Annotated in this window: 211 protein-coding genes, 4 tRNA genes and 1 pseudogene (2 of these 216 cut by a window edge); 79 read left to right on the forward strand and 137 right to left on the reverse strand. The window is 68.9% G+C overall.

Annotated features, from left to right (window positions below; all coding sequences use genetic code 11):
• The 5 genes in view from cobA to BM360_RS04255 are tightly spaced (at most 39 nt apart) and all read left to right on the forward strand, a layout consistent with a single transcriptional unit that may run on beyond the window.
• On the forward strand, positions 1-198 hold the final stretch of the coding sequence (gene cobA, locus BM360_RS04235; RefSeq protein ID WP_093311184.1) for a uroporphyrinogen-III C-methyltransferase. The gene continues 591 nt to the left of window position 1, outside the view; 198 of the gene's 789 nt are visible here — the last part of the coding sequence; the start codon falls outside the window, past its left edge; its stop codon occupies positions 196-198.
• Positions 195-491, forward strand: a complete 297-nt coding sequence (locus BM360_RS04240; RefSeq protein ID WP_093311190.1) for a DUF2849 domain-containing protein — start codon at positions 195-197, stop codon at positions 489-491. The genes cobA and BM360_RS04240 overlap by 4 nt, the downstream gene beginning before the upstream one ends.
• A 39-nt stretch (positions 492-530) precedes the next feature.
• On the forward strand, positions 531-2159 hold the full coding sequence (locus BM360_RS04245; protein ID WP_093311195.1) for a nitrite/sulfite reductase: 1629 nt from the start codon (positions 531-533) through the stop codon (positions 2157-2159).
• On the forward strand, positions 2152-2607 hold the full coding sequence (locus BM360_RS04250) for a DUF934 domain-containing protein (RefSeq protein WP_093311197.1): 456 nt from the start codon (positions 2152-2154) through the stop codon (positions 2605-2607). Before BM360_RS04245 ends, BM360_RS04250 begins: the two co-directional genes overlap by 8 nt.
• The gene (locus BM360_RS04255) at positions 2600-3358 is read left to right on the forward strand and encodes a phosphoadenylyl-sulfate reductase (RefSeq protein WP_093311200.1); all 759 of its coding nucleotides are present in this window, start codon (positions 2600-2602) and stop codon (positions 3356-3358) included. The genes BM360_RS04250 and BM360_RS04255 overlap by 8 nt, the downstream gene beginning before the upstream one ends.
• Before the next feature lie 9 nt (positions 3359-3367).
• Here BM360_RS04255 and BM360_RS04260 read toward each other — a convergent pair whose 3' ends face one another.
• Positions 3368-4849: a replicative DNA helicase gene (locus BM360_RS04260; protein WP_093311203.1), complete on the reverse strand. Its 1482-nt coding sequence runs from the start codon at positions 4847-4849 to the stop codon at positions 3368-3370.
• Positions 4850-4999: 150 nt separating this feature from the next.
• On the opposite strand from BM360_RS04260, the gene BM360_RS04265 reads away from it, so the two are divergent.
• From BM360_RS04265 to dcd, 3 genes are read left to right on the forward strand one after another with little or no spacing between them, the layout of a single operon-like run.
• The gene (locus BM360_RS04265) at positions 5000-5521 is read left to right on the forward strand and encodes a UPF0262 family protein (protein WP_093311205.1); all 522 of its coding nucleotides are present in this window, start codon (positions 5000-5002) and stop codon (positions 5519-5521) included.
• On the forward strand, positions 5514-5981 hold the full coding sequence (locus BM360_RS04270; RefSeq protein WP_093311208.1) for a cytidine deaminase: 468 nt from the start codon (positions 5514-5516) through the stop codon (positions 5979-5981). The genes BM360_RS04265 and BM360_RS04270 overlap by 8 nt, the downstream gene beginning before the upstream one ends.
• A 3-nt stretch (positions 5982-5984) precedes the next feature.
• A complete protein-coding gene (dcd, locus tag BM360_RS04275; RefSeq protein WP_093311211.1) occupies positions 5985-6539 on the forward strand; it encodes a dCTP deaminase in 555 nt (184 codons plus the stop codon).
• A 65-nt stretch (positions 6540-6604) separates the two neighbouring features.
• On the opposite strand, the gene BM360_RS04280 is transcribed toward dcd, so the two are convergent.
• Positions 6605-7168, reverse strand: coding sequence for a DUF4142 domain-containing protein (locus BM360_RS04280; RefSeq protein WP_093311213.1), 564 nt, complete (start codon positions 7166-7168; stop codon positions 6605-6607).
• Between the two features lie 78 nt (positions 7169-7246).
• Positions 7247-9523, reverse strand: a complete 2277-nt coding sequence (locus tag BM360_RS04285) for a ribonuclease R family protein (protein ID WP_093311217.1) — start codon at positions 9521-9523, stop codon at positions 7247-7249.
• Between the two features lie 51 nt (positions 9524-9574).
• Here BM360_RS04285 and glpD point away from each other — a divergent pair, with 51 nt between their 5' ends.
• The 3 genes from glpD to BM360_RS04300 all read left to right on the forward strand — a co-directional run bounded on the left by glpD (position 9575) and on the right by BM360_RS04300 (position 13090).
• The gene (gene glpD / locus BM360_RS04290; RefSeq protein ID WP_093311220.1) at positions 9575-10987 is read left to right on the forward strand and encodes a glycerol-3-phosphate dehydrogenase; all 1413 of its coding nucleotides are present in this window, start codon (positions 9575-9577) and stop codon (positions 10985-10987) included.
• Positions 10988-12433 carry a glycerol kinase GlpK gene (gene glpK, locus BM360_RS04295; protein ID WP_093311223.1) on the forward strand — a complete coding sequence of 482 codons (1446 nt, stop codon included), beginning with the start codon at positions 10988-10990 and terminating at the stop codon, positions 12431-12433. It begins immediately after the preceding gene.
• A gap of 186 nt (positions 12434-12619) precedes the next feature.
• Positions 12620-13090 (forward strand): hypothetical protein, encoded by a 471-nt coding sequence (locus tag BM360_RS04300; protein WP_131819178.1) that lies wholly within the window; start codon positions 12620-12622, stop codon positions 13088-13090.
• 37 nt (positions 13091-13127) lie between these two features.
• Here BM360_RS04300 and BM360_RS04305 read toward each other — a convergent pair whose 3' ends face one another.
• Both BM360_RS04305 and BM360_RS04310 read right to left on the reverse strand, forming a co-directional pair.
• Entirely contained in the window at positions 13128-14204 is a 1077-nt protein-coding gene (locus tag BM360_RS04305; RefSeq protein WP_093311229.1) for an NAD(P)/FAD-dependent oxidoreductase, read from the reverse strand.
• Positions 14201-15118, reverse strand: a complete 918-nt coding sequence (locus BM360_RS04310; protein WP_093311232.1) for an alpha/beta hydrolase — start codon at positions 15116-15118, stop codon at positions 14201-14203. The genes BM360_RS04305 and BM360_RS04310 overlap by 4 nt, the downstream gene beginning before the upstream one ends.
• Before the next feature lie 52 nt (positions 15119-15170).
• Here BM360_RS04310 and BM360_RS04315 point away from each other — a divergent pair, with 52 nt between their 5' ends.
• The 8 genes from BM360_RS04315 (at position 15171) to BM360_RS04350 (ending at position 22998) form a co-directional block, all read left to right on the forward strand.
• Positions 15171-15638 carry an A24 family peptidase gene (locus tag BM360_RS04315; protein WP_093311234.1) on the forward strand — a complete coding sequence of 156 codons (468 nt, stop codon included), beginning with the start codon at positions 15171-15173 and terminating at the stop codon, positions 15636-15638.
• Between the two features lie 49 nt (positions 15639-15687).
• The gene (cpaB, locus tag BM360_RS04320) at positions 15688-16743 is read left to right on the forward strand and encodes a Flp pilus assembly protein CpaB (protein ID WP_093311237.1); all 1056 of its coding nucleotides are present in this window, start codon (positions 15688-15690) and stop codon (positions 16741-16743) included.
• Between the two features lies 1 nt (position 16744).
• Positions 16745-18421 carry a type II and III secretion system protein family protein gene (locus BM360_RS04325; protein ID WP_207544526.1) on the forward strand — a complete coding sequence of 559 codons (1677 nt, stop codon included), beginning with the start codon at positions 16745-16747 and terminating at the stop codon, positions 18419-18421.
• 20 nt (positions 18422-18441) lie between these two features.
• Positions 18442-19098 carry a CpaD family pilus assembly lipoprotein gene (locus tag BM360_RS04330; protein WP_093311240.1) on the forward strand — a complete coding sequence of 219 codons (657 nt, stop codon included), beginning with the start codon at positions 18442-18444 and terminating at the stop codon, positions 19096-19098.
• 1 nt (position 19099) lies between these two features.
• Complete coding sequence (locus tag BM360_RS04335) at positions 19100-20371, forward strand: pilus assembly protein CpaE (RefSeq protein WP_093311243.1); 1272 nt, start codon at positions 19100-19102, stop codon at positions 20369-20371.
• 41 nt (positions 20372-20412) lie between these two features.
• Entirely contained in the window at positions 20413-21393 is a 981-nt protein-coding gene (locus BM360_RS04340) for a type II secretion system F family protein (RefSeq protein ID WP_242653311.1), read from the forward strand.
• Between the two features lie 12 nt (positions 21394-21405).
• Positions 21406-22404 carry a type II secretion system F family protein gene (locus tag BM360_RS04345; RefSeq protein WP_093311246.1) on the forward strand — a complete coding sequence of 333 codons (999 nt, stop codon included), beginning with the start codon at positions 21406-21408 and terminating at the stop codon, positions 22402-22404.
• Positions 22405-22521: 117 nt separating this feature from the next.
• The gene (locus BM360_RS04350) at positions 22522-22998 is read left to right on the forward strand and encodes a hypothetical protein (RefSeq protein WP_093311250.1); all 477 of its coding nucleotides are present in this window, start codon (positions 22522-22524) and stop codon (positions 22996-22998) included.
• Positions 22999-23117: 119 nt separating this feature from the next.
• On the opposite strand, the gene BM360_RS04355 is transcribed toward BM360_RS04350, so the two are convergent.
• From BM360_RS04355 to BM360_RS04370, 4 genes are all read right to left on the reverse strand, one after another.
• A complete protein-coding gene (locus BM360_RS04355; protein ID WP_093311259.1) occupies positions 23118-23603 on the reverse strand; it encodes a hypothetical protein in 486 nt (161 codons plus the stop codon).
• 2 nt (positions 23604-23605) lie between these two features.
• The gene (gene ppdK / locus BM360_RS04360) at positions 23606-26311 is read right to left on the reverse strand and encodes a pyruvate, phosphate dikinase (protein ID WP_093311262.1); all 2706 of its coding nucleotides are present in this window, start codon (positions 26309-26311) and stop codon (positions 23606-23608) included.
• A gap of 80 nt (positions 26312-26391) precedes the next feature.
• Positions 26392-28506, reverse strand: a complete 2115-nt coding sequence (gene glyS / locus BM360_RS04365) for a glycine--tRNA ligase subunit beta (RefSeq protein WP_093313740.1) — start codon at positions 28504-28506, stop codon at positions 26392-26394.
• Positions 28506-29372, reverse strand: coding sequence for a glycine--tRNA ligase subunit alpha (locus tag BM360_RS04370; protein WP_093311265.1), 867 nt, complete (start codon positions 29370-29372; stop codon positions 28506-28508). The genes glyS and BM360_RS04370 overlap by 1 nt, the downstream gene beginning before the upstream one ends.
• A 118-nt stretch (positions 29373-29490) precedes the next feature.
• On the opposite strand from BM360_RS04370, the gene BM360_RS04375 reads away from it, so the two are divergent.
• Entirely contained in the window at positions 29491-30363 is an 873-nt protein-coding gene (locus tag BM360_RS04375; RefSeq protein ID WP_242653312.1) for a TraB/GumN family protein, read from the forward strand.
• Between the two features lie 99 nt (positions 30364-30462).
• Here the strand turns inward: BM360_RS04375 and BM360_RS04380 are convergent, their stop codons facing one another.
• Entirely contained in the window at positions 30463-31161 is a 699-nt protein-coding gene (locus BM360_RS04380; RefSeq protein ID WP_093311269.1) for a glycoside hydrolase family 19 protein, read from the reverse strand.
• A gap of 179 nt (positions 31162-31340) precedes the next feature.
• On the opposite strand from BM360_RS04380, the gene BM360_RS04385 reads away from it, so the two are divergent.
• Together BM360_RS04385 and pth are read left to right on the forward strand one after the other, a co-directional pair.
• Positions 31341-31961 carry a 50S ribosomal protein L25/general stress protein Ctc gene (locus tag BM360_RS04385; RefSeq protein WP_093311272.1) on the forward strand — a complete coding sequence of 207 codons (621 nt, stop codon included), beginning with the start codon at positions 31341-31343 and terminating at the stop codon, positions 31959-31961.
• A 109-nt stretch (positions 31962-32070) separates the two neighbouring features.
• The gene (gene pth, locus BM360_RS04390) at positions 32071-32640 is read left to right on the forward strand and encodes an aminoacyl-tRNA hydrolase (protein ID WP_093311276.1); all 570 of its coding nucleotides are present in this window, start codon (positions 32071-32073) and stop codon (positions 32638-32640) included.
• A gap of 165 nt (positions 32641-32805) precedes the next feature.
• On the opposite strand, the gene BM360_RS04395 is transcribed toward pth, so the two are convergent.
• The 4 genes from BM360_RS04395 to BM360_RS04410 are packed head-to-tail and all read right to left on the reverse strand — an operon-like array spanning position 32806 to position 36994.
• A complete protein-coding gene (locus BM360_RS04395; protein WP_093311279.1) occupies positions 32806-33804 on the reverse strand; it encodes an SDR family oxidoreductase in 999 nt (332 codons plus the stop codon).
• Between the two features lie 60 nt (positions 33805-33864).
• On the reverse strand, positions 33865-34626 hold the full coding sequence (locus tag BM360_RS04400; RefSeq protein ID WP_093311282.1) for an SDR family NAD(P)-dependent oxidoreductase: 762 nt from the start codon (positions 34624-34626) through the stop codon (positions 33865-33867).
• Positions 34627-34652: 26 nt separating this feature from the next.
• Positions 34653-35846: an acetyl-CoA C-acyltransferase gene (locus tag BM360_RS04405; RefSeq protein WP_093311285.1), complete on the reverse strand. Its 1194-nt coding sequence runs from the start codon at positions 35844-35846 to the stop codon at positions 34653-34655.
• Positions 35847-35866: 20 nt separating this feature from the next.
• Entirely contained in the window at positions 35867-36994 is a 1128-nt protein-coding gene (locus BM360_RS04410; RefSeq protein WP_093311288.1) for an acyl-CoA dehydrogenase family protein, read from the reverse strand.
• A 92-nt stretch (positions 36995-37086) separates the two neighbouring features.
• Between BM360_RS04410 and BM360_RS04415 the strand changes: the two genes are divergently transcribed.
• A complete protein-coding gene (locus BM360_RS04415; protein ID WP_242653313.1) occupies positions 37087-37710 on the forward strand; it encodes a TetR/AcrR family transcriptional regulator in 624 nt (207 codons plus the stop codon).
• A gap of 74 nt (positions 37711-37784) precedes the next feature.
• A complete protein-coding gene (locus tag BM360_RS04420) occupies positions 37785-38951 on the forward strand; it encodes an acetyl-CoA C-acetyltransferase (RefSeq protein WP_093311291.1) in 1167 nt (388 codons plus the stop codon).
• Between the two features lie 54 nt (positions 38952-39005).
• Here the strand turns inward: BM360_RS04420 and BM360_RS04425 are convergent, their stop codons facing one another.
• The 6 genes from BM360_RS04425 to BM360_RS04450 form a co-directional block, all read right to left on the reverse strand.
• The gene (locus tag BM360_RS04425) at positions 39006-40070 is read right to left on the reverse strand and encodes a M48 family metallopeptidase (protein ID WP_093311294.1); all 1065 of its coding nucleotides are present in this window, start codon (positions 40068-40070) and stop codon (positions 39006-39008) included.
• Positions 40045-41136: a YjgN family protein gene (locus BM360_RS04430; RefSeq protein WP_093311299.1), complete on the reverse strand. Its 1092-nt coding sequence runs from the start codon at positions 41134-41136 to the stop codon at positions 40045-40047. The genes BM360_RS04425 and BM360_RS04430 overlap by 26 nt, the downstream gene beginning before the upstream one ends.
• A gap of 78 nt (positions 41137-41214) precedes the next feature.
• A tRNA-Val gene (locus BM360_RS04435) sits at positions 41215-41289 on the reverse strand.
• 117 nt (positions 41290-41406) lie between these two features.
• Entirely contained in the window at positions 41407-41709 is a 303-nt protein-coding gene (locus BM360_RS04440; protein ID WP_479725485.1) for an HU family DNA-binding protein, read from the reverse strand.
• A gap of 127 nt (positions 41710-41836) precedes the next feature.
• Positions 41837-44275: an endopeptidase La gene (lon, locus tag BM360_RS04445; protein WP_093311312.1), complete on the reverse strand. Its 2439-nt coding sequence runs from the start codon at positions 44273-44275 to the stop codon at positions 41837-41839.
• Between the two features lie 96 nt (positions 44276-44371).
• A complete protein-coding gene (locus BM360_RS04450) occupies positions 44372-45679 on the reverse strand; it encodes a dicarboxylate/amino acid:cation symporter (protein WP_093311319.1) in 1308 nt (435 codons plus the stop codon).
• Between the two features lie 142 nt (positions 45680-45821).
• Here BM360_RS04450 and BM360_RS04455 point away from each other — a divergent pair, with 142 nt between their 5' ends.
• Positions 45822-46517 (forward strand): HAD family hydrolase, encoded by a 696-nt coding sequence (locus BM360_RS04455; RefSeq protein ID WP_093311326.1) that lies wholly within the window; start codon positions 45822-45824, stop codon positions 46515-46517.
• On the opposite strand, the gene BM360_RS04460 is transcribed toward BM360_RS04455, so the two are convergent.
• The 6 genes from BM360_RS04460 to BM360_RS04485 all read right to left on the reverse strand — a co-directional run bounded on the left by BM360_RS04460 (position 46460) and on the right by BM360_RS04485 (position 53398).
• Positions 46460-47899, reverse strand: coding sequence for a hypothetical protein (locus BM360_RS04460; protein ID WP_093311334.1), 1440 nt, complete (start codon positions 47897-47899; stop codon positions 46460-46462). The genes BM360_RS04455 and BM360_RS04460 overlap by 58 nt on opposite strands.
• A gap of 65 nt (positions 47900-47964) precedes the next feature.
• On the reverse strand, positions 47965-49224 hold the full coding sequence (clpX, locus tag BM360_RS04465) for an ATP-dependent Clp protease ATP-binding subunit ClpX (RefSeq protein ID WP_093311342.1): 1260 nt from the start codon (positions 49222-49224) through the stop codon (positions 47965-47967).
• A 410-nt stretch (positions 49225-49634) separates the two neighbouring features.
• Positions 49635-50276, reverse strand: a complete 642-nt coding sequence (locus BM360_RS04470; protein WP_093311348.1) for an ATP-dependent Clp protease proteolytic subunit — start codon at positions 50274-50276, stop codon at positions 49635-49637.
• 147 nt (positions 50277-50423) lie between these two features.
• On the reverse strand, positions 50424-51353 hold the full coding sequence (locus BM360_RS04475) for a glycosyltransferase family 2 protein (RefSeq protein WP_093311355.1): 930 nt from the start codon (positions 51351-51353) through the stop codon (positions 50424-50426).
• Between the two features lie 270 nt (positions 51354-51623).
• Complete coding sequence (gene tig, locus BM360_RS04480) at positions 51624-53255, reverse strand: trigger factor (RefSeq protein ID WP_093311364.1); 1632 nt, start codon at positions 53253-53255, stop codon at positions 51624-51626.
• A gap of 58 nt (positions 53256-53313) precedes the next feature.
• Positions 53314-53398, reverse strand: a tRNA-Leu gene (locus BM360_RS04485).
• Positions 53399-53513: 115 nt separating this feature from the next.
• Here BM360_RS04485 and BM360_RS04490 point away from each other — a divergent pair.
• Together BM360_RS04490 and BM360_RS04495 are read left to right on the forward strand one after the other, a co-directional pair.
• The gene (locus BM360_RS04490; protein WP_093311372.1) at positions 53514-53720 is read left to right on the forward strand and encodes a hypothetical protein; all 207 of its coding nucleotides are present in this window, start codon (positions 53514-53516) and stop codon (positions 53718-53720) included.
• A complete protein-coding gene (locus BM360_RS04495; RefSeq protein WP_093311376.1) occupies positions 53717-54577 on the forward strand; it encodes an aldose 1-epimerase family protein in 861 nt (286 codons plus the stop codon). Before BM360_RS04490 ends, BM360_RS04495 begins: the two co-directional genes overlap by 4 nt.
• Here BM360_RS04495 and BM360_RS04500 read toward each other — a convergent pair.
• Positions 54574-54819 carry a hypothetical protein gene (locus BM360_RS04500; protein WP_093311379.1) on the reverse strand — a complete coding sequence of 82 codons (246 nt, stop codon included), beginning with the start codon at positions 54817-54819 and terminating at the stop codon, positions 54574-54576. The two genes, BM360_RS04495 and BM360_RS04500, sit on opposite strands and share 4 nt — an antisense overlap.
• A 4-nt stretch (positions 54820-54823) precedes the next feature.
• Positions 54824-56905, reverse strand: a complete 2082-nt coding sequence (locus tag BM360_RS04505) for a ComEC/Rec2 family competence protein (protein WP_242653314.1) — start codon at positions 56903-56905, stop codon at positions 54824-54826.
• Positions 56906-57031: 126 nt separating this feature from the next.
• Between BM360_RS04505 and gltX the strand changes: the two genes are divergently transcribed.
• Both gltX and BM360_RS04515 read left to right on the forward strand, forming a co-directional pair.
• Entirely contained in the window at positions 57032-58507 is a 1476-nt protein-coding gene (gene gltX / locus BM360_RS04510) for a glutamate--tRNA ligase (protein WP_093311385.1), read from the forward strand.
• Positions 58500-59786, forward strand: coding sequence for a citrate synthase (locus BM360_RS04515; protein WP_093311386.1), 1287 nt, complete (start codon positions 58500-58502; stop codon positions 59784-59786). The genes gltX and BM360_RS04515 overlap by 8 nt, the downstream gene beginning before the upstream one ends.
• 104 nt (positions 59787-59890) lie before the next feature.
• Here the strand turns inward: BM360_RS04515 and BM360_RS04520 are convergent, their stop codons facing one another.
• From BM360_RS04520 to BM360_RS04535, 4 genes are all read right to left on the reverse strand, one after another.
• Entirely contained in the window at positions 59891-61207 is a 1317-nt protein-coding gene (locus BM360_RS04520) for a sensor histidine kinase (RefSeq protein WP_093311389.1), read from the reverse strand.
• A complete protein-coding gene (locus tag BM360_RS04525; protein WP_093311391.1) occupies positions 61204-62253 on the reverse strand; it encodes a DUF2336 domain-containing protein in 1050 nt (349 codons plus the stop codon). The genes BM360_RS04520 and BM360_RS04525 overlap by 4 nt, the downstream gene beginning before the upstream one ends.
• 33 nt (positions 62254-62286) lie before the next feature.
• Positions 62287-63465, reverse strand: a complete 1179-nt coding sequence (locus BM360_RS04530) for a hypothetical protein (RefSeq protein ID WP_093311394.1) — start codon at positions 63463-63465, stop codon at positions 62287-62289.
• 69 nt (positions 63466-63534) lie between these two features.
• Positions 63535-63825, reverse strand: a complete 291-nt coding sequence (locus BM360_RS04535) for a hypothetical protein (protein WP_093311397.1) — start codon at positions 63823-63825, stop codon at positions 63535-63537.
• A gap of 82 nt (positions 63826-63907) precedes the next feature.
• Between BM360_RS04535 and BM360_RS04540 the strand changes: the two genes are divergently transcribed.
• The gene (locus BM360_RS04540; protein ID WP_093311400.1) at positions 63908-66580 is read left to right on the forward strand and encodes a coiled-coil domain-containing protein; all 2673 of its coding nucleotides are present in this window, start codon (positions 63908-63910) and stop codon (positions 66578-66580) included.
• A gap of 12 nt (positions 66581-66592) precedes the next feature.
• On the opposite strand, the gene BM360_RS04545 is transcribed toward BM360_RS04540, so the two are convergent.
• The 20 genes and pseudogenes from BM360_RS04545 to ndhC all read right to left on the reverse strand — a co-directional run bounded on the left by BM360_RS04545 (position 66593) and on the right by ndhC (position 86366).
• Positions 66593-66871 carry a DUF1467 family protein gene (locus BM360_RS04545; protein ID WP_093311403.1) on the reverse strand — a complete coding sequence of 93 codons (279 nt, stop codon included), beginning with the start codon at positions 66869-66871 and terminating at the stop codon, positions 66593-66595.
• Positions 66872-66941: 70 nt separating this feature from the next.
• Positions 66942-67508 carry an OmpA family protein gene (locus BM360_RS04550; protein WP_093311405.1) on the reverse strand — a complete coding sequence of 189 codons (567 nt, stop codon included), beginning with the start codon at positions 67506-67508 and terminating at the stop codon, positions 66942-66944.
• A 72-nt stretch (positions 67509-67580) separates the two neighbouring features.
• Positions 67581-69221: a ribonuclease J gene (locus tag BM360_RS04555; protein ID WP_278247391.1), complete on the reverse strand. Its 1641-nt coding sequence runs from the start codon at positions 69219-69221 to the stop codon at positions 67581-67583.
• Positions 69222-69298: 77 nt separating this feature from the next.
• A complete protein-coding gene (locus BM360_RS04560) occupies positions 69299-70078 on the reverse strand; it encodes a type III pantothenate kinase (protein WP_093311410.1) in 780 nt (259 codons plus the stop codon).
• 9 nt (positions 70079-70087) lie between these two features.
• Positions 70088-71086, reverse strand: a complete 999-nt coding sequence (locus tag BM360_RS04565) for a sterol desaturase family protein (protein WP_093311413.1) — start codon at positions 71084-71086, stop codon at positions 70088-70090.
• A 35-nt stretch (positions 71087-71121) separates the two neighbouring features.
• Positions 71122-71829, reverse strand: a complete 708-nt coding sequence (locus BM360_RS04570; protein WP_093311415.1) for a biotin--[acetyl-CoA-carboxylase] ligase — start codon at positions 71827-71829, stop codon at positions 71122-71124.
• Between the two features lie 22 nt (positions 71830-71851).
• Positions 71852-73303: an NADH-quinone oxidoreductase subunit NuoN gene (gene nuoN, locus BM360_RS04575; RefSeq protein ID WP_093313746.1), complete on the reverse strand. Its 1452-nt coding sequence runs from the start codon at positions 73301-73303 to the stop codon at positions 71852-71854.
• 1 nt (position 73304) lies between these two features.
• Positions 73305-74837, reverse strand: a complete 1533-nt coding sequence (locus BM360_RS04580) for an NADH-quinone oxidoreductase subunit M (protein ID WP_093311418.1) — start codon at positions 74835-74837, stop codon at positions 73305-73307.
• A gap of 1 nt (position 74838) precedes the next feature.
• The gene (gene nuoL / locus BM360_RS04585; RefSeq protein WP_093311420.1) at positions 74839-76917 is read right to left on the reverse strand and encodes an NADH-quinone oxidoreductase subunit L; all 2079 of its coding nucleotides are present in this window, start codon (positions 76915-76917) and stop codon (positions 74839-74841) included.
• A gap of 7 nt (positions 76918-76924) precedes the next feature.
• Positions 76925-77230 carry an NADH-quinone oxidoreductase subunit NuoK gene (gene nuoK, locus BM360_RS04590; protein ID WP_093311423.1) on the reverse strand — a complete coding sequence of 102 codons (306 nt, stop codon included), beginning with the start codon at positions 77228-77230 and terminating at the stop codon, positions 76925-76927.
• Positions 77230-77841, reverse strand: a complete 612-nt coding sequence (locus BM360_RS04595; protein ID WP_093311425.1) for an NADH-quinone oxidoreductase subunit J — start codon at positions 77839-77841, stop codon at positions 77230-77232. Before BM360_RS04595 ends, nuoK begins: the two co-directional genes overlap by 1 nt.
• Positions 77842-77967: 126 nt before the next feature.
• A complete protein-coding gene (nuoI, locus tag BM360_RS04600) occupies positions 77968-78453 on the reverse strand; it encodes an NADH-quinone oxidoreductase subunit NuoI (RefSeq protein ID WP_093311428.1) in 486 nt (161 codons plus the stop codon).
• The gene (gene nuoH, locus BM360_RS04605) at positions 78453-79493 is read right to left on the reverse strand and encodes an NADH-quinone oxidoreductase subunit NuoH (RefSeq protein ID WP_093311436.1); all 1041 of its coding nucleotides are present in this window, start codon (positions 79491-79493) and stop codon (positions 78453-78455) included. The genes nuoI and nuoH overlap by 1 nt, the downstream gene beginning before the upstream one ends.
• Entirely contained in the window at positions 79490-81499 is a 2010-nt protein-coding gene (gene nuoG, locus BM360_RS04610) for an NADH-quinone oxidoreductase subunit NuoG (protein ID WP_093311443.1), read from the reverse strand. Before nuoG ends, nuoH begins: the two co-directional genes overlap by 4 nt.
• Before the next feature lie 6 nt (positions 81500-81505).
• The gene (gene nuoF / locus BM360_RS04615; protein ID WP_093311452.1) at positions 81506-82819 is read right to left on the reverse strand and encodes an NADH-quinone oxidoreductase subunit NuoF; all 1314 of its coding nucleotides are present in this window, start codon (positions 82817-82819) and stop codon (positions 81506-81508) included.
• Positions 82816-83484 carry an NADH-quinone oxidoreductase subunit NuoE gene (nuoE, locus tag BM360_RS04620; protein ID WP_093311460.1) on the reverse strand — a complete coding sequence of 223 codons (669 nt, stop codon included), beginning with the start codon at positions 83482-83484 and terminating at the stop codon, positions 82816-82818. Before nuoE ends, nuoF begins: the two co-directional genes overlap by 4 nt.
• Positions 83484-84704 (reverse strand): NADH-quinone oxidoreductase subunit D, encoded by a 1221-nt coding sequence (locus tag BM360_RS04625; RefSeq protein ID WP_093313748.1) that lies wholly within the window; start codon positions 84702-84704, stop codon positions 83484-83486. Before BM360_RS04625 ends, nuoE begins: the two co-directional genes overlap by 1 nt.
• A gap of 59 nt (positions 84705-84763) precedes the next feature.
• Positions 84764-85441: pseudogene (locus BM360_RS04630) on the reverse strand (NADH-quinone oxidoreductase subunit C); the annotation flags it as partial.
• Positions 85438-85986: a NuoB/complex I 20 kDa subunit family protein gene (locus tag BM360_RS04635; RefSeq protein WP_093313750.1), complete on the reverse strand. Its 549-nt coding sequence runs from the start codon at positions 85984-85986 to the stop codon at positions 85438-85440. The pseudogene BM360_RS04630 and the gene BM360_RS04635, both read right to left, overlap by 4 nt.
• A gap of 2 nt (positions 85987-85988) precedes the next feature.
• A complete protein-coding gene (gene ndhC / locus BM360_RS04640) occupies positions 85989-86366 on the reverse strand; it encodes an NADH-quinone oxidoreductase subunit A (protein ID WP_093311466.1) in 378 nt (125 codons plus the stop codon).
• A 268-nt stretch (positions 86367-86634) separates the two neighbouring features.
• Here ndhC and BM360_RS19495 point away from each other — a divergent pair, with 268 nt between their 5' ends.
• Together BM360_RS19495 and BM360_RS04645 are read left to right on the forward strand one after the other, a co-directional pair.
• On the forward strand, positions 86635-86775 hold the full coding sequence (locus BM360_RS19495; RefSeq protein ID WP_165611198.1) for a hypothetical protein: 141 nt from the start codon (positions 86635-86637) through the stop codon (positions 86773-86775).
• A 60-nt stretch (positions 86776-86835) separates the two neighbouring features.
• Positions 86836-87945 carry an AGE family epimerase/isomerase gene (locus BM360_RS04645; protein WP_093311469.1) on the forward strand — a complete coding sequence of 370 codons (1110 nt, stop codon included), beginning with the start codon at positions 86836-86838 and terminating at the stop codon, positions 87943-87945.
• Between the two features lie 19 nt (positions 87946-87964).
• On the opposite strand, the gene BM360_RS04650 is transcribed toward BM360_RS04645, so the two are convergent.
• The 4 genes from BM360_RS04650 to BM360_RS04665 all read right to left on the reverse strand — a co-directional run bounded on the left by BM360_RS04650 (position 87965) and on the right by BM360_RS04665 (position 93054).
• Positions 87965-89248 (reverse strand): dihydrolipoamide acetyltransferase family protein, encoded by a 1284-nt coding sequence (locus tag BM360_RS04650; protein ID WP_093311471.1) that lies wholly within the window; start codon positions 89246-89248, stop codon positions 87965-87967.
• Between the two features lies 1 nt (position 89249).
• Entirely contained in the window at positions 89250-90254 is a 1005-nt protein-coding gene (locus tag BM360_RS04655) for an alpha-ketoacid dehydrogenase subunit beta (RefSeq protein ID WP_093313752.1), read from the reverse strand.
• A gap of 12 nt (positions 90255-90266) precedes the next feature.
• Positions 90267-91535 carry a thiamine pyrophosphate-dependent enzyme gene (locus BM360_RS04660; protein ID WP_093311474.1) on the reverse strand — a complete coding sequence of 423 codons (1269 nt, stop codon included), beginning with the start codon at positions 91533-91535 and terminating at the stop codon, positions 90267-90269.
• Positions 91536-91629: 94 nt separating this feature from the next.
• On the reverse strand, positions 91630-93054 hold the full coding sequence (locus tag BM360_RS04665) for an amino acid permease (protein ID WP_093311476.1): 1425 nt from the start codon (positions 93052-93054) through the stop codon (positions 91630-91632).
• Between the two features lie 135 nt (positions 93055-93189).
• Here BM360_RS04665 and BM360_RS04670 point away from each other — a divergent pair, with 135 nt between their 5' ends.
• Positions 93190-95040 carry an AsmA family protein gene (locus BM360_RS04670; RefSeq protein ID WP_093311479.1) on the forward strand — a complete coding sequence of 617 codons (1851 nt, stop codon included), beginning with the start codon at positions 93190-93192 and terminating at the stop codon, positions 95038-95040.
• A 1-nt stretch (position 95041) separates the two neighbouring features.
• On the opposite strand, the gene BM360_RS04675 is transcribed toward BM360_RS04670, so the two are convergent.
• From BM360_RS04675 to BM360_RS04745, 15 genes are all read right to left on the reverse strand, one after another.
• Complete coding sequence (locus tag BM360_RS04675) at positions 95042-96361, reverse strand: ATP-binding protein (RefSeq protein ID WP_093313754.1); 1320 nt, start codon at positions 96359-96361, stop codon at positions 95042-95044.
• Positions 96361-97065, reverse strand: coding sequence for a response regulator (locus BM360_RS04680; RefSeq protein WP_093311482.1), 705 nt, complete (start codon positions 97063-97065; stop codon positions 96361-96363). Before BM360_RS04680 ends, BM360_RS04675 begins: the two co-directional genes overlap by 1 nt.
• Positions 97062-97760 (reverse strand): EF-hand domain-containing protein, encoded by a 699-nt coding sequence (locus BM360_RS04685; RefSeq protein ID WP_093311486.1) that lies wholly within the window; start codon positions 97758-97760, stop codon positions 97062-97064. The genes BM360_RS04680 and BM360_RS04685 overlap by 4 nt, the downstream gene beginning before the upstream one ends.
• A complete protein-coding gene (locus BM360_RS04690; protein WP_093313756.1) occupies positions 97757-98965 on the reverse strand; it encodes an ABC transporter permease in 1209 nt (402 codons plus the stop codon). Before BM360_RS04690 ends, BM360_RS04685 begins: the two co-directional genes overlap by 4 nt.
• A gap of 74 nt (positions 98966-99039) precedes the next feature.
• On the reverse strand, positions 99040-99762 hold the full coding sequence (locus BM360_RS04695; RefSeq protein WP_423228894.1) for an ABC transporter ATP-binding protein: 723 nt from the start codon (positions 99760-99762) through the stop codon (positions 99040-99042).
• On the reverse strand, positions 99752-101140 hold the full coding sequence (locus BM360_RS04700) for an efflux RND transporter periplasmic adaptor subunit (protein ID WP_093311489.1): 1389 nt from the start codon (positions 101138-101140) through the stop codon (positions 99752-99754). The genes BM360_RS04695 and BM360_RS04700 overlap by 11 nt, the downstream gene beginning before the upstream one ends.
• 2 nt (positions 101141-101142) lie before the next feature.
• Complete coding sequence (locus tag BM360_RS04705) at positions 101143-102615, reverse strand: efflux transporter outer membrane subunit (protein ID WP_242653315.1); 1473 nt, start codon at positions 102613-102615, stop codon at positions 101143-101145.
• Between the two features lie 59 nt (positions 102616-102674).
• A complete protein-coding gene (locus BM360_RS04710; RefSeq protein WP_093311495.1) occupies positions 102675-104171 on the reverse strand; it encodes a putative bifunctional diguanylate cyclase/phosphodiesterase in 1497 nt (498 codons plus the stop codon).
• Positions 104172-104247: 76 nt separating this feature from the next.
• Positions 104248-105387, reverse strand: a complete 1140-nt coding sequence (locus BM360_RS04715; protein ID WP_131819180.1) for a S41 family peptidase — start codon at positions 105385-105387, stop codon at positions 104248-104250.
• Positions 105384-106289 carry a hypothetical protein gene (locus BM360_RS04720; RefSeq protein ID WP_131819181.1) on the reverse strand — a complete coding sequence of 302 codons (906 nt, stop codon included), beginning with the start codon at positions 106287-106289 and terminating at the stop codon, positions 105384-105386. The genes BM360_RS04715 and BM360_RS04720 overlap by 4 nt, the downstream gene beginning before the upstream one ends.
• A 41-nt stretch (positions 106290-106330) precedes the next feature.
• Positions 106331-107302 carry a DUF2891 domain-containing protein gene (locus tag BM360_RS04725; RefSeq protein WP_093311503.1) on the reverse strand — a complete coding sequence of 324 codons (972 nt, stop codon included), beginning with the start codon at positions 107300-107302 and terminating at the stop codon, positions 106331-106333.
• Positions 107299-108237, reverse strand: coding sequence for a DUF979 domain-containing protein (locus BM360_RS04730; protein ID WP_093313760.1), 939 nt, complete (start codon positions 108235-108237; stop codon positions 107299-107301). The genes BM360_RS04725 and BM360_RS04730 overlap by 4 nt, the downstream gene beginning before the upstream one ends.
• Complete coding sequence (locus BM360_RS04735; protein ID WP_093313762.1) at positions 108234-108869, reverse strand: DUF969 domain-containing protein; 636 nt, start codon at positions 108867-108869, stop codon at positions 108234-108236. The genes BM360_RS04730 and BM360_RS04735 overlap by 4 nt, the downstream gene beginning before the upstream one ends.
• 24 nt (positions 108870-108893) lie before the next feature.
• Positions 108894-112421, reverse strand: coding sequence for a hydantoinase B/oxoprolinase family protein (locus BM360_RS04740; protein WP_093311507.1), 3528 nt, complete (start codon positions 112419-112421; stop codon positions 108894-108896).
• Between the two features lie 62 nt (positions 112422-112483).
• Positions 112484-112726, reverse strand: a complete 243-nt coding sequence (locus BM360_RS04745; protein ID WP_093311510.1) for a hypothetical protein — start codon at positions 112724-112726, stop codon at positions 112484-112486.
• A gap of 279 nt (positions 112727-113005) precedes the next feature.
• Here BM360_RS04745 and BM360_RS04750 point away from each other — a divergent pair, with 279 nt between their 5' ends.
• From BM360_RS04750 to BM360_RS04765, 4 genes are all read left to right on the forward strand, one after another.
• Positions 113006-115297 (forward strand): ATP-dependent helicase, encoded by a 2292-nt coding sequence (locus tag BM360_RS04750; protein ID WP_278247392.1) that lies wholly within the window; start codon positions 113006-113008, stop codon positions 115295-115297.
• Positions 115298-115400: 103 nt separating this feature from the next.
• Positions 115401-116207 (forward strand): S8 family peptidase, encoded by an 807-nt coding sequence (locus BM360_RS04755; protein WP_093311514.1) that lies wholly within the window; start codon positions 115401-115403, stop codon positions 116205-116207.
• Entirely contained in the window at positions 116204-116596 is a 393-nt protein-coding gene (locus tag BM360_RS04760; protein WP_093311518.1) for a cupin domain-containing protein, read from the forward strand. Before BM360_RS04755 ends, BM360_RS04760 begins: the two co-directional genes overlap by 4 nt.
• A 45-nt stretch (positions 116597-116641) precedes the next feature.
• On the forward strand, positions 116642-118036 hold the full coding sequence (locus BM360_RS04765; protein ID WP_093311522.1) for an MFS transporter: 1395 nt from the start codon (positions 116642-116644) through the stop codon (positions 118034-118036).
• An 82-nt stretch (positions 118037-118118) separates the two neighbouring features.
• On the opposite strand, the gene BM360_RS04770 is transcribed toward BM360_RS04765, so the two are convergent.
• Complete coding sequence (locus BM360_RS04770) at positions 118119-119876, reverse strand: DUF885 domain-containing protein (protein WP_093311527.1); 1758 nt, start codon at positions 119874-119876, stop codon at positions 118119-118121.
• A 91-nt stretch (positions 119877-119967) separates the two neighbouring features.
• On the opposite strand from BM360_RS04770, the gene BM360_RS04775 reads away from it, so the two are divergent.
• From BM360_RS04775 to cysK, 3 genes are all read left to right on the forward strand, one after another.
• Positions 119968-120795, forward strand: coding sequence for an alpha/beta fold hydrolase (locus tag BM360_RS04775; RefSeq protein WP_093313764.1), 828 nt, complete (start codon positions 119968-119970; stop codon positions 120793-120795).
• A gap of 198 nt (positions 120796-120993) precedes the next feature.
• Positions 120994-122271 carry an MFS transporter gene (locus tag BM360_RS04780; RefSeq protein WP_093313766.1) on the forward strand — a complete coding sequence of 426 codons (1278 nt, stop codon included), beginning with the start codon at positions 120994-120996 and terminating at the stop codon, positions 122269-122271.
• Complete coding sequence (gene cysK, locus BM360_RS04785; RefSeq protein WP_093311533.1) at positions 122268-123185, forward strand: cysteine synthase A; 918 nt, start codon at positions 122268-122270, stop codon at positions 123183-123185. The genes BM360_RS04780 and cysK overlap by 4 nt, the downstream gene beginning before the upstream one ends.
• A gap of 52 nt (positions 123186-123237) precedes the next feature.
• Here cysK and BM360_RS04790 read toward each other — a convergent pair whose 3' ends face one another.
• The gene (locus tag BM360_RS04790) at positions 123238-123384 is read right to left on the reverse strand and encodes an aa3-type cytochrome c oxidase subunit IV (RefSeq protein ID WP_242653318.1); all 147 of its coding nucleotides are present in this window, start codon (positions 123382-123384) and stop codon (positions 123238-123240) included.
• Positions 123385-123520: 136 nt separating this feature from the next.
• On the opposite strand from BM360_RS04790, the gene BM360_RS04795 reads away from it, so the two are divergent.
• Positions 123521-124921, forward strand: a complete 1401-nt coding sequence (locus BM360_RS04795; protein ID WP_093311539.1) for a sigma-54-dependent transcriptional regulator — start codon at positions 123521-123523, stop codon at positions 124919-124921.
• 13 nt (positions 124922-124934) lie between these two features.
• On the opposite strand, the gene BM360_RS04800 is transcribed toward BM360_RS04795, so the two are convergent.
• The 3 genes from BM360_RS04800 to BM360_RS04810 all read right to left on the reverse strand — a co-directional run bounded on the left by BM360_RS04800 (position 124935) and on the right by BM360_RS04810 (position 128249).
• Positions 124935-125816, reverse strand: coding sequence for a bestrophin family protein (locus BM360_RS04800; RefSeq protein ID WP_093311545.1), 882 nt, complete (start codon positions 125814-125816; stop codon positions 124935-124937).
• Positions 125817-125929: 113 nt separating this feature from the next.
• Positions 125930-127045, reverse strand: coding sequence for a dihydropteroate synthase (folP, locus tag BM360_RS04805; protein WP_093311548.1), 1116 nt, complete (start codon positions 127043-127045; stop codon positions 125930-125932).
• 64 nt (positions 127046-127109) lie between these two features.
• A complete protein-coding gene (locus BM360_RS04810; protein ID WP_093311551.1) occupies positions 127110-128249 on the reverse strand; it encodes a site-specific DNA-methyltransferase in 1140 nt (379 codons plus the stop codon).
• A gap of 273 nt (positions 128250-128522) precedes the next feature.
• Between BM360_RS04810 and BM360_RS04815 the strand changes: the two genes are divergently transcribed.
• Complete coding sequence (locus tag BM360_RS04815) at positions 128523-128870, forward strand: hypothetical protein (RefSeq protein WP_093311554.1); 348 nt, start codon at positions 128523-128525, stop codon at positions 128868-128870.
• On the opposite strand, the gene BM360_RS04820 is transcribed toward BM360_RS04815, so the two are convergent.
• The 7 genes from BM360_RS04820 to BM360_RS04850 form a co-directional block, all read right to left on the reverse strand.
• Positions 128863-129498, reverse strand: coding sequence for a ribonuclease HII (locus tag BM360_RS04820; protein ID WP_093311557.1), 636 nt, complete (start codon positions 129496-129498; stop codon positions 128863-128865). The genes BM360_RS04815 and BM360_RS04820 overlap by 8 nt on opposite strands.
• A gap of 35 nt (positions 129499-129533) precedes the next feature.
• Positions 129534-130319 (reverse strand): bifunctional hydroxymethylpyrimidine kinase/phosphomethylpyrimidine kinase, encoded by a 786-nt coding sequence (gene thiD, locus BM360_RS04825; protein WP_093311560.1) that lies wholly within the window; start codon positions 130317-130319, stop codon positions 129534-129536.
• A gap of 88 nt (positions 130320-130407) precedes the next feature.
• A complete protein-coding gene (gene glmM / locus BM360_RS04830; RefSeq protein ID WP_093311563.1) occupies positions 130408-131748 on the reverse strand; it encodes a phosphoglucosamine mutase in 1341 nt (446 codons plus the stop codon).
• 120 nt (positions 131749-131868) lie between these two features.
• On the reverse strand, positions 131869-132678 hold the full coding sequence (locus BM360_RS04835; protein WP_093311566.1) for a hypothetical protein: 810 nt from the start codon (positions 132676-132678) through the stop codon (positions 131869-131871).
• A 130-nt stretch (positions 132679-132808) separates the two neighbouring features.
• Positions 132809-134095, reverse strand: coding sequence for an amidohydrolase family protein (locus tag BM360_RS04840; protein ID WP_093311568.1), 1287 nt, complete (start codon positions 134093-134095; stop codon positions 132809-132811).
• A gap of 131 nt (positions 134096-134226) precedes the next feature.
• Complete coding sequence (locus BM360_RS04845; protein WP_423228895.1) at positions 134227-135633, reverse strand: amidohydrolase; 1407 nt, start codon at positions 135631-135633, stop codon at positions 134227-134229.
• The gene (locus tag BM360_RS04850; protein ID WP_093311574.1) at positions 135629-137422 is read right to left on the reverse strand and encodes a peptide MFS transporter; all 1794 of its coding nucleotides are present in this window, start codon (positions 137420-137422) and stop codon (positions 135629-135631) included. The genes BM360_RS04845 and BM360_RS04850 overlap by 5 nt, the downstream gene beginning before the upstream one ends.
• Before the next feature lie 638 nt (positions 137423-138060).
• Here BM360_RS04850 and BM360_RS04855 point away from each other — a divergent pair.
• The 9 genes from BM360_RS04855 (at position 138061) to eda (ending at position 145810) form a co-directional block, all read left to right on the forward strand.
• On the forward strand, positions 138061-138657 hold the full coding sequence (locus BM360_RS04855; protein ID WP_093313770.1) for a nitroreductase family protein: 597 nt from the start codon (positions 138061-138063) through the stop codon (positions 138655-138657).
• A 41-nt stretch (positions 138658-138698) separates the two neighbouring features.
• Complete coding sequence (locus BM360_RS04860) at positions 138699-139040, forward strand: GntR family transcriptional regulator (RefSeq protein ID WP_093311576.1); 342 nt, start codon at positions 138699-138701, stop codon at positions 139038-139040.
• A gap of 22 nt (positions 139041-139062) precedes the next feature.
• Entirely contained in the window at positions 139063-139998 is a 936-nt protein-coding gene (locus BM360_RS04865) for an L-threonylcarbamoyladenylate synthase (RefSeq protein ID WP_093311579.1), read from the forward strand.
• Positions 139999-140055: 57 nt separating this feature from the next.
• Positions 140056-140126 (forward strand) — tRNA-Cys (locus BM360_RS04870).
• Between the two features lie 65 nt (positions 140127-140191).
• Positions 140192-141655, forward strand: coding sequence for a glucose-6-phosphate dehydrogenase (zwf, locus tag BM360_RS04875; protein ID WP_093311582.1), 1464 nt, complete (start codon positions 140192-140194; stop codon positions 141653-141655).
• Complete coding sequence (gene pgl, locus BM360_RS04880) at positions 141648-142352, forward strand: 6-phosphogluconolactonase (protein WP_093311584.1); 705 nt, start codon at positions 141648-141650, stop codon at positions 142350-142352. The genes zwf and pgl overlap by 8 nt, the downstream gene beginning before the upstream one ends.
• Positions 142353-142388: 36 nt before the next feature.
• Positions 142389-144218 carry a phosphogluconate dehydratase gene (edd, locus tag BM360_RS04885; RefSeq protein WP_093311587.1) on the forward strand — a complete coding sequence of 610 codons (1830 nt, stop codon included), beginning with the start codon at positions 142389-142391 and terminating at the stop codon, positions 144216-144218.
• A 6-nt stretch (positions 144219-144224) separates the two neighbouring features.
• Positions 144225-145196: a glucokinase gene (glk, locus tag BM360_RS04890; protein ID WP_093311590.1), complete on the forward strand. Its 972-nt coding sequence runs from the start codon at positions 144225-144227 to the stop codon at positions 145194-145196.
• Positions 145193-145810: a bifunctional 4-hydroxy-2-oxoglutarate aldolase/2-dehydro-3-deoxy-phosphogluconate aldolase gene (gene eda / locus BM360_RS04895; RefSeq protein WP_093311593.1), complete on the forward strand. Its 618-nt coding sequence runs from the start codon at positions 145193-145195 to the stop codon at positions 145808-145810. Before glk ends, eda begins: the two co-directional genes overlap by 4 nt.
• Here eda and BM360_RS04900 read toward each other — a convergent pair.
• The 13 genes from BM360_RS04900 to BM360_RS04960 all read right to left on the reverse strand — a co-directional run bounded on the left by BM360_RS04900 (position 145807) and on the right by BM360_RS04960 (position 162019).
• A complete protein-coding gene (locus BM360_RS04900; protein WP_093311594.1) occupies positions 145807-146868 on the reverse strand; it encodes an NAD(P)H-dependent flavin oxidoreductase in 1062 nt (353 codons plus the stop codon). The two genes, eda and BM360_RS04900, sit on opposite strands and share 4 nt — an antisense overlap.
• Positions 146869-146895: 27 nt before the next feature.
• Positions 146896-148782 carry an XrtA/PEP-CTERM system amidotransferase gene (locus tag BM360_RS04905; RefSeq protein ID WP_093311597.1) on the reverse strand — a complete coding sequence of 629 codons (1887 nt, stop codon included), beginning with the start codon at positions 148780-148782 and terminating at the stop codon, positions 146896-146898.
• Positions 148782-150344 carry an exosortase A gene (gene xrtA / locus BM360_RS04910; RefSeq protein WP_093311598.1) on the reverse strand — a complete coding sequence of 521 codons (1563 nt, stop codon included), beginning with the start codon at positions 150342-150344 and terminating at the stop codon, positions 148782-148784. Before xrtA ends, BM360_RS04905 begins: the two co-directional genes overlap by 1 nt.
• Positions 150341-151507, reverse strand: a complete 1167-nt coding sequence (locus BM360_RS04915; protein WP_207544528.1) for a TIGR03087 family PEP-CTERM/XrtA system glycosyltransferase — start codon at positions 151505-151507, stop codon at positions 150341-150343. Before BM360_RS04915 ends, xrtA begins: the two co-directional genes overlap by 4 nt.
• Positions 151507-152553: a FemAB family XrtA/PEP-CTERM system-associated protein gene (locus BM360_RS04920; RefSeq protein WP_242653321.1), complete on the reverse strand. Its 1047-nt coding sequence runs from the start codon at positions 152551-152553 to the stop codon at positions 151507-151509. Before BM360_RS04920 ends, BM360_RS04915 begins: the two co-directional genes overlap by 1 nt.
• Positions 152550-153431, reverse strand: a complete 882-nt coding sequence (locus tag BM360_RS04925) for an XrtA system polysaccharide deacetylase (RefSeq protein WP_165611200.1) — start codon at positions 153429-153431, stop codon at positions 152550-152552. The genes BM360_RS04920 and BM360_RS04925 overlap by 4 nt, the downstream gene beginning before the upstream one ends.
• Positions 153432-153435: 4 nt before the next feature.
• Positions 153436-154452, reverse strand: coding sequence for an XrtA/PEP-CTERM system-associated ATPase (locus BM360_RS04930; protein ID WP_093311608.1), 1017 nt, complete (start codon positions 154450-154452; stop codon positions 153436-153438).
• A gap of 39 nt (positions 154453-154491) precedes the next feature.
• Positions 154492-156108 (reverse strand): porin family protein, encoded by a 1617-nt coding sequence (locus tag BM360_RS04935; RefSeq protein ID WP_093311615.1) that lies wholly within the window; start codon positions 156106-156108, stop codon positions 154492-154494.
• Positions 156108-156980, reverse strand: coding sequence for a P-loop NTPase (locus tag BM360_RS04940; RefSeq protein ID WP_093311617.1), 873 nt, complete (start codon positions 156978-156980; stop codon positions 156108-156110). The genes BM360_RS04935 and BM360_RS04940 overlap by 1 nt, the downstream gene beginning before the upstream one ends.
• A 13-nt stretch (positions 156981-156993) precedes the next feature.
• The gene (locus BM360_RS04945) at positions 156994-158514 is read right to left on the reverse strand and encodes an XrtA system polysaccharide chain length determinant (protein WP_093311624.1); all 1521 of its coding nucleotides are present in this window, start codon (positions 158512-158514) and stop codon (positions 156994-156996) included.
• Positions 158515-158524: 10 nt separating this feature from the next.
• Positions 158525-159151 carry an XrtA/PEP-CTERM system exopolysaccharide export protein gene (locus tag BM360_RS04950; protein ID WP_242653406.1) on the reverse strand — a complete coding sequence of 209 codons (627 nt, stop codon included), beginning with the start codon at positions 159149-159151 and terminating at the stop codon, positions 158525-158527.
• A gap of 148 nt (positions 159152-159299) precedes the next feature.
• Positions 159300-160523: a pyridoxal-dependent decarboxylase, exosortase A system-associated gene (locus tag BM360_RS04955; RefSeq protein ID WP_093311628.1), complete on the reverse strand. Its 1224-nt coding sequence runs from the start codon at positions 160521-160523 to the stop codon at positions 159300-159302.
• Positions 160520-162019, reverse strand: a complete 1500-nt coding sequence (locus BM360_RS04960; protein ID WP_093311636.1) for an AMP-binding protein — start codon at positions 162017-162019, stop codon at positions 160520-160522. The genes BM360_RS04955 and BM360_RS04960 overlap by 4 nt, the downstream gene beginning before the upstream one ends.
• Before the next feature lie 31 nt (positions 162020-162050).
• Between BM360_RS04960 and BM360_RS04965 the strand changes: the two genes are divergently transcribed.
• Genes BM360_RS04965 through BM360_RS04980 form a run of 4 tightly spaced genes read left to right on the forward strand, consistent with a single transcriptional unit; the run spans position 162051 to position 164777 of the window.
• Positions 162051-163067, forward strand: a complete 1017-nt coding sequence (locus tag BM360_RS04965) for a GNAT family N-acetyltransferase (RefSeq protein WP_165611201.1) — start codon at positions 162051-162053, stop codon at positions 163065-163067.
• 35 nt (positions 163068-163102) lie between these two features.
• Positions 163103-163372 (forward strand): acyl carrier protein, encoded by a 270-nt coding sequence (locus tag BM360_RS04970; protein ID WP_093311645.1) that lies wholly within the window; start codon positions 163103-163105, stop codon positions 163370-163372.
• Entirely contained in the window at positions 163369-164007 is a 639-nt protein-coding gene (locus BM360_RS04975) for a hypothetical protein (protein WP_093311648.1), read from the forward strand. Before BM360_RS04970 ends, BM360_RS04975 begins: the two co-directional genes overlap by 4 nt.
• Positions 163992-164777 carry a hydrolase 1, exosortase A system-associated gene (locus BM360_RS04980; protein ID WP_093313776.1) on the forward strand — a complete coding sequence of 262 codons (786 nt, stop codon included), beginning with the start codon at positions 163992-163994 and terminating at the stop codon, positions 164775-164777. The genes BM360_RS04975 and BM360_RS04980 overlap by 16 nt, the downstream gene beginning before the upstream one ends.
• Before the next feature lie 32 nt (positions 164778-164809).
• On the opposite strand, the gene BM360_RS04985 is transcribed toward BM360_RS04980, so the two are convergent.
• Genes BM360_RS04985 through BM360_RS04990 form a run of 3 tightly spaced genes read right to left on the reverse strand, consistent with a single transcriptional unit; the run spans position 164810 to position 166179 of the window.
• Entirely contained in the window at positions 164810-165232 is a 423-nt protein-coding gene (locus tag BM360_RS04985) for a VOC family protein (RefSeq protein WP_093311651.1), read from the reverse strand.
• A gap of 21 nt (positions 165233-165253) precedes the next feature.
• Positions 165254-165430, reverse strand: a complete 177-nt coding sequence (locus BM360_RS19500; protein ID WP_165611154.1) for a hypothetical protein — start codon at positions 165428-165430, stop codon at positions 165254-165256.
• A complete protein-coding gene (locus BM360_RS04990) occupies positions 165427-166179 on the reverse strand; it encodes a queuosine precursor transporter (RefSeq protein ID WP_093311655.1) in 753 nt (250 codons plus the stop codon). The genes BM360_RS19500 and BM360_RS04990 overlap by 4 nt, the downstream gene beginning before the upstream one ends.
• A 60-nt stretch (positions 166180-166239) precedes the next feature.
• Between BM360_RS04990 and BM360_RS04995 the strand changes: the two genes are divergently transcribed.
• Positions 166240-166316, forward strand: a tRNA-Arg gene (locus BM360_RS04995).
• A gap of 314 nt (positions 166317-166630) precedes the next feature.
• Here BM360_RS04995 and BM360_RS05000 read toward each other — a convergent pair.
• The 3 genes from BM360_RS05000 to purU all read right to left on the reverse strand — a co-directional run bounded on the left by BM360_RS05000 (position 166631) and on the right by purU (position 172806).
• Positions 166631-168517, reverse strand: coding sequence for a calcium-binding protein (locus tag BM360_RS05000; RefSeq protein ID WP_093311658.1), 1887 nt, complete (start codon positions 168515-168517; stop codon positions 166631-166633).
• Positions 168518-168768: 251 nt separating this feature from the next.
• Positions 168769-171669, reverse strand: coding sequence for a calcium-binding protein (locus tag BM360_RS05005; RefSeq protein ID WP_165611202.1), 2901 nt, complete (start codon positions 171667-171669; stop codon positions 168769-168771).
• A 288-nt stretch (positions 171670-171957) separates the two neighbouring features.
• The gene (gene purU / locus BM360_RS05010; protein WP_093311663.1) at positions 171958-172806 is read right to left on the reverse strand and encodes a formyltetrahydrofolate deformylase; all 849 of its coding nucleotides are present in this window, start codon (positions 172804-172806) and stop codon (positions 171958-171960) included.
• A gap of 438 nt (positions 172807-173244) precedes the next feature.
• On the opposite strand from purU, the gene BM360_RS05015 reads away from it, so the two are divergent.
• Positions 173245-173652 (forward strand): BLUF domain-containing protein, encoded by a 408-nt coding sequence (locus tag BM360_RS05015; RefSeq protein ID WP_165611203.1) that lies wholly within the window; start codon positions 173245-173247, stop codon positions 173650-173652.
• Positions 173653-173749: 97 nt separating this feature from the next.
• Here BM360_RS05015 and BM360_RS05020 read toward each other — a convergent pair whose 3' ends face one another.
• Both BM360_RS05020 and glsA read right to left on the reverse strand, forming a co-directional pair.
• The gene (locus BM360_RS05020) at positions 173750-175573 is read right to left on the reverse strand and encodes a diguanylate cyclase (protein WP_207544529.1); all 1824 of its coding nucleotides are present in this window, start codon (positions 175571-175573) and stop codon (positions 173750-173752) included.
• Positions 175574-175678: 105 nt separating this feature from the next.
• Positions 175679-176617, reverse strand: coding sequence for a glutaminase A (glsA, locus tag BM360_RS05025; protein WP_093311670.1), 939 nt, complete (start codon positions 176615-176617; stop codon positions 175679-175681).
• 155 nt (positions 176618-176772) lie between these two features.
• Here glsA and BM360_RS05030 point away from each other — a divergent pair, with 155 nt between their 5' ends.
• The gene (locus BM360_RS05030) at positions 176773-177303 is read left to right on the forward strand and encodes a hypothetical protein (RefSeq protein WP_131819182.1); all 531 of its coding nucleotides are present in this window, start codon (positions 176773-176775) and stop codon (positions 177301-177303) included.
• A gap of 306 nt (positions 177304-177609) precedes the next feature.
• The gene (locus BM360_RS05035; RefSeq protein ID WP_093311677.1) at positions 177610-177801 is read left to right on the forward strand and encodes a hypothetical protein; all 192 of its coding nucleotides are present in this window, start codon (positions 177610-177612) and stop codon (positions 177799-177801) included.
• A gap of 8 nt (positions 177802-177809) precedes the next feature.
• Here BM360_RS05035 and BM360_RS05040 read toward each other — a convergent pair whose 3' ends face one another.
• A complete protein-coding gene (locus BM360_RS05040) occupies positions 177810-178247 on the reverse strand; it encodes a globin domain-containing protein (protein ID WP_093313780.1) in 438 nt (145 codons plus the stop codon).
• A gap of 205 nt (positions 178248-178452) precedes the next feature.
• Between BM360_RS05040 and BM360_RS05045 the strand changes: the two genes are divergently transcribed.
• Both BM360_RS05045 and BM360_RS05050 read left to right on the forward strand, forming a co-directional pair.
• The gene (locus tag BM360_RS05045; protein ID WP_093311679.1) at positions 178453-180042 is read left to right on the forward strand and encodes an amidohydrolase; all 1590 of its coding nucleotides are present in this window, start codon (positions 178453-178455) and stop codon (positions 180040-180042) included.
• A 129-nt stretch (positions 180043-180171) separates the two neighbouring features.
• Positions 180172-180777 carry an HD domain-containing protein gene (locus tag BM360_RS05050; RefSeq protein WP_131819183.1) on the forward strand — a complete coding sequence of 202 codons (606 nt, stop codon included), beginning with the start codon at positions 180172-180174 and terminating at the stop codon, positions 180775-180777.
• A gap of 10 nt (positions 180778-180787) precedes the next feature.
• On the opposite strand, the gene BM360_RS05055 is transcribed toward BM360_RS05050, so the two are convergent.
• The 3 genes from BM360_RS05055 to BM360_RS05065 all read right to left on the reverse strand — a co-directional run bounded on the left by BM360_RS05055 (position 180788) and on the right by BM360_RS05065 (position 184308).
• Positions 180788-182431 (reverse strand): response regulator, encoded by a 1644-nt coding sequence (locus tag BM360_RS05055; RefSeq protein ID WP_242653322.1) that lies wholly within the window; start codon positions 182429-182431, stop codon positions 180788-180790.
• Positions 182428-183912, reverse strand: a complete 1485-nt coding sequence (locus tag BM360_RS05060) for an ATPase domain-containing protein (RefSeq protein ID WP_093311684.1) — start codon at positions 183910-183912, stop codon at positions 182428-182430. The genes BM360_RS05055 and BM360_RS05060 overlap by 4 nt, the downstream gene beginning before the upstream one ends.
• 144 nt (positions 183913-184056) lie before the next feature.
• A complete protein-coding gene (locus tag BM360_RS05065; RefSeq protein WP_093311687.1) occupies positions 184057-184308 on the reverse strand; it encodes a hypothetical protein in 252 nt (83 codons plus the stop codon).
• Between the two features lie 133 nt (positions 184309-184441).
• Here BM360_RS05065 and BM360_RS05070 point away from each other — a divergent pair, with 133 nt between their 5' ends.
• A complete protein-coding gene (locus tag BM360_RS05070) occupies positions 184442-185620 on the forward strand; it encodes a winged helix-turn-helix domain-containing protein (RefSeq protein WP_093311690.1) in 1179 nt (392 codons plus the stop codon).
• A 44-nt stretch (positions 185621-185664) separates the two neighbouring features.
• Here the strand turns inward: BM360_RS05070 and BM360_RS05075 are convergent, their stop codons facing one another.
• A complete protein-coding gene (locus BM360_RS05075; protein ID WP_093311693.1) occupies positions 185665-185901 on the reverse strand; it encodes a hypothetical protein in 237 nt (78 codons plus the stop codon).
• Between the two features lie 212 nt (positions 185902-186113).
• Here BM360_RS05075 and BM360_RS05080 point away from each other — a divergent pair, with 212 nt between their 5' ends.
• Both BM360_RS05080 and BM360_RS05085 read left to right on the forward strand, forming a co-directional pair.
• A complete protein-coding gene (locus tag BM360_RS05080; RefSeq protein WP_165611204.1) occupies positions 186114-187568 on the forward strand; it encodes a M48 family metalloprotease in 1455 nt (484 codons plus the stop codon).
• 139 nt (positions 187569-187707) lie between these two features.
• On the forward strand, positions 187708-188025 hold the full coding sequence (locus tag BM360_RS05085; protein WP_093311697.1) for a polyhydroxyalkanoic acid system family protein: 318 nt from the start codon (positions 187708-187710) through the stop codon (positions 188023-188025).
• On the opposite strand, the gene BM360_RS05090 is transcribed toward BM360_RS05085, so the two are convergent.
• From BM360_RS05090 to BM360_RS05100, 3 genes are all read right to left on the reverse strand, one after another.
• Positions 188022-188606, reverse strand: coding sequence for a GDSL-type esterase/lipase family protein (locus tag BM360_RS05090; RefSeq protein ID WP_093311700.1), 585 nt, complete (start codon positions 188604-188606; stop codon positions 188022-188024). The two genes, BM360_RS05085 and BM360_RS05090, sit on opposite strands and share 4 nt — an antisense overlap.
• Before the next feature lie 52 nt (positions 188607-188658).
• On the reverse strand, positions 188659-191841 hold the full coding sequence (locus BM360_RS05095; protein WP_165611205.1) for a hybrid sensor histidine kinase/response regulator: 3183 nt from the start codon (positions 191839-191841) through the stop codon (positions 188659-188661).
• Positions 191842-191993: 152 nt separating this feature from the next.
• Complete coding sequence (locus tag BM360_RS05100; protein ID WP_093311703.1) at positions 191994-194654, reverse strand: TonB-dependent receptor plug domain-containing protein; 2661 nt, start codon at positions 194652-194654, stop codon at positions 191994-191996.
• A 183-nt stretch (positions 194655-194837) separates the two neighbouring features.
• Between BM360_RS05100 and BM360_RS05105 the strand changes: the two genes are divergently transcribed.
• On the forward strand, positions 194838-195812 hold the full coding sequence (locus tag BM360_RS05105; RefSeq protein WP_093311708.1) for an SDR family oxidoreductase: 975 nt from the start codon (positions 194838-194840) through the stop codon (positions 195810-195812).
• Positions 195794-196174: a hypothetical protein gene (locus BM360_RS05110; protein ID WP_093311716.1), complete on the forward strand. Its 381-nt coding sequence runs from the start codon at positions 195794-195796 to the stop codon at positions 196172-196174. The genes BM360_RS05105 and BM360_RS05110 overlap by 19 nt, the downstream gene beginning before the upstream one ends.
• Here the strand turns inward: BM360_RS05110 and BM360_RS05115 are convergent.
• From BM360_RS05115 to BM360_RS05130, 4 genes are read right to left on the reverse strand one after another with little or no spacing between them, the layout of a single operon-like run.
• The gene (locus tag BM360_RS05115) at positions 196126-196623 is read right to left on the reverse strand and encodes a nucleoside deaminase (protein WP_093311724.1); all 498 of its coding nucleotides are present in this window, start codon (positions 196621-196623) and stop codon (positions 196126-196128) included. The genes BM360_RS05110 and BM360_RS05115 overlap by 49 nt on opposite strands.
• Before the next feature lie 38 nt (positions 196624-196661).
• Complete coding sequence (locus BM360_RS05120) at positions 196662-197678, reverse strand: LLM class flavin-dependent oxidoreductase (protein WP_093311731.1); 1017 nt, start codon at positions 197676-197678, stop codon at positions 196662-196664.
• A complete protein-coding gene (locus BM360_RS05125) occupies positions 197675-198589 on the reverse strand; it encodes an ATP-grasp domain-containing protein (protein ID WP_093311736.1) in 915 nt (304 codons plus the stop codon). The genes BM360_RS05120 and BM360_RS05125 overlap by 4 nt, the downstream gene beginning before the upstream one ends.
• A gap of 57 nt (positions 198590-198646) precedes the next feature.
• On the reverse strand, positions 198647-199183 hold the full coding sequence (locus BM360_RS05130; RefSeq protein ID WP_165611206.1) for an ankyrin repeat domain-containing protein: 537 nt from the start codon (positions 199181-199183) through the stop codon (positions 198647-198649).
• Between the two features lie 123 nt (positions 199184-199306).
• On the opposite strand from BM360_RS05130, the gene BM360_RS19505 reads away from it, so the two are divergent.
• Together BM360_RS19505 and BM360_RS05135 are read left to right on the forward strand one after the other, a co-directional pair.
• A complete protein-coding gene (locus tag BM360_RS19505; RefSeq protein ID WP_165611207.1) occupies positions 199307-199453 on the forward strand; it encodes a hypothetical protein in 147 nt (48 codons plus the stop codon).
• A gap of 74 nt (positions 199454-199527) precedes the next feature.
• Complete coding sequence (locus tag BM360_RS05135; protein WP_093311743.1) at positions 199528-201180, forward strand: DEAD/DEAH box helicase; 1653 nt, start codon at positions 199528-199530, stop codon at positions 201178-201180.
• A gap of 2 nt (positions 201181-201182) precedes the next feature.
• Here BM360_RS05135 and BM360_RS05140 read toward each other — a convergent pair whose 3' ends face one another.
• The 3 genes from BM360_RS05140 to BM360_RS05150 are packed head-to-tail and all read right to left on the reverse strand — an operon-like array spanning position 201183 to position 205051.
• Complete coding sequence (locus BM360_RS05140) at positions 201183-203606, reverse strand: TonB-dependent receptor (protein ID WP_093311746.1); 2424 nt, start codon at positions 203604-203606, stop codon at positions 201183-201185.
• On the reverse strand, positions 203582-204505 hold the full coding sequence (locus BM360_RS05145) for a FecR family protein (protein ID WP_242653323.1): 924 nt from the start codon (positions 204503-204505) through the stop codon (positions 203582-203584). Before BM360_RS05145 ends, BM360_RS05140 begins: the two co-directional genes overlap by 25 nt.
• Before the next feature lie 36 nt (positions 204506-204541).
• A complete protein-coding gene (locus BM360_RS05150) occupies positions 204542-205051 on the reverse strand; it encodes an RNA polymerase sigma factor (protein ID WP_093311749.1) in 510 nt (169 codons plus the stop codon).
• 182 nt (positions 205052-205233) lie between these two features.
• Between BM360_RS05150 and BM360_RS05155 the strand changes: the two genes are divergently transcribed.
• The 4 genes from BM360_RS05155 to BM360_RS19510 are packed head-to-tail and all read left to right on the forward strand — an operon-like array spanning position 205234 to position 207197.
• The gene (locus tag BM360_RS05155; RefSeq protein WP_093311752.1) at positions 205234-205548 is read left to right on the forward strand and encodes a hypothetical protein; all 315 of its coding nucleotides are present in this window, start codon (positions 205234-205236) and stop codon (positions 205546-205548) included.
• Between the two features lie 11 nt (positions 205549-205559).
• Positions 205560-206480: a pirin family protein gene (locus tag BM360_RS05160; protein WP_093311755.1), complete on the forward strand. Its 921-nt coding sequence runs from the start codon at positions 205560-205562 to the stop codon at positions 206478-206480.
• 10 nt (positions 206481-206490) lie between these two features.
• Positions 206491-207003, forward strand: coding sequence for an OsmC family protein (locus BM360_RS05165; protein WP_093311757.1), 513 nt, complete (start codon positions 206491-206493; stop codon positions 207001-207003).
• A gap of 35 nt (positions 207004-207038) precedes the next feature.
• Positions 207039-207197: a hypothetical protein gene (locus BM360_RS19510; protein WP_165611208.1), complete on the forward strand. Its 159-nt coding sequence runs from the start codon at positions 207039-207041 to the stop codon at positions 207195-207197.
• A gap of 1 nt (position 207198) precedes the next feature.
• On the opposite strand, the gene BM360_RS05175 is transcribed toward BM360_RS19510, so the two are convergent.
• The 3 genes from BM360_RS05175 to BM360_RS05185 all read right to left on the reverse strand — a co-directional run bounded on the left by BM360_RS05175 (position 207199) and on the right by BM360_RS05185 (position 209154).
• The gene (locus BM360_RS05175) at positions 207199-207705 is read right to left on the reverse strand and encodes a DUF6438 domain-containing protein (protein WP_093311762.1); all 507 of its coding nucleotides are present in this window, start codon (positions 207703-207705) and stop codon (positions 207199-207201) included.
• Positions 207702-208130, reverse strand: coding sequence for a hypothetical protein (locus BM360_RS05180; protein WP_131819184.1), 429 nt, complete (start codon positions 208128-208130; stop codon positions 207702-207704). Before BM360_RS05180 ends, BM360_RS05175 begins: the two co-directional genes overlap by 4 nt.
• Before the next feature lie 94 nt (positions 208131-208224).
• Positions 208225-209154: a LysR family transcriptional regulator gene (locus BM360_RS05185; protein ID WP_093311768.1), complete on the reverse strand. Its 930-nt coding sequence runs from the start codon at positions 209152-209154 to the stop codon at positions 208225-208227.
• A gap of 115 nt (positions 209155-209269) precedes the next feature.
• Between BM360_RS05185 and BM360_RS05190 the strand changes: the two genes are divergently transcribed.
• Positions 209270-209968, forward strand: coding sequence for a pirin family protein (locus BM360_RS05190; RefSeq protein ID WP_093311772.1), 699 nt, complete (start codon positions 209270-209272; stop codon positions 209966-209968).
• Positions 209969-210048: 80 nt separating this feature from the next.
• Positions 210049-211635, forward strand: a complete 1587-nt coding sequence (locus BM360_RS05195) for a peptide chain release factor 3 (protein ID WP_093311775.1) — start codon at positions 210049-210051, stop codon at positions 211633-211635.
• A gap of 9 nt (positions 211636-211644) precedes the next feature.
• Here the strand turns inward: BM360_RS05195 and BM360_RS05200 are convergent, their stop codons facing one another.
• Positions 211645-211995, reverse strand: a complete 351-nt coding sequence (locus BM360_RS05200; protein ID WP_093311778.1) for a PilZ domain-containing protein — start codon at positions 211993-211995, stop codon at positions 211645-211647.
• 246 nt (positions 211996-212241) lie between these two features.
• Between BM360_RS05200 and ada the strand changes: the two genes are divergently transcribed.
• Positions 212242-213294: a bifunctional DNA-binding transcriptional regulator/O6-methylguanine-DNA methyltransferase Ada gene (ada, locus tag BM360_RS05205; RefSeq protein ID WP_093311782.1), complete on the forward strand. Its 1053-nt coding sequence runs from the start codon at positions 212242-212244 to the stop codon at positions 213292-213294.
• Between the two features lie 20 nt (positions 213295-213314).
• Here ada and BM360_RS05210 read toward each other — a convergent pair whose 3' ends face one another.
• The 14 genes from BM360_RS05210 to ffh all read right to left on the reverse strand — a co-directional run bounded on the left by BM360_RS05210 (position 213315) and on the right by ffh (position 224240).
• Positions 213315-213503 carry a DUF6961 family protein gene (locus tag BM360_RS05210; RefSeq protein WP_093311785.1) on the reverse strand — a complete coding sequence of 63 codons (189 nt, stop codon included), beginning with the start codon at positions 213501-213503 and terminating at the stop codon, positions 213315-213317.
• A gap of 115 nt (positions 213504-213618) precedes the next feature.
• Positions 213619-213903: a hypothetical protein gene (locus BM360_RS05215; RefSeq protein ID WP_165611209.1), complete on the reverse strand. Its 285-nt coding sequence runs from the start codon at positions 213901-213903 to the stop codon at positions 213619-213621.
• A 147-nt stretch (positions 213904-214050) separates the two neighbouring features.
• Positions 214051-214698: a 7-carboxy-7-deazaguanine synthase gene (gene queE, locus BM360_RS05220; RefSeq protein WP_093311791.1), complete on the reverse strand. Its 648-nt coding sequence runs from the start codon at positions 214696-214698 to the stop codon at positions 214051-214053.
• Positions 214698-215390: a 7-cyano-7-deazaguanine synthase QueC gene (queC, locus tag BM360_RS05225; protein WP_093311794.1), complete on the reverse strand. Its 693-nt coding sequence runs from the start codon at positions 215388-215390 to the stop codon at positions 214698-214700. The genes queE and queC overlap by 1 nt, the downstream gene beginning before the upstream one ends.
• 211 nt (positions 215391-215601) lie before the next feature.
• Entirely contained in the window at positions 215602-216024 is a 423-nt protein-coding gene (locus tag BM360_RS05230; RefSeq protein ID WP_093311796.1) for a DUF3617 domain-containing protein, read from the reverse strand.
• A 218-nt stretch (positions 216025-216242) separates the two neighbouring features.
• Entirely contained in the window at positions 216243-217181 is a 939-nt protein-coding gene (gene hslO, locus BM360_RS05235) for an Hsp33 family molecular chaperone HslO (protein ID WP_242653324.1), read from the reverse strand.
• A gap of 86 nt (positions 217182-217267) precedes the next feature.
• Positions 217268-219430, reverse strand: coding sequence for a S9 family peptidase (locus BM360_RS05240; protein WP_242653325.1), 2163 nt, complete (start codon positions 219428-219430; stop codon positions 217268-217270).
• Positions 219431-219712: 282 nt separating this feature from the next.
• Positions 219713-220087: a 50S ribosomal protein L19 gene (rplS, locus tag BM360_RS05245; protein ID WP_093311802.1), complete on the reverse strand. Its 375-nt coding sequence runs from the start codon at positions 220085-220087 to the stop codon at positions 219713-219715.
• A 4-nt stretch (positions 220088-220091) separates the two neighbouring features.
• Positions 220092-220820, reverse strand: coding sequence for a tRNA (guanosine(37)-N1)-methyltransferase TrmD (trmD, locus tag BM360_RS05250; protein WP_093311805.1), 729 nt, complete (start codon positions 220818-220820; stop codon positions 220092-220094).
• Positions 220817-221191, reverse strand: a complete 375-nt coding sequence (locus BM360_RS05255) for a type II toxin-antitoxin system VapC family toxin (protein ID WP_093311808.1) — start codon at positions 221189-221191, stop codon at positions 220817-220819. Before BM360_RS05255 ends, trmD begins: the two co-directional genes overlap by 4 nt.
• A complete protein-coding gene (locus tag BM360_RS05260) occupies positions 221188-221454 on the reverse strand; it encodes an AbrB/MazE/SpoVT family DNA-binding domain-containing protein (protein ID WP_093311813.1) in 267 nt (88 codons plus the stop codon). Before BM360_RS05260 ends, BM360_RS05255 begins: the two co-directional genes overlap by 4 nt.
• Positions 221455-221543: 89 nt before the next feature.
• Positions 221544-222062 (reverse strand): ribosome maturation factor RimM, encoded by a 519-nt coding sequence (gene rimM / locus BM360_RS05265; RefSeq protein WP_278247393.1) that lies wholly within the window; start codon positions 222060-222062, stop codon positions 221544-221546.
• A gap of 180 nt (positions 222063-222242) precedes the next feature.
• Positions 222243-222626: a 30S ribosomal protein S16 gene (gene rpsP, locus BM360_RS05270; RefSeq protein WP_093311818.1), complete on the reverse strand. Its 384-nt coding sequence runs from the start codon at positions 222624-222626 to the stop codon at positions 222243-222245.
• 117 nt (positions 222627-222743) lie between these two features.
• Complete coding sequence (gene ffh / locus BM360_RS05275; RefSeq protein ID WP_093313792.1) at positions 222744-224240, reverse strand: signal recognition particle protein; 1497 nt, start codon at positions 224238-224240, stop codon at positions 222744-222746.
• A 272-nt stretch (positions 224241-224512) separates the two neighbouring features.
• Between ffh and BM360_RS05280 the strand changes: the two genes are divergently transcribed.
• The 4 genes from BM360_RS05280 to ftsY all read left to right on the forward strand — a co-directional run.
• Complete coding sequence (locus BM360_RS05280) at positions 224513-226111, forward strand: putative bifunctional diguanylate cyclase/phosphodiesterase (protein WP_093311821.1); 1599 nt, start codon at positions 224513-224515, stop codon at positions 226109-226111.
• A gap of 67 nt (positions 226112-226178) precedes the next feature.
• Entirely contained in the window at positions 226179-226970 is a 792-nt protein-coding gene (gene dapF, locus BM360_RS05285) for a diaminopimelate epimerase (RefSeq protein ID WP_093311823.1), read from the forward strand.
• Positions 226971-227091: 121 nt separating this feature from the next.
• The gene (mtaB, locus tag BM360_RS05290; RefSeq protein WP_093311826.1) at positions 227092-228315 is read left to right on the forward strand and encodes a tRNA (N(6)-L-threonylcarbamoyladenosine(37)-C(2))-methylthiotransferase MtaB; all 1224 of its coding nucleotides are present in this window, start codon (positions 227092-227094) and stop codon (positions 228313-228315) included.
• Positions 228312-228445 carry the 5' portion of a signal recognition particle-docking protein FtsY gene (gene ftsY / locus BM360_RS05295; RefSeq protein ID WP_093311829.1) on the forward strand. The gene runs 796 nt beyond the window's last position, so the window shows 134 of its 930 coding nt (coding positions 1-134); its start codon is at positions 228312-228314; the stop codon falls past the right edge of the window. The genes mtaB and ftsY overlap by 4 nt, the downstream gene beginning before the upstream one ends.

The following is a 228445-nucleotide window of genomic DNA, read 5'->3' on the forward strand; positions in this document are numbered from 1 at the left end:
CTGCCGGTCGCGGTGCTGGAGCGCGGCACGCAGCCCGGCAGCCGCGCGATGCGCACCGTGCTGGCCGATCTGGGTGATCTGATCGAGCGGGAGAAGGTCGTCAGCCCGGCCATCATCGTGGTGGGCGAGGTCGTCCTCCTGTCCGACGCCGAGGATCGCCTGCGCACGCTCGCGCAGCGCGCGGAGACACTGGCATGAAGCTGCTCACCGGCAACGATCTCGCGACGGGCGACGTCATCTGGTGGGCGGGCGACGGCTGGTCGCGCCACATCGCCGAGGCGGTGGACGTCGGCCCGCATGCCGAAACGCTCGCCGCGGTCGAGGAGGCGGCACGCCGCGTCAACGGCCCCTATGCGATCGACGCGACGCAAGGGCCCGAAGGCCCCCGCCCCGCCCACATCAAGGATCGCATCCGCGCCGCCGGACCCACCGTCCGCGCCGATCTCGCCATCCGCCCCGCCGACGCGAATCGCGGCGAGTGGGTGATTTGATCCTCTCCCCGAACCTGCCCGTTCTGAAAGCCGCCCGCGATGTATAAGTACGACGAATATGATCAGGCGATCGTCGACGCCCGCGTCGAGGAGTTTCGCGATCAGGTGCGCCGCCGTCTGGCGGGTGAGATCAGCGAGGATCAGTTCAAGCCGCTGCGGCTGATGAACGGCCTCTATCTCCAGCTCCACGCTTACATGCTGCGTGTCGCTATCCCCTATGGAACGCTGAACGCGACGCAGATGCGGATGCTGGCGCACGTCGCGCGCAAGTATGACAAGGGCTACGGTCACTTCACCACGCGCCAGAACATCCAGTATAACTGGATCAAGCTGGACGAGGCGCCCGACATCCTGGCCGAGCTTGCCACGGTCGAGATGCATGCCATCCAGACCAGCGGCAATTGCATCCGCAACATCTCGTCGGATCAGTTCGCCGGTGCCGCCGCGGACGAAGTCGAGGATCCGCGCCCCTGGGCCGAGCTGCTTCGCCAGTGGAGCACCTTCCACCCCGAATTCACCTACCTGCCGCGCAAGTTCAAGATCGCCGTGATCGGTGCTGAGGAGGATCGCGCGGCGGTGAAGCTGCACGATATCGGGCTCCAGCTGCATCGCAACGACGCAGGCGAGGTCGGTTTCCGCGTGTTCGTTGGCGGCGGCATGGGCCGCACGCCGATGGTGGCGCCGGTGATCCGCGACTTCCTGCCCAAGGCTGATTTCCTCAGCTACATGGAAGCGTGCCTGCGCGTCTACAATCGCTACGGCCGCCGCGACAACATCTACAAGGCCCGCATCAAGATCCTGGTGCACGAGATCGGCGCCGCCGAATATGCGCGACAGGTCGAGGAAGAATGGGCGCATGTGAAGACGCTCGGCCTCGACGCGCCCGCGGCCGAGTTCGAGCGGATCGCCGCCTTCTTCGCGCCGCCTGCGTTCGAGACGGGCTTGAGCGACACGATCGACCGCAGCGATCCCGATTTCGCCGTCTGGCTCGATCAGAATGTGTCCGCGCACAAGGCGCCTGGCTATGCCGTCGTCACCATCAGCCTGAAGCCGACCGGCGGCATTCCGGGCGATGCCACTGCCGACCAGATCGATCTGATGGCCGATCTCGCCGAGCGCTACAGCCTGGACGAGCTGCGCATCACCCATGCGCAGAACGTCGTCCTGCCGCACGTCCGCAAGGCGGATCTCTACGCCGTGTGGCAGGCGCTCGACGCATCCGGACTCGCCGCGCCGAACCTCGACCTGATCGGGGACATCATCGCCTGCCCGGGCCTCGATTATTGCGCGCTGGCCAATGCCCGCTCGATCCCGCTCGCGCAGAAGATCTCGCAGCGCTTCGCCGCAACCCAGCACGATCTGGGCGAGCTGAAGCTGAAGATCAGCGGCTGCATCAACGCCTGCGGCCACCACCACGCCGGCCACATCGGCATCCTCGGCGTCGACCGTAAGGGTGTCGAGAATTACCAGCTGCTGCTCGGCGGCTCGGCGGCGGAGGATGCGAGCCTCGGCCGAATCACCGGGCCGGGCTTCGATGAGGACGGCGTGGTCGATGCGATCGAGCGCGCTGTCGACACATACCGCTCGCTCCGCACCGAGGGCGAGCGTTTCCTCGACACCTATCGCCGCGTCGGCATGGCGCCGTTCAAGGAGGCGATCTATGGCTGATCCGGACCAGAGCGACATTGGCGGCGAGCCGAAGCTCCGCTTCCGCAATGACGAGCCGCACGAGGAGCCGGCGGTCACGCTCGATTCGTTCCTCGGCCAATCCAACGCCACAGCCGTGCGGCTGGAATCGGACGAGGATGCCCGCGCGCTGCTGCCGCATATCGATCGGCTTGCCTTGGTTGAGGTCGCCTTTCCCAAGTTCCGCGACGGCCGCGGCTATTCCGCAGGCCGCATCCTGCGCGAGGCCGGCTATACGGGGGAGTTGCGCGCACAGGGCGACGTGCTGGTCGATCAGATCCCGCTGATGCTGCGCTGCGGCTTCGATAGCTTCGCGCCCGAGGCGTCCGTCGATGCCAAGACGCTGGCCGAGGCGCTGTCGCGCTACACCGCGGTCTATCAGAAGGCAGCGGATGCGCGCCGCCCCGTCTGGGCCCTGCGTCATGGCTGAGGCCGCCCGCAAGCTCGACCTGCTCGATCTCGCGCCCGCCTTCACGCAGGCTGATGTCGATGCGCTCAACGCCCGTTTTGCCGGGGTCGACACGCACACCATGCTCCGCACGCTCTTCGCCGAAGGGCTGCTCGGCCGCACCGCCATTGTCTCCTCCTTCGGCACGGAGAGCGCGGTACTGCTCGCCCTCGTCGCCGAGGTCGCGCCGGAGACGCCGGTCATCTTCATCGACACGCTGAAGATGTTCCCCGAAACGCTCGCCTATCGCGAGACGCTGCTTACCCGGCTCGGCATGCCGAATGGCAGCGTGGTTGCGCCGGACGAGACCGTGCTGGCGGCGAAGGACGAGGCGGGGCTGCGCTGGTCCTATGATCCGGACGGCTGCTGCGCGATCCGCAAGGTGGAGCCGATGGCACGCGCCAAGCAGGGGCTGGACAGCTGGATCTCCGGCCGCAAGGCCTTCCAGTCGCAGACGCGCCAGTCCATCCCGCGGTTCGAGCTGGACGAAGGCCGCCTCAAGGTGAACCCGCTCGGCGATTGGGTGAAGGCCGATCTCGACGCCTATTTCGCCGAGCACGATCTGCCGCGCCACCCGCTCGAGGCCGAGGGCTATCTCTCCATCGGCTGCCAGCCCTGCACCTCCAAGGTGAAGCCCGGCGAAGACCCGCGCGCCGGCCGCTGGCGCGGGTGGGACAAGGTGGAATGCGGTATCCACGTGCCCCTGAGCGACGCGGACCAGCCGAGCTTCTGACGCGCGGCGCTACAGCGCCTCGTAGCCGCTGCCCTCGGCCAGGTCGGTGAACTTGGTCGTCCGCGCCTCGAACTTCAGCTTCACCTTGCCCGTGGCGCCGTGGCGCTGCTTGGCGACGATCAGCTCGGCGAGCCCGAAGGCGCGGTTCATGTCCGACTGCCACTTCTCATAAGCCGCCACGTCGTCGACCGAGGGCTCGCGTCCCTGCAGGTAGTAATCCTCGCGATAGACGAACATCACCATGTCCGCGTCCTGCTCGATCGAGCCCGATTCGCGCAGATCCGACAGCTGCGGGCGCTTGTCCTCGCGCTGCTCAACGGCACGGCTGAGCTGGGAGAGCGCCATCACCGGGACGTGCAGCTCCTTGGCCAGCTGCTTCAGGCCGCGCGAGATTTCCGAGATTTCCTGCACGCGGTTGCCGTCGCGGCTGTTGCCCGACCCTTGCAGCAGCTGAAGATAGTCGACCACGATGAAGCCGATGCCCCGCTGCCGCTTCAGCCGCCGCGCGCGCGTGCGCAGCGCCGCGATGGTCAGGCCCGGCGTATCGTCGATATAGAGCGGCAGCGACTCCAGCTCCGCCGCCGCACGTGCCAAGTTGCGGAAGTCCGCCTGGCTGATCTTGCCCATGCGCAAATTTTCCGAGCTGATCCCCGATTGCTCGGACAGGATACGCGTGGCCAGCTGGTCCGCGCTCATTTCCAGGCTGAAGAAGGCGACCGGCGCGCCGACCGACTTGGCCGGATCGATCCCGTCCTCCTTGTCGCGGAGGAAACGCTGCGCCGCGGAGAAGGCGATGTTGGTGGCGAGCGAGGTCTTGCCCATGCCCGGTCGCCCGGCGAGGATCATCAGGTCCGAATTGTGCAGGCCGCCAATCTTGCCGTTCACCGAATCGAGGCCGGTCGTGATGCCCGACAGATGCCCGCCGCTGTTGAGCGCCCGCTCCGCCTGCTCCACCGCCATGCGCGTGGCCGCGGCGAAGCTCTTGGTCGATCCCTCGCCGCCGCCCTGCTCGGCCACCTTGTAGAGCGCGACCTCGGCCGCCTCGATCTGTGCCTTGGGGTCGATCGACTCGGAGGTGTCGAGCGCATCCTCCACCATCTCGCGCCCGACGCCGATCAGCGCGCGCAGCAGCGCCAGATCATAGATCTGCGCCGCAAAGTCGCGCGCGCCGACCAGTGCCGCGCCCGACCCGGTCAGCTGCGCCAGATAGGCCGGGCCGCCATGCACGCGCATCGCCTCGTCCGCCTCGAACTGGGGGCGGAGCGTCACCGGGTTGGCGATCATGTTGCGATCCACCAGTCGCAGGATGGATTCGTAGATGCGCCCGTGCAGCGGATCGTGGAAATGGTCGGCGCGAAGCTTCACCTGCACGTCCTCGACCAGCCGGTTGTCGAGCATCAGTGCGCCCAGCAGAGCGGCCTCGGCCACCGGATTGTGCGGCAGGACGGGCGCGTCGGCGGGCGCCGGAACGGGGGGGACGGGCTTCAGCATGCGCCTATCATCGGCCGCCGGGCGCCCATGCTCAAGCCCGCATCCACATCATCCACAGCTAAGCGCCGAACCTGTGGATGGTCAGGGAGCGGTCCGCCCCGGCCCACCCCTCGCTTTCGCCCGCGTGAGCCGGTATCCGGCGGGCAAGCCATGGCCGAACCCGCCTCCTCCGTCCGCCCACCGGATCCGCGCCTCGTCGCCGTCGAGCTGGACGAGGGATCGATCGGCGCGCGCTCGGCCGATATCGAGCAGGAACGAAGCATCGCCATCCTCGATCTGCTCGAGGCCAATCACTTTGCGCCCTGCCGCCCCTATCCGCACGATTATGCCGGCCCCTACCGGCTGACGCTGCGGGTGGAGGAGGGGCGGCTGGCGCTCGACATCGCGGCGGATACGGGCGAGCGGCTGGAGACCCTCATCCTCGCGCTCGGTCGCTTCCGCCGGCCGATCAAGGATTATTTCGCGATCTGCGATAGCTATTTCGCCGCGATCCGCCAGGCCGGTCCGCAGCAGATCGAGACGATCGACATGGCCCGGCGCGGCGTCCACAATCAGGCGGCGGAGCTGCTGATGGAACGGCTGGAAGGCAAGATCGAGGTGGATTTCGACACGGCACGGCGACTGTTCACGCTAATCTGCGTGCTGCACATCCGGGGGGACAGCGTTGGCTGAGGCACTTGCGCACGAAGATGTTGGCGCTGCACTGTTGATCGGGGAGGCGCTGGGCGCCGCGCGCAACGCGCACGCGCCTTATTCGCGCTTCGCCGTGGGCGCGGCGCTGCTGCTGGCCGATGGCAGCATCGTCACCGGCACCAATTTCGAGAATGCCAGCTACGGCCTGTCGCTCTGCGCTGAAACGGTGGCGATTGCCGCCGCCAATGCGCAAGGACGGCTGCGCGATGTCGTCGCGGTCGGTGTGGTCGGCGGGGCGATGGCCTCGGACGGGCTGACCAGCGTCGGCCCGGTCCGCCCCTGCGGGCGCTGCCGCCAGATCATCCATGAAGCCGCCTCGCTCGGCGGCCGCGACATCGTCGTCTATTGCGGCGACGCCACGGGCGGCTCGGTCGAGCGGCATCTCGCCTCCGCACTGCTGCCACACGCCTTCGGGCCCGGCGATCTGGGGATCGGCTGAGCCATGGCCATCCAATCCGACCGCTGGATCCGCGAGCAGGCGCTCGAGCACGGCATGATCGAGCCGTTCGTCGAGGCGCAGCGCCGCGACAACTGCATCAGCTACGGCCTGTCCTCCTACGGCTATGACGCGCGCGTGGCGGACGAGTTCAAGATTTTTACCAATGTCGACAACGCCATCGTCGACCCGAAGGATTTCGCGCAGAACAGCTTCGTCGATCGCAAGACCGACTGCTGCATCATCCCGCCCAACAGCTTCGCGCTCGCCCGAACCGTGGAGTATTTTCGCGTGCCGCGCGACGTTCTGGTGATCTGCCTCGGCAAATCCACCTATGCCCGCTGCGGCATCATCGTGAACGTGACCCCGCTGGAGCCCGGCTGGGAGGGCCACGTCACGCTGGAGTTCAGCAACACCACGCCACTCCCCGCCAAGGTCTATGCCAATGAGGGCGCCTGCCAGTTCCTGTTCCTGCAGGGGAACGAGCCGTGCGAGGTCAGCTATGCGGACCGGGCGGGCAAATATATGGGCCAGCGCGGCGTCACCCTTCCGCGGCTCTAGACCGGGACCACGCTGAACCACGTTGATGAGGGCGGAGCCGGTCAGGCTCCGCCCCTCTTGTCAGCTTACATGGCGCCGGCGGGCACCATCTGCTTGGCGTGCATCAGGTGGCGCTCGATCACCGGCACCGCGGTGGAGGCGACCTGCTTCAGCGCCGGATCGGTGCCGTCCGTGGCATAGCCCTTGTGCAGCGCCCACGCCGTCTGGTGCGCCTGCATCTGCTGCTGCAGGTACATCGTGTCGAAGCCCTCCTTCGGCGCCTTCTTCAGCAGCGCGATCTTGGCGGCATTGTCGGACGACAGCTTGGTCCCCGGCTTGGCGATCGTGCGGTCGCCATTCTTCAGCGCCGCCATCAGCGACTTGGACGTCATAGTGTGATCGGCGATCATCTCGCGCGCGAACGCCTTCACGTCGTCGCGCTTGGACCGGCTGAGCGCCAGCTTGCTCGACTGGATCTCGTACATGTCGCTGTCAGCCGCCATCTTGACATAATCGGTAGCCGACACGCCCGTCAGCGGGGCCATGCCCGCATCGGACGCGGTCATGCTGCCGCTGGCGGCCATGTCCTGCGCGAAGGCCGGCGCAGCGACGAGGGCGAGCGCACTCGCGGCAAGGAACGTGCGGATCATTTGAGGTTCACTCCGTTACGACAGATTGCCGCGGCCAAACGGCGAGGCGATCCGGGCGTTCCGCTCATTACGCATGCGTTAACGTCTTCTCCCCTGATGCCGGATGTTGGCCGGCCGCCCGCGCTTGCCCGGCACGCGTCGATCCTTGTGGGCGGTACGCGGCCGCTCGTCGCCGCCTTCCGAGCCGTCGGGCAGTTCGAAGCGCAGCGCGCCCGAAATCGGGTTGGCCTCCGCCAGCCGCAGCTTCATGCGGTCGCCCATCGCGAAGCGCGTGCCCGTCGCCTCACCCACCAGCGCATTGCCCTTCTGGTTGAAGTGGAAGCGCTCCGCCCCCAGTGTCGAGACGGGCACCAGCCCGTCGCCGCCAAAGCCCTCGACCGTCGCGAAGAAGCCGAAATCGCGGACGCCCGTGATCCGCGTCTCCATCAGCTCGCCGACATGCGCGGCGAGATAGGCCGCGACATAACGATCGACCGTCTCGCGCTCCGCCTCCATCGCACGCCGCTCCGCCGCGCTGATCGCCTCGCCCAAGGGCGTCATCCGCTCAGCATCCGCATCGCTCAGCCGCGTTTGCTGCACCGCCGGCTCCAGCCCGTACGCGCCGACCAGCGAGCGGTGAACGATCAGATCGGCATAACGGCGGATCGGCGAGGTGAAGTGGGCATAGCTGCCGAGCGCCAGCCCGAAGTGCCCGGCATTGACCGGCGCATAATAAGCCTGCGTCTGGCTGCGCAGCACCTGCTCCATGATCTGCGGCCGAATCGCCTCGTCGTCGATGCGCTCGATCAGCCGGTTGAACGTCGCGGGCTTCACCACCTGGCCGAGTGCGAAGCTGATGCCGAACGTGTCGAGATAATCCTTAAGCGCCACCAGCTTCTCGCGGCTCGGGCTCTCATGCACGCGGTACATGACGGGCGCCTTCCTCGCCTCCAGCGCCTTGGCGGCGGCAACGTTGGCGGCGATCATGTAATCCTCGATCAGCCGGTGCGCATCCAGCCGCTCGCGGGGGGCCACCGACAGGATGCGGCCGGTCTCGTCGATCACCACGCGCCGCTCGGGCAGGTCCAGCTCCAGCGGCTCGCGCGCCTCCCGCCCGGCGAGCAGCGCGCGCCAGCATGCCCAGAGGGGCAGGAGCGCTTCCTGCACCAGCGCCACGTCCACGCCGTTCGGGCGAACCGTTATTTCGGCCGCGGTGGCCGCATCCACCGCCGCCTGCGCATCCTCATAGGCGATGTTCGCCGCCACCCGGATCAGCGCACGCGAGAAGCGCCACGACAGCAGCTTGCCCTTGGGCGACACCTTCAGGTGGCACGCCATCGCCGCTCGATCCACGCCCTCCTTTAGCGAGCAGACGTCCGCCGAGAGCACTTCCGGCAGCATCGGCACGACGCGGTCCGGGAAATAGACGCTGTTGCCCCGCTTGCGCGCCTCGCGGTCCAGCGCGCCGCCCGGCCGCACGTAGAAGCTGACGTCCGCGATCGCGACAATAGCGACGAAGCCGCCTGCATTGTCGGGGTCCTCGTCCGCCGCCGCCCAGACCGCATCGTCATGGTCGCGCGCATCCGCGGGATCGATCGCGACGATCGGCAGGTGCCGCAAATCTTCACGTCCCTCGCCCAGCGGCAGCTTCGCCCGCTCCGCCGCCTCGCTCAGCGCGTCTTCGGAGAAGACGTCGGGGATGCCATGCTTGTGGATCGCGACGAGGCTGAAGCTGCGCGGCGCGAACGGATCGCCCAGCCGCTCGGTCACGCGCAGCGTCACGCGCGGCGGCCGCCCCGCTTTCTCCGCCAGCACGAGATCGCCCGCCCCCGCCTCGCCTGCGTCGGAGACCATCCAGTCGCGCTTCTCGCGCTTGTCGACGGGCTTGAGCCACAGCCTGTCGCCCTCGCGGTGCAGCACGCCCAGCACCAGCTCCTCGCCGCGCGCCAGCTTCTTCATCGGGTGCGCGCGCCAGCCCTGGCCCGCTTCTTCCGTCCGCGCGAGGATGCGATCGCCGGCGCCCAGCGCGCTGCCCTTGGCGCCGCGCCGCTCCACCACCCGGATGCGCGGCGGCGGAATGCCCTCCGCCTCCCACCGCTCGGGCACGGCGAAGACGTTGCCGCCATCGTCCACGTCGACGATCCGCAGCACCGTCACCTTCGGCACGCCGCCCGCCTTGTGGAAGGCGCGGCCGGGCGCCGAGTCGATCAGCCCTTCATCGGCCATGTCCTTCAGCAATTGCTTCAGCGCGATCTTGTCCTGCGCATGCAGGCCGAAGGCGCGTGCAATCTCGCGCTTGCCCGCGGGCACGTCGGATTGTGCGATGAAGTCTAGGATCTGCTGCCGTGTCGGCAGTCCGGGCGTTGAGCGAGGCATGACAGGACAGATAGGGTGCCGAGCCTGCTATGTCTCGCCCGGGCGGAGCGAATGATGCTTGACCTTCTCGTCATTGGCGGCGGCATCAACGGCACGGCCATCGCGCGCGACGCGGCGGGGCGCGGGCGCTCCGTCCTGCTGGTCGAAGCGGACGATCTCGCCTCGCACACCTCGTCGGCCTCCACCAAGCTGATCCATGGCGGCCTGCGCTATCTGGAGACGTTCGATCTCCGGCTGGTGCGCGAGGCACTGGTGGAGCGAGACGTGATGCTCCGCGCCGCACCCCACCTCATCTACCCGCTCCGCTTCGTCCTGCCGCAGGCGCCCGGCACGCGCCCCGGCTGGATGATCCGCGCCGGGCTGCTCCTCTACGACACGCTCGCCTGGGGAACCGCCTTGCCGCGCGCCGCCCGCGTCGATCTCGGCCCGCCGCTGAAAAGCGGGCTGACGCGCGGCCATGCTTATTCCGATGCATGGGTGGACGATGCCCGCCTCGTCATCCTCTACGCCCTCGATGCTGCGCAGCATAAGGCGGAGATCCGCACCCGCAGCCGCCTCGCCTCCGCCGTCCGCGAGGGCGATGCATGGACCGCAACGCTGGCGAATGGCGAGCAGGTCCGCGCCCGTGCGCTGGTCAATGCCGCCGGGCCGTGGGTGGAGGACGTGCTGCGCGCGCGCCTCCGCCGCAACGCAGGCTCGCACGTCCGTCTCGTCCGCGGCAGCCACATCGTCGTGCCGCGCCTGCCCGGCCAGACCGACGCCTATCTCCTCCAGCAGCCCGACGGCCGCATCGTCTTCGCCATCCCGTACGAGCGCGATCTGACGCTGATCGGCACCACCGATACGCCCGTCGACGATCCCGCCGACGCCACCGCCTCGGACGCGGAGGTCGCCTATCTCCTCGCCGCCGCCAACCGCTGGCTCGCCCGACCGCTCAGCCACGCCGACGTGCGCCACCGCTTTGCCGGCATCCGCGCGCTCCACGACGACGGCCGCTCCACCGCACAGACCGTCACCCGCGACTACCGGCTGGAGCTGGATGACGAGGGCGCCCCGCTCCTCTCCGTCTTTGGCGGCAAGATCACCACCGCACGCGCGCTCGCCGAGGCGGCCGTGGACCGGCTCGGCTGGGGCAAGGGCTGGACACGGAGCGCGATCCTGCCCGGCGGCGATCTCGGCATGCCGTTCGACGCCTTCCTTCAGCAGGTCCGCACTCGATGGCCGGCGCTTGGCGAAGCGCGCAGCCTGCGCATGGCCCGTGCCTATGGCAGTCGCTTGGCCGCCGTGATCGGCCGAGGCCTCGGCGAGGAGCTGGGCGGCGGCCTTACCGCCGGCGAGGTGCGCTATCTGCGCGATCACGAATGGGCGCGGACGCCCGACGACGTGCTCTGGCGCCGCACCAAGATCGGGCTACACACCGGAGCCGATACGGCGGCGCGCGTCGCCGCGGTGCTGGAGGGATAAGTGGCGCGGCACATCCTCAGTCTCGATCAGGGCACCACCTCCACCCGCGCCATCGTCTTCGACGAAGCCGGCCGCCCCTTGCGCACCGCCGCGCGCGAGTTCCGCCAGCATTATCCCCGCGCGGGCTGGGTCGAGCATGATCCCGAGGACATCTGGCGCGACACGCAGGAGGTGATCGCCGAGGTGCTGGACGATCAGGTCGTCGCCATCGGCATCACCAACCAGCGCGAGACGATCATCCTGTGGGATCGCGCCACCGGCCGCCCGCTGCACAATGCCATCGTCTGGCAGGATCGCCGCACCGCCGACACGTGCGAGGCGTTGCGCCAGGAGAGTGTAGAACCCGCGGTCCGCGCCAAAACCGGGCTACTGCTCGATCCCTATTTTTCCGCCACCAAGCTCGCCTGGCTGCTCGATCATGTCGAGGGCGCCCGCGCCCGCGCGGAGGCGGGAGAGCTTGCCGCCGGCACGGTCGACAGCTTCCTCCTCTGGCGCCTGACGGGTGGCCGCGTCCACGCCACCGACGTCACCAACGCCGCGCGCACCCTGCTCTACGATATCGTGCGCGATTGTTGGGACGACGATCTGTTGCGCCTGTTCCGCGTGCCCCGCGCGCTCTTGCCCGAGGTGCGCGGCAATGCCGAGCTGTTCGGCGAGACCGGCCTGTTCGGCCGAACGCTGCCGATCTGCGGCATGGCGGGGGATCAGCAGGCGGCGCTGGTCGGCCAGGCCTGCTTCCGGCCCGGCATGGTCAAGTCCACCTACGGCACCGGCTGCTTCCTGCTCGCGCATACGGGCGACGCGCCGGTGATCGGCGAGGATCGCCTGCTCGCCACGCCCGCCTGCCGCATCGACGGCGAGCGCGCCTTTGCGCAGGAAGGCTCGATCTTCGTTGCGGGTGCGGCGGTGAAGTGGCTGCGCGACAAGCTCGGCCTGATCGAGGCGGCGGATGAGAGCGCCACGCTCGCCGCGCAGGTGGCGGACGATCATGGCGTCGTCCTCGTCCCGGCCTTCGTCGGCCTCGGCGCGCCGCACTGGGCGCCGCATGCCCGCGGCCTGATCTCCGGCCTGACGCTCGACAGCTCCGCCGCCACCCTCGTCCGCGCCACACTGGAATCGATCGCCTTCCAGACGCGTGACCTGACCGACGCCATGGCGGAGCGCCCCACCGCCATCCGCATCGACGGCGGCATGGCCGCGAACGACTGGTTCGCCCAGTTCCTCGCCGATATGCTGGAGGTGCCGGTCGAGCGGCCCGCCTGCACCGAGACGACGGCGCTGGGTGCCGCCTGGCTCGCCGGTCTCGCCAGCGGCATCTGGGCAGATACAGCGGCGCTGGAGGGCTGCTGGTCCGCCGCCCGCCGGTTCGAACCGCGCATGGACGACGCGCATCGCGATCGTCTGCTCTCCGGCTGGCGCGATGCGCTGCAGCGGGCGCTGCTTTAGACCTTTCCGGTTTGGCCCGGTTCGGGCTCCACTCGACGCGCCGGCCATTCAACCTGCATTTAGCAAGGAACGGGTCCGGAGCGGCTCTGTTGTGGCCGCAGCCGCGCTTAAGTGGCTCAACCGAGAGGAATTACCATGGTTCACGCATCGGCGATCTTCGATTCTCATGCGGAAGCAGAGCGTGCAGTGTCCGAGCTCCGGTCGGCGGGCGTCAGGGATACGGATCTCTCGATCATCGCCCACCATGGCGGCACCACGACGGCGACGTCCGGCGAGGGCGAGATCACGGACGAGCATCACCGCAACGTCCTGCGCGGCATCCTCGGCGGCGGCGCGCTGGGCGCCGGCCTGGGCGTTGCGGCGCTGGCGATCCCGGGCGTCGGCCCGCTGGCGGCGGCGGGTGCGATCGCCGCATCGGCAGTGCCCGAGGCGATGGCGATCGGCGCGGGCCTCGGCGCGCTTACCGGCACGTTCAACGAAGTGCTGACCAAGCATGGTGTCAGCCACGAAGATGCCGATTACTATGGCAGCCGCATGAAGGATGGCGGCGTCGTGGTGACGGTCGGCGGGTCGGACATCGATGCCGATCGCGCGCGCGAGATCCTCTATCGCGCCGGCGGCCACAATTCGACGCAGGCGCGCACCTCGGCCTACTGATCCGGGCCGGGCCGGGGCAGTGCCCCGGCCCGGGACCTCACCGACCGAAACGCTCCGGTGCGTAGCGCGCCACGTCGATCCCGCTCACCGGCTCAGGCAGCCCTTCGCCCAGCACCAGTGCCGCGCCGATCATCGCCGCGGCCGGCGCGGTCTGGATGCCGAAGCCGCCCTGCCCCGCATACCAGAAGAAGCCCGGTGCCCGGCCGTCCCAGCCATAGACCGGCACGCGGTCCGGCGCGAAGGAGCGCAGGCCCGCCCACGCCCGCTCCCGCTTCACGATCCGCCAGTCGACCGCGCGCTCCAGCCGGTCGATCGCCAGCGCCACGTCGAGCTCGTCAGGCGCTGCATCGCACGGGTCGGTCGCGCTCTCGTCATGCGGCGACAGCCACAGCCGCCCGCCGGCCTCCGGCTTAAAGTAGAAGCTGCCGGCGACGTCCATCGTCAGCGGCAGGTCGGGCGGTGCGGGGGGATCGACCTCCAGCTGCACCACTGTCCGCCGATAGGGCTGGATCGCGATCGGCTGCGCCCCCGCCATCGCCGCCACCGCACTCGCCCACGCCCCCGCCGCATTGACGACGGTGTCGGCCACCAGCGTGCGCCCGTCCGCCAGCGCGATCTCCCACGCCGATCCGTTGCGCATCAGCCCGGTCACCCACGCGTCGCACCACAGAACCGCACCCGCGCCCTTGGCGGCCTTCAGCGCCGCCGCATGCAGCCCGGCCACATCGATGTCCGCGCAGGTGGGCTCGGCCAGGCCGTGCGGATAGTCACCGCGCAGTCCGGGGATGATGCATTGCGGATCCACCCGCTCCAGCCGCACCGCCGGGAATTCCGCCTGCATCGCGTCCAATAAAGCACTCTCGGCTGGCCGCCCCAGATGCAGCCCACCGCGCGGGCCCAGCCAGGGCGCCAGCAGCGGCCCCGACGCGCTGGTCAGCGGCTGGATCGCCGGGCCGCCATAGGTCTCGCTCCAGAAGGCGGCGGAGCGGCCGGTCGAGTGATAGCCCGGCTGCGCCTCGCCCTCGAGCAGCACGACACGCGCCCGCTCACCGATCGCCGCCGCCAGCGTTGCGCCAGCAATCCCCGCACCGATGATGGCGATGTCCGTCCTCATGCCGCCACCGCCGCGTCAAGGAAGCCGTCCACCGCCGCCAGCGCCGCATCGCGGATCGGGTCGGCCTCGCGCAGTATCTCGTGCCGCGCGCCGGGAAAGTGCCGGATCGTCGCGCCGACCCGCGCCGCCGCCGCGCGCACCGCCTTGTTCGACACGAGATGCTCGCGCCCCGCGGTCAGCACCAGCATCGGCGGCAGATCCGCCGGCAGCGCCGCCAGCGCCGCCTCCTGCGCCGCGATCGAGCGGAAGGCCGCATCCAGCCAGCCCCAGCGCGGCGGCCCCACCGAATAGCCGGGATTGGCGTCGCGCCACCATGTCGCGTCTGCAAGCCGCTCGGCACTGCTCGTGAGCAGGGATTCGCGCAGCCGGCCGCGGTCGCTCACGATCGGCCGCTCCGCCAGGCCGAGCCGCACCGCCGCCGCCGCGATGCCGCGCGCCAGCGCGGGCGGGATCGGCCCGGCCGCCAGCCCCAGCATCGGCGCCACCAGCACCGCCGCGGCCGGCCGCCAGCCGCGCTCCAGCATCAGCCGCAACGTCAGGTGCCCGCCCATCGAATGGGCCACCACGGCCGCGGGTGCCTGCCCCTCCGCCATCCAGCCGGTGACGAACCCGTCGAGATCGTCCAGCAGATCGTCCAGCGCCGCCTCGTTCTGCCCCGGCTGGCGCGATCCGCCCTGCCCCCTCCAATCGAAGCTCGTCACGCGCCACCCGCGCGCTTGCCAGTGCGCCATCGCCTCCAGATACTTTTCGGCGAAATCCGCACGTCCGGTGAGGAACAGGAGCCGCCGGTCGCCCGCGCCGCCCGTGGGCCAGTCGAGCCGCCGCAGCCGCCAGCCGTCGGCGCAGGCGTGGTCGCTCACCTCCACCCCTTTCGGGATGGCCCGGCGATCGAACGGGATTGAAGCGGCCGTCATGGTTATCGCCGGTTACGGTTTTGCAAGCCTTGCCGTCTAGTGCGCACGCCCCATGGTGGCGACCTCGATCATCGGCGCAGGGCTCGTCCTGCTGCTTGGCTATGCCGCGTGGGGCGACATCCGCTCCCGCGAGATCCCGAACTGGATCGTCCTCGTCATCGCGCTCGCCGCCCCCTTGTGGTGGTGGGCGGACGGGCTCGCCCTCTGGTCGGAGGTGGGAATGCGGCTGCTCACCGCGCTCATCGTCTTCCTCGTTTTCACCGGCGCCTGGGCGATCGGCATGATGGGCGGCGGCGATGTGAAGCTGCTCGCCGCGATCGCGCTGTGGCTGGCGCCGCTGCCGCTCCTCGACATGCTGTGGCTGATGGCGGTGGTCGGCGGTGTGCTGACGATCTGGATGCTGGTGCTGCACCGCTGGCGCCGCGCCGAGGGTCGGCCCGAAGTGCCCTATGGTGTCGCAATCGCCGCAGCCGCCGCCTGGGTGGTGACGAACCAGATTTTAACCACTCCGGTCGCATGACTGCGAACAAGCGCAAGTAGCGCCGATTCCAAAGGGGGCGGTTCACGCCATGGATGTCAAGAAACTGGTTCTGCTGATCGGCGCGCTCGTCATGGCGGGCGTGTCCGCCTTCATGGCCCGCAGCCTGTTCGCCGGAGCCGCCGCGCCCGAGGCGATGGCGGCACCTGCCGATGCCGTGCCCACCGGGCCCGAGGTGCTGGTCGCCACGCGGCCGCTGCCCGTCGGCACCATCATCGGGCCGGAGAGCCTGAAATATCAGCCCTGGCCGAAGGATCTCGTCCAGCAGGCCTATTTCATCAAGGGTGAGAGCGATGCCGCCTCGCTCCAAGGCACCGTGGTCCGCACCGAGATCACCGCCGGCCAGCCGATCACGCAAGGATCGCTGGTGAAGCCGGGCGATCGCGGCTTCCTCGCCGCGGCGCTCGGGCCTGGCATGCGGGCGATCACCATCTCGGTTTCCAACCAGGCGGGCAATGCCGGCTTCGTCTTCCCGGGCGACCGGGTGGACCTGATGCTGTCCTCCGACGTGCAGGGCGGCGGCGACGGCCCGGCGCTCAAGGCGACCGAGACGATCATGCGCAATTTGCGTGTTCTCGCCACCGATCAGCGTACAGAAAAGGGTGTGGATGAGAACGGCAAATCCGTCGTCGCCACCTTCTCCACGGTCACGCTGGAGGTGACGCCTCGCATCGCCGAGAAGATCGCCGTCGCCCAGTCGGTCGGCACGCTCAGCCTCGCGCTTCGCCCGCTTGCCGACAACACGGCCGAGCTGGAGGCCGCCATCGCCGCGGGCGACGTCAAGGTGCCCGAGACGGACGATCCCAGGGCCGAGAAGAAGATGCTGCTCGAGGTCGCCTCGCGCCCGATCGACGGCGGCGGCAGCTACGCCACGGGGGCCGACGTGTCGCGCTTCCAGCGCTCCTCCGTCCCCGGCCGCTCGGCCGAACGGTCCGCCCCCGCCTTCGCCGGGGTGCCGATGGCCGCTCCCGCTGCGCCCGCCGCGGTCGGCCCCGACGGCAGCGCGCCGATGATCCCCCGCGGCCCGGTCGTCCGGATCGCCCGCGGCAACAACGTCACCGTCATTCCCGTCACGGGGGGTAAGTGAGATGCGCCTGACCAACGTTTCCGGCAGCGTCGCCGCGCATTCGGCACTGGGCACCGCGCTCGCCGCCGCACTCGCCGCCGGCCTCGCCATGGCCCCCGCCGAACCCGCGCTCGCCGCGCCGGTGAAGCGCTCCACCGCCAGCACCCCGGCCCGGCCGCGCGCGCTGCCCGCCCCGCAGGAGACGGTGACGCTCTCCATCGGCCGCGGTCAGCTGGTCAACCTGCCCGGCACCATGACCGATCTGTTCGTCGCCAATGAGGGCGTGGCAGATGTGCAGGTGAAGTCCAACCGCCAGCTCTACGTCTTCGGCAAGGGTGCGGGCGAGACGACGGTCTATGCCACGGATCGTGCCGGCAGCGTCGTCTGGTCGGCCACCGTTCGCGTCGGCCAGAACATAGCCTCGGTCGGCTCGATGCTGAAGCTGGCCATGCCCGAGGCGACGATCACGGCCACGCCGATGAACGGCGTGGTGCTGCTCACCGGCACCGTCGCCAGCCCGGATGACGTGGCGGAAGCGACGCGCCTCGCCCAGGCGTTCGTGGGCGAGGGCGTGCAGGTGGTCAGCCGATTGAAGTCGGCCACGCCGCTCCAGGTCAACCTCCAGGTCAAGATCGCCGAGGTCAGCCGCGATTTCGTCAAGCAGGTGGGTGCGAACCTCCTGTCGCGCGACACGACCGGGGGCTTCCTGTTCGGCATCGCGCAGGGCCGCAATTTCGGCTCGATCGCCAATCGCAGCGTCGCCGGCTTCCCCACGCTCGATGCGTCGGCCAGCTTCGGCCTGCCCGCGGGCTCGCTCAGCCTGCCGTTCAATCCCGCGACGAACAGCTTCATCCTGCCGAACAGCGGCGCCGAGTATAACCTGTCCAATCTCGGCCAGGGCGCGGGCCGCACCAACATCGCGCTGGCGGGCAAGCTGCTCGGCCTCGATCTCGCGACGGTGATCGATCTGGCCGAGAATAACGGCCTCGTCACCACGCTCGCCAATCCGAACCTGACCGCTCTGTCGGGCGAAACGGCCAGCTTCCTGGCCGGCGGCGAGATCCCGATCCCGCAGAGCCAGGGCCTCGGTGCGGTGTCGGTCGAGTATAAGCAATATGGCGTCAGCCTCGCCTTCACGCCCTTCGTCCTCTCGGACGGCCGCATTTCGCTCCGCGTCCGCCCGGAAGTGTCGCAGCTGACCACCGCCGGATCGGTGACGCTCAACGGCTTCACCATCCCCGGCCTCAGCACGCGCCGGGCGGAGACCACGGTGGAGCTCGGCTCCGGTCAGAGCTTCATGATTGGCGGCCTGCTGTCGAATGCGCACAACAACTCGATCGACAAGGCGCCGGGCCTCGGTGACCTGCCGATCATCGGCGCGCTGTTCCGCTCCAACAGCTTCCGCCGGCAGGAGACCGAGCTCGTCATCGTCGTGACGCCTTATCTGGTGAAGCCGGTGGACGCCTCGGCGATCAAGCTGCCGACCGACGGCTACAAGGCGGCGACGGATGCGCAGCGCATCCTGCTCGGCCAATCCAATGACGGCCGCACGGGTGAGCAGCGGCCGGTGCCGACGATGGCGCCGCCCGTCACCCAGCGCGCCGATGGCGCACCCACCACCGCGACGCCGCCGGCTGCCTCTGCCCCGTCGGCCGCCCGGCCTCAGGGTGAGGCCCCCGCCCCCGGCTTCTCCTTCTGATGCGCTCCCGGAGATCATCCATGCGCCGCACCGCCTCGATCCGCCTCGCTCTCGCCGCGCCCGCAGCCCTGCTGGCGCTGTCCGCCTGCGGCCCCGTCAATCGCGGGCTGGAGTCGGTCCACCAGCCGGTCGTCCAGCGCACCGATTACGTGTTCGATCTGGCAGCGGGCGGCTACGGCCTCGCGCCGGGCGAGGAGGCACGTCTGGTCGGCTGGTTCGAGGCGCTGCGCCTCGGCTATGGCGATCGCATCACCGTCGATGATGGGGTGCAGGGCGGCGGCGGCGCGGCTCGCGAGGCGGTTGCCGCCGCGGCAGCGCGCCACGGCCTGCTGCTCGGCGATACCGCACCGGTTACCGAAGGCGCGCTGCCGCCGGGCATGGTTCGCGTCGTGGTCAGCCGCAGCAACGCCGCGGTGCCGGGCTGCCCGGATTGGCGCGACTCTGCCGGTCCGAACTTCGCCGGCTCGACCTCCGCCAGCTATGGCTGCGCGACCAACGGCAATCTCGCCGCGATGGTCGCCGATCCGCAGGATCTGCTGCGCGGCCGTGACGGCCAGTCGGGCGGGCCGGACGCGCGCGCCAGCGCCCGGGCGCTGAAGGCCTATCGCGAAGCGCCGCCGACGGGGGCCGGTGGCGCGCTCAAGCAGGAATCCGCCGGCAGCGCAGGAGGCCGCTGAGATGAACGCACCCTTCAATCCGCGCGGCCTCGCCACGCGTGAGCCCTTCACCGCTTATGTCTGCGACGAGGCGACGGCCGAGCTGCTGAAGCCGGTCGTCTCAGAAATGGGCTGGGCGCATGAGAAGATCGTCCGCGGCGGCCTGCGCAATGCGGTGCAGTCACTGTCCGTCTCGGCCAGCCCGAACATCCTGTTCGTCGATCTGTCCGAAAGCGGCGATCCGCTGAACGACATCAACGCGCTCGCCGAAGTGTGCGAGCCGGGCACCGTCGTGATCGCCGCCGGCCAGGTCAACGACGTGCGGCTCTACCGCGATCTCGTCGCCTCGGGCATCCAGGATTACCTGCTGAAACCCTTCTCGCCCGATCAGATGCGCGATGCCATCGCGCAGGCGCAGATGACGATCGCCGGCCCCCGCCATGGTGACACCGGCGCATCGGATCGGCCGCACCTGATGACGGCCGTGATCGGCGTGCGTGGCGGCGTCGGCGCATCAGCCATCGCCGCATCGGTCGCGTGGATGTTCGGCGAGAAGCATGGCCGCACCACCGCGCTGCTCGACCTCGACGTGCATTTCGGCACCGGCGCGCTGAACCTCGATCTTGAGCCCGGCCGCGGCCTGACCGACGCGATCGAGAATCCCAGCCGCATCGACGGGCTCTTCCTCGAGCGCGCGATGGTGAAGGCCAATGAGAAGCTCGCCGTCCTTTCCGCCGAGGCGCCGATCAGCGCCCCGCTGATGCATGACGGCGCCGCCTTCTTCCAGCTTCAGGACGAGCTCAAGGGCGCGTTCGAATGCACCGTCATCGATCTGCCGCGCAGCCAGCTGGTCGTCCACCCGCATCTGCTGAACGAGGTGCAGGCCGTCGTCGTCGTGACGGAGCTGACGCTTGCCGCGACGCGCGATTCGATCCGCATCCTCTCCTGGCTGAAATCCAGCGCGCCGCAGGCCCGCCTGATCGTTCTCGCCAACAAGGTGCCGAACGGCCAGACCGAGATCAGCCGCAAGGATTTCGAGGCGTCGATCGAGCGCAAGGTCGATCTCGTCGTGCCGTTCGACGGCAAGCTGGCGCAACAGGCGGCGAAGCTCGGCAAGCCATTCGCCGAAGTGGCCAAGGGGCAGAAGCCCGGCCTTGCCTTTGCCGACCTCGCCGCACAGCTCCTCGCCACGGTGGATGACGAGGCGGTCGGCGCGCGCGTGGGCGGCCGCTCGCTGCTGGGCAAGCTTGGCGAGATCAAGGGCCTGCTGCCAAGCAAGAAGAAAGTGGCGTGACGCGATGAGCGTGCCGCCGCGCCGAAAGGAGGACTGATCCCATGGGCGATCAGATGTTGCCGATGATCCTGTTCGGCGCGGGCGTGTTCGGCATGCTCGCGCTGCTGATCGCCGCTTTCTCCGGCCCTTCGGCCGCCAAGGCGCAGGATCGCCGGCTGGTCGCGGTGCGCGGCCGACACACCGGCGGCGGGCAGGCGACGGTCGAGGCGCAGATCCGCAGCATCACCTCGCAGCGCGAGACGAAGCTGGACGATGCCTTCGCCTCGTTCATCCCCAATCCCGCCGTCCTGCAGAAGCGGCTCGACCAGACCGGCAAGGAATGGACGTTCGGCCAATATGCGATGGTGTCGCTCGGGCTGGTCGTGCTCGTCGCGCTTGCCGCATGGCTGAAGGGCCTGCCGCTGCTCCTGTCGCTGTTCCTTGGCCTTTTCGTCGGCCTCGGCCTGCCGCACATGGTGGTCGGCAGCTTCATCAATCGCCGCGTCGCCGCCTTCAACGCCAAGTTCCCCGACGCGATCGAGCTGCTCGTCCGCGGCCTGCGCTCGGGCCTGCCCATCTCCGAGACGCTCGGCGTGGTCGGCCAGGAAGTGCCCGGCCCTGTCGGCATCGAATTCCGTGCCGTGGCCGACAAGATGAAGATCGGCCGCACGATGGAGGCCGCGCTCCAGGAAACGTCCGACCGGCTCGGCACGCCCGAATTCCAGTTCTTCGTCATCACGCTCGCCATCCAGCGCGAGACCGGCGGCAATCTCGCCGAAACGCTGTCGAACCTTGCCGACGTGCTGCGCAAGCGCGCGCAGATGAAGCTGAAGATCAAGGCGATGTCCTCGGAATCCAAGGCATCGGCCTACATCATCGGCGTGCTGCCCTTCATGGTTTTCGGCATGATCATGTGGATCAACCCGGAATATATGGGCAAGTTCTTCAGCGATGAACGCCTCATCATCACCGGCGGTGGCGGCCTGATCTGGATGGGGATTGGCGCCTACATCATGAAACAGATGATCAACTTCGAGATCTGAGGGATCAGCCGCATGAACCCGTCCGCGCCCGGCCCGACCCTCCTCGGCATCGACGTCTACATGGTCGCGACCGGCCTGGTCGCGGTCGCCACCTTCGCGCTGATGCTGGCCATCTACGCCGTCACCACCGTGCGCGATCCGATGGCAGGCCGCCTCAAGGCGCTGAACGAGCGGCGCGAACAGCTGAAGGCAGGCATCACCGCCTCCACCTCCAAGCGCCGCGCGAAACTGACCACCACCAACCAGACGACCGACCGGATGCGTTCCGTCCTGTCGTCGCTCAAGGTCCTGCAGGATTCGCAGCTCAAGACCGCGCAGATCAAGCTGGCGCAGGCGGGCATCCGCTCCAAGGATGCGGCGATCAAGGTGATCTTCGGCCGGCTGGTGCTGCCGATCGTGATCGGCGGCTTCGTCATCTTCGGCGTCTACGTGCTCGACTGGTTCCCCGAATGGAGCGCGATGAAGCGCTACATCGTCACCGCCGGCGCGCTGATCCTGTCCTACAAGCTTCCCGACATCATCGTGAAGAACAAGATCACGAAGCGCTCGGCCGCGATCCGCAAGGGCCTCCCCGATGCGCTCGATCTGCTGGTGATCTGCGCGGAGGCGGGCCTTACCGTCGACGCCGCCTTCCACCGTGTCGCGCGTGAGCTGGGCAAGGCCTATCCCGAGCTCGGCGACGAATTCGCCCTGTGCGCGATCGAGCTCGGCTTCCTCACAGATCGCCGCGCCGCCTTCGAAAATCTGGCGCAGCGGATCGATCTGGAGGCGGTGCGCGGCGTCGTCACCACCATGATCCAGACGGAGAAATACGGCACCCCGCTCGCCTCAGCGCTGCGCGTCCTCTCCGCCGAGTTCCGGAACGAGCGGATGATGCGCGCCGAGGAAAAGGCCGCGCGCCTGCCTGCGATCATGACCGTGCCGCTGATCCTGTTCATCCTGCCGGTGCTGTTCATCGTCATCCTCGGCCCGGCGGCCTGCTCGATCAGCGACAACTTCGTCGGCAAGTAGGCCCGGGTCCCTCTCCCGCCCAAGCGGGAGAGGGACCAAGCGAACGCACCGCAGACCGCCTCGCGGAACACGCACCCCGCCCCGCCGTTACGCTCCCACAACAAGGGAGTGCCCGCCATGCCCGCCTTCACCACCAACCAGTGGGCGATCCTCGCGCTCGTGCTGGTGCTCGGCTGGCTGCTCGGCCTGCTGTCGCGCAACGGCGGCGGCCGCTGGCGCCGCGCCTATGAGGAAGAGCGCGCGCGGCGCGAGGCGGAGGAGGCGCGCATCGCCGCCGCCAACACCCGCATCGCCGAGCTTGAGCGGCACGCCCCCGTCGGCGTCGGCACGGCAGGCGGCATCGCCGCCGCGGTCCACGGCCGCCGCGACGATCTGTCGCTGATCCGCGGTGTCGATCATGCGCAGGAGACGCGCCTGAACGATGCCGGCATCCACGGCTTTCGCGACATCGAACGGCTGACTCCGGCGGACGAAGCCGCCCTCGAAGGCCGGCTCGGCCTCGCCCCTGGCCTCATCGCCCGCGAACGCTGGCGCGAACAGGCCGCCATGCTCCGCGCCGGCGACCATGAGGGCCACCGCCGCACCTTCAGGTAGGCGTTTGATCTCCGCTGCTACTGAGCTGGCCGGTACGCTGGGCCACCGGCTCCGACGAGGGATCACCGTCCTTCGCCACGCTCAGCGAGCACGAAGGTGACTCACTTAAGTCCGGGCTCTCACCCGCATCGCCGCAACGTCACCGTCCGCGGCACGCCATTGCCGCCTTCGGTGCGGGAGACGCCCATCGTGCCGTCCGTGTGCAGGTTGAGCGCCCAGCTTTCGATCGTCTGGATGCCCTCGTCCGTGCAGCGCAGCGCCAGCTTCTTCGACGTGGCGGAGACCGGCCCCTCCTCCGTCACCCGGCAGCTCGTGCCGGCATCGTCCGCCGCTCCCTCCGCGGTAAACCGCCAGAAGCGCGTCGGGCACGCCGCCGCATTCACCGCCCAGCGGCCGAGATGATCGAACGTGTCGGGGCGCGGCGTCGGCGCGACGGTGTCGTTGCCCTGCGCCAGCACCTCGGCCACCGTCGGCCCCGCAGTGGCGACCGCATCGAGGTCCCCCACCTCCACCGCGGCATTGCCGACGGGTGAGTTGCCGCCGCCGCACGCCGCCACCGCCACTGGCAGCAGCGCGACCGCCAGCAGGCGAAGCCCCCGCCGCACGCTTACCGCGCCGCGAGCGCCGCCTGCGCCGCCGCCAGCCGCGCGATCGGCACGCGGTAGGGCGAGGCGGAGACGTAATCGAGGCCCGTCCGCTCGCAGAAGGCGATGGACGCCGGATCGCCGCCATGCTCGCCGCAAATGCCGAGCTTGATCCCCGCGCGCGTCTTGCGCCCGCGTTCGGCGGCGATCTCGATCAGCTCGCCAACGCCCTCGACATCAAGGCTGACGAACGGATCCTTGGAATAAATGCCCTGATCGACATAGGTCGTCAGGAACCGGCCCGCATCGTCACGGCTGACGCCTAGCGTCGTCTGCGTCAGGTCGTTGGTGCCGAAGGAGAAGAACTCGCCCACCTCGGCGATCTCGCCTGCCTTGAGCGCGGCGCGCGGCAGCTCGATCATCGTGCCAACCAGATAGGCGATGTCGCGGCCCCGCTCGGCGAACACCGCCGCCGCCGCCTTGTCGACGATCGCCTTCATCAGCTCCAGCTCGCGCCGCGTCGCGACCAGCGGGATCATCACCTCGGGGATGGGCGGCTCGCCCGTCTCCGCCGCCACGTCCAGCGCCGCCTCGAAGATGGCGCGGGCCTGCATCTCGTAGATTTCGGGATAGGTCACGCCCAGCCGGCAGCCGCGATGGCCCAGCATCGGGTTGAACTCGTGCAGCTCCGCCGCGCGGCGCTTCAGCGTCTCCACGCCGACGCCGGACGACGCCGCCACCTCGGCAAACTCCTCCTCCGCATGCGGCAGGAATTCGTGCAGCGGCGGATCGAGCAGGCGGATGGTGACGGGCAGGCCCGCCATGATGCGGAAGATGGCGGTGAAATCGCCCCGCTGCTCGGGCAGCAGCTTGGCCAGCGCCGCCCGGCGGCCCTTCTCGTCCTCCGCCAGAATCATCTGGCGCACCGCGGTGATGCGGTCGGCATCGAAGAACATATGCTCGGTCCGGCACAGGCCCACACCCTCCGCTCCGAACGAACGCGCCGTCTCGCAATCGAGCGGCGTCTCCGCATTGGCGCGCACCTTCAGCCGGCGGACCCCGTCGGCCCATTCCATCAGCACGCCGAAGTCACCCGCCAGTTCGGGCTGCACCGTCGCGACCGAGCCCAGCATCACCTCGCCGGTCGATCCGTCGATGGTGATCGTGTCGCCTTCCTTCACCTCGCGGCCGCCCACCTTGAAGCGCTTGGCCTTGGCGTCGATCGCCAGCGTGCCGACGCCCGAGACGCACGGCCGCCCCATGCCGCGCGCCACCACGGCGGCGTGGCTGGTCATGCCGCCGCGCGCCGTCAGGATGCCCTTGGCGGCGTGCATACCGTGAATGTCCTCGGGCGAAGTCTCGGTGCGCACCAGGATCACCGCATCGCCCATCTCGGCGCGCTTCTCCGCCGTGTCCGCATCGAACACGACGAGGCCGCTCGCCGCACCGGGCGAGGCCGGCAGCCCCTTGGCGATCACGTCGCGCGGTGCCTTGGGGTCGAGCGTGGGGTGGAGCAGCTGGTCCAGCGCCGCCGGATCGACCCGCGCCACCGCTTCCTCGCGCGTGATCAGGCCTTCCTCGGCCATGTCCACCGCCACCTTCAGCGCCGCCTTGGCGGTGCGCTTGCCGGCGCGCGTCTGGAGCATCCAGAGCTTGCCCTGCTGCACCGTGAACTCGATGTCCTGCATGTCGCGGTAATGCGTCTCGAGCAGGTCGAACACCTTGGCGAGCTGCCCATAGACCTCGGGCATCGACTCTTCCATCGACAGCGGCTTGGCGCCCGCTTTCTCGCGCGCGGCCAACGTCAGATATTGCGGCGTGCGGATGCCCGCGACCACATCCTCGCCCTGCGCGTTGATCAGATACTCGCCATAATAGGCCCGCTCGCCGGTCGAGGGATCGCGCGTGAAGGCGACGCCCGTGGCGCTGGTGTCGCCCATGTTGCCGAACACCATCGCCTGCACGTTCACCGCCGTGCCCCACGCACCCGGAATGTCGTGCAGCCGGCGATAGACCTTGGCCCGCTCCGACTGCCAGCTGCCGAACACCGCGCCCACGGCACCCCACAGCTGCTCGTGCACGTCCTGCGGGAACGGCTTGTTCCATTGCTCCTGCACGATCGCCTTGTACTGGTCGACCAGCCCCTGCCAGTCCTCGGCCGACAGCTCGGTGTCGAGGCTGTAGCCCTTGTCCTCCTTGGCGATCTCCAGCGCTTCCTCGAACGCGCCGTGATCCAGTTCCAGCACCACGTCCGAATACATCTGGATGAAGCGGCGATAGCTGTCCCACGCGAAGCGCGCATCGCCCGATGCCTGCGCCAGCCCGACGACGGTGGCGTCATTGAGGCCGAGGTTCAGCACCGTGTCCATCATGCCCGGCATCGACGCGCGCGCGCCCGAGCGAACCGAGACGAGCAGTGGATCGGCCGCATCGCCGAACTTCTTGCCGGTGATCCCCTCGATATGCGCGATACCGTTCGCCACTTCGGTGCGGAGCGACTCCGGGAAGCGCTGGCCTTCCTCGTAATAGCGGGTGCACATCTCGGTGGAGATGGTGAAGCCCGGCGGCACCGGCAGGCCGATCGACGCCATCTCGGCCAGGTTCGCGCCCTTGCCGCCCAGCAGGTTGCGGTCGCCCGATCCGCCATCGGAAACGCCGCCGCCGAAGCGATAGACATAGCGCGGCTCGGTGCCCGTGCCGCCACCATTCTCCGCCGCCAGCGTCGCCATCCGAAGTCTCCCGTTCGTGTCGTCACGTTGCTGCATAGCAGCAGAAGCGGCGCGGCGCGCGCAGCTTTATCTTTGTAGCTCTATCCCTCGATCTTCCCGAAATCGGCCACATTGTGGACCGCCCGGCGGATGCGGGCGAGCAGATCGAGCCGCCGCGCGCGCAGCGCAGGATCGGAATCGTTGACCGTCACGGACTCGAAGAAGGCGTCGATCGGCCCGCGCAGCGTCGCCAGGGCGCGCATCGCCTCGGCGAAATCTTCCCGAGCCACCGCATCGGCCGCACGCGGCTCGGCCGCATCCAGCGCCGCGACCAGCGCCTGCTCGGCGGGCAGCAGATCGCCGCTGTCGGGCGTCGGCGCAGGGTTGGCCGACAGCGCCGCGACCGCTGCCGCGACCCCCTCATCCTCCACCTCGGACAGCGGATCTTCCTCGCCCGTCTGCGCGATGCCCTGCTCGGCGGGATCGGAGAGGATGCCGCTTTCCCACTTCTCCCGCTTCAGGATGTTGGCGGCGCGCTTGTACCCGCTAAGCAGGTCACGCCCCTCACCCGTCTCGACGAACGCCTGCAACGCCGTCACCCGCGCCAGCAGCCGGACGAGATCGTCCTCGCCCCCCAGCGCGAACACCGCGTCGATCAAGTCGTGCCGCACGCCCGCTTCGCGCTGCTGCACCTTGAGGCGGTCGGCGAAGAAGGCGAGCAGCTCGCCCGGCACGCGGAAGCGCAGTCCATTCTCCACCAGCAGCCGGATGATGCCCAGTGCCGAACGGCGCAACGCGAACGGGTCCTTGGAGCCCGTCGGCGTCTCGCCGATGGCGAAGAATTGCTGAAGGCTGTCCAGCTTGTCCGCCAGCGACACCGCCACCGTGACCGGCGCGGTCGGCACCTCGTCGCCCTGCCCGACCGGCTTGTAATGGTCCCCGATCGCCTCGGCGACCTCCACCGGCAGCCCCTGCGCCTTGGCATAATAGCCGCCCATCACGCCCTGAAGCTCGGGGAACTCGCCGACCATGCCGGTTACGAGATCCGCCTTCGCCAGCCGCGCCGCCTGCTCGGCATGGTCGGGATCGGCGCCGGGCACCACACCCGTCTCCACCAGCCAGCGCGCGAGCTTCGCCATCCGCTCCACCTTGTCGGCGACGGTGCCCAGCTTCTCGTGGAAGACGATCTGGCCGAGCTTCGCCGCCTGCGTTTCCAGCGGCACCTTCAGGTCCTGCTCCCAGAAGAAGCGCGCGTCGCTCAGGCGTGCCGCCAGCACCTTGCCATTGCCCGCCACGATCGCAGCGCCGCCATCCGCCGCCTCGATGTTCGCGGTGCAGACGAAGGCCGGCGCCAGGGCGCCTGCGCTGTCCACGCAGGCGAAATATTTCTGGTTGGTCCGCATGGTCAGCTGGATCACCTCGCGCGGCACGTCGAGGAAGGCCGGGTCGAAGCGGCCGAGCAGCGGCACCGGCCACTCGGTCAGCCCCGCATTCTCCGCCACCAGCCCCTCGTCCGGCACCACGCTCAGGCCAGCCGACGCCGCCGCTGCCGCCGCGCCGTCGCGCACGATCGCCTGCCGCTCGGCCGGATCGAGGATAACGTGGCACGCGCGCAGCTTGGCCGCATAATCGTCGGCGCTGCCGATGGTGACCGCGCCCGGATGGTGAAAACGGTGGCCGACGGTGGCGGCCCCGCTCGCCACGCCTTCCACGTCGAAGCCGACGATTTCCTCGCCCAGCAAAGCGACGATGCCCTTCAGCGGCCGCACCCAGCGCAGGCTCGCGGTCGACGCGGAGGCAACGCCCCACCGCATCGACTTGGGCCACGGAAAGGCGCGGATCACGCCCGGGATCGCCTCCGCCAGCACCTCGGCGGTGTCGCGCCCCGGCTTGCTAATCGTGGCGAACCACACGCCGTCGCGCTCGCTCAGCTGCTCGCGCGACAGCCCCGTCTTGCGCAGGAAGCCCTCCAGCGCCTGCGCCGGCGCGGAGGTGCGCGGTCCCTTGATCTCGTCGCTCACCGGATCGGTCTGGAGCGGCAGCCCCCGCACGATCAGCGCCAGCCGCCGCGGCGTGGCGTAAGCCTCGCTCTCGCCCAGCGGCAGGCCGGCATGGATCAGCGCCTCGCCGACCAGGAAGGCGAGGTCCTTCGCCGCCTTGGCCTGCATCCGCGCAGGAATTTCCTCGGAGAGGAGTTCGAGCAGGAAGTCGGCCATCAGGCGCTCCACCCGTTGGTCTCCATCCACGTCGCGCACGCGCCCTTCGCCAGCTCGCGTACGCGGCCGATATAGGCCTGCCGCTCCGCCACCGAGATCACGCCGCGCGCCTGGAGGGTGTTGAAGATGTGGCTCGCCTTGATCGCCTGGTCATAGGCGGGCAGCGGCAGCTTGCGCTCGATCAGCGCGCGCGCCTCGTCCGCCGCCATGCCGAACTGCTTGAACAGCATGTCCGTATTCGCTTCCTCGAAATTGTAGCGGCTGAACTGCCGCTCATTCTCGAGGAACACGTCGCCATAGGTGACGCCGGCATCGTTGAACGCCAGGTCGTACACGTTGTCGACGCCCTGGATGTACATGGCCAGCCGCTCCAGCCCGTAGGTCAGCTCGCCCGCGACAGGCTTGCAGTCGAACCCGCCGACCTGCTGGAAATAGGTGAACTGCGTCACCTCCATGCCGTCGCACCACACTTCCCAGCCGAGGCCCCAAGCGCCCAGCGTCGGGCTCTCCCAATCGTCCTCGACGAAGCGGATGTCGTGCGTCCGCATGTCCACGCCGATCCGCTCCAGCGAGCCGAGATACAGCTCCTGCAGATTGGCGGGCGAAGGCTTCAGGATCACCTGATACTGGTAATAATGCCCCAGCCGGTTGGGATTCTCGCCATAGCGCCCGTCGGTCGGCCGGCGCGACGGCTGCACATAAGCCGCCTTCCACGGATTGGGGCCGAGCGCGCGTAGCGTCGTCGCGGGATGGAAGGTGCCCGCGCCCATCTCCATGTCATAGGGCTGGAGGATGGCGCAGCCCTGATCGCTCCAATAATCGTGCAGCGTCAGGATCAGCCGCTGGAAGCTGAGCGGTGCGGGCAAGGTCTGTCCCCGATTGCGAAGGTGCCGGGCGTCTGCCGCACGGGCCCGGTGCGGTCAACCGCGGGCGCCGGCAAAGCCGAGTAGCGCCGTTCATCCCTGCTCCGCTACACTGGCGCTTATGCTCCGCTTCCTCGCTCCAGCGCTCGCGCTCCTGCTCGCCTCGCCCACGCCGCCCACGCCGCCCGCGCCGCCGGCCGAGCCGCGGCCGGCGCTGTGGAAGCTGTCCGATCCGGATACGACCATTTACCTGTTCGGCACCATCCACGCGCTGCCCCCCGGCTATCGCTGGACCACGCCCACGCTCGACAAGGCCATCGCCGCCTCGGACGAGCTCGTTATCGAGACGCTGCTCGACAAGGATCCCGACAAGGCCGCCGCCCTCCTCTACGGCCTCGCGCTCACCCCCGGCCTGCCGCCCATCGCCGAGCGGGTCGACGCGGCGGACCGCACCGCACTCGCCGACACGGCCAAGCGCGCGCACATCCCGCAGGCCGTGCTCGACGGGATGGAGACGTGGGCCGCGGCGCTCGTCCTCACCCAGGCGTCGCTCGGCGCCCTCGGCCTCGGCGCGGGCGTGGAGGACAGCCTCAAGACGCGCTTCGCCGGCAAGTCTATCTCGGGGCTGGAGACGCCCGAGCAGCAGCTCGGCTTCCTCGATGCGCTGCCCGAGGCCGAGCAGCGCCGCTTTCTCGCCGCGGTACTCGAGCAGGGGATGGAGCCCGACAAGGAGTTCGCCGAGATGCTCGCCGGCTGGGCCCGCGGCGACGAGGCGCTGATCGCCCGCAGCTTCGACGACGAGGCGTCCGTCTCCCCCTATCTCCGCGATGTCCTCCTCACCCGCCGCAACAAGGCCTGGTCCGCCTGGCTCGCCGCCCGCCTCCGCCAGCCCGGCACCGCCTTCGTCGCCGTCGGCGCCGGCCACCTCGCCGGCAAGGGCTCCGTCGTCGAGCTGCTGCGCACCAGCGGCCTGAAGGTGGAGCGGGTGGAGTAAGCGCCCTGCCGTTCGTGCTGAGCCTGTCGAAGCACTGTCCTTCTCGGCCAGGAAGAAGGACGGCCCTTCGACAAGCTCAGGGCGAACGGCCAGCTCACCTCACCCCAGCACCGCCATCGCCCTCTTGTGCCGCCGCATCACCTCGGCCAGCCCGATCGTCCCGCCATTGGTCAGCCGCCGCGCGCGCGTGAGATCCCCCGCGTCGATCGCCTCGTTCACCTTCGCATCCGCCCAGAACAGGATCGCCGCGGTGATGCCCTCCGCCGGCTTCTCCAGCAGCTCGGGATGACGCACCGTGTCCCATCCGGTCACCCTGGCCACCCGCTCGTAATTTGCACGGAACGTCGTCTGCAGCCAGCCGCGCCCGCGATAGCGCCAGCCGTCGCCTGGCTTGGTGTTGCCCATCTCCGGCCGCGCATAGACGAGGTTGGCCAGCGCCTCCGGCCGCCCGACATAAGGCAGCGCCGCATCGCGCGTCGGGAACCGGCTCGGCCATGTCCGCATCATCCCCGCCGCGGTGTAGCGCATGTCCTCGACGAAGTGGGCAAAGCCCCCCGTCTCGTTCGCACCCTGTGCGAGGAAGTTCGCCAGCCGCGGCGCCGTCTTCGCGATCGGCGTCTTCAGGATCTGCCGGTGCAGCGCCTCCGCCACGCGCCGCATCATCGCGTCGGGCGCCCGCCCCGCCACCCAGGCCAGCAGCGCGGTGAAGGTGCGCGGACCCGGATCACCATCCACCCCGCCGATGTCGTAGTCCCGCTCGATCAGCCGCGCCTGCACCGCCCGCCAGTCGATCGCCATCGCCGTTCCTCCCGCTCCCCGAGTCGGCCGTTCACCTATACGGTTATTTCCGACAGCGTGAGCCCCTTCTTCGCGCGCGTTTGCGATTTCGCCCGCCTTGCTCTATGGGCCGCCGCTTCCGTCATGGTCATCCCTGGAGGCGTGGCGGATACATCGAACCAACCTCAGGAGTTACCGACATGAGCGAACAGCTCAACCTGTCGGCCGAGGCGCGCGAGCGGGGCGGCAAGGGAGCCTCCCGCCAGCATCGCCGCGACGGCCGCGTGCCCGCCGTGATCTACGGCCAGAACCAGACCCCGCTCTCGATCCACGTCGAGGAAAAGGCGCTCGTCAAGGCGCTGTCCACCGGTCACTTCATGAACACGGTGGTGATGATCGACGTCGTCGGCCAGTCCGTCCGCACGCTGCCGAAGGACGTTCAGTTTCACCCGGTCACCGATCGGCCGCTGCACGTCGACTTCTTCCGCATCGGTGAGCATTCGACGATCCACGTCAACGTGCCCGTCCGCTTCGTCGACGAAGAGCAGTCGCCCGGCCTGAAGCGCGGCGCGGTGCTCAACATCGTCGCGCATGAGCTGGACCTCGTCTGCGACGCCGCCGAGATCCCCGACGAGATCGTTATCTCGCTCAAGGGCCTCGACGTCGGCTCGACGATCCACCTGTCGAACGTCACGCTGCCGCAGGGCGCCAAGTCGAACCTCGATCCCGAATTCACCATCGCGACGGTCGTCGCACCCTCCTCGCTCAAGAGCGAGGAAGGCGGCGAGTTCGGCACCGGCGCCACCACTACCGAGGCGTAACAGCCTGCCAACGGCCGTCATGCCAGCGCAGGCTGGCATCTCGCGAGGTCTGCCCCGGCCTCGCGGGACCCCGGCTTCCGCCGGGTGACGGAAACGGGATTTCGCATCGATGCAGCTCTGGGTCGGTCTCGGCAATCCGGGTGCGCAATATGCGCTCAACCGGCACAATGTCGGCTTCATGGCGGTGGACGCCATCGCCGAGGTCCATGGCTTCGATCCATGGAAACGCGCCTTTCAGGGCTGGGCGGCGCAGGGCCGGATCGGCAGCACCAGGCTGCTGCTGCTCAAACCCGCCACCTTCATGAACGAAAGCGGCCGCGCCATCGGTGAGGCGGCGCGCTTCTACAAGCTGACGGTGGCCGATCTCACCGTCTTCCACGACGAGCTCGATCTCGCCCCCTTCAAGGTCAAGGTGAAGACCGGCGGCGGTGCGGCCGGCCATAACGGCCTGCGCTCGACCGATCAGCATATGGGGCAGGACTATCGCCGCGTCCGCCTGGGCATCGGCCACCCCGGCCACAAGGACCGCGTCAACGGCCACGTCCTCGGCAACTACGCCAAGGCGGAGATGGACCCGCTCGCCGACCTGCTCGGCGCGGTGGCGGCCGAAGCCCCCTGGCTCGCCGCGGGCGACGACGCCCGCTTTATGAACGAGGTCGCGCTCCGCCTCCAGGGCTGAGGCCAGTTACGCCTCCCACAAACCCCGCTTGCCCTGAGCCTGTCGAAGGGCCGCGCTTCTTGCGGCCGAAGCAAAAGCAGTGCTTCGACAAGCTCAGCACCAACGGTGAGACTCCTGTCCGCTAACCCACACATCTAACGCCGTTAGCTCAAGCAACCCCTAGCCCTACCGCTCCCGCCGCCGCAGCCACACCGCCGCGCCGATCACGCCCGCCGCCACCGCGGCACTCGTCTTCGGATGCCGCGCCGCTGCCGTGTAGAGGCTGGTCTGCCGCGGCGCTCGCTCGCCTGAACGCTCCTGTCCGCCGCGCACCGGGCGGAACAGGTTGCTCGGTCTGGGCTGCGGCTTGCTGTCGTCGGTGAAGCTCTTCGCCATCTTCGGCGCCAGCCACTCCATGACGGACGGGAAGTGCAGCCCGAACAGCACCTGCGCCCGCCCCGCTCCGCCCACCGTGATCTCGCGCCGCGGCCGCGTGCAGGCATCAAGGATCGCGTCCGCCACCAGCACCGGGTCATAGGTCGGCGGCGGGATCTGCGCCTCGCCCTTGCCCTCGTGATTGGCGGCATGCTGGCCGATCGGCGTGTCGATCCCCGCCGGCATCACCAGCGTGACGGACACGGGCACGCCCGCATCGCCCAGCTCCATCCGCAAGGCCGACACATAAGCCCGCACCGCATGCTTGGATGCCGAATAGGCACCCAGCACCGGGCTCGGCAGTTCGGACCCGATCGAGCCGACCGTGATCAGCGCGCCACCGCGATCGCGCAGGTGCCGCACGGCCACCTCGCAGCCGTGCACCGCACCGAAATAGTTGGTGCGGAACAGTTGCTCATGCTCGTCCGCCGGCGTGTCCAGCAGCCGCGCATAGATGGCGACACCGGCATTGTTCACCCACGTGTCGATCCGGCCGAAACGCGCGACGGCCGCCTGTGCCGCCGCCTCTACCGCCGCACGGTCGCCGACATCGGCCACTGCACAGGCGGCCGCGCCACCCGCCGCCTCGATCTCGTGCACCGCCTCCGCCAGCGCCGCCTCGCCCCGCGCCACCAGCATCACCTTGGCCCCACGCGCCGCGGCGCGCTTGGCGGTGACGAGGCCGATGCCGGAACTTGCGCCGGTGACGAGGATGACCTGTTGGTCGAGCGGCTTTAGGCGAAGGGTCATGTGCGGGCTCCGGGTCGGGGAGGGGTCAACGCCCCTGCCCGCCCGTCGTTCACCCGGCGCTTACTTCGGCGGCATCCGGATCGCTCCGTCGAGGCGGATCACCTCGCCGTTCAGCATCGGATTGGCGATGATGCTACCGACCAGCTGGGCATATTCCTCCGGCCGCCCGAGCCGCGCCGGGTGCGGCACCTGCGTGCCGAGCGAGTCCTGCGCCGCCTGCGGCAGGCCCATCAGCATGGGCGTCAGGAAGATGCCCGGCGCGATCGTCATCACGCGGATGCGGTGCTGCGCCAGATCGCGCGCCACCGGCAGCGTCATGCCGACCACGCCGCCCTTGGACGAGGAGTAAGCCGCCTGCCCGATCTGCCCATCATAGGCAGCCACCGATGCGGTGTTGATGATAACGCCCCGCTCCTCGCCGATCGCCTCTGCCGCCGCCAGCCTCGCGGCGAACAACGAGATTGCGGTGAAGGTGCCGATCAGGTTCACCTCGATCGCCTTGCGATAGGCGTCGAGCGGGTGCGGCTTGTTCTCGCGCCCGACCGTCTTGATCGCGGGCGCGATGCCGGCACAGTTGACGAGGATACGGCCAACGCCGTGCGCCTGCTCCGCCGCGTCCAAGCCGGCGGTCACGCTCGCCTCATCCGCGACGTTGACCTTGGCGAAGATGCCGCCAATCTCCTGCGCGGTCGCCTGGCCGACCTCCTCGTTCAGATCGAAGATGGTCACCTTTGCGCCGCCTGCGGCCAGGAAGCGCGCCGTAGCGCCTCCGAGACCGGAGGCGCCGCCCGTCACGATCGCACCGACACCGTTCAGATCCACGCCGTCTCTCCCCTTTGATGGCCTGATCAGGCCAGTTCGACCGCCATCGCCGTCGCCTCGCCACCGCCAATGCAGAGGCTCGCCACGCCCCGCTTCAATCCGCGCTCCTGCAGCGCGCCGAGCAGCGTCGCGATGATGCGCGCGCCCGATGCACCGATGGGATGGCCGAGAGCGGTGGCACCGCCGTTGACGTTCAGCTTGTCGTCCGGGATGCCCAGCTCGCGCGCGGCGATCATTGCCACGACGGCGAACGCCTCGTTCACCTCGAACAGGTCGACGTCGTCGATCGTCCAGCCGGCCTTGTCGAGCAGCTTGCGCATCGCGGGCACCGGTGCCGTCGTGAACAGGCCGGGCTCATGTGCGTGGGCGGCGTGAGCGACAATACGCGCGACGATCGGCATGCCCTTTTCCTTCGCCACGCTCTCGCGCGTCATCACCAGCGCAGCGGCACCGTCCGAGATGGAGGAGGCATTGGCCGCGGTGATCGTGCCGTCCTTGGCGAAGGCGGGCTTCAGCGACGGAATCTTCTCCGGCTTGGCCTTGCCCGGCTGCTCGTCCGTCTTGACCGTGGTGGCGCCCCCGCGGCCGGGCACCTCGACCGCGACGATCTCGCGCTCGAACGCACCCGACTTGATCGCCTCGTTGGCGCGGGTGAGCGAGCGGATGGCGTAGGCGTCCTGATCCTCGCGGCTGACCTGATACATCTGGACGGCATCTTCGGCGAAGGCGCCCATCGCCTTGCCGGGGGTGTAGGCATCCTCCAGCCCGTCATACATCATCGTGTCGATGGTGACGCCGTGGCCCAGACGCGCACCGCCGCGCATCTTCGGCAGCGCATAGGGCGCGTTGGACATGCTCTCCATGCCGCCCGCGACGATCAGGTCGGCAGTGCCCGCGGCAAGCGCGTCATGCGCCATGATCGCGGCTTCCATGCCCGATCCGCACATCTTGTTGACGGTCGTCGCCTCGGTGTTGATCGACAGGCCTGCGCCGAGTGCCGCCTGCCGCGCCGGCGCCTGGCCGAGCCCGGCGGCGAGCACGCAGCCCATGTAGATCTTCTCGACGGCCTGCGGATCCGCCTGCGCACGCTCAACCGCGGCCTTGACGGCGGCAGCGCCCAGTTCGGTCGCCTTCAGCGGCGAAAGCTCGCCCATGAAGCCGCCCATCGGCGTGCGGGCATAGCTGGCGATGACGACGGGATCAGCGACCTGACTGGACATGATCTAGCTTCCTCAGATGTTCAAAGCGCGCGGGCGATGACCATGCGCTGGATGTCGGACGTGCCCTCATAGATTTGGCAGACGCGCACGTCGCGATAGATTTTGGCGAGGCCATATTCCTCGAGATAGCCATAGCCGCCGAGCGTCTGGATCGCCCCGGAGACGATCGCCTCCGCCGCTTCGGAGGCGAACAGCTTCGCCATCGACGCCTGCGTGAGGCAGGGCTCGCCAGCATCCTTCAGCGCGGCAGCGGCCAGCACCATCTGCCGCGCCGCTTCCAGCCGGGTCGCGAGATCCGCAAGACGGAAGCCGACCGCCTGATGCTCGATGATCGGCCGGCCGAAGCTTTTGCGATCCCTGGCATAGCCGACCGCCAGCTCCAGCGCTGCCTGCGCCATGCCGACCGATTGCGCGGCGATGCCGATGCGGCCCGCCTCAAGGTTGGACAGCGCGATCCGATAGCCCGCGCCTTCCTCGCCCAGCATGAGCGCATCCTCGACGAACAGGCCGTCGAAGCGGATCGCCGCGGTGTCGGACGCCGCCTGCCCCATCTTATGCTCGACCTTGTCGACCGAGTAACCCGGCCGGTCCGTCGGCACGATGAAGGCGGAGATGCCGCGCTTGCCCGCCGCCTGATCGGTCACCGCAAACACGATGGCGATGCCGGCGATGCGGCCGGAGGTGATGAACTGCTTGGACCCATCGAGCACCCAGCCGCCGTCCACCCGCGTGGCGCGCGTCCGGATCGCCGACGCGTCGGAGCCGGCATCCGCCTCGGTCAGCGCGAATGCGCCGATCATGCGGCCGCCGATCAGGTCGGGCAGAAAGCGCGCCTTCTGCTCCTCCGAACCGAGCTTCAGCAGGCCACCGACCAGCAGGCTGTTCTGGATCGAGACGATCGTGGAGAGCGCACCGTCAGCCGCCGCAATTTCGATCAGCGACAAGGCGTAGGAGACGGTATCCGCCCCGGCACCACCCACCGCCTCGGGCGCGGTCATCCCCATAAGGCCGAGGCCGGCCATTTCCTCGAACAGCTCGGGCGGATAGCCGCCTGCCGCCTCGAAGCCGGCGCTCAGCGGCCTGATCCGCTCCTGCGCAAAGGCGCGGACTGCGTCGCGAATGGCGGATTGTTCTTCGGTCAGGAGCATCGAAACCGCCGCGTCTATTTCCTACTGGTGAGTATCTTGCCTAGTTGGACAGATGCCGTCAAGATCGCTCCCCAGATATCCGGAGCGAAGATTTGGCATCCTCCCCCTTCCGCAGCCGCGAGGAGCGCGACGCCGATCGCGTGCAGAAACGCGAGGCGGTGCTGCGTGCCGCGGTGCGCATGTTTAACGCGCAGGGCTTCCACGCCACCTCGCTCGACGATGTCGCGGCCAGTCTCGGCGTCAGCAAGCCGACCATCTACCATTATCTCGGCAACAAGGATCAGGTGCTGCTGGAATGCGTCACGCGAGGGCTTGAACAGCTGCGCGAGGCCGCCGACGCGACGCGGGCGCAACCGGGCAACGGGCTCGATCGGCTTCGCCGCTTCCTGCGTCGCTATGCCGAGACGATGATGGAGGATTTCGGCCGGTGCGTCGTGCGCACGCCAGACGAGGCACTCTCCGGCGAGAGCCGCGCCCGTTTTCGCGCGCTCAAGCGCGAGATCGATGGCGGCATGCGCAAGCTGATCGAGGAAGGCATCGAGGACGGCTCGATTGCCCCCGTCGACGTTCGTATGGCGTCGTTCGCGTTGGCCGGTGCGCTCAACTGGCCGGGGCGTTGGCATCGCCCGGATGGGCCGGAAAGCGCCGGCGATATCGCCGGCCAGATGGTGGATATCCTCACCGCCGGGCTGGCACCTCGCCTAAGCGAGCATTGACAATCCAGGCTCGTGACCGGATCTACCCGCCGGTAACTGATTTACGGGCACGTTCGCCCATCCGGGAGACCATCATGGCCGATGCCTATATCGTCGAAGCACTGCGCACTCCGGGCGGCCGGGCTCGCAAGGGCGGGCTGGTCGACGTGCATCCCGCCGACCTCGGTGCCACAGTGCTGAACGCCCTTGCCGAGCGGAGCGGCATCGACCCGGCGTCGGTCGAGGACGTGATTGTCGGCTGCGTGACGCAGGGTGGCGAGCAGGCCTTTGCCTTCGGCCGCAATCTGGTGCTGGCCTCCAAGCTGCCGGACAGCGTGCCCGCGGTGACAATCGACCGCCAGTGCGGCTCCTCGCAACAGGCGCTCCACTTCGCCGCGCAGGCGATCATGTCGGGCACGCAGGACATCGTCATCGCCGCCGGCAGCGAGAGCATGACGCGCGTGCCGATGAACTCCAACTGGCAGCTGCACCGCGCCTCGGGTGTGGGCACCGGTCCCTGGTCGCAGGCGATCCAGAACCGCTATGGTGTCGCCGAGTTCAGCCAGTTTCACGGCGCGCAGGCGATCGCGAACAAATATGGCTTTTCCCGCGAGGAGATGGACGCCTTCGCCATCGACAGCCATCGCAAGGCAGCCGCCGCCATCGACAGCGGTGCATTCCGCGACGAGATCGTCGCCGTCCACACGCCCGACGGCCATGTGTTCGACACTGACGACGGTGTGCGCCGCGGCGGCACGATGGAGCAAATGGCGCAGGTGAAGACGCTTGAAGAAGGCGGCACCATCACCGCCGCCAATGCCAGCCAGATGACGGATGGCGCCTCGGGCGTGCTGGTCGTCAGCGAAGCGGCGCTGAAGCGCTACAATCTGACGCCGCTCGCCCGCATCGCCAACCTCACCGTCACCGCGGGTGATCCGGTGATCATGCTGGAGGAGCCGATCCCCGCCACGCGCAAGGCGCTGGAGCGGTCGGGCATGAAGCTGGACGACATCGACCTGTTCGAAGTGAACGAGGCGTTCGCCGCCATCCCCATGGCCTGGCTGAAGGCGATCGGCGCTGATCCGGCCAAGCTCAACGTCAATGGTGGCGCGATCGCGCTCGGCCATCCGCTCGGCGCCAGCGGCACCAAGCTGATGGCCACGCTCGTCCACGCGCTCAAGGCGCGCGGCAAGCGCTACGGCCTTCAAACGATGTGCGAGGGCGGCGGCATCGCGAACGTGACGATCATCGAGGCGCTTTGAGCGCCGGTCACGGCACGCACCACTGGGTTGGACGCGCCGCGACCGATCCTATGCTCAACGGCAGATAGATCGCAGCGCGCGCCACTCCGCTGGCGTCAGCACCGGATCGGTGGGCCATTTGCCGGACGCATCTCGGAACAGGGCCTGACGGCTGGCATCGCTCGGGTGCGTAGCGGCGAGCCCGGCCAGCCGCTCCAGCCGATCTCCCTTCGCCCGTTCGCCCGCGCGCCGCTCCATCCGGGCGAAGAATGCAGCTAGGCCGCGCGGATCCACCCGGCCGGTGCGCAGCAAGGCCAGCGCAGTCGCATCCGCCTCACGCTCGGCCGCACGGCTGTTGCGCAGGAACAGGCCCGTGGAAGCCAGCGCGCCGACATTGCCGCCCAGCCCTTGCAGGAAGAGGTCGAAGCCGAAGTGGCGGATCAGCGCCTGGTTGGGGTGCCGTTTCTCGACATGGCCAAGCTCATGCGCGAGCACGCCCGCCAATTCCTCCGGCGTCTCCGCCGCATCGATCAGCGCTGACAGCAGGATCACCTGCCCGCCCGGCAGCGTGAAGGCGTTGACCTGCTCGTTCCTGGCGACCGTGAGCGTGACCGGCTCAACCGGGCGGGGAGGCATGACGCGCGCCGCCAGCTTGTCCAACGCGGCGCGCCCGGCCCTGTCCTCGCAGGCGCGCTTCCCGCCCGCGATCATCTCCAGCATCGGCGCCCCCGCCTGAACCGCAATGCGGTGCGGCACCAGCGGTGCGGCCCATACCAGCGCACGCGCGCCCATGCTCCAGGCAAGCAGGCCTGCCGCCGCCACCCCGGCAATCACAAAGCCGATGCCGCGCGCCTGCCCGCGCGTGATGCGATGGCGATCCGGCAGCGCCGCAACGAAGCGTGCGTCCACGGTTCCAAGGATCAGCCGCCAATCGGGCAGGTCCGTCCGGTGCAGCACGATCCGCTCCGCCGCCTGCTCGCGCGTGATCAGAGCCAACGGAACCCGCTCCTCCTCCTCGGCTTCGTCTGCGAGGACCAGCAGATCGCCCTCGATCGAGGCGCGGACTGCACGCGGCCGCGCGCTCGCGCCGTCGAACAGGCGGGCGGGAACCACCTCAGAAGGGCGCGATGTCGAATGCATCGGCAATCCCCTCGCCCTGACCGGGTCCGACCAGATCGGTCTGCCGCATCGTTGTCGGATCGAAGGCACCGTCGATGACGATGCGCCGCGCGTGGAAGGCCCAATGCCGCCATGGCAGCAGCAGCGTCCCCAGTCCCATGGTGAACGCCACCAGTGCGAAGTTGACGAGGTAGAACAGTGCCACCTCACGCCCGCGCACGTCGAAGCGCAGCCGCATCGTCTCACCGAGCCGCGTGGCGCCGTAGGTCTCGTGCAGGAAGGCGGCGTGATATCGGGCGAACAGCATCGCACCGATGAACCCGATCACGGCCAGTCCGCCATAGATGCTGACGATCAGCACGAGGATCTGGGTGAGGGATGGCGGTCCCTCCGTCGGTAGGTCGACGGTGGCGAACAGCAGGACGCCAAAGAGCACCAGCAGCACGATCATGGCCACCCAGACGATCAGGAATCGGCCATAGATCGGGCGCGAATGGGCGTCGGCAAAAAGTGGCAGGCTGCCGATCCGCATGTCGCGCGTCAGCCGGTTCCAGCGCCGCACCCCCACCCAAGGCGTCAGGAATCCCAGACTGAACATCTGCGCCATGAGCAGACCGAAATGGTAGAGGCCGAAGCGCCACCCCTGCTCGGTCATGCCACCCCGAATGCCGCGCCAGGCAGTGCGTGAAAGGATGTAGCGCCAGCTGCGATACATGCCGACGCCCACCAGATAGTAGATCAGCAGCAGCAAGATGCCCTGCGTGATGACCAGCGCGGGCGAGCCCCGCCCAACGAAGGCAGGCAGCACGACGGAGACGAGCCCCAGCGGCACCGAGATCAAGAGGATGGCGAGCAGTGCGCCGACGAACAGTTCGAGCCCGGTGCCGCGATATTCCAGGGGATCGCCGTCCAGCAGGGTGTTGCGCCAGAGGAACCGCCGCACCCGCGTCTTGCCCCAGAAGCGATAGATGCCAAGCGTCAGAATGGTCAGCGCAAGATTGCCGAGCTGAAGCAGGAAAACATCGCCGCCCAGCCCACGAAAATCAATACAAGGCGCCGCCTCATGCGCGCCTACCGGCTGCTCCATCCAATCTGCCCCCGCTGCCCCGCAGCTTGGGTGACGGCGCAGCAGGCCCCTGTCAATCCAGGTGCCATCAGGAGGGCATGGTGGGCGCAGCAGGGATTGAACCTGCGACCCCACCCGTGTGAAGGGTGTGCTCTACCGCTGAGCTATGCGCCCATGCCCGGGCCGCCGCCGGTCTGCCCCGGCGGGATGGCGGCGATTATCGGGTGCGGGGGGCGCTGTAAAGGGGGTCTTGCCCCGTTTCGCCCGCCCGCATCGCCGCCCGTCTTGATCTTACAGGTTCACCGCATCGCGCAGGCTCTTGCCCGCCTTGAACTTGGGGCTGGACGATGCCTCGATCTTCATCGGCTCGCCCGTGCGCGGGTTGCGGCCCGTGGAAGCCTTTCGCTTGCTGACGGAGAACGTGCCGAAGCCGACCAGCCGGACCTCGTCGCCCGACTTCAACGCCGCGCTGACCGCGTCGAACACGGCCTCAACCGCCTGCGCCGCCTGCGGACGCGGCAGACCCGTCGTCTCCGCCACCGAGCCGATCAGCTCCTGCTTGTTCATCGTTCCAATTTCCCTGAACTGTTCCAAAACCTTGCGCGCACAAGCGCGCCACAGGCGCGCGCCAAGGCGGGATCGAAAGGAACGACTCCGCGCCGCGGCACGCCCCGCGAAGGGCGGACCCTAAGCAGCGGCGTGCAGCATTGCCAAGCCCGTTTCAGTGCCGAATCGACGCCTCTCCGCCGGTAGCGGGTGCGACCGGCGGCAGGTGCGCAGGCGCCTGTGCGGCCAGCTCGTCCGCCTCGGTCCAGTCGATCGGTTCGATCGGCTGCGTCAGCGCGACTTCGAGCACCTGGTCGACATGCACGACGGGGATGATCTTCAGCCCCTCGCGGATGTTGGCCGGGATGTCCGCCAGATCCTTCTCATTCTCCTGCGGGATCAGCACAGTAGTGATGCCGCCGCGCAGCGCCGCCAGCAGCTTCTCCTTGAGGCCGCCGATCGGCAGCACACGGCCACGCAGCGTGACCTCCCCGGTCATCGCAACCTCACGGCGCACCGGAATGCCCGTCAGCGTAGAGATGATCGCCGTCACCATGCCGATGCCCGCGCTCGGCCCGTCCTTGGGCGTAGCGCCTTCGGGCAGGTGGACGTGGATATCGCGCCGCGCGAACAGCGACGGCTTTACCCCGTAAGCCGGCGCCCGCGCCCGCACGAACGAGAAGGCGGCCGCGACCGACTCCTGCATGACGTCGCCGAGCTTGCCGGTGGTCTTGACCGTCCCCTTGCCGGGCACCGTCACCGCCTCGATCGTCAGCAGCTCGCCCCCCACTTCGGTCCAGGCAAGCCCGGTCACGGCGCCGATCTGGTCCTCCTCCTCGGAGACGCCAAAACGGAACTTCCGCACACCGGAGAAGTCGGCGAGGTTCTCGGCCGTCACCGCCACCTGCTCCGCCTTGCCCTCGAGAATGCGGCGCAGCGCCTTGCGCGCCACCTTGGCGATCTCGCGCTCCAGCGTGCGGACGCCGGCCTCCCGCGTGTAATAGCGGATCAGGTCGCGCAGACCCTCCTCCGACAGGGAGAACTCGTCCGCCTTCAGGCCGTGTGCTTCGATCTGCTTGGGCAGCAGGTGCCGCGTCGCGATCTCGACCTTCTCGTCCTCGGTATACCCCTCCAGCCGGATGATCTCCATGCGGTCGAGCAGCGGCTGCGGCAGGTTGAGCGAGTTGGCGGTGGTGACGAACATCACGTCCGACAGATCAACGTCGATCTCCAGATAGTGATCCTGGAACTTCGCATTCTGCTCCGGATCCAGCACCTCCAGCAACGCCGACGCCGGATCGCCGCGGAAATCCTGGCCCAGCTTGTCGATCTCGTCGAGCAGGAACAGAGGATTGGACGAGCCCGCCTTCTTCAGGTTGGTCACGATCTTGCCCGGCAGCGAACCAATGTAGGTGCGCCGGTGACCGCGGATCTCCGCTTCGTCGCGCACGCCACCCAGCGACTGGCGGACGAACTCACGCCCCGTCGCCTTGGCGATCGAACGGCCGAGCGAGGTTTTGCCGACGCCCGGCGGCCCGACGAGGCAGAGGATCGGCCCCTTCAGCTTGTTCGTCCGCGCTTGTACCGCCAAATACTCGACGATCCGGTCCTTGACCTTCTCCAGCCCGAAATGGTCCTCGTCCAGCACCGCCTGAGCCGCCGGAATGTCGCGCTTCAGCTTGGACTTCTTCCCCCACGGCAGGCCCAGCAGCACGTCGAGATAGTTGCGAACGACGGTCGCCTCGGCGCTCATCGGCGCCATGGTCTTGAGCTTCTTAAGCTCGGCATTGGCCTTGGCGCGCGCTTCCTTGGAGAGCTTGAGCTTGGCGATCTTGGCGGCGAGTTCGGCCACCTCGTCGCCGCTGCCTTCCTCCTCGGCATTGCCCAGCTCGCGCTGGATCGCCTTCAGCTGCTCGTTCAGGTAATATTCGCGCTGCGTCTTCTCCATCTGCCGCTTCACACGGCTGCGGATTTTCTTCTCGACCTGCAGGACACCAAGCTCACCCTCCATGAAGGTGAAGGCCATCTCCAGCCGCTTGGCCGGGTCCAGCTCGACGAGCAGCGCCTGCTTTTCCGACACCTTGATGTTGATGTTCGCCGCGACCGCGTCCGCCAGCTTGGAGGCGTCCTCGATCTGGCTCAGCTGCACCGCCGTCTCGGCCGGCAGCTTCTTGTTGAGCTTGGCATAATTCTCGAACTGGTCGACGACCGAGCGCATGAGCGCCGACAGTTCGGGCGCGGGATCGCCGTCGGCATCCCCTTCTTCGCTCTCGCTATCGCCGAGCAGCGCGATCTCGGCGGCGAGATGCTCGCCCTCCGCTTCCAGCCGCTCCAGGCGCGCGCGCTCCTTGCCCTCCACCAGCACGCGAACGGTGCCATCAGGGAGCTTCAGCAGTTGCAGGACGGTTGCGACGACGCCGATGTCATAGAGCGCGTCGCGATCAGGATCGTCCTCCGCCGGATCGAGCTGCGCAACGAGAAAGATCGACTTGTCCGCCGTCATCGCGCTCTCCAGCGCCGCCACCGACTTGTCGCGGCCGACAAAGAGCGGGACGATCATCTGCGGGAACACGACGATGTCGCGCAGCGGCAGGACGGGAAGCAGGTCGGCCATGAAATCTCCGGGTCGCGGGCGCAAAGCGGCGCCGCCGTCAGCATCTATATGGGCGCGCGGTACGCCATCATCAATCGGGCGCCTGAACGCCTGGGATCAGGCCTCAGCCTGCGGGAGAGCGGCACCCGTAAGCGCCGCATGCAGCTGCTCCCGGTCCAGCGCGCCTTCCCACCGCGCGACGACGATGGTCGCCACCGCATTGCCGATGAAGTTGGTGAGACTGCGGCATTCGGACATGAAGCGGTCCACCCCGAGGATCAGCGCCATGCCCGCGACGGGCACACTCGGTACCACGCTCAGCGTCGCAGCCAGCGTGATGAAGCCAGCGCCGGTTACGCCCGCCGCGCCCTTTGACGACAGCATTGCGACACCCATCAGCACCAGCTGCTGGCCGAGGCTCAGCTCCACGCCCACAGCCTGCGCGATGAACAGCGCAGCAAGCGTCATATAGATGTTGGTGCCATCGAGATTGAACGAATAGCCCGTCGGCACGACCAGCCCGACAACCGGCTTGGCACAGCCCGCCTGCTCCATCTTCTCGATCAGCGCAGGCAACGCCGCCTCCGACGAGGAGGTGCCGAGCACGAGCAGCAGCTCCGCCTTGAGGTAGCCGATCAGCCGCAGGATCGAGAAGCCCGCCGCGCGCGCGATGAGCCCGAGGACGACCAGCACGAACAGCAGCGACGTCGCGTAAAAGGTCGCCACCAGTCCGGCGAGCTGCGCCAGCGATCCCAGGCCGAACTTGCCGACGGTAAAGGCGATCGCACCGAACGCGCCGATCGGCGCCGCCTTCATCAGGATCGCGACCAGCCGGAAGAACACCGCCGAGGCGGCCTCCAGCACCGCGAGCACCGGCGCCGCGCGCGCGCCCACCAGCGCGACCGCGACGGCGAACAGGATGGCGACGAACAGCACCTGCAGGATCTCACCGCCGGCCAGCGCGCCCGCAAACGTGTCCGGGATGATGTTCATCAGGAAACCGGTCAGCGATGCTTCGTGCGCCTTGGCGGCGTAACCGGCGACCGCATTGGCATCGAGCGTCGCCCGATCCACGCCGAAGCTGGCGCCCGGCCGCACGACGTTCGCGACCACCAGACCGACGACCAGCGCCAGCGTCGACACGGACAGGAAGTAGGCAAACGCCTTGGCCGCCACCCGCCCCACCGCGCCCAGATCGCGCATGCCCGCAATTCCGGTCACGATCGTCAGGAAGATGACGGGCGCGATCACCATCTTCACCAGCTTGATGAAAGCATCACCGAGCGGCTTCAACGCGGCGCCCGTCTCCGGCCAGACATGGCCGACGACCGCGCCGAGCACGATCGCGACGAGCACCTGGACGTAGAGGTGGCGCCACCATGGGCCGCCATGCACCGACGCCTGTGCCTCCGCCGTGATCGCCATGCACCTACACCTTCATCGCCAGCGCCGAGCGGAGTTCATCGGCGGGAGCGGCGCACATGTCCACCGCTGCCGGTCGCGGTGCGTGTCGCCTTGGTCGACGGCGACGCTGACAGCCTGCGTGTACCGGGCTAAGCGCGCGGCCATGACGATCCGCTTCATCGGGCTCGATGCCGACGACACGCTCTGGCATTGCGAGACCATCTTCCAGGACGTGCGTGCCCGTTTCTCCACGCTGCTCGCCGACTTCGCCGACGCCGAGACGCTCGACGATGCGATGGAGACGATCGAGCGGCGCAATCTCGCGCTCTACGGCTATGGCGCCAAAGGTTTCACGCTCTCCATGCTGGAGGCGGCGCTGGAGACGAGCGGCGAGCAGGTGCCGGCCGCCACGCTGGCCCGCATCCTCGCGCTCGGCCGCGAGATGATGGCGCACCCGGTAGATCCGCTTTCCGGCGTCGCAGACGCGCTGGAGGAGCTGGCCAGCGGCCACCGCCTCGTCCTGATTACCAAGGGCGACCTGTTCCATCAGGAGGCGAAGCTGGCTGCATCCGGGCTCGGCCATCATTTCACCGGCGTCGAGATCGTCAGCGAAAAGCGGGCGGAAACCTATGCCGGCATCTTCCGCCGCTACGACGTCGCGCCGGAAGAGGCGGTGATGGCGGGCAATTCGGTGCGCTCCGACATTCTGCCCGCGCTGGACGCGGGCGCCTGGGCTGCCTTGGTGCCCTACCCGCTCGTCTGGAGCCATGAGGCAGCGCACGCGCCTCCCGGCCACCCGCGCTACCGCGAACTGTCCTCGCTCGCAGAGCTGCCCGGCTGGGTGGCCGAGATCGGCTGAACCGTTCGCCGCTCCGGCAGGGCAGCCAGGATTTCCGCCGCGACCAGCAGCAGGAACGGCATCAGCATATATCGGTGCCGCTCGCCAAACTCGAACCACACACCGAACAGCGCGATCTGGACGAGCGCGGCGAGCGCCAGCCGCACCCCCGCGCTATCCCGCACGCGGCCCAGCCCCGCCGTCACACCGCCAAGCAGAAGCGCCAGCCCGCCTTGGCAGAGCGGAAGGAGCGCCGCGAACACAGCGGCAGGCGGCGCCGGGCTGAGCACCGAGAGGCGGACGAGTGCAAACTGCTCCACGCCGAGAGCTCGCACCAGCTTCGTCAGGGACAGTCTGACGAAGTCGGCCGGGTTCGCGGCGATCCAGGCCTTCGCCGCAGCAGCGGCACGGTTGGAGATGGTCAGCTCGTCCATGCCGGCCCATGCCGCGGGAAGGGGCATCCAATTGCCCGTCGCCTCGGGATTGTTGCCGATCCACAGCCCAATTCCGCCTGTCAGGGTGAGCGGCACGAAGCGATGCAGCAGCAGTAGGTTGCGGAACCACCATGGCAGCATCACCAACACCGCCACTGGCAGTGCCCGCACGCCCAACCGCCACGTTCGCGCCCAGCCGATTTCCGGCAGCAACGCGATGGCGATCAGAGCGGGGAAGAATGCCAGCCCCGGTTGGGTCAGCGCGATCAAGGCGGCAGGCACACCCGCCGCAGCCGCGTCACGCCATCCCGGCTTTCTGCCTGCCACCCGCAGCACGGTCAGCACGAAGCCCAGCACCAGCGCGAGCAGCAGCGACTCCTTCTGGGCAAACGGCGCTGCCAGCACGAAGGGTGGCCAGATCGCCAGTAGCCACGCCGCCGCACGCCCCGTCTCGGGCCGGCCCAGCCGTGTGCCGATCCGCGCCAAGAGCCAGGCCGCGAGCAGGTCCAGAGCGACGTTGCTTGACCAGACGACCGCAAGCGTCACTCCACCCGCTGCGCCCAGACCTGCGAGCAGCAGCGGATAGGCCGGCGGGTAGAGCGCGAGAAAGTCGATCCGCAGAAGCGTATCGTGGAAGACCAGCCCCTGCCCTGCGAGCAAACCCCGCGCCAGCGCCGGATAGGTTGCGGCATCGCCGACCGATGCAACACGCCCGATCACCAGCAGCACAGCCCCCAGCCGCAACGCCACGGCGGTGCCCACCAGCAACGGCCACAAACCTCCCGATCGCCCGCGCGCCAGCGGCCACGCAACCCCAGCAAGGCCGAGCCAGGCAATCAGCAGCAAAAGCCCGATGCCAGACGCACCCCAGCGCGGCAGCAACGAGGGGATAGTCAGGAGTGCGTAGAGGGCAAAGGGCGCGAGCCCGAGGCGCAGCGCGAAGCTCGTCAGCCGAGAGGCACGCTCCACGCCCGTCCCCTTCGCCGACAAGCTCCGCTAATGGTACCCGGAGGCGCTGGCCGCGCCCCCGAAGGTCAGGCCGACGCCTTTTCCTTCTTGGCGTAGACGCGCACCGGCTCCTTGCGGCCTTCGACCACATCCTTATCGACGCGGATCTCGTCCACCCCGTCCAGCCCAGGCAGGTCGAACATCGTGTCGAGCAGGATCGCCTCGAGGATCGACCGCAGACCGCGCGCGCCCGTCTTGCGCTCGATACCCTTGCGGGCGACTGCGGAGAGCGCGTCGTCGGAGAAGCCGAGCTTCACGTCCTCCATGTCGAACAGCTTCTGATACTGCTTGACCAACGCGTTCTTCGGCTCGGACAGGATCTTGATGAGCGCGGGCTCGTCCAGATCCTCCAGCGTCGCGATCACCGGCAGGCGGCCGACGAATTCGGGGATCAGGCCGAACTTCAGCAAATCCTCCGGCTCGCACTGCCGCAGCGTCTCGCCGACGCGGCGTTCCTCGGGCGTGGCGACATAGGCGCCGAAGCCGATCGACTTGCCCTGCAGGCGATCGCCGATGATCCGCTCCAGCCCGCTGAACGCGCCGCCGCAGATGAACAGGATGTTCGTCGTGTCGACCTGCAGGAACTCCTGCTGCGGATGCTTGCGCCCACCCTGCGGCGGCACGGAGGCCGTGGTGCCCTCCATCAGCTTCAGCAGCGCCTGCTGCACGCCCTCGCCCGACACGTCGCGCGTGATCGAAGGGTTGTCCGCCTTGCGGCTGATCTTGTCGATCTCGTCGATGTAGACGATGCCGCGCTGCGCACGCTCGACATTATAGTCGGACGCCTGGAGCAGCTTGAGGATGATGTTCTCCACATCCTCGCCGACATAGCCTGCCTCGGTCAGGGTGGTGGCATCCGCCATGGTGAACGGCACATCAAGGATACGTGCCAGCGTCTGCGCCAGCAGCGTTTTGCCGCAGCCGGTAGGGCCGACGAGCAGGATGTTAGACTTGGCCAGCTCCACGTCGGCGCCCTTGGCGCCGTGATTGAGCCGCTTGTAATGGTTGTGCACCGCAACGGAGAGAACGCGCTTCGCCTGGCTCTGGCCGATCACGTAATCGTCCAGCACCTTGCAGATTTCCTGCGGAGTGGGGACACCGCCATCCTTCTTGGAGACGAGCGCCGACTTGGTCTCCTCACGGATGATGTCGTTGCAGAGTTCCACGCATTCGTCGCAGATGAACACGGTCGGGCCAGCGATAAGCTTTCGCACCTCATGCTGCGACTTCCCGCAGAACGAGCAGTAGAGGGTGCTCTTGGAGTCGCCGCCGCTAAGCTTGGTCATGAACGCAATCCTTTGGACCCCACCGGGTGAATCGGGGCAGACTAGTCGCCTTTCCCGCGTTCCGGCAATCGTAATAAGACAGGCCGATCGACCCGTTCACCGATATTGGCGCGCGTCATGCCGCTTGCAAGCAGGGGGCATGAGCGCGACGCCTGGCGTCAGGCTTCGCTCAAGGGCGAGCCCGCAGCGCGTATCTCCGGTGCTGTGAGTTCGGCGGCCCGACGCTGCTCCAGACCGGCAGTTTGCTAGGGCTGGCCTCGTGGACGGAATGGACCAATGGGTGCGCAGCCGGTGCGAATCCTGCCGGAGTGAAGCTTACAAACTGGAGGCCTGCCGTAGGTCACGCCCTGCGGCAGGATCGTCTAGAGCCGCGGGCGGCGGCACTCATAGCGCTGCCGCCCTTCGAGCAATCAGGCGGCCGCCTTCTCCTCGGTCGGCGTCGGGCGCTTGTCGAACACCTCGTCGATCAGGCCGAAGGCCTTGGCCTCGTCCGCCTCGAGGAACTTGTCACGATCCATCGCCTTCTCGATCTCCTCGATCGGCCGGCCGGTATACTTGCTGTAGAGCGAGTTGAGCGAGTGGCGCATGCGCAGGATCTCGCGCGCCTGGATCTCGATGTCCGCGGCCATGCCCTGTGCGCCGCCGGACGGCTGGTGAATCATGATACGGCTGTTGGTCAGCGCGACGCGCATGCCGGGCTCACCCGCGGCGAGCAGGAAGCTGCCCATCGAGGCGGCCTGACCAATGCAGACGGTGCCGACGCGCGGGCGGATATACTGCATGGTGTCGTGGATCGCGAGACCCGCCGTGACGACGCCGCCCGGCGAGTTGATGTACATGTAGATGTCCTTCTTCGGGTTCTCGGACTCGAGGAAGAGCAGCTGGGCGGTGATGAGAGAGGCCATGTGATCCTCGACCCCGCCGGTCACGAACACGATCCGCTCGCGCAGCAGCCGCGAATAGATGTCGAAGCTGCGCTCGCCGCGGTTCGACTGCTCGATGACGATGGGGACGAGGCCGCCGACGATGTCGGCGTGGTCGGGGGTAGCCATTCGGGTTATTGTCCTTCTGCCCGGTGTCGCGGGCCAACATTGGCGTTCGCGGAGGAAGGTTCAAGGCCAAGCTGGCGTCAGCTTAGGTTGACAAAGTTGACACTCAGAGCCCCTTTTCCGACATAGGTCGTTACGGGATCGTAACTGCTACGATGCTGGCGCCGGTAAGCCGAGATAGGCCAGCCGCCGCACTTCGCGCCGGCCGCGCACCACCGTGTCGAGGATCAGCCCGGTGAAGAAGCAGAGGAAGCCGATGATGGCGAGGCCGACGCTCAGGATCGCGGTGGGGAAGCGGGGCACCAGCCCGGTCTGCGCGTAGGTGATGGCGAGCGGGACGGACAGCAGCACCGCGAGTGCGAGCAGCAGCGCGCCGATGGCGCCGAAGAACAGCACCGGCCGCTCTATCCGGTAAAGCGTGACGATGGTGCGCAGAATGCGCCAGCCATCGCGCCACGTGGACAGTTTCGAGGTCGAGCCTTCCGGCCGGGCGGCGTAAGCGGTGACGATCTCGGCCACGGGCATGCGCAGCTCCAGCGCATGGACGCTGATCTCCGTCTCGATCTCGAACCCGGTCGACAGCACCGGAAAGCTCTTCACGAAGCGACGCGAGAAGACGCGGTAACCGCTGAGAATGTCCCCGAAGCTGCGGCCGAACAGGCGGGCCAGAAGGCCGGTGAGCAGCGCATTGCCGAAGACGTGGCCGCGGCGGTAAGCGGCCTCCACCTCGTGCTGCCGCGCGCCGACGACCATGTCGAGATTCTCGTCGAGCAGACGCTGGACGAGCGCGGGGGCGGCTGCGGCATCGTAGGTCGCATCGCCATCGGCCATGACATAGATGTCCGCCTCCACATCGGCGAACATGCGGCGGACGACATGGCCCTTGCCCTGCATCCGCTCGGTCCGAACGACCGCGCCTGCAGCAGCGGCAGCGGCCGCAGTGCCGTCGCGACTGTTGTTATCGTAGACGTAGACGGTGGCGCCCGGCAGCGCGGCGCGGAAGCCGGCGACGGTCGTGCCGATCGCCGCTTCCTCATTGTAGCAGGGCAGCAGCACGGCGATGCGGGGAGCCTCGATCATGCGGTGCCTTCTGTGTTCCTTGCCCGGGGAGGCGGCTAGCCTAGCAGCGCGGCCTTAGGGGAACAGGGCTTTAGATAGGGTGAAGGGGCGGTGTGTGCGTCGTCCGCGGCGCAGTCCGGCGCAGGCACCATGCATCAGACTTGGAATATGCGCCTGAGCGGCGGCAACTGGGTGCGCCGCACGGTGGATCCCGGACCAAGTCCGGGATGACGAAAGTGTAGACGTTACAGTCGGGACAACGGGGCGCCGGGTGCGGCGCCCCTGCCCGCCTCAGCCTTCCGCGTCGGTGGCGGCTTCGGCCTTCTTCTTGCTCGCGCGCTTCTTGGGCGCGGGCGCTTCGGCGGCCTCGTCACCCGCAGGTGCGGCCTCGGCCTCCGTCGCCGGCTCCGCCTTCTTGCGGCTGGCCTTCTTCTTCGGCGCGGGCTCCTCGCTCACCTCCTCGGCAGCCGGCTCGGCATGATCGTGGGCGTGGCCGTGATCATGGTGATGGCCGTGATCATGGTCGTGGTCGTGATCGCAATCCGGGCCGTGGACATGGACGTCCTGCGGCGCGGCGGTGCCGGAGAAGGCGCCCTCCTCGGCCTCGATCGCGGCTTCCAGCTCCTCGCGGGTGGTGGCGCGATCGGTGATCTCGGCCTGGCCGAACAGGTAATCGACCACCTTGTCCTCGTAGAGCGGGGCGCGCAGCTGGGCTGCGGCCATCGGATCCTGCTGGACATACTGGATGAAGCGCTGCTGATCCTCGCCGCGATACTGCTGCGCGGCCTGCGCGATCAGGCGATTCATCTCCTGCTGCGACACCTCGACGCCGTTCAGGCGGCCAATCTCGGACAGCAGCAGACCGAGGCGGACGCGGCGCTCCGCGATCTTGCGGTAATCGTCGCGCTCCGTCTCCATCTCGGCACGGGCGGCGGCGGGATCGGACTCGCGGCTCGCTTCCTGCTCCAGCTGCTGCCAGATCTGCGCGAACTCGGCCTCGACCATCGACGGCGGCACTTCGAAATTGTGCCGCTCGGCCAGCTGGTCGAGCAGCTTGCGCTTCATGTGCGTGCGGGTGAGGCCGTTCAGCTCCTGCTCGATCTGCCCCTTGATGAGACCGCGCAGCTGCTCGAGGCTCTCGAGGCCGAGCTGCTTGGCGAACTCGTCATCAATCGCGGTGTCGAGCGGCACTTCGACCTTGGTCGCCTTCACCTCGAAGGTGGCGGGCTTCCCGGCGAGGAAGGCGGCCGGATAATCTTCGGGGAAGCTGAGATTGAGCACGCGCTCCTCACCCAGCTTGATGCCTTCCATCTGCGTCTCGAAGCCGGGGATCAGCCGTCCGGAGCCGAGCTCGACTGCCATGTCGGTTCCGGTGCCGCCCTCGAACGCCTCGCCATCTTCCGTCTTGCCGACGAAATCGATCGTGACGCGATCGCCCTCGACCGCCGGATGGCCTTCCTGCGCATCCTCGTAGCGCTTTGACTGGCCGGCGAAGCGCGCGATCTGCGCGTCGATCTCCGCCTCGTCCGGCTCGACCGTCAGGCGCTCAAGCGTCAGCCCCTCGGTGGACGGCGCGGGAACGTCGGGCAGCACTTCGAGGCTGACCTTAAGCTCGGCATCCTGGCCCGGCGCATAATCGCCAAGCTCGACCTGCGGCTGGATCGCCGGACGCAGCGCCTGCTCGGCCAGCAGCGTCTGCACGCCCTGCTGCACCGCCTTGTTCAGCGCATCCTGCTCGATCGCCGGGCCGTGCATCTTGCGCACGAGGTTGGCCGGCACCTTGCCGGGGCGGAAGCCGGGCATGCGGACCTGCGGCGCAACCGCCTTGATCTCCGCCTCGACGCGCGCGGCGATATCCTGCGCAGGGATGGTGAGCGTGTAGGCGCGCTTCAGCCCCTCGTTCAGCGTCTCGACGGTCTGCATGGGATCTTCTCAACCTCTAAGGACAGCGGGCACGGCCCTGCCGATGAACGCTGCGGGCTGGTGCGGGCGAAGGGACTCGAACCCCCACATCTTGCGATACTGGAACCTAAATCCAGCGCGTCTACCAGTTCCGCCACGCCCGCCCCGGAGCCGCAGATTCCGCCGCCCTATAACAGCGCGACGGACAAGGGCAAGTTTGCCTGGAGACAAGCCTGCATTCACGCGTTTGCCACCGACCATCCCTCAAGGAGACCCGCCATGGCGAGCACCCCCGACAACCATCCCGACAGCCTGCCGCCGGAGCGGTCGGACGATATCGAGCGCGTCTCGCCGGGTGGCGACGACGGCCGCACCAGCGTGGAGGATACGAGCGGCGACGGCAATTCGGTGGACAGCCCCGGCACCTATGGTGGCACGGCCGGCACGGGCGGCGTCAACAAGGCGCAGGAGGACCTGGATCGGTGATCCGAATCGGGAGTGCGGCGCTGACCGCGACGATTTCGCCGCGGGGCGCCGAGCTCCAGTCGCTGACCGACCGGCAAGGCCGCGGCTATCTGTGGGACGGCGACGCCGCCTGGTGGGGTGGGCGTTCGCCGATCCTGTTTCCCGTGATTGGCGTGGTGAATGGCGGCACGATCCGCGTCGATGGGCGCGCTTACACCATGCCGAAACATGGCGTCGTCCGGCACCGCGACTTCGCGCTGGTGGAGGCGGGTGACAGCGCCGCCACCTTCCGGCTGGAGGCCGATGCGGAGACGCTTGCCGCCTATCCGTTCGAGTTCGCGCTGGAGGTGAGCTACCGGATCGAGGATGCGACGCTGGCGATGCAGGCGCGCGTGGAGAATCGGGGCGCGGCGGCGATGCCGGCCAGCTTCGGCTTCCACCCCGCCTTCCGCTGGCCGCTGCCCGGCGGAGAGCGGGACGGCCAGCGGCTCGTCTTCGAACATGCCGAGCATGAGCCGATCCGCCGGATCGATCCCGCCGGCCAGTTGCAGGCGCGGACCTTCCCCTCACCCATCGTCGGCGACACGCTGACGCTGGAGGATGGGCTCTTCGAGGAGGATGCATTGATCCTCGACGGGCTGTGGAGCCGGGCGGCAACGCTCGAATCTCCGGGGGCGCGATCGCTCCGGATCGAGTGGCCGGGCATGCCGCTGCTGGGTGTGTGGACCAAGCCCGGCGCGCCCTTCATCTGCATCGAGCCCTGGCAGGGCGTGGCCGATCCGCAGGGATACGCCGGCGAGTTTCGCGACAAGCCGGGCGTGGTGGAGATCCCGCCCGAGGGATCGCGGACGTTCGAGATGCGGGTGACGCTGGCTTAATCGTCGTCGCGGCGACGGCGGCGCTCCGCTTCCTCCTTCTGGCGCTTGCGCATCTCGCGCGCTTCCCTGGCCTCCTTCTTGCGCATCTTGCGGCCGTAATTGCGGTCCGCCTCGTCCTGGCTGGTGGTCAGCCAGTCGGCGGTCTGGCCGGCGACCTTGAAGGGCGCGGTGACGACGCTGGCCGCGGTGCGGACGCAGCCCGACGTAAGCGCCGCCGCGGCGAGGATGAGGAGGATACGCACGCAGTTACTCCCGAGGCTTGGGCGCGACCCTAGCGCGTGGCGGATGAACCGCAACTGGCGGCACCTCCCACGGGTGACGGCCACCGGTGCGGACGACAGCGACGCGGAGGGGATCGAAGCCGAGCGCGAGGCCGCCGGTGGTGCGGAGCAGCGCCGCGTCCGCCTTCAGCCAGCGGGGCTTGCAGCCGCGCGGCAGGCGACGATCGCTGACGACGATGTCGGCGGCGGCGCGGGCGCGGGTGAAGGCGCCCCACTCGACCCGGTAGGCGCTGCGGGTGGCGAGCAGATGCCAGGTGCGACCGCCGCGGCGGATGGCGGCGGTGCAGAGATCGCGGCCGCAGCGGGCGCCGGGCCAATCGTCGAACGCCGCCGCCTCGCCGTCGATCGCCGCTGCCTCACCCAGCAGATCGCGGACGTAATCGCCTGCGCGAGGACGCAGCAGCGCGAGGCCGCCCTCGTCCCCACGCAGCGCGACGTGGCGACCGTCGCCGGTGACGAGCAGATCGGGCGGGCGGGCCGACGCGGCCCAAGCGACGCCGATGAGGATAGGAGCGAGACCGAGCAGGCGTACGCGCGTCCGCCAGAGCGCCAGCCACAATCCGCCCGAGACCATCGCGCCGAACGCGCCCGCGGGCATGGACGGCAGCATCCGCGAGGCGCCCGGCGCCGCGGCGACTGTCCGGGCGATCCACAGCAGCAGGTCGAGCGCCTTGCCCCCCGCCCACCAGAAGGGTCCGCCAAGCCCGATCGTGTCGAAGATCAACGCGGCCGCCTCCAGCGGCATGGCGACGAAGGTTGAGAGCGGGATGGCGACAATGTTGGCGAGCGCGCCGTAGAGGCCGGCGCGGTGGAAGTGCCACAAGGCGATCGGCATCAGCGCCAGCTCGACCACGAGGCCGGTGAGCAGGAGCGAGCCGAGCGCGCGGGCGATGCGGCGCGGCAGCGCCTCCTCACGGCGGATGAACCAGCCGCGAACGCGCGGAGAATCGTGCAGGGCGACGATGGCGACGATCGCGGCGAAGCTGAGCTGGAAGCTGGCGCCCACCAGCGACTCGGGCCACAGCAGCAGCACCACGAGCGCGCCTGCTGCGACCAGCCGCAAGGTCATCGCCTCGCGCCCAAGCGCCAGTGCGGCCAGCACGAGCACGGCAGCGATGCAGGACCGGATCGTCGGCACCTCGGCCCCGGACAGCAGGGTGTAGGCCACCGCCGCGCACGCCCCCGCGCCGGCGGCGACCAGCGGCAGGTTCCAGCGGAGCGCGAGCGCAGGGCTGAGCGCCAGCAGCCGCAGGACGAGCAGCATCGCTGCGGCGGTCACCGCAGTGACGTGCAGGCCGCTGATGGAAAGCAGGTGCGCGAGGCCCGAGCGGCGCATGGCCTCCGCCGCATCGTCCGGGATGGCGCCCTGATCGCCGGTCGCAAGCGCCGCGGCAACGCCACCGGAGGCGCCGGGCAGGCGAGACTGGATGTGGGCGGACAGCCTCGCGCGCAGATCCGCCAGCCGCGCGGCCGGGCCGGGCTTTGCCGCGGGCGCGATCAGGGTCGCGCCGGGGAAGGCACGCCCGCTCGCGCCGACGCCGCGGAACCAGGCGATGCGCGAGAAATTATAGGCTCCGGGCAAGGCGGCAGGTGGCGGTGGGACGAGGCGGGCGCGCAGCGACAGGCGCGCGGTGGGCGCAAGCCCTGCCGGGACGTCGGCCGCGGCGAAGCTGACGCGCAGGCGCGGCGGCAATCCCTGCCCCGGATCGGGGGCGAGCAGAACGCGCACCGCATCGCGCGCAGGCAGCGGCTCCACCGTCTCGACCGTTGCGGCGAAGGCGGCGACGACGGTGCGGCCCAGCACCGGCGCGGCGACCGACTGTGATCGCCACCAGACCAGCCCGCAACCGAACGCCGCGACGAGCAGCAGGATGGCGAGCGCACGGCTGGCCCGCGTCCCCTGCCCCAGCACCGCAAGCATCGCAGCAAGGCCGCCGGCGCCCAGCATCCATCCGGCCCAGCGCGCCGGATCCGGCAGCGCGAACCAGGCCGCAATCCCCGCCCCCAACCCGATCGGCAGCCACAGCGGCAGCTGATCGCGCTCCATTTCGAGCCACGACTCGGTCGCGGCAAGCGCACGGGCCGCCCCGACAGGGCTTCCGCCTGCCGAAAAGCCCGTGCTAGGGGCGCGCGCAAGTCGGCTGGCCATGCGCCATCGTTGGAGAATGCACGCATGGGCGCAAGCGCCGAAGCTCAAGGGTCAGCGGTCGTCACGCGTTTCGCGCCCTCGCCCACGGGATTCCTGCACATCGGCGGGGCGCGCACCGCCTTGTTCAACTGGCTGTTCGCGCGGCACCATGGCGGCAAGTTCCTGCTGCGCATCGAGGATACCGACCGCGCGCGCTCGACCCAGCCGGCGATCGAGGCGATCCTCGACGGGATGCGATGGCTCGGCCTCGACTGGGATGGCGACGAGACCTACCAGTTCGCCCGCGCCAGCCGCCATGCCGAGGTGGCGTTCGACCTGCTGGCACGCGGCCACGCCTATAAATGCTACGCCACGCCCGAGGAGCTGGCCGAGCTGCGCGAGGCGCAGCGCGCGGCGAAGCTGCCGCTCCGCTATGACGGGCGCTGGCGCAACCGTGACGCCAGCGAAGCGCCGGAGGGCGCGCCCTTCGTCATTCGCCTGAAGGCGGAAACCGAGGGCGAGACGACGATCCACGACCGCGTGCAAGGCGCGGTGACGGTGCGCAATGCCGAGCTGGACGACATGATCCTGCTCCGCTCCGACGGCACGCCGACCTATATGCTGGCGGTGGTCGTCGACGATCACGACATGGGTGTGACGCACGTGATCCGCGGGGACGATCACCTCAACAACGCCTTCCGCCAGCTGGGAATCGTTCGCGGCATGGGCTGGCCGGAGCCGGTCTATGCGCACATTCCGCTGATCCATGGCGCCGACGGGGCCAAGCTCTCCAAGCGGCACGGCGCGCTTGGGGTCGACGCCTATCGCGACGAACTCGGCATGCTGCCGGAAGCGGTGAACAATTACCTGCTGCGGCTCGGCTGGGGCCATGGCGACGAGGAGATCATCGGCCGCGACCGCGCGACCGAGCTGTTCGACCTTGGCGCCGTCGGCCGCGCGCCCTCCCGCTTCGACCTGAAGAAGCTGGAGAATCTGAACGGCCACTACATGCGCGAGGCGGGCGATGCGCGCCTGGCCGAGCTTGCGACTCCGTTCGTCGAGGCGGCGCTCGGCCGCGCGCTGACGTCCGCGGACATCGATCTGCTGCGCCGCGCCATGCCGCACCTGAAGCCGCGGGCCAAGGATTTGCGGGACTTAGGCGATGCCGCCACCTTCCTGTTTCGCAGTCGCCCGCTGGCGATGGACGAGAAGGCCCGCTCTCTGCTAACCGGCCCGGCAAGCGACCTGTTGGCGGCAGCCGAAGGCGCGATCGAGGCGGTGACCGACTGGCGCGCGGAAGCGATCGAACAGTCGGTTCGCGAGCTCGCGGAGAGAGCCGGCGTAGGGCTCGGCAAGGTGGCGCAACCGCTCAGGGCGGCGCTGACCGGCCGCACCACCTCCCCCGGCATCTTCGATGTGCTCGAACTGCTCGGCCGCGACGAGAGCCTCGCCCGCTTGCACGACCAGACCCGCGCCGCCGCGTCCGCGACCGGCGCCAACCAGGAGAACCTCGATGGCTGACGCCACCGCCAAGCTGGACCTCGACGGCAAGACCTCGGAGTATAAGGTTCTCTCCGGCACGACGGGGCCGGACGTTATCGACATCCGCAAGCTCTACGGCACCACCGGCGCCTTCACCTACGATCCGGGCTTCACCTCGACCGCGTCCTGCTGGTCGAAGCTGACCTATATCGATGGCGATCAGGGCATCCTGCTCCACCGCGGCTATCCGATCGACCAGCTGGCCGAGCAGTCGAGCTTCATGGAGGTGGCCTATCTGCTGCTGAACGGCGAGCTGCCGGGCAAGGCGGAGCTGGAGACGTTCACCAACACGATCACCCGCCACACGATGCTGCACGAGCAGCTGTCGACCTTCTATCGCGGCTTTCGGCGCGATGCGCACCCGATGGCGATCATGTGCGGCGTCGTCGGCGCGCTGTCCGCCTTCTACCACGATTCGACGGACATCAACGATCCGCAGCAGCGCGTGATCGCCAGCCATCGGCTGATCGCCAAGATGCCGACGATTGCGGCGATGGCGTACAAATATTCGGTCGGCCAGCCGTTCGTCTATCCGGACAACACGCTGAGCTACACCGCCAACTTCCTCAAGATGACCTTCTCGGTCCCGGCGGAGGAATATGTCCCCGATCCGGTGATCGTGGACGCGATGGACAAGATCTTCATCCTCCACGCCGATCACGAGCAGAATGCGTCGACCTCCACCGTGCGTCTCGCCGGTTCGTCGGGCGCCAATCCGTTCGCGTGCATCGCGGCGGGCATCGCCTGCCTGTGGGGCCCGGCGCATGGCGGCGCGAACGAGGCGGCGCTGAACATGCTGCGTGAGATCGGCACGCCCGACCGGATCCCCGAATATATCGCCCGCGCCAAGAACAAGGACGATCCGTTTCGGCTGATGGGCTTCGGACACCGCGTCTACAAGAATTTCGATCCGCGCGCGAAGGTGCTGTCGAAGGCGGCGTCGGACGTGCTCGACCGACTCGGCATCTCCGATCCGGTGCTGGATACGGCGCGCGAACTGGAGCAGATCGCGCTCAAGGACCAGTATTTCATCGACAAGAAGCTTTACCCGAATGTCGATTTCTATTCCGGCGTGATCCTGTCGGCGATCGGCTTCCCGACGACGATGTTCACCGTGCTGTTCGCGCTTGCGCGCACGGTCGGCTGGGTGGCGCAGTGGAACGAGATGATCTCGGACCCCGAGCAGAAGATTGGCCGCCCGCGCCAGCTCTATACCGGCCCGACGCAGCGGGATTACGTGCCGGTGGCGCAGCGCTGACAGGCTGACCATGCCGCTGGCGGAGATCGTCTCCGTCGGCGGCGCATCTTCTTCAGGAGAGCGTGCAGCGGGCCGCCTTCAGGCCGCCCGTTTGAACGCTGGCATCACCCCGCCGGCAGGATCAGCGTGAACCGCGCGCCCTGCCCCGGCGCGCTGTCCACCGTCAGGTCGCCATCCATTGCGCGGGCGAGACGGCGCGAAATGTAGAGGCCGAGGCCCGTGCCGCCGGGCTCGTCCGGATCGACCCGTTCGAACTTGTCGAAGATGCGCACCTGATCCTCGGGCGCGATGCCCTTGCCCTGGTCGGCCACGGTCAGCCGCACCTCTGCACCCGCCGCTTCGCCCCGCAGCCACACCGCGCTGCCCGGCGGCGAGTAGCGCACGGCATTGCCGACGAGATTGACGAGGATCTGGAGGACGCGGCGATATTCGCCGATGGCGGAAAGCGTCTCGTCGACCTTTGGCGGGTCGATCCGCACCTCGCCGTTGAGCGCGCGGATGGCGAGCAGGCCGGCGGCGCGGCGGGCGAGATCGGCGAGGTCGATCGGCCCGCGCTCCGGCTGGAAATCGGGCCGCTCGATGGCCGACAGGTCGACCAGATCGCCGACCAGAGCGAGCAGGTGACGACTGGCGGTGGCGATATCGGCGGCATAGCCGGCATAATCGCGGCGCAGCGGACCCTCGTCGCGCGCGCCGATCGCATCGGCCAAGCGGATGATGCGATCGAGCGGCGCCTTCAGCACTTCGCCAAGCCGGGTGGCGAAAGCATCGCCCTGCCCCGCGGCAGGAGTCGTTTCTGGCGGCGCCGGTGAACGGGGGACGGCGGTGCCGCGGAAGCCGCGCAGCCGCCCGGCCGTGTCGAACAATGGCGTACCCGCGAGCAGCAGGGGCGCGCCGCCTGCCGCGCGAAACTCGGCCGGCTGCCCGTCGAACGCGCGCTGTTCGGCCATCGCCTCGACCAGCGGCAGCGCGCCGGTGGCATCGGGCAGGAGCGTGAAGGCGCGGGTGACCGGCTCCCCGACCAGTCCCGGGACGGGCGGCGCGGGCCACATCGCGGTGAGGCGCAGCGCGGCGTCGGCCTCCCACGTCAGGTCGGCCTCCGCGCGCAGGAAATCCTGCTCGATCGCGGGCGCGGAAGCTGGCTGCCGCTCCGTCCACGCGACGATCGAGAGGCGAACGCCATTGCCATCGGGCGCGGCGCGGACCCAGAGGGCGGCTTCGCCCTCCCCGTCCGCCGCGACCACCCCGCGCGAGATGGCGACACCGAGCCGGCGCGCCAGCCGGGCGACCTGCGCCAGTTGCGGCACCGCGATCACGCCCTGAGGCTCCCCGCCTGCACGCGCGTGAAGCGAGGCGAGCGCCGCGTCGGTCTCGACCAGCCGCAGCCCCGCGTCGAGCCGGCCATGGACCGGGTGGTTCATGCGAGCGCCTGAATGGCGGCGCGGAAGGCCGGATCCAGCCGCCACAGCCGGGTCGCCTCGCGCGCATCGGCCTCGCTCAACGAAGCGAGATCCTCGCCGATCTCGCCGATATCGCGTGGATGGACGAGCCATGCGGCAAGGATGCGGCCCGCCCCCTCGCCGCCCAGCCCCGCGGCGCGCAGCAGCACGGCGAGGCGGCTGCCCGCCGGATCGAGCGCCATCTCCCACGCGCCCGCGGGATCGAGCGCAGCACGGTGCGCCAGTGCAGCGACCGTGACCGCCACCTGGCCGCCCTCGGCGAAGTCGGCGACCGCATCATCCTCCAGCCGGCCGGCGCGATCGAGCGTGCGGACCAGAGCGAGCGCGCGGCCATCGAACCCCGCCGCTTCGTCATGGCCGGCGAGCAGCGCCTGTGCAGCGGCGGCGGCAGCACGATCCACGGCGGCGGCGGGCAGATCGTCGCGCTGGACCAGCTCGATCCTGAGCGCGGCGGCAACCGACCAGACGAGGCGGTGGAGCAATTCGCCGGGCAGGTCGACCAGCGGCAGCGCGGCGTCGTGGAACCCGTCATACCGGCGCGCCTCCGCCGTCAGGACGGCAGCGGCGGCGCGCGCAATCTCCACATCGGCATCGCCCAGGATCGCCTCCAGCGGGCCGGGCCCGCCTGTCCGGCGAAGGCGGCGGCCGAGGCGGTGCTCCGTCGCGCGGCGCAGCAGCAGCGCGACCAGCTCGACATCGTGGGGCAGACCGGCGCGCTCAAGCACCGGCAGGGCAATCGGCGTTTCGCGTTCGACCAGCACCGGCGGCGCATGCTCGCCAAGCCGCTCGGCAATGCCGCGGGCGAGCGCGCCTTCGAGATCGAGCAGGATGCCCTCGGCCATGCGCGACACGGCGGCACGCTGATAATCGGAAAGGCGCGCCGGACCGGGCAGCGCGATGTCCGCAACCGCCGCCTGCACGCGCTGACGCGCCGCCACGCCCGCGGCGGCGGCATCCGCCAGCAGCCGCGCCGCAGCGCTGGGCAGGTCTCGAAAAGGCACGGCCATGCCGTCTTCCTAAGCGTATCTCGTTAAGTTCGGTTAAACCGCACGTGACAGGCGATCCTGCACCAAAGCGAAGGACGCGGTGGCATAGAGCGCGGTCAGCGCCACCGCCCCCGGCCAGCCGGCCACCAACAGGCCGCCGAGCGCACTCCAAGCGAGCGCATCCACGTCCGCCACCGCTGCCGGAACCGCCTCGCCCCGCCGCCGCAGCATGGCCGTTTCGCGGGCGGCTGCCAGTTGTGCGAGGATGGCGATCAGCGCCGCCAGTGGCCACAACCGCTCACCAAGCTGGGCCGACACCCACAGCAAGGCGGCTGCGGCGCCGCTGGCGCGGATGCGCCCGAGCAGCGGGCCGAAGCGGACCCGCCCCAGCCGCAGCCGGGCAAGCCGGGTAGCGCTCGATCCAAGCGGGCCTGACAGCAGGAGCAGCGCGAGTGCCACGCCCGGCCATCCCGCCGCCGCCACCGGCAGAGCGAGCACGCCGAGGGCAGCGGCGGCAATCGCCAGCCAGAACGGATCCACCGGTCGGCTGCCGAGGAGGCGGACGAGCGGCACCTCCACCAACGGGAACAGCCAACGCGACGTCCACGCGCCGGTGGTGGTGCGCGATGCCGCAAGCCGGCTCGACGGCACGCCTTCCGCGACGGGCTCGCGCAGCAGGCGAGGCGAATCGTCCGTCTCGATCCGGCGGGCGCCGGCCTGGACCAAGCGTCGCAGCAGCACCGATTGCGCATCCCACTCACCGGGCAGTGTCGCGACATGGCGGGCGAGCGCGCCATCCAACGTGGCAAGACCGCCCCAGCCATGCGCCGCATCGATCCGCTCGAACGCGGGCGAGGCGGCCGACGGTACAACCAGCAGAGCAGGTGCGGGCGCATCCGCCATCCGCTCGGCCAGCGGCTGATCCGACAGGCAGCCATCGGCGAAGAGCAGGATGCGCTCGTCGGGGTGCATGCGATCGGCCGCGTCGCCCAAGCTGCGCGCCACCTCGACCGCTACGCCGTCGCGCCGCAGCCGATCGAGTGCGGCGAGGAGATCGGGCGGCATCGTGCCGACCAGCACGACGACATGGCCCGCCCCCGCGGCAACCGCCTGCCGCACCTGATGCTCGATCAAGGTCGCGCCGAGAAACGGCACGGTGGCGCGCAGCGTGCTGCCCGTATCGGCGGCCTCGGCGGCAAAGATCAGCGCGGCGCGCGCGCTCCGTTGGTCCATGCCGCGTGCCTAGAGCCTGATCGGCGGAGGGGGAAGCGCGGCGATCCGCCGGGGCGGATCAGGTGCGGATCAGACGTGCAGCAGCGCCAGCTCCAGATCGATGCGGCGCAGCATCGATTCGGTCGGGCGACCCGCACCTGCCTCAGTCGCGCAGTTCAGCAGGCCGACCGCGCCGAAGCTGGCGGCGAGGCTGGCAAGGCGGAGCGCGGCATCGGGCCAGCTGGCCGCATCCAGCGCGGCGAGGCGGCGGCGCTGCGCGGTCGCGGCCTCCAGAAAGGCCCGGCGCAGCTCCGCCAGCAGGCCAGGATCGTCGCCGACGGCATCGGCAAGCATGGCGGACAGGGTCGGCGTCTCGATCATAAGGTGGGAGCGTGCGGCCAAAGCCTTAACGACACGTTTCCGCAGCCCTTCCCCGTTCGGCCTGACGTGGTAAACCGCCGTCATGGGCATACGGGGCATCCGGGCGGAGATCGCCCCTGAACAGGATCTGGCGGCGGAGCCCGAAGGCGAGCCGGTGGCTTGGGCCGGCTGGGTGGAGGACGAGGCGGAGGATGCGCCTGTCCGCACGCCGCTCGACATCGCCGCGGCCGCTGTCGCCATCGTCCTCGCGCTCGGCTGGCTGGTCATCGTTATCTATGCTGCGCGGGTCTCGCTGCGGACAAGCGGGGATCGACTGGTCGATCTGTTCCTGCTGCTGCCTGCCGCCACTGCGCCGCTGGCGCTGATCGGCATTGTCTGGCTGCTGGCGCAGCGCACCAGCCGGCGCGAGGCGCGGCGCTTTGCCCGGACGGCGGCGGCGATGCGGATCGAGGCGGCCGGGATGGAGGCCGTGCTGGCGCGGATCGGCGGCGCAATCGACGAGAATCGCCGTTTGCTGGCCGATCAGGCGGATCAGTTGCTGGCGCTGGGCGAGGAAGCCGCGGCACGGCTGGCGCATGTGCGCGGCGGCATGGCCGAGCAGAGCACGCAGATCGGCCGCCAGACGCAGGCGCTGGACCGGGCCGCGACGACCGCACGGAGCGAGATGGATGCCCTGCTCGCCGATCTGCCGCGAGCCGAGGCGCAGACGCATGCCCTGGCCGAGCGCCTGCGCGACGGCGGCACGGCAGCCAACCAGCAGGCGGGTGCGCTGACCGAGGCCATCTCGACCCTGACGACCCGCGCGCGCGAGGCGGACGAGACGGTGAACGGCGCGGCGCAGCGCCTCGCCTCCAACCTCGCGGGCATGGAGCGGCAGGGCACCGCCACGGCCCGCCTGTTGACCGAAGCAGCGGGCACGCTGCGCGGCCAGGTCGACGATGCGATGAGCGCGACGGCGACGGCGCTGGCGGCGGCGCGCGAGAGCATCGACGCGCAGGGCAGCGCAACGATGGCGCTGATCGACCAGTCGCGATCGGCGCTGGAGCGGACCGGCAGCGAGGCCGCGGCGGCATTCGGCGAACGATTGGATGGTGCGGCTGCACGGCTGGACGCGCTCGGCCAGCGGCTGGTGGAGCAGGATTCGGCCAGCCGCGCGCTGGTGGCCAAGCTGGAGCAGGGCCTCGCCGCGGTCGAGGAGCGGCTGGCGTCGCTGGACGAGACCGGGCGCGAGCGCACCGCCACGCTCGACGATGCGGTCGCCACGCTGCGGACGCAGGCGGAACGTGCCACGCTGGCGCTGAACGCCGGTGCGGGTGCGGCCGGCGAGCTGACCGGGCAGGCCGAGGCGCTGCGCCAGGTGATCGATGGGATCGGCCGCGAGATCGATTCGCTGCCGCCCTCGTTCGATGCGGCGGATGCAGCAGCCCAGCGCAGCCGCGCGTCGGTGGCCGCGACCGGGCCCGAAGTCGCGCGGCTTGAAGCGGCGGCGCGCGCCGCAGCGGAGCGACTGACGCTCGTCCAGGCGCGCTTCGCCGAACAGCAGGCGGCGGCCGACCGGCTGGGCGAAAGCGTCGCCGCCCGCATCGCCGAGATCGAGGCGCATGGCCGCGTGCTGGAGGAGATCGAGACACGGTTCGCCAGCTTCGGTGATGCCGGGGCCGAGCGGACGGCGGATCTGGCGGAGGCGATCGTCGCGCTGTCCGGTCACGCGCAGGCGATCTCGCAGACGTTCGGATCGAGCGTGACCGCGGCGGACACCCTCGCCGCCCGCACCGCGTCATTGGGCGATACGATCGCCCGCGTCGGCACGCAGGCGGATCGTGCGCGCGAGACGGTGACGGCCGCGCTGCCGGAGGCGCAGTCGCTTGAGCGCGCGGTGGAGCGCGCGATCGACCGGATCGGCGGCGTGGATGCGGCCGCAGCCGAGCGCCGCGCCGAGATCCTCGCCGCGACCGATGCCGCCGAGGCGCGCCTCGGCCAGCTGACCGGCGAACTGGACCGGATGCACGCCGCGGTCGCGCGGATCGGGACGGAAGCGAATGCGGTGGCGGAGAGCGCGACGCCGCGGCTGGTCGAGGCACTGCTCCGCGTGCGCGAGACGGCGAACGTTGCGGCGAACGCCGCGCGGGACGCGATGGCGGGCATCGTCCCTGCCGCAGCGCAGGCGCTGGGCGACGCAGCAGGCGCCGCGCTGGAGGCGAGCGTGTCCGAGCGGGTCGAGGCGCAGATGCAGGCGGTCGGCCAGGCGGCGGAGCGCGCCGTCGCTGCCGCGCATCAGGCGACCGACCGCCTCATGCGGCAGATGCTGACGATCACCGATACGACCACGGCGATCGAGGCGCGGATCGAGGAAGCGCAGACGCAGATCGCCGAGCGGGAGGAGGACAGCTTCGCTAGGCGGACGGCGCTGCTGATCGAGTCGCTCAATTCGACGGCGATCGACGTGGCCAAGGTGTTCGCCACCGACGTCGCCGACAATGCCTGGGCCGCCTATCTGCGCGGCGATCGCGGCGTCTTCACCCGGCGTGCGGTGCGGTTGCTGGACGCGGCGGAAACGCGCGAGATTGCGCGCTATTACGAGGAGCGGGCGGATTTCCGCGAGCAGGTGAACCGCTACATCCACGATTTCGAGGCGATGCTGCGCCGCGTGCTGGCGGGCCGCGACGGAGCGCCGATGAGCGTGACCCTGCTGTCGTCGGACATGGGCAAGCTCTACGTCGCGCTGGCGCAGGCGATCGAGCGGCTGCGCGCCTGAGCCCTCCCCCGCTCAGGCGGGGTGCTTCATCGTTTCTTCGAACAGGTTAATCGCATCGGGCATCAGCCAGCCATTGACGTAGTTGGCGTAATAGAGCGCGAACAGCACGGCCGAGACGATGGTTGTCCACAGGCAGGTGCGGCCAAAGCTGAACCGCGGCGGCGCGCTTTCCGCTTGGCCGCGCACGACCACGTTCGGCTCGTTGCCGCTGCCCAGGCGGAAGGGCAGCACGAGGAAGAAGCTGAACGACCAGAACAAGGTGTAGATCGCCAGCGCGGAGGTGAACTTCATAATGGTGCCCGGACGGTGAGGTGCCCGTCCTCCTACGCCCACGCCGCGCGCAAGGGAATGTCGCGGCCGCTCAATCGACCAGTTCGGCGGTGACGCGGCGGTTGGCCGGATCGGACGCGGCATGGCCGGGCAGCGGCTGCGTGTCGCCGACGCCCACGACGTCGAGGCGCGATCGCATGATGCCTTCCGCCGCCACCAGGGCCGCCACTGCATCGGCGCGGCGGCGCGACAGCGCGAGATTGGCGGCAGGATCGCCTACTGCATCGGTGTGACCGGTTATGCGCACGCGCCGCTTGGCAAGCCGCGGATCGCGCAGCGCGGCGGCGAAGCTGCGCAGGCGCGTGCGGCTGGCGGGCAGCACATCGGCCGAGCCGGAGACGAAGCCGATGCGCAGATCGAGCAGCCCCGCCTGAGCGGGCGCAATCGCCTTCGTGCCACCCGCTTGCCCTCCGCCGGGCCGCGTGAAGCTGAACCCCCGCGCCGCACCGACCCGCCGCGGCGTGCCCCTGGGCGGCGTCGCGGCGGATCCGCATCCGCCGAGCAGACCACAGACCATCGCTTCCTGAGCCGGCGGAGGTGCCGCAGCGCCCGGCGCAGCGAGCATCGCGGCAGCGCCAAGCAGAATCGCGACCCGCATGTCCGGCGCTCCACTTACCAGCTCAGAAACAAGCGGAATGGCAGAGCCGCCACCAATGCGGGGTGCCGTGGATCACACCCGTAGCAGCAGCACCTCGACCACCGGCTTCTTGCCGGTCCACGCCACTGCACGGCGGCGCACCGCCAAGCGCACGGCTTCGCGCAGCTTGGCCTCGTCACGCCCGCCGTCGGCCAGCGCCTTTTCCGCGGCCGCGGTGGCGTCGTCGAGGAAGGCGGCGCGATCCTCTTCCACCGGCAGGCCCTGGATGGCGATCTCCGGCTTGCCTGCCGCCCGGCCGTTCTTGCCCAGCGCGACCGCGACGGTGACAACGCCGTAATTGGCGATACGCCGCCGCTCGTTCATCGAGGAGCCGTCCGCCGGCAGGATCACGTCCCCATCAAGGATCAGGCGCCCAACGCGCTCATGTCCGAGCTTCTTCGGACCATCGGGCGCGAGGCGGACGACCTCGCCATTTTTCTGCAGCACGGTGCGCGGCACGCCCTGCGCCTGCGCGAAGCGCGCATGCTCGGCCATGTGGCGCAATTCGCCATGCACGGGCACGACGATTTCGGGGCGGATCCAGCCATACATCGCCGCCAGTTCCGGCCGTCCCGGATGGCCGGAGACGTGGACGTGCGCCTGCCGGTCGGTGATCATGTGGACACCCATCTCGGCGAGGCGGTTCTGGATCGCGCCGATGGCCATCTCGTTGCCCGGGATCTGCTTGGACGAGAAGACGACCGTATCGCCCGCCGACAGCTTGATCTGGTGCGACCCGCTGGCAACGCGGCCGAGCGCCGCGCGCGGCTCCCCCTGCCCGCCCGTCGCGATGATCATCACCTCGCGCGGGGGCAGGCGCATGGCGGCGTCGAAGTCGATCGTCTGCGGGAAATCCTTGAGGTAGCCGGTTGCCTTGGCCACCCTGATGATGCGGTCCAGCGAGCGGCCGGCGACGCAGAGCTGCCGCCCCGTATCGCGCGCCACCTCGCCCAGCGTCTGCACGCGCGCGGCGTTGGAGGCGAACGTGGTGACGAGGACGCGGCCAGTGGCGGCGCCGATCACCTCGTCCAACCCCCTGCGCACGCCCGCTTCGGAGCCGGACGCCTCTTCATTGAACACGTTGGTGCTGTCGCAGACCAGCGCCAGCACGCCCTTGTCGCCGATCGCGGTCAGCTCCTCCGCGGTGGACGGCGTGCCGAGCTGCGGCGCCTCGTCGATCTTCCAGTCGCCCGTATGCATGATCCGGCCGAACGGCGTCTCGATCAGCAGCGCATTCCCCTCGGGGATGGAGTGGGCCAGCGGGACATAGGTGAAGCCGAACGGCCCAAGCTCGAACGAGCCCTCGTTCGGGATGACGTGGAGCTTGACCTTGTCGCCCAGCCCCTCCTCGTCCAGCTTGCCGCGGATCAGGCCGGCGGTGAACGGCGTGGCGTAGAGCGGCACGCCGAGATCGGCGGCGAGATAGGGGATCGCGCCGATATGGTCCTCATGCCCATGCGTCAGCACGATGCCGAGCAGATCGTCGGCATGTTCCTCGATGAACTGGAGATCGGGCAGGATCAGGTCGACGCCGGGATAGGCCGGATCGGCGAAGGTCAGGCCGAGATCGACCATCACCCACTTGCCCTGGCAGCCGTAAAGATTGACGTTCATGCCGATCTCCCCCGAGCCGCCGAGGGCGAGGAAGAGGAGTTCGTTGCCGGGTGTTGTCACTGTAATCCTTCGTGAAAGCACCGCCGTGCCGCATCGCGGCCAAGGCGGCATCGGGCGGGCCGAGGGCGGTTGCTGCCCTAGGCGTCGACCCGCTGGTAAAGCAGGCCGAGCCCGCGAATGGTGAGATCGGGTTCGATCGTGTCGAACAGGGATGTATGCTTCTCGAACAGCACGGCAAGGCCGCCTGTCGCGATCACCTTCGCCGGGCGGCCGATCTCCGTCTTGAGGCGCGCGATCAGCCCCTCGATCATCGCGACATAGCCCCAGTAGATACCCGCGAGCATCTGATCCTGCGTGTTGCGGCCGATCACCGCCGTCGTCTCCGGCGCCTCGATGGCAATGCGCGGCAGCTTGGCGGTGGCGCCGACCAGCGCATCGAGCGACAGGTTGATGCCGGGCGCGATGATCCCGCCCTTGTAGGCGCCCGTCCAGTCGACGACGTCGAAGGTGGTGGCGGTGCCGAAATCGATGACGATGGCATCACCCGGATGCAGCGCGTGTGCGGCGATGACGTTGACGGCGCGATCCGCACCGACGCTGGCCGGCTCCTCCACGTCGAGCTCGATCCCCCAGGCTGCGCGACCGCGGCCGGCGACCAGGGGTTCGGCCCGGAAATATTTCTGCGCCAGCACCTCAAGATTGTGCAGCGCGCGTGGCACGACGGTGGCGACGATCACCGCGTCGACATCCTGCACCGTCAGTCCTTCCAGGCTGAGCAGCTGGTGCAGCCAGACGGCATATTCGTCCGCGGTGCGCCGCGGATCGGTGGCGATCCGCCAGCGTGCCCGGATGCGCAGATCGTCATCCAGCAGCGCAAAGACGATGTTGGTATTTCCGGCGTCGACCGCGAGCAGCATGCGACTGCCTTAGCCGGGTTCGTTCCCCAGCGATAGCGCAGGTGCGAACGGCGCCTGCGGGATCAGCGTGCGGGCCGCATCGGTGAACGGCCGGACTGTCAGCGACGGCAGTGTTTGCGCGGCAGGATCGTCGAGGCCGAAGCGCGGCACCTCCCGCCGCTCGGCCGGCCGGTGGAAACTGCCGCCGAGCCGATCCCATAGGGCGAGCACATTGCCGAAGTTCCGGTCGAAGTGGCGCGGATCGGCGCTGTGATGGACCTGATGGTGCGCGGGCCCGAGCAGCCAGCCGCCCCAGCGTGGGCCGAGCGTGACCCACAGGTGCGAGTGTTGCAGGTGCGTCAGCAGCGCCGCCGAGATCAGCACCAGCGCGCCCGTGCCGCCGATGCCGAGCGGCTCGACGGGGTGCCCCGCCAGCACGTCGCACACTGCCCCCGCCACGCCCGTGGCGAGCGCGACCAGATTGTAGAAGACCAGCGTATCGACGGGGTGCACGCGAAAATTGGTGAGCAGCGACAGCGACTCGGCCGAATGATGCACCTTGTGGAACGCCCACAGGACGGGCACGCGGTGCTTCAGCCGGTGATCCAGCCAGTAAGCGGCATCGTAAGCGATGAAGGTAAGGGCCGTCGCCGCGATCACCACCACGCCCGGGGGCACACCGGCGGCCAGCGCCGGGATCGAGCCAGCGAGCAGCGGCCTGAGCCAGGACCGCACCATCTCTGACGAGATCAGCGCCCAGCCGAACGTCACCCCGCCGCCGCACAGGCTGAACAGGAAGAAGCCGATATCCACCTGGCCCGAGCGGCTGCGCCACAAGCGGCGCGGGACCAGCACCCGGCGGAGCACCGCGATCCTAGGCAGGCGCGTCGTCCGCGGCACGGCGAGCGGGAGGCTTATCGCCAGCGTGACGAGCAGCGCCGGCAGGAACAGGCTGGAGCCGGGCTGGAGGAACGTGCCGCCAATCTGATTGGCCAGCCCCGCGGCCAGAATGTTCGCCCATTCCCCCATGCGACGGGGATAGGCAGCAGGCTCCTAAGGCCTCCTTAAAGCAGAAACACGTCGCCTGCCTGCACCATGATGACGCCCTCCGCGGTGCGCAGGCGAAGCGCGCCATCGACCGCGAGCCCGTCGAACAGGCCTTCCCGCATGCCATCTGCCGCCTGCACCCGCAGCGCGGTGCCGACGGGGTGCGCCCGTTCGAGCCAGCGCGCGCGAACGGGATCGAACCCCTCCCCGCGCCAGCGCGTCAGCCAGCGCGCGAAGGATGCGGCAAGCTCCTCCACGAAAGTCGCAGGCGCGGGCGCGGCGGCGATGTCGGCCAGCGCCGCGGTGGGACGGTCCAGCGCCGGCGGGCGGTGGGCGAGATTGACGCCGATGCCGACCACCACCGCGCTGGCATCCGCCTCGAGCAGGATGCCCGCCGCCTTCGCCCAGCCGTTTCCGGCATCGAGCATCAGATCGTTCGGCCACTTGATCCGCACCTGCCCGGCGCCCGCGTAGGCAGTGAGCAGTTCCTCCAGCGCCACGGCGGTGACGAAGGCGAGCGTGGCGGGCGGTGGATCGCCCGCGCGGCGGCGGACGAAGGTCGAGGCGTGGAGATTACCCGGCGGCGACACCCAGATGCGGCCCAGCCGCCCGCGGCCGCCCGTCTGCACATCGGCGCGGACCCAGCTTCCCTCCGCCGCGCCGGCGCTGGCGAGGGCGCGGGCATCGTCGTTGGTGGAGCCGGTCTCCGCCCGGTGGTGGATCAAGCGACCGCCCGACCCTGCAAGATCAGCCCGGGAACAGCGCGCGCGCAGCGGCGAGGCTGTAGGCGCCGAGCGGACCGATCAGCAGGTAACCGAGCGGCGAGACGATCAGCGCACCGACCGCGATCAGGCCGCCTTCGACGCGATCCGGCGAGGCGCCGAACGGGGTCGCCGGTTCGTCGAAATACATCGTCTTGACGATCTTGAGGTAATAATAAGCACCGATCACCGAGGTGGCGATGCCGACCATCGCCAGCGGCCACATGCCGATCGCGACCAGCGCATCGAACACGAGGAACTTCGGCCAGAAGCCGAACAGCGGCGGGATGCCGGCAAGGCTGAACATGAAGATGGCGAGCGCCGCGGCAAGGCCAGGCCGCAGGCGCGACAGGCCGGACAGCGCGGAGATCTCCTCCACCGGCCGTCCCTCGGCATCGCGCATCCGCAGGATGCAGAGGAAGCTGCCGAGTGTCATGACGATGTAGACGGCGAGATAGGTCAGCACCGACGAGACGCCGTTCGCGTCGCCGGGCACGAGGCCGAACAGCGCAAAGCCGACATTGTTGATCGACGAATAAGCTAGCAGCCGCTTGATGTTGCTCTGCCCAATGGCTGCAACGCCGCCGAGGATGGTGGAGGCAAGCGCCGAGAAGATGACGATCTGCATCCACGCATCGCTGGCCGATCCCATCGCCTCGACCGCCACACGCAGCAGCAGCGCGACGGCGCCGACCTTCTGCGCGGTCGCGAAGAAGGCGGTGACGGGCGTCGGCGCGCCTTCATAGACGTCGGGCGTCCACATGTGGAACGGCACCGCCGCGATCTTGAAGGCGAGCCCTGCGAACACGAAGACGAGGCCGAACAGCTGCCCTGTCGACAGCCCCTCGCGGAACGCCACGGCGATGCCGTCATACTGCGTGGTGCCGGTGAAGCCGTAGACCAGGCTGATGCCGTAGAGCAGGATGCCGCTCGCCAGCGCGCCAAGCACGAAATATTTCAGGCCCGATTCCGCCGAGCGCAGATCGCGACGCATGAAGCTGGCCAGCACGTAGGAAGCGAGGCTCTGCAGCTCGAGGCCGACATAGAGCGTCAGCATGTCGCCTGCGGACACCATCATGCCCGTGCCGATCGTCGAGAGCAGGATCAGGATCGGATATTCGGCGCGGAGTGTGCCCCCCTGCCCCGGCGCGCGGTGGAAGAAGGCCGGCGCGATGACGATCGACACGCCTGCCGCCACATAGATGAGCAGCTTGGCAAAGGCGGAAAAAGCGTCCGCGCGGTAGAGGCCGCCGAAGGCGATGCCGTAGCCGGTCGGCGGCAGCAGCGCAGCGAAAGCGGCCGCGACCAGCGCCGCGACCGACAGGATCGAGACCATTCGCACCGAACGATCCCCCGCATAAGCGGCGACCATCAGCAGCGCGAGGCTGGTGAGCGAAAGGATCAGCTCAGGAAGCGTGAGAAGCAGGGCGGCGCCCATGTCAGTGTTCCGTTCCGTGGGCGGCGGGCGCGGCTGCCGCAGGGGCGCCGACACGGGCCATCAGATGCGCATCCCCTTGCGGGTAAGCGCGCTCAACGCGGGCGACCAGCAATCCGATGTCACGACGCATCGGCGCAAGGAAGCTCTCGGGATAGATGCCCATCCACAGCACCGCGAGTGCAAGCGGCACGACCAGCGCCAGTTCGCGCGCGGACAGATCGGGCATCGCCGCAACCTCGTCCGACTTGACCTTCCCGTACACGACACGCGCGTAGAGATAGAGCATGTACGCCGCGCCAAGGATGATGCCCGTCGTGCAGACGAACGCCACCCAGCTGTTCGCGCGATACGCGCCGATCAGGCTGAGGAACTCGCCGATGAAACCGGCCGTGCCCGGCAGGCCGACAGAGCCCATCGTGAACAGCAGAAAGAACAGTGCATATTTCGGCATGATATCGGCCAGACCGCCATAGCGGGCGATCTCGCGCGTATGCAGCCGATCGTAGATCACGCCGACGCACAGGAAGAGCGCGCCGGAGATGAGGCCGTGGCTCAGCATCATCATCACCGAGCCTTCGAGGCCCTGCCGGTTGAACGCGAACAGCCCGATCGTGACGAACGCCATGTGCGCGACGGAGGAGTAAGCGATCAGCTTCTTCATGTCGCTCTGCACCAGCGCAACGAGGCTGGCATAGACGACCGCCACCATGCTGAGGCCCATGACCAGCCAGAAGAGCTGGGCGGACGCCTCCGGGAACATCGGCAGCGAGAAGCGGATGAAGCCGTAGCCGCCCATCTTCAGCAGCACACCGGCGAGGATCACCGAACCCGCAGTCGGCGCCTGGACGTGCGCGTCGGGCAGCCAGGTGTGGACCGGCCACATCGGCATCTTCACCGCGAACGAGGCGAAGAAGGCGAGGAACAGCCACGTCTGCGCCTGGGGCGGAAAGTCATACGCCATCAGCTCGGGGATGGAGCTCGTCCCAGCCTCACGCACCATCCACAACATGGCGACCAGCATCACCACCGAGCCGAGCAGCGTGTAGAGGAAGAATTTATACGACGCATAGATCCGCTCGGCGCCGCCCCAGATGCCGATGATCAGATACATCGGGATCAGGCCGGCTTCGAACATGATGTAGAACAGGAACATGTCCTGCGCTGCGAAGACGCCGATCATCAGCGTCTCCATCAGGAGGAAGGCGGCCATATATTCGGGCACGCGCTTCTCGATCGCGTCCCAGCTGGCGGCGATGCAGATCGGCATCAGGAACACGCTGAGCATGATCAGCATGAGCGCGATGCCATCGATGCCGAGCGCCCAGGCGAAGCGGCCGAAGACGGGCGAATATTCCTGATACTGCCACTGCGCGCCGGCATTGTCGAAGCCGACCCACAGCAGGACACCGAGCAGCAGATCGACGAGCGTTGCGGCCAACGCCAGCCAGCGTGCGCCGCCGGGCGACAGGAACAGGCATCCCACCGCCGCGAGCGCGGGGACGAGGAGCATGACGGAGAGGATCGGGAAGCTCATCTTAGCGGACCACCGCCCAGGTCGTCGCGGCGGCGAGGCCAAGCAGCATCACCAGCGCATAAGTGTAGAGATAGCCCGACTGGAGCCGGCGAGCCGCGACACTGCCGCCCTGCACCAGCGCGGCGATGCCGTTCGGGCCGAACCGGTCGATCGTGCCCTGATCGCCCCGCTTCCAGAACAGCCGCCCGAACCAGAAGGCCGGCCGCACGAACAGCAGATGGTAGAGCTCGTCCCAATACCATTTGTGGAGCAGGAAATCGTACAGCACGCGGAACGTGGCCGTGAAGCGCGCTGGCGCGCTGGTGTCCTTCAGATAGGCATACCAGGCGATCGCAAGGCCGATCAGCATGACCACCGTGGCCGACAGCTTCACCCAGGGCGGCACGCCATGCATCTCGTGCATCAGATGCTCGTTGAAGGCGAGGCTGCCCTTCCAGAAGATCTCACCCGCCTCCGGCTCGATGAACCAGTGGTGGAAGCCGATGCCGGCGAACACTGCACCGATGGACAGGATAATCAGCGGTACCAGCATCGGCAGCGGGCTTTCGTGCGGGTGATAGCCCGCGGTGCCGTGCTTGACCTGATCCGCGCCGGCATCATGCGTGTGCGGCTCGTGTCCGGCATGCTCGTCCTCCGGATGCGCTTCCTGGTCGTGATGGCCGTGGCCGTGACCATGCGCGTCGTGAACCGCATGCTGGATATGCTCCGACCCCGCCCAGCGCGGCTTGCCGAAGAAGGTGAGGAACATCAGCCGCCACGAATAGAAGCTGGTCAGCAGCGCGGCGAACACCGCGACCGCGAAGGCGACCCCGCCCGGCACCGTGCCCGCGGCATAGCTCGCCTCGATGATCGCATCCTTGGAGTAGAACCCGGCAAAGCCGAACACGCCCGCCACCCCGACGCCCGTGATCGCGAGCGTACCCGCCATCATCGCCCAGAAGGTGAGCGGGATCGATTTCCTGAGGCCGCCATAGAAGCGCATGTCCTGCTCATGGTGCATCGCGTGGATGACCGAGCCAGCGCCGAGGAACAGCAGCGCCTTGAAGAAGGCGTGCGTGAACAGGTGGAACATCGCCGCGCCGAACGCGCCGACGCCGGCTGCGAAGAACATGTAGCCGAGCTGCGAACAGGTCGAATAGGCGATTACGCGCTTGATGTCGGTCTGCGTCGTGCCGACGGTCGCGGCGAACAGCGCGGTGGCTGCTCCCACGTAGGTCACGACAGTCATCGCCGTCTCGCTCGTGACGAACATCGGCGACAGGCGGCAGACCATGAACACGCCCGCCGTCACCATCGTGGCGGCGTGGATCAGCGCGGACACGGGCGTCGGCCCCTCCATCGCATCGGGCAGCCACGTGTGCAGGCCAAGCTGGGCCGACTTGCCCATCGCGCCGACGAACAGCAGCAGGCAGAGCAGCGTCATCGTATCGAAGCGGCCGCCGAGGAAACCGATGGTCGAGCCTGCCATGCCCGGTGCCGCCGCCAAAATCGCCGGGATCGACACGGTGCCGAACACCAGGAAGGTGCCGAAGATGCCGAGCGAGAAGCCGAAATCGCCGACGCGGTTGACGACGAACGCCTTGATCGCCGCCGCCTGCGCCGATGGCTTCTCATACCAGAAGCCGATCAGCAGGTAGGAGGCGAGGCCGACGCCTTCCCAGCCGAAAAACATCTGCACCAGGCTGTCGGACGTCACCAGCATCAGCATGGCGAAGGTGAACAGCGACAGATAGGCAAAGAAGCGCGGCTGCGAAGGATCCTCCGCCATATAGCCCCAGCTGTAGAGGTGAACGAGCGCGGACACGCTCGTCACCACTACCAGCATCACCGCAGTCAACGCGTCAACGCGCAGCGCCCAATCGACCACGAGGTCGCCCGAGCGCAGCCAGGCCAGCACCGGCGTGACGGTGGCGGACGCATCGCCCGACAGAAAGGACACGAAGACCGGCCAGCTGAGCGCGCAGGCGACGAACAGCGCGCCCGTCGTGACGATCTTGGCGGCGGTCGCGCCGATCATGCGGCCGCCCAGCCCCGCGACCAGCGAGGCGAGCAGCGGCAGGAAAACGATGGCGAGGATCATGCCGCGGTCAGCCTTTCATCCGGTTGACGTCGTCGACGGCGATGGTGCCACGGCCGCGGAAGTAGATGACGAGAATGGCGAGCCCGATCGCCGCCTCGCCCGCCGCCACGGTCAGCACGAACATGGCGAAGACCTGGCCGACGAGGTCGCCGAGATAGGCGGAGAAGGCGACGAGATTGATGTTCACGCTGAGCAGGATCAGCTCAATCGCCATCAGGATGATGATGATGTTCTTCCGGTTGAGGAAGATGCCGAACACGCCCATCGCGAACAGAATCGCGGAGACGGCGAGATAATGCTGTAGCCCGATCATCAGAGCTCGACCCCCTGGCCCACTGGCTGATCGACGTTGCGGATCGCATCCTGCGGCCGCCGCATGTTCTGCCGCATGATGTTCTGCTGGCGCACGCCGCCGCGAATGCGGTGGGTGAGCACGATGGCGCCGATCATCGCGACGAGCAGAACGAGACCCGCCCCCTCGAAGATGAACAGATAGCGCGTGTAGAGCAGAGTGCCGAGCGCCTCGATGTTGGGCACCTCCTCAGGCGTCGGCGCGGTACGCTGCGACAGCGCGAGACCGCCCGCGCGCCATGCCGAGCCCGCGATCAGGATCTCGGCGCCAAGCGCCACGACCAGCAGCAGCCCCGCCGGCAGATATTTGACGAAGCCCGCGCGCATCTCGGCAAAGTCGATGTCGAGCATCATGACGACGAACAGGAACAGCACGCTGACAGCGCCGACATAGACGATGATCAGCAGCATGGCGATGAACTCCGCCCCGCACAGGAGCATCAGCCCCGCGGCGTTGAAGAAGGCGAAGATCAGCCACAGCACGCTGTGCACCGGATTGCGCGACAGGATGCACAGGCCCCCTGCGGCAACCACCAGGGTGGCGAAGAGATAGAAAGCGAAGACCTGGATCACGACGCGCGCGCCTTGCAGATCGTCGCCCCAGCGGACGCTGGGGTCTCGTGCGACCGGGGCTTACCCCAGCCTGAAGCGATGCCAGCCTGCGCTGGCATGACGGAATGGCTGCTCACGCGGCGCGGCCTAGCGATAGGCCGCATCGGCGGCAAGGTTCGCCGCGATGGCGCCTTCCCAGCGATCGCCATTATCGAGCAGCTTCGCCTTGTCGTAGATCAGCTCCTCGCGCGTCTCGGTGCTGAACTCGAGGTTCGGCCCCTCGACGATCGCGTCCACCGGGCACGCCTCCTGGCAGAAGCCGCAATAGATGCACTTCGTCATGTCGATGTCGTAGCGCGTGGTACGGCGGCTGCCGTCGTCGCGCGGCTCGGCCTCGATCGTGATCGCCTGCGCCGGGCACACCGCCTCGCACAGCTTGCACGCGATGCAGCGTTCCTCGCCGTTCGGATACCGCCTGAGCGCATGCTCGCCGCGGAAGCGCGGGCTGAGCGGCGCGCGCTCATACGGATAGTTGATCGTCACCTTGGGCTTGAAGAAATATTTCAGCGTGAGGGCGTGGCCCTTCACCAACTCCCAAAGGGTGAACGATTTGATGATGTGCGCCAGGCTCATCACGAATACCTTGTCAGCATGAGGTAGCCCGACACCAGGAACACCCAGAAGAGCGAGAGCGGCAGGAACACCTTCCAGCCCAGCCGCATCAGCTGGTCGTACCGGTAGCGCGGCACGGTCGCCTTCACCCACGAGAAGACGAAGAAGAAGAACAGGATCTTGGCGAACAGCCAGATGATGCCGGGCACGTAGTAGAGCGGCGCCCAGTCGAGCGGCGGCAGCCAGCCGCCCCAGAACAGGGTGGCGTTCAGCGCGCACATCAGCAGCACGTTGCCATATTCGCCGAGCCAGAAGAGCGCGAAGCTCATCGACGAATATTCGGTCTGGTAGCCGGCGACGATCTCGCTCTCCGCCTCGGTCAGGTCGAAGGGCGCGCGCGCCGTCTCCGCCATGGCCGAGATCAGGAACACCACGGCCATCGGGAACAGCAAAGGATTGAAGCCGAAGGCGTTGATGATGCCGAGGATGTGGCCGCGCTGCTGATCGACGATCGCGCCCATGTTGAACGTGCCCGCCCAGAGCACGACCGAGATCAGCACGAAGCCGATCGACACCTCGTAGGACACCATCTGAGCGGCCGCACGCAGCGCGCTGTAGAACGGATATTTCGAGTTCGACGACCAGCCGGCGATGATCACGCCGTACACGCCGAGCGACGAGGCGGCGAGGATGTAGAGCAGGCCGACATTGATGTCCGCCAGCGCCATGTCCGGCCCGAACGGGATCACCGCCCACGCGATCAGCGCCACGGTGAACGTCAGGATCGGCGCGATCAGGAACAGGCCCTTGTTCGACGAGGCCGGGACGATCGTTTCCTTGAGGAACACCTTCAACCCGTCGGCGAAGCTCTGCAGCAGCCCGAACGGGCCGACCACGTTCGGCCCGCGGCGGAGCGCCATCGCCGCCCAGATCTTGCGATCGGCATAGATCACCATCGCCACCGCCAGCATCAGCGGCAGCGCGATGAGCAGGATCAGGATGAGATTGGCGACGAACCAGCCGAGGCCGGTGCCGAGGACCGATTGAAACCAGGCGATCATTCCGCCGCCTCCGCGAAAGTCTCACCATGCAGCAGTTCGGCCGAGCAACGCTGCATCGTCGGGCTGGCGCGGCAGATGGCGTTGGTCAGATAGAAGTCCTTGATCGGCAGACCGAGCGCACCGCCCTCGGCCGAGATGGGCAGCGCGGGTGCGCTCCACGGGATCGAGGCGAGACCCGGCTCCGCCAGCATCGGCACGTCGCGCGCCATGGCAGCGCGCAGCGCATCGAGCGTGTCGAACGGCAGCGTCCGGCCGAGCACGTCGCTCAGCGCCCGGAAGATCGCCCAGTCCTCGCGTGCATCCCCCGGCGGGAAGACGGCGCGATCACCGCGCTGCACCCGGCCTTCCAGGTTCACCCAGGTGCCCGACTTTTCGGCATAAGCCGCACCGGGCAGGACGATGTCCGCCGCGGCTGCGCCCTTGTCGCCATGATGGCCGACATAGACGAGCGTGCCGAGCGCATGGGCGGCGAAGTCCACCTCGTCCGCGCCGAGCAGGAAGGTGAGCTTCGGCGCTGCCTGCGCGATCGAACGGATGCCGCCCGCCTGCGCATAGCCGAGCATCAGCCCCGCCATCCGCGATGCGGAGAAATGCAGGACGTTGTAGCCGTTCCAGCCGTCCTTGATCAGGCCGAGCGTCTCGACCAGCGCGAGGCTGGCGCCCTGCCCGTCCTTCAGCGCCGCGCCGCCGACGATCAGCATCGGCTGCTTGGCATCGGCAAAGGTGTCGAGCAGCGCCTGCGGCAGGCGGCCGAGCAGGCCGATGTCGTTGCCCAGCCATTCGACCGGATAGGTGAGATCCACCTCCTCGCCGATGGCATAGACCTTGGCGCCCGCCTTCACCGCCTTGCGGATGCGGGTGTTGACCAGCGCCGCTTCCCAGCGAACGTTGGAGCCGACGATCAGGATCGCGTCCGCCGTCTCGACGCCTGCGATGGTGGTGTTAAAATTGACCGCGGCGAGGCTCGACACGTCGTAGGCCATGCCCGTCTGACGGCCTTCGAGCAGGTCGGAACCGAGCGAACGCGCCAGCAGCTTGGCCGCGTACATCGTCTCGGCATCGACGAGGTCGCCGGCGATCACCGCCACCTTGTCGCCCGCCGCTTCCGCTGCCGCCTTCACCGACTCGAATGCCTCGGCCCAGGTGGCGGGCACCAGCCGGCCTTCGCGGCGCACGAACGGCCGGTCGAGCCGCCGCCGGACGAGGCCGTCGACGTGATGGCGCGTCTTGTCGTGCGCCCACTCCTCGTTCACGTCCTCGTTGATCCGCGGCACGCAGCGCAGCACCTGCCGGCCACGGCTGTCGAGGCGGATGTTCGTGCCGACCGCATCCATCACGTCGATCGCGTAGGTCTTGCGCAGCTCCCACGGCCGCGCCTCGAACGCATAAGGCTTGGCCGTCAGCGCGCCCACGGGGCAGAGATCGACAACGTTGCCAGACAGTTCGGACGTGACCGCTCGCTCCAGATAGGAGGTGATCTGCATGTCCTCGCCGCGGCCGAGCGCGCCGATCTCCTCCATGCCCGCCACTTCCTCCGCGAAGCGGACGCAGCGGGTGCACTGGATGCAGCGCGTCATGATCGTCTTGACGATCGGGCCCATATATTTGTCGGTCACCGCCCGCTTGTTCTCGGCAAAGCGGCTATGGCCCTTGCCGTAGGCGATTGATTGATCCTGCAGGTCGCACTCGCCGCCCTGGTCACAGATCGGGCAATCGAGCGGGTGATTGATGAGGAGGAACTCCATCACCCCCTCACGCGCCTTCCTCACCTTCTCCGAATTGGTCGTGACGACCATCTTGTCGGCGGCGGGCATGGCGCAGCTGGCCTGCGGCTTGGGCGGGCCCGGCGCGATCTCGACGAGGCACATGCGGCAATTGCCGGCGATGCTCAGCCGCTCGTGATAGCAGAAGCGCGGTATCTCCTTGCCCGCAGCCTCGCAGGCCTGGAGCACGGTGGCACCCGCCGGGACTTCAACTTCGATCCCGTCAACGGTCAACGTCGGCATTGTCGCTTACTCCGCCGCTACCGCGAGGGGTGCGGAACCCTGCTTTTCCACGATCCGCCGTTCGATCTCCGGGCGGAAGTGGCGGATCAGGCCCTGGATCGGCCAGGCCGCGGCATCGCCGAGCGCGCAGATGGTGTGGCCCTCAACCTGGCGGGTGACTTCCTCGAGCAGATCGATTTCGTGCAGCTGCGCATTGCCCTCGCGCAACCGCTCCATCACGCGCCACATCCAGCCCGTGCCCTCGCGGCAGGGCGTGCACTGGCCGCAGCTCTCATGCTTGTAGAAATAGCTCAGCCGGCTGATCGCGCGGACGATGTCGGTCGACTTGTCCATCACGATCACCGCCGCGGTGCCGAGGCCGGACTTGAGATCGCGCAGACCGTCGAAGTCCATCGGCGCATCCATGATCTGCGCCGCGGGGACGAGCGGCACGGACGAGCCGCCGGGGATCACCGCCAGCAGATTGTCCCACCCGCCACGGATGCCGCCGGCATGCCGGTCGATCAGCTCACGGAAGGAGATGCCCATCGCCTCTTCGACGACGCACGGCCGGTTCACATGGCCGCTGATCTGGAACAGCTTGGTGCCCTGGTTCTTGTCGCGCCCGATGCCCGCAAACCATGCCGCACCACGGCGCAGGATAGTCGGCGCGACCGCGATGGACTCGACGTTGTTCACCGTCGTCGGGCAGCCATAAAGGCCCGCACCTGCCGGGAAAGGCGGCTTCAGCCGGGGCTGGCCCTTCTTGCCCTCAAGGCTCTCGATCTGCGCCGTTTCCTCGCCGCAGATATAAGCGCCGGCGCCGCGATGGACGAACACATCGAAATCGTAGCCGGAGCCCGCCGCATTCTTGCCGAGCAGGCCCGCATCATAGGCCTCCGCCACCGCGGCGAAGAGGTGCTCCGCCTCGCGGATGAACTCGCCACGGATGTAGATGTAGGCCGCCCGCGCGCGCATCGCGAAGCCGGCGATCAGCGCGCCTTCGATCAGCTTGTGCGGCTCGTGCCGGATAATCTCGCGATCCTTGCACGATCCCGGCTCGGACTCGTCGGCATTGATGACGAGGAAGCTGGGTTTGCCGGGCTTTGGCTCCTTCGGCATGAAGCTCCACTTCATGCCGGTGGGGAAGCCCGCCCCGCCGCGGCCACGCAGGCCGGAGGCCTTGATCGCGTCGATGATCGCATCCTGGCCCACCGCCATCAGCGACTTGGTATCGTCCCAATCGCCGCGTGCGCGCGCACCCGCCAGCTTCCAGTCCTGAAAGCCGTAGATGTTGGTGAAGATGCGGTCCTTGTCCGCCAGCGGCTGGATGGCGCTCATGCCCACTCGCCCCGATAATCGTGATTTTCGCTGACCATCGCCTTGAGCGTCGTCGGCCCGCCCTCGGGCGCCGACGCGTGCCGGTCGATCTGCGGACCGGGCTTGGGCGTGCCGCCGGCTGCCAGCGTCTCGAGGATCTCGGTCATGCTGTCGTAGGTCAGGTCTTCGTAATTGTCGTCGTTGATCTGCACCATCGGCGCGTTGGCGCAGGTGCCCATGCACTCGACTTCCATCAGCGTGAACAGGCCGTCGGGCGTCGTCTTACCCTTGATCAGGCCCTTGTTCTTGCACGCCGCCATCACGTCGTCCGACCCACGCAGCATGCACGGCGTCGTGCCGCACACCTGCACGAGGTGCCGGCCGACCGGCGCCTGGTTGAACATCGTGTAGAAGGAAACGACCTCCAGCGCACGGATGTACGGCATGTCGACCGTGCGGGCGACATGCTCGATCACCGGCACGGGCAGCCAGCCATAGGTGCCCGTCTCACGCCCGACCTGCGCCTGCGCGAGATAGAGCAGCGGCATGATCGCTGAATGCTGCCGCCCCGGCGGATAGCGCGCGATGATGCCGTCGACCTGCGGCGCGGACTGGTCGTCCCAGGCGAAGCCGCCCCAGCGGGCGCGCATCTCGGCTTCGTCGGGGATGTGGGGAGCGTCAGCCATCAGCGGTCACATTCACCAAAAACGACGTCAATCGCGGAGAGCACCGCGGTGGTATCGGCCAGCATGTGGCCCTTCATCATGAAATCCATTGCCTGAAGGTGACTGAACGCCGTCGGCCGGATCTTCACGCGATAGGGTTTGTTCGAGCCGTCGCTGACCAGGTACACGCCGAACTCGCCCTTGGGGCTCTCCGTCGCGACATAGACGTCGCCCGCGGGCACGTGAAAGCCCTCGGTGTAGAGCTTGAAGTGGTGGATCAGCGCTTCCATCGACCGCTTCATGTCGCCGCGCTTCGGCGGCACCACCTTTCGATCGAGGCTGGCGATCGGCCCTTCTGGCATCTCGTTCAGGCACTGGCGCATGATCCGCGCCGATTGGCGGACCTCTTCCACACGCACCATGAAGCGATCGTAGCAATCGCCCTGCGTGCCGGTCGGCACCTCGAACTGCATGCGATCATAGACGTCGTAAGGCTGCGCCTTGCGGATGTCCCACGGCACGCCGGCGGCACGGATCATCGGGCCGGAAAAACCCCACGCAATCGCATCGTCGCGGCTGACGGTGCCGATATCGACGTTGCGCTGCTTGAAGATGCGGTTGTCGGCGACGAGGCTTACGGCATCCTCGAACAGGCGCGGCAGGCGCTTGTCCAGCCAGTCACCTATGTCGGTCAGCAGCTTCAACGGCACATCCTGGTGGACGCCGCCCGGGCGGAAGAACGCCGCATGCATCCGCGCACCTGACGCCCGCTCGTAGAAGTTCATCGTGTCTTCGCGCAGCTCGAACAGCCACAGGTTTGGCGTCATCGCGCCGACGTCCATCACGTGCGAACCGAGGTTCAGCATGTGGTTCATGATGCGCGTCAGCTCGGCGAAGAAGACGCGGAGATACTGGGCACGGATCGGCACTTCGACGCCGAGCAGCTTCTCGATGGCGAGCACATAGCTGTGCTCCATGCACATGGGCGAGCAGTAATCGAGCCGGTCGAAGTAAGGCAGCGCCTGCAGGTAGGTCTTGTACTCGCACAGCTTCTCGGTGCCGCGGTGAAGCAGGCCGACGTGCGGATCGACGCGCTCGACGATCTCGCCGTCCATCTCCATGACCATGCGCAGCACGCCGTGCGCGGCGGGGTGCTGCGGGCCGAAGTTGATGGTGTAATTCTGGATCGCGACCTCGTCCGACGCCGCGACGGGCGTGTCCGCCTCGGACGGCGGCAGCACGGTGCCGGGATCGTCGGCGGTGCCGACATGGTAGCTGACGTCGCTCTGGCTCACTTCTTGTCGTCCGCTTTGGCTGGCGCCGGCGCGGGCGTCTGCGCCCCCGGCTGGACCGGCGAGCCCGCCGCCTTTTCGTCACCCGGCAGCACGTATTCCGCGCCCTCCCACGGCGACATGAAGTCGAACGGCCGGAAATCCTGCGCCAGCTGCACCGGCTCGTAGATCACGCGCTTGGCCTCTTCCGAGTAGCGCATCTCGACATGGCCCGTCATCGGGAAGTCCTTGCGGAACGGATGCCCGCGGAAGCCATAGTCGGTGAGGATGCGGCGAAGGTCCGGATTGCCCTCGAACAGCACGCCGAACATGTCGAACACCTCGCGCTCCAGCCAGCCGGCGACCGGCCAAAGGCCCGTTACCGACGGCACCGGGTTCACGTCGTCGGCACGGACATGGACGCGGATGCGGTGGTTACGCGTCAGCGACAGCAGGCAATAGACCACCTCGAACCGCTCCACCCCGCGATCCGGATAGTCGACGCCGGCAATCTCCATCAGCTGCTGATAGGCGAGGCCCGGCGTGTCGCGCAGCGCGCGCAACGCCGCTGCCACACCCTCGCGCGCGACGAACAGCTTGACCTCGCCGACCGCCTCCACGGCATCGAGCAGATGGCCGCCGAGCACCGCTCGGGCCGCGTCGATCACGCCCTCGTTGGAGCTGTATTTCGGATGCGTGCCGCTCACCGCTCGACCGTCCCGACCCGGCGGATCTTCCGCTGCAGCTGCATCACGCCGTAGAGCAAGGCCTCCGCAGTCGGCGGGCAGCCAGGGACGTAGATGTCCACCGGCACGATGCGGTCGCAACCGCGCACCACCGAATAGCTGTAATGGTAATAGCCGCCGCCATTGGCGCAGCTGCCCATCGAGATGACGTAGCGCGGCTCGCTCATCTGGTCGTAAACGCGGCGCAGCGCCGGCGCCATCTTGTTGCACAGCGTGCCCGCGACGATCATCACATCCGACTGGCGCGGGGATGCGCGCGGGGCGACGCCGAACCGCTCCAGATCGTAGCGCGGCATGTTGACGTGGATCATCTCCACCGCGCAGCAGGCCAGACCGAAGGTCATCCACCAGAGCGAGCCGGTGCGCGCCCACTGGAACAGTTCCTCCGTCGAGGTGACGAGGAAGCCCTTGTCCTGCACCTGCGCGTTCAGATCATCGAAGAAGGCGCGATCCGGCTCGGTCTGCGCGCTCTCGGGCAAGAACGGCGCGGCGGGATCCCGGAAGATTTCTACTCCCAATCGAGTGCTCCCTTCTTCCAGGCATAGACGAAGCCCAGCGTCAGCTCCGCCAGGAAGATCATCATCGCGAGCCAGCCGCCGAAGCCGATTGCCCCGAGCGAGACCGCCCACGGATACAGAAATGCGGCCTCGAGATCGAACACGATGAAGAGGATCGCGATAAGATAGAATCGCACGTCGAACTGCGAGCGGCTGTCCTCGAAGGCCGGGAAACCGCACTCATATTCGGCGAGCTTGTCGGGATAGGGATTTGCCGCACCCGTGAGCCGGCTGACGATCATCGGCAGCACGACGAAAGCCGTCGACAGCAGCAGCGCCACTGCGACGAACAACAGGATGGGCAAATATCCGGCGGCAACCGACGCCATTGGGTTCTCCTCCGGGAGCCGGGCTCCCGCGCTTTCCGCGGAGCCGGCCGGGCGCTTCAGCCTCTAGTCTTGCCGCACATGCGAAGCAAGGCGGAGCGCCCGTGAGAATGATTCGCAACTAGCCGCCACGGCCTGGGACTGTTTACAGGATCTACACGAATTTGTTCGCAGCCGCAGCAAGCAAGTCCTTCAACATACAACGGAAACCTTTTGTGGTTCCCGACGTTCTGAGACCGAACTCAACCGATAAAAGAAGGTCGCGGAGAGGATGATATACGGAGCGTTGGCCGGCGGCCACGATGCAGCGGCGACCGGCCGGGTCAAGATGCCGATGCCGTGGCGGGTTTCGATGATGGCCGGTACGTCGCTCCTCCTCTGGTCGGTCATCCTCGTCCCGTTCATCGCCTGAGTGCTCGTTCGGGCCGGGCCGCCGTTGCAAGCGTCGCAGGCCTGTGCTTGAGCCACCGATGTGACCGATTCAAACCTCTCCGCAGGGCGCGATTGGGCGCGCTCATGGCTCCTCGATGCGGCTTTGCCGCTGTGGTGGGAGGCCGCGGCCGATCGCACCTGGGGGGGCTGGGCAGAGCGGCTCGACCAGCAAGGTAAGCCGACCGACGATCCTCGGCGCGCCCGTGTGCAGGCGCGCATGGTGTTCGTTTATGCTCAGGCGAAGCGGCTTGGCTGGCGCGGGCCGGCAGATGATGCGATCCGCCACGGCCTGGACTATCTGCTATCCCGCTATCGCCGGTCCGATGGGCTCTTCCGCAAGGCTGTCCTCCCCGATGGGACGCCGGCGGACGATGGTTATGACCTGTACGATCAGGCCTTCGCGCTGCTGGCGCTCAACGCCGCCTATCGCGCATTGGGGCAGCCAGCGGAGATAAGGGCCGAGGCCGACGCCCTGCTCGGCCGCCTGGACACGCTACTGGCGCATCCCTTCGCCGGCTTCGAGGAGGCCCGCCCGCGTGCCCTCCCCCTCCGCTCCAACCCGCACATGCACATGCTGGAAGCACTGCTCGCCTGGACCGAGAGGGGCGTGGGTGGCGCGTATGAGGCGCGGGCACGCCAGATTGCGGAGCTGGCGCGCACTCGTTTCATCGATCCGGCAACGGGCGCCATCGGCGAATATTTCGACGGCGACTGGCACTTCATGCCTGGCGACAAGGGCGGCGTGCGGGAGCCCGGACATCAGTTCGAATGGGCTTATCTGCTCGGCGAGGCGGATCGGCTGCTCGGCACAAGCAGCAGCACGCACATTCAGCGCCTCTACGCCTTCGGTGCACAGCATGGTGTCGACCCGGCGCGCGGCGTGGCGGTGTTCGAGATGGATGCGGAGGGCCGCATCATCGATCCCGATGCGCGGCTCTGGTCACAGACGGAGCGGCTGCGCACGGCGCTGACGCTCGGCCACGACAAGGATGCGGACGAGGCTTTGGCCGCGATCCGCCGCTTTCTGGACGTGCCGGTGCGGGGCCTGTGGCTCGATCGGATGAAGCCGGACGGCCACATCGTGGACGAGCCTGCACCGGGCTCGTCCTTCTATCACATCGTCAGCGCGCTGCTCCCGCTGATTGGCTGACCAGCGGGGCTGCTGCCGATCAGTCGATCAGCAGCAGCGCCGGCGTTTCCAGCAGGCGCTTGACCGCCTGGACGAAGCTGGCCGCATCCCAGCCGTCAACGACGCGGTGATCGCAGCTGATCGACAGGTTCATCAGCTTGGCCGCTTCGACCCGACCGTCACGGAACACCGGCCGCTCGACCACCTTGTTCGGGCCGATGATCGCCACTTCCGGCCGGTTGATTACCGGCGTGGTGGCGATGCCGCCAAGCGGCCCGAGCGAGGTGAGCGTCAGCGTCGAGCCGCTGAGCTCCGCCGAGCTTGCCTTGCCCGTGCGCGCCGCATCGGCCAGACGGCGGATCTCGCCCGCCAGCTGCCAGATGTTCATGCCCTGCGCATCGCGGATCACCGGCACCATCAGCCCGGCGTCGGTCTGCGTCGCGATGCCCAGATGCACCGCGCCGTGCCGCGTCACCACGCCCGCTTCGTCGTCGTAGCGCGCATTGAGCATCGGAAACTCAGGCAGGGCCTTGACGATCGCGACGATCAGCAGAGGCAGCATCGTCAGCTTCGGCTTGCCGCCACGCGTCTCGTTCAGGTCGCCGCGCAGCAGCTCCAGCTTCGTCACGTCGATCTCGTCGACATAGGTAAAGTGGGGGATGGCGCGCTTCGCCGCGGCCATGTTCTCCGCAATGCGACGACGCAGGCCGATCACCTTGACCTGCTGGTCGGCGCGCGCGGCTGCCGCCGGGCGATAGCCCTGCGAATAGGTGAGGAAGGCATCGAGATCGGCGTGACGGACGCGGCCGTCCTCGGCCGGCTTCACCTCGCCGAGATCGATGCCGAGCGACTTGGCACGCGCACGCACCGCCGGCGAGGCGAGCACCTGGCGGTGCGCGGCGGCAGGCGCCTCGACCTTGGCGGCAGCCGGCATCGGCACGGGTGCGGCCGGCGGCTCTTCACCGGGCAGCTTGGTGCCGGGCTCCGGCGCGGCGGGCTCGGGCGCGCCCTCGGGCTGCGCTTCCTCGACCATGCAGACGTCGGAGAGCGTCGCTTCCTCGCCATGCTCGACCTCGGCCTCACCGGCCACCTCGAAGCTGGCGAGCACGGAGCCGATAGCGATCAGCTCGCCCACTTCACCCGCAATCGCGGTGACGGTGCCGGCGACCGGCGACGACATCTCCACCGTCGCCTTGTCGGTCATCATGTCGGCGAGGGGCTGATCCTCCTCGATGACATCGCCGACCTTGACGTGCCACGCGACGATCTCGGCCTCGGCAATGCCTTCGCCGATGTCGGGGAGCTTGAAATCGAACCGGGCCACGTCAATCCTCCATCGCGCGCTGGATCGCCAGACGCAGGCGCACGGGCCCCGGGAAATAGGCCCATTCCAAACTGTGCGGATACGGCGTGTCCCATCCGGTGGCGCGCTGCACCGGCGCCTCGAGATGGTGGAAGCACCGCTCCTGCACGATCGCGGACAGCTCCGCACCGAACCCGCCCGTCCGCGTCGCTTCGTGCACGACGACGCAGCGGCCGGTCTTCTTGACAGATTTCTCGATCGTCTCGACGTCGAGCGGCACGATCGAGCGCAGGTCGATCACCTCCGCATCGATGCCGTCATTCTCCGCCAGCGCGACTGCGACGTGGACCATCGTACCATAAGCGAGGATCGTCACCGCCTCGCCCTCGCGCACCACCTTCGCCTCGCCCAGCGGGATGCGATAATGCCCTTCGGGCACCTCGCTTGCCGGATGCTTGCTCCAGGGCGTGACGGGCTTGCCGTAATGGCCGTCGAACGGGCCGTTGTAGATGCGCTTCGGCTCGAAGAAGATAACGGGGTCATTATCCTCAATGGCCGAGATCAGCAGACCCTTCGCGTCATAAGGCGTCGACGGGATGACCGTCTTCAAGCCCGCGACATGGGCGAAGATGCCCTCGGGCGACTGGCTGTGCGTCTGCCCACCGAAGATGCCGCCGCCGAAGGGCGAGCGAACCGTGATCGGCGCGGTGAACTCACCGGCCGAGCGGTAGCGCAGGCGGGCCGCCTCCGACACGAGCTGGTCGAACGCCGGATAGATGTAATCGGCAAACTGGATTTCGGGCACCGGGCGCAGGCCATAGGTGCACATGCCGACCGCGACGCCGACAATGCCGAGCTCGTTGATCGGCGTATCGAACACGCGGGTGAGACCGTATTTCTTCTGCAGCCCTTCGGTCGCCTTGAAGACGCCGCCGAAATAGCCGACGTCCTCACCCAGCACGACCATGTTCGGGTCCGCGCCCAGGCAGACGTCCAGCGCGGAGTTGATCGCCTGGATCATGTTCATCGTCGGCATGCGTCAGCGCCCCGCCGCTTTGCTCTCGGCCAGAAGCTGGGCCGCCTGTTCCCTCAAGTGCCGCGGCATCTCCTCGAAGATGTCCTCGAACATCGTCTCCAGCGGCTGGTGCAGACCTTCGCCCAGGATCCCGTCCTTTTCTGCCGTGCGGGCGGCGTCACGCACCTCTTCCGCCAGTTCCTTGTCCATTGCGGCGTGCCGCTCCTCATCCCAAACGCCGAGGCCGATGAGGTGCTGCTTCAGGCGCACCAGCGGATCGCCGAGCGGCCAGGCTCCACGTTCCTCAGCCGAGCGATATTTGCTCGGATCGTCGGAGGTCGAATGGCCCTCAGCGCGGTAGGTGAAGAATTCGATAATCGTCGCGCCGTGGTTGGTGCGCGCCCGCTCCGCCGCCCACTGGGTCGCGGCATAGACGGCGAGGATGTCGTTCCCGTCCACGCGCAGCCCCGCCATGCCGTACCCGACAGCGCGCGCGGCGAAGGTGGTGTTCTCCGCGCCGGCAATGCCGGAGAAGGACGAGATCGCCCACTGATTGTTGACGACATTCAGGATCACCGGCGCGCGGTAGACCGAGGCGAAGATCGCGGCGGAATGGAAATCGCCCTCCGCGGTCGATCCCTCGCCGCACCAGGCGCTGGCGATGCGCGTGTCGCCCTTGCTGGCCGATGCCATGGCGAAGCCCACCGCCTGGGGCATCTGCGTCGCGAGATTGCCCGAGATGGAGAAGAAGCCCGCTTCCTTGGCCGAATACATGATCGGCAGCTGGCGCCCCTTCAGGCGATCCCCGCGGTTGGAATAGATCTGGCACATCATGTCGACGAGCGGCCAGCCCCGCGCCAGCAGCATCGCCTGCTGGCGATAGGACGGGAAGATCATATCGTCGCCGGCGAGCGCGAAGGCGGCGCCGACGCCGGTCGCTTCCTCGCCCGTGCACTTCATGTAGAAGCTGGTCTTGCCCTGCCGCTGGGCCCGATACATGCGATCGTCGAACGCGCGGGTGAGCGCCATCACCTTCAGCATGCGCAGCAGCTTATCGGGCGAGAGACGCGGATCCCACGGGCCGACGGCGCGGCCCTCATCGTCCAGCACGCGGATCAGATCATAAGCGTGATCGCGCATGTCGGCCGGATTGACGGCGGTATCCGGGCGCGGCGTGCGCCCGGCCTCGCCACGATCGAACGCAGCATAATCGACGGCATCGCCCGGCCGGAAGCGCGGCTCCGGCACGTGCAGCGACATTGCTGGCAGATTCGCACGCGTCCGGTCCGTCATTCCAACTCCTCCGGGCACCCTACGAAGGGTCGTCGGCATCGTTCCGCCGGCGAATACCGGCGAATCGATAGTTGCACCATATTGTTACTTTGTTTCAAGCGCCATCATTATGCCGGGACAATGTCCGGCTGTGCCGCGCCGCCCAACCGACATAGACGAGGAAGCCGATGACGTTCCACCCCAGAAAACGGAGCTGCGTGCCCGTTGGGAGGTTGAGGAACAGGTACAGGCAGCCGAGGATCGCGCCCCAGCCGAACAAGGGTGCCGCGGGCAGGCGGAAACGGCGCGGTGCGTCGGGCGCGGTACGCCGCAGGATCATCACCGATGCGCCGACCGCGACGAAGGCGGCGAGCGTGCCGGCATTGGCCAGTGCGGCGATCTCTCCCAGTGGCAGGAAGGCGGCGATGGCGGCGACGACCGCTGCGGTCGCCACCGTCGTCACGACCGGCACGCCCGATTTCGCGTCCACCGCACCCGCCCGTTCCGGCAGCAGGCCATCCCGGGCCATGACGAAGAAGATGCGCGTCTGGCCATAGAGGAAGGCAAGGATCACCGTCGGCAGCGCGACGATCGCGACGATCCCGAAGATCTTGGCCGCCTGCCCCTGCCCCAGTGATCGCAGCACATGCGCCAGCGGCTCGGGCGAACCGGCAAAGTCGCCGAACGGTAGCGCCCCCAGTGCTGCGGCAGCCACCGCCATGTAGATCAGCACGCAGGCCGCCATCGAGCCGACGATGCCGATCGTCATGTCGCGGCCGGGATCCTTGGCCTCTTCTGCCGCGGTGGAGACCGCATCGAAGCCGTAGAAGGCGAAGAAGATGATCGCAGCAGCCGCCATCACGCCGCGCTTGCCGCCGTCCGGCCCCACCGTCTCGAAAAAGCCGTAGGGCATGAGCGGGTTGAAGTTGGCGGCGTCGAAGTGCGGCAGCGCCAGCACGACAAACATGACCAGAGCAGCAAGCTTCAGCAGCACCAGCCAGGCGTTCAGCGTCGCGCTCTCGCGCGTGCCGACCAGCAGCAGGCCCGCGACCGCCGCGACGATCAGCACCGCCGGCAGGTTGAACACGCCGCCCGCGTCGGGACCGGCGGCCAGCGCGGCTGGCAACGGCAATCCGATCGCCTGCATGAAGCCGGCGAAATAGCCTGACCAGCCGACCGCGACGGTGGAGCAGACGACCGAATATTCGAGGATGAGGCTCCACCCGACGATCCACGCCACCCGCTCACCGATGGCGACGTAGCTGTAGGTATAGGCGCTGCCCGACGCTGGGATCATCGTCGCCAACTCCGCATAGCAGAGCGCGGCGCAGGCGCAGATCGCGCCGGCGATGACGAAGGACAGGATCACGCCCGGCCCGGCCAACCCCGCTCCGACGCCGGTGAGCGTCAGGATGCCGGTGCCCACGATCGCGCCGACGCCCAGCGCCACCAGATGCGGCCAGCCGAGCGTACGGCGCAGCGTCGCGGTGCCGGGCCGATGCGCCGCGTCCATCGCCTTGCGGCGCCCCCAGATACTCATTGCCAATCCCTCGATCTATCGTTGGCGCCGTTCAAGCACGCTAGCGGACAAAGCGGAAGGGGAACCCGGCTCCGGTCGCTCGGTTGAACGCGCCGCCTCCGCCTGTCCTTCTGCTGGGCGGAGCCGGATCATCGCTTGAGAATCGACCCACGCCTCCGCCGTTTCGCTCCGCGCCTTGCGCTTGGCATCGGGCTGCTGGTTCTGCTGATGATCGGCACGCTGGCGCTCCTGCCGCTTGGCTGGTTGCGCGATCCGGCGGAGCGTGCCCTGTCCGCGCGGCTCGGCCGGCCCGTGCGGATCGGCGCGGTGGAGCGGGCAGGCAATCCCTCGCTGGTGCCCCTGCTGCGGCTGCGCGACGTCCGCGTGGCGCAGCCCGGCTGGGTGGGCGCCGGCGACATGCTGGTGGTGCGCGCGGCCGAGCTGCGTTTGCCGCTGCTGCCGCTGCTCCGCGGCGTCGTTCGACCCCGGGCACTGCGCGTGAGCGGATTGCGGCTGGCGCTTGTCCGCGACGCTGACGGCCGCGCCAACTGGACGCAGGCGGACAGCGGCGGCGGGCGAACCGACTGGGGTGAACTTACCGTTTCGGATGGCCGCATCACGTTGAGCGATGCGCGGCGTGGGATGAAGTTCGACGGCGCTCTCACCTCCGCCCCGGCAGGGCTGCGGCTCGATGCCGCGGGCACGCACCGCAGCACGCCCGCGCGTTTCGCCTTGCGCGGTGGGCGTGTGAGCGGCGGCGCATGGCCCTTCCGTGCCGCCTTCCGCTCACCGCTGGCGCAACTTCGCCTCGACGCCGTGGCGGAGCGGCCTTTCGGTTTCGATCGCTTCGATGGCATCGTCAGCGCGGCAGGCCGCGATCTGGAGCGGGTGGACGATGTGATCCAGGCAGGGCTGTTCCACACGCAGCCGCTCTCGCTGCGTGCCAAGGTGCGGCATGACGGCACGGCCTGGGCGCTGACCGCCGTGCGTGGGCGGATCGGTGGATCGGACGTGACGGGACGCTTGACCGTGACGCGTCAGGACGGCCGCAGTCGCATCGAAGGACGCCTGGCGAGCGACAGCTTCTCGTTCGACGATCTCGCCTCGGATGCTCAGCTGGCACGGGGCGCGGCGAAGCGGCGGACGATCGGCCCGCGCATCATCCCCGATCCGAAGATCGATCTCGCCAAGCTCGCCCGCACCGACGGGCGGCTGGTCGTCGAGGCCCGGCGGCTGCGCACGCGCGAGCGGTCGATCCTGCGCGGCCTCTCGGCGACGCTGACGCTGGATCGCTCGCGGCTCGTCGCCGATCCGCTGGTGCTGCCGATGGCGCATGGCCGAATGGAAGGACGCGCCGAGATCGATCAGCGCGCGGGCGCCCCGCCGAGGCTTGCGCTGTCGCTCGCGATGATCGGCGCCCGGCTGGAGGATTTTATCGACGGCGGCAAGGTCACCGGCCCGCTGAACGGCCGCATCGTCCTGGCAGGGCGCGGCAAGACGATGCGGGCGGCACTGGCGCAAGCGGACGGCCGGGTCACGCTGGCGGCGCGCGGCGGGTCGGTCGACCGGGCGGCGGCGGAGCTGCTCGGGCGCAATGCCGGCGCCGCTTTCTCAACCCTGCTCGGCGACGAGGCGCAGCGCACGCCGCTCCGCTGCCTCGGCGTCAGGATGCGCGCGGCACGGGGCATGCTCCGGCCCGATCTGCTCGCGATCGACACCGGCGTGATGCGCGGCGAGGGACGCGGTTGGGTGCGGTTGAGCGATGAGCAGGTGGCGCTGACGCTGGATGGCCGATCCAAGCATCCGGGGCTCGTCCGCCTGCCCGCCCCGATCGAGATTGGCGGCACGCTGTCCGCCCCCACCATCGAGACGGCGGATGCGGGGATCGGCTCGGCCAAGACGATCCTGCGGACGCTGGGCGCCGCGATCGGCAACCTGTTCCGCAAGCGGGAGGCCCCTGCCCCCGACATGAACTGTGCCGCTTTGATCGCGCAGGTGAGCCGTTGAGCTAACGCCCGAAGCGCAGCTCCGCCACCAGCCCGCCACTGGGCTGGTTCAGCAGGCTGAGCGTCGCCCCATGATCCTGCGCGATGGCGCGCGCGATGGTGAGGCCGAGGCCGATACCGCCCGTGTCGCGATTGCGCGAGGGATCGCCGCGCTGGAAGGGTGCGAACATCCGCTCCACCGCATCCGCCGGCACGCCGGGGCCGCGGTCCGCCACGCGCAGCAGCGTCGTGCCGTCCTGCACGCGCAGGCTCAACGCCGCTTCGCCGCCATAGGTCACCGCATTGTCGACCAGGTTCTGCACCAGCCGCTCCAGCGCCAGCGGATCGCCCGGGATCGTCGCCGGTTCGATCTCCTCCAGGCGCACGGGCCGGCCGATCTCCGCCTCGTCATGCGCAATGCGGCGAAGCAGCGCATCGAGCGCCACCGGCTCCCGCGCGCCGGTGTGCAGGCCTTTCACGAAGCCGATGGTGGCCGCGATCATCGCACGCATCTGCTCGACATCCGCCTGCACCTTCGCGCGCAGGGGATCGGGCGCCGCCTCGATCCGGAAGGCGATGCGGGCGAGCGGGGTGCGCAGATCGTGCGCGATGGCGCCGATCATCGCTGTCCGCTCATCCAGATAGGCGGCGAGGCGCGCCTGCATGGCGTTCAGCGCTTGCCCGGCGCGCACGATTTCCGCCGACCCCTCTTCCGGCGCGCGCGGCGCGGCGGGGTCCGCGCCCAGCCGGTCGGCCGCATCGGCGAAGCGGCGGATCGGGCGGCTGAGCGCGCGCGCAAACGCCCAGGCGAGCGGCACGAGTGCCAGCGCGGAGACGAGAAACCATAGCAGGCTTCGCCGCTGCCACGCGCTGACGATCGGGCGCTTCGGCGTCTCCACCACATGCCAGCCGTCAGGCGCGGCCACGCCCGCGATCATGCGGTTGAAGAACATCGGCTCACCGCGCCGCATCGGCACGCCGTTTTCGAGGCGGCCGTTGTACGGAAAGCCGCCGCGCTGGTCGGGCTCGAAGAACAGCCGCACGCGCGCCGGCGTCGTGCCCAGCCGCTCCGCCAGCTTGGCAGTAAACCGCGGATCGCCCCGCATGCCCGGCTCAGGGGCCGGAGCAGCGCTCTGTCGTCGCCATGTGAGCACGCGGTCGCGCGGATCCTTGTCGCGCACGCCCGCCAGCGCATCGGCGATGTCGGACAGGCGGTTGAAGTCGGCCCTCGGCGGCTTCATCGACAGGAACAAGGTGATCGAGATCGCCTGGCTGAGCAGCAGCGCCGCCATCAGCAGCAGCAAGGTCTGCCATAGGATCGACAGCCGGCGATAGGCGCGCATCATCCTTCGCTGACCGCGAGCGTGAACATATAGCCTTCGTTGCGAACGGTGCGGATCGGATCGCCGGGGCCAAGCTTCTTGCGCAGCCGGCTGATCGTCACGTCGATCGCCCGATCATAGACATCGCTGTCCTGCCCCTTGCCCGCCTCGATCAGCTGGTCGCGGTTGAGCACGCGTTGAGGCCGGTCGAGAAAGGCGGTGAGCACGCGGAACTCGGCATCGGTTAACTGCGCTGAAGCCTGGCCCGGACGGCGCAGCTCCCGCCCGACGAGATCCAGCGTCCAATCGCCGAAGCGGCGCATCGGCCCGGCCACCGGCCCATCCTCGCGCCGCCGCAGCACCGCGCGCACCCGGGCGAGCAGCTCGCGCGGGTTGCACGGCTTGGGCAGATAATCGTCGGCGCCCACCTCCAGCCCGATGATGCGATCGGTATCCTCACCCATGGCGGAAAGCATGATGATCGCCGGCCGCCCCGGCCCCCGCATGCGGCGGAGGATCGACAGGCCGTCCTCGCCCGGAAGCATCAGATCGAGCACGATCAGGTCGAACTTGCCGGCGGCAAGCGCGGCATCCATCGCACGCGCGTCGCCGGCGCCCTGCACCGCCATGCCGTTCGCCTCAAGGAACTCGGCGATCAGCGTGCGCAACTCGGCATCATCGTCGACGACGAGAATGCGGGGCGGCACGGGCATGGTCTCGCTCATCGCGGCCTCCGCTTGGTGCCCGCGGGCGCCCGGACGGTGCCCGCGCTGGGGGCGACGCCCTTGCAGCGGCGGATATGCTCCTGCTGCGGCGTTTTCGGCAGATCGGCCAGGGCGATCTCCGTCTTGCCCTTGGCAAGCGTCTCGAAGGCGCGCTGGGCGACCACCTCCAGCTCCGCGCGGCTGATGCCGCGATTATAGTCGGTGTCGCCACTCGCCAGCGGGTGCGGCACGTTGGTGAGGCCGAAACGGGCCGCGCCGACAGGGGCGCCATAGGGTGCGGGCTTGCGGTTCTTCATCGCCTCGCGTGCGGCATCGCGATCTTTCGAGGTGCGCTCGAAGGTAGAGACCTCGGGCACGGTGTCGCGCTCATAGACGATCATCTCGTCGGGCCCGATCTCGCCGTCATGATCCTTGTCGACCCGCTCGAACCAGGTGTCCGCATCCTCCTTGAACTCGGCGGCATCCAGCGTGCCGCTATTGTCCCGGTCGGTGAGCGCGAACCAGTTGGCGACGGGATCGCCCTCCCCCGCCAACGTGCGGAACGGCTGGCCGACGGGCGAGATGAACACCTGCCGCACGATGCCGCAAGGATCGCTCGGCCGCTTGCCGGTGACGGTCACGGTGACGCTGTCGTCACCCGCCATGCTGGTGTTGGGCTGCTGTGCCGCCAGCAGCAGGAGGAGAGCGGGGATCATTCGTGCCTCAGCGCATCGATGGGGTTGAGCTGCGCCGCACGCCATGCCGGAAAGAAGCCGAAGATGACGCCCATCGCTGCGGAAAAGAGGAAGGCAAGCAGGTTGATCTTGGGATCGAACAGCACCGGCACCTGCATGAACGGCGCGATCACCGCCACCGCAACCGCCGCCAGCACAAGGCCGATCAACCCGCCAAGACACGACAGCACCACCGCCTCGACGAGGAATTGCATCAGCACCTCGCGCCCGACCGCCCCGATCGCAAGGCGGATGCCGATCTCGCGCGTCCGCTCGGTCACGCTGACCAGCATGATGTTCATGATGCCGATGCCGCCGACCAGCAGCGAGATGGCGGCGACGCCGGTCACGATGCTCGTCACCAGCGAGTAGATGCCGGTCACCGTGTCTGAAATCTGTTTGGTATCGAAGACGTTGAAGTCGTTGTCCTCATTGGGCCCGAGCTTGCGCCGCTCGCGCAGCAGATCCTCGATCGCCGATTGCACGCCCGCCGTATCGACGCCGTCGTCTACCGCCACCATGATGTTGCGGATATCGCGGCTGCCGGTGAAGCGACGCTGCACCGCCTTGATCGGCATCAGCACGACATCGTCCTGATCGTTGCCGAAACCGCCCTGCCCACGCGTGGTCAGCACGCCGATCACCTCGCAGCTCAAGTCGCGCAGGCGGAAGCGTTTGCCGATCGGATCGGTGTCGCGAAACAGGTTGGCGACGACAGTGCTGCCGATGACGCACACCGCCTTGCCCGCCTGCTCCTCCGCGCCGGAGAAGATACGCCCTTGCGCCGGAAACCAGTTCTGCGCGGTGAAATATTGGCGCGTGGTGCCGTTGATCGTGGTCGACCAGTTGGCCGCATTGTAGACGGCGATACCGCTCGACTGTGCCTGCGGGGCGACCGCCTTCACGCCCGCAATCTGACGACCAATCGCTTCCACGTCCTCCGGCTTGAAATCGGGCGGCTGCGGCCCGCCGCCGCCGCGGCCGAAGCCCTGGCCCGGACGGATCTGGAGGATGTTCGCGCCGAGTGCCGACACCTGCTCCCGCGCCGCCTGCGCCGCGCCATTGCCCAGCGTCACCATCGTCACCACCGACGACACGCCGATGATGATGCCGAGGATGGTGAGGAAGCTGCGCATCAGGTGCCGCCGAATCTGCCGCGCGGCGAGCACCACCGTGGTCAGCACCAGCTGCACGCCGTTCACGCCCTTCGGCGGATCGGGCGGCACCAGTGTCGGATCAACCGCAGGCATCGTCTCCGCGTTCATGCGCCCGCCTTTGCCCGCATGCCGTGGTCGATCCGCTCGATCAGCCCATCCTTGAAGTGGACGACAGTGCGGGCGAAGGCGGCCATGTCCGGCTCGTGCGTCACCATCAGCACGGTGATGCCGCTGTTGCCGTTCAGGTCGGTCAGGAGCTCCATGATCTCCACCGATCGTTCGCTGTCGAGGTTTCCCGTCGGCTCGTCCGCCAGCAGCACGTCGGGATGGGTAACAATGGCGCGGGCGATGGCGACGCGCTGTTGCTGGCCACCGGACAGTTCGGCGGGCGTGTGATCCCACCATTCCTTCAGGCCGACCTTGTCGAGCGCGCCCATCGCCAGCTCACGCCGCCGCTTCGCCGGCTCGCCCCGGTAGAGCAGCGGCAGCTCGACATTCTCGAGCGCAGTGGTGCGGCTGAGCAGGTTGAAGCCCTGGAAGACGAAGCCGAGATAGCGGCGACGGAGCAAGGCGCGCTGATCGCGGTCGAGCGTCTCGACATGATGCCCACGGAACAGGAACTCGCCGCCCGACGGCACGTCGAGGCAGCCGAGGATGTTCATCGTGGTCGACTTGCCCGACCCGGATGGGCCCATGACCGCGACGAAATCGCCACGTTGGATGTCGAGATCAACGCCCTTCAGCGCCTGGAACGCCGCCGCCCCCTCGCCATAACGCTTTGTGATGCCGCGCAGGCGGATGAGCGGCTGCCCGGCACTAGCCACGATTGCCGCCCTGCCGCCGCTGCCCGCCGCCGCCACCCCGCGCACCACCGCCGGACTGATCAGACGCACGGCGCGCGGTGATGACGCGCATGCCGGGGCGGAGGGCGGGGCCGCTCACCTCGGTCTGGCTGCCATCGCTGTCGCCGACTGTCACCTCGACGGGCTTGGGTGCGCCGTCCGCGCCCAGCACGTAGATCTCCTGCTTGCTGCCGCGGCCGATCGCCACCTCACGCGCCGGCCGGGCGCCGCGCCGCGGACCCATCATCAGCGCGCCGCCCGCCCCGCGCGACGCCGCACCGCCGCCGCTGTTCGGGTTGAAGCGCAATGCCGCATTGGGAACGAGCAGCACGTTGTTCTTCTCGGTGGTGACGATATCCGCCGTGGCGGTCATGCCGGGGCGCAGCAACAGATCCGGGTTCGCCACCGTCAGGCGGGCGGTGTAGGCGACGACGGTGCCGGTGGTGGAGGCCGCCGCGGTCGAGCTGCTCGATGTGCTGCTGCCGCTGGCATTGGCGCCGACATCCACCCGCTCGATCGTCGCGGGGAAGCGGCGGCCGGGGAAGGCGTCGACCGAGAAGGTCGCGCGCTGGCCCTTGCTCACCTGGCCCACGTCCGCCTCGTCCACCTTCACCTCGAGGCGCATGGCGGAGAGATCCTCGGCGATCTTGAACAGCACCGGCGCATTCAGGCTGGCCGCAACGGTCGCCCCCGGCTCGATCGAGCGGGACAGGACGACACCTGTCACTGGTGAGCGGATCGACGCGCGGGAAAACTGCGTCTGGTCGGACGAAATTTGCGCGCGCGCCTGCGCCACCGCGGCCTGCGCCGTCCGGATGCCGGCGGTGCCGCGCGCCGCTTCGGCGCGGGCGGTGTCGAGTTCGGTGGCGGACGGCACCTTGCCGCCTGACAGGCGGTAGACCTCCATCAGGCGGCGCAGATTGGCGTTAGCCTGATCCGCCGTCGCGCGCGCCTGCATCACACCCGCCTGCGCGGATTCGAGCTGCGCGCGGCTCTGGTTGATCGCGTCCTGCAAACGGCTGGTATCCAGCCGCGCCAGTTCCTGCCCCTTGGCCACGCGGTCGTTATTGTCGACGAACACGTTGGTGATGAGGCCCGACAGTTCGGAGCCGACCTCCACCTCATTGGTCGGCGCGAGATTGCCGGTGGCCGAGACGGTGACGGTCAGGTCACCGCGCGTCACCGGCTCGCTCACGTAGCTGACCGGCGCGGCGGAAGCGAAGAAGAAGCGCCACGCCAGCCACAGGAGCAGCAGCACGCCCACCGCCACCGCCACCCACTTCAGCAGCCGCGCGCGCGGGCTGGTGCGCTTGACCCCGAGGAACGCGTCCACGTCCTGCTCGGGCGTCGTCACCTGATCCATCGTCAACGTCCCGTCTCTGAAATGGTGATCGCCTCGCCGCCCGGCCGCGCGCCCATCGGCACGGGCGCCGCCTGCCAGCCGCCGCCCAGCGCCTTGTAGAGCTGCACCGTCGCGGTGGCGCGGTCGGCGCGGGCGCTGGCCTGATTGTCCTGGCTGGAGAGCAGGCTGCGCTCGGAATCGAGCAGGGTCTGGAAGTCGATCAGCCCGGCGCGATATTGCGACCGGGCGTAGATCACCGCATTGCGCGCCGCCTCCGCCGCGACGTCGATCTCCCGCTCGCGCAGGTCCGCCGCACGGCGGGCGACGAGCGCATTTTCCACCTCCTCCAGCGCCAGCAGCACGGTCTGGCGATAGCTGGCCAGCGCCGCGCGCGTGGCGGCACGCTGCCCCTCGATCGCGGCCCGGATTCGGCCGCCCTGAAAGATGGGCGCGGTGATCGCACCGACGAGATTGCCGATGCCCGCATCCAGCACGTTGCCGATCGAGGTGGACTGGCCGGAGAAGCTGCCCTGCAGCCTAAGCGCCGGGTAAAGCTCCGCCGTCTGCACGCCGATCCGCGCCGTCTCCGCGGCAAGGCTGCGCTCGGCGGCGGCGACGTCCGGTCGGCGGGCGATCACCTGTGCAGGGATGTCGGTCGCACCCGGTGCCAGCGGCACGGGCGCGCGTGGCTGAAGCACCGCATCCACCGCGCCGGGCGCCTCGCCGATCAGGATGGCGAGCCGGTTGGCGGCGTTGCGATAGTTCGTCTCCAGCGTTGGGATGGTCGCCGCGGTCTGCGCGCGGAGCTGGCGCGCCTGCTCGAGGTCGAGCGAGGAGACGAGCCCCGCCTGCACCCGCCAGCCGACGATCTGCACCGTCTCGTCCTGCGTGACGAGATTGCGGCGGGCAATCTCCAGCCGTGCCTGGGCCAGCCGGGCGGAGACGTAGTTGGTGCCGACTTCCGCCGCGATACTGGTCTGCACGTCGGCCAGGTTCGCCCGCGCCGCGCCGAGATCGGCCTCCGCCGCCTCCACCCCGCGGCGCAGGCCGCCGAAGATGTCCGCCTCCCACGACGCATCGAAGCCGCCGCGGTAGATGGTCGTGTCGCCGCCGGTGCTGATCGTCTGGCCCGTCGTGGGATCGACGATGGTACGCCCGGTCGCGCCCAGGCTGCGCGCGACGGAGCCCGACACGCCGGCGGACGGCAGCCGCGCACCCTCTGCACCGCGGAGGCTGGCACGCGCCTGTCGCAGGCGTGCGACCGCCGCATCGACATCGTTGTTGGCGTAGAGCGCCCGCTCCACCAGCCCGCTCAGCGCAGCATCGCCGAACGCCTTCCACCAGTCCGCCAGCTGCACGGCCTGGGCGCCCTGCGCCGCCGGCGTGGCGAACGCCTCCGGCACCTTGAGGTCGGCAGTGGATGCCGGCCGATAGTTCGGACCGACCGTACAGGCGGCGAGCGGCATGGCGGCGAGAAGGGGAAGCAGGCGCCTCATCATCCCGCCTTTACTGCCCAATCTGGCCGGGGAATTACATCGCTGAAATGGAGCAGCTTTCAGGCCGCGCGCTGCCAGGCCTGCATCAGCGCCAGATTTTCCCCCGGCATCGGCCGCCCGATATGCCAGCCCTGCGCCGTATCGCAGCCGAGTTCGACCAGCTTGGCGAGGCAGTCGGCATCCTCCACCCCCTCCGCCACCACGCACATGCCGAGCGCATGGGCGAGATCGATGGTGGAGCGGACGAGGATCAGGTCGGCGCGGCTGGTGGCGAGGTTCTGGATGAAGCTCTTGTCGATCTTCAGCTCGGTCGCAGGGAAGCGCTTGAGGTAGGTCATCGTCGACTGACCGGTGCCGTAATCGTCGATGGAGATGCGCACGCCCATCTGGCGCAACTCCCCCAATCGTTCGATCGCCGCGTCGGCCGAGGCAATGGCGGCGCTCTCCGTCACTTCAAGGGTCAGCATGTCCGCCGGGATGCGCCAGCGGGCGAGCGCAGCGCCGATCTCCGCCACCAGCCGGTCGTCGGACAGCAGCGTCGCCGAGACGTTCACCGCAACCCCGATCGGCCGCCCGATCTTGCGCCAGGATGCGGCGTCCGCCAGCGCGGTGTGGAGGACGTGCGCCGTCATCGCCTGCGCCCGGCCATGCGCCTCGACGGAAGGGACGAACTGATCGGGCGGAATGTTGCCGCGGCGCGGATGCTGCCAGCGGACCAGCGCCTCGGCACTGGTGATCCGCCCGCTCGCAATATCCAGCTTGGGCTGGTAGGCGACCCACAGCGCCCCGCTGGCGATCGCCTGATCCAGCTCCCCGACGAGGCTCAGCTGCCAGTCGATCGCCTCCCGCTCGTCGGCACTGGCACGCTCCCACCGGCGCCCTGCGGCGTGCGCGCGCTGCGCTGCGAGCAGGCCGGCCGCGATCAGGCCGGGCGCGTCGTCTGCGGCACCCCGCTCGGCCAGCCCGAAGCTGACCGACACGTCGATGGCGCGACCGCCCACCGCGATCGGCGCGCGCAGCACCGCGGCAAGGCCGGCGAAGCGGTCGTCCGCCGTGTCGCCTGCCTCGTCCGGCACGATCCAGGCGAGCGCCGCCTCGTCGATACGGTAGATTGCCCGCCCGCCGGAGCCGAGGCGCAGCCGCTCCGCCACGCGCTGCACGAGGATGGCGAGATCGGCGGGCCCGGTGACGGCGGCGATCCGGGCGAAGTCGGCAATCCGCGCGACGGCGAGCGCACCCGGAAAGGCGGGGTGATCCGCCGTCAGCGCAGCGGCGTTCGGCAGGCCGGTTGCCGGGTCGCTTCGCCGGCCGCGCAGCGCGGTCCAGACCCGCAGAGCCAGAGCCGCCGCCGCCACGACGAGCGCGAGCAGCCCGGGCGCGCGATCGACCCACGGGCTGGCCGAAGCGCTGTTCGCGCCGGCAAGCGCCATCGCCCCCGCGACCAGCCCGGCAAGCAGCACCAGCGCCGCAGCACCGGCCGCGAGCAGCACGAGGGGCGAGCGGGCCTTCATGCCCCAGCGCCGCCGCCGTTCCGCTTCGCCCACAAGTGCATCCATGCGTCTCCAAGCCGCGCCTGTGGTTTGCACATATTCCGCATAAGTTGCGGGCGACCTGTCGAGCAGGGTTAAGTTTCTATGATCGCCTCAGGCTGGCGAGTGCAGCCGCCAGTACGGGATCATTGCCGGCGCGCAGCTGTGCGATGGTGGGCCGGACAATCTGCGCAGGCGTGAAGCCGCGGCCCTCCAGCCGCGTGCCGCCCGCGGTGCGGATGTCGAACACCGCGACCGACAATTGGCCGCCGCCCGGCAGATCGTAGAGCGTGGCCCCGGTCACAGCTCCGGAGGTCCGCTCCCCCAGCGTTGCGCCGCGGCCACTCTCGGCGACCAGGGCGGCGAGCAGTTCCGCACCGCTGGCGCTCCGCGGCCCGACCAGCACGGCGAGCGGGCCCGTCCAGCTGCGAGAGCCATAGCCGAGGATCGGCACGTCGGTCGCCTTGCCGCGCCCCTGCCGGACGAGCAGGGTGCGCTTCTCCGCGAAGAAGGCGCCCGCCACTCGTGCGATCGCGATGGCCTCCCCCCCATAATTCTCGCGGAGATCGAGCACCACGGCGCGGGGCTGCGCCTGCTCGATCTCATCGCGGATCCAGCGATCCGCCCCGCGCTCGAACGTGTCCAGCGTCAGGTGGATGACGCCATCCGCCAGCAGCGCGGATCGGCGTGGCGCCGGATCGGGCAGCCGCTCCGCAGTGAGCGTCAGGCTGCGAGGGCGGCCGCCATCGTCGAGGAAGCCGAGCGTGGCGCGCTGGCCGATGCGCGCATGCCAATGCTGATCGACCGGGCGCCCGTCGACCGACACCAGCCGCCAGCCGATCTGCACGCCGGCCCGCGCTGCCGGGCCGCCCGGATCAACCGCGAACACCGTCCAGCCGCCCGGCGCGGCATCGCTGGAAAAGCCGAACGCGCCATCCTCCGCTGCCTCGTCGCGATCGGGCGCCTGAAAGCGGACTTCGGTCGGGTCCCTCGCAAAGACATGGCTGTCCCCCACCTCGCGCAGCAATCCATCCAGCGCGCGATAGAGTGCCGCATCGTCTCGCGCGGCAAGCGCCTGCGGCCGCCAGCGGATGCGCGCCGCCTCCCAGCGCTCCCCCAACCGATCGACGTTCCAATAGCGGCGCTCCACCGTCTCCCACACGCGGTCGAACGTCGCGGCCGGGTCGATCGGTGCGGCGCCGATCAGCAGCAGCGCGGCAAGCGCCGCAGCCCCGGCCTTCACGAGCCGAACCGGCAATCGAGCGTGATGACGCTCTGCGCGCGGTGGAAGGCGATCTCGCGGCAGCGATCGAGCTGCTGGCGGCCGAGCGAAACGGATGGCCAGTCACGCTGCGGCGGCGGCGCCCGTCCGCGCACCTCGATCCCCTCGCCATCGCCCTCCCCCGGCAACGGCAGCGTCCGCCCGCCGGAAAAGTCGGCAAAGCGCACCGCCACCCGCTCCAGCGGGAAGCCGGCGACCAGCGGCGGCCGCGCAAACACCATCGTCCGCGCCTGCCGCGAGACACCAAAGGCGGGCGTCACGCGGAACACCGGCCCGACGAACCGTCCGCCCTGCGCCTTGGCCAGCACCGCACCCGCCGACGCGGTGGCGATCGGCGTTTCGCCATCGAGCGCGAGGCGCACGCGCAGGGTCTCGCGACCGAGCGGCTGGGCGAGCGTCAGCCCTGTCTCGGCACTGATCGTGGCTGGGTAGCTGGCGGAGCGGCCCTCGGGCTCGCTCTGTCGCACCAGACGGACGGGATCGTACGGCAAGGAGGCGGGCGAGATCGCTCCATCCACTCCGGCGCAGCAATCGCGTCCATGTTCCGCGACAACGCTCTCGATCGCCACGCCGCCGATCAGCACAGGCGCCCGCGCCTGACGCCCTTGCAGCACGACGCGGCCGACCGCGACGTCGAACCCATCCTCCCACTTCACAGCCAACCGTGCGGCGGCGGCGGGGTTCAGCTCGATCACGTCCTTCTGCTGAAAATCGACCCGGAGGCGTAGCGGCACACCGGCGATCTCCGCCTCCACGACAGGATCGGCCAGATCGAGCGTGAGCGGCACGGGCGGCGGCGGCTTGGTAGCGTCGGGCGTGGTGGCGCAGCCGGCGAGCGCGAGGGCAAGGCAGGGCAGCGACATCCGCATCGCCCCACCAACGCGCCGCCGCGCGTCCGGACCCATCAAGCGGTCAGCGCCAACAAAGCGAAGCTCGCGAGCCAGTGCGCGCCCATATAATCATCGTCGAGATGCGGCAGGCTGGCGGCAAGATGTGCCTCCGCCGCATCGAGCGCGCGCGCCGCGGCGGGCGGTGCGAGCAGGGGCGCGAGACTCCGCCAGCACCATGCGCGAGTCAGGTTGAAGCCATCGAGATGGGCGATCTTCGGATCGGCGCGATCGGACACGTGCGCCTGCACGAACAAGGGCGCTGGCCGTCCCTCCGCAAGCCCCGGCAGGAACCGTGCGAGCCATTCGCCACGTGCATCGGGCGCGAGCGCACGCGCGACGAGCAGCGCCTCCACCAGCGCGGCGGACAGGAATTCGTCGCCACCCGGCTCCCAGCCCGGGCAGTCGCGATCCTCGCCATACCAGTCGCCCGCCCGCGTGCGGATCAGCGCGGCGAGTGCGGGATCGTGCGCATCGGCCCAGTCCAGCGCGAGCAGGCAGGCGAAGGCGGTGTTGCCGTGCGTGCCCGCGCGAATGGGATAGGTCAGCTTTGGCAGGTGTGCGGCGAAGCGGGCGGCGAAGGCACGCGCCAGGGGCTCGAGCGCCGCGCCATGCTCGCCAAGCGCCGCCTCGCCGTGCAGCGCCAGCGTCCAGGCCCAGCCATAAGGCCGCTCGAAGCTTTCGGTGTTCGGGCGATCCAGATAGGCGCGCTCTGCCTCGACCTTCTCTGCCGTATAGCTGTCGGCTGCCAGACGGCGGACATCGGCGGCGAAGGGCAGATCGGGGTGCAGCCGCGCCAGCCGGAGCAGCGTCCAATGAGTATGGACGCAGCTGTGCCAGTCATAACTGCCGAAGAAGATCGGGTGCAGCGCGCGCGGCGTCGCCGCATCCGCGTCGCTCCCCAGCACATGATCCAGCTTGTGCGGATATTCGCGGGTGACGTGGGACAGCGCGATGCGCGCCAGCCGCTCGGCAAGGGCAGGTGTCATGGAAAGGCGAACCACCAGATCAGGAGGATGTTGCAGAACAGCAGCGGCAAGGCGGTGGGCAGCTGCATGCGGATCACGGCGTTGCGATCGCGCAACTCCAGCAGCGCGGCAGGCACGAGATTGAAGTTGGCCGCCATGGGCGTCATCAGCGTCCCGCAGAAGCCCGCCAGCATGCCGATCGCGGCGACGACGGCGGGGTCCGCGCCCATGCCGCGGATCAGCACGGGCAGCCCCACCGCGGCGGTCATCACCGGAAATGCGGCGAACGCGTTGCCGAGCAGCATGGTGAAGCCCGCCATGCCGAGCCCGTAGACCGCGACGGCAGCCAGACGGCTCCCCTCCGGTATGGCGCCTGCCGCGAACCGGCCGACGATCTCACCAATGCCCGCCAGCGCGAACACGGCGCCCAGCGCCGCCAGCATCTGCGGCAGCACCGCCGCCCAGCCGACGCCTTCCAGCAGCCGGCGCCCCTCGTCCACGGCCGCCGCAGCCGGCGGGCGCAGCCATGCGATCAGCACGCCCAGCGCCACGATGACGCCGAGTGCCAGCGAGACGAGCGTGACCTGCTTGGGATCGATCAGCCCGCTGTCCTTGAGCAGGAGCGTGCCGAGAACGGCGGCGGCGGGGACGATCAACGCAGGCAGGAACAGCCGATTGCGGTGCCGCTCGGCCGAGGCGGCACGTGCCTCGGGCGCGCTGGTTGGCACCGGGCCGCGGCCGATGCAGCCGGTGCCGGCAAGCGCCACCAGCGCCAGAGCGAGCAGGCCGTTGCCCGTGTCGCCGATCCGGTCGCCGGCCCAGAAGCTGACCGCCAGCAGCGCGAAGAAGGCGGCATTGCCCCACCGTTTGGGGTGCGCCGCATCGGCCAGCGTCCGCGCCGCCATCGCCAGGAACATCGCGCCGGCGAGCGCATAGGCGAAGCCGATCCCGATCACCGCGCGCGATCCCGCCACAGCAGCCGTCCACCGTGGATGAGCAGCGCCAGTATCGCGCTGGGGATCGCCCAGACGGAGAGCTGGAGCGGCTCCAGCACGATCCCCTGCGTCGCGAAGAAGCCCTTGATCAGCAGGATCGAGCCGATGGCGAGAAAGATGTCCTCGCCGAAGAACAGGCCGATATTGTCGGTCGCCGCCGCCATGGCGCGTGCTTCCTCGCGCCGGTCGGGATCGTCGCCTGCCGCCGCTTCAGCCATCGGGGCGACCAGCGGGCGGACCGTCTGCGGATGGCCGGCGATGGAGGTGAGGCCGAGCGCCGCGGTGATCTGGCGGAAAATCATATAAGCGAGCAGCAGCCGCCCGGTCGTCGCACCCCGCAGCGACAGGATCAGCGAGCGCGCGCGCTCCTGCAGGCCATAGCGCTCGAGCAGGCCGACGACAGGCAGCACGATGTAGATGAGCGTGACGAAGCGGCTGTCGTTGAACGCCTTGCCGAATGCAGCAAGGATCTCGGCCGGTGGGAGCCCTGCGCCCAGACCCGCCGCAACCGCCGCCGCCGCGACCACGAGCAGCGGGTTCAGCCGCAGCAGGAAGCCGCCGGCCATCACCGCGACGCCGAGGAGCGGCAGCAGGCTCAAGCCGCCGGGCCCATTGGATCAGGCCGCGCCATAGCCGCCGCCACCGGGCGTCTCGATCACGATCGTGTCGCCCGCGGCGACCGCCACCTTCGCCGTCGGCCCGAGCGACTCTTCCTGCCCGTCAGCGCGGATCACCCGATTGATGCCAGCCGCCGCCGCTTTACCGCCCGCCAGCCCGGCCGGCGGCACGATCCGCCGGTTGGACAGGATCGTCGCGGTCATCGGTTCGCGGAAGCGCAGTGCGCGGATGAGGCCGTCGCCGCCCGTCCAACGTCCCTGCCCGCCCGAGCCGCGGCGATAGGCGAAGCGCTCGACCAGCACGGGGAAGCGCATTTCGAGGATCTCGGGATCGGTCAGGCGGCTGTTGGTCATGTGGGTCTGCACGCCGGATGCGCCGGGAAAGCCCGGCCCTGCTCCTGCCCCGCCTGCGATCGTCTCGTAATATTGGCGGCGCTCATCCCCGAAGGTGAAGTTGTTCATCGTGCCCTGGCTAGGCGCGAGGCCTCCCAGTGCGGCGAACAGCGTGTCGGTGATCGCCTGGCTGGTCTCGACATTGCCCGCGACCACCGCGGCAGGGGAGCGAGGACGCAGCATCGAGCCTTCCGGCACGATCAGCGTCACCGGCCGCAGGCAGCCGTCGTTCATCGGAATGGCCGCATCGATCATGCTGCGCAGCACGTAGAGCGTGGCGGCACGCGCAATCGCATAAGGTGCGTTGAAATTGTCAGGCAGCTGCGCGCTGGTGCCGGTGAAATCGATGGTTAGGGAACGCTCCGCCCGGTTCACCGTCACAGAGACTTCGATCGCCGCGCCATTGTCCATCAGGTAGCGGAAGCGGCCATCGGCCAGCCCGCCGATCAGATCGCGCACGGCGGCCTCGGCATTGGCCTGGACGTGGCGCATATAGGCGTCCACGGTCGCGCGCCCCTGCTCGGCTGCTTGCGCGCGCAGCCCCGCGGCACCCCGCGCGCAGGCGGCGACCTGCGCCTTCAGGTCGGCGATGTTGCGATCGGGATCGCGCGCCGGCCAGCGCCCGCTTGCGAGCACTGCGCGCATCTCCGCCTCGCGGAATCTGCCCGCATCGACCAGCAACAGGTCGTCGATCAGCACGCCTTCCTCGTCCACCGTGCAGCTGTTGGCAGGCATGGAGCCCGGCGCGATGCCGCCGACATCCGCATGATGGCCGCGCGCCGCGACATACCAGGCGGGTGCCGCATCCGCATCGTCGGCGAAGACGGGCATGATGACGGTGATGTCAGGCAGGTGCGTGCCGCCATTATAGGGTGCGTTCAGCACGTAGGCGTCGCCCGGCTTCATGCCCCGACCATCCGCGCCGTCCCCCCGCGCCTCGATGACGGTTCGGATGCTCTCGCCCATCGAGCCGAGGTGGACCGGAATGTGCGGCGCATTCGCGATCAGCGCGCCGTCGCGGTCGAACAATGCGCAGGAGAAGTCCAGCCGTTCCTTGATGTTGACGCTCGATGCCGTGTTCTGGAGCGCGACCCCCATCTCCTCCGCCAGACCCATGAAGAGATTGTTGTAGAGCTCCAGCCGGACCGGATCCGCCTCGGTGCCGGCGACAGGCGGGTTGGCGGCGCGCGGCTCGGACCGCTGGAGGATCAGCGTGCCCTCTTCGGCGACGCGCGCGCTCCAGCCCGACTCCACCATCGTCGTGGCGGAGGGATCGACGATCAGCGCGGGGCCGACGATGCGCGCATTGGAGGCCAGCGCAGCGCGGTCGATCACGCGGCCCTCGGCACTGCCGGGCGTCGGCGCGGTATCGGGTGTGCCGAGCGGTGCCGCCCGGCCGGTCGCCTCCGCGATCGCGGTCTCGACGACGAGTGCGACATCCGGATCGGCAAAGCCGAACCTTGCGCGGTGCGCCGCTTCGAACGCAGCGGGCAGATCGCCGCTGGCGGGCAGTTCGATGGTGCTGTCTGCGCCCGCGGTACGCAGCGCGAGGCGGGTCTCGACCGTCACAGCCTCCAGCGCCAGGCCTTGCGCGATCAGCGCTTGGCGTGCTTCGCCGACAAGAGATCCAAGTGCCGCCTCGATCCCGGCTTCGCCCAGCGGCAGCGCCAACGTCCGCTCGCGCAGGACGACCCGATCGGCCAGCCCGATGCCGTAGGCGGAGAGCACGCCCGCCAGCGGGTGAACCAGCACCGTGCCGATGCCCAGCGCGTCGGCGACAAGGCAGGCATGCTGCCCGCCCGCCCCGCCGAAGCAGACGAGCGCATAATCCGCCACGTCGTGCCCGCGCGCGACCGAGATGCGCTTGATCGCGCGCGCCATGTTGTCGACCGCGATGGCGATGAAGCCTTCGGCCAGCGCCCGCGCATTGGTGCCGCCAATCTCCGCGGCCATGGCCTCCAGCTTGTCGGAAACCACGATCGGATCGATCGGTTCGTCGCCGCCCGGCCCGAAGACGCGGGGAAAGCGGCTCGGGTCGAGCTTGCCGAGATAAAGATTGCAGTCCGTCACCGTCAGCGGACCGCCGCGGCGGTAACAGGCCGGGCCCGGCACCGCGCCCGCACTTTCCGGCCCGACCTGAAGGCGTCCGCCGGCGAAGCGGCAGATCGATCCGCCGCCCGCTGCCACCGTCTCGATCGCCAGCATCGGCGCGCGGATGCGGCTGCCCGCCACGATCGTCTCCGCCGTCCGCTCGAACGTGCCGGCATAATGCGACACGTCGGTCGAGGTGCCGCCCATGTCGAACCCGATCAGCCGCTGGTGCCCCAGCGCTTCCGCGATACGCACCATGCCGACGATACCGCCGGCCGGGCCGGACAGGATGGCGTCCTTGCCGCGAAATGCATCCGCCGCCGTCAGCCCGCCCGAGGATTGCATGAAGAGGAGCGGCGCGTCCCGCCCTAAAGCCGCCTTCACCCGATCGACATAGCGGCGCAGCACGGGCGACAGATAGGCGTCCGCCACGGTCGTATCGCCGCGCCCGACCAGCCGGGCGAGCGGCGCCACCTCGTGGCTGACGGAGACCTGCTCGAATCCGAGCGTCCGTGCGATCTCGGCCACACGCGTCTCATGCGCGGTCCACCGCCAGCCGTGCAGCAGCACGATGGCACATGCGGTGCAGCCGGCCGCCCGTGCTTCGCGTAAGGCCGCCTCCGCCGCAATCCCGTCGAGCGGGCGCAGAACCTCGCCCTCCGCGCTCATGCGCTCGTCAATCTCGACGACATGCGCGTAGAGCGGCTCAGGCAGGCGGATGTGGCGTGCGAAGATGTCGGGCCGTGCCTGCGTGCCGATGGCGAGCGCATCGGCATGGCCGCGCGTGATCGCGAGGCAGGTGGCCGCGCCCTTGCGCTCCAGGAGTGCGTTGGTGGCGACGGTGGTGCCCATCCGCACCTCCGCCAGGATGCCGCCGCCATGCGCCGCCATCAGGCGCCTTATGCCCTCCGTCGCGGCATCTTCGTAGCGGCCGGGATCTTCGGACAGCAATTTGGCCGTCAGCAGGCGGCCATCCGGCGCGGCGGCGACGATATCGGTGAAAGTGCCGCCGCGATCGATCGCGAACCGCCAGCCGGATGCCATCGCTTACGCTTGCGGCAGGCGGCGCGCGCGATCAAGCCTCCTCGCACGCGCCGCCATTGGGTTCACTGCTCGAGCGTTTCATCCACCAGCGGCAGCTGCGTCAGAGCGCGCCGCCCGCGGCCGAGCGAAGATCGTACCGGGACGTGCATGATGTTGGCCCGGCTGCGCACAGCCTCCTGCGTGCGGCCCATCGCCTTGGCGATCGCAGGCAGCAGCTCGCCCGCCTCAACCCGGCTGCGCAGCTCCGCATCCGCCGCCTCATCCCATGGCTTGCCATGGGCCGTTCTCCCGATCCTCGTCAGCATAGCGTCCTCCATGTCTGGCCGTTGCTAAGCGGAGTAGGATTTTCGAGGTGAACCGATCGGCAACCGTCCTGTCAGCCGCCGTTTATCGACACAGCAACATCTTGAACGTCGGGCCTATGTACACCGCAACAATGTTGCGTGCGGATGAATGCAAGGCAAACGGCGCTGCCACGCTCGTTCATCTACAGGCGAAACAATCGTCTTTTTTGCGGTGGCGTGCGGAAGCCGCCGCGACATCCGGCGTTGCGGCTCACGCCTTCGTTCCCTAGCTGTTCGCGTGTGACGAACGCTCCCGCCCCGACGCCCGAACCGCCTTACCTCCGCGGACTCAACCCGCCCCAGCGCGAAGCGGTGTTGAGCGCGGAAGGGCCGGTGCTGGTGCTGGCCGGCGCGGGCACGGGCAAGACGGCGGCGCTGACCGCCCGCCTCGCGCACCTGGTGGCGACGCGGCGGGCCTGGCCGTCGGAAATCCTCGCGGTCACCTTCACCAACAAGGCCGCGCGCGAGATGAAGGAGCGGGTCGCCCGCATGCTCGGCGATGCGGGCGAAGGCATGCCGTGGCTTGGCACCTTCCACTCCATCGCCGCCAAGATGCTCCGCCGCCATGCCGAGCTGGTCGGGCTCGAATCGAACTTCACCATCCTCGACACGGACGACCAGCTGCGCCTGCTGAAGCAGCTGATCGTCGCCGCCGATCTGGACGAGAAACGCTGGACGGCGCGCAGCCTTGCCGGGCTGATCGATCGCTGGAAGAATCGCGGGCTCGTGCCGTCGGAGATCGATGCGGGCGAGAGCGAGGCGTTTGCCAACGGACGCGGGCAGGACCTTTATGCCGCCTATCAGGCGCGGCTCCGCGCCGTGAATGCGTGCGATTTCGGCGATCTGCTGCTGCACATGCTGACCATCCTGAAGAAGCATCGGGATGTGCTGGAGCTGTATCAGCAGCGTTTTCGCTACATCATGGTGGACGAGTATCAGGACACCAACTCGTCCCAATATCTCTGGCTGCGGCTGCTGGCCCAATCGCGCAAGAACATCTGCTGCGTCGGCGACGACGATCAATCCATCTATTCCTGGCGCGGGGCGGAGGTGGCAAACATCTTGCGCTTCGAGCGGGACTTCCCCGGCGCCAAGGTGATCCGGCTCGAGCAGAATTATCGCTCCACCCCGCACATCCTCGCCGCCGCCTCCGCGCTGATCGCCAACAATGGCGGCCGTCTCGGCAAGACGCTGTGGACCGACGCGGCGGACGGCGAAAAGGTGCGCGTCATCGGCGTGTGGGACGGGCCCGAGGAGGCGCGCCGGATCGGCGAGGAGATCGAGGCTGCGCAGCGCCGCGGCGGCAAGCTCGACGACATGGCGATCCTGGTGCGTGCGCAGTTCCAGACCCGCGAGCTGGAAGACCGCTTCATCGCGATCGGCCTGCCCTATCGCATCGTCGGCGGGTTCCGCTTCTACGAGCGTGCCGAGATCCGCGATGCGCTGGCCTATCTGCGCGTGATCGCGCAGCCGGCGGACGACCTCGCGTTCGAGCGGATCGTGAACGTGCCGAAGCGCGGGCTGGGCGACAAGGCGGTGGCCAAGCTGCACCAGCATGCCCGCGCCGAGGGCGTGCCGCTGACGCTCGCCGCCGCGCGCATCCTCGACACGGACGAGTTGACCGGGGCCGCGCGCAAGGCACTCGGCCGCCTGGTGGCGGATATCGCCAGCTGGCGCGACCGGCTCTCGCAGTTGCCCCATGCCGAGCTGGCCCGCCAGATGCTGGACGAGAGCGGCTATACCGCGATGCTGCAGGCGGATCGTTCGGCCGAGAGCGCCGGTCGGCTGGAGAACCTCGCCGAGCTTGCCCGCGCGATGGAGGAGTATGAGACGCTCCCCGCCTTCCTTGAACATGTCAGTCTCGTCATGGACAATGATGCGGACCGTGATGCCGCCAAGGTTACGGTGATGACGATCCATGCCGCAAAAGGGCTGGAGTTCGACACGGTATTCCTCGCCGGGTGGGAGGAAGGCGTCTTCCCCTCGCAGCGCGCGCTCGACGAAGGCGGTCTCGCCAGCCTGGAGGAGGAACGCCGCCTCGCTTACGTCGCGATCACGCGTGCGCGGCGGGAGGCAATTATCATGCACGCCGCCAATCGCCGCATCTACGGCCAGTGGACCTCCTCGCTGCCGTCGCGCTTCGTCGCCGAGTTGCCGGACGAGCATGTCGATGCCGAGACGACGATGACGGGCGGTGAATCGCTCTGGCGGGCGCAGTGGAGCGAGCATGACGATCCGTTCGCGCATGTCGCCCGCGCCCGGCCGGACCAAGCCGCGACGCGCGGGCCTGGGTGGCAGCGCGCTGCGGTCGCGGGGCTGGATACGCGGCCCGCGCGAGTACTGGAAGCGCGCGCCTCCGCCGCCAGCTACGCCGCCAAGCCACGCGGCGACCTCGCCATCGGCCAGCGCGTGTTCCACATCAAGTTCGGTTATGGCACCATTGCCGAGATCGAGGGCAACAAGCTGGAGATCGATTTCGAGCAGTCGGGGCGCAAGCGCGTGCTCGACAGCTTTGTAAGCCCGGCAAACTAGATCGATACGGAACCGACGAACCGGGGCTAAGTTGCGGCAACGTGAGGGAACAAAGTCGTAGCGGCGTGGAGTCGTCGGCGGTTATGCTGCGTCCGCGGCAGCGATGTCGCGTCACTCTCAGCTCGGTCGGGGGGCCGTTCGCTTGCGTCTGTATCCGCTTCTGGCGGCGCTTGCCGTCATTCCCGCTGGGGTCGCCGCGCGGCCTCTGGTCGCGGTCATTGACAGCGGTGTCGCGATGACTCCGGAACTGCGTCCGCTGCTGCGCGCAGAATACGATTTCGGCTCGCCGCTGGCACCCCGGCCCGCATTCCACCCGCGCTACGATCACGGCACGATGGTCGCAACGATCCTGGCGCGCGCGGCGCATGGCGGTGCGGACATCATTTCGCTGCGCGTCGACGACCCGGCCGGGTGTGCGCCCGATCTGACACCGCCTTGCCAGCCCGATGCAGCGCCGCTCGCCGCCGCGATCCGCAAGGCAAGTGCGCTCGGCGCGAACGTCATCAACATCTCGCTCACGCTGAAGAGCGACCCTGCGATCCGGGCAGCCGTCGCGGATGCGACCAAGGCGGGCGCCACCATCGTGCTGGCCGCTGGCAATGAGGGGCGTGATCGTCCGGGCAACCTTGCCGTGGCCCGCGCCGGCTATCCCAATACGGTGCTGGTCGGCGCGCTCGACGCGAGCGGACGCCCCTGGTCCGGCACCAATCGGCCGACGCACGCCGCGTCCGGCTATGCCTATGTCTGGCAACCTGGGGTGGACGTGGTCGGCGCGACGGCGGCGGGGCAGCCGGCTATGGGCACCGGCACCTCGTTTGCGGCGCCGATCGAGAGCGGCCGGCTGGTGACGGCGCTCGCCGCCAGCGAGAGTGCTGCAACGCGGCTGGCGACACGGAGCGCCGCCCGGTGAGCGATGCCGCCGCACTGATCGAGCGGCTCGCGCTGGCGCCGCACCCGGAGGGCGGCTGGTTCCGCGAGACGTGGCGGGAGCCAGCGCCAGGTGGCGGCCGCGGTCTCGCCACCGCGATCCTGTTCCTGCTGGAGGCTGGGCAGCGCTCGGCGCGTCACCGTGTGGACGCAAGCGAGCTGTGGCTGTGGCATGCGGGCGCGCCGCTGACGCTTGAGATAGAGGGTGTCGGCTCCGTCCGCCTCGGCCCCGACGTGCTGGCCGGAGAGACGCCGCAGGCGCGTGTGCCGGCCTTGGCATGGCAATCGGCGCAGGCGGATGCGGGCTGGACGCTCGTTTCCTGCGTGGTGGCGCCGGCCTTCGACTTTGCCGGCTTCGAACTGGCCGACTGATCCAGCGCTGTTCCGCCCGCCGCCCTGTTGCGGTAGCGGAGGAGGATGACCGACGGCCTCCCCATGCCCCGGCGGCTGCGCGCGATCGTCGCCATCTCGCTCGGTTCGGCGCTGACGATGATCGACGGGGCTATCGCCACCGTCGCGCTGCCGACCATCGCGGCGGATCTTGGGACCTCGCCCGCTGCGGCGGTGCTGGTGGTGACGGTCTATCAGCTGACGCTGGTGACGACCTTGCTGCCGCTATCGGCGCTTGGCGACCGGATCGGCCTCCGGCGGCTCTATCAGGGCGGGCAGCTGCTGTTCGCGGCGGCGACCCTGCTCTGCTTCTTCGCGCGCAGCCTGCCCTTCCTGCTGGTGGTGCGGGTGGCGCAGGCATTGGGGGCGGCGGCGGCGTTGAGCGTTTCCTCCGCGCTGGTGCGCAGCATCTATCCGGCGCGGATGCTCGGGCGCGGGCTGGGCATCAACACGGTGGTGATCGCGTCCGCGGGCGCGTTGGCGCCGACTTTGGGCGGGTTCGTCCTGTCGGTGGCGCCGTGGCCGTGGATCTTCGCCTCCACCCTGCCCTTTGCGCTCATGAGCCTCGCCATCGGCCGCGCGCTGCCCGATCCCGAGCCGCATGATGAGCCTTATGATCTGGCGGGCGCGTTGCTATCCGCCTGTACGTTCGGACTGACCGTCGCCGGGCTGGAGGCCCTCGTTCATGGCGACTCTCCGGTGGTGGCGACGGCGATCATCGTCGCGGGCCTCGTTGCGGGCGTGGTGTTCGTGCGGCGGGAGTTGGGCGATCCGCGGCCGATCCTGCCGGTCGATCTCCTGGCGCGGCCCGTCTTCGCGCTGTCCGTGGCGGGAGCGCTGACGGCGTTCCTGGCGTCGATGACGTTCCTTCTGTCGCTGCCGTTCCGGCTGAAGCATGGCTGGCAGTTCACGCCGGGGCAGACGGGTGCGGCGATGATGTTCTGGCCGGCGACGTCGATGGTGGTGGCGCCGCTGTCGGGCGCGCTGTCCGATCGCTATCCCGCGGGGCTGCTGGGGGCGATCGGCATGGTGATGGCGGTGGGGGGATTGCTGGCACTGGCCTTTCTGCCGGCGGAAGCGGGCGTGATCGACGTGGGCTGGCGCATGTCGCTGACCGGTGCCGGCTTCGGCATGTTCCTGTCGCCCAATGCCCGGCTGATCCTCGGCTCGACGCCGCGGGAGCGGACGGCGTCGGCGGGCGGGCTGATCTCGACCACGCGGCTGCTGGGGCAGACGCTGGGGGCGACGCTGGCGGCGGCGCTGCTGGCGACGGGCCTGGGGGCGAGTCGGACGCCGGCGCTGGTGGCGGCGGGGCTGGCGGCGCTGGCGGGCCTCGCCAGTGCGGCGCGGCTGCGGCCGGCGGTGCGGCTGCCGGCGATGGAGGAGGTGGCGGATGCGCAGCCGGAGGGCGCTGTCCGCTAAGGTGACAAAGGTGACACTCAGAGGCCCTTTTCCGACACGGGGCCTCTGAGCATCCAAGTCATTGATCTAGCGCCGGATAGGCTCAGAACACCGCGTCGGCGCGGACGCCCATCATCTGGCTGCGGACGAGCGGAACGGGCGGGCCGCCATAGCTGAGGAAGGCATCGTGGAACGCCTTCCAGCCGGCGCGGCCGCCATGCGTCTTCGTCCAGTCGTCCCGCAGGCGGCGGATCATCAGCTTGCCGAGGGTATAGTTGAGATAGGCCGGATCATAGGTGCCGCGCGCCGCCTGCTGCCGGGCGGTGCCCTCATCCTGATAGCATTCGTCCATGAACAGCTTGCGCGACTGATCCACCGTCATGCCCGCCGTGTGCAGGCCGATGGCGGAGAGATAGCGGCAGTTGCGCAGCAGCGCGTTGGAGAGCTGACCGATATGCACCTCCGGATCGCCGTTTCCGAGGCCGGCATCCCACATCATCTCCTCGGCATAATGGGCATAGCCCTCCGCATAGGCATAGCCGACGAAGACGCGGCCGAAGAGATCGGGCGAGCGGTTGGCGTGGAGGAACTGGAGGAAGTGGCCGGGCCACACTTCGTGCGCGGAGGTGAACAGCAGGTTCGCCTTGCCGGGAATGTAGCCTTCCTGCACCGCCTTGCTCCACGACGGATCGGGCGGCGCGATATAGTAAGTCGACGGCTGGCCGAGCTCGAACGGGCCGGGAATGTCAATATAGGCGAAGTTCTGCCGGTTATAGGACGGCGCCTCGGCCACCAGCGCCTGCTCGGGGCCGGGAATGGTGACGAGCTGCTTGTCCTCGATGAACTTGCGCAGGCCCGCAAGCTGCGCGCGCGCCGCCTCGACCACGCCGCCGTCCGGCTTCTGCGCCTCTTCCTTGGCGATGCAATCGACGATGCTGGCCCCGGGCGCGTAAGCGGCGCAGGCCTGCTTGAGCGCAGCCTGGTTGCGGCGGAGATCCTCGCGGCCGATCCGCTCCAGCTCCTTGACCGGCGTCGCCACCCGCTCCGTCGCATAAAGCATGCGCGATAAGCGTTCGCCGCCCAGCGCGAAATCCTGCGTCTGCGTCGCCTTCGCCTCGTCCATCCATGCGGACAGGCCCGCCATGGCATCGCCCGCGCGCTTGGTCGCGGCATCGAAGCGCGCCCACAGCGCCTTGTCCTTCACCGCGCTGAAGGCCGCGCGTCCATCATTGCCGCGGAAGAAGTCGGCGAGCCCCTGGAAGCCTGCCTTGCCAAGATAGACGAAGGTCTCCGGCATGGGCGTGCGCAGGTTCGCGCGGATCTGCGTCGCCGCCTTCGGCAGCGCCTCGGCATAAGCGATGAAGCCGCGCATGCGCGCCTCGGGCGTGCCCCAGGTGCGCGCGGTATAGAGATCGGGGAACAGGCCGTTGTTGAGGTAATAAGCCGGATTGGTGTGCGGCTGATCCGCCTCCTCCAGCCAGAACAGGTAATTGTCGAGCTGCGCGACGGTGTAGTCGCGGCCGAACGCATCCTTGGGCGACAGACCCTTCCAGTCGGCGGCGCGCTGGCGCAGCGCACGGAAGGTGGCGGCGGTCCGCTTCAGCCCCGCCTCGCTCCAATCGGGCAGGCGGCCGTCGAATTCGTGACGGCCCTGCGAGACCCCGAACGTCGGGCTTTCGCGGAAGGCCGCCTCGATCACCTCCTGCTGGAACCTGGCGAAGGGCGTCGCCGTGGTGGCGGCGGACGGGGCCGCGACAGGTGCCTGCGCCACAGCGGGCGCCGCGGCGGCGAGCAGAGCGGCAAGAAACGGCGTCAATCGGGCCACAAGCGGCCTCCCCCTTCTGGTTCGTTGATGGCGCATCGTCGCACCGGCGCGATCGTTCCGCCAGCGGAAACCTAAGTGCCGTCCGACGTTCAGGCGCCGGGCGCCACGGCGCGCGATGGAGATCCCGATGCCCTACGTCAAAGCCAAGGATTCGACCGACCTCTACGTCAAGGACTGGGGCAGCGGCCGCCCCGTCGTGCTGATGCACGGCTGGCCGCTGAACGCCGACAGCTGGGACGATACGGCCTTCGCGCTGGCCAAGGCCGGGCACCGGGTGATCGCCTATGACCGGCGCGGTTTCGGCCGATCCGGCCAGCCTTGGAGCGGCTATGATTACGACACGTTCGCCGACGATCTGGCGACCGTGCTGGAGGTGACCGGCGCGCAGGATGCGACTTTGGTCGGCTTCTCCATGGGTGGCGGCGAAGTCGCGCGCTACATGTCGCGCCATGGCGGCAAGGGCGTGCATTCCGCCGCGCTGATCGCGTCGGTTGCCGGTTATCTGCTGAAGACGGACGACAATCCGGACGGCGTCGATGCCTCCGTGTTCGAGGACATGAAGGCGAACATCCTGAAGGACCGGCCGCACTTCTTCGCCAATTTCTTCCAGAGCTTCTACGGCGTCGGCTGGATCAGCTCACCCGTCAGCCAGGAAGCGCTCGACTGGTCGCTGATGATGACGATGCAGGCCGGGCTGAAGGGCACGCTGGATTGCGTCGACGCGTTCGGCAAGACCGACTTCCGCCCCGATCTGTCCGCGCTGACGGTGCCGACGCTCGTCATCCACGGCACGTCGGACAATACGGTGCCGATCGACGCCTCCGCCCGGACGGTGGCGAAGCTGGTGCCGCAGGCCGAACTGATCGAATATTCCGGATCGCCGCACGGCCTGCTGCTGACGGATCGGGACCGCGTGATCGAGGATCTGCTGCGCTTCCTGGGCACCGCGGCTTAAGCAGCGAGGGTCGACCCGATCCGTTCGTGCTGAGCTTGTCGAAGCGCTGTCCTTCTCAAGCGCGGAAAAGGACGGCCCTCCGACAGGCTCAGGGCGAGCGGACGTTGAGTTCGGCATGGATCGTCCGCCATCTCTCTTTTCTACCGCAACAGTTTCGCTGCGCTTGCGGCGGCTGCTTGGCCGCTCGTAAGGATGGACATGGCCGAACCCCGCCACCCCTTCACCTATGGCGATTACCGGGCCTTCTGGATCGCGCGGCTGGCGACCACCATCGCGCAGAACGGTATGGTCGTCGTCATCGGCTGGCAGGTCTATGACATCGCCCGCAGCGGCGGGATGACGCCGCGCGAGGCGGCGCTCCAGCTCGGGCTGATCGGCATCGCGCAGTTCCTGCCGCTGTTCCTGCTGACGCTGATCGTCGGCTGGACGGCGGACCGGGTGGACCGGCGCTGGATCGCGCGCGGCGCGGTGACGCTGGAGGCGGGGTGCGCGGCGACGCTGGCGGTGCTCGCCGCGACGGACAGTACCACCCTGCCCTGGCTGTTCTTCATCGCCGCCTTGCTGGGCGTGGCGCGGGCGTTCGCCGGGCCGGCGCTGTCCGCGCTGGCGCCCAACCTCGTACCGCGCGAGGTGCTGCCGACCGCGATCGCGCTGAGTTCGATCGCGTGGCAGACAGGCGCGATCATCGGGCCGGCGGCGGGCGGCTATCTCTACGCGCACAGCCACTGGCTGCCTTATACGGTGAGCGGCGGGCTGTTCGCCACGGCGTGCCTGTGCCTGTTCCTGATCCGGCCGGTGGCGAGGGTCGCGATCGATCGCAGCGTCAATCCGTGGCGGCAGATGATCGACGGCCTCGCCTATGTCCGCCAGAACCGGCTGGTGCTGGGGGCGATCTCGCTCGACCTGTTTGCGGTGCTGCTGGGCGGGGCGACGGCGATGCTGCCGATCTTCGCGCGCGACGTGCTGCATGTCGGCGCGGAGGGGCTGGGCCATCTGCGCGCGGCGCCGGCGGCGGGCGCGGCGGCGGTGGCGCTGCTGTTCGCATTCCGCCCGCTCAAGCATGACGTGGGGTTGAAGATGCTGGCCGCGGTCGTCGTGTTCGGCGCCTGTACCGTCGGCTTCGGCCTGTCCCGCTCGATACCCCTGTCGCTCGCCTGCCTGGCGGTGCTGGGTGCGGCGGACATGCTGTCGGTTTATGTCCGTTCGTCCCTGATCCAGCTCTACACGCCCGATGCCATGCGCGGGCGGGTGGCGGCAGTGTCGACATTGTTCGTCTCCGCCTCCAACGAGCTGGGCGAGGCGGAGAGCGGTTTCCTTGCCGCGGCGATCGGGCCGGTGGCGGCGGTGGTCGGCGGCGGGATCGGCGCAATCCTCGTCACGCTGGCCTGGGCCCGCTGGTTCCCCGAGCTGAAGCGCGCACGCACATTCGATCCGCCCGCCGGCATCGACGGGCCTGTTCAGGAGAAGGCAGCATGAAGGCGGAATCCATCCTCCAGACGATCGGCGGCACGCCGCACATCCGCGTCTCCCGGCTGTTTCCGGAGGCCGAGGTGTGGATCAAGTCGGAGCGGTCCAACCCCGGCGGGTCGATCAAGGATCGCATCGCGCTCGCCATGATCGAGGATGCGGAAGCAACGGGCGCGCTGCAGCCGGGCGGCACCATCGTCGAGCCGACCAGCGGCAATACCGGCATCGGCCTCGCCATGGTGGCGGCGGTGAAGGGCTACAAGCTCGTGCTCGTCATGCCCGAGAGCATGTCGATCGAGCGGCGGCGGCTGATGCTGGCCTATGGCGCGACGTTCGACCTGACCCCGCGCGAGCGTGGCATGAAGGGCGCGATCGAACGGGCGCTGGAGATCGTGGCGGAGACGCCGGGCGCGTGGATGCCGCAGCAGTTCGAGAATCCCGCGAACATCGACGTCCATGTCCGCACCACCGCGCGCGAGATCATCGCCGATTTCGACGGATCGCCGCCCGACCTGCTCGTCACCGGGGTCGGCACGGGTGGGCACATCACCGGCTGCGCGCAGGTGCTGAAGGCGCAGTGGCCGCAGCTGAAGGTGTTCGCGGTCGAGCCGACCCTGTCGCCCGTCATCTCGGGCGGCCAGCCGGGGCCGCACCCGATCCAGGGCATCGGCGCGGGCTTCGTGCCGGAAAACCTGCACACCGCTTTGCTGGACGGCGTGGTGAAGGTGGATCCGGCGGACGCCAAGGAGATGGCCCGCCGCGCCGCGCGTGAGGAGGGGATGCTGGTCGGCATCTCGTCGGGCGCGACCCTGGCTGCCATCGCCGACCGCCTGCGCGAGTTTCCGGGAAGCCGCGTCCTCGGCTTCAACTACGATACCGGCGAGCGTTACCTGTCGGTGCCGGACTTCCTGCCGGAAGCATGACCGCTGCCGCATGCCCCGGCCACGACCGAGGCGTGCGGATCATCCGGCCCGATCAGCTGGCGATGAGCAGGACGACGATCGCCGCCAGCACGATCGAGATGATCGTGCCCCACTTCAGCAGGCCCAGAAAGCCGGTGTAGGTGCCGACATGCGCCTTCATGTCGCCCTTGCTGTCGCCGCTTGCCGCCATGCCGGTCATCCCCTTGGTCCCGTGATGGCGCCGCCCTTATCGAAGCCGCCCGGCCGCCTCAACCCCCGCTGGCTTAAGCCCCGCTTTACCCGTTCGCGCTAGGGATGGCCGCCTGGGGCCAGGCCCAAGCGGGGGACGAGGACGGATGGCGGCCATGCCGCAACGCACGCTGCTGCTGATCGACGACGAACCGGCACAGGCGCGGCTCGTCGCCGCCATCGCTGCGCGCGGCGGCTGGCGCACGGTGCGCGCGAGCGGGCTGGCGGAGGCATGGGGTGCCGCCGACGCGGAGCCGCCGCAGGCGGTGCTGCTCGATCATCCCGGCAGCGAGGCGCATGCCGCCGTCGCCGAGATCCGCGCCCGCCTGCCGGCCGTGCCGGTGATCGTGCTGACGCTGCAGGGCGGGGTCGCGCAGGCGGTGGCGGCAATGCGGGCGGGCGCGGCCGATTTCCTCGTCAAGCCGATCGCCGCGGACCGTCTGCTCGCCGCGCTGGACGCGGCGGCAGCGCGCAGCTTTCGCGGCGAATTGCGGCCATTGGCGGAGAAGATGCCCGCCGCGCTCGGCTTCGACGAGATCGTCGGCACCGCGCCCGCCTTCCGCGCCGCGCTGGACGTGGCGGCCAATGCCGCCCGCGCCCGCGTGGCGGTGCTGATCGAGGGGGAGAGCGGCGTCGGCAAGGAGATGGTGGCGCAGGCGATCCACGCCGCCTCGCCCCGGGCCAACCGCCCGATGGTGGTGGTGACCTGCGCCACCCTGCCCCACAATCTGGCCGCCAGCGAGCTGTTCGGCCACGAACGCGGCGCCTTCACCGGTGCGTTCGACCGGCGGCAGGGCCGCTTCGCCGAGGCGGATGGCGGCACGCTGTTCCTCGACGATGTCGGCGCACTGCCCGCGGATGCGCAGATCGGCCTGCTGCACGTACTGCAATCGGGCGAGGTGCAGCCGGTCGGCGCGCGCGCGCGGCAGGCGGTGGACGTGCGCGTGATCGCCGCGACCAGCCGCGACCTTGCCGCCGAAGTCGCCGCCGGGCAGTTCCGCGAGGATCTGTTCTACCGGCTGGGTGCCGTCCGCCTGAATGTGCCGCCGCTCCGCCAGCGGCCGGGCGACATCGTCGCGCTCGCCCGTCACCTGCTGCGGCGGATCGAGCGGCAGCCCGGCCTCCGCCCGCTCGGCATCACCGAATCCGCGCTGGCGCTGCTGGAAGGCTATGGCTGGCCGGGCAATGTGCGGCAGCTCTACAGCGTGCTGTTCCGCGCCGCAGTGCTGTGCGAGGGCAATGCGCTGACCCCCGCCGACTTCCCGCAGATCGCGGCGGAGAGCCTGGCGCAGGGCGATCCCGCTGCCGCCGGCGGGGCCGCGACGGCGGTGCCGCTCTATGAACCGAACGGGCACCTTCGCTCGCTCGACGCGATCGAGGCGGACGTGATCCGCCTCGCCATCGGCCATTATCGCGGGCGGATGAGCGAGGTCGCGCGGCGGCTCGGCATCGGCCGCTCGACGCTTTACCGGCGGTTGGGCGAACTCGGCATCGACAGCGCGGCCTGAGCCGCAGGCCGGCTCACCAGAGCACGCCCTTGACCGGCTTCAACGGCTCCGGCGCGGGATCGCCGATCGATTGCAGCAGATCGATCTCGATCGTGCGGCACATCGCGGTCAACGGCACATCGTGCACCGTGTCGGCGAAGGGATCGACCAGATCGTCGCCGATCGCCAGCGCGGCGAGAAACATGAGCCCGGCGATCGTCGAGCCGATCGGCGTGGCGATGCCCAGCGTCTCGACCAGGCCGATCGGCAGCAGGATGCAGAAGATGCGCGAGAAGAGGGTCGGCAGGAAGCGATATTGATTGGGCAGCGGCGTGTTCTTGATCCGCTCCATCCCGCCCTGTGCATTGGAGATGTCGACCAGCAACTGCTCGATGTGCGTCTGCTGGATGGTGTCGATCCAGCCGGCGCGCTGCGCATCGGCGACACGGCGCGACGTGCCGTCGAGCAGGCCGTTGGCCGCGTTGGTCCGCGCCAGCGCAGGCTCCGCCTCGCCGCGCGACAGGAAGCGCAGCACCTCGCCGTCATGCGGCTGACGGCGGAGCTGGCAGCGCAGGGCGTTCACGTAGGCGACCTGGCGCAGCACGATGGTGCGCTTCAGATCGTTCGCATCCGCCGGCAGCAGGTTGCGCGCCGCGCGCGACAGGCTGCGCGAGGCGTTGATCATCAGCCCCCAGAGGCCCCGCGCCTCCCACCAGCGCGCATAGGCTGCATTGGCGCGAAACCCGAGAAACAGCGCCAGCACCGTGCCGAACAGAGTAAGCGGCAGCGAAGGCGCGCGGAACGGCTGGAAGATGTAGATTGCCGTGACGATGCAATCCCAGATGAACAGCGCCACGAGCGGCCGCCAGACTTCGCGGACGATCTGCGTCGCGCGGGGCACGGAATCGACGATCAAGCGGGCTCTCCGGGCAGATGGCAGGCCCGCATGGATGGGGTGCCGGGGAAGCGCTGTCCAGCTTCGGACATGATTTGTCAGGATGGCGGTGGAGACCGCCCGTCTGATCAGCCTCAGCCGGCGGGGCTGAGCGCCGTGTCGCGCAGGCCGCGCCAGACGCGGAGGGCCTGGACCGTCTCGAAGGCATCGTGGACGCGGAGGAGTTGCACACCCTGCGCGGCACCGAGCAGCGCCAGCGCGACGGAGCCGCCGAGCCGCGCCTCGACGGGCGCCTCGTTCGACAGCGCGCCGACCAGCCGCTTGCGGCTCGCCCCCAACACGATCGCGCAGCCGAGGCCGTGGAGCAGCGACAGGCCGTTCAGCAGCTGGAGATTGTGCCGCAGCGTCTTGCCGAAGCCGATGCCGGGATCGACGAGGATGCGCGCCCGGTCGATCCCGGCTGCCACGGCCGCATCGATCCGCGCCTCCAGCCAATCGTAGACCTCGGTCAGCACGTCGCCATAGCGCGGCTCCTTCTGCATCGTCTCCGGGCTGCCCTGATGGTGCATGAGGACGACGGGGCAGCCGGCGCGGGCGACAACCTCACGCGCGCGGTCATCCCAGGTGAGCGCGGAGACATCATTGACGAGGGCGGCGCCGGCGGTGAGCGCGGCCTCCATCACTGCGGCCTTGCGCGTGTCGATGGAGACGGCAGCGCCGCCGCGGGCCAATCGCTCGATCACGGGCACGACGCGCGCGATCTCGTCCCCCTCCCAGACCGCCTTCGCGCCGGGCCGGGTGGATTCGCCGCCGACGTCGAGGATCGCCGCGCCCGCCTCTGCCATGCGCGCGCCCGCCTCGGCCGCGCCGGCGGGATCGGCGGCATGGGCGCCGCCGTCGGAGAAGCTGTCCGGCGTTACGTTGAGGATCGCCATCGCCTGCGGCTGATCGAGGCGGATGGTGCGCGGGCCCATCTGGAGCGCGGCGCGGGGGCTGGTGAGGCGCGACCAGATGGTGCGCAGCCGCTCGGCTTGCGCAGGCGTGACGCGGGCGAACAGCGCGTCCATGTCGGCCACGGTGACGAGCGGCGCGGCGACGCGGCGGCCGCCATCCATCACGATCAGCTCGACCGCGGAGAACCAGACGAGCCCGCCCGCCAGCCGCGCCACCTGGCCGTCGAGACCGAAGGGCGCATCGACGAAGGCGGTGGGGCGGAGATAGAGATCGGCGGAGGGCGGGATAGTCGACATCGTGATCCTTCGTCACCCGCGCGGTGGCTGCTGAAACGAGTTCAGCATGACGGACGAGGCGAGGCTATTCCTCGCCCAGGCGGTGTCGGCGGCGGAGATCGTCGATCGGGACGAGGGCGTCCGCCTCGACGACGTGCCAGAAGGTCCAGCCGTTGCACGACGGCGCGTTCTGGAGCGCGGCGCCGAGCTTGTGGATCGACAGGCGCTGCTCGCCATGAGCGAGGCTGCCGTCGGCCTGCACCGTTGCCTCCCAGCGGCGCTTGGCGTCGCACAGGACGGTGCCCGGCTGGACCATGCCCGTCTCGACCAGCTGGCCGAACGCGACGCGCGGCGCCGACTTGCGCGAGGGCATCGCCGTCATCGCGCTTTCATCGAGCGGCAGCGTGGCGGCGATGCGTTCGCGGGCGACGCGGACATAGGCCGGCTCCCGCTCGATGCCGATCCAGCGGCGGCGCAGGCGCGCGGCGACGGCACCTGTCGTGCCCGTGCCGAAGAAGGGATCGAGCACGATGTCGCCGGGCTTGGTGCAGGCGAGCAGCACGCGGTAGAGCAAGGCTTCCGGCTTCTGCGTCGGGTGCGCCTTGTGGCCGGCATCGTCCTTCAGCCGCTCCGCCCCCGCGCAGATCGGCAGCACCCAGTCCGAGCGCATCTGCAGATCGTCGTTGAGCGCCTTCATCTCGGCATAGTTGAAGCAGTAGCGCGATTTCGGGCCCTTGGACGCCCAGATCAAGGTTTCGTGCGCGTTGGTGAAGCGGGTGCCCTTGAAGTTCGGCATCGGATTGGCTTTCCGCCAGACGACGTCGTTGAGGATCCAGAATCCTTCATCCTGCAAGGCAGAGCCGACCTTGAAGATGTTGTGATAGCTGCCGATCACCCACAGCGCGCCATCGTCCTTCAGCACGCGGCGCGCCTCCGCCAGCCAGGCGCGGGTGAAGCGCATATAGCTTTCGGGATCGTCGAACTTGTCCCACTCGTCATCCACCGCATCCACGCGGCCGCCCTCGGGCCGGTAGAGATCGCCGCCGAGCTGGAGGTAATAAGGCGGGTCGGCGAAGATCAGATCGACCGAGCGATCCGGCAGCTTCGCCATTTCGGCCAGGCAATCGCCCTGGATGACGGTGTCGAGCGACAGGAGGTGCAAGGCCGGCCGCGTCTCGACCCCGACAAGCTTCGCCCTCGCATTCCCGCGCCCGATCGCCGCCATCGCTGCCCCCGAAAAACCCTGTGGCCGGACCGTGAGTCAGCCGGACTCCGCGGTCAAGCACGGGTCGTCGCAATCGGGTGCGGGATGGCCGGACGCTTGGGCCCAGTGCCGCAACAGCTTGAGTCCGGTGACGGCGGCCGACTCAACATGCTGTGGTGTGGCGGGAAAGACTCAGCCGCTTTTTATCGGCGCGCGCACTCGTCTGGTCGACGACATGGAACGGGTCGTCGGCGGTGCCGTTGCGGCGGACGACGATGTGAACGGGAGAGAGGCATGGCGAAGCTTGCGCTGTTTGCCGGTGCGGCGCTGCTGGCCGGTGCGGCGATGGGCGGCGTTGCGGGACATGCGACCGTCACCGGCATGCGCCCCGACGCGGTCGTGACCGAGCGGCTTGCGGGTGCTTACGGCGTTCCCGTCCGCCGCGAGCCCGATCTGTTCCAGGAAGTCGGCGATACGTGGATCGACGGGCTGAGCGGCGGGCGTGAAGAGTCGAACGACTGGGACGAGGGCTATCGCTGGGCCAAGGACAGCGGCATCCGTACCACGACCGACTGCACCATCCGAGGCTGGACGTTCCAGCGCGGCTGCGAAACCGCGGTGACAGACGCCGCGCTCAGCTGAAGACAGGCTGCCGGTCGAGCGTGAGTTCGAGCTGCGCGACCGGCGCGAAACTGCGGCGGTGGTGCGGCGTGGGGCCGAGGCGGGCGAGCCCATCGCGATGGTCGGCGGTGCCATAGCCCTTGTTGCGCGCCCAGCCATAGCCGGGATGCGCCGCATCGAGCGCGATCATCATCGCATCCCGCTCATGCTTGGCGACGATGGAGGCGGCGGCGATGGACAGCGACTTCGCATCACCCGCGACAATGGCAAGCGCGGTGTGGCGCCAGCGGGGCGCGCGATTGCCGTCCACCAGCACCATCGCCGGATCGCAGCCGACCTGCACGCACAGCGCGTCCACCGCGCGCTCCATCGCCAGCATCGTCGCCCAGTAGATGTTGAGCCGGTCGATCTCCTCGACCGTTGCGATGCCGACACCGACCTTCGCCTTCAGCAGGATCTCGCCATGCAGATCGGCGCGGCGCGCCTCGGTCAGCTTCTTGCTGTCGTCCATACCGCGCGGATAGCGCTTGCGGTCGAGGATGACCGCGGCGGCGACCACCGGCCCGGCGAGCGGCCCGCGCCCTGCCTCGTCAACTCCAGCGACGGGATCGGGATGGAGGCGTTCGTGAGAGAAGGTGCAGCGGGGCATGGCCGCTTCTAGCCCGCGATCAGGCGGTTAGAAAGTCAGAGCGCGTGCCCCATCGGGCCGTGGCCGGCACCGAAGCCGGGCGCTGCCAGCATCGCGGCACGGACATAGGAGCGAGCCCTGGCGATCGCCGCCTCCAGCGGCTCCCCGCGGCCGAGGCCGGTGGCGATGGCGCTGGCGAGCGTGCAGCCGGTACCGTGGGTGTGGCGCGTGTCGATCCGCGCATCGCGCCAGAGGCTCGGCTCCGCGCCGTCCGGCCGGCAGAGGATGTCGATCACCTCGTCACCCGCAGCGTCGCCGCCCTTGGCGAGAATCGCCGTTCCGTGCGCCGATGCGAGCCGACCGCCCGCTGCCATGCGCCGCTCGGGCGTGTCGACCGGATCGCCGCTGAGCGTCGCCAGTTCGGGCACGTTCGGCGTCGCCAGCGCGGCCAGGTCGAACAGGCGGCGATAGCCGTCCACCACCCTTGCCCCGCCGAGCGCCGCGCCGCTGGTGGCGACCAGCACGGGATCGACGACGATGGGCAGGCCGGCGCAGCGCGTGGCCAGCCGCTCATGCACAGCCTCCGCCACCGCGGCCGAACCGAGCATCCCGATCTTCACCGCATCCGCGCCGATATCATCCAGCACGGCGTCGATCTGCGCCGTCACCATCTCGGGCGGGAGCGGGTGGACGGCGGTGACGCCGAGCGTGTTCTGCGCGGTGATGGCGGTGATCGCGGTGGTGGCGAAACCGCCCAGCGCCATCACCGTCTTGATGTCCGCCTGGATACCGGCGCCGCCGCCCGAATCGGATCCCGCGATGACGAGGATGCGGGGGATCATGCGGCGGACAGTGCGGAGCGAAGCATCGCCCTTCCTCAACAGAAGAACGGCGCTTCGACAAGCTCAGCGCGAACCGGTGAGCGGCGCCTCAGGCCGCCGCGCGCGTCACCGCGGCGCAGATCTCGTCGACCACCTCGCGGACCAGCGCGTCATCCTCCCCCTCGGCCATGACGCGGATCAGCGGCTCGGTACCGGAGGCGCGGATGACCAGCCGGCCGCTCGCCGCAAGCCGCGCCTCGGCCGCGCCGATGGCGGCCCTGACGCTGTCTGCCTCCAGCGGAGCGCCACCGGCAAAGCGGACGTTCTTGAGCAGCTGCGGCAGCGGATCGAACTGGCGGAGCAGCTCACTGGCCCGCTTGCCCGTGCCGACCAGCTCGGCCAGCACCTGCAGCGCGGCGACGAGGCCGTCGCCGGTGGTCGCGTGATCGGAGAGCACGATGTGGCCCGATTGCTCGCCGCCGACATTGAAGCCGCCGCCGCGCATCGCCTCGACCACGTAGCGATCGCCCACCTTGGTACGGTGGAGCTTGAGGCCGTCCGCCTCCAGCACCCGCTCCAGCCCGAGATTGGACATAACGGTGGCGACGATGCCGCCGCCCTTCAGCCGGCCGGTGCGGTGCCAGCTGCGCCCGATCAGCGCCATCAGCTGATCGCCGTCGACGATCTGCCCACGCTCATCCACCACGATCAGCCGGTCGGCATCGCCATCGAGCGCGATGCCGAGATCGGCGCGCGTTTCCAGCACCTTGGCCCTGAGCGCGGCCGGGTCGGTCGAGCCGACATGATCGTTGATGTTGAGGCCGTTGGGGCTGACTCCCATGGCGATCACGTCCGCCCCCAGCTCCCACAGCGCGGAGGGTGCGACCTGATAGGCGGCACCGTTCGCGCAATCGACGACGATGCGCAGGCCGTCGAGGCGGAGATGCTCCGGGAACGCCGCCTTGACCGCATGGATGTAGCGGCCGCGCGCATCCTCGACGCGGCGGGCGCGGCCGATCTCGCGCGGGTCGGCAAGCTGCGGCTCGGCATCGATCAGCGCCTCGATGGCCAGCTCGTCCTCGTCCGACAGCTTGTAGCCGTCGGGGCCGAACAGCTTGATGCCGTTGTCGATGAAGGGATTGTGGCTGGCGGAGATCATCACGCCGAGATCCGCGCGCATCGAGCGGGCGAGCATCGCGACGGCGGGCGTCGGCATCGGGCCGACCAGCACCACGTCCATGCCGACCGAGGTGAAGCCCGCGACTAGCGCCGATTCCATCATGTAGCCGCTGAGCCGCGTATCCTTGCCGATCACGACGCGGTGGCGGTGATCGCCCCGCACGAAACGAGCGCCCGCCGCCTGGCCGACGCGCATCGCGATCTCCGCCGTCATCGGCGCGGTGTTGGTGCGGCCGCGGATGCCGTCGGTGCCGAAATAGCGTCTGCTCATGAAAGCCCTCGTCGTCGCGCGCGTGCCGCTTTGCGGTAGCGGGGTTGAGACGGGGTGAACAGACGCGGCTGGCGCGGAGCGAAGGCGGCACGGCGGGAGCCGCGCCGCCCCGGACGATCATCAGGAATAGGCATCCTTTGTAGAGACCAGCTTGTCCGCCTTTTTCAGTTCCGCGATGAAGCCAGCGAGATACTTCTTCACGTCCGCCTCCGTCGCAGTGGTCGGCAGCCTTGCGGGCGCGCCGCCGCTCTGGGAGGCCCAGGGGTTCATCGACTTCAGGATCGGCGTCGGATCGGCCAGCAGCCCATCGATGTCCTTGGCGAACACGAGCTGCATGGTGATGTCGCGCGCGGCAGTTGGGAAGATCGAGTTATAGACTTCGACCGTCGGCTTGGCCTTGACCTTGGCCGCACCGGCGATGCCGCGGGCAACCGCACCGGTCATATTCTTCTTCCAGTTGTTCAGCATCTTCTGCTTCATGCCGAGATCCTTCTCGGCGGCGTCGAAGCGCTGCTGGGCAGCCTTGATCCGCGCCTCGGCGGTATCCTCGATCGCCGTGAGCGACTTGGTGAGCATCTTCAGGGCGCGCTCATAGGTCGTCTTGGCCTCGAGCTCGGTGCGCTTGTCGATCTCGCCTGCGATTGTCTTGCTCAGCACGCCGCTATAGGCCGTGCTCGCCTTGGCGAACGATGCAAGCGTGGATTGCATCTCCTTGACGATCTTCTGACCCTTGGCGCAGTCGGCCGGGCTCCGATTGTCCGTCGCAACCGATGCGGCGTCCAGCTTGTCGAACTTCTCAAGCGAACCGGACAGCCCGGTATGGGAACCGAAGGCATTGGCCAAGCCCTTGCTTTCCTTCGGCTTGCTCTTGCCGGTGATCGATTCGAAACTCTTCTTGGCATCCTTCCACATCGCGCTCAGCGTTGCCATGACATCTCCCCCTGCTGCCGACGGCCGCACCTGATGAGCGGCGTGGCGACTCCGTTAGGCTAACTCAACAGCCGGGGGATGATCTACAGCACAGGCGCGGCGCTTTACCTGTCGCCGCGCCTGCACAGCTTCACCGCCGCTCGTAAGCCTTGGGCAGCGCGCCCTCCTGGGGGACGGAATAGCGATCGCGCAGCTCGGTCTGGCGGCTGCGGACGGGTTGCTCGACGCCGTCGATCCACACCGCCACGGGGGCGGAGGAGAGTTCGAGCGGGTCGCCGTCCCAGATCACCACGTCGCCGCGGCGGCCCGGGCGGAGCGAGCCGATCTCGCCGCCCATGCCCAGCGCCTCGGCGGGCTGGCTGGTGATCGCGGCGAAGGCGGCGCCCCAGTCGAGACCGGAGGCGCCGGGCACCCTGGTCAGGGCGACGAGATTGCCGGCATATTGCGTCTCCAGCCGCGCCTGCCGCGCCTCATCGTCGTTGATCATGCCGATGCCGACGGTGACGCCCGCCGCCTTCAGCCGGCCGACGTTGGACTGGGTGGCGGCGATCTGCTCGAAGCTGGAAGGCAGATCGGCGAGCGCGCTGGCCAGCACGGGGACGCGCGCGGCGGCGATCTCCGGCGCGGCGAGCCACGCTTCGTTGGCGCCGACCAGCACGAGCCTGAGGGCCGGAAAATCGCGGCGGAGCGCGATCACCGCGCGGATGTCGCTCGCCCGCTCGACATGGACGAGCAGAGGCTGGCGCCCCTCGACGACGGGCACGAGCGCGGCGGCGTCGAGCTTCGTCAGCAGGTGGCCGTCGGCGCCGTAGGTCCGCGCGCCCTTCGCATAATCCTGCGCGTCGGCGAGGGCGTTGCGGAATTCGGCAAAGGCGGCGGGGCGGCTGCCGCCGGCCGTGCGCGCGCCGTCCTCGCCCAGCTCGACGAACTGGAAGGCGCGAGCCTTCGTGATCGGATCACTGTCCGTGCCGAGATCGATCACCGCGCCCTGCCCGGCGAAGATCGCCTGACCGGTGGAGGGCGCGACGACCGCGCGGGTGACGCCCGCGGCGCGATTGACGCCGATGCTGTTGGAGCGTGGGTTCACCGCGGGGGCGATGTCGATGGCGGCGTTGAACCGCGCGCGGGCCGCACCGGCATCGTTGGTCGGCTGCACGCCGTCCACCTCGACGATGCCCATGCGGGTGAAGCCCGCGACGATGCCGGCGGCGACCCATTTGCCCTGTGCGTCGACGGTGCGGATGCCGGCCGGCGTGGCGACGCCCCTGCCCGCCGCGACGACACGGCCGCCGCGGATCACGACGGTGCCGTTCTCCACCGGCGCGGAGCCGTCGCCGATGGCGAGCCTCGCGTTGACGATGGCGACGTCCTGCGCGGCGGCGGGCGCGGCTATGAGGGCGAGCAAGGCGGCTGCCATCACCCTTGCCCCGTCATGCTGAACTCGTTTCAGCATCCACCGGGCAGCACGACCTGCGACCGGCTGGCCGGGCCGCACGGTGGATTCTGAAACAAGTTCAGGATGACGAAGAAGGAAGGTCCGGAGCCGCTTCACTTCACGTCTCCCGATCCGGGCTGGCCGAGTTCGAAATCGCTGACCGGGCGACGTTTCGGATCGTTGGCGTCGTAGAGCAAGGCGCCGTCCACCCACACCTTTTCGGGGCGCGAATAGACGCTCAAGGGATTGCCGTTCCACAGCACCGCATCGGCCATCTTGCCGGGCTTGAGGCTACCGGTCCACTTGTCGACGCCGAGCGCGCGGGCGGGGGCGATGGCGAGCCACGTCCACGCTTCCTCGTCGGTGATGGCGAGGCCCATGCGGCGACCGGCGGCGAGCGCCTTGGCCACTTCCTGGTTCAACCGCTGGATGCCGTTGGCGTCGTCCGAATGGATCATCGCGCAGGCGCCGGCCTTGTGCAGCAGCGGCAGATTCTCATTCACCGCGTCGTAGGACTCCATCTTGAAGCCCCACCAATCGGCCCACACCGCGGCGCAGGTGCCGTTCGCCTTGAGCAGATCGGCGATCTTGTAGGCCTCCACCGCATGGTGGAAGGTGCCGACCTTGTAGCCGAACTCCTTGGCCATATCGAGGACGATGGCCATCTCGTCGGCGCGGTAGCAGTGATTGTGGATCAGGATATCGCCGCGCAGCACGCCGGCGAGCGTATCCATCGCGATGTCGCGCGTTGGCGGATCGCCCTTGCCGTCGGCCTCGTAGCGATCCCACTTGCGCCGATATTCCTGCGCCTTGGCCCAGGTCTGCCGATCGACGGCGATGTTGCCCATGCGCGTCTGCGGCATGATGTTGCGGCTGCCATAGACGCGCTTCGGATTCTCGCCGCACGCCATCTTGAGGCCGTAGGGCGCGCCCGGGAACTTCATGCCCTGCACGGTGCGCGCATAGACGTTCTTGAGCGTGACCGAGCGGCCGCCGAACAGATTGGCGGAGCCGGGCAGGATCTGCAGCGTGGTGACGCCGCCATTGGCGAGCGCGCGACTGAAGCCGGGATCCTGCGGCCAGACGCTATGCTCGGCCCAGACCTCCGGGCGGACGGGACCGGTCGCCTCGTTGCCGTCCGAATGCGCCTGCACCGCGGGGGTGGGATAGTCGCCAAGGTGGCTGTGGACGTCGATGATGCCGGGGGTGAGCCACTTGCCGGTGCCGTCCACCGTGACGGCATCGGCAGGCGCCGCGACGGTCTGGCCGACCGCGACGACCTTGCCGTCGGCGAACAGCGCCTCGCCCCGCTCGATCCGCCCGCCCTCGCCATCATAGATGGTGACGTTCACGACCCGCGTGGGGACGCCCGGATAGGCGCGGTAGGTGGAGGGATAGGGATCGGGGTTCACGCGCATCCGCTCCGCCTGTGGCGTGGCGGAGGCGGTCTGCGGGCGGCTGTCCGCCTGCGTGCAGGCGGCCGCCCCGCCAGCCAGCAGGAGGACAGCGAGGCGTTTAATTGACACCGTGCATCCACTTCTTGAGCAGCGGGGAGAGGAGCAGGAGCAGGCCACCGAGCACGATGGCGGCGATGCCGATCGTCTGGAACACGCCGGCATAGGTCTCCAGGCTGACGCGCAGGTTGGTCACCTGCCCGCCCACCGTCTCGACGCTGGCGACCTGTGCGACGAGGCCGCCGACATATTGCGCGCAGCTGATCGACAGGAACCACACGCCCATCATCATGCCGACGATGCGCACGATCGACAGCTTGGTGATCATGCTGAGGCCGACCGGGGAGATGCACAGCTCCGCCGCGGAATGGATGAGGTAGAGCAAGGCGAGCCACCAGACGCTGACCTTGAAGTCCGCGCCCGCATAGTTGGTGCCCCACACCAGAGCGAGGAAGCCGAGGCCGACGCCCGCGAGCGCGATGGCGAACTTAACGGCGATGCCCGGCTCCAGCCCGCGCCGCCCAAGCGCATTCCACATGATCGCGAAGAGCGGCGCCAGCATGACGATGAAGATGGCATTGAAGAACTGCACCTGCCCCGCGGTGAAGGAGATGTTGCCGAGGATCCGCAGATCCGTGTTGCGATCGGCGAACAGGGTGAGCGAGGAGCCCGCCTGCTCGAACAGCGTCCAGAAGACGACGTTGAACACGATCAGCACCATGGCCGCGACCATCATCTGGAACTCGACCCGGCTGCCCGCCTTGGCCGACCAGATCAGGATGCCGGGCACAGCGACGAGGAAGGTGCCGAACATCAGCTTGCCCATCAGCGGCAGCGCGAGGAGGTAGCCGACGAAGCCGGCGCCGGGCTCGGGCTTGGGCGCGTTCATCAGGTTGTAGAACAGGAACAGGATGAGCGGCGCGGCGCAGAGCGACAGGATGTAGATGAGCGGTGCGCGCTCCGGCCCTTTGCGCACCGGCGCGTCGCCGATGCCGGCCAGGGCGCCGCGCTCGAACTGGATGAGATACCAGGAGAAGAGCATGCCCAGCGCGGCGAGGCCGAAGCCCGCCCACCAGCCCACGGTGACCGACAGCAGCGGACAGAGGATCTGCGAGCCGAGCGAGCCGAGATTGATCCCCATGTAGAAGATGGTGAAGCCCGCCTCGCGTCGTCGGTCGCCCACCGCGTAGAGCTCGCCCACCATGGTCGAGATGTTGGGCTTGAAGAAGCCGTTGCCGATGGTGACGAGCGTCAGCCCGAGCAGCATGGTGAAGATGTAGAAGGGCGAGCGGACGGCACCCGCGACGAACGCATCCTTGGCGACGGTGCGGGCGACGCTGCCATCCTCGGCGACGAGCTGGACGGAGCCGTCATCCTGCCCCTTGACCGCGAGGCGGCGGCCGGCGTCGATGACGAACTGCTGCTTGGGATTATCGGGCGCGCCGACGCTGACTTCGTAGCGCTGGCCCTCGATCGTGGCGAAAGGCTGCGCCGGGCGCCCCTCGAAGCAGAGGATGAAATAACCGACCGCCATGACGACCGCGCCGAACTTCACCGCGCGCTTGAAGCCGAGGAACCGGTCCGCCAGCAGGCCGCCGACCAGCGGCGTCAGATAGACCAGCGCCATATAGCCGCCGTAGAGGCCGTTGGTGGTCTGATCGTCGAACAGGAACCAGGTGGAGAGATAAAGCGCGAGCAGCGCGCGCAGGCCGTAGAAGCCGAACCGCTCCATGGCCTCGGTGGTGAAGAGGCGGGCGAGCGGCCGGGGATGGCCGAACCATGTCGCCTCCGCGGCCGGGTTGACGTGGCTAATATCGGGTTCTGCGGGGCTGTCCGCGGTCGGCGTTTCAGGCATCGCGCGACCCTAACGGCTCGGACGGGGGAGGGAAGAGGCTTGTTGCAGATGCAACCATCTGCCGGGGCGTAGTCCGTCTCGTCGACTTCTGATCGTCGTCATTCCCGCAAAGGTGGGAATCCACAGCGCGTAGCGCCCTGCGGTTGAAGGTAACAGCCAAGCGTCGAGGCATCGCCCAGCTTGGCGCCACGAGGCCCAACCGACCGGTGGATCCCGGACCAAGTCCGGGATAACGGCTGGAGGTGGCGGTCCTCCGCCCTCCTCGTCATTCCCGCGAAGGCGGGAATCCACCGGGCGTGGCGCCCTGCGGCTGAAGGTGACAGCCAAGCGTCGAGGCATCGCCCGGCTTGCGGCCACGAGGCACAACCGATCGGTGGATCCCGGACCAAGTCTGGGATGACGGCTGGAAGTGGCGGTCCTCCGCCCACTTCGTCATTCCCGCGAAGGCGGGCATCCACCGGGCGTGGCGCCCTGCGGCTGAAAGTGACAGGCAAGCCTCGAGGCATCGCCCGGCTTGGCGCCACGAGGCGCAACCGATCGGTGGATCCCGGACCAAGTCCGGGATGACGGCTGGAAGTCACGGTTGAGCGTGACCGGGCATGGTTGAAGCCGCCGCCGCGCCGCTTTACCTCTCCGCCATGTTCAACGATCTCTCCTCCCCCGCCGCCCTGCTCGCCACGCGCCGATCGGGCAAGCCGCGCGACATGGTGGCGCCGGGGCCGGATGCGACGCAGCTCGCCCGCATCCTTGCCGCCGCGACGCGCGTGCCCGACCATGGCAAGCTGGCGCCGTGGCGGTTCGTGGTGGTGGGCGAGGATCAGCGCGACGCCTTCGCCGCTTTGCTGCAGGCGGCTTATCGCGACGACAAGCCCGAGCCGGGCCGGCTGGAGATCGAGGCGATCGAGCAGTTCGCCCATCAGGCACCCTGCCTCGTCGTCGCGCTGTCGACGCCCGCGCATGCCAGCCACATCCCAATCTGGGAGCAGGAGCTGTCCGCCGGCGCCGCCTGCATGAACCTGCTGGAGGCGACGCATGCCGAGGGCTTCGTCGGCGGTTGGCTGACCGGGTGGGCGGCCTATTCGCCGCGTGTCGCCGCCGCCTTCGGCCTTGCCCCGCATGACGGACGGATTGCGGGCTTCATGTTCATCGGCACGCCCTCGCGCCCGCTCGACGAACGGCCGCGGCCGGCGGCGGAGACGGTGATCTCGCGCTGGACGCCCTCTCCCTCGGCATAGCTTGACGCGCCATGCTGTATTAGCACACTATAGCGCTCACGATGAACGAGCGCCCCATCTACCTCCGCCTGCGCGACCACATCGTCGCCGCGATCCTGGATGGGACCTATCGGGATGGCGATCCCCTTCCCTCCGTCCGCGCCTTTGCGGCGAGCCACGGGGCCAATCCGCTGACCGTGGCGAAAGCCTATCAGAGCTTCCAGGATGACGGGCTGGTCACGGTGCGGCGTGGCGTCGGCATGTTCGTGGCGTCGGGTGCTGCGGCACGGCTGCGCGAGGCCGAGCGGCGCGCCTTCCTCGACGAGCGCTGGCCGGAGATCGCAGCGACCATCCGGCGGCTGGACATCGACCCCGCCGCGCTGCTGGAGCGGATGACGGCATAGCTGCCGCCGGTTAAGGGGCGGCATGACCGATCTGCTGCCCTATACGCCGGACACCATCGCGCGCGCCGCCGCGCTGATCGCGGCGGGCCAGCCGATCGCGGTGCCGAGCGAGACGGTCTACGGCCTCGCCGCCGATGCGCGCTCGGGCGAGGCGGTGGCGCGCATCTATGCGGCCAAGGGACGGCCTGCCTTCAACCCGCTGATCGTGCACCTGCTGGACGTGGAAGCCGCCGCACAGGTGGCCGAGATGAGCGATGCCGCCCGCGCGCTCGCCGCCGCTTTCTGGCCGGGTCCGCTGACGATGGTGCTGCCGCGGCGGGCCGATGCCGGGCTGGCGAGCCTTGCGACGGCGGGGCTCGAGACCGTCGCGTTGCGCGTGCCGGCGCATCCCGCGATGCGGGATCTGCTCGCGGCGGCAGGCACGCCGCTCGCCGCGCCCTCCGCCAATACCAGCGGGACGATCAGCCCGACGCGTGCGGCGCATGTGCTGGCGACGCTCGGCGGACGCATCCCGCTGGTGATCGATGGTGGGGCGACGGGTCACGGCCTCGAATCGACCATCGTCGCGGTGGAGGCGGACCGGCTGCGCCTGCTCCGCCCCGGCCCGATCGGCATGGAGGCGCTGAGCGCCGCGGCCAGCATGCCGGTCGAGGTGGCGGGCGACGGACGGATCGAGGCGCCGGGGCAGCTCGCCAGCCATTATGCGCCGGGCAAGACGCTGCGGCTGAATGCCCGCCATGCCGAGGCCGACGAATGGCTCATCGGCTTCGGCGCGATTGCGGGCGATCGCAACCTTTCGCCGGCGGGCGATCTCGTCGAGGCGGCGGCCGCTTTGTTCGATGCGCTGCACGAGGCGGATGCGAGCCCGCGTGCCCGTATCGCGGTGGCGCCGATCCCGGCCGATGGCCTTGGCCTCGCCATCGCCGACCGCCTGCGCCGCGCCGCGGCACCACGCTGAGGCCCATCCGGGCTTGACCTCGCGGCCATCTGCCCCCATTCGGCGCGCTCGCTCCGGGGCCCGATGGCGGAGTGGTTACGCAGAGGACTGCAAATCCTTGCACGCCGGTTCGATTCCGGCTCGGGCCTCGGAGCCGTTTCCGGCGTTGACCGTTGCTGCAACGCCGCATGACTGACGACCGCAGGAGACCAGAGTGACCGCGCCCACCCCGTCGCGCACGCTCCTGCTGTTCGGTGCCACCGGCGATCTCGCCCAGCGCATGCTGATCCCCTCGCTCTACGGGCTCGATTGCGACGGGCTGTTGCCGGCGGAGCTGCGCATCGTCGGCACCGCGCGCTCGGCACATGACGATGACGACTATCGCACCATCGCGCGCGAGGCGCTCGGCCGCTTCGTCGAGGCCGAGCGGCTGGTGCCCGATCAGGTCGAGCGCTTCCTCTCGCGGCTGAGCTATGTGTCGCTCGACGCGTCCGATCCCGCGGGCTTTTCAGCCTTGGCCGAGCGGATCGGCGCGCCGGACGGGGGCCTGTCCATCTTCCTGTCCACCGCGCCATCGCTGTTCGAGACGACGATCGAGGGGCTCGCCTCGGTTGGGCTGACCGGCCCGGCGGTGCGGCTGGCGCTGGAGAAGCCGCTCGGCACCGATCTCGCCTCCTCCCGCGAGATCAACGATGCGGTGGCGGCGCGCTTTCCTGAGGGGGCGACGTTCCGCATCGATCATTATCTCGGCAAGGAGACGGTGCAGAACCTGCTGGCCCTGCGCTTCGCCAATCTGATGTTCGAGCCGCTGTGGAACCGCACGGGCATCGACCACGTCCAGATCACCGTTGCCGAGACGGTCGGGCTGGAGGGGCGCGTCGGCTATTATGACGGCGTCGGCGCCCTGCGCGACATGGTGCAGAACCACATGCTCCAGCTGCTCGCATTGGTGGCGATGGAGAGCCCGGCGCAGTTCACCGCGACCACCATCCGGGACGAGAAGGTGAAGGTGCTGCGCTCCCTCCGCCGGATCGATGCGGAGAGCGCCGCGACGCACAGCGTGATCGGCCAATATGGCAAGGGCGCGCAGGATGGCACTGGCGTGCCCGGCTATGCCGAGGAGCTGGGCCAGCCCTCCGCCACCGAGACCTTCGTCGCGTTGAAGGCGCATGTCGACAATTGGCGCTGGCAGGGCGTGCCCTTCTATCTGCGCACCGGCAAGCGCCTGCCCGAGCGCGCGTCGGAGATCTTCATCCAGTTTCGCGACGTGCCGCATTCGATGTTCGCTGGGCGCGGCGCGCGCCTGCAGGCGAACAAGCTGGTCATCCGCCTCCAGCCGGAGGAGAATATCAGCCTGATGATGATGGCCAAGCAGCCGGGCCTAGACCGGCAGGGTATCCGCCTGCGCGAGGTACCGCTTGATCTCGGCCTCGCCAACGCCTTTGCCGACGTGCGGCGGCGGATCGCCTACGAACGCCTGCTGCTCGACCTGATCGAGGGCGACCCCACCCTGTTCGTGCGACGCGACGAGGTGGAGGCGCAGTGGGAGTGGATCGACGCGATCCGCGCCGGCTGGGCGGCCAACGGCATGGAGCCGAAACCATACGCTGCGGGAACCTGGGGCCCCTCCGCCGCGATTGCACTGACAGAGCGGGACGGAGTGAGCTGGCATGATTGAAGCCGAGTGGTGGGACTATGACGACCGGGCAGAGCTCGCCCAGGCGGTGGCGGGCGATGTCGGCTTCATCATCGAGAGCGCGGTGGATGCGCGCGGCGCCGCGCTGATCGCGCTGCCGGGCGGCGCGACGCCGGGCCCGATCTATGACGTGCTGGCCAAGGCCAAGCTGCCGTGGAAGCGGGTGACGATCATCCCCGGCGACGACCGCCTGGTCGCGGTGGACAGCCCGATGTCCAACGTGGCCGCGCTGGCGAAGACCTTCATTCCGCTCGGCGCCCGCGTGCTGCCGATCGCCACCGTGAACAAGGATCACAGGCAGGCGGGCGATGCCGCCAATGCGCGGCTGGCCGACCTGCCGTGGCCGCCCGATCTCGTCTGGCTGGGCATGGGCGAGGATGGCCACACCGCGTCCATCTTCCCCGGCCCCGACCTCGAAGCCGCGCTGGACGCACCCAAGGGCCGCCGCGCCGTCGGCGTGCTGCCGGAGCCGATGCCGAAGGATGCGCCCGTGCCGCGCGTGACGCTGACCCGCGGCGCGATCCTGTCCGCGCGCGCGATCACGGTGGTGCTGACGGGCTCTGCCAAGCGCAAGCTGCTGGAGAAGGCGATCGAGGACGGCGCCAAGTCCACCCTGCCGATCGGCCGCGTGCTGGCGGGCGCGGAGCAACCGATCGACATCCACTGGTGCGCCAAGTGAGCCTGCCCGAGCGGGCCTGAACACGGGGGCGAGCCGATGACCCTCCATCCCGAGATCGCCGCCGTCACCGACCGGGTGATCGAGCGGTCGCGCACGACACGCGCGGCCTATCTCGACCTGATCGCGCGCGAGCGGGACGGCGGGGTGCATCGGCCGCATCTGGCGTGCGGCAATCTCGCCCACGGCTTTGCCGCCAGCGGCGAGGACAAGCCGGCGATCCGCGGCGGGCAGGCGATGAACATCGCCATCGTCACCGCTTACAACGACATGCTCTCCGCACATCAGCCATATGAGGGCTATCCCGCGGCGATGAAGCTGGCCGCGCGTGAAGTGGGTGCGACGGCGCAGGTGGCGGGCGGCACGCCGGCCATGTGCGACGGCGTGACGCAGGGGCAGCGCGGCATGGAGCTGTCGCTGTTCAGCCGTGACACGATCGCGCTTTCGACCGCGGTGGCGCTGAGCCACGGCATGTTCGAGAGCGTGGCGCTGCTCGGTATCTGCGACAAGATCGTGCCGGGGCTGCTGATCGGCGCGCTCCGCTTCGGCCACCTGCCCGCCATCTTCGTGCCCGCCGGGCCGATGCCGTCGGGCCTCGCCAACAAGGAAAAGCAGCGCGTCCGCCAGCTCTACGCCGAGGGCAAGGTCGGCCGCGCCGAGCTGCTGGAGGCGGAGAGCGCCTCCTATCATGGCGCGGGCACCTGCACCTTCTACGGCACCGCCAATTCCAACCAGATGATGATGGAGGTGATGGGCCTGCACGTGCCGGGCGCCGCCTTCGTCAATCCGGGCACGCGGCTGCGAGGCGAGCTGACGCGCGCCGCCGTCCACCGGCTGGCCGCGATCGGCGCGGACGGCAACGATTATCGCCCGCTCGGGCAGCTGGTGGACGAGAAGGCGATCGTCAACGCTTGCGTCGGCCTGCTGGCGACGGGCGGATCGACCAACCACGCCATTCACCTGCCCGCCATCGCCCGCGCGGCGGGGATCGTGATCGACTGGGCGGATCTGGATCGTTTGTCCGCCGCGGTGCCGCTTGTCGCGCGCGTCTATCCAAATGGTGCGGGCGACGTGAACCACTTCCACGCGGCAGGCGGCATGGCCTTCACCATCCGCACGCTGATCGACGGTGGCTTGCTGCATCCGGACATCGCGACGGTGTGGGACGGCGGGCTGGAGGCCTATGCGCAGGAACCGGTGCTGGATGGCACCGAAGACGGCCAGGCGCTCGGCTGGCGGGCGGTGCCGCACACGCATGACGCGACGATGCTGCGGCCGGTGGGCGATCCGTTCCAGCCCGATGGCGGCATGCGGCTGGTCGAGGGCAATCTCGGCCGAGCGGTGATCAAGACTTCGGCGGTCGATCCCTCGCGCTGGATCGTCGAGGCGCCCGCGCGCGTCTTCGCCGATCAGGAGGCGGTGCTGGCCGCGTTCAAGGCGGGCGAGATGGAGCGCGACGTGGTCGTCGTAGTCCGCTTCCAGGGGCCGCGCGCGAACGGCATGCCCGAGCTGCACAAGCTGACGCCGCCACTCGGCGTCCTGCAGGATCGTGGGTTCAAGGTCGCGCTGGTGACGGACGGGCGCATGTCCGGCGCGTCGGGCAAGGTGCCGGCCGCCATCCACCTCTCCCCTGAGGCGCTGGGCGGCGGGCCGCTGGCGCGGCTGCGGGACGGCGATGTGGTGCGCGTGGATGCGGTGACGGGGCGGCTGGACGCGCTGGTCGATCCGGTGGAATGGGCCGCGCGCGCATCGGCCGAAGCGCCGAAGGCGCAGGACGGCACGGGGCGCGAGCTGTTCGCCTTCATGCGCCATGGTGCGGACGAGGCGGAGCGCGGCGCATCCGCGATGCTGGCGGCGGCGGGCCTCTAGGGCGGCATGACAGAGATCGTCGCAGCCGACATCGGGGGCACGCACGCCCGCTTCGCCATCGCCGAGGTGGCGGACGGGCGCGTGCAGGCGCTGGGCGAGCCAGTGACGATCCGCACGGCCGATCATGCCTCGCTCCAGACCGCGTGGGAGGCATTCGCCGCGCGCATCGATCGGCCGCTGCCGCGTGCGGCGGGCATTGCGGTGGCGACGCCCGTCGGCGCGGAGGTGCTGAAGTTCACCAACAACCCCTGGGTGATCCGCCCCGCCCTGATCGGCGAGCGGCTGGGCGTCGACCGCTATGTGCTGGTCAACGATTTCGCCGCGCAGGCGCATGCGGTGGCGCAGCTTGGCGACGATCAGTTCCGCCATCTGTGCGGACCCGACCGCGCGCGGCAGGCGGATGAGACGATCAGCATCGTGGGCCCCGGCACCGGCCTCGGCGTCGCGCAGCTGCTGATCCGCGGCACGACCTATCATGTCGTGCCGACCGAGGGCGGGCATATCGATTTCGCTCCTCTCGATCCGCTGGAGGATGCCATCCTCGCCGACCTGCGCGAGCAGCATCGCCGCGTTTCGGTCGAGCGGATCGTCGCCGCGCCGGGCATCGTGCCGATCTATGCCACGCTCGCCCGGCTGGAGGGGCGTGCAATGCCCTCGCTCGACGACAGGGCGCTTTGGACGCTAGCGCTGGAGGGGCGCGACAGCCTCGCCAATGCGGCGATGGACCGCTTCTGTCTGTCACTCGGCGCGGTGGCCGGGGACATCGCGCTGGCGCAGGGGGCGACTTCGGTGGTGATCGCAGGCGGGCACGGGCTGCGGCTGGCGGATCATCTCGCGCGCTCGGGCTTCGACCAGCGCTTCGTCGCGAAGGGGCGGTTCGAGGCGATGATGAGCCGCATCCCGGTCCGCCTTCTCACCCACGAACAGCCGGGCCTTTACGGCGCCGCAGCCGCCTTCGCGCAGGAGCATCGGGAATGAGCGACATCGAGACGATCATGCGGACGGCGCCGGTGATCCCGGTGCTGGTGATCGACGATCTCGCGCATGCGCTGCCTCTTGCTCAGGCGCTGGTGGCGGGCGGCTTGCGCGTGCTGGAGGTGACGCTGCGCACGCGGCACGGGCTGGACGCGATTCGCGCGATGAAGGCGGTGCCGGGCGCGATCGTCGGCGCGGGCACCGTGCTGGACGTGCCGCAGCTGGAGGCGAGCCTCACCGCGGGCGCGGAGTTCATCGTCTCCCCCGGCCTGACCGATCCGCTGGCGCGATTTGCGCGGGCAAACAACGTGCCGTTCCTGCCGGGCGTGTCCGATGCGTCCGACATCATGCGGGGGCTGGATCACGGGCTGGACCGCTTCAAATTCTTCCCGGCGGAGGCTTCGGGCGGGTTGCCGGCGTTGCGGGCACTGTCCGGCCCGTTCGGCCAGGTCCGCTTCTGCCCGACCGGCGGCATCACCGCGGCGACGGCGGCGACGTGGCTGGCGGAGCCGGCGGTGCTCTGCGTCGGCGGTAGCTGGGTGGTGCCGAAGGGGCCGCTGGACGTCGGGCGGGTCGAAACGCTGGCGCGCGAAGCGGCGGGGTTGCGGGGCGCCTAGCCGGTTCGCACGCGGGCCAGCTCCGCAGTCAGCGTCCGCACGAGTTCAGCCGCTGGCATGGCGCGGGCGAGCGGGGCACCCTGTCCAGCCCAGTGCGCGCCGAAGTCATGCTCTCCCGCCGCGCTCGCCGCGGCGTGCAGCGCTTTACCGGCATCATAGGCGATCGGGTAATCGGGTGGACGCCGCTCGCCGATCTCCGCCTCCAGCGCGCTGAAGCGGTTGGCCAGCACGCGGGCCGGCCGACCGGAGATGAGCCGGGTCATCGTGGTATGATGCGCGGCGGACCCGAACAGTCGCTCCTTGTAGGAAAAGCTTGCGGCGGATTCCGGACAGGCGATGAACGCGGTGCCGAGCTGCGCGGCGACTGCGCCGAGGGCGAGCGCGGCGGCGATTCCGGCACCATCCATGATGCCACCCGCTGCGATCACCGGCAGCTTGCCTTCCCGCACCAGCAGGCGGGTGACCGCGAGCGTGCCGAGTTCGTCGTCCGCTGCGTCGGGATCGAACATGCTGCGATGCCCGCCCTCCTCGAACCCCTGCGCCACGACCAGATCGATGCCGGCGGCGGCGATGGCGGTCGCTTCGGCAAGGCCCGTCGCGGTTGCGATCAGCAGGATGCCGCGATCTTTCAGCGCTGCGACCGCGGCAGCGGACGGCAGGCCGAAATGGAAGCTGATGACGGGCGGTGCGGCGTCGAGCAGCATCGCCAGCATCTCCGGATCATCGGCGAAGCTGCGGTAGATGGTGCGCAGCCGAGAGGGTGGCTGCGCGCCGTAGGTAGTGAACAGGGGTTGCAGCGCATCGAGCCACGCGGCCTCGCGCACGGCATCCGCAACCGGCGACGCATGGACGAACAGGTTGACGTTGAACGGACGATCCGTGCCCGCGCGCACCGCGTCGATCATCGCGCGGGCGCCCGATGCATCGGTGGCGCCGACCGCGATCGAGCCGAGCGCGCCCGCATTGGAGACGTTCGCCGCCATTCCAGGGGTCGAGACGCCGGCCATCGGCGCCTGGATCAGCGGAATGGAAAGGCCGAGGCGATCGAGCGGGGACATAGCGCGACCCTATGCCCTGGTTCGCGCTCAGAACAGCCGCGGCAGCGCCTTTTCCAGCATCAGCAGCTGCCACAGCAAGCGGCCCTGCTCGCTGCGTCCGGCACGGTGTTCGGCGGCGATGCGGGCAATGGCGGGCATGTCGAACCAGCCGGTGCCGGCGAGGATCTCGCTGCGGCCGAGCGCGGCGGCGGTGTCCGCCAGGGGTCCGCGGAACCAGGCGCTGACGGGCGTGACGAAGCCCATCTTGCGCCGGTAGAGGATGTCGTCGGGCAGCCAGCGCGACAGCGTGCGCTTGAGGAGATATTTGCCCTCCCCGCGCTTCAGCCGCAGCCCGGCCGGCAAAGTCGCGGCGAACTGGATCAGGCGGTGATCGAGCAGAGGCTCGCGCGCTTCAAGGCTGACGGCCATGCTGGTGCGATCGACCTTGGTCAGGATGTCGCCCGGCAGCCACAGCTTGAGATCGCAATATTGTGCGCGGTCGAGCGCATCGCGGGCGGGCGCGGCGGCGTAGAGGCGTTCCCAGCGCTCCTCCGCGCGGTGGCCGGCGATGGCGTGGCGAAAGCCGTTTGAATAAAGCCGCTGTCGGATGCGGGGCGGCGTGACCCCGACCGCCTGCGCATAGGCCGCGCCCGCCTCCGCCCCGATGCCCTCCAGCGTCGACTTGAAGCGGAGCGGCCGCGGCGCCCAGTCGAGCTTCGGCCAGCGCGCGGCGAGCGGGGCGACGACGTTCCGCCGGAAACCCGAGGGCAGCAGGCCCCGCACCCGCTCCTCCGCGGCGAAGAAAGCGTGGCGGCGATAGCCGGCGAAGGCCTCGTCCGCGCCGTCACCCGACAGCGCGACAGTCACCCGCTCGCGCGCAAGCTCGGCCACGCGGTAGGTGGCGAGTGCAGACGCATCGGCGAACGGCTCGTCGAAATGATGCGCGAGCGTGTCGACAAGGCCGATGTCCATCGCCTCGACGGTGCGGCTGCGATGCGCAGTGGCGAAACGGCGGGCGATCTGCTCGGCATAGCGGCTCTCGTCATGGCCGGCCTCGGCAAAACCGATCGAGCAGGTCTCAACCGCCTGCCCGCTCGCCTCCGCCATCAAGGCGACAACACCCGAAGAGTCGACGCCGCCCGACAGGAAGGCGCCGAGCGGCACATCCGCAACCATGCGCGACCGGACCGCCTGGCGGAGCAGATCGGCCAGTTCCTCCTCAAGCGCGGCGGCGCTGCCGGTGGCGCGATCGGCAAAGCTGACGTCCCACCATCGCTGCGGCTCCGGCAGCGGGAGATCGCGGCGGACGAGCAGGCGGTGGCCGGCGGGGAGCTTGCGCACGCCCGCGACGAAGCAGGCATCGTCGGGCACGTAACCGAACGCCAGATAATCCTCGATCGCGCGCGGATCGGGCGTGCTGCGGAAGCGTGGATGGGCGAGGATGCCCTTCAGTTCGGAGGCGAACAGCAGGGTGCCGTCCCCCAGCTCCGCATAATGGAGCGGCTTCACGCCGAGCCGGTCGCGCGCGAGAAACAGGCCGAGATCCGCATCGTGCAGCGCGAAGGCGAACATGCCGTCGAACCGGTCGAGGCAGTCCGGACCCCATTGCCGCCAGCCGTGGAGGATCACCTCCGTATCACTGGCGGTGCGGAAGACGTGGCCGTGCGCCTCCAGTTCGGCGCGGACGGCGCGGAAATTGTAGATCTCGCCATTGAATACGACGCAGATGCGGCCGTCCGGCGACAGCATCGGCTGGTCGCCTGTCGCGAGATCGATGATCGACAGACGGCGATGGCCGAGGCCGACGCCGGGGCCGGTCCACACGCCCGCACCATCGGGGCCGCGGTGCGCGATGGCGTCCGTCATCGCGGCGACGCGCGCGGGATCGACGGGCTTCAGTCCCTCGCGGTGGAAGATGCCGGCAATGCCGCACATCAGCGTTCGTCCAGCATGGCGGCGACGACGCGCTCGGGCGATCCGAGCGCGGGCAGGAAGGCGTCGATCGCGGCCCGCGCGCCGGGTTCGGGCGCGGAGACGAGGATCGCGGCCGCGCGCTGCGGGCCGCCGAGCAATCGCGCCCGCAACGTTTCCAGCTTCACGCGCGCTTCGTTCCCGGTCGTGACATCGCCGACGCGGTAGAAGAGCGCCACCTCGCGCACAATGGGGCCGCGTGGGGATCCGGCGGTGATCCGCTCCGCCCGGCCGCCGGGCGGGGGCGTGGTGGCGCTGGTCCATGTCCAGACGCCGTCCTCACCCGTCGCGCCCTGGCCGAAGCCGACCAGTTCGCGCCCCTCCTCCTGCCGCGCGAAGACGGTGACGGCGAGATCGACTTCGTGGCCACCGGCATTGCGATAACGGCCAATCAGGCTGTGATCGGGATTGCGGAAGGACGGACCCCACGGCACCGCATCCTCCATCGGCACGCGCGTCCAGCCGGGCACGGCGGGCAGGAAGAGGCGGCGGTCGAGCGGCGGCGCAGCGGCGGCGACGACATGCGACCAGATGAGCGGCGCGGCGGCGAGCGCCAGGCCGGCGAGCGCCTGCGGCCAGCCGAGCCGGTGATGGCGCGGACTGGGATCGAGCCGCTCGGGGGAGAACCACGGATCGGTCGGGCTCCGGTCGAACCAGCGCCAGAAGATCGCCAGCAGCGCGGCAATAACGAGGCCGAAGAAGATCCAGCCATAGACGATGTGATCGAAATCGTCGGCGAGCTTCAGCCCGCGCTTCGATGCCACCCAGATGGTCGCCCATGCGCGCACCCCATTCGCCAGCACCGGCACGACGATGCAGGCGGCGAGGAAGGCGATGCGGCGGGATAGCCGCGTGAAGCAGAGGTTCGCCGCCAAAGCACCGAAGGCGAGCATGGCGACGAGGAACTTCACGCCCGAACACGCCTCCGCCACCTCGAACCAGCCATGCGGCGTGGTGATGAACACGCCGTCGAGCGTGGCGGGCATGCCCGCGAGCGCCAGCAGCGCCATGCACATCTTTGCGGTCAGCGTTTGCAGCGGCGGCACCAGCTCCTCGCCCGCGGGCACGAGGAAGAGGAGGTAGAAGAGCGGAAAGGCGAGTGCACGGGCGACAGGCAGGCCGAGCGTCGCCACGACCATGCCCTGCACCATCAGCACGAGGCCGAGATGCCGGGCGAGCGCGACCCCCGCCGCATCGCCGAGCAGCCAGCCCACCGCCCCCACGCCGACGAGCAGCAGCCCCGGCCACCAGCCGCGCGGCGCGATGCGGGCGAGCCCGCCGCGCCGCTGCCAGACGAGCCAGGCGGTGATCGGAGCGATGAACAGGCAATGCTGGAAGGTGGAACTGTTCCACCAGATGCCCGCCATGTCGGCAAGATCGCGGTGAAAGAGAAGGAGCAGGACCGCCTCTGCCGTCGCCAGCAGCGCGAGCGCGCGCGGCCAGCCATAGTCACCCAACCTGTCCCGGGTGGCGGAGGCGGACGGCGCCGTGACAGGCTGGACGACCACGGGGCGGATCAGGGTCATGCGCGGCCGAGCAGCGCGGGCAGACCCGCCAGCCGCGCCTCCCAGCCATAGCGGGCGATCATGCGGGCGCGGCCTGCGTCGCCGAGCGCACTGCAACGGGCCGGATCGGCGAGGAGGTCGATCACCGCGGCCGCCAGCGCCTCTCCCTCGGCGACGATTAGGTCACGCCCGGGCACGGCGTCGATGCCCTCGCGCGCCTGGGGGGAGGCGACGACCGCGCGGGCCATCGCCATCGCCTCAAGCACCTTGTTCTGCACGCCGCGCGCGATGGTGAGCGGCGCGACGACCACGTCGGCGCGGGCGAGCCAGGTACGCGTGTCGGGCACCTCGCCGGTCACGGTTACGCCTGGCAGCGCCGCCAGCGCGCGCACCGCGGGCGTAGGCGCACGCCCGACGATGGCGAAGGCGGCGACAGGATGCGCGGTGCGGATGAGCGGCAGCGCATCCGTGGCGAAGCGCGTCACCGCCCCGACGTTCGGCGGGTAATCCATCTGGCCGGTGAACAGGATCAGCGGGCCGTCATGTGCGATGGGCGGCACGGCGGCGGGATCGTAGCGGGCGAGATCGATGCCATTCTCGATCACCACCGCGTTCGTGGCGCCCGAGCGGGTGCGGAACAGCGCCGCCTCCGCCTCGCTGACGAAGCTGGCGGCGTGCGCGCGCTTCGCCTGCGCGGCTTCGTAAGCGGCGAGACGGCGGCCCTCGCGGCGGTGGACCCACGCCATCGGGCCGCTGCCCTGTCCATAAGCCTCGAACTTGGCGCTATCGACGTCGACCAGATCGAGCAGCAGGCGCCCCTTGAACTCCGCCGGCACGGCGCGCGCGGTCTGGCCGGAGAAGGCCACGATCGTGTCGATCGGCTCCGCCGCCAGCAAGTCCGCGACCGCGCGCGCGAAAGCGGGTTCGCCATAGGCCTCGACCGAGACGGGCGTGCCGCGGGCGAGTGCGATCAGTCCGGCGACAGGCGTGGAGCGGCGACGCGGCACCAGCGCCACGCGGCCGAGACGGTCGCGCAGAGGATCCTCCCCCTCCCCATCGGCGAAGGCGACGAGGTGGACGCGACCCAGCCGGGTGAGCGCCTGGAGCAGGTGGTAGGAGCGGATGCGGTCGCCGCGGTCGGGCGGCCAGGGCGTGCGGTGCGCCAGGAACAATATGTCGCCCATCAACCGAGCCCGCGCGAAATCCCCGGGCCGAGGAGATTGGCGACGCGCAGCGGCAGCTTCTGCCACAGCGCCACCTGCATGCGATATTTCGGGCTGAGCGGGTTGATCTCGCGCTTCGCCTCGCCCGCTGCGGTGCGCGACGCGTAGGCGAGCGGCACGGCCTCGAACCCCCAGTTGCGCTTAAACGCGGCGGCGCCGGTGCCGACCTTGGAGCGGCCAAAATCGAATGAGGTGCAGCCCCGCTCCCGCGCATGGCGCATCAGCGCGAAATACATCAGGTCGTTCGCGCGCCACGTCCGCGCCTCCGCCGTGCCGCCGCCCCAGTAGGGCATGACGCAACCGCGCCAGTAGAGCGACAGGACGGAGGCGATGGCCCGCCCGTCATGCCGGACGGTGAGGATGTCCGCTTCCTCGCCGAAACGCTCCAGCACCTCGGCGAACATGCGGCGGGGGAAGACGGGGGTGCCGAGATTGCGCACGCTTGTCGCGTAGACGGCGTGGTGCGTGGCGACGTCGCGGCCGATCTCGACCTCGAGATCGAAGCCGAGCGCGCGGCGCACCTCGGCGCGCTGCTTGCGCGGGATCGCCTTCAGCTCCGCCTCGTCATCGGCGGCGATGGGGCGGGTGAAGCCGACGTAGCTCGTCTCGTCGCGCGCCCAGCCTTCGGGAAGGTGGCCGCCACGCAACTCCAGCGTCGGACAGACGCGGCGTTCGGCCTGATCCCACGCCGCCTCGGCAAGCAGCTCGGCGGTCGCATCGTCATCGGCGATGATGCCGCCGCCGACCGCGAAGCCCGACGAGACGAGCGCGCGGCCGAACAAAGGCGAATGCACTTCCGTCAGCGGCACGAAGCCGGTCAGCGCGCCACCCCGCTCCGCCACCAGCGCGACGTGACGCTGACCGCAGCCGGCGGCGACGCCGCGGCCCCAAGCGGCGAGATGGAACGGCGTGCCTTGCGGATGCTCGCGCGCATAAGCATCGAGCCGCGCATCGTCATGGAGCTCGCCCAGGCGGATGCGGGTGCGCAGCAGCGGACCTTCCTTCACGCGGCAGCCCGGCGGGCGACCACGCGGTCGGTGCGATCCCATGCCACCGCGCGCAGCATCTTCTCCAGCTTGCCTTCCATCGCCGACAGTCGGCTGTAATGGCGCAGGCGCGAGCGGAGCGGCGCCTGTTCGACGCGCGGCTGCTCAGGATCGATCTCCCACGGGTGAAAATAGAAGATGGCGGGCTGGCCGGCACGGTTCACCTGACCCACTGCCCAGCGGCTGAAGGCGAAGGGCAACAGGCGGAAGAAGCCCCCGCCTCCCGCCGCCAGCGTGCGGCCGGCGGCACGCGCCGTCGTCACCGGCAGCTCGACGAGCGGACTGCCCTTGACCGGCGACCAGGCGAAGCGGGGCGAGTCCGGCCAGCCATAATGATCGTGCCGCACGGGCGCGACGGACGAGGAATAGGCATAGCCCTCCTCCGCCAGGATCGGGTGCGCCCAGGGCGTGCGCGCGTCGATCGAGAAGCTGGGGGCGCGGTAACCGGTGACGGCGACGCCGCCGGCATCCTCCAGCGTGTCGCGCGTGCGGCGCAGATCCGCGCGGAACTCGTCCGGCGTCATGGTGAAAACGCGCGCATGATCCCAGCCGTGGCTCGCCAGCTCGTGCCCCGCAGCGACGATGCGGCGCATCAGCGAGGGATGGCGCGCCGCCACATAGCCGAGCGTGAAGAAGGTGGCCTTCACCCCTGCCCGCTCGAACAGAGCAAGGCAGGCATCGGTGTTGCGCTCGACCCGGCTCTCGCACAGGTCCCAGCCGGCGCGATCGATCGTCCGCTCGAACGCGCCGACCTGATACCAGTCCTCGACATCGACCGACATCGCGTTGACGATGCGCGTATCCTGCGCACGCGTGATGCGGCCCTCGGGCGCGCTCATCGCGTCAGGCGACCGAACGGGGATAGCGGCCGCTGCGGTCGTCGCTCTCGATCCATTCGACCAGCAGGCTCAGCACGCGCTTGAGCACGGCATCCTGCTCCTCGAGCCGCGCGTCCTGCGCGTAGAGGCGTGCCTCCAACTGGGCGAGGCGATCGGCAAGGCCGGAATCGATCACGGCCGCCTCGGCCGGCCTGTCGGGGGCGGCCAGATCGTCCTTGGCCATGTCGGCGGCGGCAGCCTCGACCAGCCGTGCGTCGATGGTGGTCGCCTCCTCCACGGCGGCCATCAGCAGCGTGCGCCCGGCGAGCATGTTCACCCGCCGCGGCACGCCCGCCGAATGCGCGTGGAGCGCAGCGAAGGCATCGGCGGTGAAGGCGGGATTGCCCGTCCAGCCGGCCTTCTTCAGCCGGTGGAGGATGTACGGGCCAACCTCATCCGCGCCGATCGGATCGAGGTGGTGCGTCGCGATGACACGCTGGCGCAGCTGCTCCAGCCGCTCCTCGCCGTTCAGCGCCGCGCGGAACTCCGGCTGGCCGAGGAGGAAGATCTGGAGCAGCGCCTGGCCGCCACCCTGAAAGTTGGAGAGCATGCGCAGCTCTTCCAGCGCGTCGCGGCCGAGCAGCTGCGCCTCGTCGACCACCAGCAGCGTGCGCTTGCCCGCGCGGGCCGAGTCGTGCAGCCGCCGCTCGATCCGGTCGATCAGCTGCGCCTTGGCGACATCCTCGGTGGCGAGGCCGAGCGTCTGCGCCACCAGCCGCAGCAGATCGTCCGCGCCGACCTGGGTGGAGACGAGCTGGACGACGTTCAGCCGCGCCCGATCGATCGTCTCCATCAGGTGCGCGACCAGCGTCGTCTTGCCGGTGCCGACGTCACCCGTGATGACGATGAAGCCTTCGCCCTGCGCCAGGCCATAGCCGAGATAGGCCATCGCCTTCCGGTGCGTCGCGCTGTCGAAATAGAAGCGCGGATCCGGCGTCAGCTGGAAGGGTCGGTCGGCCAGGCCGTAATGTTCATCATACATGCGAAACGCCTCCGCGTCGGGCGCTAACCCGGCGTATCTTTAAAACTGGTAGCGCATGCCGACCAGCAACTGCCCCGAGACGATGGTATCATAGCCTTCCTGATCGGTGGCATAGACGCCGGCTGCTGCCGTCCCGCTCAGCCTGCCGGTGAAATCGTGATAGAGCGCGCTGGTTGCACCGCCCGTCACGATATCTCCGCCGTCGAGCAGCCCGGCCTTGTACCAATCGACATAGATTGCGTTTTCGAGCGTGGTCTGCGGTGACAGGCGAACGCCGAGATTGGCCTGCGCGCTGACGCTTTCATCCTTCACGCGGGCGATGTTGAAGATGGTGCCATAGATCGGCGTCAGATAGCGCCGCTGCGCATAACCCGCCCCGAAGCCGAGCGAGAGCGGCCCGCGGCTGGCGGAATAGACGGCATAAACGCCGCGCGAGCGGAAATCGCCCGTGGCGAGCGACTGGAACGCATCGTCGAAGCAGCCGCCCGGTCCGTTCGCGCCATTGTTGGAGAAGACGCAGCCGCCGCCCCGGTTGGAGAATGCGGTGCGCGGCACGGCGATCGTCGTCGGCAGCGCGGACAGGCTGCGGTTAAGCGAGCGGCCGAAGCTGTCCACCGCATTGTAGACGCCGACCTGCACGCTGGATGTGCTGGAAATCTGATGGTTGAACGATCCGGTGACGGCGAGCTGATCGTAACGCTCGCCCACCGTCGCGACCAGGGTGGTACGTCGGCTCGGCTTCCAGATCACGCCGGCGTCGTAATAGATGCCGGTATCGTCATAGGCGAGGATGCGCGGCTGGGTCGGATCCTTGACGTAGCGGCCGCCATTGTCGAGCACGGGCACGCCGCCCGGGCCGATCAGCGGCGTGGCGCTGGACGACCTGATCCACTCATAGCCGGCGCCGGCGGTGACGGCGAGCGTGGGGCTGACCGGCACGACGATGTCGCCGCGGACATAGTAATCGTGGAAGCGCTGGCTGAGCTCGTTCACCTGCTCGCGGACATAGCCGCCCGACACGCTCCAGCCGAACGGCAGCTCACCAGGACGCATGCCGACGCTGCCGCTGAGCAGGTGGCTGGTCGACTCGTCGTAGGTCGAGATGCGCTGCTCGCCCGGCAGCAGGCCGAGATCGCCCTTGTTGTCGACCCGCACCCAGCCGAAGCGATAGAGCGCGTTGATGTCGAGATCGCCGACGCGTGTCGCCAGCGTCGGGCCCGCATAGGCGCCGAAGGTCTGGGCGACGTTGGGCTGGTTGCCGGTGATGATGGCCGGGGCGAAGCCGCGAATGTCGACGCGGGTGCGCGCCGCGATGCCGCCCGCCTCGAAATCGAGCAGGTTGTCGACCAGCTTGTAGTTGAGCCGCGCGACGCCGCTATGCGTATCCGCATCGCCGTAGCTGTCGTCCCAGCTGAACTGATGTTCGTAGCGGTAGGAGATGCCGGCCGACAGGCGGCGCGTGTCGATCGTGCCGTCCACGCCTGCGGCGACGCCGGTATAGGTGACGACATCGTCGTCGAAGCTGGGCCCCGCAATCTGCGCGACGAGGGTCTGGTTCGCCTCGACATAGGGGCGGATCGTGGTGCGCTGCGCCGCGGCCGGGGCGGCGAGCGCCGACGCGGCGAGCAGGCCCGCAATGGCGAACCGGGGGGCCATCAGGCGTCCTTTCCGTAATAGCCGCCGAAGCGCCGCGTGCCGCCATGATAGGTGACGGCATTGAGCAGCAGCTGGAGCCGCGGGCAGGCGGAGAGCAGGCCCACCGCCTCCTTCAGCTCCGCCTCACCGGTGCTGTCCGCGCGGACGACGAGCAAGGTCTGCCCGACATGCAGCGCGAGGGCGGCGGCAGGCGACGCGGCAAGCGCGGGCGGCGAATCGAAGATGATCAGGCGGCGATCGCTGCGGCTGCTCAAGCGTTCCAGCAGCGAGCCCATCCGATCGGACGCGATCAGCTCGGTCGCGTTCGGCACGGGCTGGCCCGCGGGCAGGACGGACAGGGCGCCAATGTCGGTGCGGACGATGCAGCCTTCGACATCGACATGCGGATCGGCCAGCGCATCGAGCAGCCCCGGCCCTTCTTCCAGCCCCAGCACGCGCGGCACGGACGGGCGCGCCACGTCGGCATCGACCAGCAGCACCTCCCAATCCCGCTCGCTCGCGAGGCTGAGCGCGAGATTGGCGGCGCAGAAGGTCTTGCCCTCCCCCTCGCGGGCGGAAGCGATCAGGACCATGCGGTCACGCGCGGTGGCGCCGGGTGCGCCCGCCGCGAGCAGCAGCTGGCGCTTGACGATGCGCATCTCCTCCGCGAGCGCGGACGGGATCGCATCGGGCAGGATGAAGCCCTGCGTCTCCAGCAGGTCGCGCGGGATGGTGCCGCGGCGCGCAGCGGCACGGCGCCAGCCGCCCTCGGGCTCGACCACCGTCGCGGGTGCATCCTCCGCGACAGGCAGAGCGTGGGCGCGGGCGGCGGCCTCGAAGTCGAAGGCGCGGGCAGCGCGCTCCAGCAGCGAACGGGCGGGGCTGTCGGTCATGCTCGGCTCCCTCTCACGCCACCAGCCCGCGGCGCACGAATTCTACCACCAGCAGCAGCGCGCAGCATGCGGCGAGCGCGCCGGAGCCGCCGGCGAACCACACCAGCCGCTGGCGCGCCGCGGCGGCCCGGCCGGGCGTCACCACCTCGCCGATCGCGCCGAGCACGGGCAGGCCGCTCGCCTGCGCCAGCTTCTCGGGCGTGGTGTAGGTGGTCTTCAGCTGGCCGAGCGCGAAGGCGCCCGCCACGCCGGCGCCGAGCGCCACGATCAGCACGCCGAACAGCAGCAGCGGCCGCGGCGGCGCGACCGGCAGGCGCGGCGACGACGGCGGATCGATCACGCGGAACTGCACCGCATCCGTCTTGCTCGCCACCTCGGAGCGCAGGCGCACGTCCTCACGATCCTGCAGCAGCTTGTCATACTGCGCCTTCAGCACCTCATAGTCGCGGTTCAGCTGCGCCTGCTGCGCGGCCATCTCCGGCTCCTCCACCTGCTTGGCGGCGAAGGCGGCCATGTCGCCTGCCAGCTGCGCCTTGCGGGCCTGGAGCGCGGCGACGGTGCCCTGCTTCTCAGCCAGCATCGCCCGGACGGAGGCGTACATCGGGTTCGCCATCGAGCCCGCGCCGCTCGCCCCGTCGCCACCGGCGGCACGCAGGCGCGCGATCTGGCCCTTGATTGCGATCACGTCGGGATGCGCGTCGGTCCAGCCCTTGGCGGTGGCGTCGGCCAGCTGACCTTGCAGCGCGGCGACACGGCCGCCGCCGGTGGTGGCGCCAGGCACCGGAATGGTGGCGGGCGTCGAGCCGAGCTGGCCGCTCATCGCCGAGGCCGCGCTCTGCGCCGCGATCAACTGCATGTCGACCGAGGACATTTCGGTGCGCGCCTGTTCCAGCCGCTGCTGGAGCGAACCGGAGCCCGGCAGCATGCCCATGAACTTGCTTTCGAACTCCGCCCGCTTGCGGTCCGCCGCGTCCAGCCCGGCCTGGCGGCGGGCAAGCTCGCCGTCGAGGAAGCGGATCGTCTGCTCGGTCTCGTCACGGTCGCCGGCGAGGTTTTCCTCGACGAAGATGTCGATCAGCTTTTGCACGATGGCGCGGGCAAGCTTGGCGTTCTGCGCATCGGACAGGCCGCCGGCACTGGCGCGGGCGGTGATCTCGAACAGATTGTCCTGCTGCGCCTTGATCGTGATGGCTCGCGACAGCTTCTCGACCGCGGCGGCGAGATCGGCGTCGCTATGCACTTCCTGCGACAGATCGGTGCCGCGGATCACCTTCTGCAGGTTCACCCCGCTGGTCAACGTCTGGCGGACCTGATCGATCGTGCGCTGCTGCTCACCCGTCGTGATGCCGATCTTGCCCGGCAGCAGCGTCTGCATCTGGACGAACACGCGGGCGCGCGATTCGTAGCTGTTGGGGATCAGCGCAACCACCAGCCAGCCGAGCAGGGCGACGCCCCACGCGATCGCCAGCGCCAGCCAACGCCGACGCCACACGCCATGTGCCGCGATCAGCAGCTCGTTGATCAGCCCCCCCATCAGCGGCTCCTCAGAACATGCTTTCGGGGATGATGATGACGTCGCCCGGCTCAAGCTTCACGTTCGCGCTGGAATCGCCGCGCTTCAGCAACGCGCCGATCCGCAGATCGAATTCCTGCTGCTTGCCCGTTTCCTTGTTGAAGCGGATCAGCCGCGCCTTGTTGCCGCTGGCGAATTCGTTGAGGCCGCCCACCGCGATCATCGCGTCGAGCAGGGTCATGTTCGCGCGGTACGGCAGGCTGGCGGGCTTCTCCGTCGCGCCGACGACGCGCACCTGCTGCGAATAGGTGCCGGAGAACTGATCGACGATGACCGAGACGAGCGGCTCCTTGACGTATTTCGTCAGGCGCTGCGTGATGTCGGCGGCAAGCTCTGTCGGCGTCTTGCCGGTGGCGGGCAGATCCTGGATCAGCGGCGTGGTGATGCGGCCGTCGGGGCGCACCTGCACCTTGCCGCCAAGCTCCGGATTCCGCCACACGAAGATGGTCAGCTGATCGAGCGGGCCGATGACATAATCCTCGCTCGGCTTCTCCTCCGTCGCGACGAAGGAGGCGGGCGGCAGCTGCGGGCCCGTCGCCGTGGTGCAGCCGGACAGCAGCGCAAGCGCCGCTGCCGCCATTCCCGGCGCGAGCGCCATCCGCGAAGACCGCAAACCCCTCATCGTCACCTCACGCCTGTGCGGGCCCGCCACCTTGGGCGACGGGCATCTGTTCACGTTTCGCTATGCCGCACAGAGGTGAACAGACGGTTAGGATTGGTGGCGGTTAACCCTACTCCCGGCCCTTTCAGCCGACGAGCAGCTCAACCGGCGCAGGGTGGCCGAGAAACGCCTCCGGGCTAGCGGACCGGCCATAGGCGCCTGCGATGAACACCGCAATCAGATCCCCCACCTCGGTGCGCGGCAGCATCACCTGATCGCCCAGCCGGTCGAGCGGCGTGCAGAGGCAGCCGACGACGCTCACCTGCTCCGTCGGCTCGGCCGAGAAGCGGCTGGCATTGGCCAGCGGATAGTTGCGGCGGACCACCGTGCCGAAATTGCCCGAGGCGGCGAGCTGATGGTGCAGGCCGCCATCGACGACGAGGAACGTCTCGCCATGGCTGACCTTCCGGTCGATCACGCGGGTGAGGTAGACGCCCGCCTGCCCCACCAGCCAGCGGCCGAGCTCGATGGCGAAGCGCGTCTGGCCAAGCGGTTCGGGCGGCTGCGCCAGCCGTTCGGCCAGTGCCGCGCCGATGACGCTCACGTCCAGCCGCCGGTCGCCCGCGAAATGGGGGATGCCGAAGCCGCCGCCGAGATTGACGAGCGGCGGCGATGCGCCGACCTCCTCCGCCAGCTTCGCGGCAAGATCGAGCGTGGCACCCTGCGTCTCGATCAGCGCATCGGCATCCAGCCCCTGCGAACCCGCGAAGATGTGGAAGCCGCGCCAGTCCGCCCCCGCTTCGATCAGGCTGCGGGCGAGTTCAGGCACACGCTCCGCATCGACGCCGAACGGCTTGGCGCCGCCGCCCATCTTCATGCCCGAACCCTTGAGCGTGAAATCCGGATTGACCCGCACCGCCAGCTTCGGCCGAATGCCGATCCCGTCGGCGATGCGCAGCGCGCGGGCCGCCTCCCCTTCCGATTCGAGGTTGATCGTCACGCCCGCGCGGATTGCGGCGGTGAGTTCACGGTTGCGCTTGCCGGGGCCGGCGAAGCTGATCTCCCGCGCGCCGGCCTCCTGCGCCAGCGCCAGCTCGCCCTCGGAGGCGACGTCGATGCCGTCGGTCAGCCCCACCATCGCGGCGACCAGCGGGCGGCACGGATTGGCCTTGAGGGCATAATGCAGCGCGACGTTCGGGAAAGCGGCACGAAAGGCGATCACCTGCGCGTGGATGGTCGCCAGATCGTAGACGAACAGCGGCGTATCCTCCGCCGCCGCGACCAGCGCCTCGACGCTGCGGCCCGCGATCATCAGCGATCCATCGCCGCCCGCGGCGAAACCGGGCGGGATGGGACCGATCGGCTTCATGCGAATGCCTCCGCTATGGCGCGGCGATCGAGCTTGCCGTTGGGATTGCGCGGCAGGCTGTCCGCGCGGCGGATGGCCTGCGGCTGCATGAAGCCGGGCAGCTCGCGCTTCAGATAGGCGGCGAGGGCGGCGTCGTCGCCCGGACCCGCCACCACCAGCCGGATCGCCTGGCCCAGCCGCGCATCGGGCACGCCGAACGCCACCGCCTCCATCGCCTCGCCGCTCGCCACCGCCGTCTCCTCGATCTCGGTCGGGCTGATGCGGTTGCCGGCCGATTTCAGCATCTCGTCATCCCGCCCGACGAAGCGGATCAGCCCGTCCGCATCGCGCACCACCGTATCGCCCGACCAAACCGCGACGCCGCCGTGGGTAGAGGCGGCAGGCGCCGGGCGGAAGCGGGCGGCCGACCGCTCGGCATCGCGCCAGTAACCTTGCGCCACCAGCGGCCCGGCGTGGACCAGCTCCCCCGCCTCACCGTCCGCGGCGAGGCTGCCGTCCGGGCGCACGACCATCACCTCGGCGAACGGGATCGCGCTGCCGATCGACTCGGGATGCGCATCGTAGAGCGCGGGATCGAGAAAGGTGGAGCGGAACGCCTCGGTCAGCCCGTACATCGAGAACAGTTCGGCATCAGGAAACAGCGCGCGCAGCCGCCGGCCGAGCGGCACCGCCAGCCGTCCACCCGTATTGGTCAGGCGCCGGATGCGTGCGGCGACCTCCGCTGGCCAGTTCGCCTCCGCCAGCTGCACCCACAAGGGCGGCACGCCGGCCAGTTGCGTCACCCCGTGGCGGGCGCACGCCTTCACCACATCAGCCGGCAGCAGATAATCGAGCGGCACGACCCGCGCGCCCGCCGCCCAGGCGGAGAGCAGCTGGTTCTGCCCGTAATCGAACGAGAGCGGCAGGGCGGCGAGCAGCACGTCATCGTCGGCCAGACGCAGGTAATGCGCGACGGAGATGGCGCCGAGCCAAAGATTGGCGTGGCTCAGCATCACGCCTTTCGGCCGGCCGGTCGACCCCGACGTGTAGAGGATCGCGACCAAGGCCGCGGGATCGGCGGACGATGGCGCAAGTCCCTCCCCGATGAGCCAACCGGCCGCATCCGTCTCCGCCACGGCAACACAGGCGCCGGGCACGTCATCGGCCGCCAGCGTGCCCAGCCGCGCCTCGCCGCCGATCAGCAGCACGGCGCCGCTATCGGCCAGGATATGCGCCACCTGCGCCCGCTTGAGCAGCGGATTGATCGGCACATGGACCAGCCCCGCCCGCGCACAGGCCAGCGGCAGCACGCAGGCGAGCCGCGACTTCGCCAGCCACGAGGCGATGCGCGCGCCGGGGGCCGCACGTTCGCGGAGTGCCGCGGCGAGCGCGCCCGTCATCCGATCCAGCTCGGCATAGGTGACGACGCCCGCGCGGTCCTCGATCGCGGCCGCCTGCCCCGCACCGCGAAGCGCGAGATGATCGAGCGGCGAAGGCGTCTCGTTAAGCGGAACCATGCTAGCGCGTCCTTCGCGCGGGTGGCCGCGCATGGCAAGCGACGGAGATGGATTGGTCGAGGTCCGCATCTTTGACGATCTCGACGCGGTGGCCGCCGATGCCGCAGGCGCGCTGGACCGGGGGCGCCAGGCGTCGCTGTTTGATAGGCTCGACTGGTATCGCCTGACGCTGGCGCATGCGCCGCTGCGCGGCCGGCCGCTGATCCTGCGCGCACGGGATGGCGCGGCGGCGGCGTGGCTGTTCCTGATGCGGGAGGGCGCGCGCGCCGAGGGGATGGTCAGCTGGTATAGCCTGCGCTTCGATGCGCCGCGGATCGGCGCGGCGGACGCGTGCCTGCCCGCGCTCGCCCGCGCGTTGGCGGATCAGGGGATCGGCCATGTCGCGCTCTGGCCTCTCGCCGACACACACCTGGCGCATGTATTTGCGGCGGCCGGCTGGCGCACGCGGCTGAGCGCGGCATCGGTGAATCGGCACGTCGCGGTGACCGACTGGCCGACCTACTGGGCGGCGCGGCCGGGCGCCCTGCGCGAAACAGTGCGCCGGAGGGGACGTGGCGATCCGTTCCGGCTCGTCATCCTCGACCGTTTCGATGCGGCGGCATGGCGCGACTATGAAGCAGTTTACGCGCGCAGCTGGAAGCGGGCGGAGGGCGCGCCGGCCTTCCTGCACGTCTTGGCCGAGCAGGAAGGCGCTGCGGGCACGCTCCGCCTCGGCCTCGGTTATGATGGCGCGCGTCCGGTGGCGGCGCAGCTGTGGCTGGTCGAGGGCGGCACCGCCACGATCCACAAGCTGGCACATGACGAGGCCGACCGCGCCCGCTCGCCCGGCACGCTGCTCAGCCACGCCATGTTCCGCCATGTCATCGAGGCGGACGGCGTGCGACTGATCGACTTCGGCACCGGCGACGACGCCTACAAGGCGGACTGGATGGACGAGGTGCGCCCGCTCCACCGGCTCGACGCGTGGAACCCGCGCAACCTCAACGGGCTGGCCGGCCTGGCGCGCGACGTGGCGGGCAAGCTTGTCCGCACGCTCCGCAACCGCTAGGTGCGCCGCAACATGATCTTGGGGGCAAGCGGCAGGTGACGGACGACGCAGGCGAGGTCGAGGCGACGCTCCGGGCGGTGCTTGCCGACGTGCTGGCGATCGATCCCGCGCGCGTCGCCACCTTCACCGATGCTACCCCGCTGTTCGGCGCGCTGCCCGAACTCGACTCGATGGCGGTCGGCAATCTGCTGACCGAGATCGAGGATCGCATGGGCTTCGTCATCGATGATGACGATATCGATGGCGACACGCTCGCCAGCTTCGGCGCACTGCACAGCTTCGTCCGGGCCAAGGCACTGGCGTGACCGCTGGCCTGCGGCTCGGCAGCTACGAGACCGCGCACGGCCCCGAACTGACCATCCGCCGCGGGCCAGCGGATGCGCCGCAGCTGCTGCTGGTGCAGCCGCTGTTCGAGGAGGCGAACTTCACCCGCAGCTTCGCGAGCGATCTGCTGCGCGCTCTGGGTGACGGCATCGGCACCTGGCTGTTCGACCTGCCCGCGCAGGGTGACAGCATCGTGCCGCTCGCCGCGATCCGGCTGGTCGACTGGCGCGCGGCAGTGCGCGCGGTGCAGGCACATGTCGCGGCGGAGACGGGCCATGCGCCGCACGTCGCGGCGGTCCGTGGCGGTGCGTTGCTGGTGGAGGAGGCGCGCTCGCTCTGGCGACTGAATGCGTGCGACGGCGCAGCGGTGCTGCGACCTCTGGTCCGCGCGGGGCGGCATGGCGACAGTGCAGGCATTGGCGGGTGGGCGATCTCACCGGCATTTGAGGAGGATCTGCACGCCGCAACCCTGCCCTGCCCGACCTGCCCCGTCTCCGATCAGGAATGGCCCGGCACGCCACCCTGGCGGCGCGCGGAGCCGGGGCGTGACCCGGCAGTCGCTCAGACGCTGGCCGCCGATCTCGCCCGTTGGATCGCGACGTGCGACGCGCGCTGACGGTCGCCTGCGAAAGCGCGACGTTGGTCGCCAGCCTCGACGAGGCGCCGGGCACGACGGGCCTGCTGATCGTCACCGGCGGATTGCAGGTGCGCAGCGGCGCGCATGGCGGGCAGGCCCGGCTGGCCGCCCTCCTCGCCGCCGCCGGCCATCCCGTCCTCCGCTATGACCGGCGCGGCATCGGCGATTCGGATGGCGACGATCCCGGCTGGCGCGACCAGTTGGCCGACATCGCCGCTGCCGCCGCTGCGCTGCGCCGGGCACAACCGCAGCTGACGCGGATCGTCGGCTATGGCCTGTGCGATGCTGCCGCGGCTCTGGCGCTGCACGGCCGCGCGGCCGGGCTCGAGGCGTTGATCCTCGCCAACCCTCAAGTGGTGGAGCCCGCCGCCGGCCTGCCGCCCCCCGCCGCCATCCGCAGCCGCTATCGCGCGCAGCTGGGGGACGTCGACGCATGGCGCCGGCTGCTCACCGGCCGGCTGGATCTGCGCCGCGTGGCGCGCGGCCTGGCCGCTGCGCTGAGCCGCTCAGGAGCGCTGACGGATCAGCTGGCCGCGGCGCTGCTTGCGGCGCGCCTGCCCACCACCGTGCTGCTGGCGGAGGGTGACGCCACCGCCATCGCCTTCGCCGCTGCGGCGCGAAGCGGACGCTGGCGCGACCTCGCGCTCGACGTGCGCGTGCGGCCGAGTGCCAGCCATGGCTTTGCCGGCGAAGGCGATGCGGCGTGGCTGGCGGAGCAGGTGGCGGCGGTGCTGGGCAGCCGTTCGTAGCTGGCGACGCGGCCGTCCCGCCGCGCGCGATGTCAGAGACTGAACGTCACATGGCCCTGGGCGTCGATGGACCAGGCCGGGTTCCACGCAATCTCCCAACCATGCTCGTCCGGGTCCGCGACATAACCTCGATAGCCGCCGTGCGCGGGCGCATCGGCGGCACGGAGCAACCGACCCCCTGCGGCAACGAGCCGATCGAGCAGCGGCTGCACGTCCCCTCGATCGGCGACATTGTGCGCCATCGCAAACGCGCCCGGCAGGCTCAGCGTGCCGCGTTGCATGTCGCTTTCCAGCGCGGAGATCAGCCAGGTGCCAAGGACGAAACCATTCATCTGATAGAAAATGATCTCCTCATTCTCGAACACGGGGCGCCAGCCGAAACCGTCCACATAGAAGCGGCGCGATCGATCCAGCGCCTGCACGCCGAGCGTCATCACGGAGACCTGCTGTTGCACGACGCCGCTCCCCCGCTTGCCCTAGACCGTCCAGATCAGCACGTTCGCCGCAAACACCGCCGCCGCGATCAGCATCAGCGCCGCACGCCGGCGGTCGCGTCCTTGCACCAGCAGCCACGCGCCGCCTGCCGCCAGCAGGAAAGCGGCCAGCATCAGCGCGCCCAGCACGGCCGCGGCAGGTCCGGTCAAGGTCGTCACAGTCGTGCCCGGAACGGCGTGAAATCGGTTCCCGCATCGAACACGTCCACCCCCTCGCGCCGCTTCAGCGTGGCCACCACCGCATAGGTCAGCGGCGTCAACAGAACCTCCCACGCGACCTTCAGCACCCACTGCGTCGCCAGCACCTTGAGGACGAGCGACCCCGTCCACCCCGCCGCACCAAGGAAGGCGAGCGGATAGAAGATCAGGCTGTCCACCGCCTGCCCCACGATCGTAGACCCGATCGTGCGCATCCACAGGTGCCGCCCGCCGGTCAGCAGCTTCATCCGCGCCAGCACGTAGCTGTTGGCGAACTCGCCCGCCCAGAATGCGACGATGGAGGCGAAGACGATGCGCGGCACCTGCCCGAACACCGCCTCATAGGCCGCCTGCCCGCCCCATTCCGGGGCCGGCGGCAGCGCGACCACCACCCAGCTCATCATCGCCATGAACAGCAGCGCCGCAGTGCCCGCCCAGATGCAGCGTCGCGCGCGGGCATATCCGTAGACTTCGGTCAGCACGTCACCCAGGACATAGCCGATGGGGAAGAACAGGATGCCCGCGCCGAACGGCCACGGGCCGATCCCGGGCAGCTGGATCACCGCCACCTTCCCCGCGCCGAGCACGTTCGACAACAGGAGGATCGTGACGAAGGCGGCCATGACGAAATCGAACCAGGCAAACGGCCGCTCCGCCAGAGCCTGCGCGCTGGTGGCTTGCGGAGATGCGGATCGCGGATCGGTCGCCATGGCGGACAGGCTTAACGTGGTTCCGGCGCGCACGGAACCACGCTATGTGCTGCACCGCGCGCGCCCGTAGCTCAGTTGGATAGAGCACGTGCCTTCTAAGCTCGTGGTCGCTGGTTCGAATCCAGCCGGGCGCGCCAATGACATGGTCGACTTTTCGGCTCAACCGCAGCGCGGCCAGGGATCAGATCACGCCGCGGATCCAGAGCGGAGCTTGCGACATCAGGAACGCCGGAATGGCGAGCACACCTATGATCGCACTTTCGCCGAGCGGGGGATCAGAGGCGCAAGCCGGTCCACCGGCTTACGTTGCTACACTATGCCTTGCCTTGTTCCGCCCCCATTGCTGGACAGCATAGATGTCCCGGATGGCCCACAGCTGCTTGGCAATTTGGCCCGTACTCATCAAGCTGCGACGGGGAACACACCGCCGTCTCAGCCGCGTTCGCGCATGTCAGACCAGGAAGTCGCTGCTACTCAGCTGTGCGAGGGTGATGTTGTCGAACAATAGCGAGTGAGCGGCATCGAAGGCGACGAGCACGTCCGTATAACCGTCCAGGCCGGTGACCTCGCGAGCGAGCGCCAGCGGATCTGTTCCGGCATAAGCTGTGCCACGCAGCGATAGCGTGTCCGCTGCGGGATCGAAACCCGTGACGACGGCAGTCCGGAAGCCGGCATCCAGCGCCAGCGTATCCGCCCCTGCGGTACCGGCCAGCCGCTGCACGTTGATAGCCGCGCCGTCCTTTATCAGCGCATCCACCAGCGTGTCGTAGGTGGCGCCGCCCGCGAACAGATCGTCCCACGCCTCCACCTCGCCCACCATCGCGATGCGACCGAAATGGCGCTGGTAATAGGTATCGATCGTATCGGTGGTGCGGGACAGATATTGTTCGCGATCCAACGTGCCATATTGCCCCTCCACGATGATGCGGTGAGTGGCATCGAGCTCGATCAGCACATTTCCATCGACAACCGAGGTTTGGCCGCCGAACAGGTACGTGTCAGTCGTTTGCCGAACCTTGGCCGGATCCAACAGATCCGCACTCGAATATGCACCGCCTTCGATGACGATGCGATCAGTCCGTGCGTCGAAATTGGTGATCCGTACGTTCGTGGAATTTGCCGGGATGACGAACAGGTCGCTATCCGTGGTGCCGCGCAGCTGGAGAACATTGCCGCCGGTGCCAGGATCGGACATCAGCGCATTCACCAACGTATCGGGTGTGGCAAACGTGTCATGGAGTGAATAGCCCCACGGCTGCGACTCATTGCTTTTGGCCGAACCGAACAGGTCCATCCACACTGCGATTTCGCTGGTCGTGGCGCTTCGTCCGGCAATCGCCCGGTAGGTCTGCGTGATCATCTCGCCGACTTCTGCCTGATGCCTGTCGATGACATGCTCGCGCATGGCGTCGAACGACAGTTCATAGTCGCGGTTGCTTAAGGCGGCGGAGTGTTCGGCGCTCACCTCCGCCGCCGTTGCCGCACGGCCGACGAACATACGATACGCCTCGTCCACGTTGCCGGCGAATACCGCACGACCTTCCGCCGATTCCAGAATCGCGTCGCGCATCAGAAGGTTGCCGTTTCCGGATCCGAGATTGACCAGCCTGCCCGACCAGAACGCATATTCGGACGTGTCTGGCCGGCGTTCCATCAGCATCTCGTACGCGGCGAACACTTGGAGAGATGTGATCGCGTAGCCTAGCACCAGCCCGTCGTTAAACTCGATCCCACCGATCGAGTTGAACGTGTCGGTGCCATCCGGAGAGATCACGAACACGGTGCTGACGCTAGGCAAATACCCGTTCCACGGCGAACTGGCCCCGGTGCGGGCAAAATCAAGCAGTGACTCCGCCATGGTTGCGTTCACGACCGCACTGTCCCGACCATCATCGATGATGAAGCGATAATCTTCGAACAAACCGTAATAGCTATCGTCACCACGCCCGCCGATCAGACGGTCGCTGCCTTGCTCACCGATCATGCGATCGTCGCCGTCGCCGCCAACCAGTAGATCATTGCCTTGCCCACCGCGAAGATCATCGCGACCCGCGCCGCCGTAGATGCGATCACCGCCGTTCACGCCCCACAGCACGTCATCCCCATCCTCGCCGTAGAGGACGTCCTCACCCTCATTGCCGCCGATACTGTCGTTGCCACCGCCGCCGAAGAGCGTGTCGTCTCCATCCTGACCGGAAAGGTCGTCATTACCCAGGCCGCCGTAAACGGTGTCGTCGCCCGCTTTTGCAGTGACAAGGTCTGGTCCATCGGTGCCGGTGATGGTCTCACCGGCGGAGGTGCCGTCGATCACGTTATACGTCACGCCGCGGATCGCCATGTCATCGCTCGCTTAGGTGAGGGAAAGGTATAGGCAGGCACAGTTGCCGCGACCGCGGCTGACGAACATACCGCTTCACAAGCGGCCACTCGAGCCGTGTCTTAGCGCAGTCAGATTGCCGGCGCCAACCAGACCTCGACCTTCCACGCGCCTCAGGTCGACAATGATCGGAACAGCTCGCGGGAAAGCGGCTAGCTTCGCCTTTTAGGCGGTCCTGCGGAAGCGGCCGCACCTCAACTACTAACCCCGCCTCACACCAGGAAGTCGCTTGTGCTGAGCTGGTCGAGGCGCAGGCCGGTGAACAGCAGATCGTGGCTGAGCGTGTCGATCAGCACGTCGATGCGGCCGTCGAGTGCGGTCACCTCGTGCGCGAAGGCGAGCGGGTTGCTGCCGGCGAGCGGGGAGCCGCGCAGATCGATCAAGTCTTGCGCTGGATCGAAGCCGCGGATCAGCAGGTCCTCGGCACCGCCGAGCGCAAAGCTGTCGGCATTGGCGGTGCCAAACACTTCCAAAACCCCGTTGGCGCGCGCCTGCGGGTGCGTGAACAGCGTGTCGATCAGCGTGTCGGTCTCGGTGCCGCTCCGGAACAGCGCGAGCCAGGTGGCGGTCTCGTCCGCACTTGCCGCGCGGCCGAAATGATCCTGGTAGGCGTCGGCGATCTCGCCGCGCGCGCTGGCGCCCAGCACCTGATCGTCGAGGATGGCACCGCGCAGGCTGGTGGCGTCCGCGCCGCCGCGGAACGCGTCCAGCCAGGTCGCCACCTCCGCCTCAGTCGGCGCGCGGCCCCCGAGATCCTGATAAGCGTCGGCAATGACGCTGCGGACATTGGCCTGGCCTGCCGGCTCGGCGAGGATCGCGGCGCGCAGGTCGCCGGCATCCTTGCCCGCCCGGAATAAGTCCTGCCAGGTGGCGGCCTCCTGCGGCGTCGGCGCGCGGCCAAACAGGTCCTGATAGGCGTCCACGATCACCGCACCGGTATACGCCCGGCCTGCTGGGTCGGCGAGAATCTCGGCGCGCAGATCGCCCAAGTCGCGGCCGTCGCCAAACAGTGAACGCCAGGTGGCGACTTCCTGCGCGGTCGCCGCACGTCCGAACAGGTCGAGATAGGTGTCGCCGATCGCAGCAACGCTAAGCGGATCGGCAAGGATCGCGCTCTTGATGGCGCCCACCGGCGCACCTCCCTCAACCTGCTCCCGCCAGAAGGCCAGCTCTTCAGGATTTGCCGAACGCCCGCCATAATCGCGGTAGAGAGCATCGATCTGCGCATTAAGCGGCGCGTTGCGCGTGTCGATCTCGGCCTGGATCGTGGAGCGGACCGTATTGAGATCGGCGCCTTGGCTGAACAGGCTGCGCCACGTCTCGATCTCGGCAGTGGACGCCGCCCGGCCGAACAGCGAACCATAGACATGACCGATGGCATCGGCCGTAAGCGGCGCATTGATCACCACCTGCTCGAAGGCTCGCAGCGAGTAGTTCTCATAGAAGAGCTTGCCCTTCCAGACGGCAATCTCGTCGGCGGTCGCGTCCCGTCCGGCGAACCGCTCGTAAGCCTGATCGATGCGGTTTCCGACAGCGGAGCCGAACGTAGCATTTTCAAACAGCGCCTGGCGTGGATCCCCAGCGCTCCCAAGCGCCACCGCCAACGTCACCAGCTCGCTGTTTGTGGGTGCCCGGCCCACGTAGCTGGCATAGCCCTGATCGACCGCCACGAGGCTGCGCGTCTCGATCACACCATCGTCGAACTGCAGCCTGCTGATGCCGCCGCTCGAGCCGAAGCTGTTGCCGATCACGCCCGCATCATCGCGACCATCCGCGCTTTCGACGTAAAGATGGTATTGAGTGCCGCGGTAGATTGTCTGCTTGACGAGCTCCAGCCTTGCATCCGCGATCGTGTCGGCGAAGACTGCGGTATCAACGCCCTTGCCGTTCGATTGAAAAGTGTCGTTGCCCTTTCCGCCGACGAACACGTCGTTGCCGGCACCGCCGACCAGCAGCGTGCCAAGCTCGTTCCCGATCAGGGTGCCGCCCTGGTCGCCACCAGTGATCGTCGCGATTGCGCCCGCGGCAAGGCGGAGCGTCTCGACATTGTCTGGCAGGCGATAGTCGACCGAGGTAATTACCTCGTCTTGGCCCTCGCCGGCGCGCTCGATGATCACGTCCGGCGGTGACAGTGTGCCGCTGGGCGCCTGCGCCGAGATCACGTACGTGTCGTCACCCGCACCGCCGGCGAGCGTATCCGAACCAAGGCCGCCATCGATGCGATCGCGACCTGCGCCGCCTTGCAAGAAATCGGGCTGATCGGTGCCGACGAGTTGGCCGCCGCCATCGCCCGCGATGATCCGGTTGTCGGTGCCGAGATCGATCAACGTCCCTTGTACGAGCAGCGTGCGGCCGTCGGGTGCGAGCACAAGCGGATCAGCGTTCGAGAAGAACTCCCCTGGAATGGTGGTTCCGACCGCCCAGGCGTTGGTCACCGTCCAATTGGCGGTCGCGACCTCGTAGACCGCGTTCGTCGCAGGATTGGCACCGTAGAGACGACTGCCGTCAGCGCTGAAGGCGATCGCGCTGAACTGCCCCGCACCGAGTTGCTCACGCAACTCCGGCAAGATATCGCGCTGGAGAGCAAGCCTGACGTCGTAGAGATTAAGGGCATCGTCTGTGCCGAGCAGGACCTGTCCAGTGCTGCTTACCGCCGCCAACCCGTTTTTGAAGGCCGGGATAGCATCCGCCAGCGGTTCGCGCGTGGCGAGCAGCGTGCCATTGGCGTCCAGCAGCGCGATTCGCCCCGGGTAAATACCCCCGCTGACCAGATTGTAGGTGCCGCCCGCGCTGGCAGAGACATTCACATAGGCGGGGAGGGCCTCCGTTCCTGCCGATGCGAACGTCCCGGTGACGAGATCGAGCGTGACAAGCGGGAAAGTACCGCCGCCATTTTGGCCTGCTTGCGTGAGGAGCACACGCCCATCAGCCAGCACCTCGACATCGTCGAACGGCCCGGCAAGCCCGGTCACGCGCGTGGTATAGGTGTCCGTCGCGCCCGTCGTCAGGTCGTAGCGGAAGACGCTGATGTCACGCGCGCTGCTTTCGCCGGAGGAAACTTCGTTCGCAGCCTTCGAGGACGTGGCGATGACGAACCGCCCGTCTGCTGTCACGTCGAACCCGCTCAGCCCGCCCCTCTCGCTCAACACCGAGCCGGCATAGGCACCCGTCTCGACCGAGTAGCGGGAGATGTAGCTGCCTTCGAGCGTGTAAAGCGTGGCGCCATCCGGACTGAACCGCTGCGCCTGCGTTCCGGTCGCGTTGAAGACGCTGCGGACGGTCTGAGCCGGCATGTTCTCGAGTCCTCTTCCTGTAACGAAATGTTACTCTCCCCGCGCTCGATGGGCAAGGCGCACCGGAACGCCTCTCACCCTCGGATCGACCTGGCCTTGCGGCTGCAATCAATCTGGGAAGACAACCGTCTTCGTGCCATTGATCAGAACCCGGTCTTCTAGGTGGGCCCGTACCGCCCGAGCCAGAACCCGCCGCTCAATGTCTCTCCCCTTGCGAACCAGAGCTTCAGGCGTGTCGGCATGGCTGACCGGCTCCACGTCCTGAGCGATGATGGGCCCTTCATCGAGATCGGACGTGACGTAATGCGCGGTGGCACCGATCATTTTAACGCCGCGAGCATGCGCCTGATGGTACGGCTTGGCTCCTTTGAAGCCCGGCAGGAAGCTGTGATGGATGTTGATGCAACGGCCAGTCAGGAATGACGCGAGATCGTCTGACAGCACCTGCATATAACGCGCCAGTACCACCAGTTCGGTGCCAGTCTCCTCGACAAGGGCGCGGATGCGCACCTCCTGTTCGTGCTTGGTCTCTCTAGTCACGGGCAGATGATGGAATGGGGCGCCACCAAGATCCCCGAACGTGTCACGCGGGTGATTGGAGATGATCGCAGCCACATCCATGTTCAGCTCACCGATACGCTGCCGGTAGAGCAAGTCAGCAAGGCAATGGTCGAATCTGGACGCGAGCAGCAGCACCTTCTGCCGGCGGTCGCGAGGACGCACCGTCCAGGTCATGCTCAACTGAGAAGCAAGCGGTTCCACGGCTAGCCGTACCGCTGACGCTGCGGCCTCATCAACCACCGTGAACACGACGCGCATGAAGAAGCGTCTCGTCTCGGCATCTTCGAACTGGGCCGCCTGAATGATGTTAGCCTGTTGGCGAAACAGCTCGGCCGTGACTGTCGCGACGATCCCCGGCTGATCCGGGCACGACAGACTTAAAATGTATGCGGTCATGCGATCTCGCCAAATTTGATGATCGCTCGTCATGCCCCGCGTGCGAGCCGACAATCAATGTGCCTGACGGTCCTCTTGTCGGCTCGACGATGGCCAATCTGGCCTATGCGACAGCCGCTCGCATGGCAGGCTCCTATCGATCCCTCAATTTTCGAGTTCAGCACCATGATGAAGCATGCCGGGGCCAACCACATCAGGGATGGCAGGCTGATCCGGCCCCAAGGCTGATGCCCGACATCCTCTGTCTGCCATTCTACCGTCTCGGGCGGCGGGCCAGTCTGCGAACGGCAATTGCAAACATGCTCTCACCAAGACGACCGCAAGATCCAGCTGACATCTGCCTGGCAGGTTGACGCAAGCCGGACCTGGATGATTTACGGACACTTTACCGGCAAGAACTAGTTGCTGCCCTCAAGAGCGATAAGCGGGGATGGAATTTTGCTGCAGTTAACCTACATCAGTAACGTCGTTCCCGGATTAAGCCACGACGCGCTCGAACAAATTCTCGCCGCCTCTCGCAGCCGCAACCTGGCTGCAGGCATCACCGGCCTTCTCGTCCATGATGGCTCTCGCTTCTTGCAGGCACTGGAAGGCAAGTGTGACGCTGTCCAGGCCATCTACGCCAGCATCAAGCGCGATCCGCGGCACTGGCGCGTCGGCGTGCTGAGCATGCGCTCCGTGCCGCGCCGGCAGTTCGGCCTGTGGTCTATGGCCAGCCAGCTTGCGCCTGCCCAGCGGACAGGAGAGGACGTGTTCGCCATGATGGAACGGCTCACGCGTCCCATCGCGAGCAGCATTGCGCGCATGCATCTGCGTGAGGTTGGAACTGCGCCACTGGCTGCTTAGCTCAGAATCGGATGTCTTTTATTCGTGCGCGGCATGCAGCCGCGGCGATCGCTCGTAAAGACCGGTCGAGCGAAGAGACCGCAGCGGACAGGCCGGATCACGCCGCCAATCGGCTCACCACCGTCCTGTTCCGGCCGCTTCGCTTCGCTTCGTAAAGGGCAGCATCTGCCGCGCGCACCAGCGTAGATCCGTCCCGCGCCATGCTCTCGTCCCAGGTCGCCACGCCGAACGACATGCTGGTAGAGCCCAAGGTCTGCCCGTTCTGGCGGATGTTCAGCTCGGTGATCGCCTGCCGCACGATCTCGACGCGGTGCAGCAGCGTCTCGGCGTTCGTTCCCGGAGCGATGATCGTGAATTCCTCGCCGCCATAGCGGCAGACGACGTCCCCGTCGCGAAACCGGCTGCGCATCTCGGCCGCAACCGTCTGAAGCACCGCATCCCCCGCATCGTGGCCGAACTCGTCGTTGAACCGCTTGAAATGGTCGACGTCGCACATGACGAGGCTGAGCGGGGTGCCGGACCGAGAAGCGCGCGCAATCTCCAGTGCGAGCGCTTCCTCCATGTAGCGGCGGTTGAACAGCCCGGTGAGCGGATCCCGGATCGTCTGTTCGCGCAGCGATCGCTGGAGGCGGTGATTGACGAGCGCTGAGGCGATGTTCTCCGTCAGCACGGTCAGGTGATAGCGGCTTTCGCCCTCGACCGATCCTCGCAAGGTCAGCACGCCGATCACCTCGCCGCCCGCCAGCAGCGGCTCGCAATGATAGACTTCCCCCTCGTGCGCATGGCCGCAGACGATGTCGCAGCCCGGCGCGCTGACGAAATGGCTCTGCCCGCGGCGAAGCGCCCAGCATTGATCCGGCGCGAAACCACCCGGCAAGGTGGCGTCGTCACCCCACGAAGCGAGCGGCAGCAGCAGGTTTCGAGAATTGTTGTGCGCGTACAGCGTGCCGGGAAGGTCGGGCATGATCCGCGGCACGAACACCTGGATGATCGAGGCCAGCTCCTCGTCGGTGCGCGCGGCCTGCATCCGGTGCGCCATGCCGCCAAGGATCTCGATCGCCTCGCCACGCTTCTGCAGCGTCGCGGTATTCTGCAGAAGCTCAGCATTGGCGCTTTGCAGCCGCTGCTCGCTCTGCTCCTGCTCGTCGAGCGCGCGCTCCAGCCGATCCGCCATGTCGTTATAGCCGCGCGCCAGCCGCCTGAACTCGATCGAGCCCATGCCCGGGCCGACCCGCGCACCGCGAACGCCATGCCCCAGCCCAGTCATCGCCTCGAGGATGGTCTTGAGCGGGCGGCGGATGCTGCGGACCAGGAAGGCGAAACCGACGAGCACGATCAGCGCCACGATCGTCGCCCCGAACAGGGCCAGGCGCTCGCCGCGCGCGACGCGCTGCTCGGCTGCCCCGACCCTCTCCTTCTGGAACCTGCGCTCTTCGTCGAGAAAGGCCTCGGCACGGACGTTGACCGCGTCCATCAGGTCGCGGCCGGTGCCGCTCTGGATGGCACGGACGGCGGAGGCGAAGTCGCCGCGGCGGCCGAGATCGAGCGGCCCTCGCAACGTCGTCGCCCGCCTGGCCATCAAGCCGGCCAGTTCGCGCGCACGCGCATGCTGTGGGGGATTGTCGCGGGTCAGCGCGACGATGCGCTTGATGGCGGCGGCAGATTCGCCGACGCTGGCTCCGAAAGATCGGGCATAAGCCGGTTCATGCGTGATGATGAAGCCGCGCTGGCCTGATTCGGCTTCGCGGAGATGATCGAGCGCCTCCTGCGTCGTCTCGATCACGGCGGCGGAATGCGTGACCCAGCGGAAACTCTCGGTCGTCTGATGCGAGGCGTCCATCAGCAGCCCGGCCAGCGACACCAAGGCCACCAGCACGATCAGCCCCAGCCCGGCGATTCGACCGGAAATCGACGCAAACATGAGGCGATCTTATGGTTGATGTCTTTAGAGGAGCTTACCGGGCGAACGCCTGCCCGGCCCCAGATCACGCCGGATCGGCAGCCACGCGGATCAGATCGCTTGCGATCAGAGCGGCGGGCCGAAAACCGACCAGCCTGTCCGATGGCTCAGCATCTCGAGCGCACGAACGCCCAGCATCGAATTGCCGTGCTGGTCCAGATTGGGCGACCAGACCGCGATGGAGGCGATCTCCGGGGCGATGGCAAGGATGCCGCCGCCGACGCCGCTTTTGGCAGGCAGCCCGACGCGCAGCGCGAAGTCGCCAGATCCATCATAGTGACCGCACGTCATCATCAACGCCGACACCTCGCGCATCCGCTTTGCGCGCTCATCCTCGCCCTTGTCGTCCGGCGAGCGGCGCGTGCGGGTCAGGAACAGGCCAGCCTGCGCCAGCCCGCGACAGTCGAGCGCGATCGCGCACTGATGGACATAGGCTTCCATCACCTCGTCGAGCGGTGAGTGCAAATTGCCGTGGTGCCGCATGAAGCTCATCATCGCGCGGTTGAGATCGCCACCGTCATGCTCGGTGGCGAGGACCGCGTCGTCCAGGCCGACTGTGCCGTCCGTCATCTGTCCGCGGACGAAATCCATGACCGCGCTCGCCTGCATGTCGTCGCCGAGTTGCTCGACCAGGATGTCGACGATCACCAGCGCGCCGGCATTGACGAACGGGTTGCGCGGTATGCCCTTGGTCCGCTCCAGATCGATGATGGAGTTGAACGGATCACCGGACGGCTCGCGTCCGACCCGCTCGAATAGCCGCCGCCCGACCAGACAGAGGGCCATCTCCAGCGCGAACACCTTGGCGATGCTCTGGATCGGAAACGGGGTGGCGGCAGCCCCCGCATGGACGATCTCGCCCTCACGCGTCACCACCGCGATCCCGAACGGACCTGGCTCGAGCCCCTCTTCCTTGGCGTCCGCGCAAGCCTCGATCTCGGCCGCCTTGTCGACAATGTCCGCCGCTATCTCTCCGACGATCTGCTCCAGCGGCTGCGGCAACATGGTTCTCCCGTTATCGGCGGCTCAACGATGCAGCCGACGAAACGACGCGGCGCCGAAGGCTCTTTCCTACATGTTCCCGCTGTGTTCTCAGTTCCGGCATGGGCGCGAACCGCAGACCGAGAGCGATCGGACACTATGGCTGGGTGGATGCGGACGTGGGCGTCGAGTGCCTGCGCTGCGGCGTGGTGACGGTCTATTGCGACTTTGCCGCGGCGAGATGCTTCAGCGAGCGGGGTTGGTCGGTGGCCGCCGGCGACGCGATCAAGCGGTTCCTGTGTCCGTGTGGAAGCCGGGATCTGCGCTTCAGGCCGGTTGCGATGGCGATGCGCCCGAAGCCGATCCCGGCGCGCCCCGCTCCCCTGCGTCCGATCTACCGTGAGGACGAGCGCAGTCTGCGCAGGCGTGGGCCGGCGGACTTCCCCGACAAAGCGGCGATCGACACGGCCTTGTCGGTGCTTGAGCGGGCAATCTACGCCTGCCGTTATACCGAAGAGCGCGTTCCGGATCCCCATGTCACAGCCGCTTTGGAGGTGCTGCGGCCTTATTGTTTCGACACGTCCGACGTGGACGGGTTCCGGCACCAGCTGGCCCTCGCCGGGAAGCTTTGCGGTGGGCACGCGGAAACGGCGCTGACCGGCATACGGCGCCAGTTGGGAGTGAAGGCTGATGGTCGCAGCACGGCCTAGCTGCGGCGGTTGCCAGCGTGCGCGATGACGGCGATGCTGACCTAATGGAAGGCCTACCGAGCAAAGATCAGCTGCTCTCCATACAACAGCCGCCGATCGCCCCCCATCAAACGCGTGATCGCGTGCATTTGCACTCATTTCGAACTGGGAGGCACGCACCAAGAACTGCCTACCTTGCAACGCTAATAACCATGTGTTGATCAAAGTCGGTTCGGGCCGCCATGGCCATGTATCCAGTCGCCGCAATGTCGGAACTACGCGCGCGGTCATGGGGTTTGGACCAACCCATGTTAGCAAGGGCCGTCCATGTATTCCGAGCTGACCTATTTCGAGGGCGCCCACTTCCAGCACATCGCGGACTACCAGGAGCAGCTGCGCCTCAAGTGGCGCAGCCCTTCGTCTGCAGCGGACGCGGGCGCTCGCTCAAGCGGGCTGGCGGCTGCCGGGCGGGTGCGGACGGCGCCATCGCTGCGCGCCGACTCTGCCCGGCAGTCGTAAAGGAGTAGCTACGGCCCACATGCAGAGCAGCCGGCGCAGCAGGTCGTCGCGCTAAGTCGGCGCTCGACGATACCCCTCCACCAAGAGCAGACGGGTTCCTCCGGCGCAGCCCGCGCCTTATGGCCGGCGGGCAGCAGAGCATCTGCCACTGCAGGGTAATGCTCCGGCTTGATGCGCCTTGCGACGTGCCGCTCTGCAATCCGCTCGCTCGCCGGCTTCAGCACGTCGAGCTTGTCGACATTCTGGGCAAAGGCGAGGATCGCGGCCGCAAGCCGCTTGGGCTGCTCGCCCGAGACGTGAGCGGCCTCGTCGAACAGCGCCTTGATGCCCTCGTCCCTGAACAGCCGCTCGTACATGCGGGTCGTGAGCGCGACGCCATGTTGGTGGAGGGCCGGCGCGGTGCCTTTGACGATCGCCATCGTCTCGGCGGAAAGCGGCTTGGCCATCGAACATTCCTCGGCCAGTTGGAGCGACGCTCGCGCGCCACCGGCCGACATCAGGACGGCCGGGGCCGCCGGTATTTGTTCCAGCGCAAACAACCCAGCTTTCGCATCCACCAGTTACAGGCATTCCGTGCGACGCTGTTTCGCACCTTGCGGATCGCCCCCGCCCCGCCATTGTAGCCGCCGTGAATCGCAAGCGGGGGGCAACATGCGCGTGATGTGGACGGCAACGGTGGCAGCGGCAGCCTTGATGATGGCGGCTCCGGCTGCGGCGCAGATCGCCCCGGCCAAGCTCGACGCGCTGAAGGCGGAGGCGGCGGCCGGCGTGCAGAAGCGCGCCAAGCTCGTCCAGGAAATGATCGATTCGATCTTCAGCTTCGGTGAGCTCGGCATGCAGGAGGTGGAGACCTCACGCTACATCACCGCCGTGCTGGAGAAGAACGGCTTCACCATCCAGCGCGGCATCTCGGGCATCCCGACCGCCTGGTCCGCCACGTGGACGCAGGGCAGCGGGGGGCCGGTGATCGCGGTCGGCTCCGATCTCGATGGCATCCCCAAGTCCAGCCAGAAGCCGGGCGTGGCCTGGCGCGAGCCGCTGGTGGAAGGCGCGCCCGGCCATGGCGAGGGGCATAATAGCGGCCAGGCGGTCAACATCGCCGCAGCGCTCGCGGTCAAGGACATCATGATCCGGGAGAAGATCCCCGGCACGCTGCTGCTGTGGCCCGGCGTCGCCGAGGAACCGGTGGCGGCGAAGGCGTGGTTCGTGCGCGACGGCTTGTTCAAGAATGTCGATGCGGTGCTGTTCACGCATGTCGGCTCGAACCTGCAGACCAGCTGGGGCCAGCCGCAGGGCACCGGCGTCGTCTCCGTCCTTTATACGTTTACGGGCGAAAGCGCGCACTCCGCCGGCGCGCCATGGCGCGGGCGCAGCGCGCTCGACGCGGCGGAGCTGATGGACATCGGCTGGAACTTCCGCCGCGAACATCTGCGCCCCGAACAGCGCTCGCACTCCGTCATCACCGATGGCGGCGATCAGCCGAACGTCGTGCCATCGAAGGCGACGACCTGGTATTATTTCCGCGAACAATCCTTCGACAACATCCGCATGAATTTCGAGATCGGCAACACCATCTCCGAAGCCGCGGCCAAGATGACGGACACCACCGTCGAGCATCGCATCGTCGGCACCGCCGCGCCGCAGCACATGAACCGCCCGATGGCCGAGGCGGCTTATGAAAATATCAAGAAGATCGGCCTGCCCGAGTGGACGCCCGAAGAGCAGCAATTCGCCCGCGCCGTGCAGAAGCTGGTCGGCGGCAAGGAAAAAGGTCTCGACACGAAGATCGAGGAGCTGAAGGCCCCCGATGCCGAGCCGAAGAGCGGCGGCTCGGACGATATCGGCGACGTTTCCTGGACGAAGCCGACCATCACGATCCGCTACCCCTCCAACATCCCCGAACTGCCCGGGCACAATTGGTCGAACGCAATCGCCATGGCGACGCCGATCGCGCACAAGGGCGCTGTCGCGGGCGGCAAGGCGATGGCGATGACAATGCTGGACCTGCTCACCCGGCCGGACCTGCTTGCCCAGGCGAAAAGCTACTTCACCGACGTCCAGACCAAAAACACCAAATACCAACCGATGATAACCAACGAGAAGCCGTATATCGAAATCAATTCGGAGATCATGGCGCAATATCGGGAGAAGATGCGGCCGCTCTACTATAATCCTAAAAAGTACGGCACCTATCTCGAACAGCTCGGCATCAAGTGGCCCAGCCTCGTGAAGCCGCAATGAATGCGGCGATGAGCGGCACTCGGCTGCGCCCGCTGATCCGCTACTGACGTCATGCACGACACGCCCACTGCCGCCCGACGGCAGTGGGCACTGCCCGAACGATGCAGCGACCACGCTCAGGATCGCCTCATGACGCCAGCCGAGTCCCTCCAATTGCTGGCTCTGCCCACCACGACGACAGATCGCTGGCTCGAGCAACTGGCCGAGCCGCAACGGCATTACCACACGCTGGAGCATGTCACCGCCATGCTCGCCCACGTCGACAAAGTGTCGTCGGAATGGAATCAGCCGAATGCTATCGCCCCGCTCCACCAGCGCGAGTTTGTCGCCGCCATCTGGCTGCACGACATCGTCTACGATCCGCGGTCCAGTGACAATGAAGAGCGATCGGCGGAACAGGCGCTGCACGATCTGGCGGGAAGCGGCCTGCACGCCGACACCGTCGCGGCTCTGATCATGGCCACCAAGCGGCACGATGCGGCGACCGAGTTGGAGAAGGCGCTGATCGACCTCGATCTCGGCATCCTGAGCGCCGCGCCCGCTGCCTATGATCGCTATGCCCGCCAGATCCGCATGGAATATGATTTCGTCCCGTACGACACATACCGGGCGGCCCGGATCAAGATCCTCGACGGCTTTGACAGGCGCGTCATCTTCCGGACTGCTTCATTCACGCCGCTAGAGGCACAGGCGCACGAGAACCTCCGCCGCGAGATGCAACACTTGCGCAGCTGACCTGCTCCGCTCACCGCCGCAGCGCCACGACCTTCCGGTCGGGATCGACCACCCGATCGATCGCGGCAGCCAGGTCCGCGCGGCGGAAGGGCTTGTCGAGACGCGGCAGATCGGGCGCCTTGTCGGCCGGCCCGGTATAGCCGGTGATCAGCAGCAGCGGCAGGCCGGGCCGAAGCGCGCGGACACGCTGCGCCAGTTCGGCCCCGTCCATGCGCGGCATCTTGTAATCGGTGACGACGATGTCGACGGGCAGATCCGGCAATCGCGCCAGCGCCTCGGCGCCGCTGCTCGCCTCCGCCACGTCATGGCCCATCTCGCGCAGCATCTCGGCGGTGGCGACGCGGACAAGCTGCTCGTCATCCACCAGCAGAACCGACAAGGGTCGGCGGATCGGCGCAGGCTCGTCCGCCCGCTTGTCGTGCGGCACGGCGCGCTCCGCGGCGACCGGCAGCCACAGGTCGACGCGGGTTCCCTCGCCGACCACACTGGTCAGGCGAAAACCGCCGCCCAGCTGCGAGGCGAGGCCATGCACCATCGACAGGCCGAGCCCGGTCCCCTTGCCGACCTCCTTCGTCGAATAGAAAGGCTCCACCGCGCGCGAGAGCGTCGCCGCATCCATGCCGATGCCGGTGTCGATCACCGACAATCGCGCATAAAGGCCGGGCGGAACCTGCGCCACCTCGCCGGGCCCAAGCGACGCCCCCTCCGCGACCAGCGTCAGCGTGCCGCCAGCCGGCATCGCGTCGCGCGCATTGACGCACAGGTTGAGGATCGCGAGCTCAAGCTGGTTCGGGTCAGTCGTGATCGCGGACAGCGTCAGATCGACACGCATCCGCACCTCGATGGTCGAGCCGACGGAGCTGGCGATCAGATCGCGCATGCCATCGAGCAGCGCCCCCAGATCCACCGCCCGCGTCTGCAACGCCTGCCGCCGCGCAAAGCCGAGCAGCCGCTGGACAAGGGTGCGCGCACGCTCTGCCGATTCCAGCGCACCGCCGATCAGCTTGTCGGCGCGCGCATCATCCTTGCCGTAGCGGCGATGCATCAGATCGAGAACGCCGGTGATCGGCGTCAGCAGATTGTTGAAATCGTGCGCGACACCGCCAGTCAGCTGGCCGAGCGTCTCCAGCTTCTGCGCCTCGTGCAGCTGCGCCAGGACGATCTGCCGCTCGGCGGTCGCCTCCTCCACCCGCTGTTCGAGCGAGGAGGTCAGCTCGCGCAGCTCCATCAACCGCTCGCGCGCGTCATACTGCCGGCGTCGCCCCCGCAGCGCGGCGTGCGCGAGGCTCACCAGCGTGGTCGGGTGGAACGGCCGCTCAAGGAAGGTGACGTTGCCGAGCAGCCCAAGGTAGCGCGCCGCGGAGGGATTGCGCTCCAGCCCGCCCCCGCGCGTCGTGAGCAGGATGACCGGCAGGTCCGACCATTCCTCCTGCCGCGCCAGCCATCGGGCCAGCGGCGCGGGATCGACCGTCACCAGCGCTTCTTCGGTGACAAGGATGAATCCGGCGCCGAGATCCAGCCCATCCACCAAAGCAGGCAGCGAAGCGTAGGCGGTGGCCGCAATCCCCGCCTCCTTCAGCATCGCCGACGCAATCGCCGCATCGCGCCCCCGCGGCGCGAGCAGCAGACCTCGTTCCGAATTCTCGATCGTCACTCCTCATCCTCAAGAAGCGCCGCATCGGGCCCGATCAGCGACGGCACGCCACGCAGAACGCCTTGGAAGTTCGTCAGCGGTTCGCCGAGCGTCACGCCCCGGCTGTCGATCCGGAACTCGCGGATCGTATTCTCGTGCACGCCCGTCCGCTTCTTGACCACCGAGATCGCCCGCCGCACGCGCCCGCGCGCTTCGAAATAGCGTTGAAGGATGACGATGTCTGCCAGGTAGGTCACGTCTACCGGAGTGCGCATGTCGCCGACCAGGCCGTGCTGCGCGACAGTCAGGAAGGTCGTCGCACCCTGCCGGTTCAGGAATTGCAGCAGTTCATGCATGTGCAGGATCAGCGCCGTCTCACCCGGCATCGCCGCCTGATAGCCGTTAAGGCTGTCGATCACGATGGTTCTTGCCCCGTGGACTTCGACGCAGTGGCGCACCCGTTCGGTGAACTCACCGGGCGTCAGTTCCGCAGCGTCGACCTGTTCGAGGATCAGTTGACCGCAGTTGATCATCGCTTTCAGATCGATGCCCACCCCCTTCGCTCGGTCGATCAGCAGGCCGATTTCCTCGTCGAACACGAACATCGCCGCCTTCTCACCCCGGGCGAGCGCCGTCACGACAAAGGTGAGCGTCAGCGTCGATTTGCCCGTGCCCGCAGGTCCGAGGATCAGCACACTCGTTCCCCGCTCCACCCCACCGCCGAGCAATGCGGTCAACTCCGGCGATGAGGATTCGATCAGATCGCGGCGAAACTCCCCACGATGTTCCGCTGAGACCAGCCGCGGGAACACGCGGACGCCGCCGGTTGCGATCACCATGTCGTGATAACCGCCGCGGAAGCGCCGCCCGCGATATTTGATCACGCGCATCCGCCGGCGATCGGAGCCATAATCGGGCGCAAGCTCCTCCAGCCGCATCACACCATGCGCCACGCTGTGCACCGTCTTGTCGTGCGCGTCGGCGGTGAGATCGTCGAGCATCAGCACGGTCGACTTCTGCCGCGCGAAATAGTGCTTCAATGCCAGCACCTGCCGCCGGTAGCGCAGCGAGCTTTGCGCCAGCAGCCGGATCTCCGACAGGCTGTCGAGGACCACGCGCGCAGGCTGCACGCGTTCGACCGCGTCGAAGATGCGCCGCGTCGTCTCGCCAAGCTCAAGGTCGGATGAGTAGAGCAGGCTCTGCTGCTGCTCGTCGTCGAGCAGGCTTTCCGGCGGCACCAGCTCGTACACGTCGATCCCGTCGAGCGACCAGCCGTGCGATTCCGCGCTGGCCCGCAGTTCATCCTCGGTCTCGGACAAGGTGATGTAGAGGACGCGCTCGCCCGCCGCGGCGCCGTCCATCAGGAATTGCAGCGCGATCGTCGTCTTGCCCGTGCCGGGCGATCCCTCCAGCAGAAACAGCCGCCCGCGCGCCAGCCCGCCGGCCAGCACATTGTCCATGCCGGCAATGCCTGTCCGTGCCTGCTCGGGACCCTGCGCCATTCAATCCGCTCCTCCGCTCGCACCGATACGCGAACGGAACGGACCTTAACCGCAACACCCCCGCCCCGCCAAATCGCGGGCGCAGACCTCGACACCGACTTACGAAGCAAGCTCTTCTATCGTCGTCCAAAAACCTGGGATGGTTCAGTCGCCCGGCGTCATCGGAGCGTCCACGGCGATGTAGAGCGTCTCCACCCCCTGGCTCTCCGCCCAGGCGATCCCCTGCTCCTCCGCCGCTTCCCGCGTATCCACTTGCACGCCGGTCAGCGCCACGGAGTCGTCGCCGCACATGGCCGTCCCCATCAGGGTGACGCCGTCCTCCGGATGGCTTTCAATCGAGATGCAATCGGCATCCGGAGGCGCACTCTGTCCGGTCGGCAACCTGATGATCTTCATACGGCCCTCGTGCGCTTCGCAGCCTAAGCGCCGGGCATCGACATTTGGTTCCGGTGCGGCCCTTTCCTGCGCTACGTCGGACAGCCAGCTGACGGATTGACGCACCCCCTCGCAGCACGCCAAGCGGAATGCGGTGACGCTCAGCCTCTCCTCCAGGGATGCCCGCCGCATCGCGCTTGCGGCGCAGGGTTTCGGCAGCCCGCCTCCGTCGCAGCCATCGGCCACGCACCTCCGCCGCACCATCGATCGTCTTGGCCTGTTCCAGATCGACAGCGTCAACGTGCTCACGCGCGCGCACTATTTGCCCGCTTTCTCGCGCTTGGGCATCTATGATCGCGCGCTGCTCGAGCAGGCGGCGTGGGGGCCGAGGCGCCAGCGCCGCCTGTTCGAATATTGGGCGCACGAAGCCTCGCTGCTGCCGCTCGACCTCCATCCTTTGCTCCGCTGGCGGATGGCGCAGGCTGAACGGGGTGACGCCGGCTACAAGGGCCTGAGGGTCTTCGCGTCCGACCTGCGCCATGAAGCGCAGGCCGTGCTCGATCGCATCACCGCGGAAGGTCCGCTCGCCGCCGCAGACTTCGAGAACGGGTCGAGCCGGAGCGGCTGGTGGGAGTGGAGCCACACCAAGCGCGCGCTGGAATGGCTGTTCTGGTCGGGCCAGATCACCACAGCCACCCGGCGCGCCGGCTTCACCCGCGTCTACGACCTGCCCGAACGCGTCCTGCCGCCCGCCATCCTCGCCTTGCCGACGCCCGATGCCGCCAGTGCGCAACGCACCCTGATCGAGCGCAGCGCCCGTGCCCTCGGTGTCGCCACCGCAGCCGACCTGCGCGACTATTTTCGGCTGAGGCCGGATCAGGCGGATCACGCCATTGCTGCCGAGGTGGAAGCCGGCAGTCTCATTCCGGTGGCGGTCGAGGGGTGGCGCCAGAAAGCGTGGATGCACCGCAATGCACGCCCCCCGCGTCCGGTTCGCGGCGCTGCTCTGCTGGCGCCGTTCGATCCGCTGATCTGGGAGCGGAGCCGCACCGAGCGGCTGTTCGGCTTCCACTATCGCATCGAAATCTACGTGCCGCAGCCGAAGCGCACATTCGGCTATTATGTCCTGCCCTTCCTGCTCCACGAGGCGCTGGTCGCCCGCGTCGATCTGAAGGCCGATCGTGGTGCGGGAACCCTGCTCGCTCAGCGGGTCAGCATCGAACCCGGCGCGTCTTCGGAAGCCATCACGCGGCTCATGGCCGAGCTGGAGCGGATGGCCGGATGGCTCGGGCTTGAGAGCGTGCGGATCAAGGACGTCGTCTATCCATCCTGATCAGTAGGGGGAGCCGCAGCACACGGCTGCAGCCCCCGTCCCGATCACTCGGGCAAGCCGTAATTCTTCGGCTTGCCGAAATCGGCCTGGCCGCCCTGCGCACCCATGCCGCCCTGATGGCTGGCATCGGCATCGTCGGTCGCGCTGGACATGGCGCGGCGGCGGCGCAGTTCCATCCGCTGCGCTTCGGTCATCATCGTATCGTCGGCCGTTCCTTCGGACGGGCCGCCTGCGGCGGCACCCTGGTCGGACACGCGATCGGTGAGGTTGTCATCGCCCATGGTCAATCTCCTTAAGCTCTAATCGAACGAAGCGGCCCGCGCGCCTGTTCCGCCGCAACCGGCGGTGAACCAGCCCGAGGCCCGTCCGTTGGAGCTGGCCGAGGCCGTGGAGGTGCGATGTTCGTCCTGTTTTCCAGCAAGCTGGGCTGCGCGGGATCGCTGCTGGTTTCGCTGGGCCTCAGCCTGTTGCTGCTCTTCCTTATGGGCTGGCTGTGAGCCGGCCGAGGCGCTTCGGCACGCTTGCTCTGGCGCTCCTGCTCGCCGCCTGCGGCTCTTCGCCTGAGCAGGGCAGCGCGCCCTCCGTCTCGGAGGAGGATCGCGCTTATGGCGCCGAGCAGCATCCCAAGCTGCTCGCGGAGTTCGGCGGCGCCTATGCCGGGCGGCAGAGCGCCTATGTCGCAGCGCTGGGCGAGAGGATCGCCACGGCGGCGGGCCTGCCCGGGCGCTGCACCTTCACGCTGGTCAACAGCGACGTGGTCAACGCTTTCGCGGTGCCCGGCTGCTTCATCTACGTGACCCGCGGCCTCGTCGCGGTGGTGCGCACCGAGGCGGAGCTCGCCTCCGTGCTCGGCCATGAAGTCGGGCACATCCTCGGCAGTCATGCGCAGCGGCAGCAGCGCCGCTCGGTGTGGCGAACACTGGGCGTCCTCGCCGTCAGCCTGAGCGGCTCCGAGGCGATGACCCGGCTCGCCGGTCAGGCCGCGCAATATTTCACGCTGCGTTATTCGCGCACGCAGGAATATGAGGCGGACGATCTCGGCCTGCACTATCTCCAGCAGGCCGGTTACGATCCCTATGCCGCGGCCGGCATGCTCGGCGCCCTGCAGCGGCAGGAGCGGTTCATGGCCGCATCCGGCGGGCGCGACGCGGCGCGCGGCATTCCGGAATGGGCGCTCAGCCACCCGCTGACCGAACACCGCGTCGAACGCGCGCTCACCGCAGCCCGGGAGACCGGCCTTGCCGACGATGCGCTGCCCGAGCGCAAGCAGGCCTATCTCGATGCGGTGGACGGCATGCTCTACGGCGACGATCCGCAGCAGGGCTTCGTGCTCGGCCGGCGTTTCGCCCACCCGGTCATGCGCATCGCGTTCGAGGCGCCGCCCGGCTTCGCACTGACCAACAGCCCTACCGCAGTGCAGCTGAGCGGCCCGGCCGGCCTGCGCGGTGAGTTTGGCGGCGGACCGATGCCGTCAGGCGGCGTCGAGGCCTATGCCGAGCAGCTGCTCCGCCAGATCGTCGGCGATGGGCCCGCCCAGGTGGAGGCGGCGGAGCGGATCCCGCTGGACGGCATCTCCGCCGTCGCGCTGCGCGCCAGCCTTGCCGGGCGCAACGGCCCCGTGCCGCTGTCCATCGCCGTTTATGACGATGGCGCGGGCGGTGCCTTCCACTTCGTCATCATCGCCTCCCCGTCCGATCCGCAGACCGCGCAGATTGCCGACCTGTTCCGCTCCTTCACGCGGCTGTCCGCGGCCGAGGCCGCCACGCTCAGGCCGCGCGTCATCGAAACAGTCGTTGCCAAGCCGGGAGACACCGCCACCACGCTGAGCCGCCGCGTCGCCGATCCGCACCCCCAGGCGCTGTTCCTGCTGCTGAACGATCTGCCGGCGAACACCGCGCTCACGCCCGGCACGCGCATCAAGACCGTCCGCTACGGCGCGCCGCGCTGAGGGACATTCGCAGCGCGCGGCACGTTGAGCTTCTCGATCAAGGAGATTGCCCATGTCCAAGGCCCTTGCCCGCTTCACCATCGAGCCTGGCGGCGGAAGCCAGGTCCCGGGCGTTGGAAGCAAAGCGGAGGACTGAGCCTTGCCCGCGCCGACCGTCGTCGATCTGCCCCACAGCCTCGGCCGCGCGGAGGCCAAGCGGCGGGTCGCCGCGCGGCTGGGCGAACTGCCGGGGCACCTGCCCGGCGGCGCCGCCGAGGTGCATTCGACGTGGCGGAGCGAGCATGAACTCGCGCTCGACATCGCCGCAATGGGTCAGCGCCTCTCCGCCACGCTCGACATCCAGGATCGGATCATCCGCGTGACGATGGCCCTGCCGCCGATGCTCGCCTTCATGGCCGGCGCGATCAGCGCGGCGGTGCAGAAGAAGGGCAGTCAGCTGCTGCTCGGCAAGGATTAGCGGGCAGCCTCCGCCGCCGGCTCCAGCACGCGCTCCACCGCAGGCAGGATTGCATCGACCACCCGGGCGATCGCGCGCCCGTTCGGGTGCACGCCATCCCACAACACCATGTCAGGATGGCCGAGCACACCGTCTGGGAAGAAGTCGCAGATGCTCGCGCCATGCCGCTCCGCCAGCGCCGCATGGATGCCGAGATAGCCGGCCGCGCGCTGCCGCAGAAAAGCGGGCGGCGCGACGGTGGTCAGCAGCACCGGCACGCCGCAGCGGCCAAGCTCGGTCAGCAGACCCTCAAGGCTCGCCCGCGTGGTGGCGGGCGGCACCTGCCGCAGCACATCGTTCGGCCCCGCCTGCACGATGGCGAGGTCGGGCCGCCGATCGAGCGCGGACAGCACGCGCGGCAGGCGGCGCAGAACATCGGCCGTGGTGTCGCCTGATACCCCGGCATTGACCACGCGTGCGCCGGAATACCGCGCGCGCAGACGCTGCTCCAGCAAGGCAGGAAAGGTGTCGCTCGGGGACAGACCGTAGCCGGCGACGAGGCTGTCGCCGAGCGCGAGGATGAGCGGGGATGAGGTGGACATCGGTCCGCAGGAGATAGGAAGCGGGCCGCGAGATTAGAATGGATCCGCCTGCCTAGCCGCCCACCAGCGGCAACAGGCTGTCGGCAAGCTCGTCCTTGCGGAACGGCTTTGCCAGGCGGGGCAGATCGGGGGCGACGCCGTCCTGCTCGGCATAGCCGGACACCAGCAGCACCGGCGTCCCCGGCCTGAGCGACCGTACCGCCTGCGCCAGATCGGATCCGGTCATGCCCGGCATCAGGTGATCGGTCACCAGCACGTCAAACGGCGTCGCGCAGCCGACCAGCGCGAGCGCTTCCTCCGCCGATGTCGCCTCGGTGACGCGGAAGCCGAGATCGCTCAGCATGTCGGCGGTGCTCATCCGCACCAGATCCTCGTCGTCGACCAGCAGCACCGTGCCGCGCCCGCCGCCTGCCTGTGTCGCCGCCGGGCGCGCGCCGGCCTGCTCCGGTGCGGCGCTGCTGCGCGGCAGCCACAGGTCGACGCAGGTGCCGAGCGCCGGCTGGCTGCGGATGGTCAACGCGCCGCCCAGCTGCGACGCGAGGCCGTGCACCATCGACAGGCCGAGGCCCGTCCCCTTGCCGATGCCCTTGGTGGAGAAGAACGGCTCCACCGCGCGCGCCAGCGTCCCCTCGCTCATGCCGATGCCGGTATCCGCGACCGACAGGCGGATATAGCGGCCGGCGGGCAGATCGGCGGGGTGGCCGGCGTCGATCGCCTCGTCCGTCGCCGCGATCCGCAGCGTGCCGCCATCCGGCATCGCATCGCGCGCATTCACCGCAAGGTTGAGCAGCGCCATTTCGAGCTGGTTCGGATCCGCCTTGGCGGGCGGGAGATCCGGCGCGGTCTCCACCACCACCTTGATCTGCGGGCCGGCAGTGCTGGCGACCAGCTCTCCCATGCCCGCGACCAGCGCCGCCACGTCCACCGGCACGGGCTGCAACGGCTGGCGCCGCGCGAAGGCGAGCAATCGCTGCACCAGCGTGCGCGCCCGCTCGGCCGATTGCATCGCGCCCGCGATCAGCCGCTGCTCGCGCTCGCCGCCCACGCCACGGCGCTGGAGCATGTCGAGCGAGCCGACAATGGGGGTCAGCAGATTGTTGAAGTCATGCGCGACGCCGCCGGTCAGCTGGCCCATCGCCTCCATCTTCTGGCTCTGCCGCAACGCTTCCTGCGCCGCCTCCAGCTCGGCCTGCCGCGCCTTCTCCTCGGTGATGTCACGCGTGATCGAGTAGAGCTTGCCACCCTCCGGCACCGCCATCCACGACAGCCAGCGCCACTCGCCCGCTTTGGTTCGATAGCGGTTCTCGAGGTTTATGACGGGGCTGCTGCTGCGCACGCGCTCGAACGCGGCGGCACTGGTGTCGACATCGTCGGGGTGCAGGAACTGCACATAAGGCTGGCCGACGATCTCGGCGGCGGACCAGCCGAGGGACGTCGTCCAGGCCGGGTTCACCGCGTCGAAGGCGGCCGTTTCCATGTCGATCACCGACAGCAGGTCGAGGCTGTAGCGCCAGATCATGCCGCGCTCGCGGCTGCGCTCCACCACCTGCCGTTCCAGATCCGCATTAAGCGCGAGCAGCGCCTGCTCGGCCAGCTTGCGATCGTGGATGTCGATCGACGCGCCATACCAGCGCACGATCTCGCCCGTGTCCGGATCGCGCCACGGCTCGCCGCGGACGAGAAACCAGCGATACTCGCCCGTGGCGGAGCGGATGCGATGCTCGACGAGGAAGGTGGTGCCCGTCTGCCGTGCGCGGTCGAACGCGATCATCGTCGCCTCGCCATCGTCCGGATGGACCTGGCTTTCCGCCACTTCGCCCGCGGTGGTCGGCAAGGGCGCCGCGCCGGTATAGGCGAACCATTGCCGGTTGAAGAATTCGACCCGTGCCTCCGCATCGGTGATCCAGACGATCTGCGGCACCGCATCGGCCATCACGCGGAACTGCGCCTCGCTGATGCGCAGCGCAGTCTCGGCTTCCTTGCGCTCGTGAATGTCGATCGAGCTGCCGACCCACGCGGTGATCGCGCCGTCCTCCCCGCGCTGCGGCTCTGCCCTGGCGACATACCAGCGATAGGCGCCATCGTGCCGGCGATACCGGATCTCGATCTCGTAGGTGACGCCGCGCGCGCGGGCATCGGCCCAGCGCTCCGCCGTCGGGCGGACATCGTCGGGGTGGAGCGTGTTGACCCAACCGTCGGGCAGCGCCGCTTCCGGTGTCTGCCCGGTGAACTCGTACCAGCGGTCGTTGAAGTAATGCAGCTCGCCGTCAGGCGTCGCGAACCACACGATGGCAGGCAATGAATTGGTCAGGCGACGCAGCGACTGCTCGCTCTGCCGCTGCCGCTCCTCGCTGCTGCGGCGATCGTCGATGTCGACGACCGATCCGACATGGCCGAGATAGTCGCCATCGTCGCCGAAACGCGGTGCGGCGGCATCGAGCGCCCAGCGGTAGCATCCATCCGCCCCGCGCAGGCGATATTCCAGCCGGAAGGCGGTGCGCGCCTCATTGGCTTGGCGGAACACGCGCTCCGCCTCGGCGCGGTCGTCCGGATGGATCGGATCGAGCCAGCCGAAGCCTTCCGCCGCACTCGGCGACTGGCCGGTGAACTCGAACCATGCGCGGTTGAGATAGGTGCAATAGCCGCTCGGATCCGTCACCCACATCATCATGGGCGCGTGATCGGCCATGTTGCGAAATCGCGCCTCGCTCTCGCTCAGCGCCCGCTCGGCCAGCACCTGCTTCGTCGTTTCGGTGCAGGCGCAGTACATGCCTGCCACCCGGCCCTCATCGTCGTGGACGGGCGAGTAGGAGAAGGTGAACCATGCCCGCTCGTCATAGCCCCTGCGGCGCATGATGAGCGGCAGATCCTGCTGGTAGGTCGCCCTGCCTGCCATCGCGGCATCGACCAGCGGCGAAATGTCAGGCCAGATCTCCGGCCACACATCCTCGAACGGCGTGCCCAGCGCCTGCGGATGCTTCATTCCCAGGATCGGCACATAGGCTTCGTTGTAGAGGAAGCCGAGCTTTGGTCCCCACGCGACGAACATCGGAAATCTGGAAGACAGCATCAACGAGACGACCAGCCGCAATGCGTGCGGCCATGTGTCCGGGGTGCCGAGGGGAGAGTTGGTCCAGTCATGCTGCCGCATCAGTGCGGCAATCTCGTCATCGCCATTCAGGAAGCCGAGGTCGGACGATACGAGTTGGGCGGTCATCTCGACGTCTTCGCTCACCTGCGCTTGCTCCAGGCCCCGACGCCCCCAGGGAACACGGTGCCGTGGTCACTAACGCAGCTTGCCGCAAGTCGGTGCATCGGCCGAGCATCGACACGAGAGAACATCGCCGGCAACGGCGCCCCTCCGTCCCCGGAGAGGCGCCGCCCGCATCAGAACTTGGCGGTCACGCGTGCGTAGAGGAAGCGCCCGTTGAAGCCGAATGGCGAGAAGTTGGACCAGGGCGCGACATAGTTGGTCGCCGAATAGGCCCGCGCCGCGCCCGTCACCGGATCGGTGCCGAGCCCGACCGGCACACGGTCGGGATAAACGTCGAACAGGTTGTTCGCGCCGACCGCCAGTTCGAGATGCTGGCCGACATCCGCGCGCACTTCCAGGTCGCTCACCCACTTGGCGCCCAGCCGCACGTCGCCGAACTGGTCGGCGCCCGCCGCCAGCACGCGGCCGAACCGGTTGGTGCGCGCCGTGATGCCGAACGGCCCGCGCTCATAATCGAGCGACAGGTTGATCTTGGTGCGCGGCTGGCCCTGCGTCAGACGCAGCTGCTCCTGCCGGCCGAACAGGACGAGGCCGGGAATGTTGGCCAGCGGCCCGGGTGCCGCAAGGATGCGCTCCAGCTTGGTCTTGTTGTAGTTGAAGCCGGCGGTGGCGTTCAGCCGCCCGTCGAACAGCTCCATGCGGTACGTCGCCACCGCATCGATGCCGCGCGTGCGCGTGTCGACGCCGTTGACGAAGAAGCGCGCCGCATTGGTCGCGGTGAAGCCCGCCTGATCGAGGATGCGCGCGATCGACACGCCCGGGTTGGTCGCCCCGGCCGCACGGTTTGCGGTCAGGTTGTCCGTCACGACGATGCGGTCGTCGATCGACACCTGATAGACGTCGACCGTCACGTTCAGCCGTGGCACCGCCGTGATGACGACGCCCGCCGAATAGGACACCGAAGTTTCCGGATCGAGCGGCTGGGAGCCGAGCGCGACGGCGATCGGGTTGTTCACCGGCAGCGTCACCGTCTCCAGCAGCACGCCGTTGACGTTGTTGGTGGCCGATGCCGCGAAGAACTGCTGCTGGAGCGACGGCGCCCGGAATCCGGTCGAGATCGCACCGCGCAGTGCGAATCCTTCCACCGGCTCGAGCCGCGCGGCCAGCTTGCCGTTCCAGTCGGAGCCGAAGTCCGAGTAGTCCTCGTAGCGCCCGGCCGCCTGCACGCTGAACGCGTCCGTCACGTCGAGGTCCGCCTCGACATAGGCCGACCAGTTGTGGCGCGCATTGAGCTGGTCGACGCGCTGGCCGCCGATCAGGGGCGCGATGCCGGGGAAGCCCTGTGCCCCCGACGGCGTGCCGACGACCGGGCCCGCATTGTAGCTGGACGGCTCACCCGCCTTCAGCTGGTAGGTCTCGCGCCGATATTCGCCGCCCGCCGCGAGCGTCAGGCTCTTGGCGAAGCCGACCGTGATGTCCTTGCTCAGGTCGAGGTTGGCGACCGTCTGCGTATAGCGCAGCCCGCCTGCATCGAACGCGGTCTTCTGCCCCGGCAGCGTTCCGTAGGAGCGGTTGAGCGTGTTGCTGATGAGGAAATCGAACGCGTTGCGCGCGGTGTTCGCCGACAGGTCGTAACGGAAGCCGTCGCCGATCTCGCCCTTGATGCCGATCACGCCGGAAATGTCGTCGAGATCGGTGTTGATCAGCGGCAGGAAGCCGTCGGGGTAGATGGCGGCAACGTTGCGCGCATCGTTGGCCAACCGCACGAACGCGCCCGACGTGCCCTCGCGATAGCCGTAGCTGCCGAACGCATACAGCTCCGCATTCTCGCCGAGCGGCGCGGAGGTGTTCACGAACAGCTTGAGATCCTTGGTCGCCGCATCGCCATAGCGGTGGCTCAGGCGATTGATCGTGAACTCGCGCGGATCGACCGCGCCGCTCGCCAGCCGGTTATACTGCCGGCGCGGATCGTAGCCGGTGCGGTTGGTCGGGTTGCGATCCTGATATTCGAACGAGACGTTGAGATTGCCCTCGCCGAACACCGGCACGCCGACGGTGGCGGCAACGGTCAGCGTCTCGCCATCCGAAACCTTGCGGTCCTTGCCCGTCGTGTTCGTCGCGAACACGTCGCCATTGCCGTTGCGGTTGGCGTCGGGCGTCAGCACCGGCTGGCCCGCCGCGTTGGTCTGCAGGCCGGTGAACGCCTCGATGCCGTCGACGCGGCTCTCATACTGGCCGTAGGTGGCGGTGATCCGCGCGCCCGTTTCCCGCGAGAGCTGGAAGTTGATCACGCCGGCGATCGCGTCGGACCCATATTGCGCAGCCGCACCGTCGCGCAGCACCTCGACCCGCGACAGCGCGATGGACGGGATCAGGTTGATGTCCACCGCCGCCGCACCGCGGCCGACCGAGCCGTTGATGTTGAGCAGCGCCGTGGTGTGGCGGCGCTTGCCGTTGACCAGCACCAGGGTCTGGTCGGGCGACAGGCCGCGCAGCGTCGCCGGGCGGACGACGTCGGTGCCGTCGGTGATCGACGGCTGGGGGAAGTTGAAGCTTGGCACCAGCTGGTTGAGGATGCGGTTCGTCTCGGTGAAGCCGTTATTCTGGATCGCATCGGTGGTCAGCACGTCGATCGGCACCGTGCTGTCGGAAATGGTGCGGTTGGCGCGGCGCGTGCCGGTGACGATCACGGTGCCGCTGTCGGCCACCGCGCTGTCGACGTTCGCCGCATCGGAGGCGATTGCCGCATCCGACGGGGTTTCCTGCGCCATTGCGGCAACGGGCAGCAGCGCGAACGCGGATGCGGACGCGGCAAGACATAGACGAAGCGACATGATTTCCCCCTCAAGTCACAGACCTGTGCCGACGTGTCTCGCAGCCCTCCGCACCCCCGTCCATCGGTCCGGACCGGGCTGAACAAACATGTAACGATTGTTGCAAAAGCGACACGGAGGCGCGCCGCGGAACGCCCAGGCGGCGGCAAGCGTCTCCCTCGCACGACAGATCGGGAAGCGAACATGGCAGAAAAGAGCAAGGCGCTGCGCGTTGTCATCACCGGCGCATCCAGCGGCATCGGCGCGGCTACCGCCCTCGCCTTCGCCAGGCGTGGCGCGCAGCTGGTGATCGCGGCGCGCGGTGAGGCAGGGCTGGAGGATATCGCCGCACGTTGCCGCGCGGCCGGCGGCCAGGCGCATCCCCGCACCGTCGACGTCACTGACGCCGCGGCCGTCGCCCGGCTTGCCGCGGAGGCGCGCGATCTGCTCGGCGGGATCGATCTGTGGTTCAGCAATGTCGGCGTCGGCGTCGTCGGCAAATATGAGGATGTGCCGATCGCCGATCACACGCAGGTCGTCGCCGCCAACCTGCTCGGCCACATGAATGATGCCCATGCGGTGCTGCCGATCTTCCTCGCGCAGGATCACGGCATCTTCGTCAACATGATTTCGGTCGGCGGCTTCGTCGCGACGCCCTATGCGGCCGCCTATTCGGCCAGCAAGTTCGGCCTGCGCGGCTTCAGCGAGGCGCTGCGCGGCGAAGTCTCGAAGCACCCGCGCATCCACATCTGCGATGTCTATCCGACGTTCGTCGACACGCCGGGCATCGATCATGCCGGCAATTATACGGGCGCGAAGCTCTCCATCCCGCCCGGTGCGCTCGCGCCCGAGACGGTGGCCAAGGCGGTGGTGCGGCTGGCGGATCGCCCGCGCAACACGACGGCGGTCGGCGCGCCGGCTATCGCCTTGAAGCTCAATGACTTCCTCGTGCCCAATCTCGGCGCGGCGGTGATGAACGGCTTCATGGATTACTGGTCCGACCATGCGGAGGATGGCGAGGATGGCAGCGGCGCGCTGCACGATCCCGCACCGGGCGCGAGCGGCATCGACGGCGGCCGCCGCCGGCCCGATCAGCGGCGCAAGGCGGCGGTTGCCGCGGGTGCCGCGGCAGTCGGCGTCGCGGCGCTGGGCGCGATCCTGTGGCGGCGGCGCAGCTAGACCCGCTCGCCACGCCGGACGGCCGCTACATCGTCGTGCGCGGCCGGCTGTGGCGGCGCAGCGATCCGGCGCTGGATCCCGCCGCGCGGCAGGCGCTGGTGAACGCGCTGATGGCGGCCCGCAGCGCCGTCCGCTCGGCGCTCCGCAGCGACGACGCCCGCGCACTCGCCGCCGCCCGCGCGCAGGTGCACGCGGCCAAGGTGTCGCTCGGGGAGCGCGGCCCGGTCTGGTGGAGCGACGGCGCGCCCGACCAGAACCGGCGCATGGCGAAGAACAGCAGCTATGCCGACTGGTTCGCCGCGCTGCCCGAGGATCAGAGGTTGGCCTGCTCCTCCTGCGGCAGGTCGGCGCCGGGCGGATAATAGAGCGTCGCGCATTCCTCGCGCAGGCAGCCGCCCTCGATCACGATGTCGTCGCGATAGGCGTCCGCGATGAAGCCCAGCGTATCGACATGCCGCGCCTCGAAATACATTTCGTGCACATCCGCGCGCCCGGCACCGTAGACGACGCGGCCGACCTTGGACCAGATCGATGCCATGGTGCACATGCCGCAGGGTTGCAGCGTGGAATAGAGCGTCGCCCCGCGCAGCTCCAGCTCGCCCGTCCCTTCGCACGCGCGGCGGATCGCCATCATCTCGGCGTGCGCGGTGGCGTCGGGCAGCTCGTGCGTCTGGTTGCGCTCGCCCGCAATCTCCTCGCCGTCGAGCACGATCACCGAGCCGAGCGGCGAGGTGGACGGGTGCGATCCCTTGGACCGCGCAATCTCGATCGCGCGGCGCATCCAGCGTTCGTCTTCTTCTGTTAGACTCATGCGTAAGGCACCTCCGAGGCGCCCAACGAAGCAGGCGCTCAGGCGGTCCCCATCACCTGCACCGCGAACCGCTCCATTTCCTCGGCCTGCGGGCTCATCTGGAGCAGCAGCAGATCCAGCCCCGCGCCCTGATAATCGGCGATGCGCTGCTTCAGCTGTTCGGGCGTGCCGACCAGATCGGGCCGAAGCCCGCGGTTCGACACCGAATATTCCTGCAGCTTCAGCTCGCGCTCCAGCTGCGTGCCCGACAGCCACTGATCGAAATTGGCATAGCCGGCGGGCAGTTCGGTCACGCTGGTGATCCGCTCCAGCTCGCGCTTGGCCTCCGCCTCGCTGTCGCGCACGATGGCATAAGCGGCCATGCCGTATTGCATCGGTGCGCCGCCCGCCGCCTCGCGCCGGCGCGCCATGTCGGCGATCTTGGGCGCCACCGCCGACACCGGATCGCCATGCATCACATAGGCGTCGCATTGCCGCGCGATCATCGTCTTGGCCGCGTCGCTCTCGCCGCCGGCATAGACAGTCGGCCGCGTCGCCGGCTTCGGCGCGCAGACCGCCTCCTCGGTGCGGTAGAAGCGGCCTTCGTAGCTGAAGCGCTGCTCGGTCCACAGCCCGTCCACCACGTCCAGCCATTCGGAGGTGCGCGCATAGCGATCGTCATGCTGGTCGAACTGGAGGCCATATTGCCGCGCCTCGTCCGCCCACCAGCTTGACACGACGTTCAGCGCCAGCCGCCCGCCCGAAATGCGGTCGATATTGGCCGCCGCCTTGGCGAACAAGGCCGGGTGGTGGAAGTTGGGCCGCACCGCCACCATCAGCTCGATCCGCTCGGTCACTGCGGCCAGTGCCGCCGCGGTCGACCAGGCGTCGAGCGCGGGCTGCTCGATGCCCTTGATGTCGTTGAGGTTCAGCTCGGCGATCAGCGTCAGGTCATAGCCCCAGCGCTCGGACGCCTGCGTCAGCCGCTTCGCATAATCCCAGCTCGCCTCCATCCCCTCGTCGGGCACGTTGCGCAGCCACCCGCCGAAAACGGGCATCCAGTAGCCGAACCTCATGCACGGCTCTCCGCGATGACGCCTTCCAGCCAGTCGACCAGCCGCTCGTGCGGATCCCAGCCGAGCACGCCCTGCGGATTGGCGACGAAGTTGGACAAGGCGTTGATGTCGTAGAAGCGGGGCGTGGCATCACGGTCGTCGATCAGCACCTCGACACCGCCCACGTCGATGCCCGCCCGCGCGACGATCGCCTCCGCCGAGGCGACCAGTGAAGCGTCCGGCTCCACCCGCGTCATCGTGACGGTCGGGCGGCCGGGCACCGCGCAGGCATCCGCCGGGCACAGATCGAAACTGCCGCCGCCATCCACCTCGATGGCGTAGAGGAAGCGGCCCGCCAGCGTCTCGATCCGCGTGATCGTGCCGCCGCGCGCAGGCGCATATTCCTGCACCAGCAGCACCCGGTCGATGCTGTCGGGCACGCTGCCGTCCGCCACCGCCGCGGCCAGCGCGCCCACATCGTCATAGCGGACGATCCCCGCACCCGATCCGCCGATATTGGCCTTGACCACGATGGGGAAGCGCAGCCCCGCCGCGGCCTCCGGCAGGTCCGCCGCCCGGTGCACCACGCGCGTCGCCGGGATGCCGAGGCCCAGCCCCGCGATCAGCGACAGCTGCCGCGCCTTGGAGGCATCCACCGCCATCGCCTGCGCCCCGTTCAGCACCCGCGCGCCGCGATCCTGCCAATGCGCCAGCGCCGCGGCGGCATGGAAGATCGGGTGCTCGGGCGAGCGCAGGAAGCTCGACATCGCGATCCGGTTGAACACGACGCGGGCGGGCGGTGCGCTCTCCGCCGGATCGAAGGCGAAGCCATCCGCATGGATCGCGCGGTATGCGACGCCGCGCCGGTCCAGCGCCGCGAACAGGGGCGCGAACCACGCGGGATGCTCGTAAAGGATGGCGAGATCGATCATGCGGTCCTGCTAGCCGAACCGGTCAGCTGCGGAGAAGGCCCAATTTCCGCGGCCATATCAGCCGCCTATCTCGCTCGCCGCCTCGATCCGCTCCAGCATCGCGGCATTGCCCTGCGCCGCGGCGACGCGCGCCGGGCTGTTCCCCGCCTCGTCTTCCGCGCGCGGATCGGCGCCGCGCGCCAGCAGCAGATCGACGATGGCGCCGTGGCCGAACATCACCGCACTCATCAGCGCGGTCTGCCCGGCATTGTTGCGGGCGTCCACCGTCGCGCCCGCATCCAGCAGCAGGCGCGCAATCGCGTCATAGCCCTTGAACGCGACACCCATCAGCGCCGTATTGCCGCGCGCGCCATCGGGCGCATCGGGGTTTGCTCCTTCGGCCAGCAGCAGCGCGGTGGTCGATTCCTGCCCGTTATAGCTGGCGAGGATCAGCGCCGTGTAACCGCGCGCATCCCGCGCATCGATCGGGACGCCCGCCTGGAGCAAGGCCGGGATCACGTCATCGCGCCCGATCCGCGCCGCATCGTGCAGCAATTCCAGCAACCGCTCGGGCGAGGGCAGCGGCGGCAGGTCGGCGTGCGTCTCGTCGGTCATGGTCCTGCCTTTCGCCCATCGGCCTGCGGAAGATGGGTAATCCCCCGCCCGCGCAGGAGTTGCAGGCGGCCCTCATGGCAGCCGCCGCATCCATTCGGCTGGCCAAGCGTCTATGCTCCCGCCATGAGCCTCGACGACACCATCATCGACACACCCGACGGTCCGATGACTTTTGCGGAGTGGAAGAAGAAGAACCCGGTGCAGCGCCCCTCCCGCCGCACCAAGGGCAAGGATCTGCCCAACAAGGTAAAGACGCGCACCGGCGAATAGAAAAGGGCGCGTTAAGCGACCCTTGGGGCGCATCACGCCTTGCGTCCGCGCGCCTATGCCCCCAAGTGCGTCCGATGCCGTTCAGCTTGTTGCCCGTACCGCTTCGCGAAGCGTTGACCGAACGCGGCTATGCCGCCCCAACCGCCGTGCAGGCCGCCATGCTGGAGGAGGATCGCGGCACGCGCGATCTGATCGTCTCGGCGCAGACCGGCTCGGGCAAGACCGTCGCCTTCGGCATCGCCATTGCCGGCCAGCTGCTCGACGAGGAAGGCCGCGCCGGCGTGCCCGGCCTGCCCCGCGCGCTGGTGATTGCGCCGACGCGCGAACTCGCGCTTCAGGTCAGCCGCGAGCTGCAATGGCTCTATGCGCGTGCCGGCGTGCGCATCACCAGCTGCGTTGGCGGCATGGATCCGTCGCGCGAACGGCGCGCGCTCAGCCACGGCACGCATATCATTGTCGGCACGCCGGGCCGCCTGCGCGACCATCTTGAGCGCGGCGCCCTCGATCTGTCGGGTCTCGCCGCCGTCATCCTCGACGAGGCGGACGAGATGCTCGACATGGGCTTCCGCGAGGATCTGGAGGAGCTGCTCGATGCCGCCCCGGCGGAGCGGCGCACCCTGCTCTTCTCGGCGACGATGCCGCGGCCGATCGTGGCGCTCGCCCGCCGTTACCAGAAGGACGCGCTCACCGTCTCGACGCTCGGGGCCGAGCGCGGGCATGGCGACATCAGCTACCAGGCGGTCACCGTCGCGCCGTCCGATATCGAGAATGCGGTGGTCAACCTCCTCCGCTTCCATGAGCCCGACACCGCGATCATCTTCTGCGCGACGCGGGAGGCGGTGCGCCAGCTGCACGCGCGGCTGGTCGATCGCGGCTTCCACGCCGTCGCGCTGTCGGGCGAGCATAGCCAGAGCGAGCGCAACCATGCGCTCCAGGCCCTGCGCGATCGCCGCGCCCGCGTCTGCGTGGCCACCGATGTCGCGGCCCGCGGCATCGACCTGCCGAACCTCAGCCTCGTCATCCACGCCGAGCTGCCGCGCGATGCGGAGGCGTTGCAGCATCGCTCGGGCCGCACCGGGCGTGCGGGCAAGAAGGGTATCGCCGCGCTGATCGTGCCCTATCCGCGCCGCCGCCGCACCGAGGCGATGCTGCGCGACGCGCGCGTCACCGTCGAATGGGGTACGCCGCCGACGCCCGAACAGGTCGCCGAGGCGGATCGCGAACGACTGCTGGCGGCGCTCTCCGCGCCGGTCGAGCTGGACGACGAGGATCGCGCGCTCGGCGCCCGTCTGCTGGCCGAACGCCAGCCGGACGAGATTGCCGCCATGCTCGTCCGCGCCCACCGCGCGCGCCTGCCCGCCGCCGAGGAACTGCTCGACGCCCCCGCCCCGCGCGAGCGCCGCCAAGAGGATGGCGCTCCCGGCATCGGTGACAGCGTGTGGTTCCGCATGAACATCGGGCGCGAGCATCGCGCCGATCCGCGCTGGCTGCTGCCCCTGCTCTGCCGCCGCGGCCACATCCAGAAGCGTGAGGTCGGCGCGATCCGCATCGGCCAGCGGGAGACGATGTTCGAGGTGCCGCGCAGCGTCGCCGGCCGCTTCATGGCGGCGGTGAAGCGGACGGCGGAGGCCGATCCCGAGCTGATCATCCTGCCCGCCGAAGGCGGCCCCGAGGGCGGCGCACGCCGGCCGGAGCGCCCGCGCGGACCCCGCCCGCCGCGGCACTGATTTCAGAAGCCCGCGTCCAGCCCGATCCGCAGCGTGCGCGGGCGCAGCGGGGTCACCTGCTCGCGCCCGGTGGTGAACGGCGTGCCGAGCGCGAAGCGGTTACCCGCGGCATCACCGATATTGGTCAGGCCCAGCGTCACGCCCAGCCGCGGGCGGCCGATGCGCAGCGTCAGCGCATTGTCCAGATAGTCGCCCTGCAGGTCGCCCAGCAGCGGCCCGATGCCCAGGCGCGAGCGGCCGACATAGCGCACCCAGCCCGTCGCCCTGAGATCGAGCCCGTCGCCCAGCTCGTGCGTCCACTCGAATCCCGCCCGCGCCGCATAACGCGCAACGTTCGGCACCCGGCTGCCCCGCGCCAGCGCGACGAACAGCGCGGCCGCAGGTGCGGTCACCGCGCTGTCGTTGAACGCGAGGCCCGCATCGAGCCGGAAGCCGGTGAGCGGCCGCCAATTGCCCGCCGCGCTCACCGTCCAGATCCGCCCATCGCCGATATTCGCGGTGCTCGGCAGGCCGAAACCGTCGATGAAGTCCGCCTGTATGTCGTGCCAGCGTGTGTGCGACACGCCCAGCGACAGCTCCGCCGGCGCCCCCGCCCGGCCGAGCCGCAATCCGCCTTCCAGCGTCGACAGCCGGTCGCCCTCGAAGCGGCGGACGAACAAGCCCTCGATCGCCAGCCCGCCCGGCCGGAAGCCCTGCTGATATCGCGCGAACAGGGTCACGCCCGGCCGCACATGCGCCAGCACCGATCCTGACGGCAGGAAGCTCGTCGCACCCCGTCGTGCCGTCACCGCCGCCCGCGCAACCGCCACCTGCGGCACCACGTCGCGCACCGCCCCGCTCACCCGCGCGTGGGACAGGCGCGCGCCGCCGGTGACGATCAGCCCGCTCAGCGGCTCGGCGCTCAGCTCACCATAGAGCGTTTGCTCGCGCACACGGTTCTTCACGCCGGTGACGGAGACGAGCGTGCCGGGCGGGCCCAGGGCACGGCCCAGCCGCGTGCCATTGTCGGTATAGCTGCCGCCCAGCAGCCAGCTCCACCCCGCCGCCATCGGCCGCCACAGCCGCGTTTCATGCGCGAACAGGCTCGTCTGGTTGACCTGCGCGAACAGCCGCGCCTCCCCGCGCGACAGCGGCGCGCCGGCAAGCTCGACGCCCGCCACCGGCTGCCCCACCGCGGTCGTCGCGTCATAGCGCTCACGCAATTGCTGCTCGATCACCGCGGTGGAGGATCGCAGCCGCACGCTCCCCAGCTCGCCCGAGACGACGATCTGCCCCAGCACATAATCCGCGGCGAAGCCTTCGGCGACGGCGCTCCGCCGGATCAGCCGCGGCGCATCGCGATCGGCATACTGGCTATCCTCGCCCCGCGTCCGCTGCGCCACGCCGCCGACATCCACGGTCCATCCGGCTGCCGGCTCGATCCGTACCGTCGCGCGGCCACCGGCGATGCGCGTGCGGTTGATGTCGCGCACGCCCCGCACCGGATTGTCGATATAGCCCCCCTCGCTGGAGCCATAGCCGACCAGCCGCACGCCGAGGCCGTCCGCCAGCGGCAGGTTCAGCATCCCGCTGGCATCCACGCCCGGATCGCCATGCTGCGTCACCGTCGCGCCGACCGCCGCCGCGCCCGCAAAGGCCGGGCCCGGCTCATTCGGCGTCAGGCGGATGATCCCGCCGAGCGACCCCGCGCCATAGAGCGAGCCTTGCGGCCCCTCCAGCACCTCCACGTCGCGCATGTCGACCAGCCGCAGATCCGGGTCGGGCGCATTGTAGGTCAGCCGCACGTCGCCGAGATACTGGCCGACGGTCGACTGGGTCGGCCCGGTAAAGCTGGAATCGGCGATGCCGCGGATGAACAGCTTGTTGCGCCCCGCGCCCAGATGCGTGGAGGACAGGCTCGCCACGCGCGCCAGCACGCCGTCCGTGCCGGTGGGCCCATTGGTCTCGAACTCTCGCCCGGCAATCACCGCCGCCATCCCCGCCACGTCGCGCAGCCGCACGTCGCGCTTGCTGGCGGTCACCACCACGTCCACCGCCACCGGCTCCACCGATGCGACGAGCACCGGCGCCCGCCGCGGCACCGCAGGCCGCGGCCGCAGCGTTGCGGCCGCCACGCGTCGCGGCGCCAGCTTCCACAGCCCCGGCCCGAGCGCCTGCACCTCCGCCCCGGCTGCTGCGGCAAGCCGGTCGAGCGCCGCCCGCATCGAATAACGCCCGCGCATCGCCGGTACCGGGCGCGACCACAAGGCGCCGCCCTCCACCGCGATGCTGACCCCGCCCGCCCGGCCGAGCTGCGCCACGCTTGCTCCGAGCGGCCCTGCCGGCAGGTCGAGCGCCAGCGGCCCGGCCGCAATCGCCGCGGCAGGCAGGGTCGTTGCCAGCAAAGCAGCCGCAAGGCGGATCACGGTGTCGCGACGATCTCCCATCCCTGGCCTGCACGCTGCATCCTCGCGCCGACCAGCGCGCCCAATCCTGCCGGATCGCGGGTGATGCCGTCCAGCTGGATCGTGCCGCGGAACGGCCGCTCGGCAAGATCCGGCGCGACCGTGATCGGCCGCCCCAGCGCGCGCGCCACGTCCGCCGCCACTTCGCGGAGCGGTGCGCCGTCATAATCCAGCCGGCCCGACCGCCAGCCACCGACGCTGTGCGCGGCGACGTCCGAGACGACCACGCCATCTGCCCCGCTGCGCAGCGCACGGCCGGCATCCAGCCGCACCTTCTCACCCTCAGGGTTGAAGATCACCGCGCCCTCCCCCACCGCGACGCGCGTCACGCCGGGCGCGTGGGTCACGTCGAACACGGTGCCGATGTCGACCAGCCGGTCCTGGCCCACGTCGACGCGGAACGGCCGCGCCGCATCGTGCCGCACGCTGAACAGCGCCTCGCCCCGCTCCAGCCGCGCCAGCCGCGTGTCGCGGCGGTCGAGCACCAGCTTCGTGCCGCCGTTCAGCGCGATGCTGCTGCCGTCCGCCAGCGCGATGGTGCGCGTGGTACCGTCGGCCGTCTCCACCGCATAAGGCTGCGCGCGCCGCTCCCACGCGCCGATCCCGACGGTTGCGACCAGCGAGGCTGCCAGAGCGCCCGCCATCCACCGCCGCGGGTCGGGCCGCCGCGGGGTCCCCTCGCGCTGCGTCGGTTCGGCCGGCAAGGCGGCCACTGCCTCGGTCATCTCCGCCACCTCTGCCGAAATGGCATGGTAAGCAGCGGCGTGGCGCGGATCGGCCTCCAGCCACGCGGCAAACGTCTCCCACTCCGCAAAGGCAGGATCGCCGGTGCGGGTCGCCCAATCGAGCGCCGCCTGTTCCACCCCGTCCTGCCCCGTCATGCGCGCCTCCACACCGACAGGACGGACTCGCGAGCCTCAAGCCTCATCGATCCGCCTCCTCGCGTCGATCAGCGCGCGCATCGCCTTGCGCAGATCGGCCTCGACGGTGCTGAGGCTGAGGCCCATTTCAGCCGCGATCGCCTTCTGCGCGACGTTGTCGATCCGGTGGCGGCGGAAGATGCGCGCCGCACGCTCCCCCACCGTCGCCAGCGCCGCATCCGCCGCAGCCAGCGTCTCGCGCGCGATCAGCGCCCGCTCGGGCGAGGGATCCTCCGACCGGTCCGGCACGACGGGGCCCGCCGCCTCGCTCCACGCCCGGTCGCGCAAGCTGCTCTGCCGCTCGGCGCGGTAGCGATCCAGCATCAGGTTGTTCGCCGCGCGGTAGAGGTATCCGGTCGGCGATGCGATCGGCCCCGTCTGTGCGGCCTGCAGCTTCAGCCACAATTCGTGCAGCACGTCCTCCGCGGCATCGCCGGCACCATGCGCGCGCAGGAAGCGCAGCAGGGCGTCGCGGTGGGAGAGGAAGATGGCTTCGAGGCCGGACATGCCTTGGCTCGCGGTGGTTCCCGCCTGCTAGCCCGGCTTCGTCCGTCCCGCCATCCCCCGACCCCCGCGAACATGTTCGACGCATGGCTTTTCAACTCGGTCGAATGATCCGTGCGAGTTTATGCGGCTGCTGCTGAAAGTCGGGCACGCTCATAACCGGGCCACGCCAACAGGAGGCCGCCATGCCCGCACTCGCCCAGCCCACCCTCTCCACCTCCGAATGGAATGCCGTCGCCATCGCGCTCAAGGATGCGCAGCGCTGCGGCTGCACCGCCGAGGCGATCGGCGAGGAAGCCGGCCCGGTCCGCCGCTTGGCCACCTTCCTCACCGGGCGCCGCCGCCCCAATCCGCTCGCCGATCCGCGGCTGGAGGCGGTGCGGCAGTTCGTCTGCACCAGCTATCGCCGCCGCGCCCCCGCGACCGAGATCGCGCCTGCGCTTGCCGAACATGGCTTCAACCGGGCGCAAATCGACGCGCTCGGCCTGCTTGCCCGCTGAAAGGCGCTGCCATGACCGTCCGTTCCAGCCCGCACGCCGCCGTCGACACGATCATCCTGCCGCCCGTCCGTGATCTGGGCGATGGCTTCAAGGTGCGCCGCGCCTTGCCCAGCGCGCACCGCCGCATGGTCGGCCCGTTCATCTTCTTCGACCAGATGGGCCCTGCCGCTTTCTCCTCGGGCGAGGGGCTCGACGTGCGGCCGCACCCGCATATCGGCCTCGCCACCGTCACCTATCTGCTGGAGGGCGAGATCCTTCACCGCGACAGCGTCGGCTCCGTCCAGGCGATCCGCCCGGGCGAGGTCAACTGGATGACGGCAGGCGCGGGGATCGTCCATTCGGAGCGGACCGGTGCCGCTTTGCGCGCCAGTGGCGGCCGCCTGGCCGGCCTTCAGGCCTGGGTCGCGCTGCCCGCCGCGCAGGAGGAGGCCGCCCCCGCCTTCGCCCATTATGCGGCGGATCGCATCCCGACGATCAAGGATGCGGGCGTGCGCCTGACGCTGATCGCCGGCCGCCATGACGGCCTCGCTTCCCCGGTCGAGACGCTGTCCGACATGGTCTATGCCGACATCGCCCTCTCCCCCGGCGCACGCTACCAGCTGCGCGCCGGCCATATCGAGCGCGCCATCTACGTCGTCGAGGGCCAGGTTGCCGCCGACGGCCAGACCGGCGCCTTCGCCGCTGGCGAGCTGGTCGTCTTCAAGCCCGGTGCCGAGATCCTGCTGTCGAGCGAGCGTGGCGCGCGGCTGATGCTGATCGGCGGCGAACCCTTCCCCGAAAAGCGTTTCATCGAATGGAACTTCGTCTCCAGCCGGCCCGAGCGGATCGAGCAGGCCAAGGCCGACTGGCGGGCGCAGCGCTTCGCCCCGGTGCCGGAGGAGACCGATTTCATCCCCCTGCCGCCCGATCCCCGCCCCGTCCGCTACCCCTGAAGGACCTGCCATGACCGACACCGAACCCATGATGGATGAGGCGATTGCGGAGGATAGCGGCGCCGGCACGTTCCAGACGTGCATCCGCACCGCCGGGATCGAACTGCTCGCCGACGAACCCGTCGCCGCGGGCGGCCTCGGTTCCGGGCCGACGCCGTACCAGCTGCTCGCCTCCGCGCTCGCCGCCTGCACCACGATGACGGTGCGGCTTTATGCCACGCACAAGGGCTGGCCGGTGCGGCGCATCCACACCGCCGTCGGCCATGATCGCGATGCGAAGGCGTCGCCGCCCGATCTGTTCACCCGCCGGATCGAGATTGACGGCGATCTCGATCCCGATCAGCGCGCGCGGTTGCTGGAGGTGGCGGATCGCTGCCCCGTTCACCGCACGCTGACCGCCGGTGCCCGCGTCGAGACCAGCGCAGGCCGCAGCCCCGCTCCTGCCCAACACGCCACCGCCCATGCCGTCGACATGGAGGCGCTGATCGCCGTCGGCCGCGGCTCGTTCGATTTCGTGCAATGACGCGCGGCCGCTCCCACCCGCAGCCGCAAACCGGCATGGCGGTCCTGCTCGCCATTTCGCTGATCGCGCTGGTGGCGGCGCTCGCCGCCGGTCACGCCTTCGAGGATGTGCTGCTCGGCATCATGGCCGGCGGCGTGACCGCGATTACCTCGGTCGCGCTGCTCCAGGGGCTGGGCGTGCGCTGCGAAGGCTGATCTAGCCGCGCGACTCGCCCGGCCGGGTCGTCTGCTTCGCCAGGTTCTCGATGCCGAGCCGCTTGGGCAGGTCACGCAGCACGGCGTCCAGCTCATGCCCCGGCCCGGACGGGCAGCCACCCTGATGCGTCGCCGTCGCCTGGCCCGCCGCATCGCTCCAGCGGATCGTGTAGCTCGGCGTGTCCGCCAGCGCCGCGTCGCACGGCACGCGCGCTTCCGTGCCCGGCTGCGGCCGGAACGGCGCCAGATCGCGATCCAGCGCGCGATAGGCATCCGCCCCCGCCTCGCGCTGCTGCACGCCGAGCAAAGCGGTGTGGCGACGGCCGGTGAAGGTCACCGTGCCGTCCGCCTCGATCGCCGCATCGAACACCGGGCAGAAACCGAAACACGGGCCCACCGCCACCTCGATCGTGCCGAGCGCGGCATGTCCCGCATCCACCCTGCCCGGCTGGGCCGCGCAGGCGCAGAGCGCGAGCAGCACCGCGCCGACCAGCGCCCGGCCGCTCACTTGGCCGCTCCGCGCAGGCCGGCCGGCAGCATATAGGCCGGGCAGTAGCGATAGGTCGCAGCCGGGCCCCGGGTCCGCACGGCGAAGGTCAGCGCATCCGCCACCGTCACCGTCTGGCGCTCCGTCACCCGCGGCGCCGGTCCGGCCCCCGCGTCGATGCACGACTGGCTGACGGTGTAGCGATTGCCCTTGCGCGCCAGCACGCGCGCGCGGCAGGCGCGGCTGTGCGCATCGGCGATGCCGCGACCGTCATAGCGGCGTATGGCTGCATTCGGCGCATCGCCGCATGCGACGCCCTGCCGCACATAGATGCCGGGCTTCAGCCGATAGACCCCACCCGGCGGCGGCGACGTATCGACGCTGGCCGCGGCCGGCAGCGTCGCCGCGAGTGCTGCAAGCGTGAAGCCCCATCGGAATGCATTCATGCGCGTCATGTCCTGTCCCAACATCGCCCGAAGCCAGCATCGCCGGGCAGGAGGATGGACGGAGCCGCCCCGCCGCAGCCTTGATCCCGCCTGCTCAGACGTCCGACGCGCCGGGCAGGTCGGCATCGTCGCGGCCGAGCTCCACCAGCTTGTCGAGCAGCCATGTCGCCGCGGGGCCCGGCGGCCGATCGCGCCGCCACACCGCGCAGAAGCGATACATGCCGCCCGGATCGTCCGGCATGATCAGCCGCTTCAGCGTGCCCGCCATCAGGTCCGGCTCGATCAGCGGCAGCGGCATGTTGCCCCAGCCAATGCCCTCGCGCAGCAACTGGTGCTTGGCGCCGAGATCGGCCAGCCGCCATGTCCTGGGGCTCATCACCGCAAAGTCGCGCCCCTCGGTCACCGGCGAGCGATCCGTCAGCACCAGCTGGACATGCCCGCGCCCGGCCCCCGGCGGGATCGGGTCGCTGAGCGCCAGCGGATGATCGGGCGCCGCCACCGGCACCATCGCGACGCACCCCGCCGCGCGCGCGTCGAGCCCGCTGATGCTCGCCGCCAGCGGGCCGGACAGGCCGATCTCCGCCTTGCCCTCCAGCACCAGCGACGCCACCGCACCCAGCGCCTCGACATGCAGGCGCAGCGTCACCGTCGGGAAGGCCGCGGCGAAGGCGCGCAGCACCTCGCCCAGCCGACGCGCGGGCAGCATCACGTCGACGGCGAGGTTCACCTCCGCCTCCAGCCCGTCGAGCAGGCCCTTCACCTTGGCCTTCAGCCCGTCGATCCCGCTGGAGACGGTGCGCGCCTCCGCCAGCACCGCGCGGCCCGCCTCGGTCAGCGTCGGCCGCCTCGTGCCCTCCCGGTCGAACAGCGGCAGGCCCAGCTGCGCCTCCAGATTGGCAATGCCGTAGCTGATCACCGACACCGCCCGGTTCAGCCGCCGCCCGGCGGCGGCGAAGCTGCCCGTATCCACCACCGCCAGTAAGATGCGCAGCTGGTCGAAAGTGGGCGTGCCCGGCTCGCTCATTCAACTTCCTCGAACGTTCCGGCCAAGTTTATCCGGCTGAACGGATAAGTCGAGCGCGCCTACATGGGTGCCAACAGCCGGCGACCCCACCCACCCGGCCCCCAGGAGACGCACCATGATCGACCTTCGCCCGTTCAGCAGCCTCGGTGGCGAGAATCACGGATGGCTCGATGCCAAGCATCATTTCTCCTTCGCCAATTATCACGATCCCGCCCGCACCAGCTGGGGCAACCTGCGCGTGTGGAACGATGACGTGATCGCGCCCAACACCGGCTTCCCGCCGCACCCGCACCGCGACATGGAGATCATCACCTATGTCCGCGAAGGCGCGATCAGCCACGCCGACAATCTCGGCAATAGCGGCCGCACCGAGGCGGGCGACGTGCAGGTGATGAGCGCGGGCACCGGCATCGCCCATTCCGAATGGAACAAGGAGGATGTTGAGACCCGGATCTTCCAGATCTGGATCATCCCCACCCGCACCGGCGAAAAGCCGAGCTGGGGCGCACGGCCCTTTCCCAAGGGCGAGCGGGCGGGCCAGTTCGTCACCCTCGCCTCCGGTTTCGACGGCGACGGCGATGCGCTGCCGATCCGCACCGATGCGCGCGTCGTCGCCGCCACGCTGAAGGCGGGCGAGAGCGCGGATTATCCGATCGGCTCGGATCGGCGTGCCTATCTCGTCCCCGCGACCGGCGCGGTGGAAATCGAAGGCGTGCGGGTCAACGCCCGTGACGGCGCCGCCATCCGCGATGTGGAGACGATCCGCGTCACGGCACTGGAGGATAGCGAACTCGTCCTCGTCGACGCCGCCTGAGCCGCACATCAGTGGGCCGAATCGCAAGATCCGGCCCGCATCCCGCTGGCGGCTGAGCCGTTCCAAGGGTAAGCGCGCGCATGGCTTCCCGTCCGACCACGCGGCCCGACCGCCGCACCTTCGCGATCATCTCCCACCCCGACGCCGGCAAGACGACGTTGACGGAGAAGCTGCTGCTGTTCGGCGGCGCGATCCGTGCGGCCGGCGAGGTCAAGGCCCGCGGCGCCGCGAGGCGGGCCCGCTCCGACTGGATGAAGATCGAGCAGCAGCGCGGCATCTCCGTCACCTCCTCGGTGATGACGTTCGAGCGCGAGGGGCTTACCTTCAACCTGCTCGACACGCCGGGCCACGAGGATTTCTCCGAAGACACGTATCGCACGCTCACCGCGGTCGATTCCGCCGTCATGGTGATCGACGCCGCCCGCGGCATCGAGGCGCAGACGCGCAAGCTGTTCGAGGTGTGCCGCCTGCGCTCGGTGCCGATCATCACCTTCATCAACAAGGTCGATCGCGAGGGCCGCTCGCCGTTCGAGCTGATCGACGAGGTGGCCGATCAGCTCGCGCTCGACGTGTCGCCGATGAACTGGCCGATCGGCATGGGCGGCCAGTTCGAGGGCCTCTACAGCCTCGAGCGGTGCGACGTGCAGCGCCCCTCGGGCGAGGCGGACCGCAGCTATGACGGCGACGTCACCGCGACCACCGGCCTCGACGACGCCAGGCTCGACACGCTCATCTCGGCACAGGCCGCCGCACAGCTGCGCGAGGATGCGGAGCTGGCGGGCGCCGGCTATGCCGCGTTCGACGAAGTGGCCTATCAGAACGGCGATCTCACCCCCGTCTTCTTCGGCTCGGCGCTGAAGGATTTCGGCGTCGCCGACCTGATCGACGCGCTCGCCCGCTTCGCCCCCTCCCCGCGCCCGCAGCCGGCCGAACCCGCGCCCGTCAGCCCGGACGATCCCGCCGTCACCGGCTTCATCTTCAAGGTGCAGGCCAACATGAACCCGATGCACCGCGACCGCGTCGCCTTCATGCGGCTCTGCTCGGGCAAGTTCCGCCGCGGCATGAAGCTCAACCAGGTCGGCACGGGCAAGGCGATCGCCGTCCACTCGCCCATCCTGTTCTTCGCGCAGAACCGCGAAACGGCGGAGGAGGCATTCCCCGGCGACATCATCGGCATCCCGAACCACGGCACGCTGCGCGTCGGCGATACGCTGACCGACGGCCCCGCCCGCACCATCACCGGCCTGCCCAATTTCGCGCCCGAGCAGCTGCGCCGCGTCGTCCTCAAGGATCCGACCAAGACCAAGCAGTTGCGGAAAGCGCTCGACGATCTCGCCGAAGAGGGGATCATCCAGGTCTTCTACCCGGAGGTGGGCGGCCAGTGGATCGTCGGCGTCGTCGGCCAGCTCCAGCTCGAAGTGCTGATCTCCCGGCTTGAGGTCGAATACAAGGTCGATGCGATGCTGGAGCCGTCGCCGTGGAACACCGCGCGCTGGATCGCGGGCGAAGCGGACGTGCTCAAGACCTTCATCGCCGATCACCGCGCCGCCATCGCCACCGATCGCGACGGCCGCGCCGTGTTCATGGCGAAGGACAATTGGGAGCTGTCCTACGTGGAGGAGCGCAATCGCTCGCTCCGCTTCTCCGCCACCAAGGAGCGTGCCTGACCGATCAGGTCACGCCCCGCCCGCCAGCACGCGGTCGAACTCCTCGTCGGTGAAGGGCGCGAAGAATTCGCCGGCGACGCTCGCGCCCTCCAGCCGCACGACGCGGAAATGCTTGGTCCGGCCACCCGGAAACAGCATGCGCGCAACCGCGCCGACGGGCAGCGCCTGCGGCAGGTCGGCACGAAAACCGCTGACCGACAGGTCGCGGACGGTGGCGTGCAGCGTCGTGCCCGTCGCGCTCAGCACCGCCACCTCCAGCTCCGCACGATAGCGTTCGGCCCGTGTCGACACCGTCCGCAGCGTCGGCTCGCGCACGCCCAGGCGACCGAACCGCTTGATCCGATCCCGCGCCGACATCATGCGACGTGCCCCTGCCCCCATTGCTCCAACTCCCGGTGCGGCAGGCTGCCGCAAGTGTCATACAGCATCGAAGCCACGCGGAAGTTCTACCAAATCGTTCTTAAACCAGCGTTGCGGCGCCGCATCCTTTATCTGAAAACTCCATGTTTTCACCAGGCGCGCCGGATTGCACCGCAAGCTTCGGGAAGCGCGCCGATCCTCCGCCGGCTACGTCCGCTCTCCAGACCATGCTAGAGGGTAGAGACGATGCCGATCGACATCCCGGACGATCCCCGCTGGGCCGCGATCCTCGCCCGCGATGCCACGGCGGACGGTCGTTTCTGGTATTCGGTCGCGACGACGCGCGTCTATTGCCGCCCCTCCTGCCCGTCGCGGCATGCCCGCCTTGCCAACGTCCGCCTGCACGACACGTTGGCGGACGCGCGTGCCTCAGGCGCGCGGGCCTGCCGTCGCTGCAACCCCGATGGCCTGTCGCGCGAGGCGGAGGATGCGCTGCTCATCGAGCGCGCCTGCCGCATGATCGAGGCGGCCGAAGCGCCGATCTCGCTCGCCCAGCTGGCTGACAGCGTGCAGCTCAGCCCGGCTTACTTCCACCGCATGTTCAGGGCCGCGACCGGCGTCACCCCCAGGCAGTTCGCGCTCGCCGCCCGAGCAGCGCGCGCGCGTACCGCCCTGGAAGGCGGCGCCAGCGTCACTGCGGCCATCCACGATGCCGGCTATGGCTCCAGCAGCCGCTTCTACGATGGGGCCGCGAACCGGCTCGGCATGGCGCCCGCCCGCTACCGCGCCGGGGGCAGCGGTGAGACGCTACACTTCGCCATCGGCCTCTGCTCGCTCGGCTCCATCCTCGTCGCCATGAGTGCGACGGGTGTCGCTGCCATCCTGCTGGGTGACGATCCGCACGCGCTGGTTGAGGATCTGCAACGCCGCTTCCCCCGGGCCGATCTGGTCGGCGGCGACGCCGCGTTCGAGGCGCATGTCGCCGCGGTGATCGGCCATGTCGAGGCGCCCGGCACCGCTTTGGCCCTGCCGCTCGACATACGCGGCACCGCCTTCCAGCAGCGTGTCTGGGCAGCCCTCATCCGCATCCCGCCCGGCCGAACTTCATCCTATGCGGAGGTGGCCGCCGCCATCGGCCTGCCCGCCGCGACCCGTGCCGTCGCCGCCGCCTGTGCAGCGAACCGTCACGCCGTCGCCATCCCGTGCCACCGCGTCGTTCGCACCGACGGCGGCCTCTCCGGCTATCGCTGGGGAGTGGAGCGCAAGCGCAGGCTGATCGAGCGGGAACAGGCGGGATAAGCCCCGTCCGTCCGCTCAGGTCAGGCGACGCCGCTGCCTGCCACCAGCCTCGCCACCGCTTGCGCCACAGCCCTGTAACGCTCGGCCCCCGCCGCATCGCCGATGCTCGCCAGATAGCCGATCCGATCCGCCACCCAGATCGGCGTGAAATCCCCCAGCGCTGATTCGATACGCAGCGCCTCTGCCCACAGCTCCGGATCGATGGTCATCGCATCCCCGCCTTGTGCTCTTGCCACCCGGACGCAGCCCGCCTGACGACATACCGCCCGACTCACCAGAGTTTTAACCCAAAACGGACCAAATCGCCACCCGCTCAGCCGCCGATCAGCGCTTTCTGGGCGCGCTGGCGTCCGGATCGACATCGAACAGGCGGAGGCCGGTTTCGTCGCAAAAGGCGCGCACTTCGCGCAGCCGCCGCAGCATATCGTCCATCATCGCCTCTGCCATGGCGCGCGCCACCTCCTCCACCCGAGCAGCGGGCAATTGGCTCAGCACCATCGCGGTCGTCAGGCTGAGCGCTTCCAGCGTGCCGGTGATGTCCAGGGATCGCACGCCTTCACGCTGCACGAGGCCACCCTCACGAACGGCTTGCAGGAGCGCACTCGCCAACAGATTGCGATCTACACGATCCGCCCCCTGCACGCTCCAAGTCTCCGACAATTTCGTAGACAAGAGAAGGTGGAGCCTTCGTCGCCTCACAAGTCAAGATGCGACGCGTCCACTTTCGCTGCGCAGGACACAGCCCAGACGACTGGATTAGCGCAGACCGACCAGCTTGTGCGTCTGCACGGACAATCGCCAGCGCGGATGCGTCAGGACGAACTTGATTGCGCTATTTCTCGTGTCCACCGCCGAATTGCCGTCCATCGGCTGGATCAGCAGGTGCGTGAAGTCCCACGCTTCCATCGCCTTGAAGTCGACGCCCGGCTGCGGCCACACCAGCTTCAACTCGTCGCCGGAACGCTGCACCACCTCGTTGCCCGCCTTCGGGCTGACGCAGATCCAGTCGATGCCGTCCGGCACGGGGCGCGTGCCGTTGGTCTCGATCGCCAGTTCGAAGCCGCGCGCCTTCAATGCGGCGATCAGCGCTTCGTCCACCTGCAACGTCGGCTCGCCGCCCGTCAGCACGGCAAACGGCGGTGCTCCCGGCTCCTCCAGCCACTCGCCCCACAGGCCGAGAGCCGCGTCCGCCAGCGCGCCGCCATCGGCATAGCGACCGCCGCCGTCGCCATCGGTGCCGACGAAGTCGGTATCGCAGAAGGTGCAATCCGCCCCGGCACGGTCCTGCTCGCGGCCCGACCACAGGTTGCAGCCGGCGAAGCGGATGAACACCGCGCGTCGGCCCGCCTGCAGCCCCTCGCCCTGCAACGTCAGGAACATCTCCTTGACGGCATAGCCCGCCATCAGGCCGGCCCGACCGCATAGCGCGTCGGATCGACCACGCCCGCCTCGACGAAGCCGCGCGATCTGAGGCGGCAGCTGTCGCACAGGCCGCAATGCAGGTCGCCCGGCGCCGGATCGTAGCAGGACCAGCTCATGCCCGCGTCCAGCCCCAGCCGCGCCGCCTCGCGGACGATGTCCGCCTTGGTCATCGCGACCAGCGGCGCATGGACGCGGAAGCGATCGCCCTCCGTGCCGGCCTTCGTCGCCACCGCCGCCAACGCCTCGAACGCATCGATGAATTCGCGGCGGCAATCGGGATAGCCCGAATAATCCAGCGCATTGATGCCGAGGAACAGGTCGCGCGCCCCCGTCGCCTCCGCCCAGCCGAGCGCGAGGCTGAGGAAGATGGTATTGCGCGCGGGCACGTAGGTGACGGGAATGTCGTCCTTCAGACCATCCTTCGGCACATCGATGTCGGCGGTCAGCGCCGATCCACCGAAGGCGGTAAGGTCAACCGGCAGGATCACGTGCCGCTCCGCCCCCAGCGCCGCCGCCAGCCGCCGCGCCGCGTCCAGCTCCACCTTGTGGCGCTGGTTATAGTCGATGGTCAGCGCCATCAGGCGGAAGCCGCGCTCCCGCGCCAGCGCCGCCACGGTCATCGAATCGAGGCCGCCGGAAAGGAGCACGACGGCAGCAGGAGAAGTCTGGGTCACGCGCGCAGAGCTAGGACGTGCTGCACTGCGGCGCAAGGCACGCAGCCTGCGCAAGGGCCGGATAAAGAAGGGGCCGCGCCGGGGCGAAACATCGCCTCCGCGCGGCCCGAGCGGCCCGTCGCCAGGCCGGTGGAGTCACCCGAGACCGGCGCTAGCGCATCAGCGGTAAACCGCCGCTGAACGGCTGTCCACCGCGGGGCATGGAATGCGATCAGCGGACCATCGAGGTGCGCGTGGCGCCGCCGCACGCGCCGGTCCGCCGTGCCTCGGCGACATAGGCGAATGGCGCATTGTCGGCGATGCCCTGCGTGTCGATCCGCACCGACGTGGCGGATGCGGCGCGCACCGTCGTGCGGCCCCAGCCGGCGCCGGGGCAGCTATAATGCACCACCGCCTTGCCGCCCGCATCGGACAGCACCATCCGCGCACAGGACGATGCTGCGTGGCGCACCTGCGTCAGCGCCGCCGGATCGGCCAGGCAGATATTCTGCACCGGCTCCCCTTCCGCGCGCACCTGCCACAGGCCCGGCTCCACCTTGCCCAGCGCCGACACGGCCGGCCCGCGGGCGGAGGCTGCCGCCCCGGCAGCGGCACAGAAAATGGCGGCGCAAAGCATCGCGCGACGCATCGGCATGACGAACGTTTCCCTGTCTGGCAGCGCGGGAACCCGCCCGCGCCCAACCTGTCGCGGCCCGATCCGGCATGGGCCGGACACATCGGCGCCGCGCAGTCCCTATAGCACAGAGCCACCCTGATGGCGATGGCGGACCCGTAACGGTGCCTGCATTCCGGTCGAAAATGCCGCCGCCTTCGTCGGCTCGTCGGTCACGGCCGCAGCTTCGTCGCCCGGGTTCAATCGAAGCGGGTGAGCGGGATCCGGTAGGTCGATGCGCAGAACTCGCAATCCACCAGGATGTCGCCCGCTTCGTCCGCCATCTCGGCGCGTTCTTCCTCGGGGAAGCGCGCCAGCACCTGCGCGAAATGCTCCGGATCGCAGCGGCAGCGATGGCTGAGCGGCACCGCGGGCAGCACGCGCACCTCCTGCTCGTTGAACAGCCGCCAGATCAGCCCGTCGAGCGGCAATGCCGGGTCCGACAGCTCACCGCCGCGCACCGTCTGCGCCAGCGCCGCCGCCGCCTCCCACTCGGGGTGGTCGAGCCGCGTGTGCAGCCGCTCGCGCCCTTCCTCGCCCTCGGGCAGGTGCTGCACCAGCAGCCCGCCCGCGACATGCGCGCCCCGCGCCCCCGCCAGCCCGACGCGGACGAGGCTCGGCAGCTGCTCGGACTGCGCGAAATAGCTTTCCACCGCCTCTGCCAGGCTGGCACCCTCCAGCGGCACGATGCCCTGGTATCGCTCGCCCGTCGTCGCCAGGTCGAAGGTGATGGCAAGGTAGCCCGTGCCGAACAGGTCGGCGAGGATCGGGTCCGCCGGCAGGCTGCCCAGCCGCTCGGGATCGTGGCGGACATAGCCGCGCATCACGCCCGCCCGGTAATCGCACACCAGCAGGTCCACCGCGCCATTCTCGGTCTGCGCCTGCAGCGTCAGCTGCCCCGCCTCGTCCTTCAGGGTCGAGCCGAGCAGCGCGGTGACGGTCAGCGCCTCCGCCAGCACCCGCTCCAGCGCCGGCGGATAATCATGGTGCGCGAGGATCTGGTCGAGCACGCTCGACAGCCGCACCGCGCGGCCGCGGACGTGCAGCGACGGGATCAGGAAGCCCAGCGCGCTGTCCACCTCGCCGGCGAACGCCACGCCCTCGCCATTGCCGTCCACCCGGCCCAACCCGTCCGCCACGCGCCCGCTCCTCGATGCTGAGGAGGGGAGATAGGGAGGCAACGGCGATCTCGCCACCACCCCCCGTGCTCGTCAGTCGAGCGCGGTCACTTGCCCTTCACCGTCCGGTCCAGGAACCGCTCGATCGTCCCCCACACATGCACCTGCGCGGCAGCACCCGAAATGGAGTGCGTCTTGCCCGGATAGACCATCGCCTCGAACGGGCGCCGCTCCGCCTGCAACTTGGCGAACAAGGCCGTCGAATGCTCGAACACGACATTGTCGTCCGCCATGCCGTGGATCACCATCAGCGGATCGGTGATCTTCACCGCATCGTCCAGCGCATTGGCCTTGGCATAGACCTTCGGCAGCTTGGTGGGATCGCCCAGATAACGCTCGGTATAAGCGGTGTCGTACAGCTCCCACCGCGTCACCGGCGCCACCGACGCGCCCGCCGCATAGGCGCCCGGCGCAGCCTCCAGCAGCTTCAGCGTCATGTAGCCGCCATAGGACCAGCCCATCACCGCCACCTTGTCGGCATCGACATAAGGCTGCGCCTTCAGCCACTTGAGGCCCGCCAGCTGGTCCGCCACCTCCGCGCCGCCCGCCGCGCGGAAGATCGGCGCGTCGAAGGCGGTGCCGCGATAGCCGGTGCCCCGATTGTCGATGGTGAAGACGATCCAGCCCTTCGACGCCATATAGTCGAGCACCAGCGTCCGCCGCCCCCATTGCCGCAGCACGTCCTGCCCGTGCGGCCCGCCATATGCATAGACGAACACCGGATATTTCCTGCCCGGCTCGCGCACCGGGCTCGTCATCCGCCAGTGCAGCGTCTGCCCGTCCGCCGCCTTGAGCGTGCCGTAGCGCGTCTCGGGCAGGCGGAAGGCGGCGAGCGGGTGGCTGCCCTCCACCCGGTTCTCGCTCACCCACGCGGTGCGCTTGCCCGCGCCATCCGCCAGATAGACCTGCGGCGGCTGCGCCTCGCTCGATCGCTTGATCAGCAGGTGGCGGCCACCGCGATCCACCGACGGCACATTGACGAAGCCGGCCTCGGTCAGCCGCACAGGCTCCCCCTTGCCGTCCAGCGATGCGGCGTAGAGGTGCCGCTCGATCGGCGTGTCCTTGGTCGCGGTGAACAGGATGCGCCCGCCCGCCTCGTCCACCGCCTCGATCTCGGTCACGTCCCAGTCGCCGCGCGTGATCTGCGCGAACCTGCCGCCCTGCCAGCGATAGAGATGCGTGTGCCCGCTCCGCGCCGAAGCCCAGATCAGGCTGCCATCCTTCAGCACGCGCAGATTGTTCTCGAGCAGGTCGATCCACGTCTTGGACGTTTCGCTGAACAGGATGCGCGTCCGTCCCGTCACCGGGTCCGCCGCCAGCAGGTCGAGCCGCTGCTGATCGCGCGACAGCCGCTGGACGTAGAGCGTCCGGCCATCCGCCGCCCAGTCCACCCGCGCCAGATAGAAGTCCGGGTCCGCGCCCAGATCCACCTTGACCTGCTTCGCGCTCGCCGGATCGAGGATGTAGAGATCCACCGTCGCATTCGGCGTGCCCGCACGCGGATAGCGCTGCTGGACGAGGGTCGTCCCCTCCGCGCCGATCGCCGCGCGCGTCACCTCCAGCACCTTCGACTCGTCCGATCGCTGCACCGCGACGCGAGCGTCGTCGGGCGACCACCAGCTGCCGACGCTACGATCCAGCTCCTCCTGCGCGACGAACTCCGCCGTGCCCCAGCTGAGCGCCCCGCCGCCGCCCTGCGTCAGCTGCTGCTCGCGCCCGGTGCGCAGATCATAGGCGAACAGATTCTGATCACGCACGAACGAGACATAGCGCCCGCCTTCGCTCACCTGCGCGTCCACCTCGGTCTGCGGCGTCGCGGTCAGCCGGCGCGTTTTGCCGTCCAGCGTCGCGAGATAGAGGTCGCCGTCCAGCGGCACGAGCAGGCTCTGCCCGTCGGGCGCCCAGCCATAGCTGACGATGCCCGTCCGCCCGCCGACGCGCGCCCGCTCACGCCGCATCTTCTCCTCTTCGGAAAGCGCCGCGCCCGAGCCGATCGCCTTGCTGTCCACCAGCATCCGCTGCGCGCCGGTGGCGGTGTCGATCAGCCACAGGTCGTAACGGTCGATATCGTCCGCCCGGTTCTTCAGCTGCGCGGCATAGCGCCCGTCGGGCGACAGCTTCAGCTCGACCGGGCTCGGCCCGCTCAGATCCGGGCTGGCGAAGATGCGGTCGAGCGTCAGCGGCTGCTGCGCGAGGGCGGGGACCGCCATCGCTGCCAGCATCGCCGCGCTCGCTCTCAGCCCGTCATGCCGAACTCGTTTCAGCATCCACCGCGCGGCAAGACCAGCGGCCGCCGGGATGCGCCGTCCGGTGGCCCCTGAAACCCGTCCGGTGGCCCCTGAAACAAGGTCAGGGTGACGACGAGGAAAACGAGCGGACATAGTCTCTCCGGATACTTGATGCCCCCCTCCTGCCCCCGGCCCCGCCTACACGCAAGAAGGGCGCCGGAGCGGACCCGCCCCGACGCCCTTCAGGCAACCTTGCGGTGGAGCTTACTCGCCCGCGCGCGGATCGCGACGCTCGGCGATACGCGCCGACTTGCCGCGGCGGCCACGCAGATAATAGAGCTTCGCGCGCCGCACGACGCCCTTGCGCACCACCTCGATCGTGTCGATGTTCGGCGAATAGAGCGGGAAGACGCGCTCGACGCCCTCGCCGAAGCTGATCTTGCGCACGGTGAACGAGGAGCCCATGCCCTTGTTCGCGCGGGCGATGCACACGCCCTCGTAATTCTGCACGCGGGTGCGCTCACCCTCGACCACCTTCACGCCGACCTTCAGCGTATCGCCGGGGCGGAATTCGGGAATCGCGCGCTTGGCGGTCAGCGCCTGGATGGCTTCCGCCTCGAGAGTCTGGATGAGGTTCATCTCATCAATCCTTCTGTCCGTGCCGCGCACCAGAGGGCGACTGGACCCGAGCCCCGACATGGCGCTCCCACAGGTCCGGCCGCCTTAGCCGTGTCTCATCCTCGGCCATGGCTTTTCGCCACGCCGCGATGCGCGCATGATCCCCCGATCGCAGCACTTCGGGAATCGTGCGCCCCTCCCATTCGACTGGTCGGGTATAATGCGGATATTCGAGCAGCCCCATCTCGAAGCTCTCGTCATCCCCGCTTGAAGCGGCGCCCATTACGCCGGGCAGCAGCCGCACGCAAGCGTCCAGCAGCGTCAATGCCGCCATCTCCCCGCCCGACAGCACATAGTCGCCGATGGAGACGAGCTCGATCGGCCGCGCCTCGAACAGCCGCTCGTCCATGCCCTCGAAGCGGCCGCACAGGATGATCGCCCCCGGCCCTGCGGCCAGTACGCGCACCCGCTCCTGGACGAGCGGGCGCCCGCGCGGGCTCATCGCGATCAGCGGCCGCGTATCGGCGACCGCATCGATCGCCCGCGCCAGCACGTCCGCCCGCATGACCATCCCCGCGCCGCCGCCTGCCGGCGTATCGTCGACCGAGCGGTGCTTGTCGGTGGCAAAGTCACGGATGTTCACCGCATCCAGCGCCCAGCGCCCCTCGCGCAGCGCCCGCCCCGCCATGGATGCGCCGAGCGGCCCGGGAAACATCTCCGGGTAGAGCGTCAGGATCGTCGCGGAAAAGGTCATGCCGTCCAGGTCTCGACCCGGAGGCCGGGCACGTCGGCGAAGTCGGCGACGTTATCGGTCACGAGCGTCAGGCCCAGCGACAGCGCATGCGCGGCGATCAGGCGGTCATAGCCGCCGCGCCGGAACGGCAGGCCGGCATAGACCGAGGCGGCGGCCTGATCGAACGGAAGCACAGGCACTTCCTCGACGAGCGCCCGCAGTTGCTCCACCGCGGGCGGCTTGTCCCGCGACGAGCCGTACGCGACCTCGGCATAGACGATGGCGGAGGTGACAAGATCACCCTCGTCACACGTGGCGGCACGGCCCACCAGCGCCGCACTGTCGTTCTGCACCAACGCGATCACCGCATTGCTGTCGAGCAGGTATTTCACTCCATCGTGCCACCCGCCCAGTGCAGCGTGCGATCGTCGAACACGCGGTCTCCGGTGCGGACATAATTCAGTCCGGTCGCGGAGCCTGCGACCTTGCCGATGTTGAACTTGCGCTTCGGCCGTTCCGCGCGCTCGAGGCGATAGCCATCGCCATCCTCGACCAGCCGCCACTCTTCGCCGGCCGTCATGCCGACCGACGCCGGCACGCGGAGCGCGATCGAATTGCCCGACTGGAAGCTCTTCATCGTCCACTCGCGACCCATCGCAGCCTCCCGTATACACAAACGTATATACATTGCGATCCGGCGCGTGTCGATGCGGGCGTGCCGCAGCACGGCACCCCGCGCTTGCGTCACGGCACGAAGGCCGCGTCCACCACCACCCGCTCCGCCTCGATCGTCACCGCCTTGGCGACGGGCACCATGAACAGGCCGCCATCCGCCCGCTCGATCTCGACGATATCGCCCGCGCCGAAATCCTCCACCGCGACGACCCGACCGAGAGCCTCGCCCGCATCGCTCACCGCGGGGCGACCGATCAGGTCGGCATGATAATATTCGCCCTCCGCCAGCGGCGGCAGCATGTCACGCGGCACCGTCAGCGACGTTCCGCGAAGCGCCTCCGCCGCGGTCCGGTCGCGCACCTCCGCAAAGCGGGCGACCGCGCCACCATTGACGGGTCGCACCGCTTTCAGCGTCAGCGTCCCGCCGTTGAACGCCGCATAAGCGGACAGATCCTCGGCGAAGACCTTCAGCTTCACCTCGCCGCCGATCCCGTGCGCCCCCGTGACGACGGCGAGGACGACCTCGCCATCGGCCGGCGCGCGGGGCGGCGGCGCGGGCGCGTCAGCCCCGGGGGGCGCCGGCGGCACCGGCGGGGACGTCGTCGCCGCCCTCCGCGGGTTCCTCGGTCGAGACGCCCTGGTTGCTTCCCTTGTCGGGCCGCGGCTCATCGTTGCGCTCGCCCTCGGCCTGATCGGGTTGGGTTGGTGCGGGCATGGCTGTCCTCCTGGTGGTTCACCGGGAGAACGCCTGCCCGCGCCATGAGTGCCTTAGGCCTCGGCCGTCTCGGCCGGCGCCGCAGCCGCCTCGGCCAGCGCGGCCGCCTTGTCGGCCCGCTCCTGCGCGCGCTCCTTGGCCTTTTCGCCGGGCTCCGCCTTCTTTGGGTTGTTGCGCGCCGCACGCTCCTTCACGCCGGCCGCATCGAGGAAGCGGGCGACGCGATCGGTCGGCTGCGCACCGACGGACAGCCAGTGGCGCGCACGCTCGCCGTCCAGCACGACGCGCTTCTCGTCATCCTTGGCGAGGAGCGGGTTGTAGGTGCCCAGCTTCTCGATGAAGCGGCCGTCGCGCGGCGCGCGGCCATCGGCCACGACGATGCGGTAATAAGGACGCTTCTTGGAGCCGCCACGCGACAGACGAAGGGAGAGAGCCATTACGTTACTTCCTTTCTGATACCGATACACTCGCCATCCCAGCGAAAGCTGGAATCTCAAGCGGCCGTGATTGACCTCACGAGATCCCAGCTTGCGCTGGCATGACGCACTTCATGATCACTTCTTCATGAACTTTTCGAAGCCGGGCGGCAGACCGCCGGGGCCGCCACCGCCGAGGCCCGGCAGACCAGGCATCCCGCCCGCACCGCCGCCGGGCAGGCCGGGCATGCCACCCATCCCGCCCATGGCGCCACCCATGCCGCCTTTGCCGAACAGACCGGCCAGCCCCTTCAGGCCGCCCATCTTCTTGATCTTCTTCATCGCGGTGGACATGTCCTGGTGCATCTTCAGGAGTTTGTTCACCTCCTGCACCGTCGTGCCCGAGCCCTTGGCGATGCGGATCTTGCGCTTGGCGTTGATCAGCTCGGGCTTGCTCCGCTCCTTGGGCGTCATCGATCCGATCATCGCGTCCATGCGGACGAGGATGCGGTCGTCCACCTGGCCGTTGGCCATGGCGTTCTTCACCTGCTTGACGCCCGGCAGCATGCCGGCCAGCGCGCCCAGGCCGCCCATGCGGGTCATCTGCTTCAGCTGGTTGCGCAGGTCGTTCATGTCGAACAGGCCCTTCGCCATCTTCGCGGCGAGCGCCTCGGCCTCCTCGACCTGGATCGTCTCCGCCGCCCGCTCGACGAGGCTGACGACGTCGCCCATGCCGAGGATGCGGCCGGCGACGCGACCCGGCTGGAACGCCTCCAGCCCGTCCAGCTTCTCGCCCGTGCCGGCGAACTTGATCGGCTTGCCGGTGACCGCGCGCATGGAGAGCGCCGCGCCGCCGCGCGCATCGCCGTCCATCCGGGTCAGCACCACGCCGGTCAGCGCCACCTGATCGGAGAAGGACCGCGCGACGTTGACCGCATCCTGACCGGTCAGCGCATCGACGACGAGCAGGGTCTCGGCCGGATCGGCGATCTCCGCCACCGCCTTCATCTCGTCCATCAGCGGCTGATCGACGTGGAGGCGGCCCGCCGTGTCGAGCATGACGACGTCGAAGCCCTGCAGCTTCGCCGCCTGCAATGCCCGCCGCGCGATATCGACGGGCGACTGGCCCGGCACGATCGGCAGCGTCGCCACGCCCGCCTGCACGCCCAACGTCGCCAGCTGCTCCTGCGCCGCCGGACGGTTCACGTCCAGCGATGCCATCATCACCTTCTTGGCCGATTTCTCCTTCAGCCGCTTGGCGATCTTGGCGGTGGAGGTCGTCTTGCCCGAGCCCTGCAGGCCGACCATCATCACGACCGCCGGCGGCGCGACATTGAGCATCAGCTCGCTCGCCGCCCCGTCCGCGCCCTCGCCGCCCAGCATCTCAACCAGCGCGTCGTGGACGATCTTGACGACCTGCTGCCCCGGCGTGATCGAGCGCAGCACGCTCTGGCCGACCGCCTTCTCCGTCACGCGCTCGATGAAGTCGCGCACCACCGGCAGCGCCACGTCGGCTTCCAGCAGCGCGATGCGCACCTCGCGCATCGCCGCGCGCACGTCCGCCTCATTGAGCGCGCCGCGGCCGCGCAGGCGCTCGAACACGCCGGACAGGCGGTCGCTCAGGCTCTCGAACATGGCGCGGCACTCCTCGAACAGGCCCGGCCACGAGACGCACAACGCAAAAAGCGCCGGCGGGCGAAACCTCGCCGGCCGGCGCGCGCCGCCCCGATGCAACGGAGCCTTGGCGCTTCTGCCTGGGCGTCCCGCTTGGGGGACGTGGGCCGCGCCTTAGCGTGGGTGCGGGCGAAACGCAATCCGCCCCGCCGGCGCGCCTCAGCGTCAACGCCGATTAACGCTTTCTCCACGCCGCCCGTGGCATTCCGACACCCTTGAGGACAAGCGGTCGAATGAGCAGCAAGACGGGCCACGGCCCCGCACGACATCTCACCGCGGCCAGGCGCGAAGCGACCACCGGCGCGATCCTCGTCGCCTCGGTGCTGCTGCTGGTGCCCCACGCCGCGCGGTTGCTTGGGCTGACCAGCGACGTGGGCGTCGCCGACAACGTCCTCGCCGCCACGCTCTGCCTCAATCTCGCGCTAGTGCTGTTCGGCTGGCGCCGCTACCGCGATCTGACGCGCGAGGTGGAGGTCCGCACCGCCGCCGAGGAGCGCGCCCAGACGCTGGCGCTGCGCGATCCGCTGACCGGCTTCCACAATCGCCGCGCCCTGATCGAGCATGGCGGGGCGGAGCTCGCCCGCGCCGCGCGCCGCGGCAAGGTCATGGCACTGGCGCTGATCGACCTCGATCGGTTCAAGAACATCAACGACGTCCATGGCCATCAGGTGGGTGACCAGTTCCTCTGCGCCGTCGCCGAGGCGCTGCGCGCCGCTTTGCCGCCCAACGCCATCGCCGCACGCATCGGCGGCGACGAATTCGCCTGCGCCTTCCTGTTCGATGCGGATCAGCCGCGCGTCGCCGATGCGGTGGCCGAACGCATCGTCACCAATCTCGCCGAACCGGTCGATCTTCCCGGCGTTCGCCTGCAATCGGGCGCCTCCGTCGGCATCGCCCGCTCGGATGAGGACAATGGCTCGATCGATGCGCTGCTGCGCCGGGCCGACATCGCCATGTATGCCGCGAAAAAGGCCGGCCGCGGCCGCTTCGCCTGGTTCGACGCCTCGATGGAGCGCGAGCTTCAGGCGCGCACCCGGATCGAGACGGGGCTGCGCACCGCCATCCCTGCCGGCCAGATCGTGCCTTATTACGAACAGCAGGTCGATCTCTCGACCGGCCGCCTGATCGGCTTCGAGGTGCTCGCCCGGTGGGAGCATCCGACCGACGGCATCATCGAGCCCGACACCTTCATCCCCGTGGCCGAGGAATGCGGCCTGATCGGCGATCTTTCCATGTCGGTCATGCGCCAGGCGTTCGAGCAGGCGCGCGGCTGGGATCCGTCGCTCTCGCTCAGCTGCAATGTCTCGCCGGCCCAGTTGCGCGATCCGTGGCTGGCGCAGAAGATCCTGAAGCTGCTGACCGAGACCGGCTTCCCGCCCTCGCGCCTCGAGATCGAGCTGACCGAAAGCGCGCTGTTCGAAAATCTCGGCCTCGCGCAAGCCACTGTCGGCAGCCTCAAGAATCAGGGCATCCGCATCGCGCTCGACGATTTCGGCACCGGCTATTCCAGCCTCGCCCACCTCCGCGCGCTGCCGTTCGACCGCATCAAGATCGACAAGAGCTTCGTCCTGTCCATGGTCGACAATCAGGAAAGCGCGGCCATCGTCGATGCGATCGCCAGGCTCGGCGACAGCCTCAACCTGCCGATCACCGCCGAGGGCGTGGAGACGAGCGGCATCGAGGAGCGTCTGCGCGCGCTCGGCCTGCGCAAGGGTCAGGGCTGGCTGTTCGGCAAGCCCATGCCCGTCGCCGCCGCGCGCACCCTCCTCGCCGAACGCGCGCTCATCCCCACCGCTCGCACCGATCCCGAACCGGCGCGGAAGGCGGGCTGAGGCTCGATCCCCGTTCGGCCTCGTCCTTCGGTGGACTTGGCCGCCCGCCGCTCCTAGATCGCGGGCGATGGCGCTTCGCTTCCACAAGATGCACGGCCTCGGCAACGATTTCGTCGTGATCGACGCGCGCGAGGGCGCGGTGGCGATGGATGCCGCGCGCGCCCGCGCTCTGGCCGACCGGCGCACCGGCGTCGGCTGCGATCAGCTCATCCTGATCGGCCCGGCCGACGATGCCGACGTGTCGATGCGCATCTTCAACGCCGACGGGTCGGAAGTGTCCGCCTGCGGCAATGCCACGCGCTGCGTCCCCGTGCTGGTCGGCCGCGACGTCACCGTCCGCACCGCCGCCGGCCTGCTCCACGCGCGGCTGGAAGAGGGCGGTGCCGCCGTCGACATGGGGCCGCCCCGCTTCGGCTGGGACGAGGTGCCCCTCGCCTATCCGATGGACACCGCCGCGCTGCCGCTCGCCTGGGGGGAGCTTGCCCGCCCGGCCGCTGCCAGCATGGGCAATCCCCACCTCGCCTTCTTCGTGCCCGATCACATGGCCGTGCCGCTGGAGGCGCTCGGCCCCGAGATCGAGCATGACGCCGCCTTTCCCGAGCGGATCAACGTCAACGTCGCCACCATCCTGTCCCGGACCCATGTCGCCATGCGCACGTGGGAGCGCGGCGCCGGGCTGACGCAGGCCTGCGGCACCGGCGCCTGCGCCACCTTCGCCAGCGGCCGCCGCCTCCGCCTGCTCGACGAACGCGTCCGCATGGACCTGCCCGGCGGCACGCTCACCCTTTCCGAACAGGATGGCCGCATCCTGATGCAGGGCCCCGCCACCCACGTCTTCACCGGCGAGACCGAGCTGTGAGCGTTTCCACTGTTCGCCCTGAGCCTGTCGAAGGGCCGTTCTTCTGCGCGCGCCAGGGCAGGACGGTGCTCCGACAAGCTCAGCACGAACGGCAAAGGATGAGCCTCGGAGCGATCGCATCTTGAGCGGCCCCGAACTCCTCACCTTCGGCTGCCGCCTCAACCTCGCCGAGAGCGAGGCGATGCGCGTCGCCGCTGCCGATCAGGACGATCTCGTCATCGTCAACAGCTGCGCCGTCACCGCCGAGGCGGCGCGTCAGGCGGCACAGGCGATCCGCCGCGCCCACCGCCGCCGGCCGGACGCGCGCATCGTCGTCACCGGCTGCGCCGCGCAGGTGGAGCCGGGTCGCTTCGCCGCCATGGCCGAGGTCAGCGCCGTCGTCGGCAATGCCGACAAGCACGATCCTGCCGCCTTCCGCGCTTATGCCCCGCGCGTCCGCGTGTCCGACGTGATGCAGGTCGCCCGCCTCGCCCCCCAGCTGGTCGAGGCCTTTGCCGAACATGCCCGCGCCTTCATCGAGGTGCAGAATGGCTGCGATCATGCCTGCACCTTCTGCGTCATCCCGCAGGGCCGCGGCCCCTCCCGCTCGCTGCCGCTGGCCCATGTGGTCGAGCAGGTCGCCCGCGCCGCCGCCGCCGGCCACCGCGAGGCGGTGCTGACCGGTGTCGATCTGACCAGCTGGGCCGAGGACGGGATGCGCCTCGGCCACCTCTGCGCCGCCATCCTGGCGCGCACGTCCATCCAGCGCCTCCGCCTGGGCTCGCTCGATCCGGTCGAGGTAGACGACGGGCTGTTCGATCTGCTCGCCAACGAGCCGCGCATGATGCCGCATGTCCACCTCGCGCTCCAACACGGCGCGGATCTCATCCTCAAGCGCATGAAGCGCCGCCATCTCGCGGCGCAGGCCATCCGCCTCGTCGAGCGCCTCAAGGCACAGCGCGATATCGCCGTCGGCGCGGACCTCATCGCCGGCTTCCCGACCGAGACGGCCGAGCATCACGCCGCCAACCTGGCGCTGCTCGACAGCTGCGACGTCACCTTCGCCCACATCTTTCCCTATTCCCCCCGCCCCGCCACGCCCGCCGCGCGCATGCCGCAGCTGGATGGCGCGACGATCAAGGCCCGCGCCGCCGCGCTCCGCACCCGCGCGGCGATACGGAAGGCGGCATGGCTCGATCGCCAGATCGGCACCGTCGCGCACGTCCTGATCGAGCGCGACGGGCTGACCGGCCACGCCGCTAACTTCGCGCGCGTGCGGCTCCCCGCCGCCACCGCCGCCAACACCCTCCTCCCCCTCCGCATCGTCGCCCGCGATGGCGACACGCTTCTCGGAACCCCCGCATGACCGACAATCGCGATCTCGCCTGGCACGAGAAGATCGGCCTCGGCTTTCGCCGCACGTCCGAAAAGCTCGGCGACAATCTCTCGGGCCTCTTCACCAAGGCGACGCTCGATGCCGAAACGCTCGACGGCGT

Source organism: Sphingomonas jatrophae (assembly GCF_900113315.1).
Lineage (GTDB): Bacteria > Pseudomonadota > Alphaproteobacteria > Sphingomonadales > Sphingomonadaceae > Sphingomonas_P > Sphingomonas_P jatrophae.

Excerpts from the sequence above, each read along its gene's own strand:
- BM360_RS04240 (WP_093311190.1), top strand. The coding sequence starts at position 195 with ATGAAGCTGCTCACCGGCAACGATCTCGCGACGGGCGACGTCATCTGG.
- BM360_RS04245 (WP_093311195.1), top strand. The coding sequence starts at position 531 with ATGTATAAGTACGACGAATATGATCAGGCGATCGTCGACGCCCGCGTC.
- BM360_RS04250 (WP_093311197.1), top strand. The coding sequence starts at position 2,152 with ATGGCTGATCCGGACCAGAGCGACATTGGCGGCGAGCCGAAGCTCCGC.
- BM360_RS04255 (WP_093311200.1), top strand. The coding sequence starts at position 2,600 with ATGGCTGAGGCCGCCCGCAAGCTCGACCTGCTCGATCTCGCGCCCGCC.
- BM360_RS04260 (WP_093311203.1), bottom strand. The coding sequence starts at position 4,849 with ATGCTGAAGCCCGTCCCCCCCGTTCCGGCGCCCGCCGACGCGCCCGTC.
- BM360_RS04265 (WP_093311205.1), top strand. The coding sequence starts at position 5,000 with ATGGCCGAACCCGCCTCCTCCGTCCGCCCACCGGATCCGCGCCTCGTC.
- dcd (WP_093311211.1), top strand. The coding sequence starts at position 5,985 with ATGGCCATCCAATCCGACCGCTGGATCCGCGAGCAGGCGCTCGAGCAC.
- BM360_RS04280 (WP_093311213.1), bottom strand. The coding sequence starts at position 7,168 with ATGATCCGCACGTTCCTTGCCGCGAGTGCGCTCGCCCTCGTCGCTGCG.
- BM360_RS04285 (WP_093311217.1), bottom strand. The coding sequence starts at position 9,523 with ATGCCTCGCTCAACGCCCGGACTGCCGACACGGCAGCAGATCCTAGAC.
- glpD (WP_093311220.1), top strand. The coding sequence starts at position 9,575 with ATGATGCTTGACCTTCTCGTCATTGGCGGCGGCATCAACGGCACGGCC.
- BM360_RS04305 (WP_093311229.1), bottom strand. The coding sequence starts at position 14,204 with ATGAGGACGGACATCGCCATCATCGGTGCGGGGATTGCTGGCGCAACG.
- BM360_RS04310 (WP_093311232.1), bottom strand. The coding sequence starts at position 15,118 with ATGACGGCCGCTTCAATCCCGTTCGATCGCCGGGCCATCCCGAAAGGG.
- BM360_RS04315 (WP_093311234.1), top strand. The coding sequence starts at position 15,171 with ATGGTGGCGACCTCGATCATCGGCGCAGGGCTCGTCCTGCTGCTTGGC.
- cpaB (WP_093311237.1), top strand. The coding sequence starts at position 15,688 with ATGGATGTCAAGAAACTGGTTCTGCTGATCGGCGCGCTCGTCATGGCG.
- BM360_RS04325 (WP_207544526.1), top strand. The coding sequence starts at position 16,745 with ATGCGCCTGACCAACGTTTCCGGCAGCGTCGCCGCGCATTCGGCACTG.
- BM360_RS04330 (WP_093311240.1), top strand. The coding sequence starts at position 18,442 with ATGCGCCGCACCGCCTCGATCCGCCTCGCTCTCGCCGCGCCCGCAGCC.
- BM360_RS04335 (WP_093311243.1), top strand. The coding sequence starts at position 19,100 with ATGAACGCACCCTTCAATCCGCGCGGCCTCGCCACGCGTGAGCCCTTC.
- BM360_RS04340 (WP_242653311.1), top strand. The coding sequence starts at position 20,413 with ATGGGCGATCAGATGTTGCCGATGATCCTGTTCGGCGCGGGCGTGTTC.
- BM360_RS04345 (WP_093311246.1), top strand. The coding sequence starts at position 21,406 with ATGAACCCGTCCGCGCCCGGCCCGACCCTCCTCGGCATCGACGTCTAC.
- BM360_RS04350 (WP_093311250.1), top strand. The coding sequence starts at position 22,522 with ATGCCCGCCTTCACCACCAACCAGTGGGCGATCCTCGCGCTCGTGCTG.
- ppdK (WP_093311262.1), bottom strand. The coding sequence starts at position 26,311 with ATGGCGACGCTGGCGGCGGAGAATGGTGGCGGCACGGGCACCGAGCCG.
- glyS (WP_093313740.1), bottom strand. The coding sequence starts at position 28,506 with ATGGCCGACTTCCTGCTCGAACTCCTCTCCGAGGAAATTCCTGCGCGG.
- BM360_RS04375 (WP_242653312.1), top strand. The coding sequence starts at position 29,491 with ATGCTCCGCTTCCTCGCTCCAGCGCTCGCGCTCCTGCTCGCCTCGCCC.
- BM360_RS04380 (WP_093311269.1), bottom strand. The coding sequence starts at position 31,161 with ATGGCGATCGACTGGCGGGCGGTGCAGGCGCGGCTGATCGAGCGGGAC.
- BM360_RS04385 (WP_093311272.1), top strand. The coding sequence starts at position 31,341 with ATGAGCGAACAGCTCAACCTGTCGGCCGAGGCGCGCGAGCGGGGCGGC.
- pth (WP_093311276.1), top strand. The coding sequence starts at position 32,071 with ATGCAGCTCTGGGTCGGTCTCGGCAATCCGGGTGCGCAATATGCGCTC.
- BM360_RS04395 (WP_093311279.1), bottom strand. The coding sequence starts at position 33,804 with ATGACCCTTCGCCTAAAGCCGCTCGACCAACAGGTCATCCTCGTCACC.
- BM360_RS04405 (WP_093311285.1), bottom strand. The coding sequence starts at position 35,846 with ATGTCCAGTCAGGTCGCTGATCCCGTCGTCATCGCCAGCTATGCCCGC.
- BM360_RS04410 (WP_093311288.1), bottom strand. The coding sequence starts at position 36,994 with ATGCTCCTGACCGAAGAACAATCCGCCATTCGCGACGCAGTCCGCGCC.
- BM360_RS04420 (WP_093311291.1), top strand. The coding sequence starts at position 37,785 with ATGGCCGATGCCTATATCGTCGAAGCACTGCGCACTCCGGGCGGCCGG.
- BM360_RS04425 (WP_093311294.1), bottom strand. The coding sequence starts at position 40,070 with ATGCATTCGACATCGCGCCCTTCTGAGGTGGTTCCCGCCCGCCTGTTC.
- BM360_RS04430 (WP_093311299.1), bottom strand. The coding sequence starts at position 41,136 with ATGGAGCAGCCGGTAGGCGCGCATGAGGCGGCGCCTTGTATTGATTTT.
- lon (WP_093311312.1), bottom strand. The coding sequence starts at position 44,275 with ATGGCCGACCTGCTTCCCGTCCTGCCGCTGCGCGACATCGTCGTGTTC.
- BM360_RS04450 (WP_093311319.1), bottom strand. The coding sequence starts at position 45,679 with ATGGCGATCACGGCGGAGGCACAGGCGTCGGTGCATGGCGGCCCATGG.
- BM360_RS04455 (WP_093311326.1), top strand. The coding sequence starts at position 45,822 with ATGACGATCCGCTTCATCGGGCTCGATGCCGACGACACGCTCTGGCAT.
- clpX (WP_093311342.1), bottom strand. The coding sequence starts at position 49,224 with ATGACCAAGCTTAGCGGCGGCGACTCCAAGAGCACCCTCTACTGCTCG.
- BM360_RS04470 (WP_093311348.1), bottom strand. The coding sequence starts at position 50,276 with ATGGCTACCCCCGACCACGCCGACATCGTCGGCGGCCTCGTCCCCATC.
- BM360_RS04475 (WP_093311355.1), bottom strand. The coding sequence starts at position 51,353 with ATGATCGAGGCTCCCCGCATCGCCGTGCTGCTGCCCTGCTACAATGAG.
- tig (WP_093311364.1), bottom strand. The coding sequence starts at position 53,255 with ATGCAGACCGTCGAGACGCTGAACGAGGGGCTGAAGCGCGCCTACACG.
- BM360_RS04490 (WP_093311372.1), top strand. The coding sequence starts at position 53,514 with ATGGCGAGCACCCCCGACAACCATCCCGACAGCCTGCCGCCGGAGCGG.
- BM360_RS04505 (WP_242653314.1), bottom strand. The coding sequence starts at position 56,905 with ATGGAGCGCGATCAGCTGCCGCTGTGGCTGCCGATCGGGTTGGGGGCG.
- gltX (WP_093311385.1), top strand. The coding sequence starts at position 57,032 with ATGGGCGCAAGCGCCGAAGCTCAAGGGTCAGCGGTCGTCACGCGTTTC.
- BM360_RS04515 (WP_093311386.1), top strand. The coding sequence starts at position 58,500 with ATGGCTGACGCCACCGCCAAGCTGGACCTCGACGGCAAGACCTCGGAG.
- BM360_RS04520 (WP_093311389.1), bottom strand. The coding sequence starts at position 61,207 with ATGAACCACCCGGTCCATGGCCGGCTCGACGCGGGGCTGCGGCTGGTC.
- BM360_RS04525 (WP_093311391.1), bottom strand. The coding sequence starts at position 62,253 with ATGGCCGTGCCTTTTCGAGACCTGCCCAGCGCTGCGGCGCGGCTGCTG.
- BM360_RS04530 (WP_093311394.1), bottom strand. The coding sequence starts at position 63,465 with ATGGACCAACGGAGCGCGCGCGCCGCGCTGATCTTTGCCGCCGAGGCC.
- BM360_RS04535 (WP_093311397.1), bottom strand. The coding sequence starts at position 63,825 with ATGATCGAGACGCCGACCCTGTCCGCCATGCTTGCCGATGCCGTCGGC.
- BM360_RS04540 (WP_093311400.1), top strand. The coding sequence starts at position 63,908 with ATGGGCATACGGGGCATCCGGGCGGAGATCGCCCCTGAACAGGATCTG.
- BM360_RS04545 (WP_093311403.1), bottom strand. The coding sequence starts at position 66,871 with ATGAAGTTCACCTCCGCGCTGGCGATCTACACCTTGTTCTGGTCGTTC.
- BM360_RS04550 (WP_093311405.1), bottom strand. The coding sequence starts at position 67,508 with ATGCGGGTCGCGATTCTGCTTGGCGCTGCCGCGATGCTCGCTGCGCCG.
- BM360_RS04560 (WP_093311410.1), bottom strand. The coding sequence starts at position 70,078 with ATGCTGCTCGCGGTCGACGCCGGAAATACCAACATCGTCTTTGCGCTG.
- BM360_RS04565 (WP_093311413.1), bottom strand. The coding sequence starts at position 71,086 with ATGGGGGAATGGGCGAACATTCTGGCCGCGGGGCTGGCCAATCAGATT.
- nuoN (WP_093313746.1), bottom strand. The coding sequence starts at position 73,303 with ATGGGCGCCGCCCTGCTTCTCACGCTTCCTGAGCTGATCCTTTCGCTC.
- BM360_RS04580 (WP_093311418.1), bottom strand. The coding sequence starts at position 74,837 with ATGAGCTTCCCGATCCTCTCCGTCATGCTCCTCGTCCCCGCGCTCGCG.
- nuoL (WP_093311420.1), bottom strand. The coding sequence starts at position 76,917 with ATGATCCTCGCCATCGTTTTCCTGCCGCTGCTCGCCTCGCTGGTCGCG.
- nuoK (WP_093311423.1), bottom strand. The coding sequence starts at position 77,230 with ATGATCGGGCTACAGCATTATCTCGCCGTCTCCGCGATTCTGTTCGCG.
- nuoI (WP_093311428.1), bottom strand. The coding sequence starts at position 78,453 with ATGAGCCTGGCGCACATCATCAAATCGTTCACCCTTTGGGAGTTGGTG.
- nuoH (WP_093311436.1), bottom strand. The coding sequence starts at position 79,493 with ATGATCGCCTGGTTTCAATCGGTCCTCGGCACCGGCCTCGGCTGGTTC.
- nuoG (WP_093311443.1), bottom strand. The coding sequence starts at position 81,499 with ATGCCGACGTTGACCGTTGACGGGATCGAAGTTGAAGTCCCGGCGGGT.
- nuoF (WP_093311452.1), bottom strand. The coding sequence starts at position 82,819 with ATGAGCGCCATCCAGCCGCTGGCGGACAAGGACCGCATCTTCACCAAC.
- nuoE (WP_093311460.1), bottom strand. The coding sequence starts at position 83,484 with ATGGCTGACGCTCCCCACATCCCCGACGAAGCCGAGATGCGCGCCCGC.
- ndhC (WP_093311466.1), bottom strand. The coding sequence starts at position 86,366 with ATGGCGTCGGTTGCCGCCGGATATTTGCCCATCCTGTTGTTCGTCGCA.
- BM360_RS19495 (WP_165611198.1), top strand. The coding sequence starts at position 86,635 with ATGATATACGGAGCGTTGGCCGGCGGCCACGATGCAGCGGCGACCGGC.
- BM360_RS04655 (WP_093313752.1), bottom strand. The coding sequence starts at position 90,254 with ATGAACATGATCCAGGCGATCAACTCCGCGCTGGACGTCTGCCTGGGC.
- BM360_RS04660 (WP_093311474.1), bottom strand. The coding sequence starts at position 91,535 with ATGACGGACCGGACGCGTGCGAATCTGCCAGCAATGTCGCTGCACGTG.
- BM360_RS04665 (WP_093311476.1), bottom strand. The coding sequence starts at position 93,054 with ATGAGTATCTGGGGGCGCCGCAAGGCGATGGACGCGGCGCATCGGCCC.
- BM360_RS04675 (WP_093313754.1), bottom strand. The coding sequence starts at position 96,361 with ATGCGCGCCTATCGCCGGCTGTCGATCCTATGGCAGACCTTGCTGCTG.
- BM360_RS04680 (WP_093311482.1), bottom strand. The coding sequence starts at position 97,065 with ATGAGCGAGACCATGCCCGTGCCGCCCCGCATTCTCGTCGTCGACGAT.
- BM360_RS04685 (WP_093311486.1), bottom strand. The coding sequence starts at position 97,760 with ATGATCCCCGCTCTCCTCCTGCTGCTGGCGGCACAGCAGCCCAACACC.
- BM360_RS04700 (WP_093311489.1), bottom strand. The coding sequence starts at position 101,140 with ATGGATCAGGTGACGACGCCCGAGCAGGACGTGGACGCGTTCCTCGGG.
- BM360_RS04705 (WP_242653315.1), bottom strand. The coding sequence starts at position 102,615 with ATGAGGCGCCTGCTTCCCCTTCTCGCCGCCATGCCGCTCGCCGCCTGT.
- BM360_RS04710 (WP_093311495.1), bottom strand. The coding sequence starts at position 104,171 with ATGGATGCACTTGTGGGCGAAGCGGAACGGCGGCGGCGCTGGGGCATG.
- BM360_RS04720 (WP_131819181.1), bottom strand. The coding sequence starts at position 106,289 with ATGTCGCTGCCCTGCCTTGCCCTCGCGCTCGCCGGCTGCGCCACCACG.
- BM360_RS04725 (WP_093311503.1), bottom strand. The coding sequence starts at position 107,302 with ATGACACCTGCCCTTGCCGAGCGGCTGGCGCGCATCGCGCTGTCCCAC.
- BM360_RS04740 (WP_093311507.1), bottom strand. The coding sequence starts at position 112,421 with ATGGCATCCGGCTGGCGGTTCGCGATCGATCGCGGCGGCACTTTCACC.
- BM360_RS04745 (WP_093311510.1), bottom strand. The coding sequence starts at position 112,726 with ATGCTGACGAGGATCGGGAGAACGGCCCATGGCAAGCCATGGGATGAG.
- BM360_RS04755 (WP_093311514.1), top strand. The coding sequence starts at position 115,401 with ATGTCGCGTCACTCTCAGCTCGGTCGGGGGGCCGTTCGCTTGCGTCTG.
- BM360_RS04765 (WP_093311522.1), top strand. The coding sequence starts at position 116,642 with ATGACCGACGGCCTCCCCATGCCCCGGCGGCTGCGCGCGATCGTCGCC.
- BM360_RS04770 (WP_093311527.1), bottom strand. The coding sequence starts at position 119,876 with ATGCGCCATCAACGAACCAGAAGGGGGAGGCCGCTTGTGGCCCGATTG.
- BM360_RS04775 (WP_093313764.1), top strand. The coding sequence starts at position 119,968 with ATGCCCTACGTCAAAGCCAAGGATTCGACCGACCTCTACGTCAAGGAC.
- BM360_RS04780 (WP_093313766.1), top strand. The coding sequence starts at position 120,994 with ATGGCCGAACCCCGCCACCCCTTCACCTATGGCGATTACCGGGCCTTC.
- cysK (WP_093311533.1), top strand. The coding sequence starts at position 122,268 with ATGAAGGCGGAATCCATCCTCCAGACGATCGGCGGCACGCCGCACATC.
- BM360_RS04790 (WP_242653318.1), bottom strand. The coding sequence starts at position 123,384 with ATGACCGGCATGGCGGCAAGCGGCGACAGCAAGGGCGACATGAAGGCG.
- BM360_RS04795 (WP_093311539.1), top strand. The coding sequence starts at position 123,521 with ATGGCGGCCATGCCGCAACGCACGCTGCTGCTGATCGACGACGAACCG.
- folP (WP_093311548.1), bottom strand. The coding sequence starts at position 127,045 with ATGTCGACTATCCCGCCCTCCGCCGATCTCTATCTCCGCCCCACCGCC.
- BM360_RS04810 (WP_093311551.1), bottom strand. The coding sequence starts at position 128,249 with ATGGCGGCGATCGGGCGCGGGAATGCGAGGGCGAAGCTTGTCGGGGTC.
- BM360_RS04815 (WP_093311554.1), top strand. The coding sequence starts at position 128,523 with ATGGCGAAGCTTGCGCTGTTTGCCGGTGCGGCGCTGCTGGCCGGTGCG.
- BM360_RS04820 (WP_093311557.1), bottom strand. The coding sequence starts at position 129,498 with ATGCCCCGCTGCACCTTCTCTCACGAACGCCTCCATCCCGATCCCGTC.
- thiD (WP_093311560.1), bottom strand. The coding sequence starts at position 130,319 with ATGATCCCCCGCATCCTCGTCATCGCGGGATCCGATTCGGGCGGCGGC.
- glmM (WP_093311563.1), bottom strand. The coding sequence starts at position 131,748 with ATGAGCAGACGCTATTTCGGCACCGACGGCATCCGCGGCCGCACCAAC.
- BM360_RS04835 (WP_093311566.1), bottom strand. The coding sequence starts at position 132,678 with ATGGCAACGCTGAGCGCGATGTGGAAGGATGCCAAGAAGAGTTTCGAA.
- BM360_RS04840 (WP_093311568.1), bottom strand. The coding sequence starts at position 134,095 with ATGGCAGCCGCCTTGCTCGCCCTCATAGCCGCGCCCGCCGCCGCGCAG.
- BM360_RS04850 (WP_093311574.1), bottom strand. The coding sequence starts at position 137,422 with ATGCCTGAAACGCCGACCGCGGACAGCCCCGCAGAACCCGATATTAGC.
- BM360_RS04855 (WP_093313770.1), top strand. The coding sequence starts at position 138,061 with ATGTTCAACGATCTCTCCTCCCCCGCCGCCCTGCTCGCCACGCGCCGA.
- BM360_RS04860 (WP_093311576.1), top strand. The coding sequence starts at position 138,699 with ATGAACGAGCGCCCCATCTACCTCCGCCTGCGCGACCACATCGTCGCC.
- BM360_RS04865 (WP_093311579.1), top strand. The coding sequence starts at position 139,063 with ATGACCGATCTGCTGCCCTATACGCCGGACACCATCGCGCGCGCCGCC.
- pgl (WP_093311584.1), top strand. The coding sequence starts at position 141,648 with ATGATTGAAGCCGAGTGGTGGGACTATGACGACCGGGCAGAGCTCGCC.
- edd (WP_093311587.1), top strand. The coding sequence starts at position 142,389 with ATGACCCTCCATCCCGAGATCGCCGCCGTCACCGACCGGGTGATCGAG.
- glk (WP_093311590.1), top strand. The coding sequence starts at position 144,225 with ATGACAGAGATCGTCGCAGCCGACATCGGGGGCACGCACGCCCGCTTC.
- eda (WP_093311593.1), top strand. The coding sequence starts at position 145,193 with ATGAGCGACATCGAGACGATCATGCGGACGGCGCCGGTGATCCCGGTG.
- BM360_RS04900 (WP_093311594.1), bottom strand. The coding sequence starts at position 146,868 with ATGTCCCCGCTCGATCGCCTCGGCCTTTCCATTCCGCTGATCCAGGCG.
- BM360_RS04905 (WP_093311597.1), bottom strand. The coding sequence starts at position 148,782 with ATGTGCGGCATTGCCGGCATCTTCCACCGCGAGGGACTGAAGCCCGTC.
- xrtA (WP_093311598.1), bottom strand. The coding sequence starts at position 150,344 with ATGACCCTGATCCGCCCCGTGGTCGTCCAGCCTGTCACGGCGCCGTCC.
- BM360_RS04915 (WP_207544528.1), bottom strand. The coding sequence starts at position 151,507 with ATGGGCGACATATTGTTCCTGGCGCACCGCACGCCCTGGCCGCCCGAC.
- BM360_RS04925 (WP_165611200.1), bottom strand. The coding sequence starts at position 153,431 with ATGAGCGCGCCCGAGGGCCGCATCACGCGTGCGCAGGATACGCGCATC.
- BM360_RS04930 (WP_093311608.1), bottom strand. The coding sequence starts at position 154,452 with ATGTATGATGAACATTACGGCCTGGCCGACCGACCCTTCCAGCTGACG.
- BM360_RS04935 (WP_093311615.1), bottom strand. The coding sequence starts at position 156,108 with ATGGCCCCCCGGTTCGCCATTGCGGGCCTGCTCGCCGCGTCGGCGCTC.
- BM360_RS04940 (WP_093311617.1), bottom strand. The coding sequence starts at position 156,980 with ATGACCGACAGCCCCGCCCGTTCGCTGCTGGAGCGCGCTGCCCGCGCC.
- BM360_RS04945 (WP_093311624.1), bottom strand. The coding sequence starts at position 158,514 with ATGGGGGGGCTGATCAACGAGCTGCTGATCGCGGCACATGGCGTGTGG.
- BM360_RS04950 (WP_242653406.1), bottom strand. The coding sequence starts at position 159,151 with ATGGCGCTCGCGCCGGGAATGGCGGCAGCGGCGCTTGCGCTGCTGTCC.
- BM360_RS04955 (WP_093311628.1), bottom strand. The coding sequence starts at position 160,523 with ATGAAGCCGATCGGTCCCATCCCGCCCGGTTTCGCCGCGGGCGGCGAT.
- BM360_RS04960 (WP_093311636.1), bottom strand. The coding sequence starts at position 162,019 with ATGGTTCCGCTTAACGAGACGCCTTCGCCGCTCGATCATCTCGCGCTT.
- BM360_RS04965 (WP_165611201.1), top strand. The coding sequence starts at position 162,051 with ATGGCAAGCGACGGAGATGGATTGGTCGAGGTCCGCATCTTTGACGAT.
- BM360_RS04990 (WP_093311655.1), bottom strand. The coding sequence starts at position 166,179 with ATGGCGACCGATCCGCGATCCGCATCTCCGCAAGCCACCAGCGCGCAG.
- BM360_RS05000 (WP_093311658.1), bottom strand. The coding sequence starts at position 168,517 with ATGGCGATCCGCGGCGTGACGTATAACGTGATCGACGGCACCTCCGCC.
- purU (WP_093311663.1), bottom strand. The coding sequence starts at position 172,806 with ATGACCGCATACATTTTAAGTCTGTCGTGCCCGGATCAGCCGGGGATC.
- BM360_RS05020 (WP_207544529.1), bottom strand. The coding sequence starts at position 175,573 with ATGTTTGCGTCGATTTCCGGTCGAATCGCCGGGCTGGGGCTGATCGTG.
- glsA (WP_093311670.1), bottom strand. The coding sequence starts at position 176,617 with ATGTTGCCGCAGCCGCTGGAGCAGATCGTCGGAGAGATAGCGGCGGAC.
- BM360_RS05035 (WP_093311677.1), top strand. The coding sequence starts at position 177,610 with ATGTATTCCGAGCTGACCTATTTCGAGGGCGCCCACTTCCAGCACATC.
- BM360_RS05040 (WP_093313780.1), bottom strand. The coding sequence starts at position 178,247 with ATGGCCAAGCCGCTTTCCGCCGAGACGATGGCGATCGTCAAAGGCACC.
- BM360_RS05045 (WP_093311679.1), top strand. The coding sequence starts at position 178,453 with ATGCGCGTGATGTGGACGGCAACGGTGGCAGCGGCAGCCTTGATGATG.
- BM360_RS05050 (WP_131819183.1), top strand. The coding sequence starts at position 180,172 with ATGACGCCAGCCGAGTCCCTCCAATTGCTGGCTCTGCCCACCACGACG.
- BM360_RS05060 (WP_093311684.1), bottom strand. The coding sequence starts at position 183,912 with ATGGCGCAGGGTCCCGAGCAGGCACGGACAGGCATTGCCGGCATGGAC.
- BM360_RS05065 (WP_093311687.1), bottom strand. The coding sequence starts at position 184,308 with ATGAAGATCATCAGGTTGCCGACCGGACAGAGTGCGCCTCCGGATGCC.
- BM360_RS05075 (WP_093311693.1), bottom strand. The coding sequence starts at position 185,901 with ATGGGCGATGACAACCTCACCGATCGCGTGTCCGACCAGGGTGCCGCC.
- BM360_RS05090 (WP_093311700.1), bottom strand. The coding sequence starts at position 188,606 with ATGTCCACCTCATCCCCGCTCATCCTCGCGCTCGGCGACAGCCTCGTC.
- BM360_RS05100 (WP_093311703.1), bottom strand. The coding sequence starts at position 194,654 with ATGTCGCTTCGTCTATGTCTTGCCGCGTCCGCATCCGCGTTCGCGCTG.
- BM360_RS05105 (WP_093311708.1), top strand. The coding sequence starts at position 194,838 with ATGGCAGAAAAGAGCAAGGCGCTGCGCGTTGTCATCACCGGCGCATCC.
- BM360_RS05115 (WP_093311724.1), bottom strand. The coding sequence starts at position 196,623 with ATGAGTCTAACAGAAGAAGACGAACGCTGGATGCGCCGCGCGATCGAG.
- BM360_RS05120 (WP_093311731.1), bottom strand. The coding sequence starts at position 197,678 with ATGAGGTTCGGCTACTGGATGCCCGTTTTCGGCGGGTGGCTGCGCAAC.
- BM360_RS05125 (WP_093311736.1), bottom strand. The coding sequence starts at position 198,589 with ATGATCGATCTCGCCATCCTTTACGAGCATCCCGCGTGGTTCGCGCCC.
- BM360_RS05130 (WP_165611206.1), bottom strand. The coding sequence starts at position 199,183 with ATGACCGACGAGACGCACGCCGACCTGCCGCCGCTGCCCTCGCCCGAG.
- BM360_RS19505 (WP_165611207.1), top strand. The coding sequence starts at position 199,307 with ATGAGCCTCGACGACACCATCATCGACACACCCGACGGTCCGATGACT.
- BM360_RS05135 (WP_093311743.1), top strand. The coding sequence starts at position 199,528 with ATGCCGTTCAGCTTGTTGCCCGTACCGCTTCGCGAAGCGTTGACCGAA.
- BM360_RS05140 (WP_093311746.1), bottom strand. The coding sequence starts at position 203,606 with ATGGGAGATCGTCGCGACACCGTGATCCGCCTTGCGGCTGCTTTGCTG.
- BM360_RS05145 (WP_242653323.1), bottom strand. The coding sequence starts at position 204,505 with ATGACGGGGCAGGACGGGGTGGAACAGGCGGCGCTCGATTGGGCGACC.
- BM360_RS05150 (WP_093311749.1), bottom strand. The coding sequence starts at position 205,051 with ATGTCCGGCCTCGAAGCCATCTTCCTCTCCCACCGCGACGCCCTGCTG.
- BM360_RS05155 (WP_093311752.1), top strand. The coding sequence starts at position 205,234 with ATGCCCGCACTCGCCCAGCCCACCCTCTCCACCTCCGAATGGAATGCC.
- BM360_RS05160 (WP_093311755.1), top strand. The coding sequence starts at position 205,560 with ATGACCGTCCGTTCCAGCCCGCACGCCGCCGTCGACACGATCATCCTG.
- BM360_RS05165 (WP_093311757.1), top strand. The coding sequence starts at position 206,491 with ATGACCGACACCGAACCCATGATGGATGAGGCGATTGCGGAGGATAGC.
- BM360_RS19510 (WP_165611208.1), top strand. The coding sequence starts at position 207,039 with ATGGCGGTCCTGCTCGCCATTTCGCTGATCGCGCTGGTGGCGGCGCTC.
- BM360_RS05180 (WP_131819184.1), bottom strand. The coding sequence starts at position 208,130 with ATGAATGCATTCCGATGGGGCTTCACGCTTGCAGCACTCGCGGCGACG.
- BM360_RS05185 (WP_093311768.1), bottom strand. The coding sequence starts at position 209,154 with ATGAGCGAGCCGGGCACGCCCACTTTCGACCAGCTGCGCATCTTACTG.
- BM360_RS05190 (WP_093311772.1), top strand. The coding sequence starts at position 209,270 with ATGATCGACCTTCGCCCGTTCAGCAGCCTCGGTGGCGAGAATCACGGA.
- BM360_RS05195 (WP_093311775.1), top strand. The coding sequence starts at position 210,049 with ATGGCTTCCCGTCCGACCACGCGGCCCGACCGCCGCACCTTCGCGATC.
- BM360_RS05200 (WP_093311778.1), bottom strand. The coding sequence starts at position 211,995 with ATGATGTCGGCGCGGGATCGGATCAAGCGGTTCGGTCGCCTGGGCGTG.
- ada (WP_093311782.1), top strand. The coding sequence starts at position 212,242 with ATGCCGATCGACATCCCGGACGATCCCCGCTGGGCCGCGATCCTCGCC.
- BM360_RS05210 (WP_093311785.1), bottom strand. The coding sequence starts at position 213,503 with ATGACCATCGATCCGGAGCTGTGGGCAGAGGCGCTGCGTATCGAATCA.
- queE (WP_093311791.1), bottom strand. The coding sequence starts at position 214,698 with ATGGCGGGCTATGCCGTCAAGGAGATGTTCCTGACGTTGCAGGGCGAG.
- BM360_RS05230 (WP_093311796.1), bottom strand. The coding sequence starts at position 216,024 with ATGCCGATGCGTCGCGCGATGCTTTGCGCCGCCATTTTCTGTGCCGCT.
- BM360_RS05240 (WP_242653325.1), bottom strand. The coding sequence starts at position 219,430 with ATGGCGGTCCCCGCCCTCGCGCAGCAGCCGCTGACGCTCGACCGCATC.
- rplS (WP_093311802.1), bottom strand. The coding sequence starts at position 220,087 with ATGAACCTCATCCAGACTCTCGAGGCGGAAGCCATCCAGGCGCTGACC.
- trmD (WP_093311805.1), bottom strand. The coding sequence starts at position 220,820 with ATGACCTTTTCCGCGACGATCCTGACGCTCTACCCGGAGATGTTTCCC.
- BM360_RS05260 (WP_093311813.1), bottom strand. The coding sequence starts at position 221,454 with ATGGGTCGCGAGTGGACGATGAAGAGCTTCCAGTCGGGCAATTCGATC.
- rpsP (WP_093311818.1), bottom strand. The coding sequence starts at position 222,626 with ATGGCTCTCTCCCTTCGTCTGTCGCGTGGCGGCTCCAAGAAGCGTCCT.
- ffh (WP_093313792.1), bottom strand. The coding sequence starts at position 224,240 with ATGTTCGAGAGCCTGAGCGACCGCCTGTCCGGCGTGTTCGAGCGCCTG.
- BM360_RS05280 (WP_093311821.1), top strand. The coding sequence starts at position 224,513 with ATGAGCAGCAAGACGGGCCACGGCCCCGCACGACATCTCACCGCGGCC.
- dapF (WP_093311823.1), top strand. The coding sequence starts at position 226,179 with ATGGCGCTTCGCTTCCACAAGATGCACGGCCTCGGCAACGATTTCGTC.